This is a genomic window from Stenotrophomonas sp. YJH_SMC_106-19, assembly GCF_059368375.1.
This window is the reverse complement of the sequence record NZ_JCAFRQ010000002.1, coordinates 1-229,803: the sequence shown is the minus strand read 5'-3', so window position 1 is coordinate 229,803 and position 229,803 is coordinate 1. Positions and strand designations below refer to the sequence as shown.

Sequence of the window (229,803 nt, the reverse complement as noted above, 5' to 3'; positions counted from 1 at the left end):
GGCGTGGAGATCGCCAATCGCGGCTTCGTGTTCCGCATCAGTGGACCGAAGGAAGCCAGCGTGGAAGCGCAGAAGCTGATCGAGGCCCTGTACGCCGAAGCCGGCGAGACCACCTTCGACAACCACGCCATCCACCTGCGCCTGGCCCAGGCCAACGTGGAGCAGATCGCCGAACGCTCGTACGAAGCACAGGACGTGGCGATCCGGGTCAAGCGTGGCACCGTGCGCGGTCGCGGCGCCAACCAGGGCCGCTACCTGCACCAGATCGCCACCCATGACATCAACTTCGGCATCGGCCCGGCCGGTACCGGCAAGACCTTCCTGGCCGTGGCCAGCGCGGTGGAAGCGCTGAACGAGTCGCGCGTGCAGCGCCTGATCCTGGTGCGGCCTGCGGTCGAGGCCGGCGAGAAGCTCGGCTTCCTGCCCGGCGACCTGACCCAGAAGGTCGACCCCTACCTGCGGCCGCTGTACGACGCCCTGTACGAAATGATGGGCGTGGAGAAGGTGGTCAAGCTGCTGGAGAAGAACGTCATCGAGATCGCACCGCTGGCGTACATGCGTGGCCGCACGCTCAACGACGCGTTCGTGATCCTGGACGAGGCGCAGAACACCACCATCGAGCAGATGAAGATGTTCCTGACCCGGCTGGGCTTCGGCTCCACCGCCGTGGTCACCGGCGACCTGACCCAGACCGACCTGCCCAAGCACCTGAAATCGGGCCTGCGCGATGCCATCGACGTGCTGCGCGATGTCGAGGGCGTGAGCTTCACCTTCTTCGAATCGCGCGACGTCGTCCGCCATCCGCTGGTGGCCCGCATCGTCAGTGCCTACGACCGCCGCGACCTGCATCAGATCCAACCCGGAGCGACATCATGACCCGTGGTCCCGTACGGCTGGACGTCGCCGTCAGTTACGCCCTGCCCCGCGCCGGACTGCCGGCCGCGGTGAGCTTCCGCAGGTGGGTTGCCGCGGCCCTGAAGGGGCGGATCCGCGAAGCCGACCTGGCGATCCGCGTGGTCGATGCCAAGGAGGGGCAGTCGCTGAACCGCCACTACCGCGGCAAGGACTACGCCACCAATGTGCTCAGCTTCCCGGCCGAAGTGCCCGAAGGCCTGCCCAAGGGCGTGAAGTTCCCGCTGCTGGGCGACCTGGTGATCTGTGCCCCGGTGGTCGAGCGCGAGGCCGGTGAGCAGGGCAAGGCGCTCAACGCCCACTATGCGCACCTCACCGTGCACGGCGTGCTGCACCTGCTCGGCTGGGACCACGAAGACGACAAGGAAGCCGAGGCGATGGAGCAGCTGGAACGCGAGATCCTGGCCGAGCTCGGCATCGCCGACCCCTACGCCGGCGAGCGCTGAGCCCGCCGCCCCCCTGACCGGAAGGCAGCCGAGCCCAGGCTCGGCGCCACCACGGAGTGCCGCTGTGTTCCTGCCCCTGCTGCTTGCCACCTCTGCGTCCGCCGCTCCGCTGGACCTGCCGGCACTGATCGAATGCCGCCAGGACGTGGCCGCCCATGCCGCGCTGGCACCGCTGCTGGCCGACCCGCTGAAAGCGGTCGCCAGCGGCCTGCAACCCCTGCCGCAGGGCAACCGGTTCCTGAGCGAGTACCGTCTGGCGCAGCCCATCACGGTGTTCGGCACCCGCACGGACCGGGTCGCAATGGCCGGTGCCAGCATCATGGCCATCCTCGATGAGGCCGACCCCCGGCCACTGGCCAGGCGGCTCGGGCTGGAGACCGGATACGACCAGGACGGCAAGTTCATGGCGGGGCGCGAACTGGTCAGCCGTGACGTGACCGACCCGACCACCGGCGAGGCGCAGATCGAGTCGATCATCCTCAGTGTCTCAACGGTGGCCTCCCACCCAGGCCGGACGCTGGCCGGCTGCACCTACAGCCTGGACCTGCCCGAAGCACCGGCGTCCCGGCCTGAACTGGCGCCGCCCCCGATCACCGGCCCCGGCAGCGGGGGGCGCTGACAGGCCGCTACATCCTGCTAGACTGGCGCCAACGCCCGGCATGCCGGGTGCCCTTTTTCCAGAGATGTCTGAAGACGACAGTAGTAGCTCCCTGCAGGAGCACAGTGAAAAGAAGCGCGGCTGGCTGGAACGCCTGACGTCCGCGTTCTCCGGCGAACCCCATACCCGCGACGAGCTGGTCGCTGTCCTGCACACCGCGCAGGAAGAAGGTCTGATCGCCGCCGATACCCTGAAGATGATGGAAGGCGCCATTTCGGTGGCCGAGCTGACCGTGGGCGACGTGATGATCTCGCGTTCGCAGATGGTCTCGCTGCCGGTCGAAGCGCCCTTCCTGGAATTGATGAAGCAGGTGGTCGAATCCGGCCATTCGCGCTTCCCGGTGCATGGCGAGAACAAGGACGACATCCTCGGCATCCTGCTGGCCAAGGACCTGCTGCGCGGCGTGGTTGCCGACCACGGCCCGGCCAACGTACGCGAACTGCTGCGCCCGGCGGTGCTGATTCCTGAAGCGAAGAAGCTCAACGTGCTGCTGAAGGAGTTCCGCCTGTCGCGCAACCACATGGCCATCGTGGTCGACGAGTACGGCGGCGTCGCCGGCCTGGTCACCATCGAGGACGTGCTGGAACAGATCGTCGGCGACATCGATGACGAGCACGACGAAGCCGAGGATCCGTCGGCACAGATCGCGATCCAGGCCGACGGCCAGTACGTGGTCGATGCCCTGACCCCGATCGGGGATTTCAACGAGCGCTTCGGTGCCACGTTCTCCGACGAGGACTACGACACCATCGGCGGCCTGGTCACGGAAGCGGTCGGTCACCTTCCGGAGATCGGAGACGAACTGGCGCTGGACCGCTTCATGTTCCGTGTCGCGCGTGCCGATGCGCGCCGGGTACAGGCCTTCCACGTGACGGTGCTGCCACCGGACGCGCAGGACGACGCTTGAAGCGGCGCGGGCTGATCCTCACCCTGTGGCTGGCACTGTGCATGCTGGCCACGGCCGTGCCTGCCATCGCCTTCGCGCAGGCGACGGCTACAGTCGCCGGAACTCCGGCGCCGCGCATCGGCGTGGTGACGATGCAGCCCGGCACGGTGTTCTTCGAGCGTTTCGGCCATGACGCCATCGTGGTGCTCGATCCGGCCAGTGGTGAGGCAACGTCGTACAACTTCGGCTACTTCGATCCGTCCGAGGATGACTTCATCGGTCGTTTCGTGCGTGGCGACATGATGTATTACCTGGTGGCGCTGCCCCTTCAGCAGGACCTGTCGTACTACGACGAGACCGGCCGCGGAGCGAGCGTGCAGTGGCTGGATCTGCGCCCGGACCAGGCGCGCGCACTGGCCGCCGACCTGGCCGAGCGGGCCAGGCCGGAGAACGCGCGCTACCACTACGACTACTACACCGCCAACTGCGCGACGATGGTGCGCGACACGCTGGACAAGGCGCTGGGTGGTGGACTGCATGCTCAGCTGTCCGGACGCTCGCGCGGTAATACCTACCGCAGCGAATCGGTCCGCCTGGCCTCGCCCGCGCCGTGGATGTGGCTGGGCTTCGACGTGGGCCTGGGCCCGTTCGCCGATCAGCCGCTGTCACGCTGGCAGGAAGCGTTCGTGCCGATGCGCCTGGCCGACGCCCTGCGCCAGGCGCGCAACAGCGACGGTCGTCCGCTGGTGCAGTCCGAGCAGGAACTGCTGCCGCACCGCATCGATCCGGAGCCCAAGGAATTCCCGCGCCGCTGGTGGCCGTGGCTGCTGTGCGGCCTGGCCATCGCTGCCGGCGTGCTGGCGTTGCGCAACCGGCCGCGCCTGCTGGCCGGACTGGGACTGCCGTTGTGGCTGCTGTGTGCCGTCGCAGGTGGCCTGCTGGTGTTCCTCTGGGGCTTCAGCACCCATTACGCCGCCTGGGCCAACCGCAACCTGCTGCTGCTTTCGCCGTTGTGCGTGCTGCTGCTGCCGGGCGCGGTCCGGCTGCTGCGCCGTCGCCCGCCGGGCCGCATGTTCACGGTCGTGCTGTGGCTGGTGGCACTGCAGGCCCTGGCCGCGCTGATCCTGCACTGGCTGAGCCTGCAGGCACAGTACAACGTGCAATGGATCGTGCTGCTGCTGCCGATCCATGCTGCCCTGGCCTGGGTGCTGGGGCGCGATCGTCACTTGTCGGATACGCGGCACTGACGCACGATGGCGGGCATGTCACTGCCCGCCTCCGCTGCCGCACCTGCTTCGGCCAATCCCGCCTGCGTCATCAACTGCGTCCACTACGATGAGCAGGGCGTCCGCCATGACATCAGCCTGGACGCCATCAGCGACGTCATCGCCAGCGGCAACGGCTTCGTCTGGGTCGGCCTGTTCGACCCCAATGAAGACGTGCTGCTGAAGCTGCAGGAGGAGTTCTGCCTGCACGACCTGGCGATCGAGGACGCGCGGAATGCGCACCAGCGGCCGAAGGTGGAAGCCTACGGCAACTCGCTGTTCGTGGTGATGACCACCGCGCAGATGGTCGATGAGCGCATCCAGTACGGTGAAACCCACGCCTTCCTCGGGCCGCGTTTCCTGGTGACCGTGCGCCACGGTGCTTCGCTGTCGTATGCACCAGTACGCGCCCGGGTGGAACGCGAGCCGCAGCTGCTGAAGATGGGTCCGTCGTATTGCCTGTATGCCGTCACCGACTTCGTCGTCGACAACTACCTGCCGATCACCAACCGCTTCCGCGACACGCTGGAGCTGCTGGAGAAGGACATCTTCGCCGAGAGCTACAAGCGCAGCACCGTGGTGCGCCTGTACGAGCTCAAGCGCGAGTTGAACAAGATGCGGATGGCCGTGGCCCCCTTGCAGGACGTGCTGGCGCAGCTGCGCCGCTACCAGGGCGAATTGATTCCGGACGAAGTGAAGCTCTACGTCCGCGACGTGCATGACCATGCGGTGCGCATCAGCGACGTGATCGATACCCTGCGCGAGATGCTGGGTACCGCACTGAGCGTGAACCTCTCGCTGGTGACGCTGGCGCAGGGCGAAACCGTGAAGCGGCTGGGTGCGTGGGCGGCCCTGCTGGCGGCGCCGACACTGATCACGAGCTGGTACGGCATGAACTTCAGTCACATGCCGGAGTTGAGCCAGCCATGGGCGTACCCGCTGATGATCGTCGGCGTGGGCGGTGTCTGCGTGGGCCTGTACCGGTTGTTCAAGCGCGCGCGGTGGTTGTAGAGCCGAGCCCAGGTTCGGGCTCGGCTGCTTCTTTACCGTGGCACACGGAATGCACCATCAGGCCACGTAGACAGTCTTGATGTTCATGAACTCATGGATGCCATGGTCCGCCAGTTCGCGGCCGAAGCCTGACTGTTTGCTGCCGCCGAACGGCAGCCGCGCGTCACTCTTGACGATGGCATTGACGAAGGCCGCACCGCATTCCATGCGCTGGGCGAAGGACTCGCCACGCACCGGGTCTCCGGTCCAGACACTGCCGCCCAGCCCGAAGCGGGTGTCGTTGGCCACGCGCAGCGCTTCCTCTTCATCCTTGACCCGGATCACCGCAGCCACCGGCCCAAACAGTTCCTCGTCGTAGGCGGGCATGCCCGGCCCGACCTGGTCCAGCACGGTGGCCGGATAGCCGGCATGCGTGCCCGCAATCGGCTCGCCGCCCAGCAGCACCCGCGCCCCCTTGGCCACACTCGCCTGCACCTGCTTGTGCAGCTCGTCGCGCAGGTCCGCGCGGGCCATCGGTGCCAGCGTGGTCTCGCGCTCGCTGGGGTCGCCATACCGGCGCTGACCAGCGGCCTCGACGAAGCGGCGGGTGAATTCATCGGCCACGCGCTCCACCACGATGAAGCGCTTGGCAGCGATACAGGTCTGCCCACTGTTGTCGAAGCGTGACTTCACTGCGGCCGCCACGGTCTTGTCGAGGTCGGCATCGTCCAGCACCACGAAGGCGTCACTGCCCCCCAGCTCCATCACCGACTTCTTCAGCTGGCTGCCCGCATTGGACGCGATCGAACGCCCGGCGCGTTCGCTGCCGGTCAGCGTCACCGCCTTCACCCGCGCATCGCGCAGCACCTCGGCTGCCTGGTCGTTGTCGATGTGCAGAACGTCGAACACACCGGCCGGCAGGCCACCGTCGCGGCACACCGCCAGGATCAGGTCCGCACACTGGGGCACGTTGCTGGCGTGCTTGAGCAGCGCCACGTTGCCGGCCATGAAGGCAGGCGCAAGGAAGCGGAACACCTGCCAGACCGGGAAGTTCCATGGCATCACCGCGAACACGCAGCCGATCGGCTCGTAGCGCACGTAGCTGCGCTGTGCCTCGGTATCGATCAGCTGGGGCTTGAGGTAGTCGGCGGCGTGATCGGCGTAGTACTCGCAGGCCGCCGCGCATTTGTCGACCTCGGCCAATGCCTCGGCCTTCAGCTTGCCCATCTCGTGCGTCATCGCCTGCTGCAGCTCGTCACGCCGCGTGCGCAGCTGCGCGGCGATGCCTCGCAGGACGGCACCCCGCTCCTGCAGCGAACGTGCGGCCCAGGCCGGGAATGCGTCGGCCGCGGCCTGCAGGCGCTGCTCGACGTCGGCAGCGCCCATCAGTTCATGGCGGTAGGTCACCTGGCCGGTGGTGGGATCGATGATCTCGACAGTCATGGGGGATCTCCTTCAGGCAGATCCCCAGTGTGCGCCCTTGCCCGTGAGCCGCGCGTTGCCGGATCAGCCGTTGTCCTGCCGGGCCAGCTGCAGGTCGCGCTGCCGCCGCTTCTCGGCGCGCGCGTTGATGTACCAGCCGATCACCGCCGCGATCGACACCGCCGATACCAGCAGCGTGGCCAGCGCATTGATCTTCGGGCTGATGCCCATGCGGACCGAGGCGAAGACCTTCATCGGCAGTGTTGTCGAGCCCGGCGTGGCGACGAAGCTGGCCACCACCACGTCATCCAGCGACAGCGTGAAGGCCAGCAGCCAGCCCGCTACCAGTGCTGGGGCGATGATCGGCAGCGTGATGCGGGTGAACACGGTCAGCCCGCTGGCCCCCAGGTCCATCGCCGCTTCTTCCAGCGACAGATCCATTTCCTGCAGGCGCGAAGACACCACCACGGTGACGAAGCACAGGGTGAAGGTGACGTGGGCGATCCAGATGGTCGCCAGTCCACGCGCCGGGAAGCCCGGAATGGCCCCCATCGAGGCCAGCAGCGCCATCAGCGAGAAACCCAGGATCACGTCCGGCATCACCAGCGGCGCGGTGACCAGCGCGCCGAACAGCGGCTTGCCGCGGAAACGCTTGAATCGGGTCATCACCATGGCCGCCAGCGTACCGAGCACCGTGGCGGTGCAGGCGGTCCAGAACGCCACCACCAGGCTGGTCCACATCGCGTCCATCAGTGCACGGTCGGCGAACAGATCGCTGTAGGCGCGGGTGGAGAAGCCCGCCCATACCATCGCCAGCCGCGAACTGTTGAACGAATAGAACATCAACAGCAGGATCGGCAGGTACAGGAAGGCGAAGCCGAGCAGCAGCACGCCCAGACCCAGGCCCTTGGCGGTACGCGGGCTCATGCCTGCTTCCCTTCCAGCAGGCGCTGCTGGGAACGGTTGAACAGCAGGATCGGCACCAGCAGCAGCAGGATCATCGCCACCGCCATCGCCGAGGCGCCCGGCCAGTTGCGGTTGTTGAAGAACTCGTTCCACAGCTGCCGGCCAACCATCAACGTCTCCGATCCGCCGAGCATCTCAGGGATGACGAACTCGCCGACCGCCGGAATCATCACCAGCATGCAGCCGGCGATGATGCCGGCCCTGGACAACGGCAGGGTGATGCGCAGGAAGGCCTGCCACGGCTTCGCACCGAGATCGTAGGCCGCCTCCAGCAGGCGGTGGTCATGCTTGACCAGGTTGGCGTACAGCGGCAGCACCATGAATGGCAGATAGCAGTAGACGATACCGATATAGGCCGCGGTCGGCGTATCGATCAGCTGCAGCCTGGGCAGCCCCATGCCGGTCATCAGCGTCTGCAGACCGGTGAACTGCAGGAACTGGTCGAGCAGGCCGTTGCGGTCCAGGATCGCCTTCCACGCGTACACGCGGATCAGGAACGAGGTCCACGACGGCAACACCACCAGCATCATCGCCACGTTGCGCGCCGCCGGCGACAGCCGGGCGATGGCATAGGCCATCGGGTAGCCGATCAGCAGGGTCAGGAAGGTGGAGATCGCTGCGATCTTGATGGAACTCAGGAACGCCTGGGCGTAGATCGAATCGCGGAACAGCGCCAGATAGTTCTCGAGGTTGAGCTTGAGCGAGAACCCGCCGTCCACGTACTGCAGCAGCCAGGTGTACGGCGGCGAGCCGACACGGCTGTGCGAGAAGCTGATCATCAACACGATCAGGAAGGGCACTGCGAAGAACAGCAGCAGCCACAGATACGGGACACCGATCACCGTGGCGCGCAGTCCCGGCAGCCAGCGCTTCAGCCCGGCGACATTCATGAGGTCAGCACCACGCCGTCATTGTCGCGCCAGTGCACCCACACGCTGTCACCCCAGGTCAGGCCATCGCTGGCCCAGCGCTGCGAATTGGCGAAGTTGGCCAGCACCTTGGCTCCACTGGGAAGGCGCACGTGGTAGACCGAGTGACTGCCGAAGTAGGCGATGTCCTCGATCACACCCTGTGCCTTGTTGGTGTGCCCTTCCGGCTCGTCCTTGCCGATCATCACCTTTTCCGGGCGCAGCGCGAATGCGACCGGCTGCCCTTCATATCCAGTGATGCCATGGGCGATGTAGATCGGCGCCGGGAACAGCGGCGATCGTACGGTCACATACTCCGGCAGGTCCTCGTCGATCACGCCGTCGAACAGGTTCACCGAGCCGATGAACTCGGCGACGAACCGGTTGGCCGGCTGCTCGTACACTTCGTCCGGCTTGCCGACCTGCTGGATCCAGCCCGCATCCATCACCGCGATGCGGGTGGCCATGGTCATCGCTTCTTCCTGGTCGTGGGTGACCATCACGCAGGTCACGCCCGACGATTCGATGATGCTGACCAGTTCCAGCTGCATCTGCGAGCGCAGCTTCTTGTCCAGTGCACCCATCGGCTCATCCAGCAGCAGCAGCTTGGGGCCCTTGGCCAACGAGCGTGCCAGCGCCACGCGCTGCTGCTGTCCGCCGGACAGCTGATGCGGCTTGCGCTTGCCGAGGTGGCCCATCTGCACCAGCTCCAGCATTTCGCCGACGCGCCTGCCGATCGCATCCTTGCCCAGCCCGTCCTGCTTGAGGCCGAACGCGATGTTCTGCTCGACCGTCATGTGCGGGAACAGGGCGTAGGACTGGAACATCATGTTGACCGGCCGCTGATAGGGCGGCAACGCGTCCAGACGCTGCCCATCAAGGGTGATACTGCCCTTGGTGGGTGTCTCGAAGCCGCCCAGGCAGCGCAGCAGGGTGGATTTGCCGCTGCCGGAGCCGCCCAGCAGGGCAAAGATCTCGCCCTTGCGCACGTCCAGATTGACGTCGTCGACGGCGACGAAGCCGTCGAATTCCTTGCGCAGGTCGCGAATGGAGAGATAGCCGGGCGCACTCACCGTATCAACGGCGGCGGCTTCCGGCTGGGCTTCAACGGGCATGGGGGCTCCGGGAGCGGGCGGTGGACAGCGGGCGCCATTCTACCGGCCAGGGGGCGATGACGGTATGACGGGGTATGGCGAGCGGCCGTTGCCCGCCGGGCATGGCCAGGCGCTACCCGCATGGCCTGGCTCCGGTAGCGCCGGGCCATGCCCGGCGGAGAGGTTCAGCGAACAGCCACCGGCGGTGCCTCCTGCCAGCCCAGCCCCAGGCTCTTCTGCAGCGCCACGTACCGCACCAGCAACTGCAGCCGCGCCTGGGCGGCGGCATCCTGCGCCTGCAGCCGCTGGCGCTGTACGTCCAGCAGATCGATCTGCGAGGTGGCACCCGCCTGTCGACGCTGGCTCATCAACGCCAGCGAACGGTCCGCCGAAGCCTCGGCGCGGACACTGGCCTGCAGTTGCTGCCGCGCCGCACCGAAGCGCGCCAACGCGGTGTTGGCATCCTGCAGTGCAGCCAGCACCGTGCCCTCGTAGGCCGCCAACCGGGCCTCATTGCCGGCCCGAGCCTGGGCCACACGGGCCTTGTTCACGCCGAAGTCGAACAGCGACCAGCGCAGGAACGGGGCGACGATGGTGGCGGCTGAATTCCGCCCCAGGTCGGAAACCGAGGTGGCGCCCGCGCCGATGCTGCCCAGCAGGGTCACCTGCGGAAAATATGCTGAGATCGCCTGGCCGATCTGCGCCGAGGATGCCGCCAGCTCGCGCTCAGCCTTGCGCACATCCGGCCGGCGCTGGATCAAAGCGCCCGCATCGTCCACCGGGACGCTGGCCGGCAGCACCGGCAGCGGCTGGTCTGCCGCCAACCGCGCATCCAGCGCCCCCGGCTCGCGGCCAACCATCAGGGCCAGCACATCCCGGGCTTCGTCGGCCTGTGCCTGTAGCGGCGGCAGCGCAGCCTGCTGCTGTTGCAGCTGGGCCTGCGCGCGCTCCACCTGCAGGTCCGAATCCGCACCGCGTTGGCGACGCTGACGGGTCAGCTGCAGGCTTTCATCGGCGGCTCGGAGGTTGTGCTCGGCCAGGGCGATACGCTCGCGGCTGCTGCGGTAGCCGAGGTAGACCTGGGTCAGTTCCGCGGCAAGCTGCACCTGCGCATCGGCCAGTGCTGCGGCGTTGGCCTCGGCTTCGGCGGCGGCCTGCTCGGCCGCGCGGCGTCGGCGGCCGAACAGGTCCAGTTCCCAACTGGCGTCGAAGCCGGCCACGTACAGCTCGGTGTCCAGATCGATATCGGCGAACTGCTGGCGCAGCTGCGCCACCTCCTGCGGACGGCCGTTGGCCTCGGCCACCCCGGCGATGTTCTCGCCCAGACCGCGCACGCTGTTTTCCAGCGAATCCGGTGCCCTGATGTTGGCGTAGCCCGCCGCCGCGCCCACGCTGGGCAGCTGCTCGGCGCGGCGCTGGCGCTGCAGCGCGCGCGAGGCCAGCAGCTTGGCCTGGGCGGCGCGCAGGTTGGGGCTGTTGCGCAGCGCCTCGTCCACCAGCTGGTCCAGCAGCGGATCGTTGAGCGCGCGCCACCACTGGCTGGGCGGGCTGGCAGGCTGCACGCCGGCCTGCGCCGCGCGTGGGAGCTGCGCCTGCGCGGTAGCGACCGTGGCCACGTCCGGTTTCACGTAATCCGGCCCCACCATGCAGCCCGCCAGCAGCAGCGGCAGGGTGGCCGGACATAGCCGGCGCAGAAGGAGGGAAACGGGCAAGGTCGTCGAAGTCATCAGTGCATCGCCAATGGAACGCCCTTGGGCAGGGGCTTGAGCAGGAAGACCAGTGGCAGGGTGGCCACCACGATCAGGCCGAAGATCCAGAACAGGTCGTTGTAGGCCATCACCATCGCCTGCATCTGCACCGTCTGCGCCAGCACGGCCATCGCCTGGGTGGCGTCGCCCAGCTGCTGGCCGTAGGCATGCAGCGCGTCCTGGGCGATGGTCGAGTTTGCGGTAACGCTGCTGCCGATCGCATCGATGTGCAGGGTGGTGCGGCGTTCCTGGAAAGTGGAAATGATGGCCAGCCCGATCGAGCCGCCGAGATTGCGCGCGGCGTTGAACAGGCCGGACGCATCGCTGGTGTACTCGCGCGGCACCGAGGTGATGGCCGCCTGGTTCAACGCCATCATCGCCAGCGCCAGCCCACAGCCCTGCAGCAGCTGGCCTATGACGAAGTGCGGGCCGATGCTGTCCGGAGTCAGCCCCAGATTGACGAAGCAGGCAGCGGCGAAGCACAGCATGCCGCCGAACACCATGATGCGTACGTCGACCGTTTCCAGCATCTTCGGCATCAACGGCATCAGCAGGATGGTCGGCAGGCCGGCCAGCAGCAGCACATAGCCGGCCTGCTCGGTGTTGTAGCCGGCGATGATCGCAAGGAACTGCGGGATCATGTACATGACCCCGAACAGGATCATGCCCACCGCCATCACCATCACGAACACCGCGCCGAAACTGCGCTGGAACAGGATGTTGAGGCGGATGACCGGCTCCCTGCTGGTGAACTGCGAAAGCGCGAGCAGCGCGAAGCCCAGCACCGAGACGATGCTGAGAACCACGATCATCGTCGATTCGAACCAGCGCTCGCGCTGGCCGTCTTCCAGCACCACGGTAAGCGCGGACAGGCCGGCGGTCATGCCGACGATGCCCAGCCAGTCTGCGCGCAGCAGCCCACCCCAATCAGACGTTTCATGCGGAAGGCCGAGCAGCAGCAGGGCAACCAGGCCGGCACAGATCGGCACGTTGATGAAGAACGCGTAGTGCCAGCTGACGTTCTCGGTCAACCAGCCGCCCAGCAAGGGGCCGATCACCGGGCCCAGGATGACGGTCATGCCGAACAGCGCCGTGCCCAGCGGCTGCTGCTTCGGCGGCAGCCGCGTGCCGACGATGGTCAGCGCGGTCGGGATCAGCGCACCACCGGCAAAACCCTGCCCTACCCGTCCGGCGATCATCATCGGCAACGAATCGGCCAGGCCGCACATCACCGAGAACGCAGTGAACAGCGTGGCGCAGATCAGCAGGAAAGTGCGCAGGCCCAGCGTGCGCACGAACCAGCCGGTCAGCGGAATCATCACGATTTCCGAGACCAGGAAGGCGGTGGAGATCCAGGTGCCTTCGGTGCCGCTGGCGCCCACTTCGCCCTGGATGGTGGGCAACGCGGCGTTGACGATGGAGATGTCCAGCGTAGCCATGAACGAACCGATGGTGCCGGCCGCCACGGCCAGCCAGGCCGCGACATCCGCCTTGCCTCCGGCGACAGGTGCTGCGTGGGCACGGGTGGCGTTCATCGCGCCGGCGCGGCCATGGCCTCGGCCTCGTCCTGGGTGCGCTCGCGCGCATCCTTTGCATTGCGGGTATCGACGGTCACTTCCACCGACATGCCCGGCACCAGCACCTTGCGTGCTTCAGCACCTGCGTCCACCCGGATGCGCACCGGCACGCGCTGCACGACCTTGGTGAAGTTGCCGGTGGCGTTCTGTGGCGGCAGCAGCGCGAACTGCGAGCCGGTACCCGGCGAAATGCTCTCCACCGTGCCGCGCAATGGGGTGCCTGGCAACGCATCGACCTTGATTTCGGCCGCCTGGCCGGCGCGCATAAGCCCCACCTGGGTTTCCTTGAAGTTGGCAACGAGGTACAGCGAAGCAACCGGCACGATGGTCATGGTGCGGGTACCGGCAGCAACAAACTGGCCGACCTGCACGGTCTTGTTGCCGACACGGCCATCGATGCGCGCGCGCAGCTCGGTGTCCTCAAACGCCACTCTGGCCTGCGCAGCGTCGGCCTGCGCCTGCTTCAGTCCAGCCTGCGCCTGCTCAAGCTGGGCCTGGCTGGCTTCGATCTGGCTCTGCGCGCCCTGGATCTGTGCCTTGGCCGCATCGTACTGGGCCTGGGCGCGCTCGACATCGTGGCGCAGGCTTTCGACGTGTTCATGGGTGTCGGCCCCACTGGCCGCCAGCGGGGTGAAGCGCGCCAGCTCTGACCGGCCGAAACGCAGCGAGGCGGCGGCCGCGGTGAGCTGGGTCCGTGCCTGCAGCAGGCTGGACTGCTGGCCCTGCACCCCAGCGGCAGCAGCGGCGATGTCGGCTTCGCGCACGGCGATCACGGCCTCGGCCTGGTCCAGCGTGGCACGGTAGGTGCGCGGGTCGATGCGCAGCAGCGGTTCGCCAGCCTTGACCCACTGGTTGTCCTGCACCAGCACTTCGGTGACGTAACCGTTGATGCGCGGAGCGACCGCGACAGCGTCGGCCTGCAGATAGGCGTTGTTGGTGTCCTGCAGGTAGCGGCCGACCAGCAGGTGGTAGATCAGCCAGGCAACCAGGGCGATGACCACGACGACGCCGATGATGGCCAGCGTCCAGCGCACCTTGGGGTTCTTCAGCGGCGAGGGCTTGTCCTCGGTGGAAGGCGTTTCGTCAGGGGCGGCGTCGGCGCGCTGGGGCTGTTCGGTCATTGTCTGAAGGCGGTGGTCGGTGCCATACGGGACGGTAGGGGAAGCGATGCGGAGGCAAGGTGAAAAAAACGGAGGCCATTGGCCTCCGTTTCCTGTGCGCTGACGTCTACCCGCATCCGCCGGGCATGGCCCGGCGCCACCGTCATCTCACCTGCCGGTCTTCACCTCGGTCCACAGACGGGTGTACAGCTTGTCCGTCTCCGGGGTGTTGATCGAATAGGTGAACATCTTCGCGGCCACATCGGCCGGCGGGTAGATGGTCGGGTCGGTACGGATCGCCTCGTCCACCAGCGGAGTCGCGGTCGGCACCGGGTTGGCGTAGTGGATGAAGTTGGTATTGGCCGCAGCGACCTTCGGCTCCAGCAGGTAATTGATGAACTTGTAAGCGGCCTCCGGATGCTTGGCGTCCTTCGGGATCGCCAGCATGTCGAACCACTGCGGTGCGCCTTCCTTCGGAATCGAATAGGCGACATGCACGCCGTTGCTGGCCTCCTCGGCGCGGTCGCGGGCCTGGATGATGTCGCCCGACCAGCCGACCACCAGGCAGGTGCCGCCGTTGGCCAGCGAACCGACGTACTGCGAGGAGTGGAAGTTCTGCACGTACGGGCGGATCGACTTCAACAGGTCGGCCGCCTTCTGCAGCTCGGCCGGATCGCCGCTGTGCGGGTCCAGGCCCAGATAGTGCAGTGCGATCGGGATCATGTCGGCCGGCGTGTCCAGGATGGTCACGCCGCAGTCCTTCATCTTGCTGATGTTCTCCGGCTTGAACACCAGGTCCCAGCTGTTGGCGATGTCGGTGCTGCCGCCGAAACGCTCCTTCAGCATGTCCACGTTGTAGCCGATGCCGGTGGTGCCGACCATGTACGGCACGCCGTAGCGGTTGTCCGGATCCTGGGTGGCGATGCGCTTCATCACCGCCGGGTCCAGATTGGCCAGGTTCGGGATCTTGCTCTTGTCCAGCGGCAGGAACACGCCCGCCTGGATCTGCCGGCCGAAGAAGTTCAGCGTCGGCACCACCACGTCGTAGCCGCTGTTGCCGGCCAGCAGCTTGGTCTCGACCATCTCATCGCTGTCGAACACGTCGTAGGTCACCTTGATCCCGGTTTCCTTCTCGAAGGTCGGGATGGTGTCCTCGGCAATGTAATCGCTGTAGTTGTAGACGTTCAGGACCTGGCTGTCCTGACTGCCACCGTTGCCACCGCCACAGGCGGCGAGCATGGCGGAGGCCAGGCCGAGCGTGAGGATACGCAGCTTCATCGGGTGCTCCAGAATGCGGGGAGGGGGGCCGGCTCGGGCCGGCGACGGATGCCAGCCTACCCCCCGGCGGCGGATTTTTCTATTCCACGCTTTCACACGTTCAGCAGCAGGAACTCGCGCTCCCACGAGCTGATGACACGGAAGAAGGTCTCGTACTCCTTGCGCTTGACCGAGATGTAGGCCCGGCAGAAGCGCTCGCCCAGCAGCGCCTGCAGTTCGCCGCAGCGCTCAAGCCCGTCCAGCGCTTCGCCCAGCGAGCGCGGCAGGTTGTAGCCCAGCTCCTTGGCGCTGCCGGTGACCGGCGCATCCGGCGCCAGCCGCTCGCGGATGCCGAGCAGGCCACAGGCCAGGGTGGCGGCCATCGCCAGGTAGGGATTGGCGTCGGAGCCCGCGAATCGGCTCTCCACCCGCATGTTCTCCGGTGTATCCAGCGGCACGCGCAGGCCGCAGGTGCGGTTGTCGAAGCCCCAGTGCACGTTGCTCGGCGACACCTCGCCGAACACCAGCCGGCGATAGGAATTGACGTTCGGCGCGAAGAACGCCATCGCCTGCGGCGCATACTTCTGCAGCCCCCCAAGATAATGGCCGAACACCGGGCTGAACTCGCCTTCGGCATCGGTCTCACCGGCGAACACGTTGCTGCCATCGCTCACCCGCACCAGGCTCTGGTGGATGTGCATGGCGCTGCCCGGTTCGTTCTCCATCGGCTTGGCCAGGAAAGTGGCGTACACGCCGTGGCGCATCGCCGCCTCGCGCATGGTGCGCTTGAACAGGAAAACCTGGTCGGCCAGATCCATCGCATCGGCGTGGGTGAAGTTGACTTCCAGCTGTGCCGCGCCGGATTCGTGGATCAGCGTGTCCACGTCCAGCTTCATGGCATCTGCGTAGTCGTACATCAGGTCGAGGATGGGGTCGAACTCGTTGACCGCATCGATCGAATACGACTGCCGCGCTGTTTCCGGGCGACCGGAGCGGCCGGCAGGCGGCAGCAGCGGGAAATCCGGGTCGGTGTTCTTCTGCACCAGGAAGAACTCCAGTTCCGGCGCCACCACCGGGCGCAGGCCCAGCTCGGCGTAGGCCGCCAGCACGCGACGCAGCACATTGCGCGGCGCCAGCTCATGCGGCTCGCCATTCTTGGTGTAGCAGTCATGGATGATCTGCGCGGTGGCATCGGCGGCCCACGGCACCATGCGCACGGTATCCGGATCCGGGCGCAGCATCATGTCCGAGTCCGACGGCGAGGTCAGTTCGTAGTAGTCATCCGGAAACTCGCCGGTGACAGTCGTGGCGAAGATGCCCTCGGGCAGGCGGGTACCGTAGTCGTGCGAGAACTTATCGGCGGGAATGATCTTGCCGCGCGCGTTGCCGGTGATGTCGGGCACCAGGCATTCGACTTCGGTGATACGCCGCTCCTTCAGCCAGCGCAGCAGGCTGCTCTCCTGCGGTGCGGGGGGCGTTGCCGTCTTGCGCGGGCGCGTTCGGGAACTCATCGGGAATCCAGTTGGTTCTGTTGATGCTGCCGGCAAGCTTGGCCGAACGCACGGAAAATAGCGTGATAGAACGGCGCCTGCATGACGCGCCACTCCGGGTGCCACTGTACGCCGAGCACGAAGCGGTGGCGCGGGCTGCGTGCCGCCTCGACCAGCCCGTCATCGGCGCGGGCCTCGACCTGCAGGCCGCTGGCCAGGCGGGCAATGCCCTGGCCGTGCACCGAATTGACCTGCACCCTCCCCTCGCCGTGCCAGCCCGCCAGCCACCCATCCGCCACCAGTGTGACCGCGTGGGACGGCCCGTACTGCACGTCCACGGGCGCCTGCGGATCTTCGCGATGATCGGCCAGCCCGGGTACCCGATGGACCTGTGGATGCAGGCTGCCTCCCATGGCGACGTTCAATTCCTGGAAGCCACGGCAGATCGCCAGCACCGGCAGGTCCATCGCCAGCGCCTCGTCCAGCAGTGCGAAGGCATTGGCATCGCGCGCAGGATCATGCGCATTGCCGGGCCAGCTGCGGCCACCGTCGTAATGCTGCGGCTCGATGTTGCTGACCGCACCGGTCAGCAGCAGACCGTCGAGGCCCTGCAGCCAATCGCGCGCCGGCAGCGGCGGCTGCAGGCTGGGCAGCACCAGCGGCGTGACCTCCGCCGCCTCGGCCAGGGCGCGGACATACTTCTCGCCGGCCACCGCAAAGTGATGATGGCCAAGCACCGTACTGTCGGTGGGCAGGCCCACCCAGGGCAGGCGACGCATGGGGAAACTCCTTGGCGTGCAGACACGTTACCCGCAGGTGCGCGAGTGCGGCAAGTCGTCGCCATCACGCGCGAGGTGCCAAGTATCGGCGAAACTGGGGGCGTGAACGCCGATCAACCTCCTCCGCCCCGTCTTCCCACCCTGCGCCCGCGAGGCCCGCAGTGACGTCCGCCTTTCCAGCCAGCTGGTATGCCGCCAGCCTGCCGGAGCCGGCCGCCCTGCCTCCGTTGCAGGGCGACGTGCAGGCCGATGTCGCAGTTCTCGGTGCAGGCTACACGGGCCTGACGGCGGCGCTGGAACTGGCCTCACGCGGCCAGCACGTGGTCCTGCTGGACGCCCAGCGGATCGGCTGGGGCGCGTCCGGTCGCAACGGTGGCCAAGCGCTGGTGGGCTATGGCTGCGAGGTGGACGAACTGGAACGGCAGCTGGGCCGGGACGATGCCCGCCATCTGTTCGACTGGTCACGTGACGCCGTGCAGGCCATGCGCACCCGCATCGACCGCTACGGCATCGACTGCCATTGGCGTGAGGGCCACGCCAGCGTCGCCATCCGTGCCCGCCACGAGCGCGAGCTGCGTGCCCACTGCGAGCACCTGCAACAGCAATACGATTACCCGATGCAGTGGTGGGATCGGCAGACACTGCGTGGGCAGCTGGACAGCCCGCGCTATCGCGCGGCCATGTTCGATCCACTCAGCGCGCACCTGCACCCCCTGGCGTATTCGCGCGGCCTGGCCGACGCAGCGCGCGCGGCCGGGGTGGTCATCCACGAGAACTCTGCGGTCACCCGCGTGCAGCGCGGGCCTCGTCCGGCCCTGCACACCGCGCACGGCAGCGTCAGCGCCGCGCATCTGGTGATCGCCGGCAATGCCTGGCTGCAGGGCCTGCTGCCAGTGCTGGAGCACCGCATCATGCCGGTAGGCACCTATATCGGTGCCAGTGCGTGCCTCGGCCCCGAACGGGCCCGCGCCCTGATCCGTAATGACATGGCAGTAGCAGACACTGCCTGGGCGCTGGACTATTTCCGCCTGAGCCACGACCATCGTCTGCTGTTCGGGGGCCGCGCCAGCTACTCGGCGCTACCGCCGCCCGGGCTGCGCGGGGTGATGCAGCGACGCATGCACGCGGTTTTTCCGCAGCTGGCCGACGTCGCTCTCGATCAGGTCTGGGGCGGCTATGTCGACATCACCCGCAACCGCGCCCCGCATTGGGGACGGCTGGACGGCAATCTGTACTTCGCGCAGGGATTCTCCGGCCACGGCGTGGCGGCAGCCGGACTGGCGGGTGACGTGATCGCCGCGGCAATCGCCGGCCAGAGCGAGCGCCTCGACGTGTTCCAGCGCCTGAAGCACGCGCCGTTCCCGGGCGGGCGCCTGCTGCGCATGCCGCTGCTGGTGGCTGCGATGTCGTGGTACAGGCTGCGGGATGCGTTGTGGTGACGATATCAGCGCCCTTGACGGGACTCCACGGCAGCGCGACTTGATCCCTTCACACCGATTGTTTGCATAATCTGCACAGGAGCAGGGGGAGCACGTGGATGCAGTGGTGGAAGGAAGGTCTACCGGTGAACATCCGGATCAGTCCCCAGGGACTGGTGCTGATGCTCATCTATGCCGTCGCCTGCGTGGCCACGCGCAAACTTTCGGTAGACCAGTTCTACCTGCCGGCAGGTGTGCGTGTGGCCGCCTTGCTGCTCTGTCCACCGCGCCTGTGGCCTTACCTGTTGCTGGGCGAGTACGCCTACTTCGCCCATCTGCGGATTCCGCTGCTCGAAAAATACGGGTTGGCATGGGTGCTTCTGGCCTCGGCATTTCTCATGCCGGCAGTGATGCTGATCGTACGCATGCACCGGAAGTTGCTTGCGCGCACCACGGTCCTCGGCGTGATCTCGATCGCGGTCTGTGCCGCGACGATCATCAGCCTGCTCAACCTCGGAATCTCGTACCTGCTCTGGGAGCCGCTGCATAACGCGTCGTTTATCACCAACGTAATGCGCTATGCGCTGGGCGACTTCACTGGGATCCTCATCCTGGCGCCACTCGCGCTGCTCTGGATCCGTCGCGCCGAGGAACAATGGACACCCCGGTCCGTTGCGGCCACAGTCGGAGCACTAGTAGCCATGCTGGTCATTGGCCTGCAGGCGACGCCGGTACCCGCCTCGATCACGGCCCCTGGCTCGCTGCAGTTGTTGTTGATCCTGCCTATTCCCGCAATCGCCCTGACCTGCCTGCTGGGATGGCGCGGGGCGGCCGTCGGTGTCGCCGCAGTGAACATGATTCTTGGTCTGAGCACCCCTTCTGACCACCCCGCATCATTCGATCAGGCGACCTTTGCCACCCAGCAGGCCATGGCCATCGCCAGCGTCGCCCTGTTGTTGCTGGGTGCGCGCATCACGCATTTCCAGAGCCAGCATCGGCTGCGTGAGGAAGACGGCAGAAACTCGATGAAACTGGCCCGCAGTACGCACATGGCCAGCGAAATGGATCTGCGAGAGCGAGCGGCGCACCTGCGCAGGCTGGGCGAGGGGATGGACCTGTCGCTCAACGAGATGGTGAACTGGCTGCACGCGCAAGGGCACCACGCTGTCGCCAACAGCCTGAAACACACATCAGAAGTCCATTCGCGCCAATTCCGCGCGCAGGCGAGCATGATCTACCCATCCGCCCTGGAGCGTCTCGGGCTTTACGTCGCTCTTCGTGCAGGTGGCGTGCGGGAGGCATGGGACAATACGCACCGGGTTACGCAGCCCCGGCTGACGGGCGACCCATGTCAGTTGGGAGTGGATCTGCAGCTGGCCGCATACCGGACCGTGGTGGAGGCCGTATCGTTACTGCTCAGGTATGAGCCCGGTCAGATATCCGTGCGCATCAGGTGCGGCGTCTTCAGACAGATGCACGGAGTACTGATTTCCGCCGCTCTTGTCGATCCTCACCATGCGCTTTCGCAACAGACTCAGGAACTGGTCAGTTCACAGCTATTGGGCCGGATCGTCGCCTATTCCGGGGTCGTCGATGTTCAGAAAAACAGGATCCGGATCGCCTTGCTGGATGGGCTGGCCACCTATCCGCAGGCCCCTCTGGCAGCACACCGTCCAGATGCGCCGTGGCCGTTCGACCAAGGTCGGCAATCTGCAACCTGACACAGAATTGCCAGTCAAAGCGCGATGGATGTCACTAATTCGCAGCAGTGCTGAACTGGTGTCGGCGGCAAAGAGCCAGGTAACGAAGAAGAGATCCGATTGCGTAGGCGGGAATCTGCCGATACTGTCGCCAGAGGTGTAGACGTCCAGAGTGGATGGAACGCCACCATGGTACGAGCAAGGGAGGCTTGGGATTGAACTGGTGGAAGAACGATGTCGAGCTGAGCTTCCGGATACGCCCCATCGGACTTTTCATCGCTGGGATGTACGCCGTCACGTGCTGGGCCGCTCGTCAGGTCTCGCTCGACCAGTTTTACCTGCCGGCAGGCATACGGGTCGCTGCGCTGCTGCTCTGCCCTCCCCGCCTCTGGCCCTATCTGCTGCTTGGCGAATATGCTTACTTTGCCCAGATGCGATATCCACTCATCGGGAAGTATGGGCTGGCTTGGGTGATCCTGGGCTCCGTGTTCCTCATGCCAGCGGTAGCCTTGGTCGTGCGGGCGCATCGCAGATTCATGACCGCGACAACGGAGGGCTGGCTTCTCTCGATGGCGGTTTCCGCCGCGCTCATCGCCACCGCATTGAAACTGGGCTTGGCCCACCTGCTCTCCGAGAACCCGTCTTCCGTGCCATTTGCGACACGAGCTGTCCGCTTCGTGCTCGGTGATTACATCGCAATACTGACTGTCGCCCCACTCGCACTGCTCTGGATCCGGCGCCGGTCACTGTACGAGTGGAAGTTCTGGAAGCACGCGCCTACCGTAGCCGCATTGACACTACTGATATCACTGGGCGCATTCATGGCCTCGGGTGTCGAGCTCCCAGATGCCACCAAGACATCCCTGCAACTGGTGATGGCTTTGCCGGTTGTTGCCTTGACCTGCATCCATGGCTGGCGAGGAGCAGCTGTGGGTGTTCCGCTGTTGAACATAGTGATTGCAATGACAACACCAGCATCAGGACTGCCTGGTTCGTTCGACCAGCGAACATTCATGATGCAGCAGCTCATTGCCGTTGCAGGGACGGCGCTTCTTCTACTCGGTTCCCGCATCACTCAGCACTATCATCAGCATGCGCGCCATGATCTGGATGGGAGTCAGACGGCCAGACTTTCGAGAACTGCTCATATGGCCAGCGAACTCGATCTGAGGCAGCGGGCGCTTGATCTCAGGAAGATCGCAGACGGCGTCGAGAAATCACTGAACCAGACTGCCGATCTTCTGAAAATGCATGGACACCATGCACCTGCAATGGATCTGCTGCACACCTCGACGACACATTCACGCCAGTTCCGTGAACTCACAAGCCTGGTGTATCCAACCGAAGTCGAGCAGGTCGGGTTGTATGTTGCCCTGCAGGTCAGCGGCATCAGCGAAAACTGGGACCGGACCAGCAGGGTTGCGCTCCCCCGCATGACGGGCGACCCCTGCAGGCTGAGCATTGCACTGCAGCTTGCTGCCTATCGAACCCTTACCGAAACGGTCGCACTGCTGCTCAAACACGAACGGGGGCAGATCCAGATCCAAGCACGCTGCGGCAGCCTGCATGGTCAACAGGGCATCCTTATCAGTGCATCTCTGTTGGACAGAGATCGCCACTTGTCGCTGGAAACCGCAAAACTGATCGTCGAGCGCCTGAGTTCACGTGCACTGGCCTATGGCGGTAAAGTGCAGACACGTCAAAACCGCGTAAGAGTGCTACTGCAGGAAACGGCCACGGGTGCAACCCACGGCAGCACGCATGCAGCGTGGATTGCTCGCGCCGACATCACCTGACTCTCACTCATCCGCCTCGATCAAGGAAAAGATCATGCTTCAGCGACTCGTAGCCGGCAGTTCGATCGCCCACGTTGCGTTGCTACCAGCACCATAGACGACCAGCGAGAACTCGGCTTGCCTGAGTACCACATGCCGCTGGGACTTTTCCGGCAATGCCAGCCGCTGCGACGGCAATGACACGGTAATCGGACTTTTGCCGGCCGGGAGCGTCCAGAACGTGGTGTCAACCTTGCCGATTATCAGCAGGACCTGTCCGGAGAGGTCATTCACCTGATAATAGTTGATTCCCTCACGCTCGAACCCATACACCAGCCAGTTCGGATCTGCACTCAGATTCGTCGCTGCTGGACGGGACTCACCAAGCCCCGCCTGAGCCATATGTGTTCCGTTGTCGTCACTCGGGCAGCATGCCGCCTCGGCGACGGCAGGTGCGGACAACAGAGTCATTGCAGGCATCAAAAAACGCAGACCAGAGAAATTCACACTCACCCCCGTGTTCGGTTGGACAACGCCAGGCAAACTCACTTCGCCACCCCATGACTGGATGGGCTCTCGGCCTCGCTTGCGGGCTGCCTCAGCCGGACGGAGTCAACCTCAGGCCGCCAGCAGGGTGGCGCAGCCAGCATAACCATCATCCAGCACCAGCGCCACGAGCAGAACTTCCGCCACTCCGCTCGTCGGGCCCCGACACTGAACGTGTCGGCCGGCGTTCACGCGATGACAACGCATGCGGTACCACCACTAAAGTTACGGCCGAAACCGCCGCTACCCGTGCCAAGACTTCCCTGACGTGAGCCTCCGCATCATGCCCGTCCTGCCGCAGGCCGCCGTCGATGGCGACCTCGCCGATCCGCTTCCGCAGCGGATCCTGCTGGTCGAAAACTCCCGTGCCTTCACCGGCATGCTGCGCGAGGCGATCGAACAGCGCCTGGAGCTGCCCGTCGTGGTCGCTTCCACCCTGGCCGAGGCCGACCGCCTGCTCAATGAGAGCGGCGGCTGGTTCCTGGTCCTGACCGGCCTGGTTCTGGCCGATGGCGACAGGGACGCGGTGGTCGAATTCTTCCTGAAACGCGATCTGCCCACCGTGGTGGTCAGTGGCGTGTATGACGAGGATCTGCGCAAGCGCGTGCTGCAGCAGCAGATCATCGACTACGTCCTGAAGAACACGCCCGGCAGCATCGACTATCTGGTGTGGCTGGTGCAGCGCCTGGAACGCAACCGTCGCATCGCCGCGCTGGTGGTGGACGATTCGCCCTCGGCACGCGGCTATGCGGCCGCGCTGCTGCGCATGTACGGCCACGAAGTGTACGAGGCAGCCGATGGCAATGAAGGCCTGGCGGCGATCGAGTCCCATCCTGCGATCCGGCTGGCGGTGGTCGACCAGGAGATGCCCGGCATGCAGGGCGTGGAATTCACCCGCCGCCTGCGCACCCTGCGCTCGCGCGACAAGGTGGCGGTGATCGGCATTTCCGGCAATACCGACGCATCACTGATTCCGCGCTTCCTGAAGAACGGCGCCAACGACTTCCTGCGCAAGCCCTTCTCGCGCGAGGAATTCTTCTGCCGCGTGTCGCAGAACGTGGACCAGCTGGAGCTGATCGGCACCCTGCAGGATCTGGCCACCCGGGACTTCCTGACCGGCCTGCCCAACCGCCGCTGCTTCCTGGAACAGAGCCAGCGCCAGCTGCCCCAGCTGCAGACCCATGGCCAGAGCGTGGCGGTGGCGATGATCGACATCGATCACTTCAAGCACATCAACGATACGCACGGCCATGAGGCCGGCGATGACGCCCTGCGTGCCGTGGCCGGGGCGGTGGCCGTGCATGCGCGCAGCCAGGACTTGATCGCGCGCTTCGGCGGTGAGGAGTTCTGCCTGCTGGTGCCGGACATGGAGCAGGACGAGGCAATGCTCTACTTCGAGGAACTCCGCCAGCGCATCGCGGCGCTGGAAGTGGATATCGGCACCGCCACACTGCGCATGACCGTCAGCATCGGCCTGTGCTGCCTCCGCCCGCAGCGCGATGCGCTGCATCGCCTGATTTCCGAGGCCGACCGTCAGCTGTACCTGGCCAAAGCCGGTGGCCGCAACCGGGTCAGCTGCACCACCATGGGCAGCCCGCTGCGTCCGCGCGAGCCCGCCCTGCCCTGATCGATCCGCTTTGATCCAGATCAACGCTGCCTGCCGGCAGCAGCCCTACAGTCGGCCCCGACATCACGCATGAAGGGGAGCCGGGGATGGCATTACTGGTCTGGCAGGACGATCTGAACATCGGCATCGATGTGATCGACCAACAACACCGCCGCATCATCGAGATGCTCAATCACCTGCATGTGGCCCAGGCCAGCATGCAGCGTGCTGCTGTCGGCGAAGTGATCGACGAGGTGGTTGATTACACCATGTCGCACTTCGCGTTCGAAGAAGAGCTGATGGAGGAAGCCGGCTATCCGTTCTGCGCTGCCCACAAGCGCGTGCATGAGGTCTTCATCAAGCGCGTGGCCGAGTACCGGCTGCGGTTCCAGGCCGGTGAGGACATCAGCGACGAGCTGCGCACGATGCTCTCGCGCTGGCTGTTCAACCACATCCGCGGCGACGACCAGGCCTACGCCGAACAGGTCAAGTCACATCTGAACCAGTTCACCCGTGAACACCAGGGCGGGGGCTGGCTGGGCCGCACGCTCAAGCGGATTTTCGGCTGATCAGCGCACGCGACGCTGCAGTGCCACCAGTGCGGCCAACGTCGCAATCGCGGTCAGGCACAGGTAGTAGCCGACCGCGACCAGGCCGAAGCGCTCGGCCAGCCAGGTCGCCAGGTACGGAGCGGGCGCCGCGCCGAGAATGCCGGCCAGATTGAACGACAGCGATGCGCCGGTATAGCGCACTTCGACCGGATAGATCTCGGCCAGGAATGTGCCGCAGGGGCCATAGGTCAGGCCCATCAGGAACAGACCCAGGCACAGGAAGCCCAGCACCAGCCACGGGCTGCCGGGCTGGAACAACGGCGCAAACAGCAGGCCGAAGCCCAGGATCAGCAGGCTGGCCACGATCATCGTCCGGCGGGTGCCCCAACGGTCGCCGTAGCGCGCCGACAGCGGGATGCCCAGCGCGAAGAACAGCATGGCGGCCATCTGCATCAGCAGGAACTGCTCGCGGCTGTAACCGAGTACCGCCGTGCCATGGCCCAGGCTGAATACCGTCATCAGATAGAACAGCACGAAGGTGGCGAATGCGCCCAGCGTACCCAGCAGCATCGGCACGGGATGGTCGCGCAGCACCGTCCACATCGGCAGCCGCACCGGCGCTCTGCGTTCCAGCGCCTTCTGGAAGTCCGGCGTCTCATGGATGTTCAGGCGCACCCACAGGCCCAGCCCGACCAGCAATGCGCTGGCCACGAACGGAATACGCCAGCCCCACTGCAGGAAGTCGTCCTGCCCCATGCTTCGGCCCAGCACCAGGAAGATGCCTGCCGACAGCAGGAAACCGAGCGGCGCGCCCAGCTGCGGGAACATGCCGTACCACGCGCGCTTGCCCGGTGGTGCGTTCTCGGTTGCCAGCAGCACCGCCCCGCCCCACTCGCCGCCCAGCCCCAGCCCCTGGCCGAACCGGCACAGCGCCAGCAGCGCCGGAGCCCACAGCCCGATCTGCGCATGGGTCGGCAGCAGGCCGATTGCGACAGTCGACAGTCCCATGGTGAGCAATGCCGCGACCAGGGTGGCCTTGCGGCCGATGCGGTCGCCGAAGTGGCCGAATACCGCCGAACCCACCGGCCGCGCGATGAACGCCACGGCGAACGTGGCCAGGGATTGCAGCAGCGCGGCCTGGTCACTGCTTTCCGGAAAGAACAGATGCGGGAACACCAGCACCGCGGCGGTGGCGTAGATGTAGAAGTCGAAGAACTCGATGGTCGTGCCGATCAGGCTGGCCAGCAGTACACGGCGAGGGGAATTCACGGGTGACGCGGCAGCGGTGATCGTCGACATCGGCAAGGCAGGCAATCCGGATCGTCCGATTCTGCCACGCATGACCCGGCAGGCGTGACGATGGTTTCAGCCGACACGGATGCAGCCACACGCGATGCGATGTGTTCAGGGCGGTGGTGCCGCCACTCCCTTCGGGGCGCGACCCGCTGCTACAGCTGGATCCAGGTGGCCTTGATCTCGCTGTACTTGTCGAAGGCATGCAGTGATTTGTCGCGCCCATTGCCGGACTGCTTGTAGCCCCCGAAGGGGGCGGTCATGTCACCGCCGTCCCAGCCGTTGACCCAGACGCTGCCCGCGCGCAGCTGCCGCGCAACCCGGTGTGCCCGGCCCAGGTCCCGCGTCCACACGCCCGCCGCCAGGCCGTAGCGGCTGTCATTGGCCAGGCGCACCGCTTCGGCCTCGTCGTCGAAACCCAGCACCGCCAGCACCGGACCGAACACCTCCTCGCGCGCCAGGGCCTGTTCCGGCCGGACCTGGTCGAACACGGTCGGCTGCACGTAGCAGCCGCCTGCTTCCACCTCGGCGCGGCGTCCCCCCAGCAGCAGGCGCGCTCCGTCAGCTTCGGCCATGTCGATGTCCGCCAGTACCTTGTCCACATGCGCGGCATCGACGAGGGCACCCATCGGTGCGTCGGCCTCCAACGGGTGACGCGGCTGCATGCGCTGGCCATGGGCGATCACCCGATGCACGAACTCCTCGCGGATCGAACGCTGCACCAACAGCCGCGAGCCGGCGGTGCAGACTTCTCCCTGGTTGAAGAAGATGCGCTGCGCCACCCCCTTGGCCGCCCGCTCCAGGTCGGGCGCATCGGCAAACACGATATGCGGGCTCTTGCCGCCGCACTCCAGCCAGACCCGCTTCAGATTGGAGCGCCCGGCATGCTCGAGCAGCTTGGCGCCGGTGGCGGTGGAGCCGGTGAAGGCCAGCACGTCGACATCCCTGTGCAGCGCCAGCGGCTCGCCCACGCGGGCACCATCGCCCGGCAGAACGTTGAGCACGCCATCAGGCAGACCGGCCTCGCTGGCCAGCGCTGCCAGCCGCAACGCCGTCAGCGGCGAGCGCTCGGAAGGCTTGAGGATCACCGAATTGCCCATGGCCAGCGCCGGCGCGATCTTCCAGCAGGCCATCAGCAACGGGAAGTTCCACGGCACGATGGCGCCGACCACACCCGCAGGCTCACGCGTGACCAGGCCCAGCTCCTGGGGGCCGGTCGGTGCGATCTCTCCGTACAGCTTGTCCACCGCCTCTGCGGTCCAGGCCAGGCAACGCACCACGCCCGGCAGGTCGATGCGCCGTGCATCGCGCACCGGCTTGCCCATGTCCAGCGTTTCCAGCAGGGCCAGTTCGTCGGCATGCGCTTCCACCAGCGCCGCCAATGCCAGCAGCACGCGCTTGCGTTGCGCAGGGCTCACCTGCGACCAGTGGCCGGCCTCGAAGGCGCGCCGTGCCACCTGCACGGCACGCTCCACGTCCTGCGCGTCGCAGTCGGCGACGGTGCCAAGCACGCGGCCGTCGATCGGGCTGACGCAGTCGAAGCGGGCACCGCTGGCGGCATCCACGTAGCGGCCCGCGATGAAGGCCTGGCCGGGAATGGAGAGCTGGCCGGCCAGCGCCTGCCAGTGGCTGCGGTCGGGGAAATCGGCCATGACAGGATCCTGCAGTGCGTGTCGTTCCGGTTATACCGGTGCCGCCGCGACCTCGCCGTGACAGGCCATGCCCCGTGTGCACGGCGGGCATGGCCCGGGCGATGACGGCTGCGCTACAGTCCCTGCATCGGACCCGACGGAACCGGCATGAAGAACCCCGCGAGCGACGTGCACGAGCTGGCCATCCAGCGCCCCGACTCCCTGGAGGCGTACTGGATGCCCTTCACCGCCAACCGCCAGTTCAAGGGCGCGCCGCGCATGCTGGTACGGGCCGAAGGCATGCATTACGAAGACGTGGACGGGCGCCAGGTTCTCGATGGCACCGCCGGCCTGTGGTGCTGCAATGCCGGCCACGCCCGCCCGCGCATCGTCGAGGCGATTGTCGAACAGGCACGCACGCTGGATTACTCACCCGCCTTCCAGATGGGTTCGCCACCGGCATTCGCGTTGGCGCAGCGCCTGGCCGCGCTGGCTCCGGCCGGGCTCAACCACGTGTTCTTCACCAACTCGGGCTCCGAGGCGGTGGATACCGCAATGAAGATCGTGCTGGCCTATCACCGCCAGCGCGGCGAAGGCCAGCGTACCCGTTTCATCAGCCGCGAGAAGGCTTATCACGGTGTGGGCTTCGGCGGCATGGCGCTCGGCGGCCTGCCCAACAACCGCCGCCAGTTCGGCCTGCAGCTGGCGGGCGTGGACTATCTGCGGCACACCCTGGATCTGCAGCGCAACGCGTTCAGCAAGGGCCTGCCGCGCCAGGGCGCGGAACTGGCCGACGATCTGGAGCGGCTGATCGGCCTGCACGATGCGTCCACCATTGCGGCCGTGTTCGTCGAGCCCATCGCCGGTTCTGCGGGAGTGATCCTGCCTGCGCCCGGCTATCTGCAACGGCTGCGGGAGATCTGCGACCAGCACGGCATCCTGCTGGTGTTCGACGAGGTCATCACCGGTTTCGGCCGGGTCGGCATGCCGTTCGCCGCGCAGCGTTTCGGCGTCACGCCGGACCTGCTGACCTTTGCCAAGGGAGTCAGCAACGGCGCGGTTCCGCTGGGTGGCGTGCTGGCCAGCGATGCGGTGCACGCCGGCCTGATGCAGGGCCCGGCACAGGCCATCGAGCTGTTCCATGGCTATACCTATTCGGGGCACCCGCTGGCCTGCGCGGCAGCCCTGGCCACACTCGACGTCTATGCAGAGGAGCGCCTGTTCGAGCGCGCCATCGAACTGGGCGAGTACTGGCAGGAGAGGCTGCACGCCCTGCAGGGGCTTCCCAACGTGATCGACATCCGCAACTTCGGACTGGTCGGTGCGGTCGAGCTGGCCCCGCGCAAGGATGCTCCGGGCAGCCGTGGTCACGAGGTCTACCGGCGCTGTTTCCACGACGGCGGACTGCTGGTGCGCTGTACGGGCGACATCATCGCGCTGTCGCCGCCACTGATCGTGGACAAGCCCCAGATCGACCAGATCACCAGCACTCTGGGCGAGATGATCCGGGCCACCGCGTAAGCCCGGGCCGGCGACAGCAAGCAGGTACAATGGTCGGTTCCGTTCCTGCCCGTTGCCGTGCCCATGGACATCGTCGTCAAAGAAGAACTCAAGGCCTACATCGACCCGCTCACGCCCGACGAACATGAGGCGCTGGAGCGCAGCATCCTCGCCGAGGGCTGCCGCGATGCACTGGTACTGTGGGGCGATGTCCTGGTGGATGGCCATAACCGCTACGGCATCTGCCAGAAGCATGGCCTGCCGTTCAACACGGTGCAGAACAGCCGCTTCCAGAGCATGGAGGACGTGCACCTGTGGATGATCGAACAGCACCTGGGCCGCCGCAGCGTGTCCGATTTCCAGCGCGGCGTGCTGGCCCTGCGCAAGCGCGACATCCTGTCGGCACGCAAGCAGATCGAGCAGGCCCAGCTGCAACGCGAAAGCGATGGCACCGCCGCATCGGCCGACGATGCCGGTGAAGACAGCCCACCGTGGGAACCCGCGCCGAAAATCAGCCGTGCGGAACTGGCCCGCGAAGCGAAGCTGAGCACCAGCCAGGTCGGGATGATCGAACGCATTCACGCACAGGCCGCCGCCGAAGTCGTGGAAGCGGTCAAGGCTGGCGTGATCTCGATCAGCGCGGCCGCGGCCGTGGCCGACCTGCCCGAGGAAGAGCAGCGCGCGGCAGCCGCAGGCGGCAAGGACGAACTGAAGCAGGCCGCCAAGCGCGTACGCGAGTCCAAGCGCAAGCCGCGCGCGGCGAAGCCAGAACCGGCGGAAATGGCGTTCGATGAGCCCAGCGAGGACGAGATCGCCCTGCGCGATGCGGAAGTGCTGTCCGCGCTGGAGCAACTGGGTGAGGATGCGCCGGCGCTGCGCCGACGCGTCGTCGCGCTCACTCGCGAGAACGATGCCCTGCGCACGCAGCTGGCGGCATTGCGCAGGCAGCTGGAAGCGCTGTAACGAATGGGTAGCGCTGGGCGATGCCCGGCGAGCGCAGCGGGCCCTGAAAAGCCGCCGGGCATGGCCCGGCGCTACCGATGCGCCGGCATCATCCGGTGGCGGTTAGACTGCCGCCATGACGTCCGCAATCGATCCGCGCCGCGCCCAGCTGCGACGCCTGAAAGCCATCGCCCTGGGCCTGCTGGTGTTGATGTTGGCCGGTTTTGCGGTCAGCCACTGGCAGGGCGAGCGCGGCGCCTGGGCCTGGGTATCCGCCTTCTGCGAGGCGGCAGCGGTGGGCGCGCTGGCAGACTGGTTCGCGGTGGTCGCCCTGTTCCGCAGGCCGATGGGCCTGCCGATTCCCCATACCGCCATCATTCCGCGCAGCAAGGAGCGCATCGGCGACAGCCTGGCGCTGTTCGTGCGCGATCAGTTCCTGGAACCACAGGTGCTGCTGGCCAAGCTGAAGGTGTTCGATCCGGCTGGCCGTCTCGGCAGTTGGCTGGCCGAACCGGCACGCGCACGCATGCTGGCCGACATGGCACGCGGCTGGGCGTTGCAGGCACTGGACTTCTTCGATGAACGCGCCGTGCGCCGGCAGCTGCACACGTTCGTGGTGCAGCAGTTGCGACAGTGGAACGCGGCATCCACCGCCGGCGAGCTGCTTGCCCTGCTGACCGCCGACGGGCGCCACCAGCGTGTGCTGGACGAGGGCCTGCAGAGACTGGGACGCTGGCTGGAGCAGCCGGAAGTGAAGGAGCGCGCGTCGCAGCTGATCGTGCGCTACATCCAGCGCGAATGGCCGACGCTCTCAAGCACGGTGAACTGGGTGAAACCCATCGACGAGATCGGGGACAGCCTGGCCGAGCGGCTGGCACGCGCCGTGCTGGAGGAGCTGCAGCAGGTACTGGCCGAGCCGCAGCATCCGCTGCGGCAGGATTACGAGGCGTGGCTGGGCAACTACGTCCAGCGCCTGCGCGAAGACCCGGCGCTGGCCGAGCGCATCGAACAGCTCAAGCAGGAGATGATCGACCATCCTGCCCTGCAGGAGTACGTGCAGGGGCTCTGGGCACGCATCCACGCCAGTCTGCGCGCCGACCTGCAGCGCGAGGATTCGGCGCTGGTCGGCCACCTGCAGCGCAGCCTCGCCTCGCTGGGGATCACCCTGCAGTCCGACCCGGCACTGCGCGATGCACTGAACCAGCATCTGCTGGAAGGCGCACAGCGCCTGACCGGGCGACTGCGCGAGGGGGTCACCACGCACATCGCACAGACGGTCAGGGGCTGGGACGAGCGCCATCTGGTCGAGCAGCTGGAACTGAGCGTCGGCCGCGACCTGCAGTTCATCCGCTTCAACGGCACGCTGGTTGGCGGCCTGATCGGCCTGCTGCTGCACGCGGCAACGGTAGTGTTCCGCTTCTGAGCGGCGGGTCCACTGACCTGCTGCGTGGGCACGGAACGACTCCTCTTTCGTCACGTAGCCTTGATTAACAGAATGCGAATGCCTATCATTTACTGATCGGTGGTGCGCTTGGCCGCACGGGCAAGGAAGACCTGTCCGGTGCCCATGTACAGCCCTGACCTCCGGCTGCCCGTCTGCGCGGGCAGCGCTGCATTGATGGGACACGCTGGGCGACGTGCGCGGGGCGCAAGGGGGCCGCAGGCGCGTTCGATCCCCTCCCCGACCGACAGGACCGCCGTGGACCGCTCGCCCGCAACCGCCAGCTCCCGTGTTTTCTTCCGCAACCCGCGCTGGGGCATCCTGTCGCGCGCGCTGGCCGCGATCTTCGGTGGCTATGCGCTGGCCTCCATGACCGGCGTGTTCTGTGCCGTCGTCCTGCCGGGCGCGCGGGGCCAGACCGTGCTGACCGGCATGCTGCTGGCCATCCTGGTTGCCGCCTGTGCCGCGCTGTGGGCATTCGCCACCCGCAGTGCCCTGCGTGCGTGGATCGGCATCCTCGCCCCTGCCCTGCTGATGGCCGGCATCGCGCGGCTGATGGGAGCCTGGGCATGAAGAACGGATTCCGCCAGTCGATGGCCTGGCTGCACACCTGGACCGGCCTGCTGGTCGGCTGGCTGCTGCTGCTGATCTTCATGGCCGGTACCGCAAGCTACTACCGTGAAGAGATCAGCCGCTGGATGCGCCCGGAACTGCCGGCCAGCACCGTCAGCATCGATGTGGCCGCGCAACGCAGCGTGGACTACCTGCAGGCCCATGCGGGGCAGGCCCAGACCTGGTTCGTGACCCTGCCACAGCCGCGCAACCCGGCCATGCAGCTGTTCTGGCGCCTGCCACCCGAGCTGGCCGATCCAAGCCGTGGCCGACGCGGTGCCTTCGGCGATGCCACGCTCGACCCGAACACCGGCGACGAACTGAACGCCCGCCAGACGCGCGGCGGAGATTTCTTCTACCGCCTGCATTTCGACCTGCACTACATCCCGGTGCTGTGGGCCCGTTACCTGGTCGGCTTCTGCGCCATGTTCATGCTGGTGGCCATCATCACCGGGGTGATCACCCACAAGAAGATCTTCAAGGACTTCTTCACTTTCCGCAAAGACAAGGGCCTGCGCTCCTGGCTGGATTTCCACAATGTCAGCGCGGTGATGGCGCTGCCCTACCACGCGATGATCACCTACACGGGCATCGTCACCCTGATGATCATGTACCTGCCCTGGGGCGTGAAAGTGGCCTACCCGCAGGATGAGGACAAATTCTTCAGCGAAGCCTTCGGTGGCCTGCCTGAAGTAACCGCGCCGGCCGAAGGCCGCGCCGCGCCGCTGCCGATCGCCCGCCTGCTGGACGATGCGCGCGCCCACTGGCATGGCGCCGAAGTGGCCGGCTTCACCGTGTCCAATCCGGGCGCGCGCAACGCGGTCATCGACATCCGCCAGCGTGACGGAAAGCGCCTTTCCATTGACACGCCTTCGCTGCGTTACGACATGGTGGACGGCAGGCTGCTGGAACAGACCCCGGCCTCCGGTGGTGCCACCGCCACCCGTGGCGTGCTGTATGGCCTGCACTTGGCGCGCTTCGCCGACTGGGGGCTGCGTGCGCTGTTCTTCCTGTCCGGCCTGGTCGGCTGCCTGATGGTGGCCAGTGGCGTGGTGCTGTGGGCAGTGAAGGAACGACCGAAGCACGCCAAGAGCGGGCGCACCGGCTTCGGCCTGCGCCTGGTCGATGCGTTGAACATCGGTACCGTGGCCGGCCTGCCGATCGCCTTTGCCGCCTACTTCTGGGGCAATCGGCTGCTGCCGCTGGATCTGGCCGATCGCTCCAATGCCGAAGCCAACGTGTTCTTCTATGCGTGGGGCGGCGCCCTGCTGGCCGCGTTCGTCTGGCCGAAGCGGGTGATGTGGACGTGGCAGCTGTACCTGGGCGCAGCCGCATTCGCGCTGGTTCCGGTGGTCAACGCGCTGACCACCCACGCCCATCTGGGCATTACCCTGCGCAGCGGCGACTGGGTGCTGGCGGGCTTCGACCTGTCGATGATCGCCTTCGGTGCGATGCTGGCGCTGTGCGGCTGGCGCATGCAGCGCTGGACGCCACCGCTGTCTGCGGCCGAGAAGAAAAAACGTGCCGCAGCAACCGTTGCGCCCAGGGCACCGACCGAAGCCACCGAAGTGGAGGCCAGCGCATGATGCTGCTGGCGCTGGCGCTTTCCTTCTCCGCGTTCACCGCATTGTCGCTGGCAATGGAAAGGCACCAGCACGATCTGCACGGCAAAGCCGCCGTTCCGGCACGGCGCGCCCAGTGGCGGGTGCTGGGCTGGTCGCTGCTGGCGGTCACCTTCGCCCTGTGCGTTGCCGACCATGGCTGGGCCATGGGCCCGGTGCAGTGGCTGGGCGTGATGACGGTGGGCGGCGTGACGCTGTCGTTCGGGCTGTATCCCTACCGCCCGCGGTGGATCGTGCCGCTGGCGATCACCCTGCCGTTGCTGGGCCTGGTGGTGGCGCTGGCATAGCCGGTAGCGCCGGGCCATGCCCGGCGAACCTTCAACCCAGACGCTTCAACTCCCACGCACGGTGGATGCGTGCGTTGCGCTCGAAGTCCGGACCGATGGTACGCGCAGTGATCTCACGGCACTGGGCGAACTCGGCGATCGCGTTCTCTTCCAGCTTGAAACGGCGGAAGTTGTTGGAGAAGTACAGAACGCCTGCCGGTGCCAGCCGTGCCACCGCTGCACGCAGCAGCCGCAGCTGCTCGCGCTGCACATCGAAATCATCGGCGCGGGCGGAGTTGGAGAACGTCGGCGGATCGCAGAAGATCACATCGTACTGTCCGCGGTCGGCTTCCAGCCAGGCCATCGCATCGGCCTGCACCAGAAGATGCTGGTTGCCGCCCTGACCATTCAGGGCCAGGTTGTCGTAGCACCATTGCAGGTAGGTAGCGGACAGGTCGACGCTGGTGGTGCTGGCCGCGCCGGCCACGGCTGCCTGCACGCTGGCCACGCCGGTGTAGCAGAACAGGTTGAGGAAGCGCTTGCCACGCACCTGCTCGGCCATCATCCGGCGCAGCGGACGATGGTCCAGGAACAGGCCGGTATCGAGATAGTCGAACAGGTTCACCTGCAGCAGCGCATGATTCTCGCGCACCACCACGAACTCGTCGCGCTGCTCGAGACGGCCGTACTTGCTGCCGCCCTTGCCACGCTCGCGTGACTTCATCGATACCTGTTCGGGCGGCACGCCGAATACCTCACGCGCGGCGGCCAGCAGTTCGTTGCGGCGGCGGCGCACGTCGTTCTCGGGAATCGCCGCCGGTGCAGCGTATTCCTGCACGTGCAGGAAGGTACGGCGCTGTCCACCGTCCTCTTCGTAGACATCGATGGCCGCCGCGTATTCCGGCAGGTCCGCATCGTAGGCGCGGAAGCAGGTGATGTCCTCGCGCGCGCGCCAGCTCTTGAACTTCTTCAGGTTCTTGCGCAGGCGGTTGGCCACCATCTGCGCACCTTCGCTCAGCTCCCGCGGCTGTGCCGGATCACGCCCCGGCACCGCGATCGGGTCGCAGACGATCAGCGCGCATTCCAGCGCGCCATTGAACATCTGGTACTTCTTGGCCGCACGAAGACCCGTGGCGAAGGCCAGCTCGTCGTTGCCGCACAGCAGGCTGGCGCGCCACTGCGGCACCGCCTTCTGCAGCGCGTTGCCCAAGGCGCGGTACAGCGCCGGATCGGCGGCCAGGCGCTCGTCGTAGGGCGGGTTGCAGACCACCGCACCGATCTCCTGCTCCGGCGAGGTGAGCTCGGATACGTCGGCGCGGGTGAAGCGGATGGCGTGGGCCACGCCCGCCACTTCGGCATTCTCGCGTGCCGCTTCGATCGCCGTCGGATCGATGTCGCTGCCGTGGATCACCGGCTTCAGCGCGGCCAGGCCGGTGGCCTCGCGCTCGCGCGCCTCGCTCTGGATCGCCTTCCAGGCCACCTTGTCGAAGCCCAGCCAGCGGCTCGGCGGCAGGCTGCCGTGGCGCATCAGGCCCGGCGCGACGTCGGCCGCCATCAGCGCGCCTTCGATCAACAACGTGCCGCTGCCGCACATCGGGTCCAGCAGGCCACCACCGGCGGCATGCAGACGCGGCCACTGCGCCCGCAGCAGCAACGCGGCCGCCAGGTTCTCCTTCAGCGGCGCTTCGTGCGCGGCCCCCCGCCAGCCACGGCGGTGCAGCGGGCCGCCGCCGAGGTCGATCGACAGCGAGGCACGTCCCTTGCGCAGCGACAGGTTGACGCGCACATCCGGCAGATCGGTGTTGACCGACGGCCGCTCCAGGCCCTCATCGCGCATGCGGTCGACGATGGCGTCCTTGATCCGCTGCGCGGCAAAGCGGGCGTGGGTGATCTTGTCGCCGGACACATGCGCATCCACCGCCAGGGTCATCTCCGGCTTGATGTGCTCATGCCACGGCAGCGCACGCACGCCGTCATACAGCGCCTGCTCGTCGGGGCATTCGAACTCGTCGATCGGCCACAGCACGCGGCTGGCCAGGCGTGACCACATCACGATCCGCAGCGCCTGCTCCAGCTCGCCCTCGGCATTGACGCCGGCAATGGTGGCAGTGGCCTTGTCCAGGCCCAGGGCCGACAGTTCATCGGCAAGCAGGTATTCCAGGCCCTTGGCGCAGGAGACGAAGAATTTCACGGGATCGGTTCGCAGGTGGTCGGGCGCGGCAGGGGAGCCGCGCCAGTCGGAAAGGAGGGCCGTGGGCACGGCCGGCAGGCCCGCGCCGGGGGCGGCGGGGCTGCCATTGTAGTCAATGCGGGCCGGCGCGCCGTGCGCCCCGGCTTCACAGTTGGCGCAGCAGGCGCTCGAAGGCGTGTGCGGATGCCTCCACGTGCCGCTCCAGGCGGTGGCCATCGTCCACCAGCAGCAGCTGTGCCGAGCGCGCCTGCGCCCAGGCGATCACCCCGGCGGCAGGCACAACATCATCGTGCCAGGCCTGGACCACGGTGGTGGGGACCGCTGCGGCGTCCAGCGCCGGCATGGGCCCCATGGTGGTCGGCGGGACCATCAGGAACAGGCCCGCCACCGGTACCTGCAACGAGGCGATCGCAGAGATGTAGGCGCCCAGGCTGGAACCCGCCAGCACCAGCGGCCCTTGTGCCGACGCATGTGCAGCGCGTTCCAGCAGGCGCTGCAGACGCCCCGGCACGTCACCGACGCGGCTCACTTCGCTCATCGCGTCCAGATCGGTGTAGTCCGGCCGCTCATGGGTCCAGCCCAGGCGCTGGGCGACCTCGGCCAGTGCCGTGACCTTGGTGGCCTCCGGCCCGCTCTCGAAGCCATGGGAGAGGATGCAGTGACCGCGGCTCACGCGCACGCTCCGCAGGCGCGCGCCGACAACGAAAGAGAATGCAGGTTCATTGCGCAATGCTAGCATCGCCGCATGCCCAACCCGCTCCTGCCCGGCCTGCTGCTGCAGCCCCTGCCCTATCACGACCTTCTGCCGCTGCGCGCGCCGGACACGCTGGAGATGGTGGTGATCCACTGCACCGAGCTGCCCGACCTGGCCACGGCCCGTGCCTATGGCGAGCGGGTGCTGTACGACAGCGGCGCCGGCAACAGCGGCCATTTCTACATCGACCGCGACGGCAGCGTCGTGCAGTACGTGGCCCCTGAGCGCGTGGCCCACCACGTCCGCGGCATGAACGCACGGACGCTGGGCATCGAGCTGGTCAACAGCGGGCGCTACCCCGACTGGTTCGACAGCCGTCACCAGGCGATGGACGAGCCGTACACCGAGCCGCAGCTGCAGGCCCTGGAACAGCTGCTGCTGGCCTTGGTGGCGCGCTACCCGTCACTGCAGCGGATCGCCGGCCACGACCAGCTGGACCGGGAACAGGTGCAGGCCAGTGACGATCCGACGTTGAGCGTGGCCCGCAAGCGCGATCCGGGGCCGTTGTTTCCGTGGGCTCGGATGCTGGCGAAGGTGCCCCTGCAATCGATCGGGTAACCGGCAGGACTGCCGCCTGAAGGGGGCAGATCCGTTCTGCGCGGGAAAACGGATCTGACCCCGGTTCTGTCTCAGGTACCGCTGGCGACCGGTCGGCTGCTGTCGCTCACCCAGCCGCTCCAGGAATCGGCATAGATGCGCGCCCCGGACAGGCCCGCCGCTTCCATCGCCAGCAGCAGATGGCACGCCGTCACGCCGGAACCACACATCAGTACGACCTGCTGCGGATCGCGATTGCCGATGATGCCCTGCAGCTCGGCACGCAGCTCCTGCGTATCGCGCATGCGGCCATCGAGCACATTGGATGCGAACGGGCGGTTGACCGCGCCGGGCACGTGGCCGGCGACCGGATCCAGCGGTTCGACCTCACCGCGGAAGCGCTCTCCCGCGCGGGCGTCCAGCAACCAGCCCGGCGCATGCTTGAGCCGGGCGGTGATCTCGTCGGCATTGGCGATCTGCGTGGTGTCAAAGCGCCCCGGATAGGCCGGCTGGGCCGGAACCTCGCCCGCACCGGTCGCCAGCGGCAGCCCCGCTGCCTGCCAGGCCGCAATGCCTCCATCGAGCACCGCCACCCGCGCGTGGCCCATCAGGCGCAGCAGCCACCACAGGCGCGCGGCGGCCATGCTGCCATCGCTGCCGTCGTAGACCACGACCTGGGTCTCCGGGGCGATACCCCAGCGACCCAGCCGTGCGGCGAACGCGTCGCTGTCCGGCAGCGGGTGGCGACCGTGGCCGGCACGGGTGAGGTCGGACAGATCCCGGTTGAGGTCGGCGTACACCGCACCGGGGACATGACCGGCCAGGTACTGGCCCTCGCCCGCCTGCGGATCGCCCAGCGACGCGCGCGCATCGACCACACGCACGGCGGTGCTCGCCGTTGCACGGGCGTCGACCACGCGCACGTCCTCGCCCAGTGCAGCGGCGAGGGTGGCGACATCGACCAGGGTGGTCCACGGCGGATCGATCGGCTTCATTGCACTTGCTCCAGGCGGCGACGCAGGTTGTAGAGAATGGCCGCCGTCGCCCCCCAGATCCGCTGGCCAGGCCAGCCGTACTCGAGCACATGACGGATGCGGCCACGATGATTGATTTCGACCTGGCGCAGGTTGTCGGCCGCCATCAGGTAATCCAGTGGCACCTCGAACACCTCGGCCACTTCACTGGGCTGAGGCACGGGCACGAAATCCGGATCGACCACCGCCACCACCGGGGTGACACGGTAACCGGTGATGGTCACGAACGGATCGAGGTAGCCCAGCGGCTGCACCTGCGCAGGCGCCAGCGCGATTTCTTCCTGGCTTTCGCGCAGCGCTGCGGCCAGCGCATCGCGATCATCCGGCTCGGTACGGCCGCCGGGAAAGCCGACCTGGCCGCCGTGCTGTCGCAGGGTTTCAGTGCGACGGGTCAGGATCACCTGCGCGCCGCTGGCACGCGGCACGATGCCGGCCAACACCGCCGCTTCCACCGGCGGACCCGGCGGCAGCAGGTCGATCAGTTCACTGCGGTTCCAACCGTCACCGGCGGGCGGGGCGGCCAGCGGATGCAATGCGCGCAACAGGCGATCATGGTCGGCCAGCGAGCCGTGCAGCGATTGCTGCAGCTGCTCGCGCAGCGGCAGCACGCGATGCAGGATGTGGCTGCGTTCGCTGTCGCTCATCGACGACCACCGTGTGATCTCGTCGATGTGCCGCCGGCAACCGCGGCACAGCCGGTTGCCATCCAGCTTGCACGTTCCGATGCAGGGGCTTGCGACAACACGCGCCGGGTCTTCCGTAGTTTGCACGTTGCAACAGTAGCGCGATTGCGCTGAATTTGCGCGGGCTGAAGATGCGGCATGCGGTCCTTCGCCGCGCGCCTTCGCCGAGCATGGCCCGATGCTGCCGGCCGCGCGCGGCGCAAACAAAAACGCGCCGGTGGGATCACCGGCGCGTTGATGTTGATGCGGAGGCTTACTTGACGCTGACCAGCTTGATCTCGAACTGCACGGCCACGTTCGGCGGGAACGGGGTGCGCGGGTCGGCACCGTACGCCTGGTCCGGCGGCAGGGTGACTTCCCACTTCGAACCCGCCGGCATCTGCAGCAGGGTCTCACGCATGGCCTTCATTTCGACTTCGCTGACCTTGATCGACGGAATCTGCTGGGCCGGGCGGGCCTCGGTCGGGCGCTGGCCGTACGGGAACGGACCGGCAACTTCCAGCTGCACGGTGCTGGCCTGGGTCGGCTTGGCACCCTTGCCGGCTTCGATCACGCGGTACTGGACGCCGCTCGGCAGGGACTGCACGCCGGCCTTGGCCTTGTTCGCCGCGATGAACTGATCGCTCTTGGTCTTGTTTTCGGCAGCGGCCTTTTCGTACTCGGCCTTGGCGGCCTGGGCACGACCCTGCTCGCGCTTCTGGAACGCTTCAACGGCCGGCTTCAGCTGCTCGGCGGTGATCGCCGGCTGCTTCTTGGCGTAGGCGTCCTGCAGACCCTTCACCACCGAGTTGATGTCCAGCTGCTCACCACGACCGGTCAGCTCCGCCAGGTTGTTGCCGTAGTCGTAACCGAAGTAGTAGCTCAGCTTGCCCTTTTCGGACGAGACGTCCTGGGCGAAGGCATTGCCCGTCAGGGCCAGGGCCGCGACGGCGACCGCGATAGAACGCAACTTCATCAAACAGTTCTCCAGGGGTGGTAACTCAGGGACGTTCTGCGCCGCCCTGAGGCGACGGGTTAGGATAACGGCCACAACGTGTAACCGCTACTCACCACGCAGGCTATGACCTGTCTGCGCGGGCAGAGTTCAAAATCACTCTTTTTTAACGTTCCAGGAGTTTCACCGTGGCCGATGACCTGATCGCTGTCACCGACGATGGCGCCATCCGCACCGTGACCGTCCAGCGCCCGGACAAGCTCAATGCCCTCAATGCCGCGACCCTGCAGGGTCTGGCCGATGCGTTCAGGGACGCCGCGGCCGACCCCGAGGTGCGTGTGGTGGTGCTGACCGGTGCCGGCCAGAAGGCCTTCGTCGCCGGCGCCGACATCGCCGAGATGAACACACTCAGTGCGGTTCAGGGACGTGATTTCTCCCTGCTCGGCCAAGGACTGATGCGTCAGATCGAACGCATGCCCAAGCCGGTCATCGCCCGCGTCAACGGTTTTGCCCTGGGCGGCGGCCTGGAACTGGCGCTGGCCTGCCATCTGCGCGTTGCCGCTGACTCGGCCAAGGTCGGCCAGCCGGAGATCAATCTCGGCCTGATCCCCGGCTTCGGCGGCAGCCAGCGCCTGCTGCGCCTCTGCGGCCGGGCTGCCACCCTGGAACTGTGCCTGCTGGGTGCGCCCATCGATGCCGCCCGTGCGCTCGCGCTGGGCATCGTCAACGAGGTGGTGCCGGCGGCCGATCTGGACACCCGCGTGCAGGACATCGCCCGGCAGCTGGCACGCTCGGCGCCCCTGGCGCTGCGCGCCCTGCTTGATGCGGTCCACATCGGCGGCGAGTGCAGCCTGGAGGCGGGACTGGAGTACGAAAGCGCGCAGTTCGGCCTGCTGTTCGCCACCGAGGATATGCGCGAAGGCACCGGTGCCTTCCTGCAACGCCGTCCCCCCGCCTTCCAGAACCGTTGACCCCATGGCATCCCGACCCAACCCCGCGCTGCTGTTCGCCCGGGTCCAGGCAGACGATCTTGATGGTGCCCTGCAGGCCGGTCTGATGGACTATGTCGCCAACGAAGGCGACACACACGAGGTTCCCGGGCACCCGGAACTGCCGGAGGTGCTCAGCCAGGCGCGGCAGCAGTTGCAGCGCGCGTGGGCCGCACGTGACCGTTACCGCGCACGCGCGGTGCGCCTGGCCCGCCGCGACGCCGAACGCGATGCGCGTCGCACGCCGCGCCCGGCGCCGGACGTGAAACCTGCGCTGCCCGCCGCCGCTGCCGCCATCCTCGCCCGTGCCAAGGCACGCGCCACCGGCAAGGAGCGCTGATGGCCACCGCGAAGAAGGCCGCCCGCGCGCCAGCGCGGCGTGGCAGCAGCATGCCGCGCGCCGACGTGGTGGAAATGTTCACGCGCCTGCGCGAACTCAACCCGCATCCGAAGACCGAACTGGAATACAGCTCGCCGTTCGAACTGCTGGTGGCGGTGGCGTTGTCGGCGCAGGCCACCGATGTCGGCGTCAACAAGGCCACGCGTCGCCTGTTCCCCGTTGCCAACACGCCCGCGCAGATCCTGGCGCTGGGCGAGGACGGACTGAAGAAATACATCGCCACCATCGGCCTGTTCAACGCCAAGGCGAAAAACGTGATCGCCACCTGCGCGATCCTGCTGGAGAAACATGGCGGTGAAGTACCACGCGAACGCGAGGCACTGGAAGCCCTGCCCGGCGTCGGCCGCAAGACCGCCAACGTCGTGCTCAACACGGCTTTCGGCGAACCTGTGATGGCGGTGGATACGCACATCTTCCGCGTTGCGAACCGCACGGGACTGGCGCCGGGAAAGAACGTGCGCGAAGTCGAGGACAGGCTGGTCAAGGCGATTCCTGATGAATTCCTGCTCGACGCACATCACTGGTTGATACTGCACGGACGCTACGTCTGCAAGGCACGCAAGCCGGACTGCCCGGGATGCGTGATCGCTGATCTGTGCCGCTTCAAGGACAAGACACCGGCCCCCTGAGGCATCCCGCAGCGCCTGCGGGTAAATGCCATCGCAGCGCAATCCCCACGTCATATCGGCCCGGCATCAATGCCGGGCCCAGTCGTGGCAAGGGTCGCGGCGGACAGACTGCGCGCGGAAACTGTCACATTTACGCAATCTTTACCTTCTAGCCTGCGCGCATCTTCCCACCTGCCTGCAAGGCTCCTCTCCATGAAACTGCATCACCAACTCCTGACGGTGGCCGTGGCCGCTGCGCTCTATGTGCCGGCTGCCCACGCTGAAGTCGCCATCGACGTGATCGGCGGTTCGGAAATCACCTTCGAAGGCCTGGTCCAGGCCGACGGCAACTGGTTCCACAACGACGTCGTGGACCTCAATGGTGGCGATGCCGGCAATGGCAAGGACAGCGAGTTCGAGCTGCGCCGCGCCGAGCTGGTGCTCAAGGGCAAGGGCCCGGGCAACGTGGAGTGGGTGCTCGGCTACGACGCCAAGGCGGACAAGTTCCTCGACACCAACGTGAAGTACAAGCTGCTGGGCAATGCCAACCATTTCATCCAGGTCGGCCAGTTCAAGCAGCCCAACAGTCTGGAAGAGCTGTCCAGCACCAAGAACAACGACTTCATCTCCAAGGCCGCGGTCACCAACACCTACGCGATCGCCCGCCGCCTGGGTGGCGCCTACAGCTACGGCCAGGACAACTGGTCGGTCACCGCCAGCGCCTTCGGCCGCGAGCTGACCCGCAACCTGGCCCATGGCAGCGGCTACGGTGCGCGTGGCACCTGGGCTCCGATCAACGAGAAGGGCCAGGTCCTGCACTTCGGCCTGAGCTACGTGGACTACGACGCCGACGCCGACACCCTGCGCGTGCGCGCACGTCCGAACGCCGACCTGGCCACCGCCCGCCTGATCGACAGCGGCAACCTGACCGACACCGACCGCATCAGCACCGTCGGCGCCGAAGCCATGTACTTCCAGGGCCCGTTCAAGGCCCAGGCCGAGTACTACACCAGCAAGGCCAAGCGCTACGACCACGACAACTACACCAGCGACGGCTACTACATCAGCGGCCTGTGGAATGTCACCGGCGAGACCTGGAGCTACAAGGGTGGCACGCCCGGCACCGGCCTGCCGAACAACCCGGCCAGCGGCCAGTGGCAGCTTGGCGTGCGCTACGACCACATGGACCTCAACGACGGCAACCTGGCCGCGAACCCGGTCGCCGGTCGCCCGCCGATCGTCGATGGCGTGCTCGGCGGCAAGATGGATGTGTGGACCGTCGGCGCCAACTGGTACTGGCGCTCGAACTTCAAGCTGATGCTGAACTACGTGAAGGTCGACAGCAAGAAGTACAGCTCCAGCGCCCGCGGCTTCGTCAATGACGATCCGAACATCCTGGAAGCCCGCGCGCAGTTCTTCTGGTAAGAGCCCGCGTCATCGCATCACGCACCGGCAAGGGCACGACTGCGGTCGTGCCCTTGCCACGTGCGGTGACGCCTGTAACGCAGCGCGATCCCCCCATCCGATGTCACACCGGCGTCATATGACAGACCTTTCCGTGTCACGGAATGGTTATGGAATGTGCACCGATACGTTGGGCAACCGCCCTTCGACCACCCCAGGAGTCTCTCCCGTGATCCACGCCTTCAAGTCGCGCGCCGCTGTCGCCATCCTGGCCGCGTCGTCCGTGTTCGCCGCCAATGCTGCCGATGTCACCGGCGCGGGCGCCTCCTTCATCTACCCCGTGATGTCCAAGTGGTCGGCGGACTACAGCACCGCCACCGGCAAGAAGGTCAACTACCAGTCGATCGGTTCCGGCGGCGGCATTGCCCAGATCAAGGCAGCGACCGTCGATTTTGGTTCCTCCGACGCGCCGCTGAAGCCGGAAGAACTGGCTGCCGCCGGCCTGGCCCAGTTCCCGTCGGTGATCGGCGGCGTGGTGCCGGTGATCAACGTCGCCGGCGTCGCACCGGGTGCGCTGAAGCTCGATGGCCCGACCCTGGCCAACATCTTCCTGGGCAAGATCACCACCTGGAACGATCCGGCCATCACTGCACTGAACCCGGGCCTGACCCTGCCCAGCGGCAAGATCACCATCGTGCACCGCTCCGACGGTTCGGGCACCACCTTCAACTTCGTCAACTACCTGTCCAAGGTCAGCCCGGAGTGGAAGAGCAAGGTCGGTGAAGGCACCTCGGTGCAGTGGCCGGCGGGCATCGGCGGCAAGGGCAACGAAGGCGTGGCCGCCTACGTCAAGCAGATCAAGGGTGGCATCGGCTACGTCGAGCTGTCCTATGCGCTGCAGAACAAGATGTCGTACGCGGCAATGAAGAACGCCGCGGGCAAGATCGTGCAGCCGTCGGACGCCTCGTTCTCGGCCGCCGCCGCCAGCGCCGACTGGGCCAATGCCCGTGACTTCTACCTGGTGATGACCAATGCCCCGGGTGCCGATGCGTGGCCGATCACCGCCACCAACTTCATCCTGGTCCGCAAGCAGCCGAAGAACGTCGCCGGTGCCAAGGCCACGCAGGAGTTCTTCCGCTGGATCTACAGGAACGGCGACCAGCAGGCCAAGCAGCTTGATTACGTCCCGCTGCCGGACACCCTGGTCCGCCAGATCGAGACCTACTGGACCCAGAACCTGAAGTACTGAGCAAGACCTCCCCCGCAGGAGCGGGGCCGACGGGTCCTCTCTCCCCCGCCGGCCCCACCGGGCGCGAGATCCTCGGGATCTCGCGCTCTTCTCGTTTGTGGGGTCCGGCCTTCCACCGGACCGGCGACCCTGCCGGTGCGCAGATCGGGCGGCCGCGGCGGTCTCCGGGGATGTCCGCAGTGGGCGACGACCCTGTGAAACCCTTGTCGGAACGTGATCCAGGACACCTCTGTCATGGACGTCATACGGCTGTAACAAAAACATCATTTCATAGCCGCATCCGCCGACGCCGTCGGCTCTTCCCCGCTATGGAGTGACCATGAAACTGCACTCGGCCGGCCTCGCCGCCCTTTCCCTGGCCATTGCCCTGGGCCTGTCGGCCTGCGGTGGCGACAAGCAGGCCGCGCAGCAGCCGGCCGCCGACGGTGCCGCTGCCCCGGCTGCCGCCGGTGCGAAGGTGACCGCCGAAGTCTCCGGCGCCGGCGCGTCCTTCATCTTCCCGCTGGTGTCGAAGTGGTCGGCCGACTACAACGCCAGCACCGGCGCCAAGATCAACTACCAGTCCATCGGTTCCGGCGGCGGCATCGCCCAGATCAAGGCCGGCACGGTCGACTTCGGCTCGTCCGACAAGCCGCTGAGCAGCGAGGAGCTGGCGCAGGCCGGCCTGGCCCAGTTCCCGTCGGCCATCGGCGGCGTGGTGCCGGTCGTCAACATCGAAGGCCTGGAAGCGGGCAAGCTGCGCCTGAGCGGCGCCCTGCTGGCCGACATCTTCCTCGGCAAGGTCAAGACCTGGAACGACCCGGCGATCGTCGCTGCCAACCCTGGCGTGACCCTGCCGGACGGCAAGATCACCATCGTCCACCGTTCGGACGGCTCGGGCACCACCTTCAACTTCTCCAACTACCTGTCCAAGGTCAGCCCGGAGTGGAAGAGCAAGGTCGGCGAAGGCACTTCGGTGCAGTGGCCGGACGGTGTGGGCGGCAAGGGCAACGAAGGCGTCGCCTCGTACGTCAAGCAGATCAAGGGCTCGATCGGCTACGTCGAACTGGCCTACGCGCTGCAGAACGCCATGCCGTACACCTCGCTGCAGAATGCCGCCGGCACCTGGGTGCAGCCGAGCGCGGAGACCTTCGCCGCTGCGGCCGCCAGCGCCGACTGGGCCAGCGCCAAGGACTTCAATCTGGTCATCACCAATGCTCCGGGTGAGCAGGCGTGGCCGATCACCGCCACCAACTTCATGCTGATGCAGAAGCAGCCGAAGGATGCCAAGCGCAACCAGGACACCCTGGCCTTCTTCAAGTGGGCCTTCGAGAACGGCCAGGCCCAGGCCAACGAGCTGCACTATGTGCCGCTGCCGGCCGAACTGGTCACGCAGATCGAGGCCTACTGGGCGACCGAACTGAAGTGATGGATCCGACGGTGCCCGCCGCGTGCGGGCACCGTGTCTTCCACGCCGTGCCGCCCCGCCCCTTCCTGGCCCTGCCGTCCCCATGAATGCCATCGCCCAGCCTGTAGCCGCCCCGTCCACGCGTGACGCGCGTGATGCCCGCAACGACAAACTGTTCCGATGGGTGCTGGTCGGCACCGTCATCTTCGTCCTGATCGCCCTGGCCTGCGCGGCTCTGTCGATGCTGTGGGGCGGCCGTCATGCCCTGCAGATGCAGGGCCTGAGCTTCTTCTTCTCTTCCGACTGGAATCCGGTCGAAAACAAGTTCGGTGCGCTTGCTCCGATCTACGGCACCCTGGTCACCGCGCTGATCGCGATGGTCATCGCCGTGCCGGTCAGCTTCGGCATCGCCTTCTTCCTGACCGAAGTGGCGCCACGCTGGCTGCGGGGGCCGGTCGGCACCGCCATCGAACTGCTGGCAGGCATTCCCTCCATCATCTACGGCATGTGGGGCCTGTTCGTGCTGGTACCGGTGATGACCGAGTACGTCACCCCGTTCCTCAACGAAACGCTGGGCGAATGGCCGGTCATCGGCCCGATCTTCCAGGGCCCACCGCTGGGCATCGGCATGCTGACCGCCGGCTTCGTGCTGGCCATCATGGTCATCCCGTTCATCTCTTCGGTCATGCGCGAGGTGTTCCTGACCGTACCGACCCGCCTGAAGGAATCGGCCTATGCGCTGGGGTCGACCAAGTGGGAAGTGAGCTGGGACATCGTGCTGCCCTACACCCGTTCGGCGGTGATCGGCGGCGTCTTCCTCGGCCTTGGCCGCGCACTGGGCGAGACCATGGCCGTGGCCTTCGTGATCGGCAACAGCGTGCGCCTGTCGCCGTCACTGCTGGAGCCGGGCACCACCATCGCCGCCCTGATCGCCAACGACTTCGGCGAGGCCACTGAAACCTACCGCTCGGCGCTGCTGCTGCTTGGCTTCGTCCTGTTCATCGTCACCTTCGTGGTGCTCGCCATCGCCCGCCTGATGCTGATGCGCCTGGCCCGCAAGGAGGGCAACTGATGTCCACCACCGCTGACTCGCTGTACCTGCGCCGCCGCATCGGCAATGTCGTCGCCATCGCGCTGTCCTGCGCCACCGCGCTGTTCGGTCTGTTCTTCCTGGGCTGGATCCTGTTCACCCTGGCCGCGAAGGGCCTGGCCGGCATCAACCTGGACCTGTTCACCAAGATGACACCGCCGCCGATGCAGGAAGGCGGCCTGGCCAACGCCTTCTTCGGCAGCGCGGTGATGTGTGCGCTGGCGATCGGCATCGGCACCCCGCTGGGTGTCCTGGCCGGCACCTGGCTGGCCGAGTACGGCAATGCCCGCAAGGCCGGCACCGTGGTCCGCTTCGTCAACGACATCCTGCTGTCGGCCCCGTCGATCGTGCTGGGCCTGTTCGTCTACACCCTGTACGTGATGCAGACCGGCGGCCAGTTCTCCGCCTTCGCCGGTGCGCTGTCGCTGGCCTTCATCGTGCTGCCGGTGGTGGTGCGTACCACCGACGAAATGCTGCGCCTGGTGCCCTCGCAGATGCGCGAAGCGGCGCTGTCGCTGGGCATCCCGCAATGGAAGGTGATCGTGCAGGTGCTCTACCGCAGCGCCTCGGCCGGCATCATCACCGGCATCCTGCTGGCGCTGGCCCGCATCTCCGGTGAGACCGCACCGCTGCTGTTCACTGCCTTCGGCAACCAGTACTGGAACAGCAACGTGTTCCAGCCGATGGCCTCGGTGCCGGTGGTGATGAACCAGTTCGCCGGCAGCCCGTACGAATCCTGGCAGGTGCTGGCCTGGGCCGGTGCCCTGGTGCTGACCGTCTTCGTGTTGCTGGTCAGCCTCGCCGCCCGCGGCCTCCTGCTGCGCAACCGCATATCCCATGACTGACCTTTCCGTGGAAACCACCATGAACGATCTTTCCAATGCCGTGCCGATGCAGCGCATCGCCGTGCCGGCCTCGCACGAGAACCTGCATACCCCGGCTCCGGTCAAGCTCGCTGCGCGTGGCCTGGACTTCTACTACGACAAGTTCCACGCCCTCAAGGGCATCAACCTGGAGATCCCGGAAAAGCGCGTCACCGCGCTGATCGGCCCCTCCGGTTGCGGCAAGTCGACCCTGCTGCGCATCTTCAACCGCATCTACGCGCTGTACCCGAAGCTGGAAGCACGCGGCGAAGTGCTGCTGGACGGCGAGAACATCCTGTCGCCGAAGTTCCCGATGAACCGGCTGCGCAGCAAAGTAGGCATGGTGTTCCAGAAGCCGGTGCCGTTCCCGATGACGATCTTCGAGAACGTGGCCTACGGCATCCGCCACCACGAGAAGCTGTCCAAGGGTGAGATGAGCGACCGCGTCGAGCAGGCACTGCGTCAGGGCGCGCTGTGGGACGAGGTGAAGGACAAGCTCAACCAGAGCGCGCTGGGTCTTTCCGGTGGCCAGCAGCAGCGCCTGTGCATCGCCCGCGCCGTCGCCCTGCGCCCCGACGTGCTGCTACTGGACGAACCGACTTCGGCACTGGACCCGATCTCCACCAGCCGCATCGAGCAGCTGGTGGAAGAGCTCAAGAACGATTACACCATCGTCATCGTCACCCACAACATGCAGCAGGCCGCCCGCGTATCGGACTACACCGCCTTCATGTACCTGGGCGACCTGATCGAACATGACCGCACCGAAGTGATCTTCTCGCAGCCGTCCAAGCAGCAGACCGAGGACTACATCACCGGTCGCTTCGGCTGACCGGACCGCGGCTTCTTCACAGACAACGCCAGTCGGGCATGGCCCGGCTCTACATGACGGAACAACCATGAATCTTCCCAACGACCACATCGTCAAGAGCTACGACGAAGAGCAGCAGCGCCTGGTGGCCGAAATCGTGCGCATGGGCGAGATGGCCGTCGCCCAGCTCGAAGCATCGATGGACGTGATCGAGAAGCGCGATGAGAACGCCGCCCATCGCATCATCGCCAACGATGAGGCGATCGATGCACTGGAGCAGCAGATCAGCCACGACGTGATGCGCCTTGCGCTGCGCGGCCCGATGGCGCGCGACCTGCGCGAAATCCTTGCGGGCCTGCGCATCCCCGCCGACATCGAGCGGATCGGCGACTACGCGGCCAACGTTGCCAAGCGTTCGATCGCACTGGGCAAGGTGCCGCCGCTGCCGCAGATCCAGGGCCTGCGCGCCCTGGGCCGGCTGGCCGCACAGCAGGTGCGCCGCGCCATCGCGGCCTACCGCGACAATGATGCCGAGGCGGCGCTGGCCCTGCGCGAGGATGACGCGCGCCTGGATGCGCAGTACACCGCGCTGTTCCGCGAACTGCTGACCTACATGATGGAAGATCCGCGCAACATCACGCCGTGCACCCACCTGCTGTTCATGGCCAAGAATCTGGAACGCGTGGGCGACCACGCCACCAACATCGCCGAGAACGTCTGGTTCCTCGTGCATGGAGAGCAGCCGCTGCCGCCGCGCGAGAAGCGCGACGAAACCTCCAGCACCGGTCAGCCCTGACGCTGCACTGCAACACCGGAGTCGACTCCAGAGTGGCCGCTGTCCGCGCGACAGCGGCCTTTCTTTTTGGGCCTTCCAGCATTTCCAAAGGCGCCGCGCCTGGCTGGCAAGGCCCCGCCCCCTGACTGCGCGGAAAATCTCACGAAAATTTGAGTTCTCTGCGAGGATTCGTTGAGTAGGATCGGCGCACGATCGCTTCCACCGGCACCTCTGCCGGCCACCCGGGCACCTGCCCACACCACCCAGGAGCACAACCGATGAGCAGTACCAACAAGACCCTGTCCCTGCTGACCGCTACCGCCCTTGTCGCCGGCCTGGGCATGACGGCCAGCGCTTCGGCTCTGAGCATGAGCGATCTGGCGCAGGGCTATCTGGTGGCCGGCCAGGCCGCCAAGGCCACCGATGCCAAGGCTGCCGACGCGCGTACCGGCGACGCCGCCAAGCATGCCGAAGGCAAGTGCGGCGCCGATGGCAAGAGCGCCGAAGGCAAGTGTGGTGGCGACAAGGGCAAGGCCGCCGCCGGCACCGATGCAAAGGCCAAGAGCACCGGCGACAAGAAGGCGGCCGAAGGCAAGTGCGGCGAAGGCAAGTGCGGTGGCAAGCACTGACGTCCGCGCCAGCGCTGTCCACCGGCGGTCGCCGCTTCCCGCGGCGGCCGCCGGGTTGGGCCTGCGCCGCGCGCTGCTGCAGGCGCTGCGCGAGGCGCCGGCCGGCGACTTCGACTTCCTCGAATGTGCACCGGAGAACTGGATCCACGTAGGCGGCCCGGCAGGCGATGCACTGGCCGAACTGGCGGCGCGGCATCCGCTGAGCTGCCACGGCCTGTCGCTGTCGCTGGGCGGCAGTGCACCGCTGGACACGCAGCTGCTGGCACAGGTTGGCCGGTTCCTGGACGAGCACCGCGTGCCGCTCTACAGCGAGCACCTGAGCTACTGCAGCGACGACGGCCATCTGTACGACCTGCTGCCGATTCCGTTCACCGATGAAGCCGTGCGCCATACCGCCACGCGCATTGCCCGTGTGCAGGACCTGCTCGGCCGGCGCATCGCGGTGGAGAACGTGTCCTACTACCTGGCACCGGAACCGTCCATGGACGAACTGTCCTTCACCAACGCGGTGCTTGCCGAAGCGGACTGCGACCTGCTGCTGGACGTCAACAACGTCTACGTCAACGCCTGCAACCATGGCTACGACGCCGACACGTTCATCGCCGGCCTGCCGGCACAGCGCATCGTCTGCCTGCACGTGGCCGGGCACCTGGATGAAGCGCCGGACCTGAAGATCGACACCCATGGCAGCGCCGTGATCGATCCGGTCTGGGAGCTGCTGGCACGTACCTATGCGCGCATCGGCCCCCGCCCCACCCTGCTCGAACGCGACTTCAACTTCCCCCCATACGCCGAGCTCCAGAGCGAGCTGCAGACCATCCGCCGCCTGCAGGCCGACCCAGCCGGAGGCAGCACGCATGGCTGAAGCGCCGGAACGGCTGCGTGCGCAGCAGCACGCGTTCACCGCCCATCTGCGCGACCCGGACACCGTGGCCGCGCCGGCCGGCATGGAGCCGCGACGCGTAGCGGTGTACCAGCGCCTGCTGTTCAACAACCTGCTGGGTCTGTTGAGCAACGGGTTCCCGGTCTGCGTGCGCCTGCTCGGTGAACCGGGCTGGAGTGCCCTGGTGCGCAGCTACTTCGCGACGCATCGCTGCCGCAGTCCGCTGTTCACCGAACTGGCTGCCGAGTTCGTGCAGTGGCTGCAGGCACAGCCGCAGCTTCCGCATCCGGCGCTGGCCGAGCTGGCCCACTACGAGTGGGTGGAAACGGCGTTGTACCAGCTGCAGGCCGAGCCGCTGCCGGTGGCCGGCGCGATCGATCCGCGGGTGGTCGCCCTGCAGCGTTCGCCGCTGGCCTGGCCCTTGCTGTATCAATGGCCGGTCCACCGGCTTGGCGCGGACGATGCGCCGCGCACGGCTCCGGCCGAGCCGACCGGCCTGCTGGTCCGGCGCGATGCTGACGGTGAGGTGCGTTTCGCCAGCCTCAGCCCACTGGCGGTGCATCTGCTGGCCCGCATCGGCGAGCAGCCCGGCGCCGATGGCAACACCTACCTGCGGCAGCTGGCACTGGCACACGGGCTGGAGGAGCACGCGTTGGACGAGGCCGGTGCCGCCCTGCTGCAACAGTTCCTGCAAGCCGGCGTAATCGGCCCGATCACGCCGCCGCCCTGACGCCCCACTCCCGGAGATTCCCGATGAACTACCCGATCCTGGCCACCGCGCGTGGCCAGCTGGACCGTCTCGCCCCCTGGTTGGCCCCGCTGGGCCTGCGCGTACTGCTGGCCTGGGAGTACTTCGAATCCGGCCTCGAGAAACTGCACGGCCAGAACTGGTTCGCCGACCTGCAGCAGGCCTTTCCGTTTCCATTCGACCACTTGCCGGCCGCGCTGAACTGGCAACTGGCCACTTGGTTCGAACTGCTGGGTGCCGCCTGCCTGCTCGTCGGTTTCGGCACCCGCTTTGCCGCTGCCAGCCTGCTGGTGCTGACCGTGGTGGCGACCCATGCGGTGCACTGGCCGATGGAATGGCACTCGCTGGGCGACCTCGCCATGGGGTATGCAATCAGCGACCAAGGCTTCGGCAACTTCAAACTGCCCGTGCTGTTCATGGCGATGCTGCTGCCGTTGCTGTTCGCTGGCGCCGGCAGGCTGAGCGTCGATGCACTGCTGGCCCGGCATGGCGCTGGCGGGGGCACCTGGGCGGGAGCCGGTCCGCGATGCCGCTGATTGGCGCGCCGCCCGCAACGCCCCATCCGGCTGCGCGCACCGGGCGCTCAGGAACGCTCTGCTAGAATCCACGCATGACCGACCCCACCCCCGCACCTGACGTCGCCCCCGTTTCCGCAGTACCGCAGGCGCAGCGTGCGATGTCACAACGCTTCCGTGGCTTCCTGCCGGTGGTGGTGGACGTGGAGACCGGCGGCTTCGACGCCCAGCGCAACGCGCTGCTGGAGATCGCGGCGGTGCCGATCGAGATGGACGAGAACGGCCTGCTCTTCCCCGGGCAGACCGCCAGCGCGCATGTCGTGCCGGCCGAAGGGCTGGAAATCGATCCGAAGTCGCTGGAAGTCACCGGCATCATCCTGGATCACCCGTTCCGGCTGGCCAAGGAAGAGCGCGCCGCGCTGGACCATATCTTCACCCCGGTTCGCGCCGCAATGAAGAAGTACGGCTGTCAGCGCGCAATCCTGGTCGGCCACAACGCGCATTTCGACCTCGGTTTCGTCAATGCCGCCGTCGCCCGTACCGGGCACAAGCGCAATCCGTTCCACCCCTTCAGCGTATTCGACACGGTGACGCTGGCCGGCATCGCATACGGGCAGACGGTGCTGGCACGTGCTGCCAATGCGGCGGGACTGGGCTGGGATGCCAACGAAGCGCATAGCGCGGTGTACGACACCGAGCAGACGGCACGGCTGTTCTGCACGATCGCCAACGCCTGGCCGCGGTAACCGTCAGCGCCCCTCTCGCCGCGCAGGCGTGGGTGCCGACCGTGGGCCGGCACCGCCGGCGCGTCAACCGATGCTCGTGCGATCCCGCCCATCGCTCTTGGCACGGTAGAGCGCGCGGTCGGCGCGCTGGTACAGCAGGGCCGGGGTGCGGTCTTCGGCCTCCAGTTCGACCAGTCCCGCACTGAAGGTCACCCTCAGTCCATCCACGCCCGCCCAGTCCGGGTGGTCATGGAACAGCCCCCGCAACCGCGCGCACAGCTGCGCGGCTTCCTCCAGCCGGGTGTCGTTGAGCAGCAGCGCGAATTCTTCGCCGCCCGTGCGCGCAGGCAGGTCCGAGTCACGACAGGCCGTGGCGATCACCCGCGCCACCTCGACCAGTACCGCATCACCGGTACTGTGGCTGTAGCGATCGTTGACAGCCTTGAAGTGATCGATATCCAGCACCACCAGGCATAACGGGTGGCCGCTGCGCTGCGATCGTGCGAAGTCACGCGCCAGGGTTTCATCAAAGCCGCGGCGGTTGGCCAATCCGGTCAGCGCATCCTCCCGCGCCTGGCGCTCGAACGCTTCGGCCTGCCGTGCGAGGCGTTCGGCCAGCTCGGTCTTCTCCTGGTTCACCGCCTGCAGATGGACGGTCTGGGCCTGCAGGTCGAAGGTGGCCTCGTCCACGCGGCGAGCCAGACGCAGGTTGCTGGCCTTCAGCTGCTGCAGCAGGAAGCGGTACAGCGCCACCAGCCCGGCCAACAGCAGGATGCCGCCCAGCGCCTGCACGCTGCGCCGTTGCCACCAGAACGGCTCCACGCTGAAGCTCCATACGGCTTCCTGCTGGCCCCAGGCGCCACTCGGGTGCGCGGCGGCCACGTGCAGCGTGTAATCGCCCGGTGGCAGGCCAACGAACTCCACGCTGCGCTGTGGACCGCGCTCGACCCAGCCGCTGTCCAGTCCATCCAGGCGCGTGCGGTAGCGGATCCGGTCCGACATCAGGTAGCTCAGGCCGACATAGCTCACCGCGAGGCGACGACCACCGGGAATCAGATTGCGTTCGGCGCCCTCCCAGTGCACCGGCGCGCCGTCCACCTGCACGTTCTCGATCGCCGCTGGCGGTGCCCGCCGTTCGCGGAAGCGCTGCAGGCGCTGCGGATCGACCGTACTCAGGCCCCCCGCGGTGACCACCCAGAAGGTGCCATCCTGGCGCAGGATCGCCGAGGGGCCGGAGCTGCCGTTGGCCTGTGCATTGGCCATGCCGTCGATCTCGTTGTAGCGCTCCACGCTCACCCGCGGCGCGCGGCCGTCGGCCACGGCATTGAGAGTCGCCATGTCGGTGCGCAGCACGCCACGGTTGCTGCTGATCCATACGTTGCCCAGCCGGTCGGGTACCAGCTGGAACACCGCGTCGACCGGCATGCCCTGCTCCAGGCCGACGCGGGCCAGCCGCCCGCCTTGCCAGCGGTACAGGCCACGATCACTGCTGATCCACATCGCGTCACCGAGCTGGTGGAAGCCGAACACACTGCGTCCGCCCCCCAGCGGCGCCAGATCGATCGCCTGCACACGGTTGCCGCGCAGCACGCGGATGCCCTCGATCGTGCCGATCCACAGGTTGCCCTGGTGATCGTGTTCCAGCGCTGTGATCAGCCCGGTCGGCATGCCCGCCACCGGCGACACCTGCACCCGGTCGCCGTCGATGCGCACCACTCCCTTCTGCGTTCCGGCCCAGACCGCCCCGCTCGAATCCACGCTGATCGCGCGGATGTTGCCACCCGGCATGCCATCGTCGGCGGCGTAGTTGTGGCGCAGGCGGCCGTCCCGGGACAGGCGGTAGACGCCGTCACCGAAGGTTCCCACCCAGAGATCGCCGTCCGGCCCCTGCGCCAGGCTCAGCACCGACGGCGCCTTGCCACCGCGGTTGTGCAGCGGCATGGCCTGGAAACGGCCATCGGCATTCTGTCGATCCAGGCCACTGGCACTGCCCACCCACAGCTGGCGGTCACGATCTTCCAGCACGGTGCGCACGTAATCGCCGCTGAGCCCATCGCGCTCGGTGTAGCTGCTGAACAGGGTCTCGCGCAGGCGGTACAGACCGCCGTTGGCCCCCACCCAGATGCTGCCCTCGTCATCCTCGCGCAGGCTCACCACGCGCCCGCCCGGCAGGCTCAGGCCCGCAGGCAGCCGCTCCAGTCCATGCGAGGAAATCCGCAGCAGCCCCTGGTTCTCGGTGCCCAGCCAGAGATCACCGTGGCGGTCCTGCAGCATCGAGGTCAGGTGCAGCTGGCCCGGCAGCCGGTGCACCAGCACCAGCCGGTCATCCTCGACCCGGTACAGGCGCTCGCCCGCCACGATCCACAGCGCACCGTCCGGCGCCCGGTACGGCCAGGACAGGCCACTGCCCGCGCCCAGCCCCCAGGCGGCGGGCGCGCGCTTCAGCACGCCATCGTTGTCACGCAGTACCAGGCCATCGAGCGTGCCGACCCAGACCCGATCCTGCGCATCCACCACCAGTTTGGTGAAGCTCATCGCCATCGGCAGATCGGCAGCCGGCGCCTGATAGACAAGGCCTTTGTCCGGCGCGAGATAACCCAGGCCCTTGCCTTCGTAGAGCAGCCACAGGCGCCCCTGGCTGTCCATCTGCATCGACTGGATCAGTACCTGCGGGGTATCCGGCTGGTGCTCCCACACACGCCACTGGCCATCACTGCCACGTCGGCTGACATTGCCGCGCGAGTCGCTGATCCACAGCCCGCCCTGACGGTCGACGAACAACGCGCCGATGCCGTTGTCGCGCAGCCCGGGCCGCGTGCTGCGGTCGTACACGGTGAAATCCAGGCCGTTGTAGCGCACCAGGCCTTCCCAGGTGGCAAACCAGAGATGGCCTTCCGGCGTCTGCGCGATGTCGCGCAGCGAGTTGTGCGGCAGGCCGTTGCGCGAGGTCCACACATCGATGGCGTAGTCGCGCAGCGGCGGTGCACCGCTCTGTGCCTGCAACGGCAATGCAGCAGCCAGCAGCAGCCACAGAAGGCTGTGTCGCAGCACCGCCCTCCAGTCCCACGCGTGACGCTCCACCCAGCGCCCGTCGTCCCCCTGCCCGCCCATCACCGCAGCAGTGGCGGCCGGGTACTGCGGCCAGGCGGGGCGGCAGGTGGAAATGCCCAGGCAGCGCGGGGCGGCGTGCCGACGGGAACAGGCTGGCTCATCGGGGGGCGTCTGGGGAGATGCGCGAATGATAGGGCAAACGCCAGCCCGCCGCGCCTGCCCAGCCGTGCCCCCCCTCCCCCGGGCAGCAACGGCGGGCTTTCTGGCTCACCCGTGCAGGCGGTACGGATTTCTGGCGGAAGGGCGTGGTCCGGCACACCTTCCCGAGCCCAGGCGGTGACCACAGGCAGGACCAGAAGACCCCTCGCCTGGCGCCTCTGCGGAGGGACAGCTACGTCCTGTCGCCAGCACGACGCCTGTAATGGGCCACCAGATCCGCCGGGTAGTACTCGTGGTCGCGGAAGCTCGAATCGTCGATATCGAACAGCATCACGACCAGCGCGGCCTCAAAGGCCCAGTAGCCCATGTAGCCGCTGTCGTCGTCACGGTGATTCCCGTGCCAATAGAGGTTGCGGCTGCCCGCATACCAGCCATCCAGGAACTTCTTTACGAGCCCCGGTCGGTCCTGGATCGATGCGACGGCCTTTGCTAGCGGAAGGTACTGGCGATACAGCACGTGATTGGCAGCGGGTCGGCCTGTGTCTCCCAATGCAATCGCAACTCTGTCGAAAAGCTCGTCTTCCCCGGCGTGCTTCATCAAGCCAAGTGCACTTCGCACATAAGAGCCCTCCATACCCGCGGCAACCGAGAATGCCAACCACCAGAGGTACTTTGTGTACCTGTCCGGCCGAAGATCCTCCCACACTGCACGAATCATCTGATCCTGTGCGCCCAAGGCATCGGCGCACAGATCAACGCGCCGCCTTGCAAGCAGCAATTCTTCCAGCCCCCCCAGTACTTCAACCAGATCGTCGCCACGCGAGTAGCGCATGACCATTATCTGAAGGAGCAGGGAAAACACGGAACTCGATGCATTGGCGCGTCCGACGTCGGTGTACCTGTGTGAATCAATACGATCAACGACCTCTGCAACCTCATCCAGCCGGAACTCGATGATTCCAGAGAAATATGCCTTGGATTTCCTGCTATCGCGCATCATCGGTCCAGTTCAAAATGATGAAGGGCCGATCACCCTTCCGTCCACGCCAAGCTTGTAGGACTGCGTCGTGCCATCTTCGGCCACCCTGATCAGAATCGACTCAACCCGCCCCTGATTCATCGCATCCCTCATCCTTCTTGCCTCTACGACCCCCACCTTGGAATCAAGACGCTCGTTTATCCATTCGCTGTCCATCTGCCGCGTACCGTCCCTGTACGGTCCACCCAACCGGCCCGTGTTGTACTTCGCTTCGGTGATCACAAAGTCGGGCGGCGGATCCGGGTGGCTGTAGACCCCATCGATGCCATTCTCTCCCGGACGATACACGCCATCGGTCTTTCCCACTGGCGTCAGGCCCTTGTCCAGCATCGCTTGATGCGCCCTCGCCTCACCGAACGCGGCACCTGCGGCGCGCGTGCGCGGCAGTCGGGTTTCCACCACCCCATCGGCATCCGGCGCCCGGCTTTCCGTGTGCCGACGCTTGCGCAAGCGCAATGCCCGCGCCAGTGCCGTGAACGCCTCGCCCAGCTCGTCCAGCAGCGCTGCCAGACGCTGCCCCAACCGCCCGATCCGGGCCGCCCAGGTTGCGCCGCCATAGGCGGTTCCGGCCGTGCCTGCGCTGAACGCGCCCAGCAGCACGCTGATCACGACATCGAGCGCAAACTGGGTGCCGTAGCGCTGGGTCAGCTCCTGCAGCTCGTCTGGCGGCACCGCCTTCGCCCAGTCCGCGGGGAACGCCGCCAACAGCTGCCAGGTCGGGCCGTCGTCGAACAGCAGGATCAGCTGCTCCTTGATCGCACTGGCCTTGTCCAGCACCTGCTCGCCTGCTGCACGATGCCCCGCGATGCGTGCATCCAGCCCGTCCCAGTCGCCCGTCAGCAGCAGTCCGCTCAGTTCGCGCAGTTCCGCATCGGCCTTGAAGCGCAGCACCGCCAGCTGCCACACCGCTTCCACGCTGCCGCTGGCCCAGTCCCATGCGCCTCTGGCCTGGCCTTCGATGCGATTCAGTTCCATCAGGAAGGCCTGATGCGCAGCGCTGGCACTGTTCCATTGCCGCCAGTCCGCAGCAAAATCCTGCCGGGTCTGCTGCACGATGCGCTGCAGGGCCGCGCGAAGGCGTTCGCGTCAGGCCTCGATCTCAGCCGAGTCGGTGCTGTCGGCCTCGTGCTGGTAGATCACCTGCACCGGCCCCACGCTTACCTGCGGCAGGCGTGCACGACCTTCGTCATCGAGATGGCCGCTGAGCACGCGGCCATCGGACAGGGTCGCCCGGTAACTGACACCGCGCGCGGGCGTGCAGTCCAGGTCGCCGTAGTGGCAATGCAGCACGACCTCGCGCGTAGCGACCGCATCGCGGGCAACGAAACCGCTGGGCGGCGGCGTGGCGTTCCACAGGTCCACTGCTGCCGGCGCGGCAGGCGCCGCGGAGACCGACGAACCGCCACCGCCACCGCCTCCGCCGTCAACCACATACACCAGCGACTGAGCACCTCCGAGCAACCTGCAGCCACAGGCCAGCGAATCGCCTTCGCGCGCGATCAGCTTGCCATCGAGGATCAGCGTCGGGTCACCGGTGACGATCTCGAACGCGCCGCCATGCTTCGGGCACGTTGCCTTGTCGCCCACGCAGGCGACGGCCTTGCCTTCGATATCCGTATTCGACGATCCGGTCAGCACCCGCCCGCCGCCCGTGGTGGCGTCGCCCACCACGATCCACATCCGTGCCATCTGCCATCCGCAAGGAACTTCGATGGCTTCAGGTGACCGGCCGCACGCAGCGCAGGCAATTCAACGCTGACGCAATTGCCTCGACTGCCTGTACAACGCCTTGCAGCGCAGGCAATTACCGTGGGTGACGCATTCGCCCTATCGTGCTGCAGGCAGGGCTATCGCGTCAGTTTTGGGTGGGGCCTGCCGGAACGCAGCCCCCACCGCGTCTGCTCAGCCTGCCCGGCCCGGCGCCACCACCTGTGCACTGGCTGGCCATTGCACCACGGCTTCCAGTCCGCCCTCGGCACGGTTGCGCAGCCACAGGCGCGCGCCGTCCTTCTCGGCCAGCGCGCGCGCAATGGTCAGGCCCAGCCCGGCCCCACCGGTTTCGCGCGAACGCGAGGTCTCCACCCGCACGAACGGGTCGAACACGGCTTCCAGCTGGTCGTCGGCCAGGCCGGGACCATCATCGGCCACCACCACGGTGATGCTGCCGCCGCCCCGCTCGATGCGCACCCGCACGCGCTGGCCGTACATCACCGCGTTGTCCACCAGGTTCGAGAACAGGCGGTGCATCGCCAGTGGCCGCAGCATCAGCACCGCATCGCTCCTGCCCTCGAAGACGACATCGGCCCCACCTTCTGCGGTGTCCTCGACGATGCTCTCCAGCAGCGAATCCAGGTCCAGTGCAGCGCGCTGCTCGGCGCTCTCGGCACTTCGGGCCAGTTCCAGGCCTTCGCGGACCAGTGCCTGCATCGCAGCCAGATCGCCGATCAGGCGCTCGCGCAGCGCCTCATCGGTCACGTTCTCCAGCCGCAGGCGCAGGCGGGTCAGCGGTGTCTGCAGATCGTGGGTGATCGCCGCCAGCATCTGCGTACGCTCGGCCAGGTGTCGCTGCAGGCGGTGCTGCATGGCATTGAAGGCCTCGGCGGCGCGCTGTACTTCACGCGGGCCGCGCAGCGGCAGCGGATCGCGCTGCAGGTCGTCGCCAAGATCCTCGGCGGCGGCGGCCAGCTCCTGCAGCGGTGCGCTGGCCATGCGGGCCACGATGTAGGCCAGTACCGCGATGGCCAGCACGAGCAGGGTCAGGAACAGCGGGTCCACGGCCAGGATGCCGTTGTGGGCCACCGCGGGGGAATCCAGTGCCAGCTTCAGCAACGTACCGTCGTTGAGGGTGACGTCCACCGCGCGGCATTTGGGCGGGATGAACGCCGGATCGCGCTCGCGAGGATGCTTGCGGTAGCCGGGCGGCGGCGGTGGCAGCAGTTCCTGCAGCCTGGGAATGCAGGAGCGGAACGAAGTGAAGTGCACCTGCGCCCGCGCGACCGGGCCCGGGCGGTCCTCCAGCACTTCCATCAGCGCAGCATCGGCACGTCCCACGCGCGCACCGGACTGCAGCGCGCGCACGCTCGGCCCGCCCACTTCCAGCAGGCGCTCGCGCAGCTCGGGATTGCCGTCGAGCAGATTGACGTAGCCCTGCAGGCGATCGGCGATGCGGTTGAGGTTCTGCCGCTCGAACTCCTGCTGCCGCTTGGAGGTGGCCAGCATGGTCGCGCCGATCGCCGCCACCGACATGCCCAGCAGCAGGATCACGAACAGCCGCCCGACCATCGAGGACAGAAAGTGGCGCAGGCGATTCATCGCGGCTTATTCCAGGTTGACGGCCGAGGCGAGGACATAGCCTTCGTTGCGCACGGTCTTGATCAGCCCGTCGGGACCACCATCGTCACCCAGCTTGTTGCGCAGGCGGCTGACCTGCAGGTCGATCGCGCGATCCTGCGCCTCATAGTTACGGCCGCTGCTGAGCGCGACCAGCTGCTCACGCGACAGGACCTTGTTGGCATGTGCGATGAACACCCGCAGCAGGCGGAACTCCGCGCCGGACAGCACCACCACGCGCCCGTCCGGATCGACCAGGTGGCGGTGCTCCAGATCGAACACCCAGCGCGAGAATCGTGCACGGCGCACCGCCAGTGGCTCCAGATTGGCCGGCAGGGCTTCGGTACGGCGCAGCACGTTGCGGATGCGCGCCAGCAGCTCGCGCGGCTCGAACGGCTTGGCCAGATAGTCATCGGCGCCCATTTCCAGGCCCAGCACGCGATCGATCGGTTCCGCGCGGGCGGTCAGCATGATCACCGGCGTGTTCGAGCGTGCCCGCAGGTCACGGCACAGGGTCAGGCCATCCTCGCGCGGCAGGTTGAGGTCGAGCACGATCAGGTCCACGTGTTCGCGCTCCAGCAGCTGGCGCATGCTGGTGCCGTCGGCCGCCGTGCTGACCTGGTAGCCGGCGCGGCCGAGCTGCTCGGCCAGCAGGGTGCGGATGTCGTTGTCGTCGTCGACGATCAGCAGTCGATGCATCGGGTTTTCAGTCTCCATGTCGCGGATCATCCCGTGTCGGGAGCTGAACCGCATCCTGGCCAATGCGTACCACTGTATCCACCCGCGGGCCGGATACCTGTCGATACGCGCTTTCGCCGACAGTGTTACACACAGACACACCCTGAGGATTGAGCGGTTGATCGCCCGGTCTTCACAATGCCCACCATCGCCGCCATCGCGGCACCGAGAGTGAAGCCACCACGTGATCCGCCGCCTGTTGCCCGCAACCCGCCGGGGCCGCCTGATGCTGGCCGCCCTGCTCGTCCTGATCGCTGCCGTGGCCGCCTGGTGGCTGCTGCGCAAGCCGGCCGCTCCGGCCCTGGCCACGACCCCCGTAGGCCGTGGCGACATCGAACAGACCGTTGAGGCGACCGGCGTGATCGACGCCTACAAGCTGGTCAGCGTAGGTGCGCAGGCCTCCGGCCAGATCAAATCGCTGAAGGTGCAGCTGGGCGATACAGTGAAGGAAGGCGACCTGATCGCCGAGATCGACGCCACCACCCAGCAGAACCAGGTGCTCAACGCACAGGCCTCGCTGGACCAGGTGATCGCGCAGCGGGCGGTGCAGCAGGCAACACTGCGCCAGGCCGAGCTGGAATTCGCACGCCAGCAGCAGATGCTGGCCGCCGAGGCCACCTCCCGCCAGGAGTACGATGCCGCCGAAGCACAGCTGAAAACCGCACGCGCCCAGCTGCAGTCCTACGAGGCACAGATCAAGGGTCGCGAAACCGAGCTGGGCACCGCCCGGGCCAACCTGGCCTACACCCGGATCACCGCGCCGATGGACGGCACCGTGGTCGCCGTGGTTGCCGAGGAAGGCCGCACGGTGAACGCCAACCAGACCGCGCCGACCATCGTCATGCTGGCGCGCCTGGACGTGGTGACGGTCAATGCCGAGGTGTCCGAGGCGGACGTTGTGAAGATCAAGGCCGGCATGCCGGTGTACTTCACGACGCTGGGCGACCCGGACCGGAAGTATCACGCCACGCTGCGGCAGATCAATCCGGCACCGGCATCGATTGCCAATGAAAGCTCGTCCAGCTCCAGCAGCTCTTCCAGTTCCAGCTCCAGCAGCGCGGTGTACTACAACGCCCTGTTCGACGTGGAGAACCCGGACGGCACCCTGCGCATCGACATGACCGCGCAGGTGTCGGTCCTGCTCAAGCAGGCCAAGGGCGTGCTGATGGTACCGGCGGTGGCACTGGGGCCGAAGACCCGCGACGGCGAGCGCGTGGTACGGGTGGTGGATGATCGGGGCCAGCCACAACCGCGCAAGGTCAAGGTCGGCATCAACAACGGTGCATCGGCTGAAATCCTCTCAGGTCTGCAGGAGGGCGAACGCGTGGTGGTCGGCGAGGCCAGCGCAGCGGCAGCGTCTGCGGGCGGCGGCAACCGGGGAGGCATGCAGATGCGCGTCGGCGGCCCGGGCATGGGCCCGCGCCGATGAGCACGACGGCGCCGCTGCTACGCCTGCGTGACCTGCGACGCGAGTTCCCGGCCGGCGACGACGTCATTGCCGTGCTGCGCGACGTCAACCTGGACATCCACGCCGGCGAAATGGTCGCCATCGTCGGCCAGTCCGGTTCGGGCAAGTCCACCCTGATGAACATCCTCGGCTGCCTGGATCGCCCCACCCGGGGCAGCTACCAGGTGGCCGGCCGCGAAACCGGCCGGATGCAGCCGGACGAGCTGGCCGAACTGCGGCGCGGGCATTTCGGCTTCATCTTCCAGCGCTACCACCTGCTCGGTGACCTGGATGCACGCGGCAACGTGGAAGTGCCGGCGGTATACGCGGGCAGCCCCGGCCCGGTACGCAACGCGCGGGCCGAGCAGCTGCTGCAACGGCTCGGCCTGGGCGACCGCATGCATCACAAGCCGGGCCAGCTGTCCGGTGGCCAGCAGCAGCGTGTGTCGATCGCGCGTGCATTGATGAACGGCGGGGAGGTGATCCTGGCCGATGAACCCACCGGCGCCCTGGATACGAAATCCGGCGAAGAGGTGATGGCAATCCTGGGCGAGCTGCATGCCGAGGGACATACCATCATCATCGTCACCCACGACATGAGCGTGGCCGAGCATGCCCAGCGCATCATCGAGATCCGCGATGGCGAGATCATCGCCGACCGCGCCAATCCTGATGCGCCGTCCTACCGCGCGCGACGCGAGGCCAGCACCGGTGTTGCCCACGGCAACAGCTGGCGCGCAGCGCGCGACCGCTTCACCGAAGCGTTCCGCATGGCCCTGCTGGCGATGAACGCGCATCGCCTGCGCACGTTCCTGACCATGCTCGGCATCATCATCGGCATTGCTTCGGTGGTCTCGGTGGTCGCGCTCGGCAACGGCTCGCAGCAGCAGATCCTGCAGAACATCAGCGCGCTGGGCACCAACACCATCGATGTGTATCCCGGCCGCGGTTTCGGCGACATGCGCTCTGCACGGGTGCAGACGCTCAAGGCCAGCGATGCCGATGCGCTCTCACGGCAGAGCTACGTGGACAGCGCCACGCCCAGCGTGTCGACCTCGGTCACCGCGCGTTACCGCAACCAGTCCTCCACCGCCCAGGTCAGCGGCGTTGGCGAGCAGTTCTTCCGGGTGAAGGGCGTGACCCTGCTCAGTGGCAGCTTCTTCGATGCCGATGCGGTGCGAGGGCTGGCCCAGGTCGCGATCATCGACGAGAACACCCAGACCCAGTTCTTCCCCGATGTCGATCCTGTCGGCCAGGTCATCCTGCTCGGCAACGTGCCGGTGCGGGTGGTCGGTGTCGCCAAACGGCAGAGCTTCGGCTTTGGTGGCAGCACCAGTCTCAGCATCTGGGTGCCGTACACGACCGTGATGTCACGCATGCTGGGCCAGAGTCACGTCTCCAGCATCACCGTGCGCGTGGATGACGCCACGCCGATGGACGCCGCGCAGGAGGCGATCACCCGCCTGCTGACGATGCGCCATGGTACCGAGGATTTCTTCCTCAGCAACAGCGCCGAAATCCGCGAGACCATCGAGCAGACCACACGCACGATGACCCTGCTGATCGGCGCGATCGCCGCCATCGCACTGCTGGTTGGAGGCATCGGCGTGATGAACATCATGCTGGTCTCGGTCACCGAGCGGACCCGCGAGATCGGTGTGCGCATGGCCGTGGGTGCGCGGCAGAGTGACATCCGCCAGCAGTTCCTGATCGAGGCGGTGCTGGTGTGCCTGCTCGGTGGCCTGCTCGGCGTCGGCCTGGCGCTGCTGCTGGGCTCGATGATCGGACGTTTCGCCAGCGACTTCCAGGTGCTGTTCTCCACCGCTTCGATCATCGCCGCATTTGCCTGTTCCACCCTGATCGGCGTGGGCTTCGGCTTCCTTCCCGCGCGCAATGCCGCGCAGCTCGACCCGGTGGAGGCCCTGGCCCGCGAATGAAGACGATGCCCATGCTCCCCTTTCCTGCTCCCTCGCGCCTGCTGCTGGCCGGCGCCGTACTGATGGCCCTGTCCGGCTGTGCCTCGGTCGGCCGTTATCCGGTTGCCGATCCCGACGTGGCTGCTGCTTATGGGCGTGGCAATGCCGCACTCAACGCACCGGTGGACGCTCCGCGCAGCAGCCTGGATACGCCTGCCCGCGACATCCGAGAGGATGTCTGGTGGAGCGGTTTCGGCGATGAACGTCTGGACCGGCTGGTAGCCCGGGCGCTGGCCGCCAACAGTGACCTTGCCGCCGCCGGCCTGGCCGTGCAGCGTTCCCGCCTGCAGGCCGGGCTCGCCAGCAACGCGCTTTGGCCACAGCCGTCCTCGTCGGGCGTCAGTGGCAGCGGCAGCCGTGCCACCGACCAGGCCGACGACTGGCGCCGCAGCTATTCCACCGGCGTTTCGCTGGCCTGGGAAGTCGATCTGTGGGGCCGGCTAAGGACCCAGCGCGACATCGCACGCTGGGAGGCTGAAGCCACCGAGGAAGATCGACAGAACACCGCCCTGCTGGTGATCGGCGATGCCATCAGCCAGTACTGGGCGTTGGCGTACCTCAACCAGTCGATCAGCACCGGCCAGGCCAACCTGGAGCGGCTGGAACGCACCCGCGAACTGGTCCAGGCCCGTTTCGACGCCGGTGCGGTTTCGCGCCTGGAAGTACGCCAGGCCCTGCAGAACCTGCAGTCGCAGCGCGCTGCGCAGAGTGCGCTGGAACAGCAGCGCGTGGAAGTGCGCAATGCGCTGACCGTGCTGCTCGACGGCACCCCCTGGCCGCAACAGGACGAGCCGCAGAACCTGCAGCAGGCACGCAGCCCTGCCATCGCTGAAGGCCTGCCGGCGGACCTGCTCGCTCGCCGTCCCGACCTGCGCGCGGCCGAGCTGCGGCTGCGCAACAGCCTGAAGACGATCAAGGTCACCGCCACCCAGTACTACCCGGCGTTGAGCCTGACCGGCAGCCTCGGTTCCAGCGCGACCTCGCTGGGCGATGTCCTGCGCAATCCGGTGGCCACGCTCGGTGCCGGCCTGTCCCTGCCCTTCCTCAACCTGCAGCGCGCACAGCTGGATACCGACGTGGCCGGTACCAACTACCAGATCGCCGCGACCGGGTTCCGCAAGACGCTGTACACCGCCCTGTCGGAAGTGGACAACGCGCTGTCGGCACGCGAGCAGCTGGCGCGCCAGGTGGCGGCGTCGCAGGCCTCGTATGACGAGGCGGTGGAAGTGGAACGCATGCAGGAAGTGCGCTACCGCGTGGGTGCCACCGACCTGCGGACCTGGCTGGAAGCCCAGCAGACCCGGCGCGATGCGGAGTTGTCACTGGCCCGCGTCCGGCAGAGCCAGTTGACCAACGATGTGACGCTGTTCAAGGCGCTGGGCGGCAGCGCGGGGTAGCGCCGGGCCATGCCCGGCGGCGTAGAGCGCGGCATGCCATGAGCGTGGTCGGACTGGATCCGCCGGGCATGGCCCGGCGCTGCCACGGGACGATCAGCCGCGCTGGCGCACGGCCTCGAACAGGCTGACGCCCGCGGCGACCGATACGTTCAGGCTCTCGATCTCGCCCGGCATCGGGATCTTGACCAGTCCATCGCAGTTCTCGCGGGTCAGGCGGCGCAGGCCGTCGGCTTCACCGCCCAGCACCAGCGCGATGTTGCCCTTCAGGTCCAGATCGTACAGCGACGCGGTCGCTTCACCGGCCAGGCCGTAGATCCACACGCCCTGCTTCTGCAGATCCTTCAGGCAGCGCGACAGGTTGGTCACGGCCACCACCGGGATACGGTCGGCGGCGCCGGCCGAGGTCTTGCGCACGGTGGCATTCACCGTCGCCGACTTGTCCTTGGGAATGATCACCGCAGTGGCACCGGCCGCCGCGGCCGAACGCAGGCAGGCGCCCAGGTTGTGCGGGTCCTGTACCTCATCCAGCACCAGCAGCAGGGCCCGGCCTTCAGCGGCAGTGACCAGGCCTTCCAGTTCATTCTCGCTGTAGGTGCGCGCAGCGGCATAGCGCGCGGCCACGCCCTGGTGGCGGACCGCACCGCCAACGCCGTCCAGCGCCTGCGCGGTGACCCGGCGGACATCGATCCCCTTGCGGCGCGCGTTCTCTTCGATTTCGGTCAGGCGTGGATTCTTCGCACCGGCCTCGACCAGCACTTCGCGGACGTTCTCGGCGTCGTTCTCGATGGAGGAGGCGACGGCGTTGACGCCGACGATCCACTGGCTGTTCTTGCTCATGCGGGCGGGACCGGAAAGGGGGTGGCTATGGTAGAGCATCGGCGACGGCCGCGCTTCGCGCTCGCCGGGCAGGGCCCGGCGCTACCCGCCGTTTACCCGTCGGCTGAACGACTGCGCGGCGGCCAGTGTGGCGTGTCGTGGTCGGGGTGCTGGTGGGAAACGATCGCAGCCAGGAAGTCCAGTGCCGCCACGTCCTCCTCCGTGCGGCGTGCCGGCAGGGTGCCCAGGGCATCGACGAAGGGCAGCTTGCGCTCGACACCGTACTGGATCGTCGGCGGCAACCGTTCCGGCTGGTCAAACGCCCCCGCCGCCACGGCCATGCCGTCGGGGGCTTCATAGGTCAGCGGCGTGCCGCAGTCGCCGCAGAAACCGCGCCGGACCAGATTGGAGGACTGGAAATAGCGCGGCTGGCCGCGGGTCCAGCTGAACTGCACGCCGCGCACCGAGACCAAAGGCGCGTAATACGCGCCAAAGGCCTTCTGGCACATCCGGCAGTGGCAGATCGAACTGTCGGACAGCTCACCGCGCACCTGGAAGCGGATGGCACCGCACTGGCAGCCGCCGCTGTACTCGGGTTGGCCCTGCATGCTGCTTTCCTCCGGAACGGGCTCTACGGATCAGTACTTCTCTTTCCTGCGCTTGGTCGGTTTGCCGCGTTCGGGCAGCGGCGACAGTCCTGCCTCTTCTTCCTCGCCCTTGTGTTCGACCAGCCGGAAGTCGATCTTGCGCTCTTCCATGCTGGCCTTCAGTACGAGGATGCGCACGCGGTCACCCAGCCGGTAGCTGCTGCCACGACGTTCACCGGTCAGTGTCTTGCGGGTCGCATCGAACTTGTAATAGTCCTGCGGCAGCTGGGTGACATGGACCAGGCCCTGCACCTTGGAATCGTCCAGTTCCACGAACAGACCGAAGCTGGTCACGCCACTGATCACGCCATCGAACTGGCCGCCGACATGCTTCTCCATCCACGCGGCCCGGTAACGCTCGTCGACCTCGCGTTCGGCCTCGTCAGCGCGGCGCTCGCGCTCGGAGCACTGCAGCGCCAGCGCTGCCATCTCGCGTGCGGTGTAGGTGAACTTGTCCAGCGGCTTGCCCGACAACGCATGCTTGATCGCGCGATGCACCAGCAGATCGGGATAGCGGCGGATCGGCGAAGTGAAGTGCGCGTACGCCTCCAGCGCGAGCCCGAAGTGACCGTGGTTGTCAGGACTGTAGACGGCCAGGCTCTGGCTGCGCAGCAGCACCGACTCCAGCAGGGTGGCATCGGGACGGTCGCGGATCTTCTTCAACAGCTTGGTGTAGTCACCGGGGCGCACCTTCGACCACGGCGGCAGGCTCAGCTTGAACTCCTTGAGGAATTCCAGCAGGTCGGCGTACTTGGTCTCCGGCGGCTTCTCGTGGACGCGGTACGGCGCCGGCACATGGTGCGACAGCAGGTACTTCGCCGCCTCCACGTTGGCGGCGATCATGCATTCCTCGATCAGCTTGTGCGCGTCGTTGCGCACCAGCATGCCGGCCTGGGTGACTTCGCCACGATTGTCCAGCACGAAGCGCACTTCACTGCTCTCGAACTCGATGGCCCCGCGCTTTGCACGTGCCTTGGCCAGCACCTTGTACAGCTGGTGCAGGCGCTGCACCTGGGGCAGCAGATCGCCGATGACGGCCTTCGCGCCGGCATCGTCCTCGCCCACGGCCTGCCACACCTGGGTATAGGTCAGGCGTGCGTGCGAATTCATCACCGCTTCGTAGAAGCGCGAGTGGACGACCTGGCCATCGCGGTCGATCTGCATGTCGCAGACGAAGCACATGCGGTCGACCTTGGGCATCAGCGAGCAGATACCGTTGGACAGGGTCTCCGGCAGCATCGGTACGACGAAGCCCGGGAAGTACACCGAGGTAGCGCGCTTCTGCGCCTCCTCATCCAGCGGCGTGCCCGGACGCACATAGTTGGAGACATCGGCGATGGCCACCACCAGGCGGAAACCCTCCGCGTTCGGCTCGCAATACACCGCATCGTCGAAGTCCTTGGCATCCTCGCCATCGATGGTCACCAGCGGCGTGCGACGCAGGTCGACGCGGTCGCCGATCATCGCCGGCTCGACCACCAGCGGCACCGCGGCGGCCTCGTCCAGCACCTCCTGCGGAAACTCGAACGGCAGCTCGTGGCCGTGGATGGCGGTCTCCACCACCAGCGAGGCGGTCAGCTTGTCACCCAGTACCGCGATGATGCGGCCGATCGGCGGACGGCGGCTGTCCGGCGCCTGCGTCAGCTCGCAGACCACCAGCTGGCCATCACGCGCACCTCCGGTCTGATCAGGCGGCACCTGCACGTTGCGCTGCACGCGCTTGTCATCAGGCACCACGTAATTGATGCCCATCTCGATGCTGAAGCGACCGATCAGACGGGTCATGCCGCGCTCGAGCACGCGGGCGATGCTGCCTTCGCGGCGGCCGCGATGATCGATGCCGGTGACACGCGCCAGCACCTTGTCGCCGTGCATCACCTTGCGCATTTCATAGGGCGGCAGGAACAGGTCGTCGCCGCCCTCGACCGGGCGCAGGAACCCGAATCCTTCCGGATTGGCGATCACCACACCGGTGACCAAGCTCAGCGCCTGCACCGGCGCGAAACCTCCACGGCGGTTCTGTACCAGCTGGCCATCGCGGACCATCGCACCCAGCCGGCGCGACAGCGCTTCGGCCCGGTCCGGCGCGGTCAGGCCCAGGCGGGCACCCAGCTCCTCGGCAGTCTGCGGCCCTTCGCAGCGCTCCAGCAGGGCCAGAATGGCCTCGCGGCTGGCGATGGGCTGTTCGTACTTCTCGGCTTCGCGGGACGCGTAGGGATCCTCGATCACCTTGCCGGCCGGCGGCAGCTTGCGGCCCGGCGCCGGTCCCGGGGCGTCGCCGCCACGGCCCGGGCGACCGCGCGGCGGTGCGCCGCCACCACCCAGTTCCGGGAACCAGCCCGGCAGTGGCTTGCCCGGCTGGGAGGTACGGGCTGCACCCGTCTTGGCGCCCTTCTTCGGGGCCTGGCTGCGGGACTTGCTCCCGCCCTTGCTTGGTTTTTTGGTAGTCATCGCCCTCCATGGTAGCCGCTGACGGCGTGCAGAACCGGTCAGCGACCCGCTTGCAGGCGCCACGTGAAAAAACTCCGCGAAGTCGTTGACAGCCTGCGGATTCATCTTCACAATTGCGCCTCTGGAACGCCCAGGTGGCGGAATTGGTAGACGCACTAGTTTCAGGTACTAGCGGGTAAAACCGTGGAGGTTCGAGTCCTCTCCTGGGCACCAACGAAAAATCTCCTCGCCTCGGCGGGGATTTTTTTTGCCCGCGTTTCCTGCCGTCGTTCCGCAGCGTGGCCGGGCGTTCACAAGGGTGTTGACACCCCCGTCACGGCACCCCATAATCTCGCTCCTCGACGCCCAGGTGGCGGAATTGGTAGACGCACTAGTTTCAGGTACTAGCGGGTAAAACCGTGGAGGTTCGAGTCCTCTCCTGGGCACCACGTCGAGACTGAGAAAAACCCGCGAAAGCGGGTTTTTTCATGTCCGGGCGCCAGCCAACGGGATCAGAACAGCGGTCGCAGCACCAGCTCCAGGCCCAGCAGCAGCAGGAAGCCCAGGAAGCACACGCGGAACACCCGCGCACTGATCCGCTGCCGGATCACCTGCCCCAGCCACATGCCCGCCAGCGCCGGCAACACCGCCAGCGCGCTCAATCCCAGCTGCTGCACACCGAATGCGCCGTGCAGCACCAGCCCGCCCGTCAACGAGAGGGTCGACACCGTGAACGCCAAGCCCAGCGCCTGCACCAGCTCTTCGCGTTGCAGCCCCAGCGACTGCAGGTACGGCACCGCCGGCATCACGAACACTCCGGTCGCCCCGGTCACCACGCCGGACATCGCCCCCACCAGCGGGCCCAGCCAGCGCTCACGCCGCTGCGGCACACGGAATACCGGCGCAACCAAGGCGTACAGCGCATACACCACCAGCGCCACGCCCAGCGCCACGCGCGACCACGTGCGGTCGACCCGCACCAGCAACGTCGCCGCGCCCAGGGTCACCACCACCACGGCCAGCATCATCGGCCACAGGCGTCGCACGATCGGCCCCAGTGATGGCCCGGCCAGCAGTTGCCAGGCGTTGGTGACGAAGGTCGGAATGAACAGCATCGACGCCGCCGCCACCGGCGACAGCGCCCCTCCCAGCAGGCCCATCGCCACGGTTGGCAGGCCCATGCCGGTCACGCCCTTGACCACCCCCGCCAGCATGAACACGGCGACCAGCAGACCATAGAAGAATGTCGTCTCACTCATGCCGTCATTGGAACCGGCGCGCCTTCCGCGCACAATGCGGCTTATGCGCCCCACCCTTCGGCTGGCCCGAAGGCAGGCGGCACGCAACGAGGGCCGTGACATGCGGATGGACATCGCCGACCTGCGCCTGTTCCTGGCCGTGGCCGACGCCGGCAGCATCACCGCAGGCGCCGCGCAGGCGAACCTGGCGCTGGGCTCTGCCAGCGAACGCCTGCGGGCGATCGAGAACGACGCGGGCACCGCGCTGCTGGTGCGTCACCCGCGCGGCGTGAGCCTGACCGAAGCCGGTGCCGCCCTCGCCCACCACGCGCGCCAGATCCTGCATCAACAGGCACAGCTGCGGGGCGAACTGCAGGCCTTCGCGAAGGGCGCGCGCGGCACCCTGCACCTGTATGCCAACACCGCCGCACTGACCAGCTACCTGCCTTCCCGGTTGGCTCCCTGGCTGGCCGAACGCCCACGCCTGCACGTCGAACTGCACGAACGCACCAGCCCTGAAGTGGTCCGCGCCCTGACCGCTGGCCAGGCCGAAGCGGGAATCATCAGTGATGCGGTCGAGGCAACCGGCCTGCAACGCCATGTCGTTGCCGAGGATCCCCTGGTGATGCTGCTGCCCGCAGGCCATCGTTTCGCGGCCCGTCGCACGCTGGCCTTCGCCGATGTGGCCTGCGAAACCTTCGTCGCGCTGGCCGATGGCAATGCGCTGCAGACCTACATCGAAGCGCAGGCACGCGACATCGGCCATCGGTTGGACGTGCGCATCCGCATGAAGACCTTCGAAGGCGTGTGCATCATGGTGGGTCACGGCATCGGCGTCGGTATCGTGCCGCGCACCATCGCCCGCCAGCACCGCCGCGCGACACAGGCGCTGGCGGTGCCCCTCGCGGATGCGTGGGCACAGCGCCGCCTGTGTGCCTGCTTCGCCGACTGGACACGGCTGTCGACAGCGATGCGCAGCCTGCTGCTGCACCTCGGCGTGGAAGCGGAGAAAAAAGCATGAAATGGTGTTGACACATCCGATGCCGTACCGCAGAATTCCCCTCCTGAGTCGCCCAGGTGGCGGAATTGGTAGACGCACTAGTTTCAGGTACTAGCGGGTAAAACCGTGGAGGTTCGAGTCCTCTCCTGGGCACCACGACTCATGATGATGAAACCCGCGAAAGCGGGTTTTTTCGTTTCCGGAATCCGCAGCGTCAACGCAATGGCGACGCCTTCCGCGCGTCGCGCGAACGCCGCCTGGCAGAACTCACCACAGACAAAAACCCCGCCTTGCGGCGGGGTCGACATACAGCGCCGTGTTTGCGGGCAGTTTCAGTGCCCGCCACCGGCCGCTGCACCGGCACCGGCACCGAACGGCGGCTTGGCCAGCCACAGGAAGGTGATGATGGCCAGGAAGATCCAGCCCAGCAGGAAGAAGATGTCGTTGAAGCCCATCTGCGATGCCTGGTGGTTGATCATGGTGTTGAGCACCGCTGCACCATGCTGCAGGTCACCCTGCCCCATCGCCGCAACCTGGTCCTGCATGCCCGGCTGATAGGCCGAAATGTGTTCGGTCAGATCGGCGTGGTGCACCTGCGTGCGACGTGCCCACAGCCAGGTGGTCAGCGATGCTGCGAAACTGCCGCCCAGCGTGCGCAGGAACGTGGCCAGGCCCGAACCCGCGGCGATTTCGCGACCATCCAGATCCGACAGCAGGATCTGCAGCACCGGCATGAAGAACAGCGCCACGCCGATGCCCATGATCAGCTGCACGCCGGCCACGTGCTGGAAGTCCACCTGCAGATTGAAGCCCGAGCGCAGGAAGCTGGTCATCGACAGGAACACGAAGGCGATGGTCGCCAGCATGCGCATGTCGAAGCGCGAGGCATACTTGCCCACGAACGGCGTCATGATCACCGGCAGCACGCCGATCGGCGCCGTCGCCAGGCCTGCCCAGATCGCCGTGTACCCCATGTCGCGCTGCAGCCACTGCGGAATCAGCAGGGCCACGCTGAAGAATGCGGCATAGGCCACCACCATCGCCAGCGTGCCGGCGCGGAAGTTGCGGTGGCGGAACAGTTTCAGGTCGACGATCGGGTCCTTGTCGGTCAGTTCCCAGATCAGGAACACCGTCAGCGCCACGACCGCCACGCAGGCCAGCACCACGATCCGGGTGGAGGAGAACCAGTCCTCGTCGTTGCCCAGGTCGAGCACCAGCTGCAGTGCGCCGACGCCGATCACCAGCGTGATCAGGCCGACGTAGTCCATCTTCGGCTTCTCCACGTGTTCCGGACGGCCCTTCAGCTGGTTGCCCACCACCAGCGCGGCGAAGATGCCCAGGGGCACGTTGATCAGGAAGATCCATTCCCAGCTGTAGTTGTCCGTGATCCAGCCCCCGAGGATCGGCCCGCAGATCGGCGCGACCACGGTGATCATCGCCAGCAGCGCCAACGCCTGCCCGCGTTTCTCGCGTGGATAGATCGAGACCAGCAACGACTGCGTGATCGGATACATCGGGCCGGCCACGAAGCCCTGCAGGGCGCGCGACACCACCAGCATGCCCATGCTCTGCGCCAGACCACACAACAGCGAGGTGATGACGAAGGCCAGCGTGGCCCAGACGAACAGCTTGCGCTCGCCGAAACGGCGGCTGAGCCAGCCGGTCAGCGGCAGTGCGATGGCCGTGCTGACCGCGAACGAAGTGATGACCCACGTCGCCTGCTGCGAACTGGCGCCGAGATTGCCGGCGATGGTCGGCAGCGAGACGTTGGCGATGGTGGTGTCGAGCACCTGCATGAAGGAGGCCATCGCCAGGCCCACGGTGCACAGGGCCACGCTCGGCGGCAGGAACCCGGCGGCCGCACCCGGCGCCGCCGGTGCGCCCGGGCTTCCGGGCGCGGCTGGAGCTTGGGCGGACATGGCGACCTCAGCCCACCTTCGACTGCTGCGGCACGTTGCCCTGGATGATCGAGTGGATCACCTCGTCGGCATCATGCAGCTGCTTGGCATAGACGTCGGTGTCGAACACCGTGCCCTTGGCCGGGGCGCTCGGCAGCACCTCGCCCTTCTGGTCGCGCAGGCTCACCTCGGCCTTCATCGACAGGCCGATACGCAACGGATGTTCGGCAAGCTGCTTGGCATCGATGGCGATGCGCACCGGAACGCGCTGCACGATCTTGATCCAGTTGCCGCTTGCGTTCTGCGCCGGCAGCAGCGAGAACGCCGAGCCGGTCCCCAGACCCAGGCTCTGCACGCGGCCCTTGTACTTCACATCGCCGGCGTACAGGTCAGACTTCAGCTCCACTTCCTGGCCCAGGCGCATGTGGCGCAGCTGGGTTTCCTTGAAGTTGGCCTCGACCCACATCTGCTCGGTCGGCACCACGGCCATCAGTGCGGCACCCGGCTGCACACGCTGGCCCACCTGCACCGAGCGACGGGCCACATAACCGGTGACCGGCGCGACGATGCCGGCGCGGGCATTGTTGAGGTAGGCCTGGCGCAGCTGCGCGGCGGCCGCCTGCACGTCGGGCTGGGTGGCGATCACCGTATCGTCGACCAGCGCACGGTTGCGCTCGACGGTCTCGCGCGAACCGGCCACCGCTGCTTCCGCCGCCGCCAGCTCATCGCGGGCATGGGCGAGTTCTTCGTTGGAGATGGCACCGGTGGCGGCCAGATCCCTGCGGCGTGCGAAGTCCTCGCGCACGCGCTTCAGGGTCACCTGACGGGCATTCAGGTCTGCCTGCGCGCCTTCCACGCTGCGATACAGGCCACGGGTCTGGCGAACGGTCTTGGCCAGGTTGGCTTCAGCCTGCTGCAGGGCCACGGACGTATCGGCCGGGTCCAGCTGCACCAGCAGCTGGCCACGCTCCACGCGCATGCCGTCATCGGCATTGATGGCGACCACGGTGCCTGCCACCAACGGGGTGATCTGTACAAGGTTGCCCTGCACGTAGGCATCGTCGGTTTCTTCGAACCAACGGCCGAACATGAAATACCACAGCGCCAGTGCGGCAAGCAGCAGCACGACGATGACGAACAGGCCCCGCAGCAGGTTGCTGCGGCGGTTGGAGGCGGCCGGGGCCGCAGTGTCTTGGGTCTGGCTCATGGCGGGGATCTTCAGGAATGCGAGGAATCGGAATGGGAGGCAAGCGGCGCGCGATCGGCATCACTGGGCTGGAAGCCCCCGCCCAGCGCTTTGCTCAGGCGCACCGAGGTCTGCACCTGCTGCGACTGCAGGCTGGCCAGCTGCTGTTGTGACTGCAGCAGGGTGGACTGTGCGGACAGCACATCCAGGTAGCTGCCGATGCCGGCGCGGTAACGCTGCCCGGCCAGGTCGAACGCTGCACGCGCTGTGTCCACGGCCTGCTGCTGCGACTGCGCCTGCTGCGCCAGCGAGCGCACCGCATTGACCTGGTCGGCCACGTCGCGCAGTGCGTCAAGCACCGCCTGGTTGTAATTGGCCACCGCCAGGTCGTACTGCGCATCGGTGTCGGCCAGGTTGGCGCGCAGCTTGCCGCCCTCGAAGATCGGCAGGCTCAGCGCCGGGCCGATGTAGGCGAAGGTGGAACTGCTCTGCAGCAGATCGCCGACATTCGGCGCCACCACGCCGGCCAGCGCGGTCAGGTTGAGGCTCGGGTAGAACTTCGTCCTGGCGACCTTGATCTGCTTGTTGGCCGCTTCCACGCGCCAGCGTGCGGCGACGATGTCAGGACGACGGCCGAGCAGCTCGCTGGGCAGCACGCCTGGCAGCTGCAGGGCCGTCGGATTCAACGGCTGCGGACGCTCGATCGTCAGGCCACGGTCGGGGCCCTTGCCGACCAGGGCGGCCAATGCGGTGCGGGCGGCGTCGATGCGTTGCTGCGCGGCCTGCACCTGCTGTTGCGCGGCGGGCACGCGGGCTTCGGCCTGGCGCACCTGCAGATCGCTGTCGATGCCAGCGCGGCGACGCTGCCGGGTCAGTTCCAGCGACTTCTGCGACCGCGTCAGTTCTTCCTCGGCGACATCGTCGAGCTGCCACGCGTAAGCAAGGTCCGCATAGGCCTGGGCGATGCCGGTGGACAGATTCAGGCGTGCGGCCTGGGCCTCCACGGTGGCGGCATGCGCGCCATCCACGGCCGCTTCCCAGGCGGCGCGCTTGCCGCCCCACAGGTCGATGCCGTAGCTGAAGTCGAAAGCGATCTGGCTGCTGCCTGCGTAGTGGCCACCGATCTCGTCGCCGGCCATCGACTCGGGCAGGCGAAGCCCGGTATAGCCGCCGGAAACGGAGAGACTGGGCAGGCGGTCAGCGCGTGCGGTACCGACCTTGGCCTGCGCCTGGCGCAGACGTGCGTCGGCGGCGTCCAGGCTCGGATGACCGGCCAGGCCTTCGGCGATCAGCGCGTCCAGCTGCGCATCGCCCAATGCCTTCCACCAGTCCTGTGCGGGGAAGCCGGTAGCACTGAGATCGGTGTCGGCCAGGGTGCGCTCGCTGTGCAGGCTGTCCACATCGAGCAGGCGGGCCTGCGGTTCGAGGCCGCGGCTGCTGGCACAGGCGGCCAGCGCCAGCGCCAGCGCCGACAACAGCAGCGCGCGCCCGGACCGGCGGAATGAGGAATGCGGGATCGGGTTCATGGGGTCGTCAGGGAATCGCGGATTCGGGTCAGGAGGGACAACAGCAGCGTGCGCTCGTCGGCGGACAGATCGCGCAGGGCGTAATCCATCACCGCGTCGCCGCGCAGCTTCAAGCGCGCCCACAGTGCGCGGCCTTCATCGGTCAGCACGATCTGCAGCGCACGGCGGTCCTGCGCATGTGCCTCGCGGCGAACGCAGCCCAGGGCTTCGAGCTTGTCCAGCAGGCGGGTGACGGCACTGGGTACCTGGTCGATGGCCTGGGCCAGTTCGTTGGCGGTACAGGGGGCCATGTTCGAGAGCACCTTCAACCCGATGTAGTGGGTGAAGCCGATGCCCAGGTCTTCTTCGGCCATGGACGCGTCAAGCTGGCGGACCAGGCCGTCGCGCACCTGGCGCAGCAGCAGGCCGAAGCTGGGGGGAGTGGTTGCAGGACAGATCATGGGAGTGCATTCTCTTCCAAAAAAAATATTTCTCAATGGAAATATTCGATCTGGCATCGAATGCTGTGTTGCAGCAGCGGGCTGGATCAGTGAAGGCGCCTACCTTAATGGCGCCCCAGGATGGCCCGGTAGTACCATCAAGCCAATGAATGACACATTCCAGCCATCGGACAGGATGAACAAGGGGGACATCGCCCCAGCCCGGCAGTTGCTGCGCAACGAGGCGCTGGACTGGTTCGAGCGCAACGATGGCCCGCCGGTCGTCGGTTTCCGCTTCGACAGTCCGCAGGGGCTCGCCCGTGAAGTCGACTGGCACCATCACCAGCGTGCGCAGCTGATCTGTGTCGAGCGCGGCCTGCTGACCACCCGCACCTCGCATGGAACGTGGTCGCTGGCGCCCGGTTCGGCCGGCTGGATGCCGCCCCTGGAACCGCACACGGTCGCTCTGGACGGCCCGCTGCGTGGCTGGGGCATGGCGTTGGCCGCGCCGGCCTGCACTGCCCTTCCCGCCGCCCCCTGCGTGCTGGGCCTGTCCAGGCTGGCGCAGGCACTGGCGGACCGGATCTGCAGCTGGTCGCTCGACCAGGTCGCCACGCCCGAGCACCAGCACATCATCGAGGTTCTGCTGGATGAGATCCGCACCGCACCGCGCCAGCGCATGCACCTGCCGATGCCGCACGATCGGCGCCTGCTGAAGATCGCCTCGCAGCTGCTGGCCGATCCCTCCGACGAGCGCAGCCTGGCCGAATGGGCGCATTGGGCCGGGCTTTCGCCGCGCAGCCTGACCCGCCACTTCCGCGACGAGACCACGCTGAGCTTCGCGCAGTGGCGCCAGCAGGCCCGTCTGTCCGAAGCGCTGCGGCAGCTGACCGATGGCCGCAGCGTGGCCGATATCGCCCATGCGCTGGGCTTCAGCAGCGCCAGCGCCTTCGTCACCGTGTTCCGCCGCCATTTCGGCCTGCCGCCCGGGCGCTACCTGGCGCGGGCCGGGAATGGACTGGAAACCGGCCTGGACCCTGCGCGCGGCTTGGCATCCCCGGCCGCATCCGGATAATCACAGGATTGCGAGCGGCGACCGCCGTCGCCGCCTCCCGACATAGGTAACAACGCCGCATGACCGAACTTGCCCGCCCCGTGTTCCACGGATTCGAACAACTGCCGTTGCGCGAGTACGCCGAACGCGCCTACCTCGACTACTCGATGTACGTGGTCCTGGACCGCGCCCTGCCGTTCGTCGGCGACGGCCTGAAGCCGGTGCAGCGCCGCATCATCTATTCGATGAGCGAGCTGGGGCTGAATGCCGCGTCCAAGCCGAAGAAGTCCGCACGCACCGTCGGTGACGTCATCGGTAAATACCACCCGCACGGCGACAGCGCGTGCTACGAGGCGCTGGTGCTGATGGCCCAGCCGTTCTCCTACCGCTATCCGCTGATCGAGGGCCAGGGCAACTTCGGCTCCAGCGACGACCCGAAGTCGTTCGCGGCGATGCGCTACACCGAATCCAAGCTGACCCCCATCGCCGAAGTGCTGCTGGGCGAGCTGGGCCAGGGCACCACCGACTGGGCGCCCAACTTCGATGGCACGCTGCAGGAGCCGACGTGGATGCCGGCCCGCCTGCCGCACCTGCTGCTTAACGGCACCACGGGCATCGCCGTGGGCATGGCCACCGATGTGCCGCCGCACAACCTCAACGAGATCGTCAGTGCGCTGCTGCACCTGCTGGACGATCCGGACGCCACCGTGCGCGATCTGTGCGAGCACGTGAAAGGCCCGGACTATCCCTCCAGCGCCGAGATCATCACGGCCGCCAACGATCTGCGCACCCTGTACGAGACCGGCAACGGCAGCGTGCGTGCGCGCGCGACGTTCAGCCGTGAAGCCGGCAACATCGTGGTCACCGCACTGCCGTTCCAGGTATCGCCCTCGAAGGTGATCGAGCAGATCGCCGCGCAGATGCGCGCCAAGAAGCTGCCGTGGCTGGAAGACATCCGCGATGAATCCGACCACGCCAATCCGGTGCGGGTGGTACTGGTGCCGCGCTCGAACCGCGTCGATGCCGAGCAGCTGATGGGCCACCTGTTCGCCACCACCGACCTGGAGCGCAGCTACCGCGTCAACCTCAACGTGATCGGGCTGGACGGCCGTCCGCAGGTGAAGAACCTGAAGATGCTGCTCAGCGAATGGCTGACGTTCCGCAGCAACACCGTCACCCGCCGCCTGCAGCATCGCCTGCAGAAGGTCGAACGCCGCCTGCACCTGCTGGAAGGTCTGCTGGTGGCCTTCCTCAACCTGGACGAGGTGATCCATATCATCCGTACCGAGGACGAACCGAAGGCCGCACTGATCGCGCGCTTCGGCCTGTCCGAAGAACAGGCCGAGTACATCCTGGAGACCAAGCTGAAGCAGCTGGCCCGCCTGGAAGAAATGAAGATCCGCGGCGAGCAGGACGAGCTGGCCAAGGAACGCGAGAAGATCATCGGCATCCTCGACAGCAAGGCCAAGCTGAAGAAGCTGATCCGCGACGAGCTGCAAGCCGATGCGAAGAAGTTCGGCGACGAGCGCCGCTCGCCGCTGGTCCAGCGCCAGGCGGCGCAGGCCATCGACGAGACCGAACTGGTGCCGAGCGAGCCGATGACGGTGGTGCTGTCGCAGAAGGGCTGGATCCGCGCCGCCAAGGGTCATGACGTGGACGCGTCGGCCCTGTCCTATCGCGATGGCGATGCGCTGCAGGGCGCCGTGCGCGCGCGCAGCACCCAGCAGGTCGCATTCCTGGACAGCGAAGGCCGGGCCTATTCAACGGCGGTGCACACCCTGCCTTCTGCACGGGGCAACGGCGAGCCGCTGACCGGCCGTTTCTCGCCGGCGCCCGGCACCAGCTTCGTCACCCTGGCCAGCGCCGAGCCGGACGCACGCTTCGTGCTCGCGTCCAGCCATGGCTACGGCTTCGTCACCCGCTTCGAGAACCTGATCGGCCGCAACAAGGCCGGCAAGGCGATGCTGAACCTGTCCGCCGGCTCGTCGGTGCTGCCGCCGGCGGTGGTCGCCAATGTCGAGAGCGACCGCATCGTGGCGGTGACCAGCTCGGGCAACCTGCTGGCGATTCCGGCCAGCGATCTGCCCGAACTGGACAAGGGCAAGGGCAACAAGATCATCGAGATCCCCAAGGCCAAGCTGGCCACGGAACGCGTGGTCGCCATCGTGGCGATCGGGCCGGGGCAGACCCTGCAGGTGCGCGCCGGCCAGCGCACGATGGGCCTGAAGTTCAACGAGCTCGATGCCTACCTCGGCGCGCGGGCGACCCGCGGCCACCTGCTGCCGCGTGGCTGGCAGAAGGTCGAAGGCCTGTCAGTGGAATGACGCAGCGGGGTCGGATCCCTTTCCAGCGGAAAGGGCTCTGACCCCAGGCTCCCGCTTCGGCAGGCGTCAACCTTGGCCGACACGCCGTTGCTGCTGGAAACCCGCCCTGGTCGGCGCCGGTCGACAAGGCATAGGCGACAATTGTTGACCAGTTGAACGCAAATAGCCGGGGAACCCCGGCTATTTGCATTTGGTGGGTATGGTTCAGATCGACCGAGGCATCAGGAGTGGGGGTTCGACGACCTGTGCGGAGCAATTGAACTGCACGCAACTGCTATTTCAATATTTTCTGAAACTCCGTGAATACTCTGAGCAATTTCTCAGCACTTTCGATCTCTCCCGCACGATCACTCGACACCACCTTCTTCGCCTGCGTTCTCAGCGGATTGGTGTGAATTTCCGCCAACACCGTACGTATGTAATGCGAGTGATCACTTTCACCGTTATTCTCCCTAGACATCTGCTCAGAGAATCCGACGATCGATTTGGAGAGTACACTCTTGTAAGCGTACTCTTCAGCGATATTCGCAAGCTTAACGTACTGATGCGCACAGAACCACGCACCACCGATAAGTATCGGAATCAATGATACACGCCCCGCAACTACCGCAATTGCTACCTTGGTATCCCACGTTATCCAGATACCAAGCAGCACTGCCAATAACACGAGAAAACCCGCGGCGACCAGCCAGAACTTTCGCTTCGAATCCTCGCTCGTTTCTGTGTAGCGCTCATTGAAAGCCGCACTCAGGCCCTCTGCGGTTTTGTAAGAAAGAGCCGTCCTAGCAGATTCAATAATCCTCTTGGCTTCCCCCTCAATTTCAGACATCGCAACGCGATGCTGTGCAAGCGCGTCCGTGAACTCCACTGTCTTTACCTGCTGATCAACCAGTTGAGCCTCTCGCATAGCGATCTTCTTAGCGAACTCATCGATCAGTTGCCTATTTACCGCTGCGCTCGCCTGAGACTCCTCCGCACTCAGCGAAGCAGATGCTGCTGAGCTCTTGAGCTCATCAATCTCATCCAACTTTTGCTGCGCTTCGGTCAGCGCATCACTCATCGTTGATCCGGAATCTTCTATCCCTTTAAGCCGCACTCCAGACTCTTCAAGCCTGGCTGATACTTCAGCAGAAAGATCCAGCAGCTTCGCCTGCTCTTCGGCAATTTTTTTTCGCTCATCCTTAATAGCAGCAATCTGCCGATGGAGATCATCGACAGCACTCTCCAACTGTTCTCTTGTCTCCGGAGACCCTCTCAACTGAAACGGCCGGAGTACAACCTTCAGCTCTTGCAATGTTTGCGCGACCGACCCGAACTGCTGTTGCTGCAAGGCAGTTCTTAGGACTGCAACATTGGAAGCAATTGATCGTCTTTCAGCAACTGTCGTAATTCTAAAAAACCTTTCCGGCTTCCCAAGCTGCCCCCGGATGTCTGCGACTATTGCACGGACACCAGCGACAAGAGACTTCGCGCTGAACTCCAGTTCTTCTCCAAAGGTCTGACCTTTCAATTTCGACGAATCCACTCCATCTACATCGTCATCAATACCTTCGAGATTTGCCTTGATGTCCTCAATCGACTGCGCAACCATACCCCCTCCCTGAATATGCAGCTAAGAGCGTCTCAAAACCCGCATTACGGGTCAATCCTCACGGACTCTCCTGTCAACCTAGATTTCAAGGGGATATTGGCTTTCAACTCCAGACTTCCGCAACCACTCCGCCCGTCATCACTTGTGCCAGCGCGCATGACATTTGAGGCAGTGGAAATGACCCACCTAAGTCAGATCACCGCCTCAAATGCAACGAGGTCAGAGCCGTTCTCGTTGAAAACGGATCCGATCCCGGCCCCGACTACATCGGCCTCGGTCGACCCGCTCTGCCCGCCGGGCATGGCCCGGCGCTACCGGAACGCAGCACCAGACACGAAAAAGCCGGGGCATTCCCCGGCTTTTTCGTTGTCGGCTGGCGGGCGGTGGAGCGGCTGGCGGGCGAAGGCTGGCGAGCGATGCTCCGGTGCTGGCGGGCGACGGTACCGGTTTAGTGCGCCGGGGCGCCGCTGCCGTCGATCTTGCTCAGCTGGTACAGCTCCAGGCCGATGCGCTTGATCAGGCCCAGCTGCTGCTCCAGCCACCAGGCGTGGTCCTCTTCGGTGTCCTTCAGCTGCGCCAGCAGGATGTCGCGGCTCACGTAGTCGCCCTTCTCTTCGCACAGCTTCATGCCGGCGGCGAGGTTGTTGCGCACGGCGTACTCGGTGTCCAGATCCTTCTGCAGCATCTCCTCCACCGTCGTACCCGGCTCGGTCAGGTGCGGGCGCATGTCAGGATCACCGCCAAGGAACAGGATGCGGCGCAGCAGCGCGTCGGCATGCTGGGTCTCTTCCTCCATCTCGTGGTTCAGGCGCTCATACAGCGCGAACAGGCCCTGGTCCTCGTAACGGCGGGAGTGGATGAAGTACTGGTCACGCGCGGCAAGCTCACCGCGCAGCAGTTCCTTCAGGCAGGCGATGACGTCCGGGTTGCCTTTCATGGGGGGCTCCTGTGAATCGATGCGGCATAGGGTGCCCCATTTCGGGATACGGTGATCTAATCGGAATCAGTCGCAGTTGCGCCTGCGGCTACAATCGGCCCCGGCGTTCGGAAAGGACCTACAATGCGACGTACATGGCGTTGGCTGCTCGGCGTGCTGATCGCCACCCTGCTGGTGGTGGCCCTGGCAGCGTGGCTGCTGCTGCGCGGCAGCCTGGCCGATCTGGAAGGTGAACATGCCCTGCCCGGCCTAGGCGCAGCAGTCACTGTCGAGCGCGACGCGCTGGGCGTGGTCACCATTACCGCGGGCAGCCAGGCCGACGCCATGCGTGCGCTCGGCCGTGTCCACGCGCAGGAGCGCTACTTCGAGATGGACCTGATGCGGCGCAGCGCAGCCGGCGAACTGGCTGCGCTGTTCGGCCCGAAGGCCATCGAGGTGGACAAGCGCATGCGGGTTCATCGCCTGCGCGCGCGGACCGACGCCCATCTGGAGGCCGCCCTTGGCAGCAACGCCGCGGCGGTAAACGCGTATGTCGAAGGGGTCAACCAGGGCCTGGCCGATCTCTCCGTGCGCCCGTGGGCCTACCTGCTGCTGCGGCAGGCGCCGCAGCCGTGGACCGCCAGCGACAGCGTGCTGGCCGGGCTGGCCATGTACGCCGATCTGCAGGATCCGGGCAACCGGACTGAACTGGCGCTCAGCCGCATCCAGGCGGTGGTGCCACCGGCGCTGCATGCGCTGATCGCGCACCAGGGCAGCGAATGGGATGCGCCCCTGTTCGGCGAGCCGCGCGGCAATGCCCTGCTGCCCGATGCAGGGCAACTGGATCTGCGCACGCTGGCCGCCTCGCCCGCTCCCGTGCCGGTGGAAACCGGCGCAGTGGGCAGCAACAACTTCGCCGTGGCCGGCGCCCTCACTGCCGATGGCCGTGCGATCGTTGCCGACGACATGCACCTGGGCCTGCGTGCACCCGGCCTCTGGTTCCGCGTGCGCCTGCGCTATCCCGATCCGCAGGCGGCCGGTGGCCAGGTCGACATCAGCGGCTTCTCGCTGCCCGGTCTGCCAGCCGTCATCGTCGGCAGCAACGGGCATGTCGCCTGGGGGTTCACCAACAGCTACATCGACACCGCCGATTTCCGCAACGAACCGGCCACGGCCCCGGTGACGGTGCATGAAGAGCGCATCGCCGTGGCCGGCCAGGATGACGTGGTGTTCCCGGTGCGCGAGACCGCCTGGGGGCCGATCCTGCACACCCACGCCGATGGCAGCGGCGACGCACTGCGCTGGGTCGCACATCTGCCCGGCGCGGTGCGCCTGGATTTCGCCGACATGGCCCGCGCGGGCGACCTGGACCAGGCCCTGCGCGTGGCCGACCGCGCCGGCATTCCTGCACAGAACCTGGTGATCGGCGACCGCAGCGGGCGCATCGCCTGGCGTCTGATCGGCGCCCGTCCGGACCGTGGCCCCGGATGTGCGGCGGCCGGCTACGCGCCAGCGCGCAATGACGCCTGCGCACCCTGGTCGCTGCGCAGCGACGCTGCTCCCGCACTGATCGATCCCGCCAACCACCGTCTGTGGACCGCCAATGGCCGCGTGCTGGACGGCGGCGCACTGGCAGTGGCCGGCAATGGCGGCTACGACCTTGGCGCCCGCGCGCGGCAGATCCGCGACCTGCTGGCGGTCCAGGACCGTTTCGATGAGCACGACCTGCTGGCGATCCAGCTCGATGACCGCGCGGTAATGCTGCAACGCTGGTGGGCGCTGCTGCAGCAGATCACCGCACACAGCAGCGACCCTGCACTGCAGCGCCTGCATGCAGCCAATGCGCACTGGGAAGGACGGGCATCGGTGGACTCGGTGAGCTATCGCATCACCCGCGGCTTCCGTGGCAAGGTGCTCGATGCGGTGGAAGGTGCGCTGCTCGCGCCTGCCCGCGCACAGCTGGGCGCCGATTACCTGCCGCCGCGGCTGCCCGAGCTGGAAGGCGTGGTCTGGCCGATGCTGGAACAGCGCCCGGCACATCTGCTGCCACCCGGTATCGACAGCTGGGATGCGTTGCTGGCGAAGGCCGCACGTGAGCTGGAAGCAGATCTTGCCAGCCAGGGACCGCTGGCCCAGCGCCGCTGGGGAGAGCGCAACACCGCGTCGATCTGCCACCCGGTCAGTCGCGCCCTGCCCGCCTTCGCACGCCGCGCGTTGTGCATGCCGGCCGAGCCGTTGCCCGGCGACCGCGACATGCCACGGGTGCAGGCCCCGGATTTCGGTGCTTCGCAGCGGATGGTGGTCTCCCCCGGTCACGAAGCCGACAGCATCGTGCACATGCCCGGTGGCCAGAGTGGCCACCCGCTGTCCCCCTACTGGGGCGCGGGCCACGAAGACTGGGTGCATGGCCGCCCCTCGCCGTTCCTGCCGGGCAAGGCCCAGCACGTGATGACGCTGGTGCCGGCGAGATAGAGGGGTAGCGCCGGGCCATGCCCGGCGAGCGCGCAGCGTGGACGGACAGCAAAGCCGCCGGGCATGGCCCGGCGCTACCGGCTCAGGTGCGGCGGCGCTCGATCAGGTTCAACAACGGCCCGGTCATCGCAGTGGTCACCAGTGCCATGATCACCAGTACCGCGAACAGGCGATCCCCGAGCAGGCCCAGCTCATAGCCCAGGTTGAGCACGATCAGTTCCATCAGGCCGCGCGTGTTCATCAGTGCTCCCAGCCGCCATGCCTCGCGGGCAGGCAGGCCGGTGCTGCGGGCGGCACTGAATGTGCCCAGCAGCTTGCCGGCCGTGGCCACCGCGATCACCACCAGACACAGCACGATGTCGCCGGCGTGCAGTGCGTCGGCGCGCATGCGCAGGCCGGTCATGGCGAAGAACAGGGGCAGCAGCAGGGTCACCGCGAACGGCTCGACGCGGGCCATCAGCAGTGCGCGCAGCGGCGCATTGGATGACACCGCCACGCCCGCAGCGAATGCGCCGAACAACGCATGGATGCCCAGCATCTCGGTCACCAGCGCACTGGCCAGCGACAACAGCAGGATGCCCAGCAACCACCGTCCTTCGCGTCCTGCCACCACCTGCTGGCGGGCAAACCACGGTCTTACCAGGCCAAGCATCAGCGCCACGAAGGCCACCACGCCCAGCAGGTTGAGGCTTGCCGGCAGCCAGCCACCGGCCTGTGCAGCCGCCACGATCAGCGCCAGCAGGCACCAGGCCGTGGCATCGCCGAGTGCCGCGCAGGCAATGGCGGTCTGTCCCAGCGGAGTATGGGTGATGCCGCGATCGGCGAGGATCCGCAGCAGCACCGGGAATGCCGTGATGCTCATCGATATCCCGACGAACAGCGCGAAGGACGTGAAGCCCACGCCCTGCGGACCGTGCTGCGGGTACAGCCAGATCGCCAGGGCCACGCCCAGCATGAATGGCACGGCGATACCGGCATGGCTGACGGTGAACGCGAGCCGCCGTCGTCCGCGCAGTGCGGCCAGGTCGAGTTCGGCACCGGCCACCAGCAGAAACATCAGCACACCCAGCTGGCTGAGCAGGCCCAACGGCGCCAGCGACGCCGCCGGGAACAGCGCGCCATGCAACTGCGGCAACAGGCTGCCCAGCACCAACGGGCCCATCATCAGGCCTGCCGCCATTTCGCCGATCACCGCCGGCTGGCCGAAGCGCTTGAGCAGCGCTCCCGCGCCCTTGGCCACCAGCAGCAGGACCAGCAGCTGCAGCAGGAACAGGCCCAGCGGCGATGACAGATGCCGGGCCCAGCTGCCTTCGTCGGCAACCGTGGCGCGTGCGACCGCTTCAGGCGCCGCCGGCCCGGCATACCGCGCCAGCAGCAGGCCGGCCAGCAACGGCAGTCCGGCCCAGGCCACGTAGCGCCACCCCCACTTCATCGGCGGCGCCCGGCCCTCGCTCTGTACGTCCATGAACATTCCCCAATGTGCAGGGGGGCGATGATACGTCCTTGCCTGCGCCGACGCTGAGCGCCCGCCGGGCGTAGCCCGGCGCTGCCGGTCACGCCAGGGCCTGCTCGTGTACCCCGGCAATCGCCCGGCCGGACGGATCGGCCGCTGCGGCGAAACTCGCGTCCCAGGCAATCGCGGCCGGTGAGGAACAGGCGATCGATTTTCCACCCGGGACCGTTTCGGCCGCGGCCCTGCTCGGGAAGAACTGTTCGAACAGGTGGCGATAGTAGTACGCCTCCTTGGTCTGCGGCGGGTTGTGCGGGAAGCGCTTGTCGGCGGCGGCCAGTACCCGGTCGCTGACCTGCGCCTCGGCGTGCGCCTTCAATCCATCGATCCAGCCATAGCCGACGCCATCGCTGAACTGCTCCTTCTGGCGCCACAGGATGCTGTCCGGCAGATAGCCATCGAACGCTTCACGCAACACCGCCTTTTCGATACGGCGACCGCCGAAGCCGCTGCCGACCATCTTGTGCGCGGCGTCGATGCGCATCGCCACATCGAGGAAGTCGCGGTCCAGGAACGGCACGCGAGGCTCCACGCCCCAGGCCATCATCGACTTGTTGGCACGCAGGCAATCGTAGTTGTGCAGGGCATCGAGCTTGCGCACCAGCTCCTGGTGGAATTCGCGCGCGTCCGGTGCCTTGTGGAAGTACAGGTAGCCGCCGAAGATCTCGTCGCTGCCTTCGCCGGACAACACCATCTTCACCCCCATCGCCTTGATCCGTCGTGCCAGCAGGAACATCGGCGTGGACGCGCGGATGGTGGTGACATCGTAGGTTTCGATATGGCGGATCACCTCGGGGAGCACGTCGAGGCCTTCCTCGAAGGTGTACTCGAAGCCGTGGTGCACGGTGCCCAGCGCTTCGGCGGCGACGGCGGCGGCGGCCAGATCGGGTGATCCCTTCAGCCCGATCGCGAACGAATGCAGGCGCGGCCACCAGGCTTCGCTCTGGCCGCCATCCTCGATGCGGCGGCGGGCATAGCGGGCGGCGACGGCGGCCACCAGCGACGAATCCAGTCCACCGGACAGCAGCACGCCGTACGGCACGTCGCTCATCAGCTGGCGTTCCACCGCATGTTCAAAGGCCTGTCGCAGCTCGGCCAGATCGGCCTGGCGCCCTTCAACGTCCGCATACTCGCGCCAGGGCTGCTGGTAGTAGCGCACCAGTTCGCCACTGGCACTGTCGTAGTAATGACCCGGCGGGAACTGGGCAACGTCGGCACAGGTATCCACCAACGCTTTCATCTCCGAGGCCACCCGCAGGCGCCCCTGCGCGTCGTGCCCCCAGTACAGCGGCACCACGCCGACCGGATCGCGCGCCACCAGTACGCGACCGGCATCGCGGTCCCACAGCGCGAAGGCGAAGATGCCGTTGAGCTGCTCCAGCCAGCGGGACGGCGAGCCTCCCTGCCGGTACAGCGCGTTGATCACCTCGCAGTCCGAGCCGGTCTGGAAGTCGTAGGGGTGGGCCAGCGCGGCCTTGAGCAGCTGATGGTTGTAGATTTCGCCGTTGACCGCCAGCGCCAGCTGACCGTCCGCCGACAACAGCGGCTGCGAGCCACCCGCCGGATCGACGATGGCCAGCCGCTCGTGCACCAGCAGTGCACCTTCATCAAGGTAGACGCCGCTCCAGTCCGGGCCACGATGACGCTGCCGCTGCGACAGCTCCAACGCATGCCGGCGCAGGGCGGGAAGATCATCACCGGCCTGCAGGCCGAAGATTGCGAAGATCGAACACATGGGGGAACTCCTGTTGTTGGTTCTACGAGGGGCAAGGTGTTCGACCGGCCATCCAGGCCCGGGTAGCGCTGCGCCCGGGCACAAAAAAACCCGCATCGGCCGATGCGGGTTTTCTGGTGTCCGGGCGTGTGTTGCTGTCTATCTACCCAGGGCGCAGTCCCGCATCGGCCGCGCACGATTATTCGCGCGCAGATTATTGCGGTTGTTGTTGACGGCGGTGGCCAGGCGGATCGACATGACCCGACCCTAACCCGGTTTCCGGGGCCGCGCAACAGTTGCGTTGGCAACCAGGTGCGTCGTACGCCGGGCATGGCCCGGGGCTACCGTCGGCCAAGGGCGGCGCCGGGCCATGCCCGGCGTCGTGCCTCACACCAGCAGGCGCTCGACCAGCCGCAGGTACAGGCCCGGCAGGGCCTCAAGCTCGTCCACACGCACGTTCTCGTCCACCTGGTGAATGCTGGCGTTGACCGGCCCCACTTCGATGCACTGCGCGCCCAAGGGCGCGATGAAGCGGGCGTCGGACGTTCCGCCACCGGTGCTTTCTTCCGGCGCACCGCCGATGTGATCGGCCAGCACGGCGCGCGCGGCGGCACGCAGGGTGCCTTCGGGCGTGTAGAACGGCTCGCCGCTGCGGTGCCACTTCAGCGTGTACTGCAGGCCGTGACGGTCCAGCACCGCGGTGATCTCCGCTTCCAGTTTCGGCGCATCCCAATGCGGGTTGTAGCGGACGTTGAAATCCACTTCCAGCTCGCCCGGAATCACGTTGTTGGCACCGGTGCCGGCATGGATGTTGGAGATCTGCAGGCTGGTCGGCGGAAAGCTCTCGTAACCCTCGTCCCAGCGCCGCGCACTCAGTTCGGCCAACGCCGGCGCCGCCTGGTGGATCGGGTTGCGTGCCTTCTCCGGGTAGGCCACATGGCCCTGCACACCCTGCACGCGCAACTTCGCCGACAGGCTGCCGCGGCGGCCGACGCGGAGCAGATCGCCCAGCGTTGCGGTCGACGAGGGTTCGCCGGTGATGCACCAGTCGATGCGCTGGCCACGCTCTGCGAACAGGCGCGCGACATGGCGCACGCCGTCGATCGCATCGCCCTCCTCGTCACTGGTCAGCAGCACCGCCAGCGTTCCCGCATGATGAGGGTGGGCTGCGGCGAACTGCTCGGCCGCGATCACGAACGCGGCTACGCTGCCCTTCATGTCGGCCGCGCCACGGCCGTACAGCACGCCATCGCGGATCTGCGGGACGAACGGATCGCTCTGCCAGGCCTCGCGCGGTCCCGGTGGCACCACGTCGGTGTGGCCCAGCAGGACCAGCACCGGCGCACCGCTGCCATGGGTCGCCCAGAGGTTGTCGACGTCGCCCAGGCGCAGGTGCTCGCAGTCGAACCCTGCACGCTGCAGCCGCGCCGCAAGCAGCGCCTGGCAGCCGGCATCGTCCGGCGTGACCGATGGCCGTGCGATCAGCTCGCTGGCCAGGTCCAGCACCGCGCTCACGCGCCACCCACGCCGAAGCGCGCCTTGAACCCGTTGTCGCTGAATCCCTGGCTGACCTTGCCGTCGGACGTCACCACCAGCGGGCGCTTGATCAGCTGCGGGTACTCGCGCAGCAGCAGCTTCCACTCGGCATCGGAGGCGGCCGCCTTGCGGTTGTCCGGCAGCTGCCGCCAGGTGGTCGATGACCGGTTGACCATTGCGGACAGGCCGCCCAGCTGCGCGGCCCACTCGACCAGCGTTTCCGGGCCGGGCTTGGTCTCGCGGTAGTCGACGAAGGTGTATGGCACGCCGAAGCGGTCCAGCCACTTGGTCGCCTTCTTGCAGGTATCGCAGTTCTTCAATCCGTAGACAGTGGTGCTCATGGCCATCGGCAATGCTGGAAAACAGAGGGTCAGAATCTCACAACAGACGCTCGGACACGACCCGGAACGGCACGCGTGGCAGGTGGAAGGCCAGCCCGTCGGGCAGCGCAACGCCCATCGCCTGCAAGCGTGGGCACTGCAGCGTACCCTGCAGGTGCAGCGGCCGCAGATGGGTCAGCTCCACCGGCAGGTCGATGCGGGTGCTGGCCCAGTGCCCGTCACAGGTACGGGCGATGGCCTCGTCCTGGCAGGTCAGGAAACGCAGCAGGGCGTCATGGCCGCCAAAGGCCGCCGACCACGTGGCATCGTCCCAGCCTGCGGCAACCTGCCACTGAAGTCGAAGCGCCGGCGCGCTGCCGTGGCCACCTTCGATCAGGGTATGGCCGCCGCCATTGGCCTCAAGCACATGTGCGAAGCGCACGGAGAGATGAGGTTGCATGGCATCGCTGAAGGCACGCGCACCGGCGACGAAGGCCAGCTGATCCATCACGTTGCGGTCGAACAGCACGACCGGGGTGCCGTCCGGATCATCGTCGCGGCGCAGATACCACCGCCAGTTGCTCTGCTGCGGCGATGGCATCAGCGCCCGCAGAGGGCCGGCCAGGGCCGGCCCGAAGTGACCGTGCCGATAGCTGAGGATGGTGTAAGGCGTACGACCGGCATGGACCACGTAGTGATGGCCAGGCGGCGGTGACGGCGCATGACGCACATCGACCCACCAGCTCGCGTAGACCACGTCGCGCACATCGCTGGCCAGCGCCGGCATCGGCCAGCGCCGCGACAGCGCGCGGCGCAGCCGGGTCCAGCGCGGTGCGTGCAGCAGGCGCGGCAGCATCCGCGCGAACACGTTGTCGAACGGATGCCGGTAGATCGCGGACTGCGCCAGGTCGTCCGGCGCAGCCATCGTCAGTCCGCCAGGCCGCGCAGAAGATCGTTGACGCTGGTCTTGCTGCGGGTGCGGGCATCGACCTGCTTGACGATCACCGCGCAGTACAGCGAGTGCGTGCCGTCCTTGCTCGGCAGCGAGCCCGACACCACCACGCTGTACGGCGGGATGTAGCCGTAGGTGATCTCGCCGGTGGCGCGGTTGTAGATGCGGGTGCTCTGGCTGAGGAACACGCCCATGCCGATCACGCTGTGGTGGCCGACCACTACGCCCTCCACCACTTCCGAACGCGCGCCGATGAAGCAATGGTCTTCGATGATGGTCGGGCTGGCCTGCAGCGGTTCGAGCACGCCGCCGATGCCGGCGCCACCGGACAGGTGGCAATGCTGGCCGATCTGCGCACAGGAACCGACGGTGGCCCAGGTATCGACCATCGTGCCCTCGCCGACATGGGCGCCGATGTTGGTGAAGCTCGGCATCAGCACCACATCCTTGCCGAAGTAGGTACCCCGGCGCGCGATCGCGCCCGGCACCACGCGTACCCCGGCACGACGGAACTTTGCTTCATCGTATCCGGCAAAGCGCGATTCGACCTTGTCCCAGAACGGGGCCGGACGGGCATCGACCACCGCCATGTCATTGACACGGAAGTACAGCAGCACCGCCTTCTTCAGCCATTCGTTGACTTTCCAGCCCCCCTGCCCGTCCGGCTCGGCGACACGGAACTCGCCGCTTTCCAGGCCGTCGATCACGCGGTTGACCAGCACCCGGGTCGAGCCCTCCAGTTCATGCAAGGTCAGCGTCGCGCGGCGCTCGAAGGCGCTTTCGATGCCGAACTTCAGTTCTTCCACGCCCGGCGCGGCCGGCCTGCGCAGCGACTTGCGGGCGATGGTCTCGGCGCGCGCGGCTTCCGCGCTCTTGGCCGGGGCCTTCTTCGGCGCCGGCTTCTTCGCGGCAGCCACCTTCTTCACCGGGGCAACGGTCTTCTTTGCGGCCGTCGCGGCAGTGGTCTTTCGGGCCGCCGCGCTCTTGGCGGTCGCGGCGGTCTTCTTTGCAGGCTTGGTGGCCATCAGGTGGGGTCTCCGGCGTTTCGATCAGGGTCCAGGCAGGCCAGCATCGCGTCATGCAGCTGCTGCCGGGCGGGTTCGGTCAGGGGGAGGTCGTGTTCGTCACTGATCACGAAGGTGTCTTCGGCGCGTTCGCCGAACGTGGCAATGCGCGCGTCATGCACGCGCAGGCCCTGGTTGCGCAGCACGAACGCCACGTCGGCCAGCAGGCCGGGGCGGTCGGGTGCGACCAGGGCGAATCGGGTTGCGCCGGGCTCATCGCGGAACTCGATGCGCGGCACGAAGCGGAAGTGACGCAGCTGCCGCGGCACCACCCGCCGCGACGGGCGCAGACGGCCCAGGTCACCGACCAGCGCCTCGCGCAGCGCAGCTTCCAGGTTGGCGCTGCTGCCATCGGCGAAGGTATCGGCGGGGCTGACCTCAAAGGTATCGAAGATGGTGCCCGCGGGGCCGTCCAGTACCCGCGCGCGATGGATGCCGTAGCCCTTGCGGTCCAGCGTCATCACGATGGCAGCAAACAGGCCGTCGCGATCCGGCGAATGCACGAACACTTCCAGCGCGGGGTCGTCGACGCTGATGCGGCGCACCTTCACCAGCGCCTGGCCCTGCTTCACCGGCACCAGCGCAGCGGCCTGCCAGGCCAGCTGCTCCGGACGCAGCCGGATGAAGCCTTCATCAGGCATGACGGCGAACTGGCGGTCGATCGTGGCGTCGTCATAGCCCTGTTCGCGTACCAGCGCGCGCACGCTGTCCCGCGCCTCGGCAACGCGCTCGGCGGCCGGCACCGGATGCTCCAGGCCCTCGCGCAGTGCGCGCCGCGTGGCGAAGTACAGATCGGCCAGCAGCCGGTCCTTCCAGGCGTTCCACAGCTTGGGGCTGGTGCCGGCGATGTCGGCGCAGGTCAGCAGGTACAGGTAGTCGAGGCGGTCGCGGCTGCCGACCAGGGTTGCGAAACGATGGATCACGGCCGGATCGGCGATGTCCTGCTTCTGCGCTGTCACCGACATGCGCAGGTGCTGTTCGACCAGCCACGCCACCAGTTCGGTATCCGAGGCACTGAGCGCATGCGCCTGGCAGAACGCGCGCGCATCCACCGCTCCCAGCTCGGAATGATCGCCGCCGCGGCCCTTGGCAATGTCATGGAACAGCCCGGCCAGCAGCAGCAGCTCCGGCTTCCGCAGCCGCGGCCACACTTCATGCGCGATCGAGAAGCGCTCGTCGGCACGGCTGCTGGCGAACTGGCCGATATTGCGCAGAACCATCAGCGTGTGCTGATCGACGGTGTAGACGTGGAACAGGTCGAACTGCATGCGCCCGCTGACCTGGGCGAACGCGGGAATCCACTGGCCCAGCACACCCAGCCGGGCCATCCGCGAGAGCGTGTCGACCGGGCGCTGGCCACGCAGCAGCGCCATGAACTGCTCACGCGCATCGGCATCGGCCTGGTCATAGGCGGGCAGCAGCGGCAGCGACTCGGCCAGTGCGCGCGCGGTCAGCGAATGCAGGCCACGCACCTGCGGGTTGTTGGCCCAGCCGGCGAACAGGGCGAACACCTGGCCGATGTCGCCGCGCGGCCACGCCGCCTCGTTCGCCGCCAGATAGCCGCGGCGCAGCGAGAAACCCACGGTCAGCGGTTCCGGCAGCGCTTCGCCGTCGAACTGCTCCTCGAAGCGTTGCAGCAGGCGGTCGCTGATCCGGCGCACCACCGAAGCGGCGCGATAGAACCCCTGCATCATCTTCTCGACGCCCAGGTTCTCGGCGTCGTCCTCAAAACCCAGCCGCGCGGCCAGTGTCTTCTGGTAATCGAAGCGGAGGCGCTCCTCCGGCCGCCGTGCCACCAGGTGCAGGCCGAAGCGCAGGCGCGCCAGCACCGCGCGCTCCCGCTGGAGCGCCGCGGCTTCGTCGGCACCCAGATGGCCCAGCCCGACCAGCGCCTCAAGGTCGCGAACGCCGAACGCGCGCAGCGCCATCCACCCCAGCGTATTGAGATCACGCAGCCCGCCGGGGCCATCCTTCAGATCGGGCTCGAGGTTGTCGGCGGTATCGCCGAAACGCTGGTGGCGGTTGCGCAGTTCCTCCAGCTTGGCCAGGAAGAAGGTGCGCGCCGGCCACAGTCCGCTGTCGTCGTCGGTTGCTTCGCGCAGCGCCCGGCGCGCCGCATCGTCGGCCAGGATCGGGCGCGCTTCGATCAGCGCGGTCAGCACGGTCTGGTCGGCGGCCGCCTCGCGGCACTGCGCCGCCGAGCGCACGGCATGGCTGACCGCCAATCCGCAATCCCACAGCAGGGCGAACAACCGCGCCAGGCCCGCTTCGTGGGCGAGCTGCGCTGGCGGCGCGCCGAACACCAGCAGATCGATGTCAGACCGTGGGAACAGCTCCCCACGGCCGTAGCCGCCCACTGCGAACAGGGACAGCCCGCTGTCGGACGGCAGGCAGCGCTGCCACGCCAGCCGGATCAGGTGATCGGCCGCGCGCGCGCGCAGTGCCAGCAGGCGCTCGATGTTGTCGCCCTGGTCGAAACGGCGGTACAGCCGCGCATCGGCCTGCTGCAAGGCCTGCCGTGCAGCGGAAGCCCAGTCCGGGTCGTTGAGCGACGCGGCCGGCGTGTCCAGCAGCGAACTCGCCGGCAGCATCCTCAGGAGACCTGCGATTCGCCCGGCGACAGGGTCAGCACGTCAACGCCGGTCTCGGTGACCGCGATCATGTGCTCCCACTGCGCCGACAGCTTGCGGTCCTTGGTCACCACGGTCCAGCCATCCGGCAGCACCTTGTTGTAGCGGGTGCCCTCGTTGATCATCGGCTCGATGGTGAAGGTCATGCCCGGCTGCAGCACCAGGCCCTGCCCCGGGCGACCGTAATGCACCACCTGCGGCTCGTCGTGATAGACCTTGCCGATGCCGTGGCCGCAGTACTCGCGCACCACGCTGAAGCGCTCGCCTTCGGCATAGCTCTGGATCGCGTGGCCGATGTCGCCCAGGGTCGCCCCCGGACGTACCGCGCGGATGCCGCGCCACATCGCTTCGTAGGTGGTCTCCACCAGGCGGCGCGCCATCACCGACGGTGTGCCGACGAAGTACATGCGACTGGTATCGCCGTGCCAGCCATCCTTGATGACGGTCACGTCGATGTTGACGATGTCGCCGTCCTTGAGCACCTTGCCTTCGCTCGGGATGCCGTGGCAGATGACATTGTTGACCGAGGTGCACACGGTCTTGGGGAAGCCGCGGTAGCCGACGTTGGCCGGAATGGCGCCCTGCACGTTGACGATATGGTCATGGCAGATGCGGTCCAGTTCCTCGGTGGTGACACCGGGCTTGACGTGGGGGGTGACGATGTCCAGCACTTCGCTGGCCAGGCGGCCGGCAATGCGCATCATCTCGATTTCCTGCGGGGTTTTCAGATTCACGCTCATGGCGCCCATTATCGCCGATCCGGCCGCAATCTGAACGAACGCCACCCAACTGGACGTTCCCGGCCATGCACAGTTCCGGCAAGGCGAGCGAAAGCGTGATCGCGCCCACATTCCGCAGCCCCTGTTTATCACGGATTACAGACACTTGGCGGTCCTAAGCTGGCGCCAGCGTCGCCGAAGCGGCCCCGAACGTGCCGCCTTCGCCTTGTTCAACGGACCTTCGGGTCAAGGAGGTTGTCCATGCGAATCCCACTGCGCTCCTCCCTTGCCGGGGCCATGACCGCGCTGCTGCTGGCCGGCCCGGCGCTGGCGGCCGATACCACCACCTTCAACGTCACCCTCGTGGTCACCAAGGCCTGCACGATCACGGCCGCGGCCGCCACCAACGTCGACTTCGGTACCGCCGCATCGACCACCGCGATACCTACCCTTGGCCAGGGCACGGTGACCGCCCAGTGCTCTGCGCTGACCCCGTATACGATCGCGCTGAACGCGGGTGCGAACGCCGGTACGGCCGGCGACGTCACCACCCGGCGCATGAAGAACACCGACGCGGCGGTGACCGCCAACAACTACGTCGGTTACCAGCTGTACCGCGACGCGGCACACAGCCTGGTCTGGGGGTCGACGACCGGCACCAATACCCAGGCCGGCATCGGCACGGGCCTGGCGGTCCCCTACATCGTCTACGGCCAGATCCTGAACCTGAGCACCAACAACGCGGCCGCCGGCAACTACCTGGACACGATCACCGCCACGATTACTTATTGATGGAGCACGCCTCCATGTCCCGACCCCGCCTGTGGCGCGCCGCCGGCGTGGCGTTGCTCGCCTGCCTGCTGGCCAGCGCCGTGGCCACCTCCGCCGCCACCAGCCTGCAGGTCGCGCCCACCACCCTGCAGCTGGAGCCCCGCCAGCGTGCCGCCGAGCTGTGGCTGACCAACAGCGGGACCGCGCCGGTGAAGCTGCAGGTGCGGGTGTTCCGCTGGGTCCAGCAGGATGGCAGGGAGCAGCTGCTGCCTGCCGATGGGCTGCTGGCAACTCCACCGATGCAGGAACTGGCCGCAGGCCAGCAGCAGCTGGTGCGGGTGATGCGCACGGACAGCGAGGCACCGGCCTCCCAGCAGCATTACCGCCTGATCGTCGACGAAGTGCCGGACCTGGCCACCCGCGCCAGCGGCATGCAGTTCGTGCTGCGCTATTCGATCCCGGTGTTCATCCAGCCGGCCGGGGGCACGCCGGCGCCGCGCCTGCAGGCACGCCTGCTACGGCTGGACGACGGTCGCAGCGGCGTCGAGATCGGCAATTCCGGCGACAGCTACGCGCAGATCGCCGACCTGGCGCTGGGCAGTGTCGAACGCCCGCGTATCGTCCACCCCGGCCTGCTGGGCTATGTGCTGCCCGGCCAGGTGATGCGCTGGCCCGTGGAGCGCACGGCGGTCGACCGGGACAACGACCAGATCACGGCCAAGATCAATGGCGAGTCGACGCAGACACCGCTATCGCCGCCACCGGCTCGCTGAGGCGGTGGTGGGCACGGTGCTCGCTGCCGCGTGGGTTCCCGCGGCTCCGGCCGCCGACGTGTCCGGCATCTCCGGCGTCTCCGCCGATGCCCTGCTGCCTCCCCCGACACCGCTGACGGCCGGCCAGACGCTGTACCTGGACGTCTCGCTGAACAGCACGCCGCGCGGCCTGCTGCCCTTCACTGAAGCACGTGGCCGCCTGCAGGCCAGCCCGGAGGTGCTGCGCCAGCTCGGCTTCAGCGCCACCGGCGATGCACCGGTGTTTCTGGATCAGATCAGCGGCGTGGTCGCGCGCTACGACGCCCAGCTGCAGACACTGGCGCTGGATGTGCCGCTGGACCAGCTCACCCTGCCCACCACCCTGCTCGGCCGCCCGCAGGTGCGTACGCCGGCCGGCAGTGCCTCGCCGGGGCTGCTGCTCAACTACGACGTGTACGGCAGCCGCATCGAAGCACTCGGCAACCTTACCCTGAGCTCGGAACTGCGCCTGTTCGGCGTCGGCAGCGGCACCTTCGAGAACACGGCGGTCACCCGTCGCTACCAGCAGCCGGACGACCGCCACTGGCGCAGCGAAAGCGTGCGCCTGGATACGCACTGGACACTGGATTTTCCCGAGTCGGCGACCACGCTGGACATCGGTGATTTCTACAGCGGCTTTGTCGACTGGACCCGGCCGGTGCGCCTGGGCGGCGTGCAGGTCGGACGCAACTACGGGCTGCAGCCCTACCGCGTGCTGACACCGACGCCCGGCTTCCTGGGCGAGGCAGTGGTGCCGTCAACGGTGGAGCTGTACGTCGACGGGTTGCGCCAGTACAGCGGCCAGGTGCCGGTCGGACCGTTCCAGCTGGCGGCACAGCCGGGCATCAGCGGCACCGGCACCGCGCAGGTTGTGGTGACCGATGCCTTCGGCCGCATGCAGACGCTGGATTTCAGCTTCTATGGCACCCAGCAGCTGCTGGCCAAGGGCCTGTCGGACTGGTCGGTCGGTGCCGGACAACTGCGCGAAGCGTTCGGCGAACGCTCCTTCGAGTACGACAGCCGCACGGTGGCCAGTGCCAGCTGGCGTGGTGGCATCAGCGACACCTTTACCGGCGAAGCGCACGCCGAAGGCGGTGGCGGCCTGCTGCAGGCCGGCGTCGGTGGCTGGTGGTTGGCGGGCGAGGCCGGCGTGTTCAATGCCGCCTACGCGCACAGCCGCCTGCAGGGCCTGCAGGGCGGCCAATGGGCACTGGGCTACAGCTGGAACAACCGCCGCTTCAATTTCAATGTGCGCAGCGTACGCACCCACGGCGACTACCGTGATCTCGGCGCGCTGCAGGACAATCTGCCCCCGCGCATCAGCGAACAGGCCACTGCCGGTCTCGATCTGCTGGGGCTGGGAACGCTGAGCGCAAGCTACCTGCGGCTGCGCTACCCCGATGGCGACGACAACCGCTATGCCAGCCTGTTCTGGTCGCGCACCTGGAGCCAGCGCTGGTCGGCCTACCTCTCGGTCAACCAGAACCTGGACAGCAGTGACGACCGCAACATCTACCTGTCAGTGAGCGCCAGCCTCGGCAACAACCGCCAGGCCAGCCTCTCCAGCCAGCGCAACGGCGACAGCCAGGCCTGGGTGGCCGACATCACCCAGCCGGTCCCCGGCGATGGCAGTGCCGGCGGCATCGGCTGGCGCGCGCAGGTGCGCGGGGGTGACGAGGGCACAGGCGGCCTGGCCGAGGTCGGCATCCTCAACGACGTGGGGCGCTACGCGCTCGGCGCATCGCGCCAGGCCGGCATTGACTACGCCTATGCCAGCGCCAGCGGCAGCCTGGTGTGGATGGACGGGCACACCTTTGCTACCCGCGAGGTCTCCGACGCCTTCGCGGTGGTCAGCACCAGCGGCGTCGCCGGTGTCCCGGTACGGCTGGAAAACCGCCTGATCGGCGTCACCGACGACCGTGGCCTGCTGCTGGTCAGCCCCCTGCTGTCGTGGCAGCGCAACCGGGTCTCCATCGACACTCTCGACCTGCCGGCGGACATGCGCGCCGACCGCGTCGAGGACTGGGTGACACCCCGCCAGCGCGCCGGCACCGGCGTGACGTTCCATCTGCGCTCGCGGCCGTCGCTGACCCTGGTCCTGCAGGACATGGCCGGACAACCGCTGGAGGTGGGCAGCGAAGTGCAGCTGCCGCAGGGTCGCCAGGCCACCGTAGGCTACGACGGCCTGCTGTACCTGGAGGACGTGGCGCCGGGCAGCGTGCTGTACATCACCACCAGCCGCAGCCAGTGCCGGGTGAAGGTGCCGGCCACACCGGAAGTGGCTGCCAGCGGCGCCCGGCCCCGCCCGGCACCGGTACCGTGCATTCCCGAGGTGGCGCCATGAAGGTGCCCCTGCTCGGCCTGCTGCTCGTGCTCGGCCTGCTGGCCGCCACACCGGCGCACGCGGCGGCGGTGTGCACGGCCACCGCCAACCCCACCCTGCCGTTCGGCAACGTCAACAGCAATGCCCCCGGGCCCACCTCGGCCACGCTGAACATCACCGTCACCTGCACGACGGCGGCGCTGAGCCTGCTGGCCACTACCGGCGTGCGCGTGTGCGTGGGCATCGGTGCCGGCAGCGGCGGTGGCAGCAGCAGCACCTGGCGGACCCTGCGCACCAGTACCGGCACCCCTCCCGACACCCTGAACTTCCAGCTCTACAACAATGCCGGCTACAGCCAGGTCACCGGCCTGGTTCCCCGCGGTACGCCGCCAGCGCAGGAGCTGACCATGACCTACAACGTGCCGCTGGTGGTCGGCGGCAGCGGCGCGCAGTCCACCCAGCTGTTCGCACAGATCCCGGCCAACCAGGTGCTGGCCGCGGGCAACTACAGCAGCACCTTCAGCGGCGCCGACGTGGTGCTGACCTGGGCCTGGAACGAAGTGCTGCTCGGCAACGCCACCGTACCGGCCACCTGCAACGGCGGCGCCACCGGTACCAACAGCGCCAGCGCGGCCTTCAGCTTCATCGCGACCGCGACCGTGCTGCCACAGTGCGGCAGCTACCTCACCACCCCTCTGGACTTCGGCAACGTCACCGGCAGCATCACCAGCAACATCGACCGGACCGCCACCCTGACCCTGACCTGCCTGAAGAACACGGCATTCCAGATCGGCCTGGACAACGGCCAGAACAATCCCCCGGCCACCCCGACCCGGCGCATGCGCACCACCATCGGGGGCAGCAGTTACTACCTGGCCTATGAACTGTACCGCGACAGCGCACGCAACCAGCGCTGGGGCAACACGCTCACGGTCGATACCGCCAGCGGAACCGGTACCGGCAGTGCGCAGCAGCTGACGATCTACGGCCGGGTGCCGCCGGTCACCGGCCAGCCGCCGGCAGGTACCTACAACGATGTGGTGCAGGTGACGATCACCTACTGACCGGTGCCGCGAGCACCTGCCCCTACAGATCCGGCGCGCCCGGCCGATAGCGTCCAGCAGGTATCCCGGCACGGTGGATGACAGGTGGTTCGCGCAGTTCCGATCCTGGCGATGATGCTCGCCGCCCCCCTGGCATGGGCCGAGCCGGCAGCCCCGGTGCAGGTGCGCCTGGTCGTAGTGGAAGCCTGCCAGGGCGATGCCGGCGGCCGCGCGTGTGCCGTTCCGCACCAGCGCAGCGATGCCCCGCAGCTGCCGGCACAGCTGCGTGAACTCGCCCCCGCGCCAGCCTCGCCCACCGACGACGCTTCCACCGCGCCGACATTCATCTACTGATGCCGACATTCATCTACTGATGCCGACATTCATCTACTGATGCCGATGCGCGCACTCCTTGCCCTGTTCCTGCTGCTGCCGGGGCTGCCTGCCGCCGCACTGGACCTGCTGCCCACGACCCTGCAGCTGCCCGCCGAAGGGGGCCGCACCGAACTCTGGCTGCACAACCCCGGCCCCGAGCGCTGGCAGGGCGAGGTGCAGATCCTGGCGTGGGAGCAGCAGCTGGACGCCGAACGGCTGCAGCCGAGCGACCGCATCCTGGCCAGTCCGACCCGACTGGATCTGGCGCCCGGCGCCCGCCAGCGGGTCTGGCTGCTGCCCCGCAGCGCCGTCCCGGTCGCCGCCGAGCAGGCCTACCGTATCGTGCTCGCCCCCGGCAGAAGCAGCCTGCCACGCTACTCGCTGCCGCTGTTCCAGGGTGCGGCTGCGTCGTCAGTGCGCCCGGCCGTGCGTGCCCGCGTCGAATCCAACGGGTCGCAGACTCATCTGCGACTGGACAACCCGGGCCGCCTGCATGCGCGCCTGGACGGGCTTTCATTCGAGTCCGCCGGCGGCCATCGCAGCGTGCTGCTGCCGGGCTTGGCCGGCTATGTGCTGGCAGGACGGGAAAGGCGCTGGACGTTGCCGGCACGCCGCGACGGCTATCTCGGCGGCCGCTTCCGGGCCCGCCTGCAGGACGGCCGGGAGGTCGTTCTGGACGCATGGGACCCGTCAATTGCGGTGAACCCGCCCGCCGGGCTATAATCGCCGGGATGTCCTGCCGCCCTGTGCGCCGGACCCCGTCCACACCGGACGTCACCGGTGAATCCACACCTGCTGCCCCCATCCGTGCCGGGGTGCTCCGCAAGGAGTTCGGCCACGGAGGCAACAGGGAAGCCCAACCCCGGAACCGATCGCGCTTCCACGCGTCCCGCATACCTGTCCCGCGGGCGGAATCGCTGGTTCCATATCAGGAGTACTGCAATGCCCCAGGTCACCATGCGTCAGATGCTGGAAGCCGGCGTCCACTTCGGCCACCAGACCCGCTACTGGAACCCGAAGATGGCTCCGTACATCTTCGGCGCCCGCGGCAAGATCCACATCATCAACCTGGAAAAGACCGTCCCGCTGTTCAACGACGCGATGAACTTCATCTCGTCGGTTGCCCAGAAGCGCGGCACCGTCCTGTTCCTGGGCACCAAGCGCAGCGCCCGCGAAACCATCAAGGAAGAAGCCGAGCGTTGCGGCATGCCGTTCATGAACCAGCGTTGGCTGGGCGGCACCCTGACCAACTTCCGTACCGTCAAGCAGTCGGTTGCCCGCCTGAAGGAACTGGAAGCCGGTGAAACCGACGGCACCTTCGAGAAGCTGGTCAAGCACGAAGTGCTGGGCCTGCGTCGCGAGCGCGACAAGCTGGAAGCCTCGCTGGGCGGCATCAAGGACATGAACCGTCTGCCGGACGCCATCTTCGTCATCGACATCGGCCACGAAGACATCGCCATCAAGGAAGCCAAGAAGCTCGGCATCCCGGTGATCGCCGTGGTTGATACCAACTACAACCCGGAGCTGGTCGATTACGCCATCCCGGGCAACGACGACGCCATCCGCGCCGTGCAGCTGTACGCCCGCGCCGCCGCCGACGCCGTGCTGGAAGGCAAGGCCGCTGCTCCGCACGCCGCCTCGGTGCGCGAGGAAGAGTTCGCTGAAGCCGCCGCTGAAGGCGAAGAGAAGCCGGCCCGTCGCGCTCCGGCCAAGAAGACCGCCAAGAAGGGCGACGAAGCCCAGGCCTGATCCAGGCCCCGGGGTGGGCCCCAGCGCCCACCCCTCCTGCATGCCGCCCTCGGCGCGTGACAGGACCATGTCATACGGGCCGGCCACCATGCCGGCCCAACCCCTTTCTTTCGTGAGGTAATCCCGTGGAAATCACTGCTTCCCTGGTCAAGGAACTGCGCGAGCGCACCGGCGCCGGCATGATGGAATGCAAGAAGGCGCTGACCGAAGCCGCCGGCGACATCGACGCTGCGGCGGAACTGCTGCGCAAGTCCGGCGCTGCCAAGGCCGACAAGAAGGCTGACCGCGTGGCCGCCGAAGGCCGTCTGGGCCTGGCACAGGACGGCGGCAAGGCCGTGCTGGTCGAAGTCAACTCGGAAACCGACTTCGTCGCCAACGACGTCAACTTCAAGACCTTCGTCGACGCCGTTGCCGCTGCCGCCCTGGCATCGGGCGCTGCCGACGTCGAAGCGCTGAAGACCGCCAAGCTGGCCTCCGGCGAGACCGTCGAAGAAGCCCGCGCCCTGGCCGTGCAGAAGCTGGGTGAGAACATCCAGATCCGCCGCATCGCCAAGGTCGACGGCAACAACACCGTGGGTGCCTACGTCCACACCAATGGCAAGGTCGGCGTCCTGGTGGACCTGGTCGGCGGCGACGCCGAACTGGCCCGCGGCCTGGCCATGCACGTGGCTGCGCTGAAGCCGCCGCACAACAAGGCCGCCGACGTTCCGGCCGACTTCGTCGAGAAGGAAAAGGAAATCGAACTGGCCAAGATGTCCGAGAAGGACAAGTCGAAGCCGGCCGATATCCTGGAAAAGATCATCAGCGGCAAGATCAACAAGATCGTCAGCGAAGTGACCCTGTACGGCCAGGCCTATGTGCTGGACGGCGACAAGACCGTCGAGCAGGTGGTCAAGGCCGCCGGTGCCGACGTCGCTGGTTTCCAGCTGCTGGTCGTCGGCGAAGGCATCGAGAAGGTGGTGGAAGACTACGCCGCCGAAGTTGCCAAGGCGATGCAGGTCTGAGTCCAGCCTTCCGGCTGTGAAGCGACCACAAGGAGCCGCGGGGAACCGCGGCTCTTTTTTTATGCCGTCGGTGAACTTTGCGTTGCGCGCGAATCAGGCCGATACTCGGCGCAGGGAATCCTCAGTCACATAGCAGGATAGAAAGTCGCAGACTGTGATGAATTCCTAGGTATTCTTGCCCTAATGGAATTGAACGATCCGCCATGCCTCCCGAGCTGACAGCTGCCCTGGCGCTCTGCCGCAACCTTCCCTCGCCACCCGGTATTGCCCTGCGCATCATCGAACTGGCCCAGGATCCGGAAGCGGACATCGCCACCGCCGCCGACATCATCGCCATCGACATGGCGCTCAGCGCCCGCATGCTGCGCATCGCCAACTCGCCGCTGTATGCCAGCCGGCGGCGCATCGAGAATCTCGGCCAGGCACTGACCATGCTGGGCCTCAACGCCACCATCAGTCTGGCGCTGGGTTTCACGGTCACCCAGGGACTGACCGGAAGCGGTGCCGATCACGACCTGCGCCAGCGGGCCTGGAAGCGCAGCATCCTCAGTGCACTGGCTGCCAGCCAGCTTGGCCAGGCGCGCGGGCTGCGCCGCCTGGAAGAACTGATGCTGGCCGGACTGCTGCAGGACATGGGCGTGCTGTGCCTGGCCCAGGCCGAAGCCGAGCGCTACCTGCCCCTGCTGCGTGAAGCACGCGACAACCTCGACCTGGTTGCCCGCGAGCGCAACGTGCTGGGCTGCAGCCACGCCGATGTCGGCGCCTGGGTGGCCGAGCAGTGGGGCCTGCCGCGCTACCTGGTGGAGAGCATCAGCCACAGCGAAGACGAGGACGCCGCCGATTCGCCCTTCCAGGCGTGCGTGCAACTGTCCGGCGCGGTCGCCGACATCTGGCTGGACGGCGACGCCGACGCGGCCCGCGAACGGGCGCTGCAGCAGGTGCATGACCGCCTGGATCTGGACAGCGCCCGCTTCGACCAGGTCCTGGCCCGCATCAGCGATGCCCTGCCCGATATCGCCAGCCTGTTCGAAGCCGGCCTGAATTCTCCGGCGCGGGTGCACGAACTGATCGATCACGCACAGGAGCTGGCCACCCTGCGCAACCTGCGCGAACTGCAGGATGCCGACCAGGCACGGCGACGCGCCGATGAATTCGAGGCGCGCGCCAAGCGGCTGGCCGACCAGGCCCACCGTGACGCGCTGACCGGCGTACTCAACCGGCGCCAGCTGGAAGCGGTGCTGGAGCAGGAATTCCTGCGCGCCGGCCGGCATGGCTGGCCGCTTTCGGTGGCCTTCATCGACCTGGACGACTTCAAGAAGATCAACGACGCCCACGGTCATCTGACCGGCGACGAGGTGCTGCGCGCCTTCGCCGGCAAACTGCAGGGCCAGCTGCGCAACAGCGACACCGTCGCCCGCTTCGGTGGTGAGGAGTTCGTGGCGCTGCTGCCCAATACCAGCGAATCGGTAGCGCTGGAGGTGATCCGGCGCGTACTGGCGAACATCGTCGCCACGCCGATGGCCGAACTCGAGGGAGGGCCGCTGTTCGTCACCTTCTCCGCCGGCGTGGCCACGCAGGGGGGCTACGAACGCTTCGCCGACGTGCAGGACCTGCTGCGCGCCGCCGATGACGTGCTGTATCGATCCAAGAACCTGGGCCGCAACCGGGTGATCGCCCGCTCCCCCGGCGCGCTGGGCCACGACGAACTGTCCGCCACTGCCGGCCTCGAAGCGGGCTGAACGGGACGCCCCGATGAGCGGGGCGATCCAGCCGATTTTGCGCCGCAGTGCACAAAACACTTTGGCCGGGCGCCGCATGCGCGTAGAATCGCCCGCGATTTCCACGCACCCGAGGTCCCCATGTCCAAGCTCGCCTATCGCCGCATCCTGCTGAAACTCTCCGGGGAGGCGCTGATGGGAGACGAGGACTACGGCATCGACCCGAAGGTCATCAACCGCCTGGCCCGTGAAGTGATCGAGGCCCAGCAGGCAGGGGCCGAAGTGGCACTGGTGATCGGCGGCGGCAACATCTTCCGCGGCGCCGGCCTGGCTGCCGGCGGCATGGACCGGGTCACCGGCGACCAGATGGGCATGCTGGCCACCGTCATCAACGCGCTGGCCATGCAGGACGCCCTGGAGAAGCTGGGCGCCAAGGCCCGCGTGATGAGCGCGATCAAGATCAACGACGTGTGCGAGGACTACATCCGCCGCCGCGCCATCCGTCACCTGGAAAAAGGCCGGCTGGTGATCTTCGCCGCCGGCGTCGGCAGCCCCTTCTTCACCACCGATTCCGGCGCAGCCCTGCGTGCCATCGAGATCGGTGCGGACCTGCTGCTCAAGGCCACCAAGGTCGATGGCGTGTACGACAAGGATCCGAACAAGCACAGCGACGCGGTCCGCTTCGACAGCCTGAGCTACGACGAGGTGATCCGCCGCGGCCTGGAAGTGATGGACACCGCCGCCTTCGCACTGGCCCGCGACAGCGATCTGCCGATGCGGGTGTTCGACATGGGCCAGCCGGGCGAGCTGCTGAAGATCCTCAGCGGCGAGAACATCGGCACCCTGGTCCAGGGCCGCGACCCGGCCTGAGCCTGAGCGCAAGGCGACGCCCGGGCCGATCCAGGCCCGGCAGCGTCCCGTATTCGCCTATAATCGCCCGATTCCAGTTACATCCAGGACCCGGGCGATGCTCAACGACATCAAGAACAACGCGCAGACGCGCATGGCCAAGAGCATCGACGCTCTGAAGCACACCCTCACCTCGATCCGCACCGGGCGTGCTACTCCGGCCCTGCTGGACCGCGTCACCGTCAATGCCTACGGCAATGCCAGCACCCCGCTGAACCAGGTCGCCTCGATCTCCAACGCCGACGCCCACTCGCTGCTGGTCACGCCGTTCGACAAGAGCATGATCAAGGAGATCGAGAAGGGGCTGTACAACGCCGAGTTCACCCCGAATACGCTGGGCACCGCGATCCGCATCAACATGCCGCCGCCGACCGAAGAGCGCCGCAAGGAACTGGTCAAGCAGGTGCAGAAGGAAGGCGAAGGCGCCAAGATCGCGATCCGCAACATCCGTCAGGACGCGAACAAGGAAATCGCCAAGCTGGTCAAGGACAAGGCGATCAGCGAAGACGAGAAGAAGCGCGGCGAAGACGATATCCAGAAGCTGACCGACAGCAACATCAAGGATGTCGACAAAGTCGTCGCGGACAAGGAAAAGGAACTGTTGTCGGTCTGAAGTCGATGCCTTCAGTCCCGCCTCCCCTGCCGGCCGCCCTGCCCCGCCACGTCGCCATCATCATGGATGGCAACGGACGCTGGGCACAGCAGCGCCGCCGCCCGCGCGTGATCGGCCACCGTGCCGGCGCGCGCGCGGTCAACCGCACCATCGAGCGCTGCCTTGAACTGGGCATCCCGGCGCTGACCCTGTTCGCCTTCTCCAGCGAGAACTGGGGCCGGCCGCAGGACGAAGTCGATGCGTTGATGAAGCTGTTCCTGGGTGCGCTCGACCGCGAAGTGGACGAGCTGCACCGCCGCGGCGTGCGCGTGCGCTTCATCGGCGAGCGCGAGCGCTTCGGCGCCTCGCTGGTCAGCCGCATGCAGCTGGCCGAACAGCGCACCGCCGGCAACACCACGCTGACCCTGTCGATCGCCGCCAGCTATGGCGGCCGCCAGGACATCGCCCGCGCGGCGCGCGCACTGGCTGCCGAAGTGGCGGCCGGGCGCCTGCTGCCCGAACAGATCGACGAGGCGCTGCTGGGCCGGCAGATGGCCCTGGCCGACCTGCCGGCACCGGACCTGTTCATCCGCACCGGTGGCGACACCCGCATCAGCAATTTCCTGCTGTGGCAGCTGGCCTACACCGAGCTGTGGTTCACCGAGGCACTGTGGCCGGACTTCGACGCCGCGATGCTGCAACAGGCGCTGGATGCCTATGCGGGCCGTGAGCGCCGCTTCGGCCTGACCAGCGCCCAGATCGCCGCCCTGGCCACCGAGACGTCCAGCCCATGACCAAGACCCGAGTCCTCGCCGCGCTGATCATGGCGCCGGTCGCCATTGCCGCGATCCTGCTGCTGCCGACGCAATGGCTGGCCGCCGCGGCCGCCGCCGTCCTGCTGATCGGCCTGTGGGAATGGCTGAAGCTGGCCGACGTCGAAGACACCCTGGCGCGCACCGTGCTGCTGGTATTGAACCTGCTGCTGATGGTGCTGCTGGTGTGGGCCGACGGCAGTACCCTGGTGCTGTTCCAGATCACCACGCTGGTCGGCGTCGCCTGGTGGCTGGCGGCGCTGGTCTGGCTGCGCTTCTTCAACTTCGGTGTACAGCCGGGCAGCCCCGCGCGCATCCTCAAGCTGCTGGCCGGCACACTGGCCATCGTGCCGGCCTGGGCCGCGCTGGTGCTGATCCACGCCGGCGGCGACCCGCCCGGCCGGCAGGGGCATCTGTGGCTGCTGGCCGCGCTGGCGCTGGTCTGGGCCGCCGATTCGGGCGCCTACTTTGCCGGTCGCCGCTTCGGCAGGCACAAGCTGGCCCCGCGCATCAGCCCGAACAAGACCTGGGAAGGCCTGGTCGGCGGCCTGCTGGCCGGCGTGGCCGTGGCCGTCGGCCTGGGCTGGCTGGCCGGTATCGACCTGGCCCACCTGCCGGGCCTGCTGATCACGTCCGTGGTCGCCGTGCTGGCCTCGGTGCTGGGCGATCTGTTCGAGAGCCTGATCAAGCGCCATGCCGGTGCCAAGGACTCGGGCAACCTGATCCCGGGCCATGGTGGCGTGCTCGACCGTGTCGACGGCGTCCTGGCAGCCGTGCCGGTGTTCGCGCTGGGCAAGGAAATCTTCGGATTCTGACCATGCATGCAGCAGCAGACCTGCGCCGGGTCGCCGTGTTCGGCGCCACCGGATCGATCGGTGCCTCCACCCTGGATGTGATCGCGCGCCATCCGCAGCGCTACCGGGCCACCGTGCTTGCCGCCGGCCGCCAGGTGCAGGCGCTGCTTGCGCTGTGCCGCCAGCATCAGCCCCTGCACGCGGTGATCGCCGACGAGGCCCTGTACCCTGCGCTGCGCGACGGTCTGCGCGAGGCCGGCCTGGCGACCCAGGCCCACGCCGGCCAGGCAGCGCTGGACCAGCTGGCCGCCAGTGACGCCTGCGACACCGTGGTGGCCGCCATCGTCGGCGCGGCAGGGCTGTCCTCGACCCTGGCCGCCGCCGCCGCGGGCAAGCGCATCCTGCTGGCGAACAAGGAATCACTGGTACTGGCGGGCGAACTGCTGACCCGTACCGCCGAACGTGCCGGGGCCGAGATCATCCCGATCGACAGCGAGCACAGCGCCATCTTCCAGTGCCTGCGCTCGCGCGACGCCAGCCTCGAAGGCGCCGGGGTGCGCCGGATCCTGCTCACCGCCTCCGGTGGCCCGTTCCGTGGCCGCAGCCGCGCCGAACTGGCGCAGGTCACCCCGGCCCAGGCCGTGGCCCACCCGAAGTGGTCGATGGGGCCGAAGATCTCGGTCGATTCCGCGACCCTGATGAACAAGGGCCTGGAAGTGATCGAGGCCCACCACCTGTTCGCCGTGCAGGGTGAACGCATCGAGGTGCTGGTCCATCCGCAGAGCCTGGTCCATTCGCTGGTCGAATTCGTCGACGGCTCGACCCTGGCGCAGATGGGCCTGCCGGACATGCGCACCACCCTGGCCGTTGGCCTGGGCTGGCCGCAACGCATCGCCTCGGGCGTGGCCGGGCTGGATCTGCTGGCGCAGGGCCGGCTGGATTTCGAGGCGCCCGATACCGAGGCCTTCCCCTGCCTGGCGCTGGCCTGGCAGGCGATGCGCGCCGGTGGCACCGCCCCGGCGATGCTGAACGCCGCCAACGAAGAGGCCGTTTCAGCGTTTCTTCAGGGCCGGATCGGTTTCCTGACCATCCCGGCGCTGGTTGCTAACGCTCTTTCAACACTGCCGACCGAGCCAGCCGATACACTGGAGGTCCTGTTGTCCGCCGACCAGCGCGCACGCCTGCTGACCCTGAACGCCATCGACGCCGCCTGAACCGCCCGCCTGCCCAGCCCTGCATGACGACGCCGCCCCTGCCCGCCAACGTGAGCCTGCATGACTGACTTCATCGGATCGGTCTGGTGGATGATTGTCAGCCTGGGGCTGCTGGTCACCTTCCACGAGCTCGGGCATTACTGGGTCGGCCGCCTGTGCGGAGTCAAGGTGCTGCGCTTCTCTGTCGGCTTTGGCCGGCCGCTGTGGTCGCGGCGCGACCGGCATGGAACCGAATTCGCCATTGCTGCGATTCCGCTGGGCGGCTATGTGAAATTCCTCGACGAGCGCGAAGTCGAGGTGCATCCGCAGGAACGCGGCCAGGCGTTCAACCACAAGACGGTCTGGCAGCGCATCGCCATCGTTGCTGCCGGGCCAGTCGCCAACCTGCTGCTGTGCATCCTGCTGCTGTGGGCGATGTTCGTGATCGGCAAGCAGGACTATTCGCCCACCCTCGGCCGCACCAGCGGCATCGCGGCGACGGCGGGGCTCAACAGTGGTGACCGCGTGCTGCGCGTGGACGACCGCCCGGTCAGCACCCTGGGCGAGGCCAGCATGGCCCTGACCGCGGCAGCGATGGACCGTCGTGATGTCACGCTGGACGTGATCGACCGCAGTGACCAGGTGCATGCCCGTACCCTGCCGCTGTCGCAGCTGCCGGCAGGCTTCGATGAACGGCGGGTGCCGATCCTGGCGGGCCTGTACTGGCAGTCATGGCTGCAGCCCGCCCTGGTCGACAGGCTCACACCGGATTCCGTTGTTGCGGGCCAGCTGCAGCCGGGCGACCTCATCGTGGCCATCGACGGGCAGCGCATTGACAGCGTCGACCAGGTGATCGGCGAAATCCAGGCCCTGGGCCGCACCGGCGGCCCCGGCATGATCGAAGTCCTGCGTGGCGGCGAGCGGCTGGCACTGGAAGTGACTCCGCGCCAGGGCAAGGACGGCAAGGGCGAGCCGGTCTGGCAGATCGGCGTCGGTTTCCCCACCACCTACAGCCCGGCCTACGACACCCTGCTGCGTTACGGGCCCCTGGACGCGGTCACCGTGGCGGTGCGTGAAACCGGCCGGCTGGCCGCCGACTCGCTGGGCATGATGGCCCGCATCGTGACCGGCAAGGCCTCGCTGCAGAACGTTTCCGGCCCGGTCACCATCGCCCGTGTGGCCAATGTATCGGCCAAACGTGGGCTCGACTGGTTCCTGCAGTTCCTCGCGCTGCTGTCGCTGAGCCTGTGCATCATCAATCTGCTGCCGATCCCGATCTTGGACGGCGGCCACCTGCTGTATTACCTTATCGAGTTGGTCAAGGGCAGCCCGCTGAGCGAGCGTGCCATCGCCGCCGGCCAGTACATCGGCCTGGCGTTGCTGGCCGGGCTGATGGGGTTGGCGTTCTACAACGACATCCTCGGCCTGGTCCCGCGATGAACTTTTCCACGTTGTTGCCGTCTACAGCGTCGGCATCCCGCACCAATGAAATCGACCTTCCTACCGGACGTGACATGACGCGACTCCCCAATCGCCGCCTGCTGGCCCTCGCCCTCGCCGCCGTCACCGGCGCTCCCGCCCTGGCCCAGGCAGCCGAGCCCTTCACTGTCAGCGATATCCGCGTCGACGGCCTGCAGCGCATCAGCTCGGGTACGGTATTCACCTACCTGCCGGTGGAGCGTGGCGAGACGGTCACCGACAGCAAGGTCGGCGAAACCATCCGCGCCCTGTACAAGACCGGCTTCTTTGAGGACGTGCAGCTGGACCGCCAGGGCAACATCCTGGTGGTGACGGTCAAGGAACGCCCGGCGATCAACAAGCTGACCGTGACCGGCAACAAGGACATCAAGTCCGACCAGCTGCTGAAGGGCCTGTCCGACATCGGCCTGACCGAAGGTGGCACGTTCGATCGCCTGAGCCTGGACCGCGTGACCCAGGAACTGCGCCGCCAGTACAACGACCGCGGCAAGTACAACGTCGAGATCACCCCGACGGTGAGCCCGCTGGACCGCAACCGTGTGGACATCGCCATCGCGATCAAGGAAGGCAAGGCGGCCAAGATCCGCCATGTCAACCTGGTCGGCACCGAGAAGTACGACAGCAAGGACATCCTGGAAACCTGGGAATCCAAGGAGCACAACTGGGCCTCGTGGTACCGCCGCGATGACCAGTACTCCAAGGAGAAGCTGTCCGGCGACCTGGAAAAGCTGAACTCGTGGTACCTCGACCGTGGCTACGTCGACTTCAGCATCGACTCCACCCAGGTGTCGATCAGCCCCGACAAGCGCGACATGTTCCTCACCGCCGGCGTGACCGAGGGTGAGCAGTACAAGATCTCCGAGATCAAGGTCAGCGGCGACACCATCCTCCCGCAGGAGGACGTGGAGCGCATGGTGATCCAGAAGTCCGGCGACACCTTCTCGCGGGCGCTGCTGGAATTCAGCTCGGACACGATCACCAACTCGCTGTCCAACATCGGCTACGCGTTCGCCAAGGTGAACCCGATCCCAACCACCAACCGTGCTGACCAGACCGTTGCCATCAACATGCAGGTGGTGCCGGGCCCACGCGTGTCGGTGCGTCGCATCGTCTTCCGCGGCAATACCCGCACCTCCGACGAGGTGATGCGTCGCGAAATGCGCCAGTTCGAGAACAGCTGGTACTCGCAGGCCGCGATCGACCGCTCCAAGATCCGCCTGCAGCGCCTGGGCTATTTCGAATCGGTGGATGTGGAAACCCCGGCCGTCAGCGGCAGCAACGACCAGGTCGACGTCGTCTACAACGTCAAGGAAACCACCTCCGGCAGCTTCGTGTTCGGCCTGGGCTACTCGCAGTCCTACGGCATGACCACCTCCGTGCAGCTGTCGCAGAACAACTTCCTCGGCGGCGGCAACCGCGTGTCGGTGGAAGCCTCGCGCAGCAGCTACCTGCAGCGCTATGGCTTCAGCTACACCAACCCGTACTTCACCGATGACGGCGTGTCGCTGGGCTACAACCTGTCCTGGCGCGAACTGGACTACTCCGACTTCAACACCGCGCAGTACAACAGCACCAACGGTGCCGCGCAGGTGGTGTTCGGCGTGCCGCTGACCGAAACCGACTCGGTCTCGCTGATGTTCGGCATCGACAGCAACCAGATCTCGACGTACCAGAACGCAACGCCGCAATCGATCATCGACTACATCAACGCCGTCGGCCGCCGCACCTTCCATGCCTGGCGCACCGAGCTCGGCTGGGCACGCGACTCGCGCAACGACTACTTCATGCCGACCCGCGGTACCTACCAGCGCATCGGCCTGGAGACCACGCTGCCGGGTTCGACCGTCGAGTACTACAAGCTGAACTACCAGATCTCCAAGTACTGGCCGATCATGCCGTCGCTGGTGATCAACACGCGTGCGGAAATCGGCTACGGCGACAGCTACGGCAAGGACACCTCGCGTGATCTCTGCTACACCGCGCCGACCGAGGCCAACCCGAACCCGGTGCAGACCGTGAACTGCAACCCGGGCTCACCGGATTACAGGAAGACGGTCACCGCCAGCGGCCTGCCGTTCTACGAGAACTTCTACGCCGGCGGTACCAACTCGGTGCGCGGCTTCGAGGACAACACGCTGGGCCCGCGCGAAGTCACCATGGGCTATCCGGAGGGCCAGCCGCTGGGTGGCTCGCTGAAGACCGTCGGTTCGATCGAAGCCTACTTCCCGCGTCTGTTCGACAGTCCGTCGGCCCGCGTGTCGGCCTTCGTCGACTTCGGCAACGTCTACAACGGCGCCGACAACTTCAAGGCCAACGAACTGCGTGTGTCCACCGGTGTGGCCCTGCTGTGGCGCGCCCCGGTCGGCCCGATCTCGATCAGCTATGCGTTCCCGCTGAAGAAGGAAGACGACGACAAGATCGAGCGCCTGCAATTCACCTTCGGCGGGCAGTTCTGACGAACCGTCCTGCGGCTCATCGGAACTGCACGCGTATTCCTCCTATCCCCCGCGCCGCTGGCGCGCCCCCCTTAACAGAAGGGGGGCTCTCCACCAGACGGGGTACGAAGCGCCGGGCTCTGCCCGGCGTTTTCGTTTAACCCGGATGGCTGAAGCGCACGATCCGCTTTTGATCTTTTCTGTTTTCCGCGGCTGGCACTCGCGCCACGCTGTCAGAGGTCGGGCGGATCGGGGCTGCGGGGGTGTGAGCCGCATGGATGCGGCGATCAAGGCTACAGGGACGTACTTGCGCCGTCCCCCGCAGCCCCGACCCGTCCGACCCAGCCCATGAGCCTGGCTCTGCCGGCCGCGAGGGGCCCCGCCGTTGGCTGCACAACTGCCCCCCGCATGACCGCAATGGCGTCACACGTTAAACTCCCGCCGTGAATACTCCCTCCTACACCGCCCAGCAACTCGCCGAGCAGTTCGGCCTGCAGGTCCATGGCGACCCCGCCACCGCCATCCATGGCGTGGCCACCCTCGCCCATGCCGGCCCTGGCCAGCTGACCTTCCTCGCCAATCCGCGCTACCGCACCCAGCTGGCCGACAGCCAGGCCTCGCTGGTGGTGCTGCGTGCCGACGATGCCGAGGCGGCTCCCGGCGCCGCGCTCGTGGCCAAGGACCCGTACACCACCTTCGCCAAGATCGCCGCGCTGTTCGACATCGCACCGACGCGCCCGCCGGGCATCCATCCCAGCGCCGTCATCGATCCCACCGCCCAGGTCGCAGCCAGCGCCCATATCGGTCCGTTCGTGTCCATCGGCGCCCGCAGCGTGGTCGGCGAGAACTGCATCATCGGCACCGGCAGCGTGATCGGCGAGGATTGCAGCCTGGACAACGGCTGCGAACTGATCGCCCGGGTCACCCTGGTCACCCGCGTCCGGCTGGGCAAGCGGGTGCGCGTCCACCCCGGCGCCGTGCTCGGCGCCGATGGCTTCGGCCTGGCGATGGACGCGGGCAGGTGGATCAAGGTGCCGCAGCTTGGCGGCGTGCGCATCGGCGACGACTGCGAAATCGGCGCCAACACCTGTGTGGACCGCGGCGCGCTGGAAGACACCGTGCTGGACGAAGACGTGCGCCTGGACAACCTGGTGCAGATCGCACACAACGTGCAGATCGGCGCGCACTCGGCCATCGCGGGCTGCACCGGCATTGCCGGCAGCGCCAAGATCGGACGTTACTGCCTGCTCGGCGGCCACGTAGGCGTGGTCGGCCACCTGGAGATCTGCGACAAGGTCGTGATCACCGGCAAATCGGTGGTGCGCAACTCCATCCATGAGCCGGGCGAGTATTCGTCCGGCACCCCGTTGACCGACAACCGCACGTGGCGCAAGAACGCCGCGCGCTTCAAGCAGCTCGATACGCTGGCCCGGCGCATCCTGGCTGTGAGCAAGGAGAAAGAATGAACGACACGCTGCAGCTTCCGATCGATGTCCTCCAGATCCAGGAGCTGATCCCGCACCGCTACCCGTTCCTGCTGGTGGACAAGGTCCTCGAGCTGGATGTGGACGCCAAGCGCATCCTTGCCCAGAAGAACGTGAGCATCAACGAGCCGTTCTTCCAGGGCCATTTCCCGGGCCGCCCGATCATGCCCGGCGTGCTGATCATCGAGGCACTGGCGCAGGCCGGCGGTGTGATGACCCAGCTCTCGCTCGGCCGCGATGCGCAGTCCAAGCTGTTCTACATGGTCAAGGTGGAGAACGCCCGCTTCAACAAGCAGGTGGTGCCGGGCGATGTGCTGCTGCTGGACGTGCAGATGAAGCGGCTGATCCGCAACATGGGCTGGTACTACGGCGAAGCCAAGGTCAACGGCGAAGTGGTGGCCTCTGCCGAGGTCATGTGCGCCGGTGCCAAGGGCTGAGCCATAACGGAGCCAGGAATGACTGACAACGCCCCACGGATCCACCCCACCGCCGTCATCGACCCGTCCGCCCGGCTGGCCGACGATGTGCAGGTCGGTGCCTTCACCCTGATCGGTGCCGATGTGGACATCGGCGCAGGCACGATCGTCGGCCCACACTGCAGCATTCTCGGACCGACCCGGATCGGCCGCGACAACCGCTTCATCGGCCACGTAGCCATCGGCGGCGAGCCGCAGGACAAGAAGTTCGCCGGTGAACGCACCGAACTGGTGATCGGCGACCGCAACGTGTTCCGCGAGTTCGTCACCGTCAACCGCGGTACCGGCGGCGGCGGTGGCATCACCACGATCGGTGACGACAACTGGATGCTGGCCTATACGCATGTGGCACACGACTGTTACGTCGGCAACGCCTGCGTGTTCTCCAACAACACCACGCTGGCCGGCCACGTCACTGTCGGCGACTACGTGATCATCAGCGGCTTCGCCGGTGCCCATCAGTTCTGCCGCATCGGCGCCCACGCCTTCCTCGGCATGGGTGCGCTGACCAACGGCGATGTTCCGCCGTTCACCATGGTGGGCTCCGATTCGCTGGGCCGCCCGCGCGGCATCAACAGTGAAGGCCTGAAGCGCCGCGGTTTCGATGCCGAACGCATCTCCGCCATCAAGCGTGCCTACCGGACCCTGTACGTGGCCGGCCTGCCGCTGGCCGAAGCCAAGCAGCAGTTGGTTGAACAGGCGCGCGACAGCGAGGACGTGAAGTCCATGCTGGAGTTCATCGAACATGCAGAGAGGCCCCTGCTGCGATGAGCAGCACGTCCGGCCAGGCGCCGGCCGGCGCCGCTGTCATTCCGCTGGCCTCCCTGGCCGGCAGCGTGCCTGCACAGCGGGTGCTCAGCGAGCGGCCGCTGCGGATCGCACTGGTGGCCGGTGAGGCCTCCGGCGACCTGCTCGGTGCCGGCCTGGTGCGCGAGTTGAAGGCCCGCTTCCCGAACGCCGAGTTCGCCGGCATCGGCGGCGATGCCATGCGCAATGCCGGTTGCCAGACCTGGCACGATGCCAGCGAACTGGCGGTGATGGGGCTGACCGAAGTCCTGCGCCACCTGCCGCGCCTGTTGAAGCTGCGCTCGGCCTTCCGCCAGCGCGCGCTCGAGTGGCAGCCGGACGTGTTCATCGGCATCGATGCGCCGGACTTCAACCTGGGCATCGAGCGCTGGCTGAAGCAGCGTGGCGTGCGCACCGTGCATTACGTCAGCCCTTCGGTCTGGGCGTGGCGCGAGAAGCGCGCCGAGAAGATCGGCAACAGTGCCGACCTCGTGCTGTGCCTGTTCCCGATGGAACCCCCCATCTACGCCCGGCACGGAATCGACGCGCGCTTTGTCGGTCATCCGATGGCCGATGACATTCCGCTGCAGGGCAACCGCGACGAAGCCCGTGCCGCGCTGGGCCTGCCGGCCACGGCCAAGGTGCTGGCGGTGCTGCCGGGCAGCCGCCTGGGCGAGATCTCGCGCCTGGGCGAGCCGTTCTTCGAGGCTGCGTGGCAGGTTTCCGAGCGGATTCCGGGGCTGCACGTCGTGGTGCCTGCCGCCAATGCCGCCTGCCGTCGCCTGATCGAGGAACAGCTGTCGCGTTCGGCGCTGCCGGTCGCCTACTCGCATGTGCTTGATGGCCAGGCCCGCGACGCCATGATCGCCGCCGACGTGGTGGTGCTCGCCTCCGGTACCGCGACCCTGGAAGCCATGCTGGTGAAGCGGCCGATGGTGGTCGGCTATCGCGTCAACGAACTGACCTACCGCCTGGTCAAGGCGCTGGGCCTGATCAAGGTCGACCGCTTCGCCCTGCCCAACATCCTGGCCGGCCAGGACCTGGCACCGGAGCTGATGCAGCACGACTGCACGCCGGACAAGCTGGCCGCCGCCATCCAGCAGTGGTTCGACCATCCGCAACGGGCCGCCGACCTGCAGGGAACCTATTCGCGCCTGCATGAACGCCTGCGCCGCAATGCCTCGGCACGCGCCGCCGACGCTGTCGGCGAGCTGCTGGTACGCGAACTGGACAAGGCATGAGCCGCCGCCACGCCGCCGCAGCCAGCCTGGCCCTGTTCGACGGTTCACTGCGGGTTGAACCGGACCGCCTGGTCGCCGGTGTCGATGAGGCCGGCCGTGGCCCGCTGGCCGGGCCGGTCGCCGTCGCGGCGGTGGTATTCGATCCTGCCCGCCCGCGCATCAACGGCCTGGATGACTCCAAGCAGCTCACCGCCGCGCGCCGCGAGCAGCTGTACGATCGAATCATCGATCGCGCCCTGGCCTGGCATGTGGTGCTGGTGGACGTGGCAGCGATCGACCGCCTGAACATCTACCAGGCCACCCTGCAGGGCATGCGCGACGTGGTGGCGGCCGTGGCCCACGTGGCCGGCTTCGCCCGCATCGACGGCAACGTGGTTCCGAAGGGGCTGGTACTGCCGGCGCAGGCGCTGGTTGGTGGCGATGGCATCGACCGCGCGATCATGGCGGCCTCGATCCTAGCCAAGGTGTCGCGCGACCGGTACATGCAGGACCTGCACGTACAGCATCCGCACTACGGTTTCGACCAGCACAAGGGCTACGGCACTCCGGCCCACCTGGCGGCACTGCGTGAACACGGCCCCTGTGGCGAGCACCGGCGCAGTTTCGCCCCGGTGCGTGAATGCCTGGAAAACCCGGCGGCCGCGGCCATCGCCTGAACAACCGCCGCCGGGCATGGCCCGGCGGCATCGTGCGCCCACATTGCGGCGGTAGCGCCGGGCCATGCCCGGCGGCATGTTCGCGCAATCGACGCGCCGTCAAGAGCTTGTCGCCTCTCCCTGCCCTCGCTACCCTGACCGGGCATTCCAGCGCTTCCCGACCCCGGCGACGAACTCCCGTCGGCACCCGGGGCCCCCGCGCTCCAACCTGGTCCGGCATGTCCAACTCCCGTTTCGTACATCTCCACGTCCACACCGAGTTCTCGCTGGCGGACTCGACCATCCGTGTGCCGGCCAAGCCGGACCAGGCCGACCCGAAGAAGGCAAAGCAGGCCAACCTGCTGTCACGCTCGGTCGAGCTGGGCCTACCCGCGCTGGCGGTGACCGACCTCAACAATCTGTTCGCCCTGATCAAGTTCTACAAGGCAGCCGAAGGCGTGGGCATCAAGCCGATCGCCGGCGCCGACGTGATGATCGCCGAGGAGGGCCAGGACCCGTGGCGGATGACCCTGCTGTGCCGCGACCGCGAAGGCTACCTGAGCCTGTCGCGGCTGCTGACCCGTGCCTGGATGGAGGGCCATCGTCCGGAAGGCGGCGTCGCCGTGCATCCGGACTGGTTGAAGGCGGGCAACGCCAACCTGTTCGCGCTGGCCGGGCGCGAGAGCCTGGCCGGGCGCCTGGCGCTGGACGGCAAGCACGACCTTGCCGAGCAGCATCTGGCCGACTGGCAGCGGGTGTTCGGCGATGGCCTGCACCTGGAGCTGACCCGCACCGGCCGCGACGGCGAGGAGGCCTTCAACCGCTTCGCGCTGATGGCCGCCGGCCAGCGCGGCCTGCCGGTGGTGGCCAGCAACGATGTGCGCTTCCTTGCACCGTCGGACTTCAGCGCGCATGAGGCACGTGTGTGCATCTCGACCGGCCGCGTGCTGGACGATCCCAAGCGGCCGCGCGAGTACAGTGACCAGCAGTACCTGAAGTCGGCCGAGGAGATGTGCGCGCTGTTCGCCGACATCCCCGATGCGATCGACAACACGCTGGCGCTGGCCGAGCGCTGCAACATCGAGATGCGGCTGGGCACCTACTTCCTGCCCAACTACCCGGTGCCGGACGACGAGACCCTGGATACCTGGATCCAGAAGATGTCGCGCGACGGCCTGGAAGAACGCCTGCAGAAGAATCCGCTGGCGCCGGGCAAGACCCGCGAGGAGTACTTCGAGCGCCTCGAATTCGAGCTCGACACCATCATCAAGATGGGTTTCCCCGGCTACTTCCTGATCGTGGCCGACTTCATCCAGTGGGGCAAGAACCAGGGCATCCCGATCGGCCCGGGCCGTGGTTCTGGTGCCGGTTCGCTGGTGGCGTGGGCGCTGAAGATCACCGACCTGGATCCGCTGCCCTACAACCTGCTGTTCGAGCGCTTCCTGAATCCGGAACGCGTGTCGATGCCCGACTTCGACATCGATTTCTGCATGGACCGCCGCGACGAAGTGATCGACTACGTCGCGCGCAAATACGGGCGCGAACGCGTCAGCCAGATCATCACCTACGGCACCATGGCCGCCAAGGCCGTGGTGCGCGATTCCGGCCGTGTGCTCGGTTTCCCCTATGGCCTGGTTGACGGCGTCTCCAAGCTGATCCCGAACATCCTCGGCATCCACCTGAAGGATGCGCTCGGCAAGGGCAAGGAAGGCCCGGGCTCGGAGATGGCATCGGCCGAGCTGATCCAGCGTTACGAGACCGAAGACGATGTCCGTGACCTGATCGATCTGGCGCTGCAGCTGGAAGACCTCACCCGCAACGCCGGCAAGCACGCCGGTGGCGTGGTGATCGGCCCCGAGCCGCTGAGCGAGTTCTGCCCGCTGTACGCCGAACACGACGAGAACGGCATCGGCAAGAATCCGGTCACCCAGTTCGACAAGAACGACGTCGAAGAAGTGGGCCTGGTGAAGTTCGACTTCCTTGGCCTGCGCACGCTGACCATCATCGACTGGGCAGTGAAGGCGATCAACAAGCGCCACGCGCGCGCCGGCATTCCGCCGGTGGACATCGCGGCGATCCCGCTGGACGACGCGCCGACCTACAAGGACATCTTCGCCAACGGCAACACCGGTGCGGTCTTCCAGTTCGAATCCTCCGGCATGCGCCGCCTGCTGAAGGACGCACGCCCCGACCGTTTCGAAGACCTGATCGCGCTGGTGTCGCTGTACCGCCCCGGCCCGATGGACCTGATTCCGTCCTTCAACGCGCGCAAGCACGGGCAGGAAGAGATCATCTATCCCGATCCGCGCACCGAAGCCATCCTCAAGGACACCTACGGCATCATGGTGTACCAGGAGCAGGTGATGCAGATGGCGCAGATCGTCGGCGGCTACTCGCTGGGCGGCGCCGACCTGCTGCGTCGTGCGATGGGCAAGAAGGTGCCGGCGGAAATGGCCAAGCACCGCGAGATCTTCCGCGAGGGTGCGGCCAAGGGCGGCGTCGACGGCCCCAAGGCCGACGAGATCTTCGACCTGATGGAGAAGTTCGCCGGCTACGGCTTCAACAAGTCGCACGCCGCTGCCTACGCGCTGGTCAGTTACCAGACCGCGTGGCTCAAGCGCCATTACCCGGCCGAGTTCATGGCGGCCACGCTGTCTTCGGACATGGACAACACCGACAAGGTGGTCGGCTTCCTCGACGAGGTGCGCAACCTCGGCCTGACCGTGCTGCCGCCGAAGGTGAACCAGTCCGCCTTCATGTTCGAGGCAGCCACGCCGGACACCATCCAGTACGGCCTGGGTGCGATCAAAGGTGTCGGCCAGGGTGCCTGCGAAGCGGTGGTGGACGAGCGGCTGCGGGGCGGGAACTACACCGACCTGCTCGATTTCTGTACCCGCGTCGGCTCGGCCAAGCTCAACCGGCGCACCCTGGAAGCGATGATCAACTGCGGCGCACTGGATGAGCTGGGCCGCAACCGCGCCTCGCTGATGCTGCAGCTGCCGGAAGTGATCAAGGCCACCGAGCAGATGGCACGCGAGCGCGCCTCCGGGCAGAACTCGCTGTTCGGTGGGCCGGACCCGAGCGCGACGACGATCCAGCTGGACCTGCCGGAGGCCGAAGAGTGGCCCCTGCTGCAGCGCCTGAACGGCGAGCGCGACACGCTGGGCTTCTACCTCAGCGGCCATCCATTCGATCCGTGGCGCGACGACGTGCGCGATCTGGTCGGCAACGATCTGGGCGCGGTGGAAAAGATCTGGAGCGCCAACAGCGGCGGTGGTGGTGGCGGTGAGAAGCGGTGGCGGCCGGAAGTGCAGACCGTGCTGGCCGGCCAGGTGGTCGGCGTTCGCCGCAAGGGCGAAAGCCAGATCTTCATCCAGCTCGAGGACGGGCGTGGACGCGTGGAGTGCAGCGCGTTCTCCGACACCCTGGCCGAGTTCGGCCACCTGATGACCAAGGACCGCATCCTGGTGGTCAAGGGCGGCCTGCGTGAAGACGAATTCAACGGTGGCTACGCCCTGCGCATCCGCCAGTGCTGGGATTTCGATGAGGTCTGCGCCAACTACGCTACGCGCCTGTCGCTGCGGCTGGACCTGCGCCAGCAGCGGCCGGTGTGGGAGCGCATCGATGCCCTGCTCGACCGCCATCGCCCCGGCCGCACCCCCCTGCGCCTGGACCTGCTGCTGAAGGGCCCGCACGGTGGCATCGCCGGCATGCTCGACGTGTCCGGACAGAGCGCCGTGCGCATCGACTCGAAGCTGATGGAAGCGCTGCGCGCCGACCCGGCCGTGCGCACCCTGAAGGTGCGCTACAGCCCGCCCTGGGCCAGCTGATCCCGCCCCGCCAGGTCCCGCGTCCAGCCGGCGCGGCCAAGGCAGCGCGCTGCCTGCCGGCCAGCCCCTCCGTACGCTCCAGACAGGGGCGTACGGGGAATTTCACCGGGTTCGGCTACACTTTCCTCCTTCTTTACACGACGGCTTCCGATGAATCCGAACTACCTCGACTTCGAGCAACCCATCGCCGACCTGGAAGCGAAGATCCAGGAGCTGCGCAACGCCAGTGCCGGTCCGGCGGTCAATGTCGAGGCCGAAGTGCACGCGCTGCAGGACAAGCTGCGCATGCGTACCGCACAGATCTTCCGCAACCTGACCTCCTGGCAGGTGCTGCAGCTGGCCCGCCACCCGTCGCGGCCCTACACCGCCGATTACATCCGCATCATCTTCGATGAGTTCCAGGAACTGGCCGGTGATCGCGCCTTTGCCGACGACAAGGCCATCATGGGCGGCCTGGCCCGCATCAATGGCCGCGCGGTGATGGTCATCGGCCACCAGAAGGGCCGCGACACCAAGGAGAAGATCAAGCGCAACTTCGGCATGCCCAAGCCCGAGGGCTACCGCAAGGCGCTGCGCCTGATGAAGATGGCCGAGCGTTTCGGCCTGCCGGTGCTGACCCTGATCGACACCGCCGGCGCCTGGCCGGGCATCGACGCCGAATCGCGCGGCCAGTCCGAAGCGATCGCGCGCAACCTGATGGAAATGGCCGAACTGAAGGTGCCGGTGATCTGCACCGTGATCGGCGAAGGCGGCTCGGGCGGCGCGCTGGCACTGGGCGTGGGCGACCGCACCGTGATGCTGGAGTACGCGGTGTATTCGACCATTACCCCGGAAGGCTGCGCCTCGATCCTGTGGAAGGACGCCGGCAAGGCCAAGGACGCGGCCGAACAGCTGGGCCTGACCGCCCCGCGCCTGAAGAGCCTGGGCCTGGTCGACAAGGTCGTGCGCGAGCCGACCGGCGGCGCCCACCGCAACCCGACGCAGATGGCCCGGCGCCTGAAGGCCGTGCTGCTGAACGAGCTGGACGCGCTGGACAAGCTGTCCACCGCGGAACTGCTCGAGCAGCGCTACAAGCGCCTGCGCAGCTACGGCACCTACGAGGCGGCGTAATCGCTGCTTCCGCTGCACGGTAACGCCTGAAGCCGGGCAATGCCCGGCTTCAGTGCCACATCCGTGTGGCGATACGTCCCTGTTCCTGCGCGTACGGGCCCGCCGTACGCCGATCTGCTTACCAGTTGTAGGACATGCCCAGCGTGGCGCTGACTTCGCGGTAGCCGGAGTCACCGCGGCTCACGTCCAGACCGCCCCAGCCCGTCCAGCCCTTGGTGAATTCCACCCGCGCGCCTGCACCCAGCGCGTAGCGGTTGCGCGGCGCGTCGCTGTCCATGGCCACGTCATCGAACGCCATGCCACCCGTGCGGGCGTCGCGATACCAGTTGGCGGTCAGGTACGGGGTCACCACGGCGCCATGCGTGCTGGTCGATTCCGCTTCCAGGCGCAGGCCGAGGCGGCCGGACAGGCCACTTTCGCCCAGGCCACGCACCACGGTGCCGTTCTGCTCGGTATGTCGATCCGTGCTGACGTTGGTGTAGACCAGCTGCAGCTCCGGCTGCAGGCTGACCCTGCTGTCGCCCAGCGTGCCGACGCCGAAGCGGTAACCCGCCTCCAGCGAACCCTGCCACAGGTCGCTGTCGTAGCGCTCCGCGGCCAGGCCATCGCCTTCCACCCGGTTGTTGAAGCGGCCGTGCTGCACCCAGCTGTCCACATAGGCACGACCATTGTTCCAGCTGCCGTACACCCCTGCGGCCACGCCGGCGACCTTGCCGCGTGCCGCAAAGCCGGTCAGCGCCGAGGTGCTGGTGCTGTCAGCACGCCCACTACCGAGCATCACGCCCAGGCGGCCACGCCCTTCATCGAACAGCCCCACGTCTGCGCCCACCTGCACCACATGGCGCTGCGTGCGCAGATCCAGCTGCTCCTGCATGGCCCCCAGGCGCGCCTGCTGGCTGTCCACGCGTGCCCAGCCGTGCACACCCTCGGCAACGGCCGCATTGCCGTCGCGATCACTGCGCTGCAGGCGGAACAACTGCCCTGCGGCGTACTGGTTGGCCAGGTACGCGCCGGTCTCCGGGCGCAGCACCGGCTTCGGATCCGGATTGATCGGACCGGTCGGGTCGCAGTCGGCAGCGACGGATCCAGGTCACAGGGATCCGGCGGCGTCACCGGCAGTTCCGAACGCAGGTACCAGTTGCCGTCGGCCTCATCCTTGAACAGGAAGTACTCGTACTGCCCGCCGACCGCACGGCCGACCAGGTCGAACTGGGCGTCGGACGCGCCGTTGATCTCGATCAGCTCGATGCCCTTGTCGGTCTGCGCGCCCTGGCCGCCGGCGTTGAGCACCCGCACATTGGCCTGCCCGGTCGCATCACCGGCGATCACCAGGCGGTCGGTCTGCGAGTCGTCCTCGCCAAGCACCGTGTTGAATACCAGCGTGCCGCCGTTACCGACGAACTCGTCCAGGGACAGCGTGTTGAAGCCGCCCGCGCCGTCGCCCAGCTTGACCATGCTGCCCGCATCCAGCTGCAGACGGCCGACACTGCTGTCGCCGGTCAGCTGCCAGGTGCTCTGCTCACCCACCGCCACCGAGCTCGCATCGACGATGCGGCCGATCAGCGTGGCGCGGTTGCGCAGCGAGACATCCAGCTGGCCCGTGTAGGAGGCGCGATCGGCAATGATGTCGCCGGTCAGCGCCGCGTTCTCCACGTTGAAGCGCACAGCAACGTTGCCGACCTGCCCCTCCTCGCCATGCTTGACCAGCAGCAGCGTGCCATCGCCGGCAATCAGGCGCGCACCGTTGCGGATGTTGATCTCGGCGGATTCGCCGTCGACGTCGGCATGGGGACTGCCCCAGTCGACATCGGGATTGACCCAGATCGCCGGGCCGGTCTGCGACTCCAGGGTGGAATTGTCGACGTTCAATACCAGGTTGTCCGCACCCCGATATTCGAAGTACATGACGGCGCCGTTGCGGCTGGCCCGGATCGTCGAACCGTTGACGATGTCAGCCCTGCCCGCGCCCATACTCAGACCGATGTTGTGGTACCAGGCAGTGCTGTCGCGGTGCGCCACCGCCAGGTGGGAGTTGTCCATCAGAAGGTACACGTCGCCCTGTCCACCGCGGAATTCCGGGTACAAGGCGATGGCACCACCGATGGAATCGATCCGCGTGTTGTAGAGGCGTGCCGACGAATCGACCGAGATGTTGAACTGGGTCATGCCCAGGTCGATGCGGCTGTTGCGCGCGATCAGGCTGGAACCCGATTGCACGTGAATGTTCTGATTGGCATTGCGGACCAGCACATCCGCACGCGTGAGCACGACATTGGAGCCGTAGGTCGCATTGATGCCGTAAGTGGACGCGTCGGTCACCGTCAGGTTGGACCCATTGGTCACCTGCCATGCCTCGATCGGATCCCCCTGCACCACCTCGTGGTCCTCGCCGTTGAGGTTGCCGGCAGAAGCGTGCTGGGCCAACGGCAGGGCCAGTGCCAGCAGCAGGCATTGCGAGAGCGGACGCAACGCAAGAGAACGCCCGCGTGCAGCGGAACGATGGGTGTATTTCATGACGGATCTCCAGAGGGGGGCACGTAGGCGGCACAGCGTGCGTGCAGTACCTCGCAATCCAGCCTGTGCCCACGTGGAGCGATGGCGGGACTGCTGCAGGCAGCCGCTGTGTCGAAGGCGCGCAGTATCTGGAGACGCACGGGCGGGGCCCATGCAATTTGTTGCAAGGCGCGCCGCGCCGCTTGTCAGGTTACGCGGCGATTCATCTGGAGGTGCGCGATGTGCGCCGGCTCAGAAGGGTTTGGCCAGCACCAGCCAGACGATCGGAATGAAGGCCAGCAGCGGGATTTCGTTGATCCAGCGCAGCGCGCGCGAGGACGGCAGAGGCCGGCCCTTGGCGACGCCCTTGAGCAGGCGGCCGGTCCAACCGAAGTAGACCAGCAGCAGCACCACCAGGCCGAGCTTGGCATGCAGCCAGCCGGCACCGCCCGGCGCGACCATCGTCGGGAAGTCCGGAATGACCCGGTAGCCCAGCCACAACACCAGTCCCAGGACGAAGGCCAGGCCGAACATCGAGTGGCCGAAACGGTACAGGCGCAGGCCCATCAGCTGCAGGCGCTCGACCACCGCGGGTTGTCCCGCCGCCTCGGCCAGGTTCACCAGGATGCGCGGCAGATAGAACACCGTCGCCATCCACGCCACCACGAACACGATGTGGAAGGTCTTGACCCAGTAGTAGCTCTGCATGCGCTCGCTCCAGCGGCTGGCGTAGGTGGCGGCCATTCTCGCATGGCGAGCCGGTGTACCGGCTGCGGTCGGCGCGACCGATCGACGCATGGCGAGCGGCAACGCCGTACGATAGGCGCCGTTTTCAACGAAACCTCCTTCTGCGTGGACAAGACCTACGACGCCGCCTACTTCCAGCGCTGGTACCGCCGGGCCGACATCGGCGGCAGCGCCCGCCTCGCCCGCAAGGTGGCGTTGGCGGTGGCCACTGCCGAGTACTACCTGGAGCGGCCGATCCGCAGCGTGCTGGACATCGGCTGCGGCGAGGGGGCCTGGCGCGCGCCGCTGCGGAAACTGCGTCCGAAGGTCGAGTATCTGGGCTTCGACAGCAGCGAGTACGCTGTGCATCGCTATGGCCGGACCCGCAACCTGCATCTGGCCCGCTTCGGCGACTTCGCCTGGCTGCGGCCGTGCGCGCCGGTGGACCTGCTGGTCTGCTCGGACGTGATGCATTACGTGCCCGACCGCGAGCTGCGCGCCGGCCTGGCAGGTGTGGCCGAGCTGACCGGCGGCATCGCGTTCCTGGAGACCTTCGCCGCTGAGGACGCGTTCGAGGGCGACCACGAGGGCTTCCAGGCCCGCCCGGCAGGCTGGTATCGCCGGACGCTGGCCCGGCACGGCCTGCAGCCGGCAGGGTCGCACTGCTGGCTCGGCCCCGCCCTGGCAGGCGATGCGGCCGCGCTGGAACGGATGTGAATCCGGATTCATTATTTTCAGCCAACTTAACCTGCGGGACACCCGGATGGGATATGCTGCGCGGCAACATATGACCATACATATTCGGTCGTCATGCTCTATCAACTGCACGAACTGACCCGCAACCTGCTCGCCCCCTGGGTGCACCAGGCCCAGGCCAACGCCAAGTTCTTCGCCAATCCCGGCCACTGGTGGTCGCAGATGCCGGGTGCCGAACGCCTGGCGGCGGTCAACGAACTGTTCCATCGCATCGGCAAGGATTACGAGAAGCCCGAGTGGGGCATCAACGAAATCGAGGTCGAAGGCGAGCGCGTGCCGATCGTCGTGCACGAGGAAGTGAGCAAGCCGTTCTGCAAGCTGCTGCGCTTCAAGCGTCACAGCAACGAAGCCGACCAGCTGCACACCATGCTCAACCAGCCCTTCGTGCTGGTGGTGGCGCCGCTGTCCGGCCATCACGCCACGCTGCTGCGCGATACCGTGCGCACGCTGCTGCGCGACCATCGCGTCTACGTCACCGACTGGGTCGATGCACGCATGGTTGCAGCCAGCGAAGGTGATTTCGGCCTGGACGACTACATCGCCTACATCCAGGAGTTCATCCGCCACCTTGGCGTCGAGCGCCTGCACGTGGTCAGCGTGTGCCAGCCGACTGTACCGGTGCTGGCTGCGGTGTCACTGATGGCCAGCCGTGGCGAGCCCACCCCGCGCACGCTGGTGATGATGGGCGGTCCGATCGACGCACGCTGCAGCCCCACCGCGGTGAACAATCTGGCGACCCAGAACCCGCTGTCCTGGTTCGAGAACAACGTCATCCACAGCGTGCCGGCCGGCTACCCCGGCGCAGGCCGTCGCGTGTACCCGGGCTTCCTGCAGCACGCCGGCTTCCTGTCGATGAATCCCAGCCGCCATTTCAGCTCGCACTGGGACTTCTACGCCGACCTGGTCAAGGGCGATCTGGAAGACGCCGACGCGCACCGCCGCTTCTATGATGAGTACAACGCGGTGCTGGACATGCCTGCCAGGTACTACCTGGACACCATCCGCGTGGTCTTCCAGGACTTCCTGCTGCCGCGCGGAGAGTGGGTGGTCAACGGCGAAAAGGTCGACCCTTCGGCGATCCGCGATACCGCGCTGCTGAGCATCGAAGGCGAACTGGACGATATCGCGGGCCTCGGCCAGACCGAAGCTGCGCAGGCGCTGTGTACGGGCATCCCGGCCGAGCGCCGCGAGCATTTCATCGTCGAAGGCGCCGGCCATTACGGCATCTTCAGCGGCCGCCGCTGGCGCGAGGTGGTGTACCCGAAGGTACGCGACTTCTTCGCAGCGCACGCAGAAGCGCCAGCGGCAAAAGCGAAGAAGAAGAGCAACGTCACCCCGCTGCGCCGCAAGGCGGGCTGACCCCGCGCCGGGGGTCGGATCCCTTTCCAACAGAAAGGGCTCTGACCCCGGCACCCCGCTCGAACGGAGTCAGAGCCCTGTTCTGCGAACAGGGATCCGACCCCTTGTCGCTTACAGGCGCACCAGCAGGTTCTTGGCGATCAGGCCATGCAGCCTGCCGATGCCGCGTGCCAGGTGCAGCGTCAGCAGCAGCAGCAGGGCACCCGCCGCGGCGACCACGATCCCGACCAGCGGCGAGGCAGCCATCGGCAGCACGTTCACGCCATCAACGTACACGCCCGGGATTTCCCCGCTGAAGATCGCTGCCACCGGCGCCCAGATCAGTCCCAGCGACAGCGACAGCAGCGTCACCGCGATGGTGAAGTAGACGATGCCCAAGGGCAGCATCAGCACGAAGTACAACAGGGTCAGCCAGGTGCGGCCGTCCGTGAACATGTCGCCGATACGCTGCAGCCAACTGCGGCTGCGGTCGGTATAGCGCGGCCGCCGCGGCATGCGCTCGCCCAGCAGCGCCTCGACCAGGCGCCCCTCCAGCAGTGCCAGCCCGCGCACCGAACCGAAGAACAGCACGGTCAACGGCACGCCGATGATCAGGATCAGCAGGCCGAGCGACAGCGACAGGCCGGTCACCACCCAGGTGAAGAAGAAGATGCCGGTGGCCAGCGACAGCAGCATGTAGAACAGCGCGCCATAGGTGTGCGGATCGGCCACCACGCCAAAGAAGCGCGACAGCAGCGAGCGCGGCACCGGCACCGGCGGTGCCGCGGCCGGTTCCACACCACTGGCCTCGGCTGCCACACGCAGCACCGGCGCGGTGTCGGCGCGCGGCGTGCGCAATGCGCGGTTCACGGTGACTTCCGTTTCGCGGTAGATCTCCGCCACTTCATCCGGCGCACCGTAGCTGCCGGCCACATCGGCAATCACCTCCGCCTCGCTGCGACCGGGCTGGGCGGCCAGCTCGGAACGCAGGTATTCCTCGGCGTCATACAGCGCGTCCTGCACCATCGCCGGATCGGCGCCCTGCAGCGCCTCGCGCAGTTGCGCCAGGTACTGCGGGATGGTGGTCGGCAGGGCGCGGCCTGCCAGGCTCGGGTCGTTCATTGCGGTACCCCCTCCAACACGGAATCGACGGAATCACGGGTGGCCTGCCAGGCCTGGCGCCACTGCGCCAGCACTTCGCGGCCACGGTCATTGATGCGGTAGTAGCGCCGGGGCGGCCCGCTGCTGGAGGGCTCGACATGGCTCTCCAGCAGGCCGCCGTTCTCCAGGTTGCGCAGCACCGGGTACAGCGCGCTCTGCTTGCCACTCAGCACGCCCTCGCCCACGCGCTCCAGCTCCTTGGCGATGAGGTACCCGTACAGCGGCTCGCCGGTACGGGCCAGCACCGCCAGCAGGGCCAGCGACACGGTTCCGGCGCTGAGCTCCTTCTGGAACTTCTTCAGGTGGATGTCGTCTTCCGACATGCCCGGCCCTCCACTACGTTGAAGTCCACAGTAGTGCGAAGTTCGGTATAGCGAATGTGTCGTTAGTCATCCTGCCGGTTGGCGTGGCCCTGCGGCTCGCGCAGAATCGAGGGCTCGTTCATGTTCCGGGGTTTCCATGCCGCACCGTCGTCGCCTTGCCCTGACCGCCCTCGCCCTGGCCTGCCTGTTGCCCTCGCTGGCCAGCGCAGCGACGCCCTACCGCAGCCCGCAGCAGATCCTTGACGCCTCGGCCGCCAGCGATTGGCGCACCCCCGACCCGGCCAACCTGCTGTACATGGATCTGCCTGCCGGCCGGGTGATCATCGAACTGGCGCCCCAGTTCGCACCACGCCATGTCGCCAACATCCAGACGTTCGCCCACGAGCACTTCTGGGACGGCACCAGCATCTACCGTTCCCAGGACAACTTCGTCGTGCAGTTCGGCGATGCCGACGCCGATGACCCGGCCAAGGCCAGGCCGTTCGGCAGTGCCGCGCGCAAGCTGCCGGCCGAGTTCGAGCGTGCCAGCGCCGGCCTGAAGGTGAGCGTGCTGCCGGACCGCGATGGCTGGGCGGCGCAGACCGGTTTCGTCGATGGCTTCCCGGTCGGACAGGATCCGCAGGCCGGCAAGGCCTGGCTGGCGCACTGCTACGGCATGCTGGGGGCCGGTCGCAACAACGACGAGGACAGCAGCATCGGTGCCGAACTGTACGTGGTGACCGGGCAGTCGCCACGTCAGCTGGACCGCAACATCACCCTGGTCGGTCGCGTCCTGAAGGGCATGGAACTGCTCAGCGCGATCCCGCGCGGCCCGGCGCCGATGGGCTTCTATGAAGACCCGAAACTGCGCACGCCGATCATTTCGATCCGCCGTGCCAGCGACGTGGCGGCCGCCGAACGCACGCCGATCCAGGTGTTGCGTACTGATTCAAAGACTTTCGCCGATACGGTGGAGGCGCGACGCAATCGCGTGGATGATTTCTACAAGCGTCCGGCTGGGCATATCGATCTGTGCAATGTTCCGGTGCCGGTGCGGTAGGAGCCTGGCTTACTGCGCGTGGCGCGTGCTGAAGGTGCTTCACTGTTCATGGGCGTTACTTTTCTTTTCGCGCGAAAAGAAAAGTAACCAAAAGAAACGCGCCGCCAAGCCGCGAGCCGCCGTGCTTCGCACGTCGGTCCCCTGCGCTTCTCGGTGAATCAGGGGACGGTGCCGAACTCGCTGCGCTCAGACATCGGCACCTCTCCGCCCCTGATTCCCCTGCGATGCTCGGCTCGCTCAAGGCGGACTGAAGGTCAAGATCACCAGCAACAGCAACAGCATCCACGCTTGACGTGGATCTGCTGGGTGCAGCTGTGGACTTTGATCTGGGTCCGCCTTGAGCGAGCCGAGCACCGCAGGTCCGGCGAGGGCGAAGAGGCGCGGGTGTCTGAGCGCAGCGAGTTCCCGCGCCGTCCCTCGACGGGCCGAGGAGCGCAGGGTACCGATGCGCAACGCGCATCGGCTCGCGGTCGGCGGAACGTTTCTTTTGGTTACTTTTCTTTGCGTACAAAGAAAAGTAACGCCCATGAACAGTGAAGCACCTTCAGCACGCGCCACGCGCAAAACGCCAACGCATCAGCCCTTCTGGCTCACCGCCACGCTACCCAGAATCAACGCACCCGCAATCAGCATCTGCAGCGTCACCGGCTCACCCAGGAACAACCACGCGAACGCCGCACCGAACAGTGGAATCAGGTAGGTCACCGTGGATGCACGCGACGGGCCGATGCGGCCGATCAGACGGTAGAACATCAGGAACGCCAGCCCGGTGCAGGCCACGCCCAAGGCAATCGCCGCGCCCCACGCCTTGAGCGGAATCGCGGCCTGCGGCCAATGGCTCACCGCCATCGGCAGCATCCACAGCGAGGCGCAGGACAGCGTCGCCGCCGCCGCGGCAGCAGACGGCAGGCCCGCCATGTGCCGCTTCACCAGGTTCACCCCCAGTCCGTACAGCAGCGATGCCGCGGCGCCGGCGAGCACGGCCGTGCCGATGCCCAGGCCCGAGACCTTGGCCGTCGCCAGCACCACCACGCCGGCAAAGCCGACCAGCAACGCACCCGCGCGACGCACACCGATCTTCTCGCCGAAGAACAGGAAGGCGATGAGCGCGGCAAACAGGACCGTCATCGCATTGCAGATCGCACCGATCGCCGCCGGTGCGTGCTCGGCGGCGTAGGCGAACAGCACAAACGGCAACGCCGAGTTGACCAGGCCGATCGGCGCCAGCCACAGCCAGCGCCGCGGCGGGAACTGCGCCCGCGCGCGCCACAGGAACGGCAGCAGTACCAGTGCCCCCAGCAGCAGACGCACCTCGACCAGGGCGAACGGGCCGAACGATGGCACCGCCACCCGCATGAACAGGAACGAGCACCCCCAGATGGCGCCCAGCAGGGTCAACTCCAGCGGTGTGCGCCAGTCGCGCTCGGCCGCCTGTGGGACCGCATTCATGCCCTGCCTCCGTCCATCATCCACTCCTCGGTTGGTGCAACAGGATCAGACGCAGACGCCCGCCGCACAAGCGCGTAGTATCGCTGCCAGCCACAAATATGGTTTGAGGCTGGACATGCAGCTACGCCCTTCCCTGCTCCCTGCCCTGGCCGTGTTCGCGGTCGCCGCGCGCCACCAGAACTTCGCCCAGGCCGCGCAGGAACTGCACCTGACCGCCAGCGCGGTCAGCCACCATGTCCGCCGCCTGGAAGAGGTGCTGGAAACCCGCCTGTTCCTGCGCCATGCCCGCGGCGTGCGGCTGACCGCCGAAGGCCGGCAGCTGGCCGACGCCGCCAGTGCGGCGTTCACCGATGTCGCCGCCGTCGCCCACAATCTGCATCCGGATGCGGACAGCGTGCCGCTGCGCATCACCACCCTGCGCTCGCTGTCGTACTGCTGGCTGCTGCCACGCCTGCCGCGCTTCACCCAGGCGCATCCGCACATCCGGGTGGAATTGCACACCGGCAGCGGCCTGGACCGCTACGACGACAACGGACCGGAGGTGGGCATCCGCTATGGCCTGGGCCAGTGGCCGGGGCTGCACGCGCAACACCTGATGGACGACAGCCTGTTCCCGGTCGCCTCGCCGGCGCTGCCGGGCGTGGAAGCCCTGCACGATCCGGCGCGCATCGCCGAGCTGCCGCTGCTGACCGATCTCTCGCCGCAGGGCTGGCGCGACTGGTTCCGCCATGCGGGCGTACGTCCGCCCTCGCCGCTGCCGCCGATGCACACCTTCGCCGACAGCACCGATGCGATGCGGGCCGCGGTGTATGGCATGGGCGCGGTGCTGGCGCGCACCCACATCGCCCAACCCTACCTGCAGCGCTACGAGGTGGTGCGGCTGCCCGGGCCCGCCCTGAAGGCCCGCTATGCGTATTACGTGGTGCATGCCGAAGGCCAGCCGCCCAGTCCTGCCGCACGCCTGTTCATCGATTGGCTGCTGGGCCAGGCACAGGACGACCGCACACCGATCCCGGCACTGCCCGACAGTCTGCTCGGCCGCGCGCCCACGCCCGGCTGACCAGGCCCTCACCCGGTCTTTGCCCATCGCTGGCTACGCTGCGGATACCTCCACAACGACCTGCATCTGCCATGGCCCTGCTGCGAATGCGCATTACTGGAACCGAAGACGACGCCCGTGCGATCAGCGACCTGCTGCTGGGCCTGGAAGGCATCGAACATGTCGAGGAAACCGACGATCTGATGCCACACATGGACGACGATGACTCCAGTTCGGCAGGACTGTCCGATGACATCGGTCCGGGCATCCACGAACTGGAGGTGGAGGTGGGCAACGAAAGCACCGCGCAGAAGGTTCGTGACGCGGTGCAGGAGCTTGCGCTGGAGCTGGACGTGTTCGTCGAATACGAGACCGACGAAGGCTGAGCATCGCCGGGCGTGGCCCGGCGAACCCGCGCGTTACGGCGTCCGACGGCGGCGACGCAACCCCGCCCTCACACCCCATCCTGCGATCAATGCCAGTACCGCGACCGGCAGCAATGCAGCCGCCGCACGGATCAGGAAGGCGATACTGGTACTGAGGATGCTGCCCGACTCGCTCAGCGCATCGCCGATCTCGCTGCGGCCGCGCTCGCCGGAGGTGGTACCGAAGTGCAGCGTCAGCAGCTGCGTATCGATGCGGCGACGCTGCTGCGCGGCGTCCTTGCTGGCCTGCTCCACCCCCGCCTCGATCTCCGACAGGCGCGTGCTGATCGCCAGCAGATCCTCGATCTTCAGACCGCCACGGTCCTGGTAGGCGAGCAGGCGTGCGTGTTCCTTCTCCAACCGTGCCTTGGTCAACGCGGTATCGGCCACCTGCTGTGCAAGATCCTCGGCGCGGGTGGTGCGCGACTGCAGTGAGCCGCCCTCGCCCGCCAGGCCGATCAGGGGCTCCACGCCCTTCGGCGCGATGCGCACCCGGACCTCGCCGCTGGGTGAATCGCCACTGCGCTGGTCCACCTGCAGCACCGCACAGTCACCGAACTTCGCACTCTGGCAGGCCTGCGCGACCTGCTGGATGCGCGGCGCGATCGCTTCCGCGTCCAGCTGTACCTGTACGTCGTGTTCATAGGCCAGGAAGGCGCCTTCGGGCGACGCCACGGCTTCGGCTTCGGCTGCGGCACCACCGCCACCGGCCGCGTGCTCCACCTTCGCGCAGGCCGCCAGGGCCAGCACGAGTGCGGGCACGGTCAATGCGCCCACCCATCCATACCGGACCGTCACGCTGCGGCTCCGTCGTAGGAGGTCACCGACAGGCCGGCCAGGTCGACCTGCGGCAGGCAGCGTACGTTGACCGCCACCATGGCCGCACCGCTGCGCGGATCCACGGCCTCGCCGTACGGTGCAGTGCCGCACTCGCGGCAATGGTGGTGGTCGATGTGGTGCCTGTTGAACTGGTAGGTGGCCACATCGGCTGGATCGGTCTGCAGCTGGAATGCCTCGCGTGGCGCAAACCACAGCAGGCTGCCGCGGCGGCGGCACATCGAGCAGTTGCAGTCGATGACGTCGCTGATCGGGGCCTCGGCCTGCACCGTGAATGCGATCCTGCCGCAATGGCAGCTTCCCTGGTATTCCATGTCCTTTTCTCCGCTGGCGGGTCCGTGTAGGTGCCAATGGTAATCCTATGGCACGGGGACAAAGCAGCCCTGGCGGCCTATGCTCGGGGTTTGACCCCGTACAGGAATGCCGATGCGCCCGCATCTTCTTGCCCTCGCCCTGGTCGCCGCCCTCGCCGGCTGCCAGCAGGCCGACGCCCCGACCGCCGGTTCCACCTCCGCCGCCAGCCAGCAGGCCGGTGACGCGGCAGCCGATGCGGCCTTTGCCGATCTGTCCAAGCGCGCCCTGGACACCTGGATGCAGTTGTCCCCGGTCAGCGCCACCCAGATCGGCGACCACCGCTACGACAGCGAGATCGACGACCTGAGTGCGGCCGGCCAGCAGAAGACTGTCGCCGCCTACAAGGCATTGCTGGGCGAGCTGGACAGGATCGACGTGGCCAAGCTGGGCCGGGAGAACCAGGTCGATGCCGCCATCCTGCGCAACCAGCTGCAGTCGGAAATCTGGAACGCCGAAGTGCTGCAGTCCGGCAAGTGGGATCCGCAGCTGTACAACGGCATCGCCGGCAGCGCGATCTACGGCCTGATGGCACGCGAGTTCGCGCCGCTGCCGGAACGGCTGAAGTCGGCCACCGCGCGCATGGAAAAGCTGCCGGCGATCTTCGCCCAGGCCCGCGAGAACCTCGATCCGGCGCGTGTGCCGAAGATCCATGCCGAGACGGTGGCCAAGCAGAACAAGGGCATTCTCAGCATCGTCGATACCTTCATCACCCCGCATATCGGCGAACTGCCGCAGGCCGACCAGCAGCGCCTGCAGGCCGCCATCGATGGCCTGAAGAAGGCCGTGGACGAGCAGCAGACCTGGCTGGACAAGACCCTCGTGCCGAACGCGAAGGGTGATTTCCGCATCGGTGCGGAGAAGTACGACCAGAAGCTCAAGTTCGCCCTCAGTTCTTCGCTGTCGCGGCAGGAGATCGGTGAGCGCGCGCGTGCCGAGCTCAAGCGCGTGCGCGAAGACATGTACGGCATCGCGCAGACGGTGCTGAAGGACAAGCCGGGCGCGCCGGAGATGCCGGCGCAGCCGACCGACGAGCAGCAGCAGAAGGCCATCGAGGCCGCGCTGGAACTGGCCTACGCCGACAAGCCGGCACGTGACAAGGTGGTCGACGACGCCAAGGCCGCGCTGGACCAGTCCACCGCGTTCGTGCGCGAGCACGACCTGATGACGCTGCCGGATGCGCCGGTGGACATCATCCTGATGCCGGAATTCCAGCGTGGCGTGGCCGTGGCCTACTGCGATTCGCCGGGCCCGCTGGACAAGAACCTGAAGACCTTCTACGCGGTGTCGCCGATTCCCGACGACTGGAACGACAAGCAGGTCGATTCCTTCCTGCGTGAGTACAACTCGCGCATGATCCACCTGCTGAGCATCCATGAGGGCACGCCGGGCCATTACCTGGAAGGCTGGCATTCGGCCAAGTTCCCCTCCACCCTGCGCGCAGTACTGCGGTCGGGCCTGTTCGCCGAAGGCTGGGCGGTCTACACCGAGCGCATGATGCAGGAGCAGGGTTACCTCGACAACGATCCGCTGTTCCACCTGGTGCAGCTGAAGTTCTACCTGCGCACGATCTCCAACGCCATCCTCGACCAGGGCGTGCACGTGGACAACTGGGATCGCGAGAAGGCGATGCACCTGATGACCCACGACGCGTTCCAGCAGGAGAGCGAAGCGGCCGGCAAGTGGGTGCGCGCGCAGCTGACCTCGGCGCAGCTGCCGACCTACTTCGTGGGCGCGCAGGAGCACTTCGACACCCGCAAGGCGATGCAGGACAAGCTGGGCGACAAGTTCAACCTGAAGGCCTACCACGACCAGATGCTGTCCTACGGCGCACCGCCGGTGCGCTTCGCCCGCCAGCTTATGCTGGATCAGCCGATCGAGTAAGCGGCTGCGCTGGATGTGGATGATGAACGGCCCGGGCAACCGGGCCGTTCTTCTTTGCGCCGCATCCACGCCCTGCGCGGAACGGCCGCAGCCGAAACGGCTACTGGTCGGCCGCCACGAACCCGCCGGTCTGCCGTGCCCACAGCCGCGCATACAAGCCACCGGCCGCGATCAGCTCGGCATGGCTGCCGGTTTCCACGATCCGGCCCTGGTCCATGACCACCAGACGGTCCATGCGCGCGATGGTCGACAGCCGATGCGCGATCGCGATCACCGTCTTGCCTCCCATCAATTCGTCCAGGCTGTCCTGGATCGCGGCTTCCACTTCGGAATCCAGCGCCGACGTCGCCTCGTCCAGCACCAGGATCGGCGCGTCCTTCAGCAGCACGCGGGCAATGGCGATTCGCTGGCGCTGGCCGCCGGACAGCTTCACCCCACGCTCGCCGACATGTGCGTCGTAGCCACGGCGCCCCTGCCCGTCCACCAGCGTGTCGATGAACGCTTCCGCACGCGCCTTGGCGACCGCAGCACGCAACTGATCATCGGTGGCATCCGGGCGCCCGTACAGCAGGTTGTCGCGGATCGAGCGGTGCAGCAGCGAGGTGTCCTGGGTCACCACGCCGATCTGTTGGCGCAGGCTCTCCTGTGTGACATGCGCGATGTCCTGGCCGTCGATCAGGATGCGGCCGCTTTCCAGGTCATACAGCCGCAGCAGCACATTGACCAGGGTCGACTTGCCGGCACCGGAGGGCCCGACCAGGCCGATCTTCTCGCCCGGCTTCACCACCAGGTCAAGGCCGGCGATCACGCCGCCCTTCTTGCCGTAGTGGAAATGGACATCCTGGAAGTGCACGCCGCCCTGGGTGACCTGCAGCGGCACGGCGTCCTCACGGTCCTGCACGGTCAGCGGCTGGGCGATGGTGGTGATGCCGTCCTGCACCGTACCGATGTCCTCGAAGATGCCGTTGATGGTCCACATGATCCAGCCCGACATGTTGTGGATGCGGATGACCAGGCCCGTCGCCAAGGTGATCGCGCCGACGGTGATGTGGCCACCGTTCCACAGCCACAGTGCCAGGCCACAGGTCCCGGCGATCAGGAAGCCGTTGACGATGGCGATGGCCAGGTCCATGCCGGTCGTCACCCGGGTCTGCGCGCGGTGCTTGACCGCCAGCTCCTGGATCGACTCGGCCACGTAGGCCTGCTCGCGGCCGCCATGGGCGAACAGCTTCAGCGTAGGAATGTTGGTGTAGCCATCGACGATGCGACCCATCGCCTTGGAGCGTGCTTCCGAGGCGATCCATGCCCGCTCCTTCGCGCGCGGCACGAAGTAGACCATGATCACCGCATAGGCGATCAGCCACAGCAGCAACGGCATCATCAATCGCCAGTCGGCCTGTGCGAACAGATACAGCGCGGTGCCGGTATAGACCACGATGTACCAGAGCGAGTCGACCATCTGCACGGCCGATTCGCGCAGCGACGTGCCGGTCTGCATCACCCGGTTGGCGACGCTGCCTGCGAAGTCGTTCTGGAAGAAGCTCAGGCTCTGCCGTACCACGTAGTTGTGCATCAACCAGCGCGAACGATTGCTCAGGCCTGGCACGATGGCCTGGTTGACCAGCAGGTTGTGCAGGCCGACCAGCACCGGGCGCGCGATCACGGTGATGAACAGCATCCAGCCCAGCTCATTGGCGTGACGTTTGAAAAAGCCGGCACCGGGCTGCTCGGCGACCATGTCGACGATGCGGCCCAGGTAATCGAACATCGCCACTTCCACCAGCGCCAGCAGCAGGCCAGCAATCAGCGTGGCCAAGAGCACCGGCCACACCGGCCGGAGGTAGTGCAGGTAGAACGGCAGCACCCTGCGCGGCGGCATCCGCCCGTCCACGGGCGGGAACACCGGAATCAGGGATTCAAACCAACGGAACATCGCATTCCCTCGCCTCTTGCAACCGACGGAGTATCCCATGCCGGATGTGTACGCCAACCGACGATGCGCGGTGCCGGTAGCGCCGGCCCGTGTTCGCCGGGCATGGCCCGGCGCTGCCGATCATGCGGCGTCAGTTGACCGGGGTGAACAGCAGGTCCTGGAAGTCGAAGCTGAAATCGGTCAGGTCGGAGATCGGCTGCATGCGCACCTCGCGCACCTTGCCATCCGGGTCGAGACTGATGTTCACGAAGGCATCGGCATTGAGCGAACGGTCGTCCCAGCGCACGATGAAGGTGTCGTGCTGCCAGTGCTCCAGCCGGCCGCTCAGCTGCGCGGTCTTCATGAAGCGCAGGCGCAGCCCCTTGCCTTCCGTGCTGATCTGCATGTCGCCATACCAGCGGTCGCGGAAGGTGCCGGTGTAACCGGCCAGCGGCAGCGAGGGAGTGCTGCCCCTGACACGCGCTGCCTGGTGCTTGGCCCAGGCCTCATCGGCCTTGTCCTGGCCCTTGGCCACGGCCTTGGCATAGGCGTCCACCCAGTCGTGCTTCTCCGCACTCAGATAGGCATCGAGCACGCTCAGCGTGATCGCGTTGAACGCAGCGCCCACTTCCTGGTTGGTCAGCACCACGACCCCCAGCTTCTCGCCCGGCACCAGCGTCAGCCGCGAGACCATGCCCGGCCAGCCACCGGTGTGCCAGACCAGCTTCTGCCCGCGGTAATCGCTCAGGCTCCAGCCTTCGCCGTAACCGGCGAAGTTCGGCCGCGCCGGTGCCAGCTCCGGCACGCTCGGCGCCGGAATCGACTGCGGCGTGATCATGCGCCACATCTGCTGCTGGCTCTTCGCGGTGAACAGCGGGCTGCCATCGGCCAGCGCGCCCTCGGCCAGCTGCACCTGCATCCAGCGCGCCATGTCGTGCGCGCTGGAATAGATGCCGCCGGCCCCGGCATTGTTCGACCAGGTCAGCGGTGCGACGGTGCGCAGATCCTTGAAATCGTACTTGGCGTGTCCGACGGCCGCCTTGTCGCCGGGCCGCAGGTGGTCGGCGTTGTAGCGCGTGCCCGCCATGCCCACCTTGTCGAAGATGCGGGTCTGCAGGAACTGCTGGTAGCTCATGCCGGAAACGTGCTCGATCACCTGCTGGGCGACGGCGTACAGGATGTTGTCGTAGGCATAGCTCTCGCGGAATCCCCCTTTCAACGGCACCTTGCCCAGCCGCTCCACCACTTCGGCATTGCTGTAGGCGGTGGCCGGCCAGAACAGCAGGTCGCCCGCGCCCAGGCTGAGGCCGCTGCGATGCGAGAGCAGGTCACGGATCGTCATCTGCCCGGTCACGAAAGGATCGGACATGCGGAACGACGGCAGGTGGTCAATCACCTTGTCGTCCATCTTCAGCTTGCCGTCCTCGGCCAGCAGGTTCAGCGAGGTGGCGGTGAACGCTTTGGTATTGGAGGCGATCGCGAACAGGGTATCGGCCTGCACAGGATCCGGCCTGCCCTGCTCACGCACGCCCCAGCCGCGTTCCAGCACCACCTTGCCGTCCTTGACCACGGCAACGGCGATGCCCGGCACGTCGAACTGCGCACGCACGCGCTCGACGGTCGCATCCAGATCCTGCAGCTGCGGGGGCGTTGCAGCATTCGCCATGGTCGTGCAGGCCAGCAGCACGGCTCCTCCAATCCAGGTATTCATCCAGAACCATCTCCGAGCAGGGGTCGCGGCCATGTGCAGGCCATCACCGGGGTTTCGCGGGATGGTAACGGTCGCCGGCGCATCGTGCCCTGTGCCATAGGAGGGGTGCCATGGACGAGAACGGCCGATCAAGCAGTGGATCCACCATCATTCCATGCCTGCGCTACCGCGACGCGCTGGCGGCGATCGACTGGCTGCAGCGCGCGTTCGGCTTCCAGGCGCAGGCGGTGTACGCCGATGGCGACGTGGTGTTCCACGCGCAGCTGGTGTTCGGGCACGGCATGATCATGCTGGGTTCGACCAGCAACGACAGCGCGTGGTCGAAGCTGGCGGTGATGCCTGACGAAACAGGGGGCCGCCAGACCCAGAGCGCCTGCGTGATCGTCAGCGACGCCGACGCGCACTACGCGCGGGCCAAGGCGGCCGGCGCGCGCATCGTGATCGACATTGCCGACCAGGCGTATGGCGGCCGTGGCTACGCCTGTGCCGATCCGGAAGGCTATGTGTGGTGGTTCGGCAGCTACGATCCCTGGCGCGCGGACCACCGCCAGTGACCGCGGCGGAACCCGCCCCCATCCGCTGCGGCATCGGCGGCTGGGTGTTCCCGGAATGGCGCGGCGGCATGTTCTATCCGCCCGGCCTGCCGCAGCGGGAGGAACTGGCGCACGCCAGCCGTGCCCCGCGCTGCATCGAGATCAACGGCACCTTCTATCGCACCCCGACCCCGGCCCAGTGCGCGCAGTGGGCGTCGCAGACTCCTGCCGGCTTCCGCTTCTCCCTGAAGGCACCCCGCTATCTGGTGCAGCGTCGCGACCTGTCCGGCACCGTCGAGGCCGCCGCGCCGTTCCTGCAGGCAGCGATCGCCCTGGGCGACCGCCTCGGGCCGCTGCTGTGGCAGTTCGATCCCCGCCATCCTGCCGATGCCGGGGCACTGGACGCGCTGATGGCCCAGCTGCCGAAGCAGCTCGATGGCGTGGCGCTGCAGCACGCTGTTGAAATCCGCAATCCGCAGGTGCACAGCGCATCCCTGGTCACTGCCGCGCGCAGGCACGGGGTGGCGTTGGTCATCGAAGACAGCGACGAAGCCCCGCTGCACGGCGACGTCACCGCCAGCTTCGTCTACGCGCGCATCAAGCGCAGCCAGGCCCGTCTGCTGCAGGGGCTGCCTGCCGCCACGCAGCAGCGCTGGGCCGAACGCGCCCGGCGCTGGGCCGTCGGCGAGCCGGTCGACGACCTGCCATGCCTTGCCGGATCCGCCCCATCGACGCCACGAGAGGTGTACCTGCTCTGCATCGGTGCCGGCAAGGCACGCAATCCGGCCGCGGCGATGGCCCTGCAGCGGCGGCTGGACGACCTGCTCGGGTCTCAGGGGCGGTAAACGCGGCCAGGATCGAGCTGCCGACGCCCAGCGGTCACCGCCTTGCCGCACAATAGGCGGATGAGCACGCCCGACACCCGCAAAGCACTTTGGCAGATCCACTTCTGTGTCCTGTTGTGGGGCGTCACGGCCATCCTGGGCAAGCTGATCACCTTGCCGGCGCTGCCGCTGGTGTGGTGGCGCATGCTGCTGGTGACGGCGATGCTGGCACTGCTGCCACGGGTGTGGCGCGGCCTGCGCACGCTGCCGTTGCGGGTGGTGGCCGGATACGCCGGCATCGGTGCGCTGGTCGCCCTGCACTGGCTGACGTTCTATGGTGCGGTGAAACTGGCCAATGCCTCGGTGGCGGCGACCTGCATCGCGCTGGCACCGGTGTTCACCTCGATCATCGAGCCGTGGGTGGCCAAGCGTCCGTTCCAGCTGCGCGAACTGGCCTTCGGATTGGCAGTTCTGCCGGGCGTGGCGCTGGTGGTGGGGGGCGTGCCGGATGGCATGCGGCTGGGGGTTCTGGTTGGCGCGCTGTCTGCACTGCTGGTGGCGGTGTTCGGCTCGCTCAACAAGCGCATGGTCAGCCACGCCGATCCGTTGACGGTGACTGCGCTTGAACTGGGGGCCGGCACCCTGACCCTGACCCTGCTTGCGCCGCTGATGCCCTACCTGCTGCCGGCCCTGGCCAGCCCGCTGTGGGTGGTGCCGGACCTGCACGACGGCATCCTGCTGCTGGTACTGGCGGGTATCTGCACCCTGCTGCCGTTCGCCCTCGCCCTGGTCGCGCTGCGCCACCTCAGCGCCTACACCGTGCAGCTGGTGACCAACCTGGAACCGGTGTATGCGGTGCTGCTGGCGGTACTGCTGCTGCGCGAGCAGCACGAAGTCACTCCCTGGTTCTACCTGGGCGTGGCGATCATCGTCGGTGCGGTCTTCCTGCATCCGCTGCTGAACCGCCGCAAGCCGTTGCAGCATCCGGAAATCCTCGGCACCGCGGAGGCCCGCAACGTCGCTGAATGAGCGGGCACGTCACCGCCGCGGCCAGTGCCATGCCGGCGCGTCCAGCAGGCCCTGCCCGCTCAGCAGCGTGCGGCCGTGTTCCTTGTGCAGATGCACGGAATGGCATGCGGGCGCCTGCTCCAGAGCGGCGATCAGGCGGCTGGCGTGCGACACCACCCACACCTGGCTGCGTGAACTGGCCGCCACGATCAGCCGCGCCAACGCAGGCAGCAGGTCAGGATGCAGGCTGGTTTCCGGTTCGTTGAGCACCATCAGCGGCGGCGGCCGCGGCGTATGCAGGGCAGCAGCCAGCAGCAGGAAACGCAGCGTGCCGTCGGACAGTTCGGCCATCGACAGCGGCCGCAGCAGGCCGGGCTGGTGGAACCGCAGCACCATCCGTCCATCCAGCACCTCGAATCCCACCGAAGCCCCGGGGAAGGCATCGTCCACCGTGCGAGCCAGCGCGACCGGGTCACCGTTTTCCAGGATGGTCACCCACGCTGCGGCCAGATCGCGGCCATCGTGGTGCAGCACCGGGGTACGCGTGGCCATCGCCGGCTGCCGTGCCGGGGCATCGGCATCGCTGCGGAAGTGATCGTAGAAGCGCCAGCGCCGGATGTACTCGCGCAGGGCGAAGGTCTCCGGCATGCGCTGCGGATCAGCTACCTGGGTGAACAGGCTGTCGAACAGCGACAACCGGTCGTCCAGCACATCCCAGCCACGTGCATGGCGCTGCCGCACCATCCCGCCCCGGCGATCCACCAGCTGACTGGCTGTGCGTAGGAAGGGACCGGCCCAGATTGCTTCGGCCTTGATCTGCGGGTCCAGGGCGAATGCCGACAGGCTGGGCGGCGGGTAACCGAGGTCGATGGCGTAGCCGTAGTCATCGGTGGCGAAACCCAGTCTGAGGCCTACCGGCTCCTGTCGCGGCCCTCCCTGCAGCGGAATCTCGCCTGCAGCTACCCGGCGGTCGATCCTGCCGGGCCCTGCCCACAGCGCCGAGCCCAGCCCACCCTCGCGCGCCAGCGCTGAGGCCACCCCGCCCTGGGCGGTTTCAGCCAGCAGGCGCAGCGCCCGATACAGGCTGGACTTGCCGCTGCCGTTGTCGCCGGTGATCACGTTCAGCTGCTGCAACGGCAGCACCAGCGTATGCAGCGAGCGATAATTGGCGACGGCCAGGGTCTGCAGCATGGTGGTCATCCTTGGAAACAAGGCAACCATGGTGACCCGGAGCGTTCGCACCCGCTGCGACCCGGCGCCATGCAGCGATGGGGCCGCCGGTTGCGGACGGCCGGCTCAGTCCGCGAACTCCACGCGGTTGCGTCCGTTGCCCTTGGCCCGGTACAGCGCCGCGTCGGCACGGGCCAGGGTCTGGTCGACACTGTCGCCGGCGCGATGCATGGCCACGCCGATGCTGACCGTAACCGGAAAGCCGAGCGGCAGGGTGCCCACGGCCATACGCAGGAACTCGCACTGCACGCCTGCCGCGTGGAGATCCGTGTCCGGCATCACCGCCACGAATTCCTCGCCGCCATACCGCGCCGCCGTTCCGCCGCCGGCGAAATGCGCGCGCAGCAATGCCCCCAGTTCGGCCAGCACACGGTCACCGGTCGCATGCCCGTGGAAATCATTGATGCTCTTGAAGTGGTCGATGTCCAGCAATGCCACGCAAACCTGTCGTGGCTGGCCATCGGCATCGGCGAGGGACTCTTCCAGCGCGACCGCCATCGCCCGCCGGTTCGGAAGCCCGGTCAGTGCATCGGTACGGCTCTGTTCGGCCAGATCCGCGTTCTGTGCCAGCAGCACATCGTGATACTCGGACAACAGGCGTTCGTAGTCATCGCGTTCCAGCATGTGCTTCTGGATGTCCAGTGCAAAGCGGCGCAGCTCCATCACCAGCATTACCTGCCGTGACAGCGCACTGAGTGCCTCGGCCTTGGCCCGTTCCAGATGCTGCGGGCGCGCATCGAACACGCACAGCGTCCCGAGCGGCAGTCCGTCGGAACTGATCAGCGGTGCGCCGGCGTAGAAGCGGATGTGCGGATCGCCCACCACCACCGGATTGTCATGGAAGCGCACGTCCTGCAGTGCGTCCTCGACCACCATCACCTCCTGCGGCTGCAGGATCGCATGGCCGCACATCGATTCGCTGCGCAGGGTCTCGGTGGCATCGATGCCCTGGATCGACTTGAACCATTGCCGCTCAACGTCGATCAGCGTGACAGCCGCCATCGACGTGCCGCAGACCGCCTTGGCGATCACCACCAGATCGTCGAACGATCTCTCGCGTTCCGAATCAAGGATGCGGTAGCGGTACAGCGCTTCCAGGCGAAGCGCTTCATTGGCGGGCTTGTCGGGCTTGATCATGCAGCGTCATGTTCCGGCAGGTCTCGGCGGAGTCTATCCGATGCGCGGCCGGGCCGACGTCCGACCGCTGTCGTTCACCAGTCCTGCTGCTGCGGCAGCAGGCCGTGCAGTTCCTGCTCGGTCAGGTTGCGCCACTGGCCCGGCTTCAGCGCACCGATCTTGATGTTGTCGATGCGGACGCGGCGCAGCTGGGTGACGCGGTAACCGAACTCCGCCGCCATCAGGCGGATCTGCCGGTTCAGGCCCTGCTCCAGGGTGATGCGGAACCCGAATTTGGCGATGCGCGAGGTGCGGCAAGGCAGGGTCATCTGGTTGTGGATGCGCACACCACGGGCCATGCCGCGCAGGAACTCGTCGGTGACCGGCTTGTTCACCGCCACCAGATACTCCTTCTGGTGGCCATTCTCGGCACGCAGGATCTGGTTGACGATGTCGCCATTGCTGGTCATCAGGATCAGTCCTTCCGACTCCTTGTCCAGGCGGCCGATCGGGAAGATGCGCTGCTCGTGGCCGACGAAGTCGACGATGTTGCCCTTCACCGAGCTTTCGGTGGTGCAGGTGACGCCGACCGGCTTGTTCAGCGCGATGTAGACGTGGCGGCGCGCCCCCGGCTTGCGTGCGGTACGGGCACGCAGCGGCTGGCCGTCGACCAGCACCTGGTCGCCCTCGCCGACCACGGCACCGGTGCCGGCCGGATGGCCGTTGACGGTGACCCGGCGGGCGGCGATCAGGCGGTCGGCCTCGCGACGGGAGCAGAAGCCGGTATCGGCGATATGTTTGTTGAGTCGGGTGGTCATCGCCCTATTATCCGGCATCGCCGCCCTGTCAGGTTCATGCTGGTGCGGGTGGATCCAGTTCTTCGCCGTCGAACACCCGGTTACGGCCCGCGCGCTTGGCCACGTACATGGCATGGTCGGCCCGGCGCAGCAGCGCGGCCAGGTCGTCCTCGCCCGGCCGCCACTGGGCCAGGCCGATGCTGGCGGTCACCTCCAGCCCCGGCACCTGCAGGGCCTGGCAGGCCTCGGTGATGCGCTGGCGCAGGCGATCCAGCCGCGCCGCCGCCGCCTCGCGCGGCATCCCCGGCATCAGCAGCAGGAACTCCTCGCCGCCCATCCGCACCACCTGGTCCTGGCTGCGCACGGCGGCCCGCAGCGCACGGGCCACGGCGACCAGTACCTGGTCACCCACCTCATGCCCGTGGCGGTCGTTGATGTCCTTGAACAGATCAATGTCGAGGAAGCCGATCACCATCGGGCCACGCTCACGATCCACCCGTTCCAGATGATGGCCGAGCTCCCGCAGACCGGCGCGGCGGTTGGGCAGCCCGGTCAGGCCGTCGGTCTCGGCCAGCTGGCGCATCTCGTCACGCTGCTGGCGCAGGCGTCCCAGCCGCAGGTTCAGGGCGTAGGCCGCCATCATCAGCAGCCAGGTGATCGCCAGCTGCAGCGCCTCCACCCGGTACTCCAGCAGCCATTCCGCAGCGCAGGCGTCGGCTCCGATCAGCACCAGCATCGGCGCCAGCGCCGCCAATCCAGCCAGTGCCCAGCGGTCGCCACGCCACCGCGCCCCTATCCCCATCAGCAGGGAGACGCCGCAGCCGGCCAGGTAGGTCACCTGCAGCCCCTGCGCGACCCATCCGAGCTGATCCCAGCGCAGCCACGGCACCAGCGCGGCTACGCCCAGCAGGGCGCACAGGACCATCTGCTGGAGCAGGCGTGACTTCGGCCACAACCGGTCGCCACCGTTCAGCCACCACAGGGCAGGCAGCACCAGTGCCTGGCTCGCTGCCGTCAGCGCCAGCAGCCACCAGGCGCCACGCGTGCCGACCGGCAGCCACGGCTCCGGATAGCCGCTGAGGCCTCCGAGGATGGCCTGCCACAGCACCAGCACGCCGGTACCCGCGATGTACACCAGGAAGCTGCGATCACGGGTGGTCAGATAGGCCATCAGCGCCGACAGCGCCAAGGCCAGCGCCACCGCGATGCAGGCCGCGCGGACCAGCAGCCGCGCAGTGTCATTCTGCTGCACCGGGCTGGGTGCGCCGAGCCGTAGCGTCGGTACCCAACGATCCTTCAGCGGCGTCTGCCACGAGACCAGGAATGGCTCGTGACTGCCGGCCGGCGGCACCGCAACCAGGCCCACGCCGGCACGGAAACGCGAGTCGCGGGTACGCGCATCATGCATGTCGCCGCAGATCTCCCGGTCGCCGTGCCGTACCTGGACCTCGCCCGCGAACACATTGAACACATCCAGCGCCTGGGGTTCGCCCGACCAGCCCGCCGGCGGCGCCGGCACCCGCACCTGCTGGCGTGGCCCGGCCAGCATCTGCGCAGTACAGGCGCGATGGGGCGTAGGCTCGGCGGTGGCAACGCCCACCAGCAGGTAGTCGGGACCGTGCATCGCCGCACCGGCCTGCGCAGGCCACGGCATTGCCAACCACACCAGCAGCACGACCAGCACCACCCCAGTTCCGTACTGCCACTGCCTGACGACCACGCCACATCCTGTTCTGCTTACGCCCGCGCCCACTGCGCGTCGCCCCTGGCGTGCATTATCGCAGCCGTCCGTGGCATGCAGGTGTAGACAATCGTCGCGGACCAGCGTTCAGCCTGCGGCCGGCGGGCCTTTCACCGCCTTCAGCCTGACCGGCCGCAGGTCGGTCAGGGTCATCCGCTCCAGCGGCTGCGGCCGCTCGATCGCATAGCCCTGCAGCCCCTGCACGCCCAGCCGGGTCAGTGCCCCTGCCACTTCGCTGCTCTCCACCCACTCGGCCACGACCTCCATCTGCAGTTCGCGGCCCAGTTCCGTGATCGCGCGCACGGTCGCATGGCTGACCGGATCGACATCCATGTCGCGCACGAATGCGCCGTCGATCTTCAGCATGTCGGCCGGCAGCTGGCGCAGGTACCCGAACGAGGACAGACCCGAGCCGAAATCGTCCAGCGCCAGCCGGCAGCCACGCGCCTTCACCGCATCGATGAACGCCCGCGCCTGGCTCAGATTGCTGATCGCGGCCGTCTCGGTGATCTCGAAGCAGAGCTTGGACGCCAGTACGCGGTTGCGCTCCAGCAGGTCGCAGACGAAGGCCAGGAAGCTGGGTTCGGCGATCGACTGTGCGGACACGTTGACGTTGCACAGGCCGAGCTGGCGCACATGCGCCGGGCATACCTGCAGGTGCCGGAACAGCAGGCCGAGCACATGCCGGTCCAATGTCACCGCCATGCCGTAGCGCTCCACGGCCGGCATGAACTGGCCGGGCAGATGCAGCGTGCCGTCGCTGTCGCGCATGCGTACCAGCACCTCGTAGTGCAGATAGCCCGGGTCACCCACCCGGGCGATGCGCTGCGCGTACAGCAGCATGCGATTTTCGGCCATCGCCCGGCTCACGCCCTGCAGGCGCTCGGCCTCCAGCCGCCGTTCGTCCAGCGCCATGCGGTCCTCGTTGAAACAGTGCACGCGGTTGCGACCGGCCTGCTTGGCTGCGTAACAGGCACTGTCGGCTGCGCTCATCAGCCAGTTGACATCGGGTGCCTCCTGGCTGACCTCGACCACGCCGATGCTGCAACTCAGCTGCAGGCTGCCTTCGCTGATCGGGAACGTGGCCTGGCCAAGATTGCGGATCACCCGCTGCAGCACGCGCTTGGCCTCATCCTGGCCCGCATGGGCGAGGAACACCGCGAATTCGTCGGCGCCCAACCGGCCAACCCAGTCGCCCTCGCGCACGGCGGCGACCAGATAGTCGGCGAAACCGCGCAGCATCTGGTCGCCAGCGGCATGGCCGAAGCTGTCATTGACCAGCTTGAAATGGTCCAGGTTGATGTAGCACAACGCATGCGTGCCCCCCTCGCTGCGCACCTGCAGCAGTGCACGCTCGAGCAGGCGCTCGATCTCGCGCCGGTTGATAAGGCCCGTCAGCGGATCGTGGCTGGCGTGGTGTTCGATCTCGCGGGCCAGCGCATGGTTCTGGCTGACATCCTCGACAATCGCGAACACCGACAGCCCGCCACCGGTGTTGCGCACGCCGGTACCGCTCCAGCGCCCCCATACCAGGCTGCCGTCGCGACGGCGGAAGCGCAGCTCGCTCGGCCGCAGCTGCCGCTCCCAGTCGATCCGGCCAACACCGTCGATGACCAGCTCTCCTTCCATCAGCAGGTCACCCAGCGACATCTGCAACAGTGCGTCACGGCGATGGTCGAGGATGTCCGCCATCGCCTGGTTGGCTTCCAGCACCCGGCCGCCAGCATCAAGCTTCAGCATGCCGACATTGGCCTGGTAGAAGGCTGCGCGGAAGCGGCTTTCATGCTCCGTCAGATCCTTGCCGACCCGTCGCGCCAGGGCGACGGCCATCAGGCTGATCGCCAGCACCGACAGGCCGCCGACAACCAGGGTCGCCATCCTTACAGCGGCAGCCATCCGCAGCAGCGCCTGCGAAAACGCCTGCGCCTGCACCTGCAGCCGCCGGTCGAGATCACGGAGCTGCTGCAGGTACCGGTCGCGCGCGGCGACCGGCAGTGGACCGTCGGCATGACGATGCTGCAGTTCATCGACCAGCCGGTGCACGGCCATCAGGTCGCCGTCGGTCGCCCGCCAGAGGGCGGTCGCTTCACGGAAGGCGCCGAGGTCACGGGCGTGACGGAATGAAAAGATCAGCCGCGGCACATCGGCACGCGCGTTGCCGCCCTGCAGGAAGCCCTGTCGGGCACGCTCGATATCCGGTCTCGGCTGCTCCAGCGCCAGGCGTCCCTGCAGGTCCCCCATCGGCACGCGCAGGGCCTGGCGGGCGTCTTCCAGATCGCGGGCATCCCCCCGCGCCAGGTAGCGGCTGAGAGCGGCCGTGGCGTCCTGCTGGCCACGCGACCAGTAGCCCTGGCCGGCGATCCACGCCGTCGAAGCCGCCTGCAGTTCCTGGATCAGCGCCGACAATGCGACCAGCCCGATCGCCATGCCCGTCAACAGCGCAAACCTCAGCCCCAGCCCACGGGACATGGGTACCCGGCGGCTGTGAATGTCCGTGCCACTCCTACCCATCCCGGATCCCCCCGAATGTGCTGCGGTGACAACCTCCCTTCGAACCGGCCCAGCCTATGACCCTGAATGTGTGGGCGGTGCGAAACCGGGGTCCACAAACGAGCAACGCCAGCCCGAGGGCTGGCGTTGTCGATCACGGCAGGTCTGGCTCAGTAGCTGCGCGGGCCGCGCGGCTTGAAGCCATCACGACGCGGCGGACGGCCGTCACGGTCGCCGCCCGGACCACCCGGGCCACCTGGGCCGCCACGACGCGGGCCACCCGGGCCACCCGGACCCCGCTTGTCGAAGCGCGGCTTGAACGGACGCGGTGCCTGATTGATCTCTTCACCGGCAGCCAGTGGACGCATCTGCAGCTGCTGGCCGGACACCCACACCTTCTGCAGGTGGGTCAGCACGTCCTGCGGCATCTGCGCCGGCAGGTCCAGCAGCGAGAAGTCGTCGTGGATGTCGATGCGGCCGATGTAACGGCTTTCCAGGCCAGCTTCGTTGGCGATGGCGCCGACGATGTTCGCCGGCTTCACGCCATGCTGGTGACCGACCGAGATGCGGTAGGTCTCCATGCCCTGCTCCGGCGCACCGCGCGGCGGAACTTCACGGCGCGGACGCTGCTCGAAACCCCCTTCGGCGTCGTCACGGCGGGGACCACGCTCGAAGCGCGGGCCACGTTCGTTGCGGTCGAAGCGATCGCCACGCTCCGGACGGTCGCCCCGGTCGAAGCGCTCGCGCGGCGCACGCTCTTCCCGCGGGGCACGCACCGGCGGCTGCAGCAGGAACGGGGTGTCGCCCTGCAGCATCTTCGCCAGCGCGGCAGCAATTTCGATGGGCGGCACGTTCTGCTCGTTCTCGAAGCGCTCCAGCAGCTGGCGGTAGAAGTCCAGGCCGCCGGCGCCGAGCGTTTCGCTGATGCGCGAGGTGAACTTGTTGATGCGGGTATCGTTGACCGCTTCCACGCTCGGCAGCTGCATCTCTTCGATCGGCTGGCGGGTGGCGCGCTCGATCTGGCGCAGCATGCCCTTCTCGCGCGGGGTCGCGAACAGGATCGCCTCGCCGCTGCGGCCGGCACGACCGGTACGGCCGATGCGGTGCACGTAGCTTTCGGTGTCGTACGGAATGTCGTAGTTCAGCACGTGGCTGATGCGCTCGACGTCCAGGCCGCGGGCGGCAACGTCGGTGGCCACCAGGATGTCCAGCTTGCCTTCCTTCAGCATGGCGATGGTGCGCTCACGCTGGGCCTGCTGCATGTCGCCATTGATGGCGGCAGCGGCCAGGCCCCGGGCCTGCAGCTTGCTGGCCAGTTCTTCGGTACCGGCCTTGGTACGCGCGAAGATGATCATCGCGTCGAACGGCTCGACTTCCAGGATGCGGGTCAGCGCGTCCAGCTTGTGCATGCCGCTCACCCACCAGTAGCGCTGGCGGATGTTTGCCGAGGTGGTGGTCTTGGCCGCGATGGTGACCTCGACCGGGTCCTGCAGGTAGGTCTGCGCGATGCGGCGGATCTGCGGCGGCATGGTGGCCGAGAACAGGGCCACCTGGCGCTGCTCCGGCAGCTTCTTCAGCACGGCTTCGACGTCGTCGATGAAGCCCATGCGCAGCATTTCATCGGCTTCGTCCAGCACCAGGGTCTTCAGCTCGGACAGGTCCAGGGTGCTGCGGTCCAGATGGTCGATCACGCGGCCGGGGGTACCGACCACGATGTGCACGCCGCGGCGCAGGGCCGACAGCTGCTGGCCATACGGCTGGCCGCCGTACACCGGCAGCACGCGGAAGCCCGGGATCTTCGACGAATAGGACTGGAACGCTTCGGCGACCTGGATGGCCAGTTCGCGGGTCGGCGCAAGGACCAGCGCCTGGGGCTTGATCTGCTGCAGGTCGATGTTGGACAGTACGGGCAGTGCGAAAGCGGCGGTCTTGCCGGTACCGGTCTGCGCCTGGCCCAGCACGTCGCGGCCTTCCAGCATCGCCGGGATGGTGGCGGCCTGGATCGGCGACGGGGTTTCGTAGCCGATGGCGGTGACCGCCTGCATCACGGGCTCGGACAGGCCGAGCTGCGCGAACTGCAGCTGCGCTTGGGAATCTTGGGACATGGGGAACTCCGAAGACACTGCCGTCTTCCTGGCAGTGCGATAAAAAAGGTGATGGTCCGCGCTTTGGGCGCCCTTCTTATCGCGTGCCCTGGCGCTGCTCGGTCGGAGGAGATTTCACTCGCTCAGAGCGGAATGATACCGCATTGATCCTGAACGAGGCGTACAGCTTTCCCCTTCGCGTGCCGTCAGGCCCCGTGCTGGCGCACAATACGCGCCCTCTTCCCGGCCCGGCCGCTGGCCTGCGCCCCTTCCCAGGAACCCCGCTCCATGCAGATTCTCGAATTCGACCTCGACGGTGACTACGTCGAACTCAAGCAGTTGCTCAAGCTGGCCGACCTGGTCACCAGTGGCGGCGAGGCCAAGATGGTCATCAGCGAGGGCCAGGTGCGGGTCGACGGCGAAGTTGAACTGCGCAAGGCCTGCAAGATCCGCGCAGGCCAGGTGGTCGAATTCGCCGACAGCCAGATCCGGGTGCTGGCGGCCGGCTGATCTGACCCTGTTCAGGCCACGCGCTGGGTCAGGTGCGAGGCGATCAGCTGCCTGAACGGTGCCACGCCCTGGGCGACACGCAGGCCCGCTGCCCGCAGCAGCCGCGCCGGGCGCCGATCATCGGTGTACAGGCTGGCGATCGCATTGGTCGCCTCGTACAGCGGTCGCGCCGCCATCCGATGGCCACGCTGGTAGCCGGCCAGCATGCCGGCCGCGGCGATGTCCGCACCGCGGCGCTGCTGGCCGGCGATGCCCCGCGCCAGGCGCTGGGCACTGGCCAGGCCCAGGTTGAAGCCATGGGCGGTGACCGGGTGCATGCCCACCGCAGCGTCGCCGATCAGCGCCGAGCGCTCGCCTGCGAAATGGTGTGCATAGACACCCACCAACGGATAGGCCTGCGGCGTGGCGACCGGCTGCATGCCCCCCAGCCGATGCTCGAAGAAGCCGCTGACGGCCTCACCGAAGGCTACCTCATCCATCGCCAGCAGATCCTCGATCCGCCGCGGGGGCAGCGTGATCACCGCAGATGCCTGGCCTTCGTTGAGCGGCAGCAGCGCCATCGTACGACCGTAGCCGAACCACTCCCACGCGGTGTGGTGATGGTCGCGTTCGACGCGCATGCGGCACACCAGCATCGACTTGCCGAAGTCGCGCATCTGCGCACCGATGCCGAGCATGCGCCGGGTTGCGGAGAAACGGCTGTCCGCGGCCACCAGCAACCGCGCGTGCAGCCTGCTGCCATCATCCAGCGTGACCACATGGCCCTGCGCATCGGCCTGCACGCCCTGCACCTTGCGCCCGTCGAACAGTTCCAGGCCGTCCTGGCGCTGCACCGCGTCCCACGCCGCACGGCGGATCAGATGATTGGGCACCAGCCAACCCAGCGGCTGACCATCGACCTGGCTGCTGGCGAAGGTCAGTGCGAACGGCGAGCCGCCGTTCATCACCTTGGCATCGCGCAGTTCGGAAATCTCGGCCTCCGGCAGCCGTGCCCACAGCCCCAGCTGCTCCAGGCTCTGCCGCGACGCGTGGGTCAGCGCGATCTCGCGGCCGTCGAACGCCGCTTCGGCGAGCGCCTGGCGTGGCTGCGCTTCGATCAGCCCGATCTGCAGCCCGCTGCCGGCCAGCGCACGTGCGAAGCACAGTCCTGCCGGCCCCGCGCCAACCACCACCACGTCCATCCTGCGCATGCGCGCCTCCCACCATCGATCCAGTCGCAGCCAGCATAGCGCCGCGCAGCTGACCGGCCTTGATCTGGATCAGGCCCGGCTCACAGCAGTGCGAACACCAGCGCCAGGATCGACAGCAGCGACACCAGCCACACCAGGCTGCGCACGTAGGGCACACCCGCGGCGTACAGCGGCAGGTAGACCACCCGTGCCCAGAAGTACGCCTGCGCGGCCAGTACCGTGGTGTCGCTGCTGCGACCGGCCACCACCACCGCGATCGCGGCGGCGGCGAAGAACGGGAACGTCTCAAGGAAGTTGGACTGGGCCCGTTGCAGCCGCCCTGCCAGCGGGCTGAGTGGCCGGCCCTGTTCGTCGCGTGCCGACGCATTCCACTTCATGCCCCGCTCGCGGGTCACCACCGTGGAGGTGGCGAAGATGTAGACAAACCCCAGCAGCGTCGACCACGCCAGCAGTGTCAGTTCGGCCGCCATGCTGTTCTCCTTCAGGGCCCGGGTGCGCGCAGGCTGTAACCGGCCAGGCGCCAGACCTGGTCCTCATCGAAGCGGAACGAGACCAGTTCGCGCACGGGCTGCGCACTGTTGGCGAAGCGGGTCGGGAAGCTGACATTGATGTACAGGCCTTCGGGCACGACGGCGCCGGCCGCGTACTTCACCCGGGTAATGGACGGTTGGCCGCGACCACTCAAGGCACCCAGGCGGGTGCGGTCGGCGGTCAGCTGGCTGATGAAGGCCGGCTTGGTCACCGCGCGCCGCGCTACGGCTGATGCGCCATCCCACAACTCGCCCGCGCGGTTGGCGTCGACCATCTGCGCGGCCCTCAGTGCGGCCGCCCCCATCTCCGCGTCCTGCTTCTGCACCTGCGCCTGCTGTGCCGGGCTGAGGGCCGGTGCGGGCGGCCGTGCCGCTGTCGCCGGTGGCGCGGCGGCCGGCGCACTCGGCGCCGGGCGCGCCGGCGCCGGAGCCGGCGTGGCGGGCGCGGGCACCTGGGCGAATGCAGCAAGCGGCAACAGGGACAGCAGCAGGAGCGCGCGCTTCATGGACACCACCGGTTCATCGGAAGGAACCGCAGTCTACGCCAGCCGGGTGAGGCGTTTGTCAGCGCAGCGGCACGCTGCCCTGGGTTGCTTCGGCATCGGCCTGTGAGGCCTGGGTCTCCGTCTCCACTGCCGGCTGTTCCGCCACCGGAACCTGCGGCGGAGGAGACGGTGGCAGCGTGGCCACGTCGATCTCCGACAGCGGGCTCTCCTCGGGGCAGACCGGATCGGGGAAACCGAACCGCTGCTTGAGCGACTGGCCGCAGCTGTTGATCGATTCCATGTCTGCACAGTCGCGCTTGCACTGCTGGTCGAAGGCGATCAGGAACGCGTCCTTGCGCTGCACGAAATCGTCGCCACACGCGCGCATCTGCTTGATCCGTTCCAGGTCGTCCTGCACCGCATTGGTGCCATCCAGGCCGAACTGCCGCAGTTCCTCGGGGGTCAGCAGGCGCAGGCTGCGGTTGGGCACGGTCATCATCAGATCAGCAACGCCGACCGCCACACCGTTGCGCTGCAGATAATCCTTCACGTTGTCGTAGACCTCGTGCAGCTCGCGGTTGAGCTCGGCGCGCGAGGTCGCCTTGGAGCTGATGCGCATCATGCGGTGGATGCCGACCTTGCCGGTCAGCAGGCGATTGTCGCCGGCCGCGAGCACGAACACGCAGGCGCTGTGGCAGATCGATCCTTCGCGCACCCAGATGGTCCAACCCGATTCGCCGATGCTGTCGCCGGCAATGATCGCCGATTCGACCTGGCCACCACTGGAGTCGAGATCGAGGATGCGCTTGTGGATCTCCAGCGCGTCGGCCACCACGGCCAGGCGCCACATCATTTCGGCGAACCCGGGATTGATCTTGCCGTTGTAGCGCACCCGCAACAGGCCCCGTTCGGCACACGGCTGCAGCGCCTGGCTGATCTGCTCACGCTGCAGCCCTTCCAGCTCCACGCCGTCGCCGCCTTCGGCCGCGTAATCGGTGCTGCAGCTGACCCAGGCCCGGCCGTTCTCCAGCTGCGCCTGCGGCCACGGCCGATCAGCGCGGCTACGCGGCGGGGACGGCGGTGGTGGGGCGTCGGCGGCATTGATCGACACCATGTTGTCGCCATCACTGGCCGGTGCCCGTGCCGCCTTGTCAGCTGCGGTCACGTTGCCCGGATTCTCCAACTGGCTGCAGCCCGCAAAGGCCAGGCACAACAGGGGCAACCAGCGGATCAAGGCGGACATCGGGCAACCGGATTTCGCAGGAACAAGGATCACAGTCTACCTGCACGGCGCGCGCATTCAGCACGTGGCACTGAACCGGTTCTGACCCCGGATCGCGACCCGCTGCATCCATGTCCGAATCCGGCGAGTATCTGCCGCATGGGCAGCCTAGACTGGGCGCATGAACACCGCTCTCGTCCTCGACACCGCTGCCTGCGACCGTGCCCGCCTCGCCCGTGACGCGCGCTTCGATGGCGTGTTCTTCACCGCCGTGCGCAGCACCGGCATCTACTGCCGGCCGGTCTGCCCGGCGCCGCCGCCGAAGCCGCGCAACATCACCTATTTCCCGAGTGCGGCCGCAGCCTCTGCCGCCGGTTACCGGCCCTGCCTGCGCTGCCGTCCCGAACTGGCGCCGCAGGCACAGCAGGCGCTGGCCGGCCAAGCCGTACAGCGGTCGCTGGCGTTGATCCACGGCGGCTTCCTGCAGGAGCAGCCGGTTGCCGGACTGGCTGCGAAGATCGGCCTCAGCGCACGCCAGCTGCAGCGCCTGTTCGTGGAGCACCTGGGCGCCACGCCCGGCCAGATCCACGCCACCCACCGCCTGCTGCTGGCCAAGCAGCTGCTGACCGAAACCACCCTACCGGTCACCGACGTTGCGCTCGCGGCGGGCTACAACAGCCTGCGCCGCTTCAACACCGCCTTCCTGCAGGGCTGCGGGATGGCGCCGACCACGCTGCGCCGCCAACACGTCCCGCTGGCCGCCGATGACGGTGGCCTGGTGCTGCGCTTGGGCTACCGGCCTCCGCTGGATTTTCCGCGCATGCTGGCGTTCCTGCGCAAGCGCAGCCTGCCGGGCATCGAACTGATCGGCGACGACAGCTACCAGCGCGTGCTCGGCACGCCTGAACGACCCACCCTGCTGCGGGTGACGGCTGATCCGAAGCGGCCGGAACTGCGCCTGCAGTTGGGTGCGGTCGATCCGCGGCTGATACCGGACATCGTGCGACGCGTGCGGCGGGTATTCGATCTCGATGCCGACCTACAGCAGGTGCATGCCGCGCTCGGTGAAGAGCCGCTGCTGGCGCGCGGCATCGCCGAACGCCCTGGCCTGCGCGTGCCGGGCGGCTGGGATGGCTTCGAGGTGGCGGTGCGTGCCGTGCTCGGCCAGCAGGTCAGCGTTGCGGCGGCGACCACCTTCGCGCGCCGGCTGGTCGACGCGCATGGCGCCCACCTGCCGGGCATGCCGACGGAGTTCGACCGCCAGTTCCCCTCTCCCTCGGTATTGGCGGACGCCCCTCTGGAATCGATCGGTCTGCCACGCAGCCGCGCCGCCACCGTGCGCGCACTGGCCGCAGCCTGCGTCAGTGGCCAGCTCGACTTCGGGCCCGGCCAGGCACTGGAGGAATTCGTCGCCCGCTGCGTGGCACTGCCCGGCATTGGCCCGTGGACGGCGCAGTACATCGCCCTGCGCGGCCTGGGCCAGCCCGACGCGTTTCCTGCAGGTGACCTGGTGCTGCAGCAGGTGCTCGGCCATGCCCAGGGGCAGCGCCTGAGCGAACGCGCCACCGAAGCGCGATCCCAGCCCTGGCGCCCCTGGCGCTCGTATGCGGTGCTGCATCTGTGGCATCTGTCCGGCACGTTCGTTGGAGAACCGACATGACGTTGTTGTTCGACCGTTTTGACAGCCCGATCGGCGAGCTCACCATCGCCGGCGACGAACGTGGCCTGGCCCACGTGCTGTTTCCTGAAAACCGCCACCCCGCGCGCGGACGCAGCGACTGGCACAATGCGCCCGGCGCGTTGCCCGAGGCCCGCGAACAGCTGCTGCAGTACCTGCATGGCGAACGCAGCACATTCGATCTGCTGCTGGCACCGCGCGGCACCCCGTTCCAGCTGCGCGTGTGGCACGCCCTGGCGTTGATACCGTTCGGCCAGACCTGGAGCTACCTGCAGTTGGCGCAGCACCTGGGCCAGCCCAGCGCGACGCGCGCGGTCGGCGCCGCCAACGGCCGCAATCCCCTGCCGATCATCCTGCCCTGCCATCGCGTGATCGGCAGCAACGGAGCGCTGACCGGTTTCGGCGGCGGGCTGGAGACCAAGGCAGCACTGCTGCGGCTTGAGCAACGCCAGGTACCGCTGTTCGCCTGATGGGAGATCGGGGTCAGATCCCTTTTCCCGTAGGAAAGGGATCTGACCGCGGACGGTCCTGGCACGCCGTGTCTTGGGCGCGTCATTACCTCGCACTATGATGGGCGGATGACTCCCGTACGCCTGACCTGCGCGCTGGCGCTGCTGCTGCCGTTGGCCGCCTGCACCACCGCACCCGCCCCGACCGCCACCGTCTCCACGCCTGCGGCGACGGCCGCACCACCGAAGCTGCTGCTGATCTCCATCGATGGCCTGCGTGCCGACGCGCTGGACCGCGGGCTGACTCCGAACCTGCAGCGGATGATCGACAGCGGCGTGCGCGCACGCTGGATGACGCCCTCCTATCCCTCGCTGACCTTCCCCAACCACTACACCATCGTGACCGGTCTGCGCCCTGACCATCACGGCATCATCCACAATGCGATGGACGACGCATCGCTGGGCAGTTTCGCGCTGAGCAACCGCGAGGCGGTCACCCGCAGCGACTGGTGGGGCGGCGAGCCGATCTGGGTCAGCGCCGAGAAGGCCGGCGTGCGTTCCGCGACCTGGTCCTGGCCGGGCAGCGAAGCGGAGATCAAGGGCGTGCGCCCCAGCCAGTGGCTGGCGTATAACGACAAGGAACCGTTCGAGCAACGTGTGCAGACCGTACTGGGCTGGCTGGCACGCAGCGATGCCGAGGCGCCGCGCCTGGCCACGCTGTACATGGAACACGTCGACAAGGCCGGGCATCACCATGGGCCGCAGTCGCGGCAGTACACGGCAGCCATCGTGCGGGCCGACCAGGTTGTCGGCCAGGTGCTCGACGGACTGCAGCAGCGTGGCCTGACAGCCACCACCAATGTGATCGTGGTTTCCGATCACGGCATGGCCGCGGTGGGCGAAGGCCAGGTGATCGCCACCGAGTCGATGGTGGACCCGGCCATCGCACGCAACGTCAGCCAGGGCCAGTCGGTCGGCTTCGCGCCGGTCGCGGGGCGTGAAGCCGAGGCCGAACGTGCCCTGCTCGGCCGCCATGCCCACTACGAATGCTGGAAGAAGGAGAACCTGCCTGCGCGCTGGCATTACGGCACGCATCCACGCATACCCGCCATCGTCTGCCAGATGGATGAAGGCTGGGACGCGCTGACCCGGGACTGGATCGCCAGGCGCGATCGTCGCGACGGCGGCTCGCACGGCTACGATCCGGCGCTGCCGTCGATGCGTGCGGTGTTCGTGGCGAGCGGCCCGTCGTTCCGCCAGGGGCTGCTGATCGACGGCTTCGACAACGTCGATGTCTATCCGCTGCTGGCGCACCTGCTGCAGGTTCCAGCCGCGCCGAACGACGGCAATGCCGAGACACTGAAGCAGACGCTGCGTTGATCGGGCGTCTCCGCCGGGCATGGCCCGGCGAACGCGGCGGCCGCAACGACACGCATAAAAAAACGCGGCGCCAGGCGCCGCGTTCTTCGTTGACCCATCGGCCGGCCGCTCAGGCCTTGGCGACGGCCTTCTTCGCCACGGCCTTCTTCGCCGGAGCCTTGGCCACGGTCTTCTTGGCGACCGGGGCAGCGGCGCCTACGGCGACCTTGCTCGCGGTGTGCGAACGGGCGTTGCCGTAGCTGGCGTTGTAGCGCTTGCCCTTGGCGGTCTTGCGGTCACCCTTACCCATGTCTTCAACTCCTCAAATGTGAAATCTGGTTACCCCGTGCTGACACGGGTTCGGCGGGGCCGCCTTGCTGGACGCCCCCGCGCACGATCGGAAAGCCTATCACGGAGCGCCTAGTGCGCGCAGCTGGCGTCGTGTACGTGGCTGTGGTTGAGCCGCAGATTGACCAGATGGGCAACGCCGACCAGCAGACCGCCAATGGTCATCACCACCGCGTGCGGCACGGCATTGTGATGCAGCGGGTCGTACAGCACCCCAGCCCACAGCGCGACCAGCCCGGGAATCAGGAACGCCAGCGCGCGCAGGGCGCCATGCCGGCGGTAGCCCCAGACAAGGCTGAACAGACCCAGCAGGGTCACGAACACGACCAGCGCCTGTTCAACGCCATCGCTGAGCCAGAACGACAGGCCCAGCGAAGGCGCTGCGGCCAGCAGCACCGGAATCACCGCACAGTGCACTGCGCACAGCATCGATCCGGTGGCACCGAAACGGTCGAGCAGATGGCGCAGGTGGGAGGAGAGGGACATGACTTCCAGCAGGGTCGGCGAATCGTTATGGAATAATATAACATCCCTTCCTGGTCCGCACGATCTCCTCTCCCCCTGTCCCGCGACGGGATACGTGCGCTTCACAATTGATACACAGTAACAAGGACTTCTCGATGCCCGCCCCATCCCTGCGGTTCAAGCCGCACACCCTCGCCCTGGCGCTCGCCGCGCTGCTGCCGTCCGCCGCATTCGCCGCAGCCGACGACGATGCGCACCGTGACCGCCACCTGACCGAGCTGTCGTCGGTGCAGGTCACCGCCTCGCCGCTGCAGGGCGACGCCGAGTCGCTGGCGCGGCCGGTCGAAGTGCTCGCCGGCGAGCGCCTGGACGAACAGAAGGCAGGCACCCTCGGCGATACGGTGGCCAAGCTGCCGGGCGTGCAGAGCACCTTCTTCGGCCCCGGTGTCGGTCGTCCAATCATCCGCGGCCAGGAAGGCCCGCGGGTGGCCGTGCTGTCCAACGGCATGGGCAACATGGATGCCTCCACCGTCAGCGCCGACCATGCCACCAGCATCGAACCGTTCCTGGCTGATCAGATCGAAGTGCTGAAGGGCCCGGCGACACTGCTGTTCGGCAGCGGTGCGATCGGCGGCGCGGTCAACGTCGTCGATGGCCGCATCGCCCGCGAGCTGCCCGACCGTCCGCTCAGCGGCCGCGCTGAACTGCGCGGTAACTCCGTCAATGACGAACGCAGCGGCATGTTCCGCCTCGACGGCGTCAGCGGCAACGTCGTGCTGCATGTCGACGGCCTGGTGCGCAACGGCGACGACTACCGCATTCCCGGCTACGCGGTGATCGACAGCCTGGAAGACCACCACGAAGACCATGACCACGACCACGCGGGCGAGGAAGGCGACGAGCCGCGCCGTGGCCGCCTGGACAACAGCTCCATCCGCACCCGGGCCGGTGGCGTGGGTGCCACCTGGCTGGGCGAGGGCGGCTACTTCGGCGTGTCGGCCAGCACCTATCGCACCAACTATGGCATCCCCAATGGCGCCCACGTCCACGCGGACGGCGACGATCATGACCACGATCATGATCATGATCACGGCGAGGAGGAGGAAGGCGGCGACGAGCATGACGTACGCATCGACATGGTGCAGAACCGCTTCGAGACCAAGGCCGGCATCTACAACCCGGTCTCGTTCCTGAAGAACATCAATGCCCGCGTGGCCTACACCGACTACGAGCATGTCGAGCTGGAGGCCGGCACGCCCTCCACACGCTTCACCAACCGCGGCATCGAAACCCGCCTGGAAGCCGTACAGCAGCAGGTCGGTGGCTGGGACGGCGCCTTCGGCGTGCAGTTCGGCAACAGCGATTTCGGCGCCAAGGGCGAAGAAGCATTCGTGCCGGACACCGGAACGAAAAACATCGGCCTGTTCGTGCTGCAGGAGAAGCAGTTCGGCCCGTTCAAGCTCGAACTCGGCGGGCGCCACGACCAGGTCAAGCTGGACCCGACCGGCGATTACCGCCGCCGGCAGTTCGATGCCACCAATCTGTCCGCGGCCGGCATCTGGAAGCTCAACGACGCGGTCGACCTGCGCATCGGCGTGGACAGCTCCGAACGTGCCCCCACCAATGAAGAGCTGTATGCCGCTGGCGCGCACATTGCCACCCGCTCGCTGGAAATCGGCGACGCCAACCTGAAGACCGAGCGCGGCCAGCGTGTCGAGCTGGGCATCCACACCCACAGCGATCGCCTGGACTTCTCCGCCTCGATCTACCAGACGAAGTTCAAGGACTTCATCTACCTGGCCGACACCGGCGTCACCGAAGGCCTGCCGGTGCGTGCATGGACGCAGCAGGATGCGGTGTTCAAGGGTGCCGAGGCGGAAGCCCTGGTGCATCTGTTCGAAGGCGTCGCAGGCGACTGGGATCTGCGCCTGTTCGGCGATTACGTGCAGGCCAAGCTGGACGGCAACGGCAGCCGCAACCTCGACATCGCGGTGCCGCACGGTGACCACAACCACAACTACACCGTGGAGCTGGCCAACACCGGCTACCTGCCGCGCATCGCGCCGGCCCGCGTTGGTGCCGACCTGCGCTGGGCGAAGGACGGCTGGCGCGCGTCGGTGGGCGCCGTGCGTTACAGCCGGCAGAAGGACGTGGCGCAGAACGAAGAGCCGAGCGACGGCTACACCCTGGTCGATGCGCACCTGGCCTACCGCTGGGATCGTAACGACAGCAACAGCTATGAGGTGTTCCTGGATGGCAGCAACCTGACCAACCGTGAAGTGCGCCCGCACACCTCGCTGCTGCGCGACTACTCGCCGCTGCCGGGCCGCGGTGTCGCATTCGGCATCCGTGCGTACTTCTGACCCCTCCAGCAGCAGGACGCCGTTCCACTGATCCCTGACGACGCTCGTTGTCGTTCTCTCCCGGGGGGCCTGCTGGCCCCCCGTTTTTTTTTTGGACCCGGTACGGCTTCGGACATGAGCCGCGCCGTGACGCTATCGATATGGCCTGGTGGCACCTCCCACTTGCCATGGATACGAATTCACACACCGATCACAAAGATGTGCGTAGGACAACAACCGGACAATCCCGTCACTCAATGTCTCGCACATCGGACACTTCTGTCCGAAAATGAACCCATGACCGCTCAACGCGCTGATGCCGCTGCCCGCCGTGCCCTCATTCTCGACGCCGCCGACCATGTGTTCGGACAACACGGCGTCACCGCTCCGCTGGATCTGGTGGTCGAACGCGCCCAGGTGGGCCGGGCCACGCTGTACCGCAATTTTCCCGACCGCACCGCGCTGATCCAGGCCCTGCTGCAGCGTGCGGTCGACCGCATCCGCCGCCAGGTGGAGCAGCTGGGCGACCGTGACGACGCCCTGTTCGAGGTGTTCGAGGGGATGGCCCAGCGCATCATCGATTCACCTGCGCTGGCCGATTACTGGCGCGCCGTTGATTCGGACGTGCCCTCCATGCGCGCCGCGCGCGAGACCGTACGCGACCTGCTGGAAGCACCGATCCAGCGGGCCATCGCCGCAGGCCTGTGCCGTCCCGATCTGGAAAAAACGGATATTTCACTGATCTCCGGCATGCTGGGAGCGGCCCTTCGCGGCAAGACCCGTGACGAGCGCGCCCGTCTGGCCGGGCGTGCCCTGCAACTGCTGCGCGGAGGACTCCAGGGAGCAGCCAGCGGAGCACGCTGATGGTGCAGCCGTATCTGAAGCCGGTGCCGGACTGGGAGGAGCATGAGAAGCCGACCATGCCCGGATCGGCTTCGATGCCGTGGCACCCACCCTACCGGCGTGCAGCCTATGCCCTGGTGTCCCTGCTGGTGGCCATCACCGGCGGCCTCGGCAATGCGCTGGTCACCGCCAACCTGCCCTTCCTGCAGGGGCAACTGCAGCTCACCCCGACCCAGGGCAGCTGGCTGGTGGCCGCTTACGCGATGGTCAACGTCACCGCCAACCTGCTGGCCTTCAAGTTCCGCCAGCAGTACGGCATCCGCCTGTTCGCCGAGATCGGCCTGGGGCTGTATGCCGCGCTGGCCGTGCTGCACCTGTTCGTGGGCAGCTTCGAAACCACGATGCTGACGCGCGCGGCCAGCGGTTTCGCCGGTGCGGCGTGTTCGACGCTGGGTACGCTGTACATGCTGCAGGCGTTGCCGCGGCGCTTCACCGGCAACCTGCTGGTGATCGGCGTCGGTCTGTCGCAGCTGGCAGTTCCGCTGGCCTGGATCGTGTCGCCCGGCCTGGTCGATACCGGGCAATGGCACCAGCTGTATTCCTTCGAAGCAGGGCTGGCGCTGTGTGCGTTCGCGGCGGTGGTGGTGCTGAAGCTGCCGCCAGGCGTGCAGATCAAGGCCTTCGAGCCCATGGATTTCCTCACCTTCAGCCTGCTTGCCCCGGCGGTTGCGCTGCTGGTGGTGGTGCTGGCCCAGGGCTACACGCGCTGGTGGCTGGACACACCGTGGCTGGGCTGGGCGCTGGTCGCCTCGATCGCATTGTCGACCACCGCCTTCATCATCGAGCACTACCGGCGCAATCCACTGCTGCAGACGCGCTGGCTGGCCAGCCTGCCGGTACTGCACTTCATCGTGGGTGCGTTCCTCATCCGCTTCCTGACCACCGAGCAGTCCTACGGCGTGGTCAGCCTGATGCGCACGCTGGGCATGGGCCCGGACCAGCTGCGCCCCTTGTTCGTGGTGATTCTGGCAGGGGTTGTCACCGGCATCATCGGTACCGCCGTGACCTTCGGCCCGAAGCGGCTGATCCCGCAGCTGCTGATGGCGATCCTGCTGCTGGGTTCGGCGGCGTTCTTCGACCAGAACCGCACCAGCATGGACCGTCCCCACGATTTCTACCTCAGCCAGTTCCTGGCCTCGGTCGGTGCCGGGATGTTCATGGGCCCGCTGATCATGCTGGGCATCTCCGCCGCCCTGAAACAGGGTGTGGACCACATGATCACCTTCCTGGTAACGCTGTCGATCACCCAGACGCTGGGCGGGCTGGCCGGCTCGGCGCTGCTGGGAACCTTCCAGCTGCATCGCGAACAGCTGTATTCCAGCGCGCTGACCAGCCAGCTTGATCCCGCCGACCCGGTGGTGGCGCAGCGCCTGCGCATCCAGCAGCAGCTGTACGCCGCGCAGATCACCGATCCGGTGCTGCGCAGCGCACAGGGCACCGCGCAGCTGGCACAGACGACGCGCCGCGAGGCCAATGTCCGTGGGTTCAATGATGTGTTCACCCTGAGCGGCTGGCTGGCGATCGGCTTCCTGTGCTGGTTGCTGCTGCTGTCGCTGCGTACCGCCGTGCTCAAGCAGTGGCGCAAGCGCCATCCGCCCTCCTCCGCTGCGGCCTCCCCCGCAGCGCTCCGCTGAGTCCTTCGCCATGCCTCCCGTCCCGCCCCGTCCCGACGATGCCGACAACGTGACCCCACCGCCGCCGACCGACGCGGCACCTGCGCCCACGCCGGCTGAGCCGGCGGTCGCGCCGAAGTACCTCAAACCCAGCGCGCGCAGCGTGGCAGTGATGGTCGTGGTGGCCCTGCTGGGCATCGCACTGATCCTGCGCGCGTGGCACCTGTGGCCGTTTGCCAGCAGCGTGATGGTCACCGACAACGCCTACGTGCGCGGGCAGATCACGGTGATGGCACCCCAGGTGAATGGCTATGTGACCGAGGTGCTGGTGAAGGACTTCCAGCACGTGAAGAAGGGCGAACCCCTGCTGCGCATCGATGACCGCATCTATGCGCAGCGCGTGGCGCAGGCACAGGCCACGCTGGACAGCGCGCGCGCGGCGTTGGCCAACTCCGATCAGTCGCAGGCGCAGAACCGCGCGCAGATCGCTGCAGCCCAGGCCACCCTGTCCGCCGGCAAGGCCGAGCTTGAGCGCTCCCGCAACGAGCTGAAGCGGTACGAGCAGCTCGCCGCACAACGCCTGGTATCGATCAATGACCGCGACCGCTTCCGCACGACCCAGGCGTCGGCGCAGGCCAGCGTGCAGCAGTCGCAGGCGCAGATCCGCATCGCCGAGGAAACGCTGGTCTCCACCCAGGTGGCACGCAAGAGCCTGGAGGCACAGGTGGAAAGCGCACAGGCGCAACTGGAACTGGCACGCATCGACCTGGCCAATACCGTGATCCATGCGCCGCGCGACGGGCAGATCAGCGAGGCCAGCGTGCGGACCGGCCAGTACGTGGCCGCCGGCTCGCAGCTGCTGTTCCTGGTGCCCGACGCGCTGTGGGTGGTCGCCAACTACAAGGAGGGCCAGACCTGGCAGATGCGCATCGGCCAACCTGCGACGTTCGCCGTGGACGCGTTCCAGGGCCAGGTGCTGCGCGGCCATGTGGAGCAGATCGCCCCCGCCACCGGCTCGGAATTCAGCGTCCTGCGCCCGGACAATGCCAGCGGCAACTTCACCAAGGTGGTGCAGCGGCTGCCGATCCGGATCTCGATCGATCCGGGGCAGGAGCTGGCCGCGCGACTGCGTCCCGGCATGTCGGTGATCGCACGGGTGGATACGGCGGCCGAGCCTGCGCCGGCCCGGTAGGGTCGAGCTCGTGAAACGGGGTCAGATTCCTTTTGCCAAGGCAAAAGGGATCTGACCCCAATCCCACCGGCCGCTCAGCCTGCGCAGCGGGCGCAGAGTCCGTGCACTTCCAGCGTCTGCGCCTGCGGCTGGAAGCCGAGCTCCTTGGCCCGCTTCTCCAGCTGGCCGACGATCTCGCGGTCTTCCAGCTCCACCGCGCTGTGGCAGCTGTTGCAGATCAGGAACGGCACCGAATGCGCCGCACTGCTGGGGTGGTGGCAGGCCACGAAGGCATTCACCGATTCCAGCTTGTGCACGAAGCCATTGGCCATCAGGAAGTCCAGCGCGCGGTACACGGTGGGCGGGGCATCGGCGCCCACGCCCTTGCCGTTGCGCACCCATTCCAGCAGCTCGTAGGCCTTGACCGGCTTGCCGGCTTCGGCGATCAGCTTCAGTACGTTGGCGCGGATGGGGGTCAGGCGCAGCCCGCGTTCGCGCGAGACACGCTCGACCACCGCCACGAAATCCGATGCGTCATGGACGTGGTGGTGGGGGGCGGTACAGGCAGTGGCAGTCTTGGCGGGCATGCGCGTTCTCCGGTTCGGCCTGGCAAGGATGCCTCAGACCGTTGCTACCTTGGTAATGGCCGCGTCGATGCGTTTCAAGGCCTGCTCACGGCCGGCCAGGTACACGGTGTGGGAAATGTCAGGGCTGACCTGGGTACCGGTGATGGCCACGCGCAGCGGCTGGGCGACCTTGCCCATGCCGATCTCCAGCGCGGCGGCCGTGTCGTGCAGGGCCGTGCCGACCGCTTCGGCCGTCCATTCCGGCAGCGCCGCCAGCAGTTCACGGGCCTTGCCCAGGGCGACCTCGGCCCCGGCCTTGAAGTGCTTGGCCACTGCGGCTTCGTCGTAGTCGTTCAGCGGCTGGTACCAGACCACGGCCTTCTCGGCCATTTCCTTCAGGGTCTGCACGCGTTCACGCAGGGCGATCACCACGTCTACCGGTGCCGGGCCCGCCGCCACGTCCAGGCCCAGCTTCTGCAGCTGGTAGACCAGGTGCGGCACGATGTCGGCCGGCTCCACGGTCTTCAGGAAGTGCTGGTTGACCCAGCCCAGCTTGGCCATGTCCAGGCGCGACGCCTTGGAGTTGCAGTCCTTCACATCGAACAGGTCGATCAGTTCCTGGCGGGTAAACAGTTCCTGGTCACCATGCGACCAGCCCAGGCGGGCCAGGTAGCTCAGCAGTGCGTCCGGCAGGTAGCCGGCATCCCGGTACTGCATCACGTCGGCGGCGCCGGTGCGCTTGGACAGCTTGGCGCCCTGCTCGTCCAGGATCATCGGCATGTGGCCGAACTTCGGCACCGGTGCACCGATGCCTTCGTACAGGTTGATCTGGCGCGGCGTGTTGTTGATGTGGTCGTCACCGCGGATGACCTCGGTGATGCCCATGTCCCAGTCATCCACCACCACCGCGAAGTTGTAGGTGGGATAGCCGTCCGGACGGAAGATGACCATGTCATCCAGTTCGCTGTTGGCGATCTCGATCCGGCCCTTGATCAGGTCATCGAACACCACCGTACCCTGCAGCGGATTCTTGAAGCGGATGACGCGGTTCGGGTCGTCCCGGTACGGCAGGCCCAGCTCGCGCGCGGCACCGTTGTAGCGCGGCTTTTCCTGCCTGGCCATGGCGGCTTCGCGCATCGCGTCCAGCTCTTCCCGGGTTTCATAGGCGTAGTAGGCCTTGCCGTCGGCAATCAGCTGCTCGGCAACTTCCCGGTAACGGGCTACCCGGTCGGTCTGGTAGATCGGACCTTCGTCGTAGTCCAGGCCCAGCCACTCCATCGCCTCCAGGATGGCGTCGATCGCCCCCTGGGTGCTGCGTTCACGGTCGGTATCCTCGATGCGCAGCACGAACTCGCCGCCGCGGTGGCGGGCCTCCAGCCAGCAGTACAGCGCGGTGCGGGCGCCACCGATATGCAGATAACCGGTAGGACTGGGGGCGAAGCGGGTGCGGCAGGTCATGTGGGGCTCGAGGAACGGGAATTCCCCGATTTTACCACCAGCCCCGCGCCGGCACGGAGGGACGGACGGGGTCCGTCCCTCCGGCTCACGTCACGGCTGCGGCTCGGCCTTGCGCGGGAACGACTGCTCGCGCATCGCCGCGTTGTAGGCGAAGGAGGCCACGATGGCCGCTGCCTGCTTCAGATCTTCGGGCTCGGCGTGGTCCCAGGTGTCCAGATGGCTGTGGTGGACATTGGTGAAGTAATCCAGCCGGTCCTGGATGAACTGGAAGCCGGGCAGGCCGATGCGATCGAAGCTGATGTGGTCGGTGCTGCCGGTGTTGCGGGTCGCCACCGTGGTGGCGCCGACATCATGGAACGGGGCGAGCCAGGCCTCGAAGATCGGCATCGCCGCCAGGTTTTCCTGCGCGTAGATACCACGGAAGCGGCCGGAGCCGTTGTCCATGTTGAAGTAGACCTGGAACTTGCTGTAGTCGCGGGTCTTGCGCAGCGGTCCGGTGGGGTCGCGCAGCGAGGCCGGCAACGCCTTCTGCGCAGCGTCCACCGGTTCCGGGAACTGGCCGAAGTGCTTGGCGACGTAGGCCTGCGAGCCGATCAGGCCCTGCTCCTCGCCACTCCACAGCGCCACCCGGATGGTGCGCCGGGGCTTGGCACCGGTGGCCTTGAGGATGCGCATGGCTTCCATCATCACCGCCACGCCGGCCGCGTTGTCGGCCGCGCCGGTGCCGCTGTGCCAGGAATCGAGGTGCGCGCCGATCATCACCACCTCATCCGGCCTGCTGCTGCCCCGGATCTCCGCCAGCGTGTTGTAGCCGGGCTGATCGCTGTCGTCGGTGAAACGCGCGCTCACGTCCACCCGCAGGCGCACGGGCTGCTTGGCCTCCAGTGCACGCACCAGCGGATTGAAGTGCTCGGCGATCATCGCCAGCTCCGGAATGCCGACCGGTTCCCCGGCCTTGCGCGAGCCGCCACCGGCCACGCGGATGATGCCGTTGTCCCAGCTGCTGATGCTGATCGAGGCCAGTGCGCCTTCCTCGACGAAGAAGGCGTTGACCTTGGCCGCCAGCGCCTGCCGCTCCTGGTACTCCTTCACCCGCTTGGCGCGCTCGGCGGTGGCGTCCTTGTCCTTGGGCAGGGTGAATTCCTGCAGTCCCTCCAGCGAGGTGGCGTCGTGACGATGCGAGTCCGGCTCGGTACCCCGCTTGTACTCGCGGGCCTCGCCGAGCAGCAGGATCTTCCCGCGCAGCTTGCCGCGGTACTTCTCGATGTCTTCCGGCTTCTTGATGTCCACCTGTACCAGCTCGCCCTCGACCGGTCCGCGGGTGCCCGGTGTCCAGGCCTTGGGCAGTGCGTGCAGTGGCATCACGCGGTCGCCGAGCATCTCCACGCTGGCCGACGTGAACTCCCAGCCGCGGCCGAAGTCATCGAACGCTTCGTCGTGGACATTGTCCAGCTTCCATTCGGTGAACTTGCTGCGGGTCCACGCGTTGGCGCGCCCCATCGCCGGGGAGTTGGTCAGGCGCGGCCCGATGCGCTCGGTGAGATAGCTGAAGGTGTCCATCACCTGCGAGCGATGGAACGCCTCCTGGCGGATGCGGCTGACCATGTCCAGGTCCACCGGCTCGCGCTGCTGCGCCATCGCATTGCCGCTCATCGCCAGCGCAACCGCCAGCACACCCCACTTCAGCACATCCCACCCCTGCCCTTCGGCTCGATCATCAACCCCTCGAGTCTAGCCAGCGGGGGCGCTCGGCCCCCGTCCCATCGGTCATGGGCAGTGCGGACGCCTCATCCGCTCCAGCCCAGCCACAGCTGGGCGCGCATGGGCAGCAGCAGCAACCAGTGCCGCCGGTCGATGCTGCTGCAGCCGAATACCGCAGCGTGCGTGGGCCAGTCGCCGGGCAGGCCGGCGATGCCGATCTCGGCCAACGCCCCCGGCCCGGCCTTCCAGGGCCGGTAGCGCGGCACCTTTCCACCCAGCACGCCACGTCCCTGCCGTGCACCGTCCAGCCACTCCAGCCCCTGCCCCAGCACTCCTTCGCAGGTGGCCGCCGCCAGCTGGAAGCGGACCAGGCCGGGGGCGATCCGTGCCCCCGGCAGGGCCGCCAGCACGCCATGCGCCTGCAGCAGTGCATCCACTTCGAGCAGAGCCGGAATGCCTTGCTGGGCTCTCAGCCGCAATCCCTGGCGCCATCCCATCGCGTTCTCCTCACTTTGCTTCCGCGCCCAGCGCATACCAGTCCACGCGGCGGGTCACCCACATCGCCAGCGCCAGAATCACGAACAGCAGCAGCGAGCCCATCAGCAGTGCGTTGTTCTCCGAGACCAGCAGCCCGTAAAGCGCGCCATACAGCACGGTCAGCAGCGCGGCGAAGCCCAGGCCGCGCTTCCAGTGACCGAGCACGTTGGCCAGATACACCGCCTGCAGGCCGATGCAGGCCGCCGCCGAGACCAGATAGGCCTTCCAGAAGGCGATGTGCTCGGACAGGCTGATCAGCAGCAGGAAGAAGATCGCCAGCGCCAGGCCCACCATCAGGTACTGCAGCGGGTGGATGCGCAGCGATTTGATCAGCTCGAACAGAATGAAGCCGACGAAGGTGAGCAGCACGAACAGCACGCCATACTTGGAGGCGCGATCCGCCTGCGTGTAGGCGTCGACCGGATCGACCAGCGACACGCTCACCGCCTGCGACGCCACCGCGCCATCACTGCGCAGCTGGCGCTGGGCATCGGAGGCCAGCGAGGACACCGCCCAGCGCGCGTCGAAGCCCTGCGCATCGACGCGGCGTTCGTTCGGCAGGAAGGCGCCGGCGAAGGACGGATGCGGCCAGCGCGAACGCAGTGCGATGCGGTTGTCATCGGCTACCGGCACGACCGACAGCATGCGGCTGCCGTCCAGCCGCAGTTCCAGCTCCACCGTGCTCGCTGCCAGCAGCCCGCCCTGCACCCCGGCAAAGCCCGCCACGGGGGCATGCAGGCCGCGCCCCAGTTCCGCAGCGGCGCCGACACCCGGCAGCAGGCGCACCTGGCGGCCATCCACGCGCAGGTTGGGTGTCCCGACCAGGCCACGCGCGTCAGACACGCCCAACGCCACATAGGGCTGGCCATAGGTCCGGCCTGGCTTGACCGGATAGTCGTCAGCCGCGAAAGAGGCCTTCAACTGGCCGTTCCAGCTGTACACCGGCACCTTGAACAGCCCGACCTCACGCTGGCTGGGCAGCATCTCGCCGCCAACGTCGAGCGAGGCCGGCATCTGCAGCCAGTGCCCTTCGCTGACCTGCACCTCGGTCTTCTTGTTGCCCTTGGCGTCGACGACTTCCACCTGCTGGCGCTCCACCCACGGCACCACCCGCACCGGCCCCACCAGCTGCTGCGCGCCGGCGCGGCTGTCAGCGACCCGCGCGAAGGCTTCGTCGCGGTACTGGCTGCGCTCGTTGATCACGCTGCGGATCATCATCAGCGGAATCAGCAGCAGCAGGATCAGTCCGCCGACAATGGCGAACCGCAGCAGCATCTTCAGGGATTTCATGGTCCATCCTCGTTGGAGAGGGCTGCAGCATGGACCGTCGCGGTGAGCGGGGTTTGTGGCGAATTTGAAGCGGATGTGAAGTCAGCGCCGCGTGCGCGGGCCGGGCATGCCCAGCGGCAACCACAGGCTGGCCACGGTCCCGCCGCCGTCGCGGGCCTGCAGTTGGACACGGCCATCGTGCAGGCGCGCTACTTCCTGCACGAACGGCAGCCCGAGGCCGGAGCTGCGGCGGCCACTGCCGGGACGGGCCAACGAGTAGAAGCGCTCGAACACGCGGTCACGGGCATAGTCGGGAATGCCGGCCCCCCGGTCGGCCACCTGCAGGCGCACGCCGCCGTCCTCAACCTGTGCCTGCAGCACCACCTCCGTCCCCGATGGAGAGAAGGCAACCGCGTTGTCGACCAGGTTGTTCAGCGCCTGCCGCAGCAGATAGGCATCACCCTGAATGCTCAGATCCGCCACGGCATCAGTGCGTACCTCGACGCCGGCCGCCTGCGCGCGCACCTGCGCGGCTGCGACGGTCTGCTGCAGCAGGTCCGGCAGTGCGATCGGCGCACGCGTCTGCAGCCAGCCATGCTGCTCCACTTCGGCCAGCGCCAGCAGCTTGTCGATGGTTTCGGTCAACCGCTCCTGCTGCTCGAGGATGCTGCGCGCGAAGTGGGCACGGTCGGCATCGGCCATCGGTTCCTGCAGCAGCTCGGCGGCACCGCGTATCGCGGCCAGTGGACTCTTCATTTCGTGCGTCAGCGACTGCACATACTGCTCGACGTAGGCCTTGCCTTCGAGTTTGCGCCGCATGGTCTCCAGCGCCTGGCCGAGATCACCGATCTCATCGCGGCGGCGGCGTGGCGGCGGCACCGGCTCACCGGCGGTGACCGCGCGCGCATAGCGGCTGAGCTGGCCCAGGCCGGTGGTCAACCACATCGTCACCAGCACCCCGACCAGCGCCGAGAGTCCTATCAGCCATGCGCCGCGTTCGATGATGGCGCGCTGGCTGGCCGCAATGAACGGATCGATGCTGCGGTTGGGCTGGGCCAGGGTGAGCACGCCGATGAGAGTGCGGCCATCGCCCGGGTCGTACACCGGCGCGGCCACATGCATCACGGTGTTGCCCTCCTCGCCCGGCGTCTCCGGGCTGGAGCGGGCGCCGTACTCGCCGCGCAGGGTGCGGTAGACATCGTTCCAGCGCGAGTTGTCACGACCGACGTCGCGGCCCAGCGAATCGTAGATCACGATGCCTTTCGCATCGGTGATCGTCACCCGGTAATCGAGGGCGCGCTTGGGAAAGCGCCACACCATCGCTTTCAGGTCACGCTGCCGCGCCTTGGCCAAATTGCGGGTGAAAGTCCCGCTGTTGATGGTGCCTGCCTTGACGTCCGCCGCCGCCATCTCGGCCAGCACGTTGGCCGCATCGACCAGGGTCGATTCCATCGCCTGGCGCACGCCCGGCTTCACTTCGTTGACGAACACGCGCATGACGAAGAACGCGGCGATGCCCACGATCAGGAAGAAGCCCAGGAACAGCTTCATCACCAGACGCATCGCTCACACCTCCAGGGCGTAGCCCAGGCCACGGTGGGTCCGGATCGGGTCGGTGCTGGCGCCGGCCGCGCGCAGCTTGGCACGCAGGGTCTTGACGTGCGTATCGACCGTGCGGTCGGCGCTGTCGGCACTGCTGTCCCAGCCGCGGTCCATCAGCTGGGCACGGCTGAGGATGGCCCCGGGGCGTTGCAGCAGGGCTTCCAGCAGTGCGTACTCGTAGCGGGTCAGGTCCAATGGCTGGCCGTGGAAGCGGACACGCCGGCCCTCGCGGTCGATGGCGAAGGCGCCATGCGTCTGCCAGCCCGCATCGGTGTCACTGGCGGCAGGCGCCGCCCGCCGCAGCCGCGCGCGCACCCGCGCCACCAGCTCGCGCGGCGAGAACGGCTTGGCCATGTAGTCGTCGGCGCCCAGCTCCAGGCCCAGCACCCGGTCCAGCTCGTCGTTACGGGCGGTCAGGAAGATCACCGGCAGCTGCGCCTGCGGACCGGGCAGCGCACGCAGCCGACGACAGACCTCGAAGCCGCTCAGGTCCGGCAGGCCCACGTCCAGCACCACCACATCGATGCCACCGTCCCGCAGCCGCTGCAGGGCATCGCTGCCGAGCAGGCAGTGACTGGCCAGGTAGCCCTCGCTGCGCAGCGCGTAGAGCACGGTTTCGGCGATGGCGGCTTCGTCCTCGACCACCAGGACATGGGCAACGGGAGCTGTCATGGCGCGCAGCATAGCCGCTGCGGCCGCCGCCCCGTACACTGCCCCCATGAATTACCGCCATGCCTTCCACGCCGGCAACCATGCCGATGTCCTCAAGCACATCGTGCAGCTGGCCCTGATCGACAGCTTCAAGCGCAAGGACAGCCCGTTCTTCGTGCTGGACACCCACGGCGGCGCTGGCCGCTATCTGCTGGCCAGCGAAGAGAGCCGCAAGACGCTGGAGGCCGAATCCGGGGTCATGCGCCTGATGGCGCAGCCGAAGCTGCCGGACGTGGTCGAGCGCTACCTGAAGGCCGTGCAGGCCGACAATCCGGTCGGCGCGCTGACCAACTACCCCGGCTCGCCCCTGCTCACCGCCCAGGCCATGCGTGCGCAGGACCGGATGGCGGTATGCGAGCTGCAGGAAGACGAAGCAGGCACGCTCAAGGCCCTGTTCGCCCATGACAGCCGGGTCGGCGTGCACCCGGGCGACGGCTATGCACTGCTGCGCTCGCTGCTGCCGCCGAAGGTCAACGGCAGCAAGATCGGCCGCGGCCTGGTGCTGATCGACCCGCCCTACGAGGCCCAGGACGCCGAGTACCAGCGTATCCTGGCAGCACTGGCCGAGACGCTGGCGCGCTGGCCGCAGGCCACCTGCGCGGTGTGGTTCCCGATCAAGCAGCGCCGCACGATCCTGCATTTCCTGCGCAAGGCCACTGCCCTGCCGGTCAAATCGGCAGTGACCATCGAGTTCCTGGTACGCCCCGACGACTCACCGCTGCGCCTCAACGGCAGCGGCATGCTGGTGCTCAACGCCCCCTGGCAGTTCGACCGGGCGGTCGGTCCGGCCCTGCCGGCGCTGCGCCAGCACCTGGGTGAACCCGGCGCCAGCACCCGCCTGGATTGGCTCAAGGCACCTGAATAATGGCCTTCACGAGGCTGTACGCCCGTGAGCCTTTTGTTCACGGAAGACAGCCCCGGTGATGCCACAATCGATGGACCACCAAGGAATCACCCGGTATGGCCACTCGCAACCGCATGCCGCCCTGGCATGAGATCTTCAAGGCTCCCAGCGGCCACGAGCTGCTGATCCGCCCCATCCGCCCGGAAGACAGCGCGCCGCTGCAAGCGGCCTTCAGCCTGTTCGGGCCGGAAGAAATCCGCGACCGTTTCCTGCAGGCGGTGACCGAGCTGTCACCGGAAACCACCCAGCGCCTGACCCATCCGAATCCCAAGACCGAGATCACCCTGGTCGCGGCCGAGTCCCTGCCCGCCGGTGAGGCCGTGGTCGGTGCGGTCGCCCGGGCCTCGATCATCCCCGGTACCCGCGAAGCCGAGTACGCGATCCTGATCAGCCGCTTCCTCATCGGCCAGGGCCTGGGCCGGCAGCTGATGCGCAAGCTGGTGAAGTGGGGTCGGGGCAAGTACCTGGATCGCCTGTACGGCGATGTGGCGGCCGAGAACGAGCCGATGAAGCAGCTGGCTGCCTCGCTGGGCTTCAAGCCCGTTCCGCACCCGAACGGCACCGAAGGGCTGGTACGCATGGTGCTGGAACTGGACAACTGACGGTGACGCCGGGCGCCGCCCGGCGATGCCGTTGCAGCCACTGCGCACGCCGGGCATGGCCCGGCGCTGCCCGCTCACGCAGCAATCATGGGGCGGGTGGAGGCTTCTGCTAAAATCCGCGGTCCATGTCGCGTACTTCATACCCCGCCCCGCCGCTGCCGCGCGCCGGCCAGCTCCGCGCCTGGTGGCGCGCCCCCGCTTCACCGACCGCCCTGGCCTGGTACCTGGCCCAGGCGGCGCGCGCGCATGACGCGCCGTTGCTGGTGGTTGCCCGTGACAACCACGGCGCCAACCAGCTCGAAGCCGATCTGCAGACCCTGCTGGGCAACGATCCCGCGCTGCCGGTGATCGCCTTCCCGGACTGGGAAACCCTGCCCTACGACCGCTTCAGCCCGCATCCGGACATCATTTCGCAGCGCCTGGCGGCCCTGCACCGCCTGCCTGCGCTCAAGCGCGGCCTGGTGGTGGTGCCGGTCCAGACCCTGCTGCAGCAGCTGGCCCCGCGCAGCTACGTGATCGGCGGCAGCTTTGACCTGAAGGTCGGCCAGCGCCTGGACCTGGAGGCCGAGAAACGCCGCCTGGAGAGCGCGGGCTACCGCAACGTGCCGCAGGTGATGGACCCCGGCGACTTCGCCGTGCGCGGCGGCCTGCTCGATGTGTTCCCGATGGGCGCCGACGAGCCCTTGCGGGTGGAGCTGCTGGACGAGGACATCGACTCGATCCGCGCCTTCGACCCGGAAAGCCAGCGCTCGCTGGACAGGGTCGAGTCGGTGCACATGCTGCCCGGCCGCGAAGTACCGATGGATGAGGCCAGCATCGGCCGCGTGCTGGCCACCCTGCGTGAGCGCTTCGATGTCGACACGCGCCGCAGCGCGCTGTACCAGGACCTCAAGTCCGGGTTGGCCCCGGCCGGCATCGAGTACTATCTGCCGCTGTTCTTCGATCGCACCGCCAGCCTGTTCGACTACCTGCCTGCCGGCAGCCTGCCGGTGCTGTGTGCCGGCGCCGGCGAAGCCGCCGACGCGTTCTGGGCACAGACCGGCGAACGCTACGAGCAGCGCCGCCACGATGTCGAGCGCCCGCTGCTGCCGCCCTCGGCGCTGTACCTTTCGCCTGAGCAGCTGCGCGAGCGGCTGAACGACGCGCCACGCATCGAAGTATGGGCCGCCGACCATGCACGCATCGCCGATGCACATGCGCTGGGCGACCAGCCCCTGCCGGCGCTGCCGGTAGCGGCCCGCGAAGCGCCCGCTGGCGACGCGCTGAAATCCTTCCTCGGCCACTACCCCGGCCGGGTACTGATCGCCGCAGATTCACCGGGCCGCCGCGAAGCCCTGCTGGAAGTGCTGCAGGCGGCCGAACTGAAGCCGCCGGTGGTTGCCGACCTGCCCGCCTTCCTCGCCAGCGATGTGCGCTTTGCCATCACCGTGGCGCCGCTGGAAGATGGCTTCGCCCTGGACGATCCGCGCCTGGCGGTCCTGACCGAACGCCAGCTGTTTCCCGAGCGCGCCGGTAGTACCCGCCGCACGCGCCGCGCCGGCCGCGAACCGGAAGCGATCATCCGTGACCTGGGCGAGCTGACCGAAGGCGCGCCGATCGTGCACGAGGATCATGGCGTGGGCCGTTATCGCGGCCTGATCGCGATGGACGTCGGTGGCATGCCGGGCGAGTTCCTGGAAATCGAGTATGCCAAGGGCGACCGCCTGTACGTGCCGGTCGCACAGCTGCATCTCATCAGCCGCTACTCCGGCGCATCCGCAGAAACCGCGCCCCTGCATTCGCTCGGGGGCGAGCAGTGGACCAAGGCCAAGCGCAAGGCCGCCGAGAAGGTGCGCGACGTCGCCGCCGAACTGCTGGAAATCCAGGCGCGCCGGCAGGCACGTGCCGGACTGGCCCTGCAGGTCGATCGCGCGATGTACGAACCATTCGCCGCCGGCTTCCCGTTCGAGGAGACACCCGACCAGCTGGCCGCCATCGACGCGACCCTGCGCGACCTCGCCAGCAGCCAGCCGATGGACCGCGTGGTGTGCGGCGATGTGGGCTTCGGCAAGACCGAGGTCGCCGTGCGCGCCGCGTTCGCCGCCGCCAGTGCCGGCAAGCAGGTGGCGGTGCTGGTGCCGACCACGCTGCTGGCCGAACAGCACTACCGCAACTTCCGCGACCGCTTCGCCGATTACCCGCTCAAGGTGGAAGTGCTGTCGCGCTTCAAGAGCACCAAGGAGATCAAGGCCGAACTGGAGAAGGTCGCTGCCGGCACCATCGATGTCATCGTGGGCACCCACCGCCTGCTGCAGCCGGACGTGAAGTTCAAGGATCTGGGCATGGTCATCGTCGACGAGGAACAACGGTTCGGCGTACGCCAGAAGGAGGCGCTGAAGGCGTTGCGTGCCAACGTGCACCTGCTGACCCTGACCGCCACGCCGATCCCGCGCACGCTGAACATGGCCATGGCCGGCCTTCGCGACCTGTCGATCATCGCCACGCCGCCGCCGAACCGGCTGGCGGTACAGACCTTCATCACGCAATGGGACAACGCGCTGCTGCGCGAGGCCTTCCAGCGCGAACTGGCGCGTGGTGGCCAGCTGTACTTCCTGCACAACGACGTGGAGAGCATCGGCCGCATGCAGCGCGAGCTGTCCGAACTCGTGCCGGAAGCGCGCATCGGCATCGCCCATGGGCAGATGCCGGAGCGCGAACTGGAGAAGGTGATGCTGGATTTCCAGAAGCAGCGCTTCAACGTGCTGCTGTCGACCACGATCATCGAGTCGGGCATCGACATCCCCAACGCCAACACCATCATCATCAACCGCGCTGACCGCTTCGGCCTGGCCCAGCTGCACCAGCTGCGCGGCCGCGTGGGGCGTTCGCACCACCGCGCCTACGCCTACCTGATCACGCCTGACCGCCGTGCGATCACCCCGGATGCCGAGAAGCGCCTGGAAGCCATCGCCTCCATGGACGAGCTGGGCGCCGGCTTCACCCTGGCCACGCACGATCTGGAAATCCGCGGTGCCGGTGAACTGCTCGGCGAGGACCAGAGCGGGCAGATGGCCGAAGTCGGCTTCAGCCTGTATACCGAGCTCCTGGAGCGCGCGGTACGCAGCATCAAGCAGGGCAAGCTGCCGGACCTGGATGCCGGCGAGGAAGTGCGCGGTGCCGACGTCGAGCTGCATGTGCCGGCCCTGATTCCGGAAGACTACCTGCCGGACGTGCATACCCGCCTGACGCTGTACAAGCGCATTTCCAGCGCGCGCGACAACGATACGCTGCGCGAGCTGCAGGTCGAGATGATCGATCGCTTCGGCCTGCTGCCGGACCCGGCCAAGCACCTGTTCGCGGTTGCCGAGCTGAAGCTGCGGGCCAACGCGCTGGGCATCCGCAAGCTGGACCTGGGCGAGAACGGTGGCCGCATCGTGTTCGAATCGAAGCCGGACATCGACCCGATGGCCGTGATCCAGCTGATCCAGAAGCAGCCGAACCTGTATGCGATGGAAGGCCCGGACAAGCTCCGCATCAAGCACCCGCTACCCTTGCCGGAAGACCGCTTCAATGCGGCCCGCGCCCTGCTGACGACCCTCGCCCCGGGTTGATTTCCCACCGCCACCACCCCGCACCGGCCCCACCCGGTGCGGGCGGACGACCATGCTGCCTGACGCCGTAACCGCCCCCGACCTGCTGCACGCACAGGCCTGCCTGATCGATGCCCTGGCCATGTCGCTGCAGATGCGCGACGCCTACACCCGCCATCACTGTGACCGGGTCGGCCAACTGGCCCAGCGCCTGGCCATGCACTGCGACCTGGACCAGGAGGCCGGGACGCGGGTCGCGCTGGCCGCGCGATTCCATGACATCGGCAAGATCGGCATTCCCGACGACGTGCTGCTGAGCCCTCGTCGGCACACCGAGCAGGAGCGCGCGATCATGCGTGAGCATCCCGTGCGTGGCGAGCACATCTTCCTGACCACCGGCCGCAGCGATGCCGCCGCGGTGGCCAGGCTGATCCGGGCCCATCACGAGGCATTCGACGGCAGCGGCTATCCCGACGGCCTGCACGGCGAGCACATCCCGCTGGGCGCGCGCATTGTCACGCTCGCCGACGCCTACGATGCGATGACCAGTGATCGTCCGTACCGGGCGGCGATGGCGCACGGAACGGCACTGCGCATCCTCGATGACCAGGCCGGCGGCCTGATCGACCCCTACGTGCTGCAGCGCTTCCATCGCCTGCTGGCGCAGGAACCTGCGCTGGCCTGAGATCCGGCGCCACCGGGCGAACAGACAAAAGGCCCGGCTTGCGCCGGGCCTTTCGCATCACGCTTCACGTGTGATCGGTTACCAGATCACCACGCGCTTGTCGTCGGCACGCACCATCGCGTCACCGGCCTTGCACTGGAACGCAGCCGCGAACGACGGCATGTTCGAGGGCGCACCGTTGGCGCGGAAGTTGGCCGGCGCGTGCGGATCGGTGTTCAGGCGCACGCGCAGTTCGCCATCGGTGAAGTTGCGACGCCACACGGTGGCCCAGTTCATGAAGAAGCGCTGGTCCTGGCTGTAGCCATCGACCTCGACGTTCGCCTTCGGATCTTCCTTCAGCGCCATCTGCAGCGCGTCATAGGCAACGGTCAGGCCGCCCAGGTCGCCGATGTTCTCGCCCAGGGTCAGCTTGCCCTTCACATTCACGCCGGGCACCGCTTCGTAGCCATCGAACTGCGCGACCAGCTGGTCGGTACGTTCGGTGAACGCCTTGCGGTCGGCATCGGTCCACCAGTTGTCGAAGTTGCCGTTGGCGGCGAACTGGCTGCCCGAATCGTCGTAGCCGTGCATCATCTCGTGGCCGATCACCGCGCCGATGCCGCCGTAGTTCAGTGCCGGATCGGCCTTGGCGTCGAAGAACGGCGCCTGCAGGATCGCTGCCGGGAACACGATCTCGTTCTTGGTGGCGTTGTAGTAGGCGTTGACGGTCTGCGGCGTCATGCCCCACTCGGTCCTGTCCACCGGCTTGCCGATCTTGTCCAGCATGTAGCGGTAGTTGAACGCACGCGCCGCCTGCATGTTGCCGAGGTAGCTGTCGCCGTTGGTCTGCAGGCCTGCCCAGTCACGCCACTTGTCCGGGTAACCGATCTTCGGGGTGAAGCTGGCCCACTTCTCCAGTGCCTTCTTCTTGGTTTCCTCGCCCATCCACGGCAGCTGCTCCAGGCGCACCTTCAACGCCTGCGACAGGTTTTCCACCAGGTGCTGCATGGCCACCTTCGACTCGGCCGGGAATACGGCGTCGACGTACAGCTGGCCCAGCGCCTCACCCATGCCGCCGTTGACCGACTCCAGCACGCGCTTCCAGCGCGGCTGCATTTCCTTCTGGCCACGCAGGGTGGTGCCATAGAAATCGAAGTTGGCCTTCTCGAACTGGCTGCTCAGGTACGGCGAGGCGTCGTCGATGGTGTGGAAGCGCAGGTAGGCCTGCCAGGTGCTGGCCGGCACATCGGCCAGCATCTTGTCCATCTCGGAGAAGAAGCCCGGCTGGGCCAGCGAGAACTTCTGCGCGGCCGGCACCTTCAGGGTGTCGAACAGCGCGGTCCAGCTGAAATTCGGGGTCAGCCTGTCGGCGTCTGCGGCGCTGAGCGGGTTGTAGCGCTTGGCCGGGTCACGCATTTCGATGCGCGACATGGACGCCTTGGCCAGGCGGGTTTCGAAGGCCATCACGGCCTTGGCCTGCTCGGCGGCCTGCGCGGCGTCCACGCCGGACAGGGTCAGCACCTGCGCGATGTAGGCCACGTAGGCGTCGCGGATCCTGGCCTGCGCATCATCGAAGTAGTAGCCCTTCTCCGGCAGGCCGAGGCCGCCCTGGCCGACGTAGGCGATGACATTGGCCGAATCCTTGTAATCGGCATTGGCGAACAGCGAGAACAGCACGCCCTTGCCCTCGGCCTGGCTGTCGCGCAGGTACTGGGTGAGGGTGGCGGTGTCCTTCAGCGCGGCGATCTTGTCGAGCTGCGGCTGCAGCGGTGCCAGGCCCGCAGCCTCGATCTTCGCTTCGTCGTTGCCGGTCTTCCAGATGTCGCCGATCTTGGCTTCCACCGAACCGGTCTTGGCCTGGCTGGCGGCAGCCTGCTGTACCAGCGCATGCTGCACTTCCAGCGAGCGCTCGCGCAGGATTTCGAAGCTGCCCCAGGTGGTCTGGTCGCCCGGTACCGGATTGGCCTTCAGCCACTTGCTGTTGACGAAGCCATTGAGGTCGGTGCAGGCCGCGATGGCCGGATCGAGATCGGCGCTGTTGAGCGAGATCAGCGGCGTCTTGATCTGTGACAGGTCGAAGGCCGGCGTAGCGTCGGCACTGGTCGCCGGTGCAGTTTCGTTCTTGCCACACGCGGCCAGGGAGGCGGCGATGGCGATGGTCAGGCCCAGCGGGGCCAGGTTGCGGACGTTCATGAGGCTCTCCTGCGGGTAATTCCACAGGGTAGACGGGGACGCCCGCGGCAGGGACCGGCCAAAGGTCACAGAGCGCTCGTCATGTGGCGCCGAGCCCTGCTCTGCGCCACAAAAAGCGAAGGCCGGCGTGCGCCGGCCTTCCGATTCCTACTTGGCCTTGCCCTGGTTGGCCACGGCCTCAGCGGCCTTGCGCGCCGCTTCCGGGTCGCCCAGGTAGCGGAACGACTGCACGGTCAGGTCATCGTTCAGTTCGAACAGCAGCGGAATGCCGGTCGGAATGTTCAGCTCGAGGATTTCCTCGCGCGAAACATTGTTGAGGTACTTGTACAGCGCGCGCAGCGAGTTGCCGTGGGCGGTGACCAGCACCGTCTTGCCGTCCTTCAGCTGCGGCGCGATGGCGTCGTGCCAGTACGGCAGCACGCGGTCGAGGGTGGTGGCCAGCGATTCGGTACCCGGCAGCGCGTTGCGGTCCAGCCCGGCGTAGCGACGGTCGTGGATCGGATGGCCCGGGTCTTCCAGATCCATCGGCGGCGGCGGGATGTCATAGGAGCGACGCCACACCTTGACCTGCTCCTCGCCGTGCTTTGCAGCGGTCTCGGCCTTGTCCAGGCCCTGCAGGCCGCCGTAATGGCGCTCGTTGAGACGCCAGGATTTGTTCACCGGCAGCCAGTCCTGCTCCAGCTCGGCCAGGGCGCCCTGCAGGGTGTGGATGGCGCGCTTCAACACCGAGGTGTGGGCGACGTCGAACTGCAGGCCTTCCTCGCGCATCAGGCGGCCAGCGGCGGCCGCTTCCCGGCGCCCCTGCTCCGTCAGGTCGACATCGACCCAGCCGGTGAAGCGGTTGTCCAGGTTCCACTGGCTCTGGCCATGGCGCAACAGTACGAGTTTACGGGTCACTGCAGGATCTCCAACGCGAGGAAAGGCAGACCGCCATTGTAGCCCCGGGGCCGCTCACCGTGCCGTGGCGCGGCCCATGCGATGCTGTGATCGATGAATACCGTGATCGATCCCGGGCGCTGGCAGGGCAGCGTCGCCGCCGCACGCGAGCAACAGCTGCGGCTTGCGGCGCGGGTGGAGCGCAGCGACCGGCTGCCGGGTACCGTACGCTGGCTGGCCGGGCTGGACGTCGGCTTCGAGGACGACGGCCGCACCACCCGCGCCGCAGCCGTGCTGCTGGATGCCGCCACCCTGCAACCGGTGGCCCGGGAGATCGCCCGCATTCCCACGGTGATGCCTTACATCCCTGGAATGCTCAGCTTCCGCGAGCTGCCCGCCCTGCTCGCTGCACTGGCCCTGCTGCCGCGTTCGCCGGACCTGGTCTTCGTCGACGGGCACGGCATCAGCCATCCGCGACGGCTGGGCGTGGCGGCGCACCTGGGCGTCGTCACCGATCTGCCGAGCATCGGCGTGGCCAAGTCGAAACTGGTCGGTCGCTTCGTCGAGCCCGCAGACGAGGCTGGCGCGCATACGCCCCTGCTCGATGGCGATGAACAGCTCGGCTGGGTGCTGCGCAGCAAGGTCCGCTGCAGGCCGCTGTTCGTCGCTGGCGGGCACCGCATCAGCGCCGATACCGCACTGCAGTGGGTGCAGCGCACGCTGCGTGGCTATCGCCTGCCGGAGCCGACCCGCCTGGCGGATCGGCTGGCGTCGCGACGGGACGCGTAGCGGCAGATCAGTGGTGCACGTGGCCGCGATGGCCCTGCGCGTCCTCGCCGTGGTCGTGATCGTGCCGCGCATCCGGTGCGGCCGCACTGGGCGGCGCGGGATCTCCGCATGCCTCTCCGCAGTGATCCGCTTCAATCTGCAGGGTCACATGCTCGATGCCGAAGTCATCGTGCAGGCGACCTCCCAGCTCACGGCGCAGCACGTCGGCGTCGGTACCGTCGCGCATCACGACATGCGCGGTCAGCGCCGGCGTGCTCGAGGCCAGTGCCCACACATGCAGGTCATGCACGTCCAGCACCGCGGCATGGCCGGACAGGCTGTCGCGGACCTTCGCCACATCCATGCCCTTGGGCACGCCTTCCAGCAGCACGTTGATCGCCTCGCGCATCAGCACATAGGTGCGTGGCAGCACCCACAGGCCGATCAGCACCGCCAGGATCGGGTCGATCGGCTGCCAGCCGGTCCAACGGATCAGCAGCGCGCCGACGATCACCGCCACCGAGCCGAGCATGTCGGCCCACACTTCCAGGTAGGCACCTTTGACGTTGAGGCTTTCACCGCTGCCGGCCTGCAGCAGGCGCATCGAGATCAGATTGATGACCAGGCCGGCGGCGGCGATCACCAGCATGCCGGTGGAGGCAATCTCCTGCGGTTCGCGGAAGCGGCCGACCGCTTCCCACAGGATGTAGCCGGCCACCACGAACAGCATCGCGCCATTGATCATCGCGCCAAGGGCTTCCAGCCGCGCATAGCCATAGGTGCGGCGCGCGTCCGGCGGACGCCGGCTCAAGCGCACCGCGACCAGCGCGATCATCAGTGCGAGCGCGTCGGTGGCCATGTGGGCCGCATCGGACAGCAGCGCCAGGCTGTTGGTCCAGAACGCGCCGACGACTTCGACGACAAGGAAGGTGGAAGTCAGCCCCAACGCCCACCACAACGGCTTCTCGTGGCGGATCTGGGACGGCAGGTGATCGTGGTCGTGGCCCATGCAACAGCTCCTGTGCGATGCGGTCAGGCTACGGCGTGGCTGCGGGGGAGACTATTACGATGTTTATAACATTGCAGCTGTGCGGCGCCGGTCGCGCCGGGCGTGGCCCGGCGCTCGCCGATTGCACCGGGCCATGCCTGTCAGGCACCGCGCGCGCTCAGAAGCCGAAACGCAGGCTGGCCCAGTATGCGCGGCCCGGTTCGTTGTAGGTCGCCGCACCGGCGTCGCTGCTGTTGGCTTCGCGGAACAGGCGCTTGTCGGCCAGGTTGTTCACGCCGAAACCGAAGCTGACCGTCCCGGTAACCCTGTAGCGCGCGCTCACGCCCCAGATGTTGTATGCCCCCCGATCCTGCAGCACCACCGACGGATCGCAGCTTCCGGTGCAGCGAGGATCGTTGTTGATGTTGGTGGTGGCCGGCTCCTGCCTGCCGTAGAAGGTGCCGGTGAGCAGCAGCGACAGCTTTTCGGTGGCCTGCCAGTCCAGCATCGTGTTGACCGTGTAGCGCGGTATCACCGACAGCGGCTGGCCGGTGCTCTTGTTCTCGTTCTCCACCATGTAGGTGAAGTTGCTGCTCCACTTCAGCCGGTCGCCCTGCTCGCCCAGCAGCGGCACCACCAGGTTGCCCTCCAGGCCCTGCACGATGGCCTTCGGTGCATTTTCCCAGCGGAAGATCCGGCCACGGGTATCGGCGGTGAGGCCGACCTGGGTATACCCGGCCTCGATCTTGTCCTTGTAGTCGTTGTGGAAGTAGGTCAACGAGGCCTGCCAGCCACTCTGCGGAGCCCATTCCACGCCCAGTTCCTTGTTCAGGCTGGTCTCGGCGTCCAGCTCCGCGTTGCCCTGCAGGTAGCAGCCCGCGCCCAGGCTCGGCAGTGCGTTGGGACAGCCGTTGCCACGGGTGTAGTACAGGTAGTCCGGATTGGACTGGTAGAGGTTGGGAGCCTTGAACGCGCGTGCGATGCCGCCCTTCACCACCCAGTCGCCATTGATGCGGAACTGCGCATTGAGGCTGGGGCTGGCGTTGTTGCCGAACTGGCTGTGGTGGTCGAAGCGCAGTCCCGGCGTCACGATCCAGCGTTCACCCAGGTAGATGTTGTCTTCGACGAAGACCGCCGTAGTCTGGGCATCGGACTTGCCGCGCGCGCGATCGGCCGACAGGCCCGGCAGGCCACCGCCACTGCTGCCGGACTGGCTCATCGAATACGGATCGGTCAGGCGGCTGTCGAGATGCTCGAAGCCCAGCGTCCAGACATTCTCCGCCGCGCCGATCGTGGTCGGGAAACTGACCTCGCCATCGAGCTGGTAATTGCGCAGGCGGGAGGTGGACCAGTCGGTGCCGTTGAAGCTGCCCTCGGGGCCACCGGCCAGGCCTTCGTTGATGCGCGAATTGTTGACCGCTTCCACCGCAGCAGTAACGCGCGAGGTCACATCGCCCCAGCGGCCACGATGGGTGATCGCCCCGGTGGTGCGGTACATGCGGTTGGTCTCTGCCTCGCTCTCGGCCAGCGCCGCCAGATCGACCGGCGTGGAGGTACCGGTGTTGCTCACGGCACGGTCGCCCGCATAGATGTTGCCCTGGCGGCTGGTACCGGCTTCGAATTCCACCACCTGGCCGGCGTTGATGTCCCAGCGCAGCAGCGCGTTGACATCGCGGTTCTTGACGCCCTCGCGGCCTGCGGGAGGTACGGTGCCCGGCGCGGTGGCGAACGCGCGATTGAGTTCGAGCGAATCCGCGTCGGTCCTGTTGAGGTTGCCATACAGGCGGAAGGACAACGCATCGGTCATCGGGCCGCTCAGCTGCAGGCCCACGCGCTCACTGCCACCTTCGGCGCTGTGCTCGGGTACCAGTCCGTACAGATCGACCGCTCCGGTCAGATCGCCCGTCGGGCGCTTGGTGATGATGTTGACCACGCCGCCGGAGGCGCCGGATCCATAACGCGCCGCTGCCGGACCGCGCAGCACTTCGATGCGCTCGATCATCTCCGCCGGCACCCAGTTGGTGTCGCCACGGGTATTGCGCTCACCGCTGCGGCCCATGCGCACGGCGTCGCGGGCGCCGACGCGTTTGCCGTCCACCAGGATCAGCGTGTTCTCCGGCCCCATGCCGCGCAGGTCGATCTGGCGGTTGTTGCCATACTGGCCGGACGCACTGTTGCCGGTGAGATTGACACCGGGCATGGTCCGCAGCAGCTCGGCGATGTCGTTGGCAGGAGGACGGCGCGCAATGTCCTCCGCGGTGATGGTCGATGTACCCAGGGCCTGACGCGCGATCTGCGAGGCGGTGACGTGTACCGTATCGATATCGGTCGCGTCGGTCTGCGCATGGGCACCCAGGGCACTGCCCGCAAGCAGGGCAGCAACGGCAAGCGCCAACGGGCGCGGCGGCGGAACAAGGACGGCAGACATCTTCAACACCTTCTGGCAGGGCAACGGGACCTCTGGCAAAGGGCTTGAGGCGACGACGGGGGGAGTGGGAGCGGCGCCGCACATCTTCCGCAGGCCGATCCATGCGCGCATTCTCCCATCAATGCGATTGATTCTCAAATGCGTCAACTCAGTGCAAGCGCTTCGCGAATGTGCATGGGGCCAAGTACGCTGGTTCGCCGTACCCCTGCTGATGGGTACTACGCAGGGGGCCGGTGGCCGCCGGGGTGACGCGCTGCCGGTGCAGCGGCATGCAACGCCCACCATGCCAGCGCTGTCACCGCGATGCCTGCACCGAGTGCACAGACCCTGGTCCAGCCGTGGTGCGCCTGCATCCACGTACCGGCCGCAGCACCGGCGCCGCTGCCGACCGCGTAGAACAGCATGTACAGCGCCACCAGGCGACCGTGCTGTTCGGCAGGCGCGCGCAGCAGCAACGCCTGGTTGGACACATGCAGTGCCTGTCCTCCCAGATCGAGCACCACCACGCCCAGCAGCAGCCATGCCAGGGCGTGCGGCAGACCCAGCAGGGGCCACCACGCAAGCAGCATCAGCAGCAGCGCCCCCAGGCTCACCCGCAGGCAGAAACCCCGATCCATCCAGTGCCCCACCCGTGCAGCCAGCAGCGCACCGACCATGCCGGCCAGACCGAGCGCGCCGATGGCCGCGGTCGACCAGTTCATCGGTGATGCCGACAGGGGCAGCGGTACGGCCGCCCAGAACACGTTGAGGCCGGCGAACAGCAGCAGCGCCAGAGGGCCACGCTCGCGCAGCGTGCGATCACTGCGCAGCATCGTCATCATCGAGCCGAGCAGCGCGCGCCAGGCCGGCGGCTGCGAGGGAACCGGCACGGCAGGCAGGCGTGGCCACAGCAGCATCGCCAACGCCGCCATCATCACTGCTGACAGCAGGTACACCGCGCGCCAGCCGGCCAGGGCCGCCACCGCGCCGGATACCACACGCGCAGCCAGCAGGCCGATGAACACCCCGCCCTGCACCATGCCAACCACGCGCCCCCGCTGCCCCGACGGTGCCAGCGTGGCTGCATAGGCGATGAGTCCCTGGGTGAGCGCCGTCCCGAGCAGGCCCGCCAGCAGCATGCCCCCCAGCAGCCAGGCGGTACTGCGTGCTGCCGCCAGTCCCAGCAGCACCATCACCAGTGCCAGCAGCTGCACGCGCAGCAGGCGGCGACGATCGCCGCGGTCGGCCAGCGGCAGCAGGCCGAGCAGGGCCAGCACGCTGCCGGCCTGGGTGGCGGCAACCACAGCGCCGGCCGTCGCGCGCTCCATGGCGAAGGCCTGCGCCAGGCGCTCCAGCAGCGGCTGTGCGTAATAGACATTGGCCACACTGGCACCCGCCGCGATGGCCAGCAGGCCCAACAGGGCGCGCGGAAGGACGGAAACGGGCATGAATGTGGTTGCATATTGAAACTGGATGCACCCTATCGACAATGGTTTTAAAATGCAACCACATCGTCACGAGCCTTGCCCATGCATGCCGACAGCCCCTGCCCCGTTGCCCGCAGCGCCGATCTGCTCGGTGATCGCTGGGCCCTGCTGATCATCCGCGATGCCTTTGATGGCGTTACCCGCTTCAGTGACTTCCAGCGCAGCCTCGGCGCAGCGCGCAACATCCTCAGCGACCGCCTGCGGCGTCTGGTCGAGGCCGGGCTGCTGCTGCAGCAACCTGCCAGCGATGGCAGCGCCTACCAGCAGTACGTGCTGACGCCAGCCGGACGCGAACTTTTCCCGGTGCTGGTGGCGCTGCGGCAATGGGGGGAGCGCCATCGTTTCGCAACGGGTGAGGCGCACTCGCAGCTTGTCGAGCGTGCCAGCGGAGCGCCCCTTCCCTACATGCAGCCGCATGACCACACCGGTACGCCGCTGCTGGCGGAACAGACCGCGGTCCGCAAGGTGGACATGCGCTAGCCCGAGCCTCGCGTGCCGTTCCACCTGAGCGCGATGCGCCGGATCGATGATCCGCCTCCCACGGCAAAGCCTGCGCGCCGCCCGCGCATGCAGCGTGTAGCAATGCCAGCGTAGGATCACGGGCGGGCCCTGCGGCCCGCCCTTCCGTTGCTGCCTAGGACTCCGCCCATGCTCCGCCGTGCCCTGCCCCGATCCGCGTCCGTGCTGCTGCCCCTGCTCCTGCTGTGGGGCGTGCCAGGCGCGCAGGGCCGCGAAGTCGCCGCGCCTGCCGCCCACGTCGAGGCCGATGGCCCCTACGTGTTCCGCAACGGCGATCAGCTGCAGGCCAAATGGATCTGCGCTGACGCTGTGCAGACCCGCTCGCTGGGCACCGCCACGGGAGCTGCCGATGTCGCGCCCCTGTGCGGCTACCCGCACAGCGTGCACGTGCTGCCACCGGTCGCGCCTTCGGTGTCGGAGCTGCCTGCGGTACCGCGCATCGTCGCCCTGTCCGACATCCACGGCCAGTACGACCTGCTGGTACGACTGCTGCGCGCCCACCATGTGATCGATGCGCAGGACCGCTGGGCCCTCGGCCAGGACACCCTGGTGGTCGCTGGCGACGTGTTCGATCGCGGCCCGCAGGTCACCGAAGCGTTCTGGCTGTTGTATGGCCTGCAGCAGCAGGCGGTGGCCGCCGGCGGTGCGGTGCACTTCGTGCTCGGCAACCACGAGACCATGGTTCTGTACGACGACCTGCGCTATGTCAATCCGAAGTACCTGCGCAGCGCGCAGCTGCTCGGGCGCAGCTATCCGCAGCTGTACGGCGCTGATTCGGTGATCGGGCAATGGCTGCGGACGCGGCCGGTGCTGCTGAAGATCGGCGACACCCTGTTCCTGCATGGCGGCATCTCGCCCAAAGCGGTGGAACTGGCACTGCACCCGGCACGCACGAACGCCGCCTACCAGGCCTCGCTGGGATTGCCCAAGGCCGAAGTGAAGGCCGACCCCGCAACTGCACCGCTGTACGACGGCAAGACCAGCCCCATCTGGTACCGCGGCTACTTCGATGGCCGTCTCGATGCACGGGGCGTGCAGGACGTGCTCGACACGCTGCAGCTCAAGCGCATCGTGGTCGGCCACACGTCGATGCCGCATGTCAGCACGTTCCATGGTGATCGCGTGATCGCCATCGACAGCAGCATCAAGAACGGCGAGAACGGCGAGCTGCTGTTCATCGAGGATGGCCGGCTCAGCCGCGGTCTGCTGGACGGCTCACGGGTGCCGCTGGTCCAGGGGCAACCCGGCCTGCAGGACTGACCACGAAGGTGGCGGCACCCTGCCGGGGATACACTGCCGGCTCACCCCTGCGAGCCACCATGATGCGCCAGACCGTCATCCCGCAGCTGCGCATGCGCCACGCCGATGCCAGCCTGCCCTTTTACGTGCAGGGCCTGGGCTTCGTCGTCGACTGGGAGCATCGATTCGAGCCGGGGTTTCCGTTGTTCGCCCAGCTCACCCGCGACGGCCAGACGCTGTTCCTCACCGAGCACAGCGGCGACTGCGAAGTGGGCGGCGCGGTCTACTTCATCGTCGAGGATGTCGACGCCCTGCACCGCGCCTTCAGTGCCGCTGGGGTACCGATCGAACAGCCGCCGCATGACACCGAGTGGGGCAGCCGCGAAATGCTGCTGCTCGATCCGGACCACAACCGCCTGCGCTTCGCCACCGAAACGGACTGAGTCCTCGCAGGCTTGAGAGGGATATACGAAACATATACGATACGTATATTCCTCTTACCTGGATCCGCCCATGGGCATCGTCAACATCGATGACACCCTGCACGACCAGCTGCGCCGTGCCTGCACCGTCTCCAGCCGCTCGATCAACGCCCAGGCCAGTTTCTGGATCCGCGTGGGCATGCTGTGCGAAATGAATCCGACGCTGAGCTTCCAGGACATCGTGGCCAGCGAACTGCGCGCCGCCGGCGTGCAGCCACAGCCGCTGACACCCGCACGGGCCTGACGTGAGCATCATCAAGCGGCCCAACGAGATCGCGCTGATGGCCGAATCCGGCCGCCTGCTGGCACAGGTGTTCGCCGCGCTCGACAGATGGCCGCTGCAGGGTCGCAGCACGATGGAGATCAACGACTTCGTCGAACGGATGATCGTCGACGAGCTGCAGGCGCGGCCTGCCAGCAAGGGCCAGTATGGCTTTCCGTACGTGCTCAACACCTCCATCGACAACGTGGTCTGCCACGGGGTGCCCAGTACCGCAGACGTGCTGCGTGAGGGCCAGATCGTGAATCTCGACATCACCCTGGAAAAGAACGGCTACATCGCCGATTCCAGCACCACCTACCCGGTCGGCGCGGTCACCCCTTCCGCACGGCGGCTGGTGCGGACCGCCTACGAAGCGATGTGGAAAGGCATCGCCGTGGTACGGCCCGGCGCGCGCCTGGGCGACATCGGCCACGCCATCGCCCGCTACGCACGCCGCCGCGGCTACAGCGTAGTCAAGGAATACTGCGGCCATGGCATCGGCCGGGAGATGCACGAAGAACCGCAGATCCTGCATTACGGCCATCCCAACACCGGCAGGGTGCTGGAAGAAGGCATGGTGTTCACCATCGAACCGATGCTCAACCAGGGCAGGCCGGCGATCCGCCAGCGCGCGGGCGAATGGCCGGTCTATACCCGCGACGGCACGCTGTCGGCACAGTTCGAGCACACCGTGGCCGTGACCCGCAAGGGCGTGCGGGTGCTGACGCTGCGCCCCGACGAGACGCCGTTGTGCGCGGTGGACGCGGCCTAGAGCGGACGCAACAGCAACAGGGTGGCGAGGCAGAACATGAAGATCGCCACGCCGGCATCCAGCACCCTCCACGCGCTCGACCTGCGGAACACCGGCTGCAGCAGGCGCGCGCCATAGCCCAGCGTGCAGAACCAGGCCACGCTGGCCACGCAGGCACCGGTGGCGAACGCCCAGCGCAGATCGCCCGGATAGCGCGTGGACAGGCTGCCCAGCAGCACCACGGTATCCAGGTAGACGTGCGGGTTGAGCAGGGTGAAGGCCAGGCAGGTCAGCAGTACCTCGCGCCCGCTGCCGCCCTGCGCCTCGGCGGCGGCCAGCGCGCTGCCACCACGCCACGCGCGTAGTCCCGCCTGCAGGCCATACCACAGCAGGAACGCCGCACCACCAAAGCGCAGCACCTGCAGCAGCAGCGGCCACTGCAGCACCAGCGCGCCCATGCCACCGACACCGGCCAGTATCAGCACGATGTCCGCACCGGCGCAGGCCAGCACCACCTTTCCCACATGACGCTGCTGCAGGCCCTGCCGCAGTACGAAGGCGTTCTGTGCACCGATGGCGATGATCAGGCCGGCACCTGCGAACAGGCCGGCGGCGGCAGCGGCGATCCACATGGGGACAGGCCTGGCAGCGAGGGGACGCGCAGAGTGCGGCCGCCGTCCCTGTTTAGACAATCTGATTTTTCTTTATCCTGTGCAGAGAAACTGAAGAGGCACCGGCATGGATCTGCTACATCCACAACTGGCTGCGTTTGCTGCGGTGCTGGAGGAGGGCAGCTTCGACGCTGCCGCCCGACGCCTGTCGATCAGCCCGTCGGCGCTGTCGCAACGGATCAAGGCACTGGAGGACCGGCTCGGCCAGGTACTGGTGGTACGTCAGGCACCGTGCCGACCCACCGCCACAGGTGAAGCGCTGCTGCGCAGGGTGCGACCGATGCAGACGCTGGAGGCCGAGGCGCTGGCCGAACTGCTGCCCGAACGCGGCAGCGATGCCCCGCGCACACCAATCCCGTTGGCGGTCAACGACGACTCGCTCGATACCTGGTTCGTGCCGGCCATCGCCGAGCTGCACCAGCGCCATGGCTATCTGTTCGACCTGCGCATGGATGATCAGGACCACACCCTGCAGTTGCTGCGAGATGGCAGCGTGCTCGGCGCGGTCACCGCCGAAAGCCAGCCGGTGAAGGGCTGCAACGTGCATCCGCTCGGCGCCATGCGTTACCACGCCATCGCCTCGCCCGGCTTCGCCCGCCGGCACTTCAGCGAGGGCATGCAGGCTGCGGCGCTGGCACGTGCGCCGATGCTGGTGTTCAACCGCAAAGATGAACTGCAGTGGCGCTTCGTGCGGCGGCTGACCCGTGCGCGGCTGCAGCCACCGCTGCATTATCTGCCCTCCTCGACCGGCTTCGTCGAAGCCGCCGCGTGCGGACTGGGCTGGGGCATGGCCCCGGAAACCCTGGTGGGGCCTGCCGTGCATGCCGGCCGCGTGGTGGTACTGGAACCCCGCCGCTGGCTCGACGTGCCCTTGTACTGGCAGCACGCGGCCGTGCGCTCAAGCACGCTGCAGCACATCACCCAGGCATTGCGCACCGCGGCCAGCGGCGCCCTGCGTTGAGACCCACACGACGACCGCAGACCCCGGCTTCACGCGCAGACCACTAACGTTTGCTCACTTCTTAACTACAGGAACGGCATGCGTGTGAGCCGCCCACGGACAAGGATGCGCAGCGCGATGGGCGTCGCCGGCATGGCCTTTGCGGCCTGCTTGCCCTTTGCCACGTCAGCGCAGGCCATCACCGATACACCGGCATTGGACTGGGAACAGGCGCGGCAGCGCTTGGAACAGGTTTCCGACGCGCTGGCCGCGGCCGACGCCGCCGTCCGCAACAAGCAGGATCTGCAGGAGGCCACGCGCCTTCTGCGCCTGCCGGAGATCACCGGCGAGGTCCGCCGCCTGCAGTTCCAGAAGACCCTGACCCTGCCACTGGGCTCGCTGGCACCGGTGGCCGAGGCCTTTGGCATCGATTCCCCCCTGTCGTTCACCGAACGCGACTGGCGCACCCGCCCGGTCGTCACCGCTGTGCTGCCGCTGTACACCGGTGGCGTCATTCCTGCCGCACAGCGTGCCGCCAGCGCAGCCCACGAGCAGGCCAGCGCGGAACGCGAAGCACAGCGGCAGTCGTTGACCGTGCAGCTGGCCCAGGCCTACTTCGGCCAGCGCCTGGCCGAGCAGGCGGTGGACGTGCGTCGTGACGTCCGTGATGGCCTGGAACGCCACCTGGCCGATGCGCTGAAGCTGGAGCGCGAAGGCTTCGCCACCCGCGCGCAGCGACTGCAGGCCACCGTCGCGCGCGACAAGGCAGAGCGCGAGTACCAGAAGACCGTCAACGACCTGGCCACGTTGAAGGCCGCGCTGGCCACCCTGCTGCGCAGTGGCGGCGAGGTGCAGCCGGTATCACCCCTGTTCGTGCAGCGCGTGCCGCTGGAGCCGGCCGCCAGCTTCGAGCGCATCGCGCAGGCACGGCAACCCCAGATCGCACGGCTGCGGGCCATGGTGGCGCAGGCCGAACAGGGCGTGCGCGTGCAACAGGCCAAGCTCAAGCCGCAGATATTCGCCTTTGGCCAATACGACTTCCGTCGCCGCGACGAGATGCTGACCGATCCGGACTGGGCGTTCGGCATCGGCCTGAAGTACACCTTCCTGTCGCCGAACTCGCGACCGGCGCAGATCAGCGCGGCACGTGCGCAGCAGGAGCAGGCGGAAGCCGGACTGCGCGAAGCCGAGAACCAGGTCGCGCTCGGCGTGCGCAAGGCGTGGAACGAGCTGGAAACGGCACGCCAGCAGTTCGTGCTGCTCGACAGCAGCATCGCCCAGGCACAGGAGAACCTGCGCCTGCAGGAGCTGGCATTCCGCGAGGGGCAGTCCACGTCGCTGGACGTCATCGATGCGCGGCTGGGTCTGGGAGGCGCTCGCGTGGAGCGTGCACAGGCCGCCTACCAGTACGATGTCGCGCTGGCACAGCTGCTGGAGATCAGTGGGCAGATGGACCGCTTCGAGGAATTCCGGCGTCGCGCAGATGAGGTGATCGACCATGAGTGACGTATTGCAGGATGAAGCGACACCACCAGGCAAGCGCCGGCTTGGCCGGATCCTGCTCGTGGTGCTGCTGGTAGTGGTGGCGCTGGGCCTGTGGCTCGCCTGGCGCAGCCCGGCCGACCAGATCCAGGGCATGGCCGACGCGGACACGATCAACGTCGCAGCGAAGATCACCGCCCGTGTCGCCGAGCTGAAGGTTCGCGAAGGCGACCGCGTGCAGGCCGGTCAGGTCGTGTTCCTGCTCGACAGCCCCGAAGTGACGGCGAAGGAACAGCAGGCACGCGGCGCTCTGGCCGCTGCGCAGGCGGTGGCCGACAAGGCTGCCGAAGGTGCGCGCAGTGAGGACATCCGTGCTGCCGAAGCCAATTGGAAGCGTGCCGAAGCCGGAGCAACGCTGGCCGAAGCCACCTACCGCCGCGTGCAGAACCTGTTCAACGAAGGGGTGATGACCCGGCAGAAGCGCGACGAAGCACTCGCCCAGTCCACCAGTTCGCGCGAGCTGGCCCGTGCCGCCCGTGCCCAGTACGACATGGCACTGGCCGGTGCGCGGGAGCAGGACAAGCGTGCCGCGCAGGGCCAGGTACAGCAGGCGCAGGGCGCCGTGGCCGAAGTGGATGCGGCCCGCGTCGAAGTGGAGGGCCGTGCACCGGTGGCCGGCGAGATCAACAAGCGCATGGCCGATCCCGGCGAGCTGGTACCCGCCGGCTATCCGGTATTCACCCTGGTCGACATCGATCGCATGTGGGTATCGATGAACCTGCGCGAATCCCAGATGCAGGGCCTGAAGGTCGGCAGCACGCTGCGTGGCAGCGTGCCGGCCCTCGGTGAGGACAGCGAGTTCAAGGTCTACTTCATCAACCCGGCCGGCGACTATGCCACCTGGCGTACCACCCGGCAGTCGTCCGGCTACGATGTCCGCAGCTTCGAGGTGCGGGTGCGCCCGGTACGCCGCATCGAGGGCTTCCGCCCCGGCATGAGCGTGCTGTTCGCATGGCCCCAGCACTGAGCCCTGGTGGCAACGGCTTTGCTGCTGCCTGGCAGCGCGAGCTGCGGGGTCTTGGTGGCAACCGTGCCGACCTGGCGCTGGTCACGGTGCTGCCGCTGCTGATGCTGGTACTGATGGCCTGGATGTTCACGCCATCGGTCATGCGCGATGTACCCATCGCCGTGGTCGACCTCGATCACAGCAGCGACAGCCGGCAATTGCTGCGCATGCTCGATGCCAGCCCGGGGGTCCGCGTCGCCCGCCAGCCCGCCGACATGGACACCGCGCGCTCGCAGCTGCGCAGCCTGGAGGTGTTCGCAGTGGTGCTGGTGCCGCGCGACGTGACCCGTCAGGCCCTGCGCGGCCGCCAGGGCACGGTGTTCGCCTATTACAACGCCACCTACATGACCACCGGGCAATCGGCCGCGCGCGATATCGCCGATGCGGTGTCGGCCTGGAATGCACGCATGCTGCGCGAGCGCATCGGCCTGCAGGTGGGGCCCGCAAAGCTGCGCGCCGCCCCGATCGCCGTGCAGTCCGACATCCTCTACAACCCGGCACGCAGTTATGAGCTGTTCCTGCTGCCGCTGATCTTCCCGGCCGTCCTGTCGCTGGTGCTGGCACTGGCCGTGGCCGGAAGCGTGGGCCGGGAAATCCGCGATGGCACGCTGCCGGCCTGGCTCGGTGACACCCCGTGGGCCTCGATCGCCGGCAAGCTCGCGCCCTACGTACTGTTGTTCGCGTTGTACGGCACGATGGGCGTCGGCTACGTCGCATGGCTGCGGGGGGACGGCATCGCCGGCAATCTGCTCCTGCTGCTGGCTGCGCAGCCGGCGTTCTACCTGGCCACGGCCGCATATGCGTTGTTCTTCGTCGGCCTTGCCCGTGACATGGGTACCGCGCTGTCGGTGGTCGGCCTGACCATCGGCACAGCGCTGGCCTTCTCCAGTGCCACCTTCCCGGTACTGGATGGCCCGCTGTTCACCCGCATCTGGCACCAGCTGCTGCCACTCAGCGCGTACATCAAGGTGCAGACCGAGCAGCAGTTCGTCGGCGCACCGCTGTCCGTCTCGCTGTGGCCCTTGGCCACGCTGGTGTTGATGTCGGTGGTGGCCGGCGGCATCGGCAGCCTGCGGTTGATCGCTTTCGGCCGCACCCCGGAGGCCGCGCGACCGGCCGGAGCCGACGCATGAGCACGGTCTGGCGCAGCCTGCGGCAGACCCTGCTGGCGGTGCTCGGCGACCGCTATGCCATCGTGGTGATGGTCGGTGCGGTCATCCTGTACTCGTTCTTCTATCCCGCCGCGTACCGCCACCAGGTGGCCGGCAATCTGCCGGTGCTGGTGGTCGATCAGGATCACAGTGCCACCAGCCGCGAACTGCTGCGCATCCTCGATGGCCTGCGCGTAGCGCGCGTGGTTGGCCAGCCGGCGGATCTGGACAGCGCGCGCCGTCAGCTGGGAGCGGGGCATGCCGAAGGCATCGTGCTCATCCCCGCAAACCTGGAGCGCGACATCCTGCGTGGCCAGCCAGCCAAGCTGGTCCTGCTGGGCAATGGCGCCTACCTGGGACGCGCCAGCTGGGTGCTGGGCAGCATCGCCGATGCGCTGGGCACATTCGGCCGCGACGCCGCCGTGACCCAGGCCGCGTTCATGGGCGCGCCGCAGGCAGCGCCGGTCACTCTCGTGCAGCGGCCCCTGTACAACACGCAGGAAGGCTATGGCAGCGCCATCGTACCCGGCGTGGCCGAACTGATCGTGCACCAGACACTGCTGATGGGCATCGGCGTACTGCTGGGAGGGCGGCGTCTGGTGCTCGGCCGCCGGCTGCACTTCGATCTGCCGACCCTGGCAGGCATGGCGATGGGCTTCGGCCTGATCGGGCTGTTCGGCCTGTTCTACTACGCCGGCTTCACCGCCTGGGTACAGGACTACCCGCGCGGCGGAAATCCGCTGGGCCAGCTGCTGGGCGGCACGCTGTTCATTGCCGCCACCGTGGCCTTCGGGCTGTTCATCGGCAGCTTCTTCCGCACCCGCGAACGCGCCTTCCAGTACATCATCGCCACCTCCATTCCGCTGTTCTTCCTCGCCAACCTCTCCTGGCCGGCGGTGATGACGCCCCGCCCGCTGGTGTGGCTGGCGCAGCTGCTGCCGACCACCTCCGGCATCAATCTGATGGTGCGGTTGAACCAGATGGACGCACGCCTGGACGAAGTCAGCCGTGAACTTGCCACGCTCGCGGCGCTGCTGGTGATCTACGGCGGTCTTGCCATCTGGCGGCTGCATGGCAGGCCGTCGGGCGGGGTGCGCCCCTGAGCACAAACGAACGCCGACACGGAGCCGGCGTTCGTTGCATCACTACGTGGAAGGGGAAAACGGCGATCAGCGGTAGACGCGCTCGCAGCGACGTTCCACCACCCGATCGCCGGTCTTCTGCTGGTGGTTGCCCTGGATCTGTCGTCCGGCGGCGCCGCCGGCGACTGCACCGGCGACGGTGGCCAGCTTCTTGCCATTGCCGCCGCCCACCTGGTTGCCCAGCAGGCCGCCCACCACCGCACCTGTGGCAGTACCGGCAATGCGGTTCGGATCGCGCGAGTTGCGCTGGACTTCAACGTTCCTGCATTCCACACGGCTGCCGTCGTTGAACTTGCGGCCTTCATCGCGGGGCCCGTAGGTCTGCGCACCCGCCATCGACGATGCCGCCATCAGGGTGCCCAGCACGAGCAGTCGGGTCGAGGTCTTCATGGCCAGCTCCTGTCTTCCGGGATGGGTCCAGTCTCCGCCTGCCGCTGGCAACTACGAGTGAAATCGGTGTCATCAGGACTTCATCGGCCATGCGTCGTTCATGAAGAGAACCGCGGCCCATGACGACGACCCACCGCCATGCCTGCTGCGCGGACGATCGTGCTGCTCCATCCAGACGTCCTCCGCCCCTTCCAGTTACCATGGACGGCCCTGCCTGCTCCGCCGCCGCAGCCTGATGGCGCGGCCGGATGCTCTCTGATTCACGAGCCCATGTCCAAAGACAAGTCCGCCGAACACACGCCCCTCATGAAGCAGTTCTTCGCAGCGAAGTCCGAGTACCCGGATCTGCTGCTGTTCTTCCGCATGGGCGACTTCTACGAGCTGTTCTACGACGATGCACGCAAGGCTGCACGCCTGCTCGACATCACCCTGACCCAGCGCGGCAGTTCCGGCGGCGCCCCGATTCCGATGGCCGGTGTGCCCGTGCATGCCTACGAGGGCTACCTGGCACGCCTGGTGGCGCTGGGCGAATCCGTGGCGATCTGCGAGCAGATCGGCGACCCGGCCCTGGCCAAGGGGCTGGTCGAGCGCAAGGTGGTCCGCATCGTCACCCCCGGTACGGTCACCGACGAAGCACTGCTCGACGAACGCCGCGACACCCTGCTGATGGCCCTGTCGCGCACCCGGCAGGGCTACGGCCTGGCCTGGGCCGACCTCGCCGGTGGCCGCTTCCTGGTCAACCAAGTCGACACCGACGACGCGCTGGAAGCCGAACTGGCGCGCCTGGAGCCGGCCGAGCTGCTGGTGCCGGACGAGGAGAACTGGCCGGACTTCCTGCGCCAGCGCAGCGGTGTGCGTCGCCGCGCGCCATGGCTGTTCGATGCGGACAGCGGTCGTCGGCAGCTGCTGGCCTTCTTCAAGCTGCATGACCTGAGCGGCTTCGGCATCGACGACAAGCCACGCGCCACGGCCGCCGCAGGCGCCCTGCTCGGCTATGTCGAAGAAACCCAGAAGCAGCGCCTGCCGCACCTGACCTCGATCGCGATGGAAACCGCCGGCGAGGCGATCGCCATGAACGCTGCGACCCGCCGCCACCTGGAGCTGGATACGCGGGTCGACGGCGATACCCGCAACACCCTGCTGGGCGTGCTCGACAGCACCGTCACGCCGATGGGCGGCCGCCTGCTGCGTCGCTGGCTGCATCGCCCGTTGCGCCTGCGCGAGGTGCTGGTACAGCGCCACCATGCGGTAGCGACGCTGATCGATCGCGGCAGCGATGGCGACATCCGCGAACAGTTCCGTCGCCTGGGTGACCTCGAGCGCATCCTCACCCGCGTCGCCCTGCGCTCGGCACGCCCCCGCGATTTCTCGACACTGCGCGATGGCCTGGGCCTGTTGCCTGCGGTGCGCGACGTGCTGGCGCCGCTGGACTCGCCACGCCTGCAGGCGCTGTACGCCGCGCTGGGCGAGCATGACGACTGCGCGCAGCTGCTCGCGCGTGCCATCGCTGAAATGCCGCCGCTGAAGCTCAGCGATGGCGGCGTGCTGGCCGATGGCTTCGACGAGGAGCTGGATGAGCTGCGACGCCTCTCCACGAACGCCGACCAGTTCCTGGTCGACCTTGAGCGGCGCGAGCGCGAAAGCAGCGGCATTGCCACACTGAAGGTCGGCTACAACCGTGTGCACGGCTATTACATCGAGATCAGCAAGGGCCAGGCCGACCGCGCACCGGTGCACTACACGCGCCGCCAGACCCTCACCAACGCCGAGCGCTACATCACCGAAGAACTGAAGGCGTTCGAGGACAAGGTACTGTCCGCGCGCGACCGCTCGCTGTCGCGCGAGAAGTTCCTGTATGAGCAGCTGCTGGACACGCTGGGCGCACAGCTGGAGCCGCTGAAGCAGTGTGCCGCCGCGTTGAGCGAACTGGATGTGCTGGCCGCATTCGCCGAGCGCGCGCAGGCACTGGACTGGTCGCGCCCGGAACTGGAAACGGCACCCTGCCTGAAGATCGAGCGCGGCCGTCACCCTGTCGTGGAAGCCGTGCGCGAGCAGCCCTTCGAGCCGAACGATCTGGACCTGCACCCGGACCGCCGGATGCTGGTCATCACCGGCCCGAACATGGGCGGTAAATCCACCTACATGCGGCAGAATGCACTGATCGTGCTTCTGGCCCACATCGGCTCCTTCGTACCGGCCAACCGCGCCGTGATCGGCCCGATCGACCGCATCCTGACCCGCATCGGCGCCGGCGACGATCTCGCCCGCGGGCAGTCGACCTTCATGGTCGAAATGGCCGAGACCAGCTACATCCTGCATCACGCCAGCCCACATTCGCTGGTGCTGATGGATGAGATCGGCCGCGGCACCTCCACCTATGACGGCCTTGCCCTGGCCGACGCGGTGGCCCGCCACCTCGCCTATGAGAACCGCTGCTACACGCTGTTCGCCACCCACTACTTCGAGCTGACCGCGCTGGCCGACGAGCAGCACGAGGGCGGCCGCAGCGGTATCGCCAACGTGCACCTGGATGCGGTCGAGCATGGCGAAGCGCTGGTGTTCATGCACGCTGTGAAAGACGGCCCGGCCAACCGCAGCTTCGGACTGCAGGTGGCCGCGCTGGCCGGCCTGCCTCGATCGACCGTGGCACAGGCGCGGCGGCGCCTGGCCGAACTGGAACAACGGGGCAGCGAGAGCCATGCGGCGGAGCTGGCCCCTCAGGCGCTGGATGCCCCGCAGCAGTTCGGCCTGTTCAATGCCCCGTCCAGCAAGGCGCAGGAGGCGCTGGCCGCCATCGATCCGGACGAACTGACGCCCAAACAGGCGCTGGAAGCGCTGTATCGGCTGAAGTCACTGCTGTAACCGGCATGGGACCGGCGCAACGCCGGCCCCCCTCCCGCCCCCGGTCAGAGCGAGCCTGCGCCCGGCAGCCTTCGCATTTCCGTCGTGCAGGCGGCGTTATGCTCGGGCGGTCCTTCCTTCACAGAACGGAGACCGCCATGAACACCGAATCCCTCGCCGCATCCCTCTTCCAGCAGCTGCAGCAGGGGCAAGGCCTGCAGCAGGTTTCCCAGCAGCTCGGCCTGGACAGCAGCCAGACCACCCAGGCGGTGGGCAGCGCCTTGCCGCTGCTGCTGGGCGCAATGGGCCAGAACGCCAGCGAGCCGCAGGGCGCGCAGTCCCTGCTCAATGCGCTGCAGCGTGACCATCTGGGCAGTGGTGGGGGTGGCGGCTTCGACCTCGGCAGCATCCTCGGCGCAGTGATGGGGGGCGGTGGCAGCGGCGCCACCGATGGGGCCGGCATCCTCGGCCACATCTTCGGTGGCCAGCAGCCGCAGGCCGCGCAGGTGCTTGGCCAGAAGACCGGTCTGGACAGCGGCACCTCCGGCAAGCTGCTGGCGATCCTTGCGCCCATCGTCATGTCCTTCCTGGCCCAGCGCTTCGCCCAGCAGGGCAACGCCAGCGAACTCAGCAGCGCCCTCGGCCAGGAGGCGCAGCAGTCCGGCGGCATCGGCAGCATGCTGGGCGGTGTGCTCGATCAGGACGGCGACGGCCAGTTCGGGGCCAGCGACCTCCTGAAGCTCGGCTCGGGGTTGCTCAAGCGCTGATCGCACACACCCGTACAAGCCCCGGACCTAATAGACAGCCACTATCGCATTGGTTGAATCAATCGAATTTACCGATCCACAGGCGCCACCTAATGTGGGTCGGGCCTCCCCCGATTCCACCTTTCGCCAGTCCACAGGTAGAGACCCATGAAAAGCGAAGCGAAGTGCCCCTTCAACCATGCCGTCGTCGGTGACGCGACGACCAACCGCGACTGGTGGCCGAACCAGCTGCGCGTGGACCTGCTCAACCAGCATTCCGCGCGCTCCAACCCGCTCGATGCCGGCTTTGATTACGCATCGGCGTTCAAGAGCCTGGACTATGCCGCGCTGAAGGCAGACCTGAAAGCACTGATGACGGACTCGCAGGACTGGTGGCCGGCCGATTTCGGTCACTACGGCGGCCTGTTCATCCGCATGGCGTGGCACAGCGCCGGCACCTATCGCATCGGTGATGGCCGCGGTGGCGGCGGCCGCGGCCAGCAGCGCTTCGCTCCGCTCAACAGCTGGCCGGACAACGTCAGCCTGGACAAGGCGCGACGCCTGCTGTGGCCGATCAAGCAGAAGTACGGCCAGGCCATCTCCTGGGCCGACCTGCTGATCCTGACCGGCAATGTCGCGCTGGAGTCGATGGGCTTCAAGACACTGGGCTTCGCCGGTGGCCGTCCCGATACCTGGGAACCGGATCAGGATGTGTACTGGGGCCGCGAAACCACATGGCTGGGCGGTGACGTGCGCTACAAGCACGGCTCCGAAGGCGTGGTGGAATCCCACGGCGTGCTGGTGTCCGATGACGATGCCGATGGCGACGTGCATTCGCGCAAGCTGGAGAACCCGCTGGCCGCAGTGCAGATGGGCCTGATCTATGTGAATCCCGAGGGCCCCGACGGCAATCCTGACCCGGTACTGGCTGCACATGACATCCGTGACACGTTCGGCCGCATGGCGATGGACGATGAAGAAACGGTGGCGCTGATCGCCGGCGGGCACAGCTTCGGCAAGACCCATGGCGCCGGCCCGGCAGACAACGTCGGCAAGGAGCCTGAAGCGGCCGATCTGGAGAGCCAGGGCCTGGGCTGGGCCAACAGCTTCGGCAGCGGCAAGGGCGGCGACACCATCACCAGTGGCCTGGAAGTCACCTGGACCCGTACTCCAGCGCAGTGGAGCCATGACTTCTTCGAGAACCTGTTCAAGTACGAATGGGAACTGACCAAGAGTCCGGCCGGCGCGCATCAATGGGTGGCCAAGGATGCCGAGGCGGTCATTCCCGATGCGCACGACGCCTCGAAGAAGCACCGCCCGACCATGCTGACCACCGATCTGTCGCTGCGCATGGATCCCGCCTACGAAAAGATCTCGCGCCGCTTCCTGGCCGATCCGCAGGCGTTTGCCGATGCGTTCGCGCGCGCCTGGTTCAAGCTGACCCATCGCGACATGGGGCCGCGCGCGCGCTATCTGGGGCCGGAAGTGCCGGCCGAAGAGTTCATCTGGCAGGATCCGCTGCCGGCCGCAAAGCACCCGCTCATTGATGCCAGGGACGTGGCCACGCTGAAGCAGGCGATCGCCGCAAGCGGCCTGAGCGTCCCTGAACTGGTCTCCACGGCCTGGGCATCGGCCTCCACCTTCCGTGGCTCGGACAAGCGGGGCGGCGCCAATGGTGCGCGCATCCGCCTGGCACCGCAGAAGGACTGGCCGGTAAACCAGCCCGCCCGTCTGGCCAAGGTGCTGGCCGCGCTGGAAAAGGTGCAGAGCGGGTTCAATGCCGGCAGTGAAAGGCAGGTGTCGCTGGCCGACCTGATCGTGCTGGCCGGTGGCGTGGGCATTGAACAGGCCGCCAAGGCCGGTGGGTACGACATCAGCGTACCGTTCACTCCGGGCCGTACCGACGCCAGCCAGGAGCAGACCGACGTGGAATCGTTCGCGGTGCTGGAACCGGCTGCCGATGGGTTCCGCAACTACCTCAAGGGCGCCTACAGCGTTCCGGGCGAAGCGCTGCTGATCGACCGGGCGCAACTGCTGACGCTGACCGCCCCGGAGCTGACCGTGCTGGTCGGTGGCCTGCGCGTACTGGGTGCCAATGCCGATGGCAGCGCGCACGGCGTCTTCACCGATCGGCCCGGGACACTCAGCAACGACTTCTTCGTCAACCTGCTGGACATGGGCACGCAGTGGAAGGCCACCGGTCGTGAAACCTACGAAGGCCGCAGCCGCAACGACGGCGCCGCACGCTGGACCGCCACCCGTGCTGATCTGGTGTTTGGATCCAACGCGGTGCTGCGTGCGCTGGCAGAGGTCTATGGCAGTGCAGACGGCGAGAAGAAGTTCGTGCAGGACTTCGTCGCGGCGTGGACCCGGGTGATGGAGCTGGACCGCTACGACCTGCACGGCTGATCACCGGCAGGCCCGGCGCTGCTGTCGGAAGGCCCACCGGGCATGGCCCGGCGCTACCACTGAAGGGCTCGCCGGCATGGCCCGGCGCTGCCACTGAAGGGCTCGCCGGCATGGCCCGGCGCTGCCTTGGGGGCGTTCGCGTTACAGCGCGTCGATGTCGCCCAGCGCGCGGATCAGACGCCGCGCGCGCTTGTCCGGCTTGTGCTCCGGTGGCTGGAAGCCGTCGCGCGCGGCGATGCGCAATGCGCGCTGCTCGGCGCGCCGTGCCTTCGAGGCCTCGCTCTCGGCATACAGCTGGTGCGCGACCGGGGCAGGCCCGCGCTGGTCGCTCAGGCCCATCACCTGGATCTCGAAATGCTCCTCGCCGCGATCAACCTGCAGGTGCTCACCCACGCGCACCGCGCGCGAGGACTTCGGCCGCTGACCGGCCACGCTGACCTTGCCGGTTTCGATGGCCTGCTTGGCCAGGCTGCGGGTCTTGAAGAAGCGGGCCGCCCACAACCAGATGTCCAGACGGACACTGGGCGACAGCGGGGAAAGCTCAGGCATCGGCAGGTACTACTCCGTTCGCTTGTTCAGGGGACGCGGATTGTCGGGGTCGGTGCGGCAGCCGCTGCCCCCGATCAGGGTCGGTGCTCCGGCAGCGAGATCCTGGCGCTGGCTGCCGACCAGACATTCGGGGCGGTCGGTCGGCCGCACCTGGGTATCGCCCAGCCGGTCTCCCGACGAACATGCGGCCAACAGGCCGCCAATCAAGGCCAACGTCATCGACCTCACCTGCTGTCGTTGATGCATTGCCACATCCCGCGAACCGGCTTGGTGCTAGTGTGCGCCTCCCGGGATTCGATCACCACCCCATGGCCAAAGCGCCGCTTGACCTGACCGCCGGCCCGATCGGCCGCAATCTCCTGCTGTTCTCGCTGCCGATCCTGGCGGGCAACATCGCGCAGTCGCTGAACGGTTCGGTGAACGCGGTATGGGTCGGGCGCTTCCTCGGCGAAGCGGCACTGACCGCCACCGCGAACGCCAACAACATCATGTTCTTCCTGATCGGTTCGGTGTTCGGCTTCGGCATGGCCTCCACCATCCTGATCGGCCAGGCCATCGGTGCACGGGATATCGCCCAGGCACGGCGCGTGGTCGGCACCAGTGCCACGTTCTTCATCGGCCTGTCGGCGATCATCGCCATCGCCGGCTGGTTCATGGCCCATCCGCTGCTGGCGGCGATGGGCACGCCGGCGGCCTCGCTGCCACTGGCCGAGGCCTATCTGCGCATCATCTTCCTGGCAATGCCGACGTTGTATGCCTTTGCCTTCCTCAGCGCCGCGCTGCGCGGTGCCGGTGACTCGCGTACGCCGTTCCGCTTCCTGCTGCTGTCGGTGGTGCTGGACATCGCATTGAATCCGGTACTGATCTTCGGCATGGGGCCGTTCCCGGAGCTGGGCATCGCCGGTTCGGCCTGGGCCACGCTGGTGTCGCAGACCCTCTCGCTGGGCGGCCTGCTGCTGTACATGCGGCACAAGCGCCACACGCTGTGGCTGGGTCGCGCCGACATGCGCCTGTTCAAGCTGGACCTGACCATCCTCAAGGCACTGGTGGTCAAAGGCGTGCCGATGGGCCTGCAGATGGTGCTGATCTCGCTGTCGGTGATCCTGCTGATGACCATGGTCAACCAGTACGGCACCGAAACCGCGGCGGCCTATGGCGCCTCGTTGCAATTGTGGAACTACGTGCAGATGCCGGCGATGGCGATCGGCGCGGCCTGTTCGACGATGGCCGCACAGAACGTGGGTGCCCAGCAGTGGGATCGCGTCCGCGGCACCGCACGCAAGGGCGTGCTGTTCAATTTCCTGCTGACCGGTGCGTTGATCCTGCCGCTGGTGCTGCTGGACCAGTACTCGCTGGCCCTGTTCCTGCCGCAGGGCAGCGAGTCGCTGCAGATCGCGCGCCACCTCAACCATGTGGTGGTCGGCTCGTTCCTGTTCTTCGGCGTGAGCTTCGTGATTTCCGGCGTGGTGCGCTCGACGGGTGCGGTGATTCCACCACTGCTGATCCTGGCCGCGTCACTGTGGGGCGTGCGCGTTCCGTTCGCCGAACTGCTGCAGCCCTATTGGGGCGCAGATGCAATCTGGTGGAGTTTCCCGGTCAGTTCTCTGGTGTCGATGCTGCTGTCGCTGGCGTACTACCGCTGGGGGGGGTGGCGCAAGGCGAAGATGATCAGCACACCCGCGAAGGCCGAGGCGATTGCCACACCGTCGGAGATTCCCGCCTGCCCACCGTCACCGGTGGCGGACCCGGATGCCGTGACCCGGTAGCGCCGGGCATGGCCCGGTGCTACCGCTTGTTCTTCGCGGCGTTGTGCTTGGCCGCCGCGCGCATCAGGGTCTTGAACGCCGTGGCATCGGGCATGGTGCCTTCATGGATGTCGATCGCGCGCCGCGTGTTGCCTTCCAGGCTGGCGTTGAACAGGCGCTTCGGGTCCGGCAAGGCCGCCCCCTGGGCGAAGGTCAGCTTCACTGCCTGCTTGTAGGTCTCACCGGTGCACAGGATGCCGTGATGCTCCCATACCGGTGTGCCCCGCCACTTCCAGGTTTCCTGCACCTCCGGCAGCGCTTCATGGATCAGCGCCCGAACGCGTGCCAGCGTTTCACCGCGCCAGTCACCCAGTTCCGCGATGCGCGCATCGATCAGTGCGGCCGCGGGTGTTCCGGCGTCGTCGGGGTTCGGTGCATGCGTGGTCATCGTGTGCTCTCGTCGGCGGAACGTCCGGAATGGCGGGCTTACATGCGTTCGCCGGGCAATGCAGCGGCCTGGCGGACCCACTCGAGGAACTGCGCTTCATCCAGCATGCCCTCCTGCGTGATGTGCAGGTAGCGGGTATCGGCGCTTCTGGACGGCTCCGGTGGCATCGGTTGCAGGGCCGTGCCGCGGAAGAACGCAACCTTGATGTAACGGGCGAAGCAATGGAAGCTGAGGAACCAGCCGGCATCGGCGGCCACCGCGTACATCGGCGAGTTCCACTTCACCGCCTTGTGCACGCCGGGCACGGCTTGGCCGATCAGTGCGTCGAGGCGTGCGCCGATGGGCTGCTTCCAGTCCGGCATGGCGGCGATGTACGCCTGCACCGGCGCATCACCCTCGCCCTTGGCGATCTGCGGATTTCCCCCGGACAGGAGCCTGGGTGCAGTGGAAGGTGCGGCTCGCTTGGAAGGCATCGCACGGCGCATGCATGGGAATGAAGCCGCAGACTAGCGCCATCGGCAGCCTGCGGTCACGGCGCACTGCGCCATCGCTTCAGTCCGCCAGCGAGGCCAGGAACTGGCGCCATTCGGGCAGCTGTCGTTGGCGTTGAAGCGAGCGCATCAGGAGCGCCATCACCACACCGAACAGGCCGCCCGCCAGCAATCCGGCACCCAGCAGCAGGCCGAGTGGACGCTCACCGCCCTGCCGCAGCAGCAGCCACATCAGGGCGCACCAGAACAGGCCGAACAGCAGCCCCTGCACCAGCGCGTTGATGCGGAAACCGGCCAGGATCGGCGGCGGCACAGCGACGCCCATCCGCCACAGCATCCGATGCAGCAACGGTGCGGACTGCGCGCGCGGCAGCCCCTTGTCGTCCAGCAGACGAAGCGCCGCGCGGATGCGGTCGGGATAGCGCAGGTCGTTCTTGTTCATCGCACGAACCTAGCGGATGCAGGAGCACAAACGCAAACGGCCGCCCGAAGGCGGCCGTCGCGGCAACAACCGGAGTTGTCTATCAGGCCTTTTCGGCCAGACGGGCAGCCTTGGCCTGCGCAGCGGCAGCCAGGTCTTCCTTGATGCGGGCAGCCTTGCCTTCCAGGCCACGCAGGTAGTACAGCTTGCCGGCGCGGACCTTGCCGCGGCGCTTCACTTCGACCGAGTCGATGATGGCGCTGTGGGTCTGGAAGACGCGCTCGACGCCGTAGCCGTGCGAGATCTTGCGGACGGTGAACGAGGAGTTCAGGCCGGCATTCTTGGTGCCGATCACAACGCCTTCGTAGGCCTGCACGCGCTCACGGTTGCCTTCCTTCACCTTCACGTTGACGACAACGGTGTCGCCCTGGCTGAACTTCGGCAGTTCGCGGGTGATCTGGGCGGATTCGAATTCCGCGACGATGGACTTGTTCAGCTTGCTCATGGGTTACACCGATTCTTGTTCGGGTGGGCGTGTCGATTCGACAACATAGGCTCATGCAGTCACCGGACTGTGCTGCACGTTTGTTTTGGGTACTGCGCACGCCAGCCGGGGCCGGCGGGAATTGGCCATGATAGCCGATAACGCCAGCCCTGCGCTAGGGGCTGGCCTTTTGTTTCCGGGCCTGACGGCCCTGCTCCAGCAGTTTGCGGTCGGTCTTGCCCAGCGCCTGTTCATCCAGCAGGTCCGGGCGCCGCTGGGCGGTACGGACCAGGGACTGCTGGCGGCGCCAGGCGGCGATGGCCGCGTGGTTGCCCGAGCGCAGCACCTCCGGCACGTCACCCAGCGGGTGCTGGGCCGGCTGGCTGTAATGCGGGCAGTCGAGCAGGCCGAGGTCGCCCTCGAAGCTGTCCTGTGCCGCCGATTCAGCGTCGTTCAGGGCCCCCTCCTGCAGGCGGGCCACGGCGTCGATGATGACCGCTGCGCCCAGCTCGCCGCCGGACAGCACGTAGTCGCCGAGGGAAATCTCCTCGTCGACATTGGCTTCCAGGAAGCGCTCGTCGATGCCCTCGTAGCGCCCACAGAGCAGGACCATGCGCGGCAGCGCCGCCAGTTCACGGACCTTGGCCTGGGTCAACGGCGCCCCCTGCGGGCTGAGGTAGATCACCCTGGCCGGAGTCGGATCGGCATTGCGGATCGCCTGCAGGCAGGCCTGCAGCGGTTCGATCAGCATCACCATGCCCGGGCCACCGCCGAAGGGACGGTCGTCCACCCGGCGGTAGTTGCCTTCGGCGTAATCACGGGGATTCCAGCCGTGAAGGCTGAACAACCCTTTCTCCTGCGCGCGTCCGACCACGCCCAGTCCAGCAGACTGGGCGAGGAACTCGGGGAACAGGGTGATGACGTCGAAACGCATGCTCAGAACTCGGGATCCCAGTCGACCACGACCAGGTTCGCCTCGAAGTCCACCGAAACGACGAAGTCCGGCAGCACGAACGGGATCATCCGCTCGCGGTCGCCACGGACCACCACCACGTCGTTGGCACCGGTGCTGAACAGGTGCGAGACCTGGCCCAGGGCAACGCCCTCGGTCGTCTTCACGTCCAGGCCTTCCAGGTCGACCCAGTAATATTCATCCGGATTCGGCGGCGGCAGCGCGCTGCGCGGCACGTAGATCTCGGTGCCACGCATGGCTTCGACCGCGTCACGGTCCTCGACGCCGGGGAAACGCGCGACCAGGTGCTTGCCGCTGTCGCGACCCCGCACACCTTCAATCGTGGTTTCCACGCCGGACGGACTGCGCACGATCCATGGCTGGTAACGGAAAATGGCGGAACGTGGCTCGGTCCAGGACTCGAGCTTGATCTCGCCGCGCACACCAAAAGCGCCGACAATCCTGCCCAGCAGGATGCGGCGCTCGATATCTTTCATCTGCTTCAACCAGGAGGGCCACGCCGGAGCGTGGCCCGTCAGGATCAGGCCGCAGCGGCCTGGGACTTGGTCGCTTCCTTGATCAGGTTGCGGACCTTGTCGGTCGGCTGGGCGCCGTTCTTGACCCAATGGTCAACGCGGGCCAGATCCAGCTCGATGCGCTTCTCGGCGCCCTGGGCGACCGGGTTGTAGAAGCCAACGCGCTCGATGTTGCGGCCGTCGCGCGCGCTGCGCACGTCGGTGACGATGATGTGGTAGAACGGACGCTTCTTGGCGCCGCCGCGGGTCAGTCGAATCTTGACCATGGTGTGTTTTCCTATTGCCCAGTCGCCAGGATGGCGAGGTAAGCGGGCGATTATAGCGGCAGAGCGTGGCCGAGCCAACCCCACGCGTCACGGTAGCGCCGGGCCATGCCCGGCGGCCGGCAGGCCATGCATCCGTTCAGGAAAGCGGCTGCCAGGGCACACCGGCCAGTACCGCCCTGCCCTGTTCAGCCAACGCCAGCGAGCCACCCAGGGCCCGCCCATCAATGCTCTGCAGCGCCCAGAGTCCGCTGGCGTTGCAGGCAAACGCAGCCTGCACGCCTTGCAACGCGCCTGCCGGCAAGGGCCGGCACACCTGCGGTCCGTTCCAATGCGCACGCAGCAGGGCCTCTGCGGTACCCCGCAGCGCGGCGGCGCGTGGCCAGATCAGCTGGTGCCCATCATGCACGGCCACGTTCCAGGTCGTGCCCTCGCTGACGTGCCCCTGCGTGTCCACGAAAAGCGCGTCGTCAAACCCGTCGGCCATCGCCGCGCGCCGCTGCGCGAACAGGCCGAACGTGCCGACGTGCTTGATCTGCGGCAGCTCCCGCTGCCAGGTGACGCTGCGCACGCGGCGCGGCGTGGACAGCGATACCGGCGCGGATACCGCCACCAGCACATCGACCGCCACGCGGGCCAGTGGATCGCGGAAGTCGAAGTGACGCGAGAACACCGTCACCCGCAGCGAGGCGTCGGCAAGACCGGCCCTCTGCAGCGCCTGCGCCATCCAGCCCCGCACCTGCGCCGTGTCCAGCTCGCTGCCGAACAGGTCTCGTGTGGCCTGCGACAGTCGAGCCAGATGCAGGTCCAATCCCTGCACTGCTCCGCCACGCACCTGCAGCGAGGTGAAGTGACCGTAATTCACCAGCGCCGGCAGCAGATCCTCCACCTGCGCCGGCTGGCCGTTGCAGGTCAGCATCATCGCAGCAGCGCCTGCGCCTGTTCCCACATGCCGCGCAGCACGTCAGCGGCCGGCCGCGCCGGTGCCATCCACGCCGACTGCCCGGCCCAGGCCTGCATCGCCGCCAGCCGGTTCTCGCGTGTGGCCTGCGCGCGCATCGGCCCGGTCAGTCCACGCTGTACCGGGTACGGGCGCGGAGCCGGCGCACCGGCCGCCGCAGCGGCGCGTACATAGGGCGTTGCCAGGCCGCGGCCCAGTCGGCCACTGAACGCACGCGTCGGCCAGGTATCCTCCGGTTCCGTGATCGCCAGCGCGTCGGCCCAGGCCGGCGCCAGTGCTGCCTCCGGTGTGCGCAGGAACGCGGTGCCGATCTGCACCGCGCTGGCACCCAGCGTCAATGCCGCGGCGATGCCACGCCCGTCGGCGATGCCACCGGCCGCGATCACCGGAATTTGAAGATGGTCCGCAAGCCGCGGCAGCAGTGCGAACAGGCCGACCAACTGGCGTTCGGCCAGCGCCGGATCGAAGGCCCCGCGATGGCCACCGGCTTCAGCCCCCTGTGCCACCACCGCATCGGCCCCGGCGTCCTGTGCAGCCCGCGCTTCGGCCAGTGTGGTGGCACAGGCGATCCAGGCAATGCCGGCGTCCTTCAACCGCTGCACATGCGCGGGGGAAAGCACGCCCATGATGGTCGAGGCCACCGCCGGGCGCGCGGCCAGCAACGCAGCGAACTGGTCCTCGAAATCGGCTGGCGTGGCATCGGCCGCACTGGCCGGCACCTCCGGTCCCCACTGCGCGAGGAAGGCACGGCTGGCGGATTCGGCGACCACGTCGCGCGTCGGCGCCGGGTCCGGCAACCACAGGTTCACCTGCGCCGGGCCGGTGGAGATGGCCCGGAACTCATCCATCCACCGCCCGATATCGGCGGCCGAGGAGAGCACCGCGCCCATTGCGCCCATGCTGCCGGCATTGGCCAGCGCCGCCGACAACGGCACCGGACAGGCACCGGCCATGGGGGAGAGGAGGATCGGAAGCTGCAATGAAAAACGCCGACAGAAGGCGTCGGCGCGTTCAAGAATCGGCGATGCGTTCACGCGACATACCTGCGGGAGAGGTCGCCGCCCAGCATACGCCAGTCGTTGCAGGCGGGGTCGGATCCGAACAGGTTCCGCCCCCGATGTTGATCAACGGAACGGCATGCCGCGGCCACCCATGGCGCCCATCATGCCCTTCATGCTGCGCATCATGCCCTTCATGCCGCCGCCGGCCATTTTGCTCATCATCTTTTCCATCTGCATGTACTGCTTCATGAGCTTGTTGACGTCGGCCGGAGTCACGCCCGAGCCCTTGGCGATGCGCGCGCGGCGCGAGCCGTTGAGCAGGTTCGGGTTGCGCCGTTCCTTCTTGGTCATCGAACTGATGATGGCGATCATGCGGGGCACTTCCTTGCCCTGGCTGACCTGCTGCTTGAGGTGGTCCGGGATGTTGCCCAGGCCCGGCAGCTTGTCCATCAGGCCGCCGATGCCGCCCATGTTCTGCATCTGCTCCAGCTGGTCGCGCATGTCGTTCAGGTCGAACTTCTTGCCCTTGGCGACCTTCTCGGCCAGCTTGGCCGCCTTGTCCTTGTCGACCTGCTGCTCTACCTGCTCGACCAGCGACAGCACATCGCCCATGTCCAGGATGCGGCTGGCGATGCGGTCCGGATGGAACACATCCAGGCCGTCCGGCTTTTCGCTGACACCGACGAACTTGATCGGCTTGCCGGTGATGTAGCGCACACTCAGGGCGGCACCGCCACGGGCGTCACCGTCGGTCTTGGTCAGCACCACGCCGGTCAGCGGCAGCGCATCCCCGAAGGCCTTGGCGGTGTTGGCCGCGTCCTGGCCGGTCATGGCATCGACCACGAACAGAGTCTCGGCCGGGTTGACCGCTGCGTGCAGGGCCTTGATCTCGGCCATCATCGCTTCGTCGATGGCCAGGCGGCCGGCGGTATCGACCAGCAGCACGTCGACGAACGACTTGCGCGCATCGTCGATGGCGGCGCGGACGATGGCTTCCGGCTTCTGGTCGGCGCTGGACGGGAAGAACAGCACGCCGACCTGTTCGGCCAGGGTCTTCAGCTGCTCGATCGCCGCCGGACGGTAGACGTCGGCCGAGACCACCATCACCTTCTTCTTGCGCTTTTCCTTCAGGTGCTTGGCCAGCTTGCCCACGGTCGTGGTCTTGCCGGCGCCCTGCAGGCCCGCCATCAGGATGATGGCCGGCGCCGGCACGTTGAGGTTCAGGTCGCTGGCTTCAGCGCCCATCACCGCGGTCAGCTCGTCGCGGACGACCTTGATCAGCGCCTGGCCGGGGGTCAGCGACTTCAACACTTCCTGGCCAACGGCGCGCACCTTGATGCGCTCGATCAGCGCCTGTACCACCGGCAGCGCGACATCGGCCTCGAGCAGCGCGATGCGGACCTCGCGGGTGGCCTCGCGGATGTTCTCCTCGGTCAGGCGGCCACGGCCGCGCAGGCGCTCGATGGTGCCGGAAAGGCGCTGGGTCAGGGACTCGAACATGCGGTGCGACCTGTCTGAAAACGGGGGACAATAAGGCACACAGTATAGCCGGTCCGCCCCTGCTCCCGGGCTGCGACACGGCGGCCGTCGCCAGCACCCCGGGGGTATGCGAAACTGCCACGATGACAATCGTTCTCATCGCCGTCCTGCTCTACCTGGCCGCCAGCGTCCTGCTGGTGCGCGCGCTCGGCCGCGATGGTGCCGTAGGTTCGCCCGCCTGGCTGTGGCCGGCGCTGCCAGCCATCGTGCTGCATGGCGGCTATCACGTGATGGTGGCGATGCGCACGAACGGCGGGCCGGACATGCATTTCTTCGCGGCGCTGTCGCTGGTCGGCCTGGGCATGGCCTGGCTGACGTCGCTGGTGGGTGCACGCGGCCGCATGTCCGCGCTGGGCGTGGTGGTGTTTCCGCTCGCGGCACTGTTGCTGCTGGCCTATCACGGCTATGGCCACGAACCGAGCAAGGTGCTGGGCTGGCGGTTGGCCAGCCATGCCTGGCTGGCCCTGCTGGCCTACGCCACGCTGAGCATCGCGGCATTGCTGGCGATCATGCTGTGGCTGCAGGAACGCGCGCTGCGCCGCCGCGAATTCCGGCCCTGGCTGCGCGCCCTGCCCCCGCTGGCCGATCTGGAAGCGCTGCTGTTCCGGGTCATCGCGGTGGGCTTCGCCCTGCTCACGCTGACCCTGGTCACCGGCGTCCTGTTCGTCGATGACCTGCTTGCACAGAAGCTGGTGCACAAGACCGTACTGAGCGTGCTGTCGTGGATCGTTTTCGGCGTGCTGCTGATCGGCCGCCGCCGCTACGGCTGGCGCGGGGTGAAGGCGGTGCACTGGACATTGACGGCCATGCTGTTGCTGCTGCTGGCCTTCTTCGGCAGCCAGTTCGCGATCGAGCTGGTGTTCGGACACTCCCGTTGATCGGATGACAGGTCCGCCGGGCATCGCCCGGCGGCGCAGAGCAGTGGCGCCGGGCCATGCCCCGGCGAGCGAGGCGTGCCTACAGGCCGTACCGCTCGATCACGTCAAGATGCGGCTGGCGATCCTGGTCGCAGGCTTCGGCCAGGCGCAGCCAGCACAGCGGATGTGCCCAGCCGGCGGTGGCCTGCTGCAGGAACCGGTGCAGCGCGAGCGGTGCGTGATCCTGAGGCTGGGCGATGGTGAACAGCAGCCCCGGCAGCGTGCCATCCTCGGCCTCCGGGTCGGTCACGGTGTAGTCGGGACGGCTGTGGGCCCAGATTTTCCAGCCCTGCGCCTCAACCGCCTCGACCAGGGCATTCCAGGCGTCCTCACCCGGATGGGCGCCGTCGATCAGCCAGCTGCGGGCGAAGCCGCCACGCTCCAGCACATGCACCTGTGCGTAGGTCGGGATGAAGTGCTCGCGTGCCTCCTCGTCTTCCGGTGCCGGATGCACCAGCGCCGCGTCGAACACCACCCAGTCACCCACCTGCTGGGCGCGGTTGGCCGGCGCGTTCTCGACGATGCGGGCGGTCACCGGGCCACTGCGCCGGGCGTAGTACTCCATCGGCTCGCCCTCTTCCTCGCTGCGGATGATCACCCAGCCCCACGGCTCTTCGACCACACCCTCGGTGCTGGACAGTTCCATGCCGATCGCCGCCGCCGACCGCCGCACGGCGTCCCAGTCATGCGCGGCGCTGGCGGCACTCATGTGGTCCCAATGCGCGGCATTGGGCTCCTCCAGCAGTTCGATCAGCTGCGCGTAGCAGGCCTGGGCATCGCTGAAGCGTCCGGTCTCCATGTACATGCGGGCCAGCGTGCCACGCGCGCCATGCGATCCCGGCGACAGCTCCAGCAGTGCCTTTGCGGCCAGCTCCAACGCCGGCCAGTCGGACACCCGGCGCGCGCGCTGCACCTCGCACCAGTGGGCGAACACCGGCACGCTGTCGCGGAACACATCCGCCAACCGGCGCAGGCCCGCGTCATCGCCCTGTTCGGCCAGCCACCGCATCAGCGTGTAGGCCGCGGCACCATCGTGCTGCGGATGCGCCGCCACGAAGTCCCACAGCAGTGTGCGTGCTTCGGCCTGCGCGCCGCAGGCATTGAGCGCCGAAGCCGCCGTGTCGGCCAACGGCTCATCATCGGGACACTGTGCGTGGGCCTGCAGCAACCATTGCGCCTCCTGCTCGGGATCGCGCGAGTGGTTCTGCTCCCCGCGCGCTTCCAGCCACGCCAGCAGCTCCGTGGCCGGCACCGGCAACGGCGCGACCTCCGGCAGGCTTTCCACGCGTGCAGCCAGGGCGGCCACCAGCGCGGACGCGCCGCGGTCCTGGCGCAGCTGCGGAAGGTGGGCACGGGCCAGGCCCAGCTGCCGCTGCGCCACCCAGCGCGCGCCCCGCTGCAGCGCCAGCTCCAGGCTGAGTGCAGCCACCTCGATCAACAGCCGGTGCGAACCGACGCGGGCGAAATGTTCGATGATGGTGTTGAAGCGCGTACCCAGGTCCCAGGTGTTGCGCGCCGGATCGCGCCGGCACAGCGCAGCGGCGGTGTTCGCCCACAGTCGCCAGTAGTTAGGCGTCAGTTCGCTCCACGGCACCATCTGCTGCAGCGCTTCTTCGTCGCGGCCCAGCTGTGCCAGCGCCCAGGCCTTGGACAGGCGGCGCGGCACGGTGCAGTTGGCCGGCTCATACTCGCCCGACGCGACCACCTCGGCCTCCCGCTTTTCGATCAGCGCCAGCGCTTCCTCAGCGCGGCCCAGGCCCAGAAGGATCTTGATCTGCATCTCCGGGAAGCTGTCGAACACCTCCTTGCCGCAGGCCTCGATCGCGTCGGCCTGTGCCTGCAGGTAATCCAGCGCCTCCTGGCCCCGATCGTCGTCCAGCAGCGCGTCCGCCTTCTCGCAGCTCAGGCACTGGAAGCAGGCCCAGCTCGGATCGATGCGTGCCAGGGTCTCGTCGCAGACCTCGACCCGTTCGGGCACCCAGCCGGGCCCGTCGATGTTGCCGTAGCAGGCGGCCAGATCCTGGGTCACGCAGATCGACTGCGGGCACTCCAGGGTATCCTCGCGATGCGCACGCTCGAACAGCGCGACCGCCTCGCCCAGTGCACTTTCACCTTCGACGCGGTTGCCCACGCGGTTGCGCAGCGCCCAGTGGCCGACGTAGACATCGACCCAGGGATTGTCCAGCGCCTTGCCCAGCGCACGCGCCTCGGGCAACAGCGCATCGACGCGGTCGACCTGCAGCTCGCTGACGTCGTCCGCAAGGCGGTTCAGCAGGTGCGCGTTCTGCGCCTGCCCGGCCTGGCGCAGGTCGCCCTGCAGTTTTTCTACCCAGTTCCAGATGTCCATGAGGGGATTACGTGCTCCTGTCTAGCGAAGGCTGGATGAGAGCGGGCGTCAGCGCAGCATCTGCTGCAGCGCGCCCGCGATGTCGGTGAAGGCTCCATTGAGGTCGGGGCCTGCGGTTGCCGTCGTCCGCGCCAGGGGCCTGCCCTGCGCGGCGACGATGATCTTCAGGGAGCGCAGCAGGCGTGCGGCCGCTTCGGCCTGCGGGTGGCCTTCGCGCTGTGCGCGCAGCAGCGCCTGCACTGCGGTGTTGTCGAGGTTGAGATACAGCCGCGACGGTGCACGCGATTCGATGCGTGCAGTGAACTGGCGGGCCAGCCGCAGCGCGGCCATCGATACCCGCTTGTCGTTCTCGTCGTCCTCCAGCCGCTGCTTCAGTTCGGCCTCGCGGTCGGGCACCACCACCACCGGCAGTGCCTCCGGACTGAAGCGCGCCGGCAGCAGCTGCTCACCATCCCCCAACTGCTCACGCAGCCAGGCCAGCTGCCCCTCATCGAGGCTGTCATCGGTACGGAACAGTGCGCGGTTGCCCTGCTCGGTGCCCAGTTCCACCAGACGCAGGCCCTTGGCCTGGGCCCAGCGACGCAGGAACGGAACCACCGCATAACGATGGCCATGCGCGACCGGCACCCCCATCGCGCGGAACAGCATCTCTTCGAAACCGCCACCGTTGTCGAGGATCACATGCACGGCGCCGCGTGCCGGCAGCGCGCTGGCCGGCAGATCGCCCTGCGAGGTCGGCACGCGCACGTGCTCCACCAGCAGTTCGAACAAGCGGTCATCACACAGCGCCGCGCCCAGCAGCGCTTCGTTGTGGCGGGCCAGCACCCGGCGCCAGGCTTCAGGCTGCTGCCGTGCGACCTCGGCCAGGCCATCGATCAACGCCTCCAGCAGGGCATGCTGCACGGCGCGGTAATGATCATCGCGCTGCAGATCCTCACGACTGGCGGTGGGCGTCAGCCGCGAGGACTCGATCACGCCACCGATGAAGCCGGCCCAGGGCGGGAGCAGGTCACGTGCATCGTCGTCCAGCAGCATGCCGCGCACGAACACTGACAGATTGCGGTTGTCACTGGTGCCATAGGTGGCGCCATCCTGCACCCACAACAGGCCCGTGGCGTCGCTGACGCCATCGGCGCGCAGCGGCAGGGTGACGATGGGCTCGAAGTCATGCTCGAAACGCGCGGCGAACTGCAGGGACTGCCGGCGCGCCTGCACCGGGTGCAGCGCGACCTCGCCCTGCGCCCGCCACGGCGGCGGCTCCGGATTGATCGCCGAGGTGGCGGCACCGATGAAGATTGGTTCGGACAGCAGCGCGCAGTACCGCCCCAGCACCTCGTGCAGGCGTGCTTCGTTGGCCAGCGGCAGGAAGTCGGGGTGCAGTTCCAGCTCCACTTCGGTTCCGATCGCGCGCGCGGGCACTTCGCTGACCGTGTACTGCTCGGCATTGCTGGACACGTACAGATGGCCGAGTTCCGGCGTCTGGTAGGAGGTGGTGCGAACGCTGACCCGACGCGCCAGCACGAAGGCGGACAGGAAGCCGAGACCGAACATGCCGATCAGGCCATCCTCGTCGGCGCCGCCCTGGCGCAGGCCACGGGTGTAGCCGACACCGACGGTCGCCAGGTAATCGTGGATCTCCTGGCGGGTCAGGCCCGCCCCGGTATCGCTGATGCGCAGCACGCCGGCGGTGGCGTCGACCTGGACGGAGATCCGGGAAGGCACGTCCATGCCCGGCTGCTCGATGCGACGGCGGATGATCGAGTCATGCGCGTTCTGCACCAGCTCGCGCAGGGCCACCATCGGCGTGGAATACAGGTGCTTGCCCAGCACCGTCATCAGTCCATTGAGGTCGACGCCCGCACGGCGGATTTCGGCGGCGGGGGCGGTAAGCGCGGGGTCCTGCATGTAATCGTTTACTCCTGGGCGCGGAAAGGCGCCACAGGGCGCCTTCGTCGAGCGGGAAAAACTAGCACAGGGAGGCTGACCGTAGCCGCATCTGACGTCTGCTGGGTCTGGCCCATGCCCGGCGGTCCTTCGCCGGGGAAGCAGACGCGCGTGGCCCGGCTCAACAGGATCGCGGCCGCCGGCGCGCCTCCGATGGAATCACGCTGCGTCGATCGCCTCGGACAGGCGCTCCACGGCGATCACCTCCATGCCCTTGACCGAGCCCCCCTTGGGCGCATTGGCCTTCGGCACGATCGCACGCCTGAAACCATGGGTGGCCGCCTCGCGCAGCCGGTCCTCACCATTGGGCACCGGGCGGATCTCGCCGGACAGGCCCACTTCGCCGAAGGCGATGGTCTTCTCGGCCAACGGCCGGTCCTGCAGCGACGACAGCACCGCCAGCAGCACCGGGAGGTCGGCGGCCGTCTCCTGCACGCGGATGCCGCCGACGACATTGACGAACACATCCTGGTCGCCCACCAGCACACCGCCGTGCCGGTGCAGCACCGCCAGCAGCATGGCCAGACGGTTCTGCTCCAGGCCTACGGCGACACGGCGCGGGTTGGACAGCGGCGACGCATCGACCAGCGCCTGTACCTCCACCAGCAGCGGACGGGTTCCTTCACGGGTCACCATCACGCAGCTGCCGGGCTGGTGCGTACTGCCACCGGACAGGAAGATGGCCGACGGATTGGAGACCTCCTTCAGGCCCTTGTCGCCCATGGCGAACACGCCCAGCTCGTTGACCGCGCCGAAACGGTTCTTGAACGCACGCAGCAGCCGGAAGCGGCTGCCGCTTTCGCCTTCGAAGTACAGCACCGCATCGACCATGTGTTCCAGCACACGCGGGCCGGCGATGCCACCTTCCTTGGTGACGTGGCCGACCAGGAACACGGCGGTGCCGGTTTCCTTGGCGAAACGCACCAGCCGTGCGGCACTCTCGCGCACCTGGCTGACCGACCCCGGTGCGGCGGTCAGGCTTTCCGTCCACAGCGTCTGCACCGAGTCGGCCACGATCAGGCGCGGGCCGGCCTTGGCCGCGTGCTGGAGGATGGACTCGACGCCGGTTTCAGCGAGCGCGTTGACGCCATCCAGGGGCAGTTCCAGCCGATGCGCGCGACCGGCCACCTGGGCCAAAGACTCCTCGCCGGTGACGTAGAGCACCGGCAGCTCGGCCGCCATCCTGGCGACCGCCTGCAGCAGCAGGGTTGACTTGCCGATGCCGGGATCGCCGCCGACCAGCACCACCGCCCCCTCCACCAGGCCGCCGCCGAGCACGCGGTCGAACTCGCCGATGCCGGTGCTGACCCGGCGATGCTCGGTCTGCTCCACGTCCTTCAGGGCGGTGATCTTCGGCGGATCGACCTTGCCCGCCCAGCCGGCCCGCCGCGATGCCGGCGCCTTGGCCGCCGCCGCACTTTCCAGGACGATTTCCGACAGCGAATTCCAGGCATTGCACTCGGTGCACTGGCCCTGCCATTTGCTGTACTCGGCGCCGCATTCATTGCAGACGTAGGCGGTGCGGGCTTTTGCCATCTGGGAATTTCCTGCGTCGGGGACGGGCGTGGCAGGATAGCCGAGCCCGGTCGCAGGTGCTGCGACCGCTCAAGTACCGCCCACCTGCGCCGATAGGGGTCGCGGGCGTGCGCCTTGCGGGCGCCCCTCCCTTTCCCACTGGATTCAACATGACTGGAAGTTACAGTCAGAGCCTGGTCGCCATCTCTCTGCTGGTGGCCATTCTTGCTTCGTACACGGCCCTGGACATGGCCGGGCGTGTCGCCAGCGCGCAGGGACGCGTCGCCCGCTGGTGGCTGGCTGGCGGCGCCGCCGCGATGGGCCTGGGCATCTGGTCGATGCACTTCATCGGCATGCTGGCGTTCGACCTGCCGATCCCGATCGGTTACGACCTGGCCATCACCCTCTACTCCCTGGCCGTGTCGATCGGCGCATCGGCCTATGCGCTGTGGCTGGTCTCCCGCCCCAGCCTGCCGCGACGGCGGCTGCTGGCCGGTGCGGTGCTGATGGGCACCGGCATCGCGGCCATGCATTACCTGGGCATGGCCGCCATGCGCATGCAGCCCGGCATCGACTACCACCCAGGATGGTTCGCGACATCGATCGTGGTGGCCATCGGCGCAGCCGGCGCTGCGCTGTGGATCGCCTTCCGCCTGCGCACCGAGCAGCGCAACACGCTGCGCCTGCGCCTGCTCGCCTCGCTGGTGATGGGGCTGGCCATCGTCGGCATGCATTACACCGGCATGGCGGCCGCACGCTTCGCGGACGGCAGCATCTGCGGTGCCGTGGTCAACGGCGGCATCGATGCCCGCTGGCTGGCGGTACTGGTCATCGTCACCACCGTGGCGACGCTTGGCATCGCGCTGGTGGCCTCCCTGTTCGATCGCCAGATGCGGGTCCGCACCGGGCTGCTGGCCGATTCGCTCGCGCACGCCAACAACCGGCTGATCCAGGCCGCGCTGCACGACCCGCTGACCCAGCTGCCCAACCGCATGCTGCTGCAGGACCGCATCGAACAGGCCATCGAGAAGGCCTGCCGGCACCAGCACGCGGTGGCCGTGATGTTCTGCGATCTTGACGGATTCAAGGCGGTCAACGACGCCTACGGTCATCAACTGGGTGATCGCCTGCTGGTCGCCGTCGCGCAACGCATCGGCGGCCTGCTGCGACCGCAGGACACCTTCGCGCGCCTGGGCGGGGACGAATTCGTGATCGTGCTGGCGATCGACATCCCGGATGACGCCGTGGTCGTCGCAGAGCGCATCATCGCCGCGGCCAGCGAGCCTTTCATTCTCGACGCGGCAGAGCTGCAGGTCAGCGCCAGCCTCGGCATCGCCCTGTACCCGGATGACGCCGGCAACGAACGCGAGCTGATGGCCCACGCCGATGCAGCCATGTACCACACCAAGGACACCGGCCGGAACGGCTACACGTTCTTCACCCCCTCGATGCAGCTCAGTGCAAACCGCCAGCTGCGGCTGCTGCAGGATCTGCGCAAGGCCATCGCCCGGGACGAACTGGTGCTGCACTACCAGCCGAAATTTCCCGCCGCCGATGCCCCCGCCAGCGGCGCCGAAGCGCTGCTGCGCTGGCAGCACCCGGAACTGGGCCTGCTGGCACCGGACGTGTTCATCCCGATCGCCGAGCGCAGCGGGCTGATCCTGCCGATCGGTGACTGGGTGCTGGATCGCGCCTGCGCCCAGCTGCGTGCGTGGCATGATGCCGGCCATCGCGGCTGGACGATGGCGGTCAACCTGTCTCCCCTGCAGTTCGCCTCGCCGACGCTGCTGGCCAGCGTGCGTGCGGCGCTGGAACGACACGCCATCGATCCGCCTCTGCTGACGCTTGAGATCACCGAAACGACTGCGATGAAGAATGTCGACGCGAGCCTGGCGATTCTCAACGATCTCACCGCGATGGGCGTGCACATCGCCATCGACGATTTCGGCACCGGCTATTCCAGCCTGCTCTACCTCAAGCGCATGCCGGCCACCGAGCTGAAGATCGACCGGGCCTTCGTGCACGACCTGGAACGCAATGCCGAAGACGCCGCGATCGTCTCCTCGATCATCGCCCTGGGCCGTACGCTGCAGTTGCAGGTGGTGGCCGAGGGCGTGGAGACCCAGGCCCAGCGCGAGTACCTGAGCGAACTGGGCTGCGACCAGCTGCAGGGCTACCACCTGGGTCGGCCGATGGATGCCGAGGAGTTCCTGCGCAAGGTGGGGTGAGGCCCGGCGTGCGAGGTCGGAGCCCTCGCCTGCGACATGGGATCCGACCCCATCCACCCGACAACAGAAAGGCCGCCCGGGGGCGGCCTTTCTGCGTGGCAACGTCGCGGGGACGTCAGTGCATCATATGCACGTTCATGTTGTGCATGACCCACAGGGTGCCGACCACGATGATGCCGATCACCACGATGGTGAAGGCAGCAGCGTTGACGTTCCAGCGGCTCTCCGAGGAGCGGTCCAGGTGCAGGAAGAACACCAGGTGGACCAGCATCTGCAGCACGGCAGTGATCGCGATCACCACACCGTTGACGGTGCGGGAGAAGTCGCCCGACATCACCATCCAGAACGGGATGACGGTCAGCACCACTGCCAGCACGAAGCCGATCAGGTACGACTTCACGCTGCCGTGGCTTTCGCCACCGGTGCCATGATCGTGTGCGTGGTTGTCATGTGCCATTACAGCGCTCCATTGAGGTAGACGACGGAGAACACGCCGATCCAGATCAGGTCCAGGAAGTGCCAGAACAGGCTCAGGCACGCCATGCGGGTCTTGTTGGTCGGGGTCAGGCCGTACTTCTTCAGCTGCACGAACATCACCAGCAGCCACAGCAGGCCGGCGCTGACGTGCAGGCCGTGGGTACCGACCAGGGCGAAGAACGCCGACAGGAAGGCACTGCGGTCCGGACCATAGCCCTGGTGGATCAGGTGCTGGAATTCCCACACTTCCATGCACATGAAGCCGAAGCCCAGCAGCCAGGTGATTGCCAGCCACAGGTACATCTGGCCCACCTGCTTGCGGTGCAGGGCGATCATGCCCAGACCGAAGGTCAGCGAGGAGGTCAGCAGCAGCGCGGTTTCCCAGGCCACGAACGACAGTTCGAACAGGTCCTTCGGACCGGGGCCACCATCGGTGCCGCCGGCCAGCACCACATAGGTGGCGAACAGCGACGCGAAGATGAGGCAGTCGCTCATCAGGTACACCCAGAAACCGAAGACGGTGTTGCCGCCGGTGTCGTGATGCTCGTGGTCGTCATGGCCATGGGCCGCCGCATGCGCGGCGTGCCCGTGGCTCAGGGTCGAGGTATTGGTGCTCATGCCTTCAGCTCCGACTTCACCAGGCCCTGGGCTTCCAGGTGCTTGCGGTGTTCGTTCTCGATGCGTTCCACCTCGGCGGCCGGGACCCAGTAGTCCACGTCCTGGTCGAAGGTGCGGTAGATGAACGTGGCGATCATGCCGACGAAGCCGACGATGGCCAGCCACCAGATGTGCCAGATCATCGCGAAGCCGAACACCAGGCTGAAGGCACCGATGACAACACCCGTGCCGGTATTGCGCGGCATGTGGATGTCGGTGTACTTCGCCGGCTTCGGCCAGGCCTCACCGCGCTGCTTGCGCTCCCAGAAATCGTCCAGCTCGGTGACGTCCGGCAGCGTGGCGAAGTTGTAGAACGCCGGCGGCGAAGAGGTTTCCCACTCCAGCGTACGGGCATCCCACGGATCGCCGGTCAGGTCGACGGTCTTCTTGCGGTCGCGGATCGACACGGCCACCTGGATGATCTGGCACAGGATGCCGGCACCGACGATGAAGGCACCTGCAGCAGCAACCAGCAGCAGCGGCTCATAGGCCGGATTGACCGTGCTCTGCAGGCGACGGGTCATGCCCATGAAGCCCAGCACGTACATCGGCATGAAGGTCACGTAGAAGCCGATGAACCAGCACCAGAACGCGCACTTGCCCCAGAACTCGTTGAGGCGGAAGCCGAACATCTTCGGCCACCAGTAGGTGATGCCCGCGAACATGCCGAACACCACGCCGCCGATGATCACGTTATGGAAGTGCGCGATCAGGAACAGGCTGTTGTGCAGCACGAAATCGATGGCCGGGATGGCCAGCATCACGCCGGTCATGCCGCCGATGGTGAAGGTGACCATGAAGCCGATCGTCCACAGCACCGGCGTGGTGAACTGCACGCGACCGCGGAACATGGTGAACAGCCAGTTGAAGATCTTCACGCCCGTGGGAATGGAGATGATCATCGTCGTGATGCCGAAGAAGGCATTGACGTTGGCGCCCGAACCCATGGTGAAGAAGTGGTGCAGCCACACGATGAACGACAGCACGCCGATGCAGGCGGTGGCGTAGACCATGCCCTTGTAACCGAACAGGGCCTTGCGCGAATACGTGGCGATCACTTCCGAGAACACGCCGAACGCCGGCAGGACCAGGATGTACACCTCCGGGTGGCCCCAGATCCAGATCAGGTTGATGTACAGCATGGCGTTGCCGCCACCGTCATTGGTGAAGAAGTGCGTACCCAGGTAACGGTCCAGGGTCAGCAGCACCAGGGTGATGGTCAGCACCGGGAAGGCGGCGACGATCAGCACGTTGGTCACCAGGGCGGTCCAGGTGAACACCGGCATCTGCATCAGCTTCATGCTCGGCGTGCGCATCTTGAGGATGGTGATGAAGAAGTTGATACCACTCAGCGTGGTACCCAGACCCGCCACCTGTAGACCCCAGATGTAGTAGTCCATGCCTACGCTTGGACTGTATTCGATCCCCGACAAGGGCGGGAATGCCAGCCAGCCGGTGGCGGCGAACTCACCGATCCACAGCGACAGCATGATCAGCACCGCACCGGCGACGAACAGCCAGAAGCTGAGCGAGTTGACGAACGGGAACGCGACGTCGCGCGCACCGATCTGCAGCGGCACGGCCAGATTCATCAGGCCGGTGATCAACGGCATCGCCACGAAGAAGATCATGATCACGCCGTGGGCGGTGAAGATCTGGTCGTAGTGGTGCGGCGGCAGGTAACCCTCGGAGCCACCGACGGCGATGGCCTGCTGGGTGCGCATCATGATCGCGTCGGAGAAACCGCGCAGCAGCATGACGAAGGCGACGATGAGGTACATCACGCCGATCTTCTTGTGATCCACCGAGGTGAACCACTCCTTCCACAGATAGCCCCACAGCTTGAACTTGGTGATCAGGGCGACGACGCCCAAGCCACCCAGCACCGCACCGACCAGTGTGGTCAGCACGATCGGATCGTGGGGGATCGACTCAAGAGAGAGTTTTCCCAGCATGTTCATTCTCCCGAGCCCGCATGACCGGCGTGGCCGGCGTGCTCGTGTTCAGTGGCATCCAGGTTTTCCCCGGACTCCTTGGACTTGTGCTCTTCGCTCGGGGCGTGGCCTTCGTGCCCTTCATGGCTGGCAGCATCGGCGGCAGCGGCGCCCGCATGGGCGTGCTTCATGCCGTAGTGCTTGTTGTCGCCCATGTGCTTGGCGATGACCCAGTCGAACAGGCCCTCCTCGGACCGGCCGTAGTAGGTCACCGGATACCACTCGGCATTGCGCGCTTCACCCAGGGCCTTGAACGAGGCCTTGTCCAGCGTCTGCTCACCGGCGCGGACCTGGTCCAGCCACTGGCGGTACTCGGCATCGGTGACCGAATAGGCAGTGAAGTGCATCTTGGCGAAGCCCGCACCGCTGTAGTGCGAGGACATGCCCGGGAATTCACCGGTTTCGTTGGCGATCAGGTGGAGCTTGGTCTCCATCGCCGCCATCGAATAGATCATGCTGCCCAGGTGCGGGATGAAGAAGGCATTCATCACCGTGTCGGAGGTGATCTTGAAGTTCAGCGGAGTGTTGACCGGGAACTTGATCTCGTTGACGACCGCGATCTTCTCTTCCGGATAGATGAACAGCCACTTCCAGTCCAGCGAGATCGCCTCGATGGTGACCGGCTTGACGTCCGATTCCAGCGGCTTGTACGGATCCAGCGCGTGCGAGGAGCGCCAGGTCAGCACGGCCAGCACCAGCACGATCATGCAGGGGATCGACCACACCACCACCTCGATCGCCGTCGAGTGCGACCACTTCGGCTCGTAACGGGCCTTGGTGTTGGAAGCGCGGTACTTCCACGCGAAGGTCAGGGTCATGATGATGACCGGGATGACGACCAGCAGCATGAGCACGGTGGCCGTGATCAGCAGGGTCTTCTCATCCTGGCCGATCTGGCCCTTCGGACTGAGGATGGCCACGGCATCGCAGCCGGTGAGCATCACCAGCACTGCGAGCAGCAGGCCCGGGCGCAACCAGCGCCCAAGGGTTTTCAACGGAATCATCGGTCGATCCAATTGCGAGGGAATGCCGTTCCCCGTCCTGCCCGCTCCGGCCAAAGCCGGTCCCACCCGTCCGGAGACAGGCAGGGAGGTGGGGTCGAGTCAGCCTTGCAATTTTAGGCCGTCACCCACCATTTAAGAAAGGCATTGACAATGATCCTCCGCAGGAAAGGCCCCATTCTGGCTGCGACACGTTGTCGCACCGTGCGCGCAATGGGGCGCGGAGCATCGCAGCCGCAGGTGTCGCCACGCCCGAATCCCTCGTTCGGCAAAGTCGAATGAACGCATTCAGGAACTGTGGCATGCTGACGCGCGTGCGATGCTGTCCGTCTACTGGAGATCTCCAATGGGCAAAGTCGATTTCAAGACGCTTGACCGCACCCTGTACCGGGCGCCGACCGGCGACTTCGTCCTGCTCCAAGTGCCCTCCCTGCCGTTCGTGATGGTTGACGGCCGCGGCGACCCCAACACGGCAATCGCCTACGCCGAGGCCGTACGCTGGCTTTACTCCGTCAGCTATGCGTTGAAGTTCGCCCTCAAGGCGGTGGGACAGGACCATGTGGTTGCGCCGCTGGAGGGGCTGTGGAGCGCTGAGGATCCGGGCAGCTTCGTCGCCCGCCGCAAGGACGAATGGACCTGGACCCTGATGATCCGCACCCCGGATGCCGTCGACACGCCGCGGTTCGCTGCAGCAACGGAGAAGGTGAGGGCGAAGCTCGGTGCGCCACCCTCCAGCCTGCGCCTGCAGCGGCTGGAGGAGGGTCTCTGCCTGCAGACGTTGCATGTGGGCCCCTATGAGGATGAAGGCCCGACACTCGCGAGGCTGCACCAGGAGGTGATGCCATCGCTGGGCTACACGTTTGCCGGCCCGCACCATGAGATCTATCTGAGCGACCCACGGAAAACCGCTCCTTCGCGACTGAAGACACTCCTGCGCCAACCTGTGCGGGCGGCAGAGGCGGGTCAGCCGCCGGAGGACGTAGCCGCCCGGCGGGCGAGGACGTCCTTCCTGCATCAGAACCGGTAACCCAGCCCCAGCTGCACACCATTCTGCAGCTGGCCGTCGCGGCGCTCGCCCACATAGTCGACCATCACCGACAGCCGCTCGCTGGCCCGGCTGGTCACACCCAGGTTCCAGCTCAGCACCTG

Annotated in this window: 197 protein-coding genes, 3 tRNA genes and 2 pseudogenes (1 of these 202 only partly in view); 105 read left to right on the top strand and 97 right to left on the bottom strand. The window is 67.2% G+C overall.

The features are described 5' to 3' along the window. The 6 genes from AC5P5M_RS08575 to AC5P5M_RS08550 form a co-directional block, all read left to right on the top strand. A protein-coding gene (locus AC5P5M_RS08575; protein ID WP_053516587.1) for a PhoH family protein crosses the window boundary here: on the top strand, positions 1-876 show its 3' portion. It extends 111 nt beyond the left edge of the window; 876 of the gene's 987 nt are visible here — the last part of the coding sequence; the start codon falls outside the window, past its left edge; the stop codon is at positions 874-876. Then, complete coding sequence (gene ybeY, locus AC5P5M_RS08570; protein WP_053516586.1) at positions 873-1,358, top strand: rRNA maturation RNase YbeY; 486 nt, start codon at positions 873-875, stop codon at positions 1,356-1,358. Before AC5P5M_RS08575 ends, ybeY begins: the two co-directional genes overlap by 4 nt. A gap of 64 nt (positions 1,359-1,422) precedes the next feature. Further along, positions 1,423-1,977: a hypothetical protein gene (locus tag AC5P5M_RS08565; RefSeq protein ID WP_053516584.1), complete on the top strand. Its 555-nt coding sequence runs from the start codon at positions 1,423-1,425 to the stop codon at positions 1,975-1,977. A gap of 64 nt (positions 1,978-2,041) precedes the next feature. Then, positions 2,042-2,923, top strand: a complete 882-nt coding sequence (locus AC5P5M_RS08560; RefSeq protein ID WP_053516583.1) for a CorC family transporter — start codon at positions 2,042-2,044, stop codon at positions 2,921-2,923. Next, entirely contained in the window at positions 2,920-4,149 is a 1,230-nt protein-coding gene (locus AC5P5M_RS08555) for a lipoprotein N-acyltransferase Lnb domain-containing protein (RefSeq protein ID WP_494531125.1), read from the top strand. The genes AC5P5M_RS08560 and AC5P5M_RS08555 overlap by 4 nt, the downstream gene beginning before the upstream one ends. 6 nt (positions 4,150-4,155) lie before the next feature. Then, positions 4,156-5,178 (top strand): magnesium and cobalt transport protein CorA, encoded by a 1,023-nt coding sequence (locus tag AC5P5M_RS08550; RefSeq protein ID WP_053516581.1) that lies wholly within the window; start codon positions 4,156-4,158, stop codon positions 5,176-5,178. Positions 5,179-5,235: 57 nt separating this feature from the next. Here AC5P5M_RS08550 and AC5P5M_RS08545 read toward each other — a convergent pair whose 3' ends face one another. The 10 genes from AC5P5M_RS08545 to AC5P5M_RS08500 all read right to left on the bottom strand — a co-directional run bounded on the left by AC5P5M_RS08545 (position 5,236) and on the right by AC5P5M_RS08500 (position 17,498). Further along, positions 5,236-6,600: an NAD-dependent succinate-semialdehyde dehydrogenase gene (locus tag AC5P5M_RS08545; RefSeq protein WP_065181219.1), complete on the bottom strand. Its 1,365-nt coding sequence runs from the start codon at positions 6,598-6,600 to the stop codon at positions 5,236-5,238. 63 nt (positions 6,601-6,663) lie between these two features. Then, on the bottom strand, positions 6,664-7,506 hold the full coding sequence (locus AC5P5M_RS08540) for an ABC transporter permease subunit (RefSeq protein WP_495205766.1): 843 nt from the start codon (positions 7,504-7,506) through the stop codon (positions 6,664-6,666). Beyond that, entirely contained in the window at positions 7,503-8,435 is a 933-nt protein-coding gene (locus AC5P5M_RS08535) for an ABC transporter permease subunit (RefSeq protein WP_495205765.1), read from the bottom strand. Before AC5P5M_RS08535 ends, AC5P5M_RS08540 begins: the two co-directional genes overlap by 4 nt. Next, positions 8,432-9,568, bottom strand: a complete 1,137-nt coding sequence (locus AC5P5M_RS08530) for an ABC transporter ATP-binding protein (protein WP_065176213.1) — start codon at positions 9,566-9,568, stop codon at positions 8,432-8,434. The genes AC5P5M_RS08535 and AC5P5M_RS08530 overlap by 4 nt, the downstream gene beginning before the upstream one ends. Before the next feature lie 164 nt (positions 9,569-9,732). Continuing rightward, positions 9,733-11,274 (bottom strand): efflux transporter outer membrane subunit, encoded by a 1,542-nt coding sequence (locus tag AC5P5M_RS08525; protein WP_495205764.1) that lies wholly within the window; start codon positions 11,272-11,274, stop codon positions 9,733-9,735. Then, complete coding sequence (locus AC5P5M_RS08520; RefSeq protein WP_495205763.1) at positions 11,274-12,830, bottom strand: DHA2 family efflux MFS transporter permease subunit; 1,557 nt, start codon at positions 12,828-12,830, stop codon at positions 11,274-11,276. The genes AC5P5M_RS08525 and AC5P5M_RS08520 overlap by 1 nt, the downstream gene beginning before the upstream one ends. Beyond that, entirely contained in the window at positions 12,827-13,993 is a 1,167-nt protein-coding gene (locus tag AC5P5M_RS08515) for an HlyD family secretion protein (protein ID WP_065176210.1), read from the bottom strand. The genes AC5P5M_RS08520 and AC5P5M_RS08515 overlap by 4 nt, the downstream gene beginning before the upstream one ends. A 147-nt stretch (positions 13,994-14,140) precedes the next feature. Continuing rightward, positions 14,141-15,250 carry a polyamine ABC transporter substrate-binding protein gene (locus tag AC5P5M_RS08510; protein ID WP_065176209.1) on the bottom strand — a complete coding sequence of 370 codons (1,110 nt, stop codon included), beginning with the start codon at positions 15,248-15,250 and terminating at the stop codon, positions 14,141-14,143. Between the two features lie 92 nt (positions 15,251-15,342). Continuing rightward, positions 15,343-16,740, bottom strand: coding sequence for a glutamine synthetase family protein (locus AC5P5M_RS08505; protein ID WP_065181214.1), 1,398 nt, complete (start codon positions 16,738-16,740; stop codon positions 15,343-15,345). Then, the gene (locus tag AC5P5M_RS08500; RefSeq protein WP_495205762.1) at positions 16,737-17,498 is read right to left on the bottom strand and encodes a gamma-glutamyl-gamma-aminobutyrate hydrolase family protein; all 762 of its coding nucleotides are present in this window, start codon (positions 17,496-17,498) and stop codon (positions 16,737-16,739) included. The genes AC5P5M_RS08505 and AC5P5M_RS08500 overlap by 4 nt, the downstream gene beginning before the upstream one ends. Positions 17,499-17,659: 161 nt before the next feature. Between AC5P5M_RS08500 and AC5P5M_RS08495 the strand changes: the two genes are divergently transcribed. The 3 genes from AC5P5M_RS08495 (at position 17,660) to AC5P5M_RS08485 (ending at position 22,412) form a co-directional block, all read left to right on the top strand. Further along, positions 17,660-18,937, top strand: coding sequence for an NAD(P)/FAD-dependent oxidoreductase (locus AC5P5M_RS08495; protein WP_495205761.1), 1,278 nt, complete (start codon positions 17,660-17,662; stop codon positions 18,935-18,937). A gap of 98 nt (positions 18,938-19,035) precedes the next feature. Next, positions 19,036-20,637: an MASE1 domain-containing protein gene (locus AC5P5M_RS08490; protein WP_081279807.1), complete on the top strand. Its 1,602-nt coding sequence runs from the start codon at positions 19,036-19,038 to the stop codon at positions 20,635-20,637. 194 nt (positions 20,638-20,831) lie between these two features. Further along, entirely contained in the window at positions 20,832-22,412 is a 1,581-nt protein-coding gene (locus AC5P5M_RS08485; RefSeq protein ID WP_065176206.1) for an MASE1 domain-containing protein, read from the top strand. 39 nt (positions 22,413-22,451) lie between these two features. Here the strand turns inward: AC5P5M_RS08485 and AC5P5M_RS08480 are convergent, their stop codons facing one another. Continuing rightward, complete coding sequence (locus AC5P5M_RS08480) at positions 22,452-22,862, bottom strand: hypothetical protein (RefSeq protein WP_227255205.1); 411 nt, start codon at positions 22,860-22,862, stop codon at positions 22,452-22,454. Between the two features lie 358 nt (positions 22,863-23,220). On the opposite strand from AC5P5M_RS08480, the gene AC5P5M_RS08475 reads away from it, so the two are divergent. Both AC5P5M_RS08475 and AC5P5M_RS08470 read left to right on the top strand, forming a co-directional pair. Further along, complete coding sequence (locus AC5P5M_RS08475) at positions 23,221-24,564, top strand: diguanylate cyclase (RefSeq protein ID WP_111185685.1); 1,344 nt, start codon at positions 23,221-23,223, stop codon at positions 24,562-24,564. A gap of 86 nt (positions 24,565-24,650) precedes the next feature. Further along, positions 24,651-25,112 carry a bacteriohemerythrin gene (locus AC5P5M_RS08470; protein ID WP_053516564.1) on the top strand — a complete coding sequence of 154 codons (462 nt, stop codon included), beginning with the start codon at positions 24,651-24,653 and terminating at the stop codon, positions 25,110-25,112. Here the strand turns inward: AC5P5M_RS08470 and AC5P5M_RS08465 are convergent, their stop codons facing one another. After that, a complete protein-coding gene (locus AC5P5M_RS08465; RefSeq protein WP_279941843.1) occupies positions 25,113-26,393 on the bottom strand; it encodes an MFS transporter in 1,281 nt (426 codons plus the stop codon). It abuts the gene before it with no gap. A gap of 149 nt (positions 26,394-26,542) precedes the next feature. Next, positions 26,543-28,039 (bottom strand): aldehyde dehydrogenase, encoded by a 1,497-nt coding sequence (locus tag AC5P5M_RS08460; protein ID WP_495205760.1) that lies wholly within the window; start codon positions 28,037-28,039, stop codon positions 26,543-26,545. 147 nt (positions 28,040-28,186) lie between these two features. Between AC5P5M_RS08460 and aptA the strand changes: the two genes are divergently transcribed. The 6 genes from aptA to AC5P5M_RS08430 all read left to right on the top strand — a co-directional run bounded on the left by aptA (position 28,187) and on the right by AC5P5M_RS08430 (position 34,422). Beyond that, positions 28,187-29,539: an omega-aminotransferase AptA gene (gene aptA, locus AC5P5M_RS08455; RefSeq protein WP_111185729.1), complete on the top strand. Its 1,353-nt coding sequence runs from the start codon at positions 28,187-28,189 to the stop codon at positions 29,537-29,539. 63 nt (positions 29,540-29,602) lie between these two features. Further along, a complete protein-coding gene (locus AC5P5M_RS08450) occupies positions 29,603-30,481 on the top strand; it encodes a ParB N-terminal domain-containing protein (protein WP_445393737.1) in 879 nt (292 codons plus the stop codon). A 115-nt stretch (positions 30,482-30,596) separates the two neighbouring features. Then, on the top strand, positions 30,597-31,883 hold the full coding sequence (locus AC5P5M_RS08445) for a DUF445 domain-containing protein (protein WP_445393738.1): 1,287 nt from the start codon (positions 30,597-30,599) through the stop codon (positions 31,881-31,883). A 276-nt stretch (positions 31,884-32,159) separates the two neighbouring features. Further along, the gene (locus tag AC5P5M_RS08440) at positions 32,160-32,474 is read left to right on the top strand and encodes a DUF3649 domain-containing protein (protein WP_495205759.1); all 315 of its coding nucleotides are present in this window, start codon (positions 32,160-32,162) and stop codon (positions 32,472-32,474) included. Then, positions 32,471-34,099, top strand: coding sequence for a PepSY-associated TM helix domain-containing protein (locus AC5P5M_RS08435; RefSeq protein WP_128987830.1), 1,629 nt, complete (start codon positions 32,471-32,473; stop codon positions 34,097-34,099). Before AC5P5M_RS08440 ends, AC5P5M_RS08435 begins: the two co-directional genes overlap by 4 nt. Continuing rightward, entirely contained in the window at positions 34,096-34,422 is a 327-nt protein-coding gene (locus AC5P5M_RS08430) for a DUF3325 domain-containing protein (RefSeq protein ID WP_065174727.1), read from the top strand. Before AC5P5M_RS08435 ends, AC5P5M_RS08430 begins: the two co-directional genes overlap by 4 nt. 31 nt (positions 34,423-34,453) lie before the next feature. Here AC5P5M_RS08430 and rlmKL read toward each other — a convergent pair whose 3' ends face one another. Both rlmKL and AC5P5M_RS08420 read right to left on the bottom strand, forming a co-directional pair. Then, positions 34,454-36,592, bottom strand: a complete 2,139-nt coding sequence (rlmKL, locus tag AC5P5M_RS08425) for a bifunctional 23S rRNA (guanine(2069)-N(7))-methyltransferase RlmK/23S rRNA (guanine(2445)-N(2))-methyltransferase RlmL (RefSeq protein ID WP_495205758.1) — start codon at positions 36,590-36,592, stop codon at positions 34,454-34,456. A 145-nt stretch (positions 36,593-36,737) separates the two neighbouring features. Then, positions 36,738-37,265: a hypothetical protein gene (locus tag AC5P5M_RS08420; protein WP_495205757.1), complete on the bottom strand. Its 528-nt coding sequence runs from the start codon at positions 37,263-37,265 to the stop codon at positions 36,738-36,740. A 72-nt stretch (positions 37,266-37,337) separates the two neighbouring features. Here AC5P5M_RS08420 and AC5P5M_RS08415 point away from each other — a divergent pair, with 72 nt between their 5' ends. Further along, the gene (locus tag AC5P5M_RS08415; protein ID WP_111185735.1) at positions 37,338-37,904 is read left to right on the top strand and encodes an N-acetylmuramoyl-L-alanine amidase; all 567 of its coding nucleotides are present in this window, start codon (positions 37,338-37,340) and stop codon (positions 37,902-37,904) included. 71 nt (positions 37,905-37,975) lie between these two features. On the opposite strand, the gene AC5P5M_RS08410 is transcribed toward AC5P5M_RS08415, so the two are convergent. The 3 genes from AC5P5M_RS08410 to AC5P5M_RS08400 form a co-directional block, all read right to left on the bottom strand. After that, positions 37,976-38,878 (bottom strand): sulfurtransferase, encoded by a 903-nt coding sequence (locus AC5P5M_RS08410; protein ID WP_053518214.1) that lies wholly within the window; start codon positions 38,876-38,878, stop codon positions 37,976-37,978. After that, entirely contained in the window at positions 38,875-39,687 is an 813-nt protein-coding gene (locus AC5P5M_RS08405; protein ID WP_065181204.1) for a CoA pyrophosphatase, read from the bottom strand. The genes AC5P5M_RS08410 and AC5P5M_RS08405 overlap by 4 nt, the downstream gene beginning before the upstream one ends. Before the next feature lie 166 nt (positions 39,688-39,853). Beyond that, on the bottom strand, positions 39,854-40,555 hold the full coding sequence (locus tag AC5P5M_RS08400) for an FKBP-type peptidyl-prolyl cis-trans isomerase (protein WP_005408797.1): 702 nt from the start codon (positions 40,553-40,555) through the stop codon (positions 39,854-39,856). A gap of 167 nt (positions 40,556-40,722) precedes the next feature. Here AC5P5M_RS08400 and AC5P5M_RS08395 point away from each other — a divergent pair, with 167 nt between their 5' ends. From AC5P5M_RS08395 to rnt, 15 genes are all read left to right on the top strand, one after another. Beyond that, positions 40,723-41,505, top strand: a complete 783-nt coding sequence (locus tag AC5P5M_RS08395) for an enoyl-CoA hydratase/isomerase family protein (protein WP_445393741.1) — start codon at positions 40,723-40,725, stop codon at positions 41,503-41,505. 4 nt (positions 41,506-41,509) lie between these two features. Then, on the top strand, positions 41,510-41,863 hold the full coding sequence (locus AC5P5M_RS08390; RefSeq protein ID WP_053518210.1) for a hypothetical protein: 354 nt from the start codon (positions 41,510-41,512) through the stop codon (positions 41,861-41,863). Continuing rightward, positions 41,863-42,552 (top strand): endonuclease III, encoded by a 690-nt coding sequence (gene nth / locus AC5P5M_RS08385; RefSeq protein WP_065181202.1) that lies wholly within the window; start codon positions 41,863-41,865, stop codon positions 42,550-42,552. Before AC5P5M_RS08390 ends, nth begins: the two co-directional genes overlap by 1 nt. Positions 42,553-42,744: 192 nt before the next feature. Beyond that, the gene (locus AC5P5M_RS08380) at positions 42,745-43,956 is read left to right on the top strand and encodes an OprO/OprP family phosphate-selective porin (protein WP_065174723.1); all 1,212 of its coding nucleotides are present in this window, start codon (positions 42,745-42,747) and stop codon (positions 43,954-43,956) included. Positions 43,957-44,164: 208 nt separating this feature from the next. Next, a complete protein-coding gene (gene pstS / locus AC5P5M_RS08375; protein WP_065174722.1) occupies positions 44,165-45,184 on the top strand; it encodes a phosphate ABC transporter substrate-binding protein PstS in 1,020 nt (339 codons plus the stop codon). Positions 45,185-45,503: 319 nt separating this feature from the next. Then, positions 45,504-46,592, top strand: coding sequence for a phosphate ABC transporter substrate-binding protein PstS (gene pstS, locus AC5P5M_RS08370; RefSeq protein ID WP_053518206.1), 1,089 nt, complete (start codon positions 45,504-45,506; stop codon positions 46,590-46,592). A gap of 82 nt (positions 46,593-46,674) precedes the next feature. After that, entirely contained in the window at positions 46,675-47,643 is a 969-nt protein-coding gene (pstC, locus tag AC5P5M_RS08365) for a phosphate ABC transporter permease subunit PstC (protein WP_053518204.1), read from the top strand. Then, positions 47,643-48,506 (top strand): phosphate ABC transporter permease PstA, encoded by an 864-nt coding sequence (gene pstA / locus AC5P5M_RS08360; RefSeq protein WP_053518203.1) that lies wholly within the window; start codon positions 47,643-47,645, stop codon positions 48,504-48,506. The genes pstC and pstA overlap by 1 nt, the downstream gene beginning before the upstream one ends. 19 nt (positions 48,507-48,525) lie before the next feature. Continuing rightward, a complete protein-coding gene (gene pstB, locus AC5P5M_RS08355; protein ID WP_053518202.1) occupies positions 48,526-49,356 on the top strand; it encodes a phosphate ABC transporter ATP-binding protein PstB in 831 nt (276 codons plus the stop codon). Between the two features lie 67 nt (positions 49,357-49,423). Continuing rightward, a complete protein-coding gene (gene phoU, locus AC5P5M_RS08350) occupies positions 49,424-50,131 on the top strand; it encodes a phosphate signaling complex protein PhoU (RefSeq protein ID WP_053518201.1) in 708 nt (235 codons plus the stop codon). A 257-nt stretch (positions 50,132-50,388) separates the two neighbouring features. Further along, on the top strand, positions 50,389-50,739 hold the full coding sequence (locus AC5P5M_RS08345) for an HvfA family oxazolone/thioamide-modified RiPP metallophore (RefSeq protein WP_053518199.1): 351 nt from the start codon (positions 50,389-50,391) through the stop codon (positions 50,737-50,739). Beyond that, positions 50,726-51,604 carry an HvfB family MNIO-type RiPP peptide maturase gene (locus AC5P5M_RS08340; RefSeq protein WP_111185743.1) on the top strand — a complete coding sequence of 293 codons (879 nt, stop codon included), beginning with the start codon at positions 50,726-50,728 and terminating at the stop codon, positions 51,602-51,604. Before AC5P5M_RS08345 ends, AC5P5M_RS08340 begins: the two co-directional genes overlap by 14 nt. Next, positions 51,597-52,352, top strand: coding sequence for an HvfC family RiPP maturation protein (locus AC5P5M_RS08335; RefSeq protein WP_128987826.1), 756 nt, complete (start codon positions 51,597-51,599; stop codon positions 52,350-52,352). Before AC5P5M_RS08340 ends, AC5P5M_RS08335 begins: the two co-directional genes overlap by 8 nt. A gap of 23 nt (positions 52,353-52,375) precedes the next feature. Further along, complete coding sequence (locus tag AC5P5M_RS08330; protein WP_111185747.1) at positions 52,376-52,906, top strand: HvfX family Cu-binding RiPP maturation protein; 531 nt, start codon at positions 52,376-52,378, stop codon at positions 52,904-52,906. Between the two features lie 140 nt (positions 52,907-53,046). Next, the gene (rnt, locus tag AC5P5M_RS08325) at positions 53,047-53,631 is read left to right on the top strand and encodes a ribonuclease T (RefSeq protein WP_053518226.1); all 585 of its coding nucleotides are present in this window, start codon (positions 53,047-53,049) and stop codon (positions 53,629-53,631) included. Between the two features lie 63 nt (positions 53,632-53,694). On the opposite strand, the gene AC5P5M_RS08320 is transcribed toward rnt, so the two are convergent. From AC5P5M_RS08320 to AC5P5M_RS08295, 6 genes are all read right to left on the bottom strand, one after another. After that, a complete protein-coding gene (locus tag AC5P5M_RS08320; RefSeq protein ID WP_065181197.1) occupies positions 53,695-56,721 on the bottom strand; it encodes a ligand-binding sensor domain-containing diguanylate cyclase in 3,027 nt (1,008 codons plus the stop codon). Positions 56,722-57,052: 331 nt separating this feature from the next. Next, positions 57,053-57,820 carry a PoNe immunity protein domain-containing protein gene (locus AC5P5M_RS08315; protein WP_495205756.1) on the bottom strand — a complete coding sequence of 256 codons (768 nt, stop codon included), beginning with the start codon at positions 57,818-57,820 and terminating at the stop codon, positions 57,053-57,055. Positions 57,821-57,829: 9 nt separating this feature from the next. Then, positions 57,830-58,912, bottom strand: coding sequence for a hypothetical protein (locus AC5P5M_RS08310; protein ID WP_495205755.1), 1,083 nt, complete (start codon positions 58,910-58,912; stop codon positions 57,830-57,832). A gap of 33 nt (positions 58,913-58,945) precedes the next feature. Next, on the bottom strand, positions 58,946-59,548 hold the full coding sequence (locus tag AC5P5M_RS08305; protein WP_495205754.1) for a PAAR domain-containing protein: 603 nt from the start codon (positions 59,546-59,548) through the stop codon (positions 58,946-58,948). Between the two features lie 213 nt (positions 59,549-59,761). Continuing rightward, on the bottom strand, positions 59,762-61,171 hold the full coding sequence (locus AC5P5M_RS08300) for an ATP-binding protein (RefSeq protein ID WP_053518188.1): 1,410 nt from the start codon (positions 61,169-61,171) through the stop codon (positions 59,762-59,764). Between the two features lie 6 nt (positions 61,172-61,177). Continuing rightward, positions 61,178-61,906, bottom strand: a complete 729-nt coding sequence (locus tag AC5P5M_RS08295; RefSeq protein ID WP_053518224.1) for a response regulator — start codon at positions 61,904-61,906, stop codon at positions 61,178-61,180. A 205-nt stretch (positions 61,907-62,111) separates the two neighbouring features. On the opposite strand from AC5P5M_RS08295, the gene AC5P5M_RS08290 reads away from it, so the two are divergent. From AC5P5M_RS08290 to AC5P5M_RS08280, 3 genes are read left to right on the top strand one after another with little or no spacing between them, the layout of a single operon-like run. Next, positions 62,112-63,356 (top strand): efflux RND transporter periplasmic adaptor subunit, encoded by a 1,245-nt coding sequence (locus AC5P5M_RS08290; protein ID WP_111185757.1) that lies wholly within the window; start codon positions 62,112-62,114, stop codon positions 63,354-63,356. Then, positions 63,353-65,311 carry a MacB family efflux pump subunit gene (locus tag AC5P5M_RS08285; RefSeq protein WP_065181192.1) on the top strand — a complete coding sequence of 653 codons (1,959 nt, stop codon included), beginning with the start codon at positions 63,353-63,355 and terminating at the stop codon, positions 65,309-65,311. The genes AC5P5M_RS08290 and AC5P5M_RS08285 overlap by 4 nt, the downstream gene beginning before the upstream one ends. After that, complete coding sequence (locus AC5P5M_RS08280; RefSeq protein WP_495205753.1) at positions 65,308-66,747, top strand: efflux transporter outer membrane subunit; 1,440 nt, start codon at positions 65,308-65,310, stop codon at positions 66,745-66,747. The genes AC5P5M_RS08285 and AC5P5M_RS08280 overlap by 4 nt, the downstream gene beginning before the upstream one ends. A gap of 93 nt (positions 66,748-66,840) precedes the next feature. On the opposite strand, the gene rlmB is transcribed toward AC5P5M_RS08280, so the two are convergent. From rlmB to rnr, 3 genes and pseudogenes are all read right to left on the bottom strand, one after another. Beyond that, the gene (rlmB, locus tag AC5P5M_RS08275) at positions 66,841-67,584 is read right to left on the bottom strand and encodes a 23S rRNA (guanosine(2251)-2'-O)-methyltransferase RlmB (protein ID WP_053518184.1); all 744 of its coding nucleotides are present in this window, start codon (positions 67,582-67,584) and stop codon (positions 66,841-66,843) included. A gap of 92 nt (positions 67,585-67,676) precedes the next feature. Beyond that, a complete protein-coding gene (locus tag AC5P5M_RS08270; RefSeq protein ID WP_495205752.1) occupies positions 67,677-68,171 on the bottom strand; it encodes a GFA family protein in 495 nt (164 codons plus the stop codon). Between the two features lie 30 nt (positions 68,172-68,201). Beyond that, positions 68,202-70,430 (bottom strand): annotated as a pseudogene (gene rnr, locus AC5P5M_RS08265) (ribonuclease R); the annotation flags it as partial. A gap of 359 nt (positions 70,431-70,789) precedes the next feature. Here rnr and AC5P5M_RS08260 point away from each other — a divergent pair. Together AC5P5M_RS08260 and AC5P5M_RS08255 are read left to right on the top strand one after the other, a co-directional pair. Further along, a tRNA-Leu gene (locus AC5P5M_RS08260) sits at positions 70,790-70,874 on the top strand. A gap of 130 nt (positions 70,875-71,004) precedes the next feature. After that, positions 71,005-71,089: transfer RNA gene (locus AC5P5M_RS08255), tRNA-Leu, on the top strand. A 63-nt stretch (positions 71,090-71,152) separates the two neighbouring features. Here AC5P5M_RS08255 and AC5P5M_RS08250 read toward each other — a convergent pair. Then, positions 71,153-71,899, bottom strand: coding sequence for a sulfite exporter TauE/SafE family protein (locus tag AC5P5M_RS08250; protein ID WP_065174710.1), 747 nt, complete (start codon positions 71,897-71,899; stop codon positions 71,153-71,155). 100 nt (positions 71,900-71,999) lie between these two features. On the opposite strand from AC5P5M_RS08250, the gene AC5P5M_RS08245 reads away from it, so the two are divergent. Both AC5P5M_RS08245 and AC5P5M_RS08240 read left to right on the top strand, forming a co-directional pair. Next, complete coding sequence (locus AC5P5M_RS08245) at positions 72,000-72,899, top strand: LysR family transcriptional regulator (protein ID WP_495205858.1); 900 nt, start codon at positions 72,000-72,002, stop codon at positions 72,897-72,899. 50 nt (positions 72,900-72,949) lie between these two features. Next, positions 72,950-73,034 (top strand) — tRNA-Leu (locus tag AC5P5M_RS08240). 176 nt (positions 73,035-73,210) lie between these two features. On the opposite strand, the gene emrB is transcribed toward AC5P5M_RS08240, so the two are convergent. From emrB to emrR, 4 genes are read right to left on the bottom strand one after another with little or no spacing between them, the layout of a single operon-like run. Continuing rightward, positions 73,211-74,797 carry a multidrug efflux MFS transporter permease subunit EmrB gene (emrB, locus tag AC5P5M_RS08235; RefSeq protein WP_053518356.1) on the bottom strand — a complete coding sequence of 529 codons (1,587 nt, stop codon included), beginning with the start codon at positions 74,795-74,797 and terminating at the stop codon, positions 73,211-73,213. A gap of 7 nt (positions 74,798-74,804) precedes the next feature. Continuing rightward, positions 74,805-75,983, bottom strand: coding sequence for a multidrug efflux MFS transporter periplasmic adaptor subunit EmrA (emrA, locus tag AC5P5M_RS08230; protein WP_053518354.1), 1,179 nt, complete (start codon positions 75,981-75,983; stop codon positions 74,805-74,807). A gap of 11 nt (positions 75,984-75,994) precedes the next feature. Next, positions 75,995-77,488, bottom strand: a complete 1,494-nt coding sequence (gene emrC / locus AC5P5M_RS08225; RefSeq protein ID WP_481558810.1) for a multidrug efflux transporter outer membrane subunit EmrC — start codon at positions 77,486-77,488, stop codon at positions 75,995-75,997. Continuing rightward, complete coding sequence (gene emrR / locus AC5P5M_RS08220) at positions 77,485-77,928, bottom strand: multidrug efflux system transcriptional regulator EmrR (protein WP_053518351.1); 444 nt, start codon at positions 77,926-77,928, stop codon at positions 77,485-77,487. The genes emrC and emrR overlap by 4 nt, the downstream gene beginning before the upstream one ends. Before the next feature lie 145 nt (positions 77,929-78,073). Here emrR and AC5P5M_RS08215 point away from each other — a divergent pair, with 145 nt between their 5' ends. Beyond that, positions 78,074-78,982 (top strand): helix-turn-helix domain-containing protein, encoded by a 909-nt coding sequence (locus AC5P5M_RS08215; protein ID WP_065181185.1) that lies wholly within the window; start codon positions 78,074-78,076, stop codon positions 78,980-78,982. 59 nt (positions 78,983-79,041) lie between these two features. Beyond that, entirely contained in the window at positions 79,042-81,285 is a 2,244-nt protein-coding gene (parC, locus tag AC5P5M_RS08210) for a DNA topoisomerase IV subunit A (protein WP_053518348.1), read from the top strand. A gap of 274 nt (positions 81,286-81,559) precedes the next feature. Here the strand turns inward: parC and AC5P5M_RS08205 are convergent, their stop codons facing one another. Both AC5P5M_RS08205 and bfr read right to left on the bottom strand, forming a co-directional pair. Further along, positions 81,560-82,876, bottom strand: a complete 1,317-nt coding sequence (locus AC5P5M_RS08205) for a hypothetical protein (protein WP_495205751.1) — start codon at positions 82,874-82,876, stop codon at positions 81,560-81,562. Between the two features lie 448 nt (positions 82,877-83,324). After that, entirely contained in the window at positions 83,325-83,813 is a 489-nt protein-coding gene (bfr, locus tag AC5P5M_RS08200; RefSeq protein ID WP_053518345.1) for a bacterioferritin, read from the bottom strand. A gap of 123 nt (positions 83,814-83,936) precedes the next feature. Between bfr and AC5P5M_RS08195 the strand changes: the two genes are divergently transcribed. Continuing rightward, positions 83,937-86,264, top strand: a complete 2,328-nt coding sequence (locus tag AC5P5M_RS08195; protein ID WP_495205750.1) for a penicillin acylase family protein — start codon at positions 83,937-83,939, stop codon at positions 86,262-86,264. 82 nt (positions 86,265-86,346) lie between these two features. Here AC5P5M_RS08195 and AC5P5M_RS08190 read toward each other — a convergent pair whose 3' ends face one another. The 8 genes from AC5P5M_RS08190 to map (AC5P5M_RS08155) form a co-directional block, all read right to left on the bottom strand. After that, the gene (locus AC5P5M_RS08190; protein ID WP_495205749.1) at positions 86,347-87,735 is read right to left on the bottom strand and encodes a cation:proton antiporter domain-containing protein; all 1,389 of its coding nucleotides are present in this window, start codon (positions 87,733-87,735) and stop codon (positions 86,347-86,349) included. Positions 87,736-87,817: 82 nt separating this feature from the next. Continuing rightward, the gene (gene asnB, locus AC5P5M_RS08185) at positions 87,818-89,509 is read right to left on the bottom strand and encodes an asparagine synthase B (RefSeq protein ID WP_053518338.1); all 1,692 of its coding nucleotides are present in this window, start codon (positions 89,507-89,509) and stop codon (positions 87,818-87,820) included. A 366-nt stretch (positions 89,510-89,875) separates the two neighbouring features. Continuing rightward, complete coding sequence (gene dapE / locus AC5P5M_RS08180; RefSeq protein ID WP_461290230.1) at positions 89,876-91,003, bottom strand: succinyl-diaminopimelate desuccinylase; 1,128 nt, start codon at positions 91,001-91,003, stop codon at positions 89,876-89,878. After that, the gene (locus tag AC5P5M_RS08175; RefSeq protein ID WP_180875666.1) at positions 91,000-91,371 is read right to left on the bottom strand and encodes an arsenate reductase; all 372 of its coding nucleotides are present in this window, start codon (positions 91,369-91,371) and stop codon (positions 91,000-91,002) included. Before AC5P5M_RS08175 ends, dapE begins: the two co-directional genes overlap by 4 nt. Positions 91,372-91,402: 31 nt before the next feature. Continuing rightward, complete coding sequence (locus AC5P5M_RS08170; RefSeq protein WP_495205748.1) at positions 91,403-92,269, bottom strand: hypothetical protein; 867 nt, start codon at positions 92,267-92,269, stop codon at positions 91,403-91,405. A gap of 2 nt (positions 92,270-92,271) precedes the next feature. After that, on the bottom strand, positions 92,272-93,321 hold the full coding sequence (gene dapD, locus AC5P5M_RS08165) for a 2,3,4,5-tetrahydropyridine-2,6-dicarboxylate N-succinyltransferase (protein ID WP_053518332.1): 1,050 nt from the start codon (positions 93,319-93,321) through the stop codon (positions 92,272-92,274). Further along, entirely contained in the window at positions 93,321-95,933 is a 2,613-nt protein-coding gene (locus tag AC5P5M_RS08160; protein ID WP_495205857.1) for a [protein-PII] uridylyltransferase, read from the bottom strand. The genes dapD and AC5P5M_RS08160 overlap by 1 nt, the downstream gene beginning before the upstream one ends. A gap of 20 nt (positions 95,934-95,953) precedes the next feature. Next, complete coding sequence (gene map / locus AC5P5M_RS08155; protein ID WP_111185881.1) at positions 95,954-96,730, bottom strand: type I methionyl aminopeptidase; 777 nt, start codon at positions 96,728-96,730, stop codon at positions 95,954-95,956. A 240-nt stretch (positions 96,731-96,970) separates the two neighbouring features. Here map (AC5P5M_RS08155) and AC5P5M_RS08150 point away from each other — a divergent pair, with 240 nt between their 5' ends. The 23 genes from AC5P5M_RS08150 (at position 96,971) to AC5P5M_RS08040 (ending at position 124,259) form a co-directional block, all read left to right on the top strand. Continuing rightward, positions 96,971-97,501, top strand: a complete 531-nt coding sequence (locus tag AC5P5M_RS08150; RefSeq protein WP_053518329.1) for a Csu type fimbrial protein — start codon at positions 96,971-96,973, stop codon at positions 97,499-97,501. Beyond that, a complete protein-coding gene (locus AC5P5M_RS08145; protein ID WP_495205747.1) occupies positions 97,501-98,253 on the top strand; it encodes a fimbrial biogenesis chaperone in 753 nt (250 codons plus the stop codon). The genes AC5P5M_RS08150 and AC5P5M_RS08145 overlap by 1 nt, the downstream gene beginning before the upstream one ends. 7 nt (positions 98,254-98,260) lie before the next feature. Continuing rightward, positions 98,261-100,615, top strand: coding sequence for a fimbria/pilus outer membrane usher protein (locus AC5P5M_RS08140; RefSeq protein WP_495205746.1), 2,355 nt, complete (start codon positions 98,261-98,263; stop codon positions 100,613-100,615). Further along, positions 100,612-101,658 carry a Csu type fimbrial protein gene (locus AC5P5M_RS08135; RefSeq protein ID WP_065174699.1) on the top strand — a complete coding sequence of 349 codons (1,047 nt, stop codon included), beginning with the start codon at positions 100,612-100,614 and terminating at the stop codon, positions 101,656-101,658. The genes AC5P5M_RS08140 and AC5P5M_RS08135 overlap by 4 nt, the downstream gene beginning before the upstream one ends. Before the next feature lie 84 nt (positions 101,659-101,742). Then, positions 101,743-101,991, top strand: coding sequence for a hypothetical protein (locus AC5P5M_RS08130; protein WP_481526305.1), 249 nt, complete (start codon positions 101,743-101,745; stop codon positions 101,989-101,991). A gap of 45 nt (positions 101,992-102,036) precedes the next feature. Beyond that, positions 102,037-102,735, top strand: coding sequence for a fimbrial biogenesis chaperone (locus tag AC5P5M_RS08125; RefSeq protein WP_065181383.1), 699 nt, complete (start codon positions 102,037-102,039; stop codon positions 102,733-102,735). Between the two features lie 219 nt (positions 102,736-102,954). Next, positions 102,955-103,761 carry a 30S ribosomal protein S2 gene (gene rpsB / locus AC5P5M_RS08120; RefSeq protein WP_053518321.1) on the top strand — a complete coding sequence of 269 codons (807 nt, stop codon included), beginning with the start codon at positions 102,955-102,957 and terminating at the stop codon, positions 103,759-103,761. Positions 103,762-103,886: 125 nt separating this feature from the next. Further along, on the top strand, positions 103,887-104,765 hold the full coding sequence (gene tsf, locus AC5P5M_RS08115; RefSeq protein ID WP_053518318.1) for a translation elongation factor Ts: 879 nt from the start codon (positions 103,887-103,889) through the stop codon (positions 104,763-104,765). Positions 104,766-104,968: 203 nt separating this feature from the next. Further along, positions 104,969-106,504: a sensor domain-containing diguanylate cyclase gene (locus AC5P5M_RS08110; protein ID WP_111185787.1), complete on the top strand. Its 1,536-nt coding sequence runs from the start codon at positions 104,969-104,971 to the stop codon at positions 106,502-106,504. A 120-nt stretch (positions 106,505-106,624) separates the two neighbouring features. Beyond that, positions 106,625-107,353 (top strand): UMP kinase, encoded by a 729-nt coding sequence (gene pyrH / locus AC5P5M_RS08105; protein WP_053518314.1) that lies wholly within the window; start codon positions 106,625-106,627, stop codon positions 107,351-107,353. A gap of 97 nt (positions 107,354-107,450) precedes the next feature. Next, the gene (frr, locus tag AC5P5M_RS08100; protein ID WP_053518312.1) at positions 107,451-108,005 is read left to right on the top strand and encodes a ribosome recycling factor; all 555 of its coding nucleotides are present in this window, start codon (positions 107,451-107,453) and stop codon (positions 108,003-108,005) included. A gap of 5 nt (positions 108,006-108,010) precedes the next feature. Next, positions 108,011-108,778, top strand: coding sequence for a polyprenyl diphosphate synthase (uppS, locus tag AC5P5M_RS08095; protein ID WP_065174698.1), 768 nt, complete (start codon positions 108,011-108,013; stop codon positions 108,776-108,778). After that, positions 108,775-109,611 carry a phosphatidate cytidylyltransferase gene (locus tag AC5P5M_RS08090; RefSeq protein ID WP_495205745.1) on the top strand — a complete coding sequence of 279 codons (837 nt, stop codon included), beginning with the start codon at positions 108,775-108,777 and terminating at the stop codon, positions 109,609-109,611. Before uppS ends, AC5P5M_RS08090 begins: the two co-directional genes overlap by 4 nt. A 2-nt stretch (positions 109,612-109,613) precedes the next feature. Continuing rightward, positions 109,614-110,804, top strand: coding sequence for a 1-deoxy-D-xylulose-5-phosphate reductoisomerase (dxr, locus tag AC5P5M_RS08085; protein ID WP_495205744.1), 1,191 nt, complete (start codon positions 109,614-109,616; stop codon positions 110,802-110,804). 60 nt (positions 110,805-110,864) lie between these two features. After that, positions 110,865-112,223 carry an RIP metalloprotease RseP gene (rseP, locus tag AC5P5M_RS08080; RefSeq protein WP_053518305.1) on the top strand — a complete coding sequence of 453 codons (1,359 nt, stop codon included), beginning with the start codon at positions 110,865-110,867 and terminating at the stop codon, positions 112,221-112,223. Between the two features lie 74 nt (positions 112,224-112,297). Beyond that, positions 112,298-114,718, top strand: coding sequence for an outer membrane protein assembly factor BamA (gene bamA, locus AC5P5M_RS08075; RefSeq protein WP_065181175.1), 2,421 nt, complete (start codon positions 112,298-112,300; stop codon positions 114,716-114,718). A 422-nt stretch (positions 114,719-115,140) separates the two neighbouring features. Then, complete coding sequence (gene lpxD / locus AC5P5M_RS08070; protein WP_053519892.1) at positions 115,141-116,163, top strand: UDP-3-O-(3-hydroxymyristoyl)glucosamine N-acyltransferase; 1,023 nt, start codon at positions 115,141-115,143, stop codon at positions 116,161-116,163. After that, positions 116,160-116,618 (top strand): 3-hydroxyacyl-ACP dehydratase FabZ, encoded by a 459-nt coding sequence (fabZ, locus tag AC5P5M_RS08065; protein WP_053519893.1) that lies wholly within the window; start codon positions 116,160-116,162, stop codon positions 116,616-116,618. Before lpxD ends, fabZ begins: the two co-directional genes overlap by 4 nt. A gap of 18 nt (positions 116,619-116,636) precedes the next feature. Further along, entirely contained in the window at positions 116,637-117,428 is a 792-nt protein-coding gene (gene lpxA / locus AC5P5M_RS08060; protein ID WP_495205743.1) for an acyl-ACP--UDP-N-acetylglucosamine O-acyltransferase, read from the top strand. Further along, the gene (gene lpxB / locus AC5P5M_RS08055) at positions 117,425-118,684 is read left to right on the top strand and encodes a lipid-A-disaccharide synthase (RefSeq protein ID WP_053519895.1); all 1,260 of its coding nucleotides are present in this window, start codon (positions 117,425-117,427) and stop codon (positions 118,682-118,684) included. Before lpxA ends, lpxB begins: the two co-directional genes overlap by 4 nt. Continuing rightward, on the top strand, positions 118,681-119,340 hold the full coding sequence (rnhB, locus tag AC5P5M_RS08050; protein ID WP_065181173.1) for a ribonuclease HII: 660 nt from the start codon (positions 118,681-118,683) through the stop codon (positions 119,338-119,340). The genes lpxB and rnhB overlap by 4 nt, the downstream gene beginning before the upstream one ends. A 218-nt stretch (positions 119,341-119,558) precedes the next feature. Further along, a complete protein-coding gene (gene dnaE, locus AC5P5M_RS08045; protein ID WP_053519897.1) occupies positions 119,559-123,149 on the top strand; it encodes a DNA polymerase III subunit alpha in 3,591 nt (1,196 codons plus the stop codon). A 150-nt stretch (positions 123,150-123,299) separates the two neighbouring features. Next, positions 123,300-124,259 (top strand): acetyl-CoA carboxylase carboxyltransferase subunit alpha, encoded by a 960-nt coding sequence (locus AC5P5M_RS08040; RefSeq protein WP_164150798.1) that lies wholly within the window; start codon positions 123,300-123,302, stop codon positions 124,257-124,259. A gap of 118 nt (positions 124,260-124,377) precedes the next feature. Here AC5P5M_RS08040 and AC5P5M_RS08035 read toward each other — a convergent pair whose 3' ends face one another. The 3 genes and pseudogenes from AC5P5M_RS08035 to AC5P5M_RS08025 form a co-directional block, all read right to left on the bottom strand. After that, on the bottom strand, positions 124,378-125,289 hold the full coding sequence (locus tag AC5P5M_RS08035) for an autotransporter outer membrane beta-barrel domain-containing protein (protein ID WP_495205742.1): 912 nt from the start codon (positions 125,287-125,289) through the stop codon (positions 124,378-124,380). An 86-nt stretch (positions 125,290-125,375) separates the two neighbouring features. Continuing rightward, positions 125,376-125,714: pseudogene (locus AC5P5M_RS08030) on the bottom strand (autotransporter outer membrane beta-barrel domain-containing protein); the annotation flags it as partial. Positions 125,715-127,004: 1,290 nt separating this feature from the next. Then, positions 127,005-127,460, bottom strand: coding sequence for a CopD family protein (locus tag AC5P5M_RS08025; RefSeq protein WP_053519905.1), 456 nt, complete (start codon positions 127,458-127,460; stop codon positions 127,005-127,007). A 144-nt stretch (positions 127,461-127,604) separates the two neighbouring features. On the opposite strand from AC5P5M_RS08025, the gene AC5P5M_RS08020 reads away from it, so the two are divergent. Together AC5P5M_RS08020 and AC5P5M_RS08015 are read left to right on the top strand one after the other, a co-directional pair. Then, positions 127,605-128,195 (top strand): class I SAM-dependent DNA methyltransferase, encoded by a 591-nt coding sequence (locus AC5P5M_RS08020; RefSeq protein ID WP_322523269.1) that lies wholly within the window; start codon positions 127,605-127,607, stop codon positions 128,193-128,195. A 93-nt stretch (positions 128,196-128,288) separates the two neighbouring features. After that, positions 128,289-129,593: a polyhydroxyalkanoate depolymerase gene (locus AC5P5M_RS08015; protein WP_053519900.1), complete on the top strand. Its 1,305-nt coding sequence runs from the start codon at positions 128,289-128,291 to the stop codon at positions 129,591-129,593. 111 nt (positions 129,594-129,704) lie between these two features. Here AC5P5M_RS08015 and AC5P5M_RS08010 read toward each other — a convergent pair whose 3' ends face one another. Together AC5P5M_RS08010 and AC5P5M_RS08005 are read right to left on the bottom strand one after the other, a co-directional pair. Further along, positions 129,705-130,694 (bottom strand): sensor domain-containing protein, encoded by a 990-nt coding sequence (locus tag AC5P5M_RS08010; protein WP_111185795.1) that lies wholly within the window; start codon positions 130,692-130,694, stop codon positions 129,705-129,707. Continuing rightward, positions 130,691-131,056 (bottom strand): PadR family transcriptional regulator, encoded by a 366-nt coding sequence (locus AC5P5M_RS08005; RefSeq protein ID WP_053519902.1) that lies wholly within the window; start codon positions 131,054-131,056, stop codon positions 130,691-130,693. The genes AC5P5M_RS08010 and AC5P5M_RS08005 overlap by 4 nt, the downstream gene beginning before the upstream one ends. A gap of 136 nt (positions 131,057-131,192) precedes the next feature. On the opposite strand from AC5P5M_RS08005, the gene AC5P5M_RS08000 reads away from it, so the two are divergent. Then, positions 131,193-132,095 carry a peptidylprolyl isomerase gene (locus AC5P5M_RS08000; RefSeq protein WP_111185799.1) on the top strand — a complete coding sequence of 301 codons (903 nt, stop codon included), beginning with the start codon at positions 131,193-131,195 and terminating at the stop codon, positions 132,093-132,095. A gap of 576 nt (positions 132,096-132,671) precedes the next feature. Here AC5P5M_RS08000 and AC5P5M_RS07995 read toward each other — a convergent pair. Further along, the gene (locus AC5P5M_RS07995) at positions 132,672-133,544 is read right to left on the bottom strand and encodes a DMT family transporter (protein WP_065174688.1); all 873 of its coding nucleotides are present in this window, start codon (positions 133,542-133,544) and stop codon (positions 132,672-132,674) included. 115 nt (positions 133,545-133,659) lie between these two features. On the opposite strand from AC5P5M_RS07995, the gene AC5P5M_RS07990 reads away from it, so the two are divergent. Together AC5P5M_RS07990 and AC5P5M_RS07985 are read left to right on the top strand one after the other, a co-directional pair. Next, positions 133,660-134,604 carry a LysR substrate-binding domain-containing protein gene (locus AC5P5M_RS07990; protein WP_180875677.1) on the top strand — a complete coding sequence of 315 codons (945 nt, stop codon included), beginning with the start codon at positions 133,660-133,662 and terminating at the stop codon, positions 134,602-134,604. 71 nt (positions 134,605-134,675) lie between these two features. Then, a complete protein-coding gene (locus AC5P5M_RS07985; RefSeq protein ID WP_053518791.1) occupies positions 134,676-134,969 on the top strand; it encodes a hypothetical protein in 294 nt (97 codons plus the stop codon). A gap of 33 nt (positions 134,970-135,002) precedes the next feature. Here AC5P5M_RS07985 and AC5P5M_RS07980 read toward each other — a convergent pair whose 3' ends face one another. Both AC5P5M_RS07980 and AC5P5M_RS07975 read right to left on the bottom strand, forming a co-directional pair. After that, positions 135,003-135,806 (bottom strand): DUF4349 domain-containing protein, encoded by an 804-nt coding sequence (locus AC5P5M_RS07980; protein WP_231108659.1) that lies wholly within the window; start codon positions 135,804-135,806, stop codon positions 135,003-135,005. Continuing rightward, entirely contained in the window at positions 135,803-136,159 is a 357-nt protein-coding gene (locus tag AC5P5M_RS07975) for a GFA family protein (protein WP_495205741.1), read from the bottom strand. Before AC5P5M_RS07975 ends, AC5P5M_RS07980 begins: the two co-directional genes overlap by 4 nt. 112 nt (positions 136,160-136,271) lie before the next feature. Between AC5P5M_RS07975 and AC5P5M_RS07970 the strand changes: the two genes are divergently transcribed. Beyond that, complete coding sequence (locus AC5P5M_RS07970) at positions 136,272-138,080, top strand: DUF885 domain-containing protein (RefSeq protein WP_164150793.1); 1,809 nt, start codon at positions 136,272-136,274, stop codon at positions 138,078-138,080. Between the two features lie 100 nt (positions 138,081-138,180). Here the strand turns inward: AC5P5M_RS07970 and smrA are convergent, their stop codons facing one another. Further along, on the bottom strand, positions 138,181-140,013 hold the full coding sequence (gene smrA, locus AC5P5M_RS07965; RefSeq protein ID WP_128990033.1) for a multidrug efflux ABC transporter SmrA: 1,833 nt from the start codon (positions 140,011-140,013) through the stop codon (positions 138,181-138,183). A 130-nt stretch (positions 140,014-140,143) separates the two neighbouring features. After that, positions 140,144-141,703 carry a serine hydrolase gene (locus AC5P5M_RS07960; RefSeq protein WP_128990035.1) on the bottom strand — a complete coding sequence of 520 codons (1,560 nt, stop codon included), beginning with the start codon at positions 141,701-141,703 and terminating at the stop codon, positions 140,144-140,146. 110 nt (positions 141,704-141,813) lie between these two features. Between AC5P5M_RS07960 and AC5P5M_RS07955 the strand changes: the two genes are divergently transcribed. The 3 genes from AC5P5M_RS07955 to AC5P5M_RS07945 are packed head-to-tail and all read left to right on the top strand — an operon-like array spanning position 141,814 to position 144,089. Further along, a complete protein-coding gene (locus AC5P5M_RS07955; protein ID WP_128990037.1) occupies positions 141,814-142,257 on the top strand; it encodes a VOC family protein in 444 nt (147 codons plus the stop codon). Beyond that, positions 142,254-143,081, top strand: coding sequence for a DUF72 domain-containing protein (locus AC5P5M_RS07950; RefSeq protein WP_495205740.1), 828 nt, complete (start codon positions 142,254-142,256; stop codon positions 143,079-143,081). The genes AC5P5M_RS07955 and AC5P5M_RS07950 overlap by 4 nt, the downstream gene beginning before the upstream one ends. Before the next feature lie 60 nt (positions 143,082-143,141). Further along, entirely contained in the window at positions 143,142-144,089 is a 948-nt protein-coding gene (locus AC5P5M_RS07945) for a DMT family transporter (RefSeq protein ID WP_283219677.1), read from the top strand. A gap of 9 nt (positions 144,090-144,098) precedes the next feature. Here the strand turns inward: AC5P5M_RS07945 and AC5P5M_RS07940 are convergent, their stop codons facing one another. The 6 genes from AC5P5M_RS07940 to AC5P5M_RS07915 all read right to left on the bottom strand — a co-directional run bounded on the left by AC5P5M_RS07940 (position 144,099) and on the right by AC5P5M_RS07915 (position 153,547). Then, positions 144,099-145,259 (bottom strand): AAA family ATPase, encoded by a 1,161-nt coding sequence (locus tag AC5P5M_RS07940; protein WP_180875680.1) that lies wholly within the window; start codon positions 145,257-145,259, stop codon positions 144,099-144,101. A 105-nt stretch (positions 145,260-145,364) separates the two neighbouring features. Continuing rightward, positions 145,365-146,435 (bottom strand): sensor domain-containing diguanylate cyclase, encoded by a 1,071-nt coding sequence (locus tag AC5P5M_RS07935; RefSeq protein WP_495205739.1) that lies wholly within the window; start codon positions 146,433-146,435, stop codon positions 145,365-145,367. A gap of 74 nt (positions 146,436-146,509) precedes the next feature. Then, a complete protein-coding gene (locus AC5P5M_RS07930) occupies positions 146,510-147,232 on the bottom strand; it encodes a pseudouridine synthase (protein ID WP_053518769.1) in 723 nt (240 codons plus the stop codon). Positions 147,233-147,266: 34 nt separating this feature from the next. Further along, on the bottom strand, positions 147,267-148,865 hold the full coding sequence (locus AC5P5M_RS07925) for a sensor domain-containing diguanylate cyclase (protein WP_080375311.1): 1,599 nt from the start codon (positions 148,863-148,865) through the stop codon (positions 147,267-147,269). Positions 148,866-149,039: 174 nt separating this feature from the next. After that, on the bottom strand, positions 149,040-151,463 hold the full coding sequence (locus tag AC5P5M_RS07920) for a putative bifunctional diguanylate cyclase/phosphodiesterase (RefSeq protein ID WP_065174677.1): 2,424 nt from the start codon (positions 151,461-151,463) through the stop codon (positions 149,040-149,042). Between the two features lie 149 nt (positions 151,464-151,612). Further along, positions 151,613-153,547, bottom strand: coding sequence for a DEAD/DEAH box helicase (locus tag AC5P5M_RS07915; RefSeq protein ID WP_495205738.1), 1,935 nt, complete (start codon positions 153,545-153,547; stop codon positions 151,613-151,615). 267 nt (positions 153,548-153,814) lie between these two features. On the opposite strand from AC5P5M_RS07915, the gene AC5P5M_RS07910 reads away from it, so the two are divergent. Then, positions 153,815-154,036, top strand: coding sequence for an RNA-binding S4 domain-containing protein (locus AC5P5M_RS07910; RefSeq protein ID WP_014036469.1), 222 nt, complete (start codon positions 153,815-153,817; stop codon positions 154,034-154,036). Between the two features lie 11 nt (positions 154,037-154,047). Here AC5P5M_RS07910 and ubiM read toward each other — a convergent pair whose 3' ends face one another. The 4 genes from ubiM to AC5P5M_RS07890 all read right to left on the bottom strand — a co-directional run bounded on the left by ubiM (position 154,048) and on the right by AC5P5M_RS07890 (position 157,484). Continuing rightward, a complete protein-coding gene (gene ubiM, locus AC5P5M_RS07905) occupies positions 154,048-155,226 on the bottom strand; it encodes a 5-demethoxyubiquinol-8 5-hydroxylase UbiM (protein WP_065181159.1) in 1,179 nt (392 codons plus the stop codon). Between the two features lie 80 nt (positions 155,227-155,306). Beyond that, positions 155,307-155,696, bottom strand: a complete 390-nt coding sequence (locus AC5P5M_RS07900; RefSeq protein WP_065181158.1) for an MAPEG family protein — start codon at positions 155,694-155,696, stop codon at positions 155,307-155,309. An 11-nt stretch (positions 155,697-155,707) separates the two neighbouring features. Beyond that, positions 155,708-156,262 carry a DUF4019 domain-containing protein gene (locus AC5P5M_RS07895; protein ID WP_065174673.1) on the bottom strand — a complete coding sequence of 185 codons (555 nt, stop codon included), beginning with the start codon at positions 156,260-156,262 and terminating at the stop codon, positions 155,708-155,710. Positions 156,263-156,320: 58 nt separating this feature from the next. Beyond that, positions 156,321-157,484, bottom strand: a complete 1,164-nt coding sequence (locus AC5P5M_RS07890; protein ID WP_495205737.1) for a COG3904 family protein — start codon at positions 157,482-157,484, stop codon at positions 156,321-156,323. A gap of 160 nt (positions 157,485-157,644) precedes the next feature. Between AC5P5M_RS07890 and AC5P5M_RS07885 the strand changes: the two genes are divergently transcribed. The 3 genes from AC5P5M_RS07885 to AC5P5M_RS07875 all read left to right on the top strand — a co-directional run bounded on the left by AC5P5M_RS07885 (position 157,645) and on the right by AC5P5M_RS07875 (position 160,970). Further along, on the top strand, positions 157,645-159,123 hold the full coding sequence (locus tag AC5P5M_RS07885; RefSeq protein ID WP_180875686.1) for a DNA-3-methyladenine glycosylase 2 family protein: 1,479 nt from the start codon (positions 157,645-157,647) through the stop codon (positions 159,121-159,123). Beyond that, positions 159,120-159,611 carry a methylated-DNA--[protein]-cysteine S-methyltransferase gene (locus AC5P5M_RS07880; RefSeq protein WP_065181155.1) on the top strand — a complete coding sequence of 164 codons (492 nt, stop codon included), beginning with the start codon at positions 159,120-159,122 and terminating at the stop codon, positions 159,609-159,611. The genes AC5P5M_RS07885 and AC5P5M_RS07880 overlap by 4 nt, the downstream gene beginning before the upstream one ends. Before the next feature lie 108 nt (positions 159,612-159,719). Then, complete coding sequence (locus AC5P5M_RS07875) at positions 159,720-160,970, top strand: alkaline phosphatase family protein (RefSeq protein WP_495205736.1); 1,251 nt, start codon at positions 159,720-159,722, stop codon at positions 160,968-160,970. A gap of 109 nt (positions 160,971-161,079) precedes the next feature. Here AC5P5M_RS07875 and AC5P5M_RS07870 read toward each other — a convergent pair whose 3' ends face one another. Then, positions 161,080-161,259: a 30S ribosomal protein THX gene (locus AC5P5M_RS07870; protein WP_004150462.1), complete on the bottom strand. Its 180-nt coding sequence runs from the start codon at positions 161,257-161,259 to the stop codon at positions 161,080-161,082. Positions 161,260-161,369: 110 nt separating this feature from the next. Next, positions 161,370-161,783, bottom strand: coding sequence for a MerC domain-containing protein (locus tag AC5P5M_RS07865; RefSeq protein WP_053518754.1), 414 nt, complete (start codon positions 161,781-161,783; stop codon positions 161,370-161,372). Between the two features lie 134 nt (positions 161,784-161,917). Here AC5P5M_RS07865 and AC5P5M_RS07860 point away from each other — a divergent pair, with 134 nt between their 5' ends. From AC5P5M_RS07860 to AC5P5M_RS07845, 4 genes are all read left to right on the top strand, one after another. Continuing rightward, positions 161,918-164,125, top strand: a complete 2,208-nt coding sequence (locus AC5P5M_RS07860; protein WP_065174668.1) for a TonB-dependent receptor — start codon at positions 161,918-161,920, stop codon at positions 164,123-164,125. A 276-nt stretch (positions 164,126-164,401) separates the two neighbouring features. After that, on the top strand, positions 164,402-164,968 hold the full coding sequence (locus AC5P5M_RS07855) for a TetR/AcrR family transcriptional regulator (RefSeq protein ID WP_053518751.1): 567 nt from the start codon (positions 164,402-164,404) through the stop codon (positions 164,966-164,968). Beyond that, positions 164,968-166,641 carry an MFS transporter gene (locus AC5P5M_RS07850; protein WP_346475548.1) on the top strand — a complete coding sequence of 558 codons (1,674 nt, stop codon included), beginning with the start codon at positions 164,968-164,970 and terminating at the stop codon, positions 166,639-166,641. Before AC5P5M_RS07855 ends, AC5P5M_RS07850 begins: the two co-directional genes overlap by 1 nt. A gap of 10 nt (positions 166,642-166,651) precedes the next feature. Continuing rightward, entirely contained in the window at positions 166,652-167,812 is a 1,161-nt protein-coding gene (locus AC5P5M_RS07845) for an HlyD family secretion protein (protein WP_074900901.1), read from the top strand. Positions 167,813-167,886: 74 nt separating this feature from the next. Here AC5P5M_RS07845 and AC5P5M_RS07840 read toward each other — a convergent pair whose 3' ends face one another. The 7 genes from AC5P5M_RS07840 to creB form a co-directional block, all read right to left on the bottom strand. Beyond that, positions 167,887-168,378, bottom strand: a complete 492-nt coding sequence (locus AC5P5M_RS07840; protein WP_053517393.1) for a Fur family transcriptional regulator — start codon at positions 168,376-168,378, stop codon at positions 167,887-167,889. 33 nt (positions 168,379-168,411) lie between these two features. Then, entirely contained in the window at positions 168,412-169,815 is a 1,404-nt protein-coding gene (gene gltX / locus AC5P5M_RS07835; RefSeq protein WP_053517391.1) for a glutamate--tRNA ligase, read from the bottom strand. Positions 169,816-169,905: 90 nt separating this feature from the next. Then, positions 169,906-171,504 (bottom strand): M20/M25/M40 family metallo-hydrolase, encoded by a 1,599-nt coding sequence (locus AC5P5M_RS07830; protein WP_495205735.1) that lies wholly within the window; start codon positions 171,502-171,504, stop codon positions 169,906-169,908. Between the two features lie 98 nt (positions 171,505-171,602). Beyond that, the gene (locus AC5P5M_RS07825; protein WP_279941801.1) at positions 171,603-172,013 is read right to left on the bottom strand and encodes a hypothetical protein; all 411 of its coding nucleotides are present in this window, start codon (positions 172,011-172,013) and stop codon (positions 171,603-171,605) included. 10 nt (positions 172,014-172,023) lie between these two features. Next, positions 172,024-173,343 carry a cell envelope integrity protein CreD gene (gene creD / locus AC5P5M_RS07820; RefSeq protein WP_495205734.1) on the bottom strand — a complete coding sequence of 440 codons (1,320 nt, stop codon included), beginning with the start codon at positions 173,341-173,343 and terminating at the stop codon, positions 172,024-172,026. Between the two features lie 81 nt (positions 173,344-173,424). Further along, entirely contained in the window at positions 173,425-174,885 is a 1,461-nt protein-coding gene (gene creC / locus AC5P5M_RS07815) for a two-component system sensor histidine kinase CreC (protein WP_065174661.1), read from the bottom strand. Between the two features lie 3 nt (positions 174,886-174,888). Further along, entirely contained in the window at positions 174,889-175,608 is a 720-nt protein-coding gene (gene creB, locus AC5P5M_RS07810) for a two-component system response regulator CreB (protein WP_180875692.1), read from the bottom strand. A 34-nt stretch (positions 175,609-175,642) separates the two neighbouring features. Between creB and AC5P5M_RS07805 the strand changes: the two genes are divergently transcribed. The 4 genes from AC5P5M_RS07805 to AC5P5M_RS07790 all read left to right on the top strand — a co-directional run bounded on the left by AC5P5M_RS07805 (position 175,643) and on the right by AC5P5M_RS07790 (position 181,395). Next, complete coding sequence (locus AC5P5M_RS07805) at positions 175,643-176,500, top strand: 23S rRNA (adenine(2030)-N(6))-methyltransferase RlmJ (RefSeq protein WP_053517399.1); 858 nt, start codon at positions 175,643-175,645, stop codon at positions 176,498-176,500. A gap of 95 nt (positions 176,501-176,595) precedes the next feature. Next, positions 176,596-177,141 carry a GNAT family N-acetyltransferase gene (locus AC5P5M_RS07800; protein WP_053517384.1) on the top strand — a complete coding sequence of 182 codons (546 nt, stop codon included), beginning with the start codon at positions 176,596-176,598 and terminating at the stop codon, positions 177,139-177,141. A gap of 125 nt (positions 177,142-177,266) precedes the next feature. Next, positions 177,267-180,731: a transcription-repair coupling factor gene (gene mfd, locus AC5P5M_RS07795; protein ID WP_495205733.1), complete on the top strand. Its 3,465-nt coding sequence runs from the start codon at positions 177,267-177,269 to the stop codon at positions 180,729-180,731. Between the two features lie 52 nt (positions 180,732-180,783). Beyond that, the gene (locus AC5P5M_RS07790; RefSeq protein WP_495205732.1) at positions 180,784-181,395 is read left to right on the top strand and encodes an HD-GYP domain-containing protein; all 612 of its coding nucleotides are present in this window, start codon (positions 180,784-180,786) and stop codon (positions 181,393-181,395) included. A gap of 78 nt (positions 181,396-181,473) precedes the next feature. Here the strand turns inward: AC5P5M_RS07790 and AC5P5M_RS07785 are convergent, their stop codons facing one another. Beyond that, positions 181,474-183,567 (bottom strand): M13 family metallopeptidase, encoded by a 2,094-nt coding sequence (locus tag AC5P5M_RS07785; protein ID WP_193395625.1) that lies wholly within the window; start codon positions 183,565-183,567, stop codon positions 181,474-181,476. Positions 183,568-183,714: 147 nt separating this feature from the next. Beyond that, entirely contained in the window at positions 183,715-184,464 is a 750-nt protein-coding gene (gene gpmA / locus AC5P5M_RS07780; protein ID WP_014036448.1) for a 2,3-diphosphoglycerate-dependent phosphoglycerate mutase, read from the bottom strand. 93 nt (positions 184,465-184,557) lie between these two features. Between gpmA and nfi the strand changes: the two genes are divergently transcribed. Then, positions 184,558-185,232: a deoxyribonuclease V gene (gene nfi, locus AC5P5M_RS07775; protein WP_495205731.1), complete on the top strand. Its 675-nt coding sequence runs from the start codon at positions 184,558-184,560 to the stop codon at positions 185,230-185,232. A 7-nt stretch (positions 185,233-185,239) separates the two neighbouring features. Here the strand turns inward: nfi and AC5P5M_RS07770 are convergent, their stop codons facing one another. From AC5P5M_RS07770 to AC5P5M_RS07760, 3 genes are all read right to left on the bottom strand, one after another. Then, complete coding sequence (locus AC5P5M_RS07770; protein WP_053517376.1) at positions 185,240-186,220, bottom strand: cation diffusion facilitator family transporter; 981 nt, start codon at positions 186,218-186,220, stop codon at positions 185,240-185,242. 157 nt (positions 186,221-186,377) lie between these two features. Further along, positions 186,378-188,627 (bottom strand): TonB-dependent siderophore receptor, encoded by a 2,250-nt coding sequence (locus AC5P5M_RS07765; protein ID WP_065174656.1) that lies wholly within the window; start codon positions 188,625-188,627, stop codon positions 186,378-186,380. A 218-nt stretch (positions 188,628-188,845) separates the two neighbouring features. Next, positions 188,846-190,054, bottom strand: a complete 1,209-nt coding sequence (locus AC5P5M_RS07760; protein WP_495205730.1) for an MFS transporter — start codon at positions 190,052-190,054, stop codon at positions 188,846-188,848. Between the two features lie 81 nt (positions 190,055-190,135). On the opposite strand from AC5P5M_RS07760, the gene AC5P5M_RS07755 reads away from it, so the two are divergent. From AC5P5M_RS07755 to map (AC5P5M_RS07735), 5 genes are all read left to right on the top strand, one after another. Further along, positions 190,136-190,573, top strand: a complete 438-nt coding sequence (locus tag AC5P5M_RS07755) for a winged helix-turn-helix transcriptional regulator (RefSeq protein ID WP_053517373.1) — start codon at positions 190,136-190,138, stop codon at positions 190,571-190,573. A gap of 168 nt (positions 190,574-190,741) precedes the next feature. Further along, positions 190,742-191,872 (top strand): metallophosphoesterase, encoded by a 1,131-nt coding sequence (locus AC5P5M_RS07750; protein WP_495205729.1) that lies wholly within the window; start codon positions 190,742-190,744, stop codon positions 191,870-191,872. 62 nt (positions 191,873-191,934) lie between these two features. Then, a complete protein-coding gene (locus tag AC5P5M_RS07745) occupies positions 191,935-192,294 on the top strand; it encodes a bleomycin resistance protein (protein WP_340044069.1) in 360 nt (119 codons plus the stop codon). Positions 192,295-192,364: 70 nt separating this feature from the next. Further along, positions 192,365-192,577, top strand: coding sequence for a ParD-like family protein (locus AC5P5M_RS07740; protein WP_180875697.1), 213 nt, complete (start codon positions 192,365-192,367; stop codon positions 192,575-192,577). A gap of 7 nt (positions 192,578-192,584) precedes the next feature. Next, positions 192,585-193,367 (top strand): type I methionyl aminopeptidase, encoded by a 783-nt coding sequence (map, locus tag AC5P5M_RS07735; RefSeq protein WP_495205856.1) that lies wholly within the window; start codon positions 192,585-192,587, stop codon positions 193,365-193,367. On the opposite strand, the gene AC5P5M_RS07730 is transcribed toward map (AC5P5M_RS07735), so the two are convergent. Beyond that, on the bottom strand, positions 193,364-193,978 hold the full coding sequence (locus AC5P5M_RS07730) for a LysE/ArgO family amino acid transporter (RefSeq protein ID WP_164150760.1): 615 nt from the start codon (positions 193,976-193,978) through the stop codon (positions 193,364-193,366). The two genes, map (AC5P5M_RS07735) and AC5P5M_RS07730, sit on opposite strands and share 4 nt — an antisense overlap. 106 nt (positions 193,979-194,084) lie before the next feature. Between AC5P5M_RS07730 and AC5P5M_RS07725 the strand changes: the two genes are divergently transcribed. The 5 genes from AC5P5M_RS07725 (at position 194,085) to AC5P5M_RS07705 (ending at position 199,759) form a co-directional block, all read left to right on the top strand. Then, positions 194,085-194,978, top strand: a complete 894-nt coding sequence (locus tag AC5P5M_RS07725) for a LysR family transcriptional regulator ArgP (RefSeq protein WP_065181141.1) — start codon at positions 194,085-194,087, stop codon at positions 194,976-194,978. 78 nt (positions 194,979-195,056) lie between these two features. Beyond that, positions 195,057-196,463, top strand: coding sequence for a TolC family protein (locus tag AC5P5M_RS07720; protein WP_053517367.1), 1,407 nt, complete (start codon positions 195,057-195,059; stop codon positions 196,461-196,463). After that, on the top strand, positions 196,456-197,466 hold the full coding sequence (locus tag AC5P5M_RS07715) for an HlyD family secretion protein (RefSeq protein ID WP_053517366.1): 1,011 nt from the start codon (positions 196,456-196,458) through the stop codon (positions 197,464-197,466). Before AC5P5M_RS07720 ends, AC5P5M_RS07715 begins: the two co-directional genes overlap by 8 nt. Further along, positions 197,451-198,638 (top strand): ABC transporter permease, encoded by a 1,188-nt coding sequence (locus tag AC5P5M_RS07710; RefSeq protein ID WP_495205728.1) that lies wholly within the window; start codon positions 197,451-197,453, stop codon positions 198,636-198,638. The genes AC5P5M_RS07715 and AC5P5M_RS07710 overlap by 16 nt, the downstream gene beginning before the upstream one ends. Beyond that, the gene (locus AC5P5M_RS07705; protein WP_495205727.1) at positions 198,635-199,759 is read left to right on the top strand and encodes an ABC transporter permease; all 1,125 of its coding nucleotides are present in this window, start codon (positions 198,635-198,637) and stop codon (positions 199,757-199,759) included. The genes AC5P5M_RS07710 and AC5P5M_RS07705 overlap by 4 nt, the downstream gene beginning before the upstream one ends. 66 nt (positions 199,760-199,825) lie before the next feature. On the opposite strand, the gene AC5P5M_RS07700 is transcribed toward AC5P5M_RS07705, so the two are convergent. Further along, positions 199,826-200,188 (bottom strand): glycine zipper 2TM domain-containing protein, encoded by a 363-nt coding sequence (locus AC5P5M_RS07700; RefSeq protein ID WP_081284341.1) that lies wholly within the window; start codon positions 200,186-200,188, stop codon positions 199,826-199,828. Positions 200,189-200,458: 270 nt separating this feature from the next. On the opposite strand from AC5P5M_RS07700, the gene mutS reads away from it, so the two are divergent. The 3 genes from mutS to katG all read left to right on the top strand — a co-directional run bounded on the left by mutS (position 200,459) and on the right by katG (position 206,184). Then, complete coding sequence (mutS, locus tag AC5P5M_RS07695; protein ID WP_495205726.1) at positions 200,459-203,050, top strand: DNA mismatch repair protein MutS; 2,592 nt, start codon at positions 200,459-200,461, stop codon at positions 203,048-203,050. 137 nt (positions 203,051-203,187) lie between these two features. Continuing rightward, the gene (locus AC5P5M_RS07690) at positions 203,188-203,796 is read left to right on the top strand and encodes a DUF937 domain-containing protein (RefSeq protein ID WP_065181132.1); all 609 of its coding nucleotides are present in this window, start codon (positions 203,188-203,190) and stop codon (positions 203,794-203,796) included. Positions 203,797-203,943: 147 nt separating this feature from the next. Then, positions 203,944-206,184 (top strand): catalase/peroxidase HPI, encoded by a 2,241-nt coding sequence (gene katG / locus AC5P5M_RS07685; protein ID WP_481525901.1) that lies wholly within the window; start codon positions 203,944-203,946, stop codon positions 206,182-206,184. A gap of 141 nt (positions 206,185-206,325) precedes the next feature. Here katG and AC5P5M_RS07680 read toward each other — a convergent pair whose 3' ends face one another. Together AC5P5M_RS07680 and AC5P5M_RS07675 are read right to left on the bottom strand one after the other, a co-directional pair. Further along, positions 206,326-206,733, bottom strand: coding sequence for an RNA-binding S4 domain-containing protein (locus AC5P5M_RS07680; RefSeq protein ID WP_053518953.1), 408 nt, complete (start codon positions 206,731-206,733; stop codon positions 206,326-206,328). Positions 206,734-206,742: 9 nt separating this feature from the next. Further along, entirely contained in the window at positions 206,743-206,979 is a 237-nt protein-coding gene (locus tag AC5P5M_RS07675) for a hypothetical protein (protein WP_053518955.1), read from the bottom strand. A gap of 62 nt (positions 206,980-207,041) precedes the next feature. Here AC5P5M_RS07675 and AC5P5M_RS07670 point away from each other — a divergent pair, with 62 nt between their 5' ends. After that, positions 207,042-208,499 (top strand): MATE family efflux transporter, encoded by a 1,458-nt coding sequence (locus AC5P5M_RS07670; RefSeq protein ID WP_053518957.1) that lies wholly within the window; start codon positions 207,042-207,044, stop codon positions 208,497-208,499. Between the two features lie 19 nt (positions 208,500-208,518). Here the strand turns inward: AC5P5M_RS07670 and AC5P5M_RS07665 are convergent, their stop codons facing one another. The 10 genes from AC5P5M_RS07665 to ffh all read right to left on the bottom strand — a co-directional run bounded on the left by AC5P5M_RS07665 (position 208,519) and on the right by ffh (position 215,535). Next, the gene (locus AC5P5M_RS07665; RefSeq protein ID WP_053518959.1) at positions 208,519-208,926 is read right to left on the bottom strand and encodes a DUF1801 domain-containing protein; all 408 of its coding nucleotides are present in this window, start codon (positions 208,924-208,926) and stop codon (positions 208,519-208,521) included. A 38-nt stretch (positions 208,927-208,964) separates the two neighbouring features. Continuing rightward, the gene (locus AC5P5M_RS07660) at positions 208,965-209,399 is read right to left on the bottom strand and encodes a DUF1801 domain-containing protein (RefSeq protein WP_495205725.1); all 435 of its coding nucleotides are present in this window, start codon (positions 209,397-209,399) and stop codon (positions 208,965-208,967) included. 79 nt (positions 209,400-209,478) lie between these two features. Beyond that, positions 209,479-209,859 carry a DUF6404 family protein gene (locus tag AC5P5M_RS07655; protein ID WP_495205724.1) on the bottom strand — a complete coding sequence of 127 codons (381 nt, stop codon included), beginning with the start codon at positions 209,857-209,859 and terminating at the stop codon, positions 209,479-209,481. Between the two features lie 82 nt (positions 209,860-209,941). Next, positions 209,942-210,343 carry a 50S ribosomal protein L19 gene (gene rplS, locus AC5P5M_RS07650; protein WP_053518963.1) on the bottom strand — a complete coding sequence of 134 codons (402 nt, stop codon included), beginning with the start codon at positions 210,341-210,343 and terminating at the stop codon, positions 209,942-209,944. 154 nt (positions 210,344-210,497) lie between these two features. Then, the gene (gene trmD / locus AC5P5M_RS07645) at positions 210,498-211,256 is read right to left on the bottom strand and encodes a tRNA (guanosine(37)-N1)-methyltransferase TrmD (RefSeq protein ID WP_053518966.1); all 759 of its coding nucleotides are present in this window, start codon (positions 211,254-211,256) and stop codon (positions 210,498-210,500) included. A 2-nt stretch (positions 211,257-211,258) separates the two neighbouring features. Beyond that, complete coding sequence (rimM, locus tag AC5P5M_RS07640) at positions 211,259-211,771, bottom strand: ribosome maturation factor RimM (protein WP_053518968.1); 513 nt, start codon at positions 211,769-211,771, stop codon at positions 211,259-211,261. A gap of 44 nt (positions 211,772-211,815) precedes the next feature. Next, positions 211,816-212,076 carry a 30S ribosomal protein S16 gene (gene rpsP, locus AC5P5M_RS07635; RefSeq protein WP_005415733.1) on the bottom strand — a complete coding sequence of 87 codons (261 nt, stop codon included), beginning with the start codon at positions 212,074-212,076 and terminating at the stop codon, positions 211,816-211,818. Between the two features lie 136 nt (positions 212,077-212,212). Next, positions 212,213-212,995: an aminotransferase class IV family protein gene (locus AC5P5M_RS07630; RefSeq protein WP_180875443.1), complete on the bottom strand. Its 783-nt coding sequence runs from the start codon at positions 212,993-212,995 to the stop codon at positions 212,213-212,215. Further along, on the bottom strand, positions 212,992-214,068 hold the full coding sequence (locus AC5P5M_RS07625) for an NAD(P)H-dependent flavin oxidoreductase (RefSeq protein ID WP_053518971.1): 1,077 nt from the start codon (positions 214,066-214,068) through the stop codon (positions 212,992-212,994). The genes AC5P5M_RS07630 and AC5P5M_RS07625 overlap by 4 nt, the downstream gene beginning before the upstream one ends. Positions 214,069-214,158: 90 nt before the next feature. Continuing rightward, on the bottom strand, positions 214,159-215,535 hold the full coding sequence (gene ffh / locus AC5P5M_RS07620; protein WP_053518973.1) for a signal recognition particle protein: 1,377 nt from the start codon (positions 215,533-215,535) through the stop codon (positions 214,159-214,161). A 122-nt stretch (positions 215,536-215,657) separates the two neighbouring features. On the opposite strand from ffh, the gene AC5P5M_RS07615 reads away from it, so the two are divergent. Beyond that, positions 215,658-216,452: a cytochrome C assembly family protein gene (locus AC5P5M_RS07615; RefSeq protein WP_053518974.1), complete on the top strand. Its 795-nt coding sequence runs from the start codon at positions 215,658-215,660 to the stop codon at positions 216,450-216,452. Between the two features lie 79 nt (positions 216,453-216,531). Here the strand turns inward: AC5P5M_RS07615 and AC5P5M_RS07610 are convergent, their stop codons facing one another. The 3 genes from AC5P5M_RS07610 to radA form a co-directional block, all read right to left on the bottom strand. Further along, a complete protein-coding gene (locus AC5P5M_RS07610; RefSeq protein WP_263177827.1) occupies positions 216,532-218,838 on the bottom strand; it encodes a tetratricopeptide repeat protein in 2,307 nt (768 codons plus the stop codon). 48 nt (positions 218,839-218,886) lie between these two features. Beyond that, positions 218,887-220,743: an ATP-binding protein gene (locus AC5P5M_RS07605; RefSeq protein ID WP_495205723.1), complete on the bottom strand. Its 1,857-nt coding sequence runs from the start codon at positions 220,741-220,743 to the stop codon at positions 218,887-218,889. A 198-nt stretch (positions 220,744-220,941) separates the two neighbouring features. Then, on the bottom strand, positions 220,942-222,318 hold the full coding sequence (radA, locus tag AC5P5M_RS07600) for a DNA repair protein RadA (protein ID WP_053518980.1): 1,377 nt from the start codon (positions 222,316-222,318) through the stop codon (positions 220,942-220,944). Positions 222,319-222,467: 149 nt separating this feature from the next. On the opposite strand from radA, the gene AC5P5M_RS07595 reads away from it, so the two are divergent. Beyond that, on the top strand, positions 222,468-224,525 hold the full coding sequence (locus tag AC5P5M_RS07595; protein WP_053518982.1) for a putative bifunctional diguanylate cyclase/phosphodiesterase: 2,058 nt from the start codon (positions 222,468-222,470) through the stop codon (positions 224,523-224,525). Between the two features lie 115 nt (positions 224,526-224,640). Here AC5P5M_RS07595 and cyoD read toward each other — a convergent pair whose 3' ends face one another. From cyoD to cyoA, 4 genes are read right to left on the bottom strand one after another with little or no spacing between them, the layout of a single operon-like run. Next, positions 224,641-224,982, bottom strand: coding sequence for a cytochrome o ubiquinol oxidase subunit IV (cyoD, locus tag AC5P5M_RS07590; protein WP_053518984.1), 342 nt, complete (start codon positions 224,980-224,982; stop codon positions 224,641-224,643). Next, positions 224,982-225,620 (bottom strand): cytochrome o ubiquinol oxidase subunit III, encoded by a 639-nt coding sequence (gene cyoC / locus AC5P5M_RS07585; RefSeq protein WP_065174633.1) that lies wholly within the window; start codon positions 225,618-225,620, stop codon positions 224,982-224,984. Before cyoC ends, cyoD begins: the two co-directional genes overlap by 1 nt. Continuing rightward, the gene (gene cyoB, locus AC5P5M_RS07580; protein WP_053518988.1) at positions 225,617-227,614 is read right to left on the bottom strand and encodes a cytochrome o ubiquinol oxidase subunit I; all 1,998 of its coding nucleotides are present in this window, start codon (positions 227,612-227,614) and stop codon (positions 225,617-225,619) included. Before cyoB ends, cyoC begins: the two co-directional genes overlap by 4 nt. A 2-nt stretch (positions 227,615-227,616) precedes the next feature. Then, positions 227,617-228,657, bottom strand: coding sequence for a ubiquinol oxidase subunit II (cyoA, locus tag AC5P5M_RS07575; protein WP_053518989.1), 1,041 nt, complete (start codon positions 228,655-228,657; stop codon positions 227,617-227,619). A gap of 343 nt (positions 228,658-229,000) precedes the next feature. Between cyoA and AC5P5M_RS07570 the strand changes: the two genes are divergently transcribed. Further along, a complete protein-coding gene (locus tag AC5P5M_RS07570) occupies positions 229,001-229,681 on the top strand; it encodes a GyrI-like domain-containing protein (RefSeq protein WP_495205722.1) in 681 nt (226 codons plus the stop codon). Positions 229,682-229,803: the final 122 nt, after the last annotated feature.

Bases quoted from the DNA above. Each gene is read 5' to 3' on its own strand.
- ybeY (WP_053516586.1), top strand. From the start codon at position 873: ATGACCCGTGGTCCCGTACGGCTGGACGTCGCCGTCAGTTACGCCCTG.
- AC5P5M_RS08560 (WP_053516583.1), top strand. From the start codon at position 2,042: ATGTCTGAAGACGACAGTAGTAGCTCCCTGCAGGAGCACAGTGAAAAG.
- AC5P5M_RS08550 (WP_053516581.1), top strand. From the start codon at position 4,156: ATGGCGGGCATGTCACTGCCCGCCTCCGCTGCCGCACCTGCTTCGGCC.
- AC5P5M_RS08545 (WP_065181219.1), bottom strand. From the start codon at position 6,600: ATGACTGTCGAGATCATCGATCCCACCACCGGCCAGGTGACCTACCGC.
- AC5P5M_RS08540 (WP_495205766.1), bottom strand. From the start codon at position 7,506: ATGAGCCCGCGTACCGCCAAGGGCCTGGGTCTGGGCGTGCTGCTGCTC.
- AC5P5M_RS08535 (WP_495205765.1), bottom strand. From the start codon at position 8,435: ATGAATGTCGCCGGGCTGAAGCGCTGGCTGCCGGGACTGCGCGCCACG.
- AC5P5M_RS08530 (WP_065176213.1), bottom strand. From the start codon at position 9,568: ATGCCCGTTGAAGCCCAGCCGGAAGCCGCCGCCGTTGATACGGTGAGT.
- AC5P5M_RS08525 (WP_495205764.1), bottom strand. From the start codon at position 11,274: ATGACTTCGACGACCTTGCCCGTTTCCCTCCTTCTGCGCCGGCTATGT.
- AC5P5M_RS08520 (WP_495205763.1), bottom strand. From the start codon at position 12,830: ATGAACGCCACCCGTGCCCACGCAGCACCTGTCGCCGGAGGCAAGGCG.
- AC5P5M_RS08515 (WP_065176210.1), bottom strand. From the start codon at position 13,993: ATGACCGAACAGCCCCAGCGCGCCGACGCCGCCCCTGACGAAACGCCT.
- AC5P5M_RS08510 (WP_065176209.1), bottom strand. From the start codon at position 15,250: ATGAAGCTGCGTATCCTCACGCTCGGCCTGGCCTCCGCCATGCTCGCC.
- AC5P5M_RS08505 (WP_065181214.1), bottom strand. From the start codon at position 16,740: ATGAGTTCCCGAACGCGCCCGCGCAAGACGGCAACGCCCCCCGCACCG.
- AC5P5M_RS08500 (WP_495205762.1), bottom strand. From the start codon at position 17,498: ATGCGTCGCCTGCCCTGGGTGGGCCTGCCCACCGACAGTACGGTGCTT.
- AC5P5M_RS08490 (WP_081279807.1), top strand. From the start codon at position 19,036: ATGCAGTGGTGGAAGGAAGGTCTACCGGTGAACATCCGGATCAGTCCC.
- AC5P5M_RS08480 (WP_227255205.1), bottom strand. From the start codon at position 22,862: ATGACTCTGTTGTCCGCACCTGCCGTCGCCGAGGCGGCATGCTGCCCG.
- AC5P5M_RS08475 (WP_111185685.1), top strand. From the start codon at position 23,221: ATGCCCGTCCTGCCGCAGGCCGCCGTCGATGGCGACCTCGCCGATCCG.
- AC5P5M_RS08470 (WP_053516564.1), top strand. From the start codon at position 24,651: ATGGCATTACTGGTCTGGCAGGACGATCTGAACATCGGCATCGATGTG.
- AC5P5M_RS08465 (WP_279941843.1), bottom strand. From the start codon at position 26,393: ATGTCGACGATCACCGCTGCCGCGTCACCCGTGAATTCCCCTCGCCGT.
- AC5P5M_RS08460 (WP_495205760.1), bottom strand. From the start codon at position 28,039: ATGGCCGATTTCCCCGACCGCAGCCACTGGCAGGCGCTGGCCGGCCAG.
- aptA (WP_111185729.1), top strand. From the start codon at position 28,187: ATGAAGAACCCCGCGAGCGACGTGCACGAGCTGGCCATCCAGCGCCCC.
- AC5P5M_RS08450 (WP_445393737.1), top strand. From the start codon at position 29,603: ATGGACATCGTCGTCAAAGAAGAACTCAAGGCCTACATCGACCCGCTC.
- AC5P5M_RS08445 (WP_445393738.1), top strand. From the start codon at position 30,597: ATGACGTCCGCAATCGATCCGCGCCGCGCCCAGCTGCGACGCCTGAAA.
- AC5P5M_RS08435 (WP_128987830.1), top strand. From the start codon at position 32,471: ATGAAGAACGGATTCCGCCAGTCGATGGCCTGGCTGCACACCTGGACC.
- AC5P5M_RS08430 (WP_065174727.1), top strand. From the start codon at position 34,096: ATGATGCTGCTGGCGCTGGCGCTTTCCTTCTCCGCGTTCACCGCATTG.
- AC5P5M_RS08415 (WP_111185735.1), top strand. From the start codon at position 37,338: ATGCCCAACCCGCTCCTGCCCGGCCTGCTGCTGCAGCCCCTGCCCTAT.
- AC5P5M_RS08410 (WP_053518214.1), bottom strand. From the start codon at position 38,878: ATGAAGCCGATCGATCCGCCGTGGACCACCCTGGTCGATGTCGCCACC.
- AC5P5M_RS08400 (WP_005408797.1), bottom strand. From the start codon at position 40,555: ATGAAGTTGCGTTCTATCGCGGTCGCCGTCGCGGCCCTGGCCCTGACG.
- AC5P5M_RS08390 (WP_053518210.1), top strand. From the start codon at position 41,510: ATGGCATCCCGACCCAACCCCGCGCTGCTGTTCGCCCGGGTCCAGGCA.
- nth (WP_065181202.1), top strand. From the start codon at position 41,863: ATGGCCACCGCGAAGAAGGCCGCCCGCGCGCCAGCGCGGCGTGGCAGC.
- AC5P5M_RS08380 (WP_065174723.1), top strand. From the start codon at position 42,745: ATGAAACTGCATCACCAACTCCTGACGGTGGCCGTGGCCGCTGCGCTC.
- pstS (WP_053518206.1), top strand. From the start codon at position 45,504: ATGAAACTGCACTCGGCCGGCCTCGCCGCCCTTTCCCTGGCCATTGCC.
- pstC (WP_053518204.1), top strand. From the start codon at position 46,675: ATGAATGCCATCGCCCAGCCTGTAGCCGCCCCGTCCACGCGTGACGCG.
- pstA (WP_053518203.1), top strand. From the start codon at position 47,643: ATGTCCACCACCGCTGACTCGCTGTACCTGCGCCGCCGCATCGGCAAT.
- pstB (WP_053518202.1), top strand. From the start codon at position 48,526: ATGAACGATCTTTCCAATGCCGTGCCGATGCAGCGCATCGCCGTGCCG.
- phoU (WP_053518201.1), top strand. From the start codon at position 49,424: ATGAATCTTCCCAACGACCACATCGTCAAGAGCTACGACGAAGAGCAG.
- AC5P5M_RS08345 (WP_053518199.1), top strand. From the start codon at position 50,389: ATGAGCAGTACCAACAAGACCCTGTCCCTGCTGACCGCTACCGCCCTT.
- AC5P5M_RS08335 (WP_128987826.1), top strand. From the start codon at position 51,597: ATGGCTGAAGCGCCGGAACGGCTGCGTGCGCAGCAGCACGCGTTCACC.
- AC5P5M_RS08330 (WP_111185747.1), top strand. From the start codon at position 52,376: ATGAACTACCCGATCCTGGCCACCGCGCGTGGCCAGCTGGACCGTCTC.
- rnt (WP_053518226.1), top strand. From the start codon at position 53,047: ATGTCACAACGCTTCCGTGGCTTCCTGCCGGTGGTGGTGGACGTGGAG.
- AC5P5M_RS08320 (WP_065181197.1), bottom strand. From the start codon at position 56,721: ATGGGCGGGCAGGGGGACGACGGGCGCTGGGTGGAGCGTCACGCGTGG.
- AC5P5M_RS08315 (WP_495205756.1), bottom strand. From the start codon at position 57,820: ATGATGCGCGATAGCAGGAAATCCAAGGCATATTTCTCTGGAATCATC.
- AC5P5M_RS08305 (WP_495205754.1), bottom strand. From the start codon at position 59,548: ATGGCACGGATGTGGATCGTGGTGGGCGACGCCACCACGGGCGGCGGG.
- AC5P5M_RS08300 (WP_053518188.1), bottom strand. From the start codon at position 61,171: ATGAATCGCCTGCGCCACTTTCTGTCCTCGATGGTCGGGCGGCTGTTC.
- AC5P5M_RS08295 (WP_053518224.1), bottom strand. From the start codon at position 61,906: ATGGAGACTGAAAACCCGATGCATCGACTGCTGATCGTCGACGACGAC.
- AC5P5M_RS08285 (WP_065181192.1), top strand. From the start codon at position 63,353: ATGAGCACGACGGCGCCGCTGCTACGCCTGCGTGACCTGCGACGCGAG.
- AC5P5M_RS08280 (WP_495205753.1), top strand. From the start codon at position 65,308: ATGAAGACGATGCCCATGCTCCCCTTTCCTGCTCCCTCGCGCCTGCTG.
- rlmB (WP_053518184.1), bottom strand. From the start codon at position 67,584: ATGAGCAAGAACAGCCAGTGGATCGTCGGCGTCAACGCCGTCGCCTCC.
- AC5P5M_RS08270 (WP_495205752.1), bottom strand. From the start codon at position 68,171: ATGCAGGGCCAACCCGAGTACAGCGGCGGCTGCCAGTGCGGTGCCATC.
- AC5P5M_RS08250 (WP_065174710.1), bottom strand. From the start codon at position 71,899: ATGAGTGAGACGACATTCTTCTATGGTCTGCTGGTCGCCGTGTTCATG.
- AC5P5M_RS08245 (WP_495205858.1), top strand. From the start codon at position 72,000: ATGCGGATGGACATCGCCGACCTGCGCCTGTTCCTGGCCGTGGCCGAC.
- emrB (WP_053518356.1), bottom strand. From the start codon at position 74,797: ATGTCCGCCCAAGCTCCAGCCGCGCCCGGAAGCCCGGGCGCACCGGCG.
- emrA (WP_053518354.1), bottom strand. From the start codon at position 75,983: ATGAGCCAGACCCAAGACACTGCGGCCCCGGCCGCCTCCAACCGCCGC.
- emrC (WP_481558810.1), bottom strand. From the start codon at position 77,488: ATGAACCCGATCCCGCATTCCTCATTCCGCCGGTCCGGGCGCGCGCTG.
- emrR (WP_053518351.1), bottom strand. From the start codon at position 77,928: ATGATCTGTCCTGCAACCACTCCCCCCAGCTTCGGCCTGCTGCTGCGC.
- AC5P5M_RS08215 (WP_065181185.1), top strand. From the start codon at position 78,074: ATGAATGACACATTCCAGCCATCGGACAGGATGAACAAGGGGGACATC.
- parC (WP_053518348.1), top strand. From the start codon at position 79,042: ATGACCGAACTTGCCCGCCCCGTGTTCCACGGATTCGAACAACTGCCG.
- AC5P5M_RS08205 (WP_495205751.1), bottom strand. From the start codon at position 82,876: ATGGTTGCGCAGTCGATTGAGGACATCAAGGCAAATCTCGAAGGTATT.
- bfr (WP_053518345.1), bottom strand. From the start codon at position 83,813: ATGAAAGGCAACCCGGACGTCATCGCCTGCCTGAAGGAACTGCTGCGC.
- AC5P5M_RS08195 (WP_495205750.1), top strand. From the start codon at position 83,937: ATGCGACGTACATGGCGTTGGCTGCTCGGCGTGCTGATCGCCACCCTG.
- AC5P5M_RS08190 (WP_495205749.1), bottom strand. From the start codon at position 87,735: ATGTTCATGGACGTACAGAGCGAGGGCCGGGCGCCGCCGATGAAGTGG.
- asnB (WP_053518338.1), bottom strand. From the start codon at position 89,509: ATGTGTTCGATCTTCGCAATCTTCGGCCTGCAGGCCGGTGATGATCTT.
- AC5P5M_RS08175 (WP_180875666.1), bottom strand. From the start codon at position 91,371: ATGGCCATGAGCACCACTGTCTACGGATTGAAGAACTGCGATACCTGC.
- AC5P5M_RS08170 (WP_495205748.1), bottom strand. From the start codon at position 92,269: ATGGCTGCGCCGGACGACCTGGCGCAGTCCGCGATCTACCGGCATCCG.
- dapD (WP_053518332.1), bottom strand. From the start codon at position 93,321: ATGGCCACCAAGCCTGCAAAGAAGACCGCCGCGACCGCCAAGAGCGCG.
- map (WP_111185881.1), bottom strand. From the start codon at position 96,730: ATGAGCGTGAATCTGAAAACCCCGCAGGAAATCGAGATGATGCGCATT.
- AC5P5M_RS08150 (WP_053518329.1), top strand. From the start codon at position 96,971: ATGCGAATCCCACTGCGCTCCTCCCTTGCCGGGGCCATGACCGCGCTG.
- AC5P5M_RS08145 (WP_495205747.1), top strand. From the start codon at position 97,501: ATGGAGCACGCCTCCATGTCCCGACCCCGCCTGTGGCGCGCCGCCGGC.
- AC5P5M_RS08135 (WP_065174699.1), top strand. From the start codon at position 100,612: ATGAAGGTGCCCCTGCTCGGCCTGCTGCTCGTGCTCGGCCTGCTGGCC.
- AC5P5M_RS08125 (WP_065181383.1), top strand. From the start codon at position 102,037: ATGCGCGCACTCCTTGCCCTGTTCCTGCTGCTGCCGGGGCTGCCTGCC.
- rpsB (WP_053518321.1), top strand. From the start codon at position 102,955: ATGCCCCAGGTCACCATGCGTCAGATGCTGGAAGCCGGCGTCCACTTC.
- AC5P5M_RS08110 (WP_111185787.1), top strand. From the start codon at position 104,969: ATGCCTCCCGAGCTGACAGCTGCCCTGGCGCTCTGCCGCAACCTTCCC.
- pyrH (WP_053518314.1), top strand. From the start codon at position 106,625: ATGTCCAAGCTCGCCTATCGCCGCATCCTGCTGAAACTCTCCGGGGAG.
- frr (WP_053518312.1), top strand. From the start codon at position 107,451: ATGCTCAACGACATCAAGAACAACGCGCAGACGCGCATGGCCAAGAGC.
- uppS (WP_065174698.1), top strand. From the start codon at position 108,011: ATGCCTTCAGTCCCGCCTCCCCTGCCGGCCGCCCTGCCCCGCCACGTC.
- AC5P5M_RS08090 (WP_495205745.1), top strand. From the start codon at position 108,775: ATGACCAAGACCCGAGTCCTCGCCGCGCTGATCATGGCGCCGGTCGCC.
- dxr (WP_495205744.1), top strand. From the start codon at position 109,614: ATGCATGCAGCAGCAGACCTGCGCCGGGTCGCCGTGTTCGGCGCCACC.
- rseP (WP_053518305.1), top strand. From the start codon at position 110,865: ATGACTGACTTCATCGGATCGGTCTGGTGGATGATTGTCAGCCTGGGG.
- bamA (WP_065181175.1), top strand. From the start codon at position 112,298: ATGACGCGACTCCCCAATCGCCGCCTGCTGGCCCTCGCCCTCGCCGCC.
- fabZ (WP_053519893.1), top strand. From the start codon at position 116,160: ATGAACGACACGCTGCAGCTTCCGATCGATGTCCTCCAGATCCAGGAG.
- lpxA (WP_495205743.1), top strand. From the start codon at position 116,637: ATGACTGACAACGCCCCACGGATCCACCCCACCGCCGTCATCGACCCG.
- lpxB (WP_053519895.1), top strand. From the start codon at position 117,425: ATGAGCAGCACGTCCGGCCAGGCGCCGGCCGGCGCCGCTGTCATTCCG.
- rnhB (WP_065181173.1), top strand. From the start codon at position 118,681: ATGAGCCGCCGCCACGCCGCCGCAGCCAGCCTGGCCCTGTTCGACGGT.
- dnaE (WP_053519897.1), top strand. From the start codon at position 119,559: ATGTCCAACTCCCGTTTCGTACATCTCCACGTCCACACCGAGTTCTCG.
- AC5P5M_RS08040 (WP_164150798.1), top strand. From the start codon at position 123,300: ATGAATCCGAACTACCTCGACTTCGAGCAACCCATCGCCGACCTGGAA.
- AC5P5M_RS08025 (WP_053519905.1), bottom strand. From the start codon at position 127,460: ATGCAGAGCTACTACTGGGTCAAGACCTTCCACATCGTGTTCGTGGTG.
- AC5P5M_RS08015 (WP_053519900.1), top strand. From the start codon at position 128,289: ATGCTCTATCAACTGCACGAACTGACCCGCAACCTGCTCGCCCCCTGG.
- AC5P5M_RS08010 (WP_111185795.1), bottom strand. From the start codon at position 130,694: ATGAACGACCCGAGCCTGGCAGGCCGCGCCCTGCCGACCACCATCCCG.
- AC5P5M_RS08005 (WP_053519902.1), bottom strand. From the start codon at position 131,056: ATGTCGGAAGACGACATCCACCTGAAGAAGTTCCAGAAGGAGCTCAGC.
- AC5P5M_RS08000 (WP_111185799.1), top strand. From the start codon at position 131,193: ATGCCGCACCGTCGTCGCCTTGCCCTGACCGCCCTCGCCCTGGCCTGC.
- AC5P5M_RS07995 (WP_065174688.1), bottom strand. From the start codon at position 133,544: ATGAATGCGGTCCCACAGGCGGCCGAGCGCGACTGGCGCACACCGCTG.
- AC5P5M_RS07990 (WP_180875677.1), top strand. From the start codon at position 133,660: ATGCAGCTACGCCCTTCCCTGCTCCCTGCCCTGGCCGTGTTCGCGGTC.
- AC5P5M_RS07985 (WP_053518791.1), top strand. From the start codon at position 134,676: ATGGCCCTGCTGCGAATGCGCATTACTGGAACCGAAGACGACGCCCGT.
- AC5P5M_RS07975 (WP_495205741.1), bottom strand. From the start codon at position 136,159: ATGGAATACCAGGGAAGCTGCCATTGCGGCAGGATCGCATTCACGGTG.
- AC5P5M_RS07970 (WP_164150793.1), top strand. From the start codon at position 136,272: ATGCGCCCGCATCTTCTTGCCCTCGCCCTGGTCGCCGCCCTCGCCGGC.
- smrA (WP_128990033.1), bottom strand. From the start codon at position 140,013: ATGTTCCGTTGGTTTGAATCCCTGATTCCGGTGTTCCCGCCCGTGGAC.
- AC5P5M_RS07960 (WP_128990035.1), bottom strand. From the start codon at position 141,703: ATGAATACCTGGATTGGAGGAGCCGTGCTGCTGGCCTGCACGACCATG.
- AC5P5M_RS07955 (WP_128990037.1), top strand. From the start codon at position 141,814: ATGGACGAGAACGGCCGATCAAGCAGTGGATCCACCATCATTCCATGC.
- AC5P5M_RS07945 (WP_283219677.1), top strand. From the start codon at position 143,142: ATGAGCACGCCCGACACCCGCAAAGCACTTTGGCAGATCCACTTCTGT.
- AC5P5M_RS07940 (WP_180875680.1), bottom strand. From the start codon at position 145,259: ATGCTGCAGACCCTGGCCGTCGCCAATTATCGCTCGCTGCATACGCTG.
- AC5P5M_RS07935 (WP_495205739.1), bottom strand. From the start codon at position 146,435: ATGATCAAGCCCGACAAGCCCGCCAATGAAGCGCTTCGCCTGGAAGCG.
- AC5P5M_RS07930 (WP_053518769.1), bottom strand. From the start codon at position 147,232: ATGACCACCCGACTCAACAAACATATCGCCGATACCGGCTTCTGCTCC.
- AC5P5M_RS07925 (WP_080375311.1), bottom strand. From the start codon at position 148,865: ATGCCGTGGCCTGCGCAGGCCGGTGCGGCGATGCACGGTCCCGACTAC.
- AC5P5M_RS07920 (WP_065174677.1), bottom strand. From the start codon at position 151,463: ATGGGTAGGAGTGGCACGGACATTCACAGCCGCCGGGTACCCATGTCC.
- AC5P5M_RS07915 (WP_495205738.1), bottom strand. From the start codon at position 153,547: ATGTCCCAAGATTCCCAAGCGCAGCTGCAGTTCGCGCAGCTCGGCCTG.
- AC5P5M_RS07910 (WP_014036469.1), top strand. From the start codon at position 153,815: ATGCAGATTCTCGAATTCGACCTCGACGGTGACTACGTCGAACTCAAG.
- ubiM (WP_065181159.1), bottom strand. From the start codon at position 155,226: ATGCGCAGGATGGACGTGGTGGTGGTTGGCGCGGGGCCGGCAGGACTG.
- AC5P5M_RS07900 (WP_065181158.1), bottom strand. From the start codon at position 155,696: ATGGCGGCCGAACTGACACTGCTGGCGTGGTCGACGCTGCTGGGGTTT.
- AC5P5M_RS07895 (WP_065174673.1), bottom strand. From the start codon at position 156,262: ATGAAGCGCGCGCTCCTGCTGCTGTCCCTGTTGCCGCTTGCTGCATTC.
- AC5P5M_RS07890 (WP_495205737.1), bottom strand. From the start codon at position 157,484: ATGTCCGCCTTGATCCGCTGGTTGCCCCTGTTGTGCCTGGCCTTTGCG.
- AC5P5M_RS07885 (WP_180875686.1), top strand. From the start codon at position 157,645: ATGAACACCGCTCTCGTCCTCGACACCGCTGCCTGCGACCGTGCCCGC.
- AC5P5M_RS07880 (WP_065181155.1), top strand. From the start codon at position 159,120: ATGACGTTGTTGTTCGACCGTTTTGACAGCCCGATCGGCGAGCTCACC.
- AC5P5M_RS07875 (WP_495205736.1), top strand. From the start codon at position 159,720: ATGACTCCCGTACGCCTGACCTGCGCGCTGGCGCTGCTGCTGCCGTTG.
- AC5P5M_RS07870 (WP_004150462.1), bottom strand. From the start codon at position 161,259: ATGGGTAAGGGTGACCGCAAGACCGCCAAGGGCAAGCGCTACAACGCC.
- AC5P5M_RS07865 (WP_053518754.1), bottom strand. From the start codon at position 161,783: ATGTCCCTCTCCTCCCACCTGCGCCATCTGCTCGACCGTTTCGGTGCC.
- AC5P5M_RS07860 (WP_065174668.1), top strand. From the start codon at position 161,918: ATGCCCGCCCCATCCCTGCGGTTCAAGCCGCACACCCTCGCCCTGGCG.
- AC5P5M_RS07855 (WP_053518751.1), top strand. From the start codon at position 164,402: ATGACCGCTCAACGCGCTGATGCCGCTGCCCGCCGTGCCCTCATTCTC.
- AC5P5M_RS07850 (WP_346475548.1), top strand. From the start codon at position 164,968: ATGGTGCAGCCGTATCTGAAGCCGGTGCCGGACTGGGAGGAGCATGAG.
- AC5P5M_RS07845 (WP_074900901.1), top strand. From the start codon at position 166,652: ATGCCTCCCGTCCCGCCCCGTCCCGACGATGCCGACAACGTGACCCCA.
- AC5P5M_RS07840 (WP_053517393.1), bottom strand. From the start codon at position 168,378: ATGCCCGCCAAGACTGCCACTGCCTGTACCGCCCCCCACCACCACGTC.
- gltX (WP_053517391.1), bottom strand. From the start codon at position 169,815: ATGACCTGCCGCACCCGCTTCGCCCCCAGTCCTACCGGTTATCTGCAT.
- AC5P5M_RS07825 (WP_279941801.1), bottom strand. From the start codon at position 172,013: ATGGGATGGCGCCAGGGATTGCGGCTGAGAGCCCAGCAAGGCATTCCG.
- creD (WP_495205734.1), bottom strand. From the start codon at position 173,343: ATGAAATCCCTGAAGATGCTGCTGCGGTTCGCCATTGTCGGCGGACTG.
- creC (WP_065174661.1), bottom strand. From the start codon at position 174,885: ATGCGTCTGGTGATGAAGCTGTTCCTGGGCTTCTTCCTGATCGTGGGC.
- creB (WP_180875692.1), bottom strand. From the start codon at position 175,608: ATGCTGCGCGCCATGACAGCTCCCGTTGCCCATGTCCTGGTGGTCGAG.
- AC5P5M_RS07805 (WP_053517399.1), top strand. From the start codon at position 175,643: ATGAATTACCGCCATGCCTTCCACGCCGGCAACCATGCCGATGTCCTC.
- AC5P5M_RS07800 (WP_053517384.1), top strand. From the start codon at position 176,596: ATGGCCACTCGCAACCGCATGCCGCCCTGGCATGAGATCTTCAAGGCT.
- mfd (WP_495205733.1), top strand. From the start codon at position 177,267: ATGTCGCGTACTTCATACCCCGCCCCGCCGCTGCCGCGCGCCGGCCAG.
- AC5P5M_RS07790 (WP_495205732.1), top strand. From the start codon at position 180,784: ATGCTGCCTGACGCCGTAACCGCCCCCGACCTGCTGCACGCACAGGCC.
- AC5P5M_RS07785 (WP_193395625.1), bottom strand. From the start codon at position 183,567: ATGAACGTCCGCAACCTGGCCCCGCTGGGCCTGACCATCGCCATCGCC.
- nfi (WP_495205731.1), top strand. From the start codon at position 184,558: ATGAATACCGTGATCGATCCCGGGCGCTGGCAGGGCAGCGTCGCCGCC.
- AC5P5M_RS07770 (WP_053517376.1), bottom strand. From the start codon at position 186,220: ATGGGCCACGACCACGATCACCTGCCGTCCCAGATCCGCCACGAGAAG.
- AC5P5M_RS07765 (WP_065174656.1), bottom strand. From the start codon at position 188,627: ATGTCTGCCGTCCTTGTTCCGCCGCCGCGCCCGTTGGCGCTTGCCGTT.
- AC5P5M_RS07760 (WP_495205730.1), bottom strand. From the start codon at position 190,054: ATGCCCGTTTCCGTCCTTCCGCGCGCCCTGTTGGGCCTGCTGGCCATC.
- AC5P5M_RS07755 (WP_053517373.1), top strand. From the start codon at position 190,136: ATGCATGCCGACAGCCCCTGCCCCGTTGCCCGCAGCGCCGATCTGCTC.
- AC5P5M_RS07750 (WP_495205729.1), top strand. From the start codon at position 190,742: ATGCTCCGCCGTGCCCTGCCCCGATCCGCGTCCGTGCTGCTGCCCCTG.
- AC5P5M_RS07745 (WP_340044069.1), top strand. From the start codon at position 191,935: ATGCGCCAGACCGTCATCCCGCAGCTGCGCATGCGCCACGCCGATGCC.
- AC5P5M_RS07740 (WP_180875697.1), top strand. From the start codon at position 192,365: ATGGGCATCGTCAACATCGATGACACCCTGCACGACCAGCTGCGCCGT.
- AC5P5M_RS07730 (WP_164150760.1), bottom strand. From the start codon at position 193,978: ATGTGGATCGCCGCTGCCGCCGCCGGCCTGTTCGCAGGTGCCGGCCTG.
- AC5P5M_RS07725 (WP_065181141.1), top strand. From the start codon at position 194,085: ATGGATCTGCTACATCCACAACTGGCTGCGTTTGCTGCGGTGCTGGAG.
- AC5P5M_RS07720 (WP_053517367.1), top strand. From the start codon at position 195,057: ATGCGTGTGAGCCGCCCACGGACAAGGATGCGCAGCGCGATGGGCGTC.
- AC5P5M_RS07715 (WP_053517366.1), top strand. From the start codon at position 196,456: ATGAGTGACGTATTGCAGGATGAAGCGACACCACCAGGCAAGCGCCGG.
- AC5P5M_RS07710 (WP_495205728.1), top strand. From the start codon at position 197,451: ATGGCCCCAGCACTGAGCCCTGGTGGCAACGGCTTTGCTGCTGCCTGG.
- AC5P5M_RS07705 (WP_495205727.1), top strand. From the start codon at position 198,635: ATGAGCACGGTCTGGCGCAGCCTGCGGCAGACCCTGCTGGCGGTGCTC.
- AC5P5M_RS07700 (WP_081284341.1), bottom strand. From the start codon at position 200,188: ATGAAGACCTCGACCCGACTGCTCGTGCTGGGCACCCTGATGGCGGCA.
- mutS (WP_495205726.1), top strand. From the start codon at position 200,459: ATGTCCAAAGACAAGTCCGCCGAACACACGCCCCTCATGAAGCAGTTC.
- AC5P5M_RS07690 (WP_065181132.1), top strand. From the start codon at position 203,188: ATGAACACCGAATCCCTCGCCGCATCCCTCTTCCAGCAGCTGCAGCAG.
- katG (WP_481525901.1), top strand. From the start codon at position 203,944: ATGAAAAGCGAAGCGAAGTGCCCCTTCAACCATGCCGTCGTCGGTGAC.
- AC5P5M_RS07680 (WP_053518953.1), bottom strand. From the start codon at position 206,733: ATGCCTGAGCTTTCCCCGCTGTCGCCCAGTGTCCGTCTGGACATCTGG.
- AC5P5M_RS07675 (WP_053518955.1), bottom strand. From the start codon at position 206,979: ATGCATCAACGACAGCAGGTGAGGTCGATGACGTTGGCCTTGATTGGC.
- AC5P5M_RS07670 (WP_053518957.1), top strand. From the start codon at position 207,042: ATGGCCAAAGCGCCGCTTGACCTGACCGCCGGCCCGATCGGCCGCAAT.
- AC5P5M_RS07665 (WP_053518959.1), bottom strand. From the start codon at position 208,926: ATGACCACGCATGCACCGAACCCCGACGACGCCGGAACACCCGCGGCC.
- AC5P5M_RS07660 (WP_495205725.1), bottom strand. From the start codon at position 209,399: ATGCCTTCCAAGCGAGCCGCACCTTCCACTGCACCCAGGCTCCTGTCC.
- AC5P5M_RS07655 (WP_495205724.1), bottom strand. From the start codon at position 209,859: ATGAACAAGAACGACCTGCGCTATCCCGACCGCATCCGCGCGGCGCTT.
- rplS (WP_053518963.1), bottom strand. From the start codon at position 210,343: ATGAGCAAGCTGAACAAGTCCATCGTCGCGGAATTCGAATCCGCCCAG.
- trmD (WP_053518966.1), bottom strand. From the start codon at position 211,256: ATGCGTTTCGACGTCATCACCCTGTTCCCCGAGTTCCTCGCCCAGTCT.
- rimM (WP_053518968.1), bottom strand. From the start codon at position 211,771: ATGAAAGATATCGAGCGCCGCATCCTGCTGGGCAGGATTGTCGGCGCT.
- rpsP (WP_005415733.1), bottom strand. From the start codon at position 212,076: ATGGTCAAGATTCGACTGACCCGCGGCGGCGCCAAGAAGCGTCCGTTC.
- AC5P5M_RS07630 (WP_180875443.1), bottom strand. From the start codon at position 212,995: ATGATGCTGACCTGCAACGGCCAGCCGGCGCAGGTGGAGGATCTGCTG.
- ffh (WP_053518973.1), bottom strand. From the start codon at position 215,535: ATGTTCGAGTCCCTGACCCAGCGCCTTTCCGGCACCATCGAGCGCCTG.
- AC5P5M_RS07615 (WP_053518974.1), top strand. From the start codon at position 215,658: ATGACAATCGTTCTCATCGCCGTCCTGCTCTACCTGGCCGCCAGCGTC.
- AC5P5M_RS07610 (WP_263177827.1), bottom strand. From the start codon at position 218,838: ATGGACATCTGGAACTGGGTAGAAAAACTGCAGGGCGACCTGCGCCAG.
- AC5P5M_RS07605 (WP_495205723.1), bottom strand. From the start codon at position 220,743: ATGCAGGACCCCGCGCTTACCGCCCCCGCCGCCGAAATCCGCCGTGCG.
- radA (WP_053518980.1), bottom strand. From the start codon at position 222,318: ATGGCAAAAGCCCGCACCGCCTACGTCTGCAATGAATGCGGCGCCGAG.
- AC5P5M_RS07595 (WP_053518982.1), top strand. From the start codon at position 222,468: ATGACTGGAAGTTACAGTCAGAGCCTGGTCGCCATCTCTCTGCTGGTG.
- cyoD (WP_053518984.1), bottom strand. From the start codon at position 224,982: ATGGCACATGACAACCACGCACACGATCATGGCACCGGTGGCGAAAGC.
- cyoC (WP_065174633.1), bottom strand. From the start codon at position 225,620: ATGAGCACCAATACCTCGACCCTGAGCCACGGGCACGCCGCGCATGCG.
- cyoB (WP_053518988.1), bottom strand. From the start codon at position 227,614: ATGCTGGGAAAACTCTCTCTTGAGTCGATCCCCCACGATCCGATCGTG.
- cyoA (WP_053518989.1), bottom strand. From the start codon at position 228,657: ATGATTCCGTTGAAAACCCTTGGGCGCTGGTTGCGCCCGGGCCTGCTG.
- AC5P5M_RS07570 (WP_495205722.1), top strand. From the start codon at position 229,001: ATGGGCAAAGTCGATTTCAAGACGCTTGACCGCACCCTGTACCGGGCG.